The 230686-nt window shown below is 42.0% G+C and carries 202 protein-coding genes, 24 tRNA genes, 3 rRNA genes and 3 pseudogenes (2 of these 232 only partly in view); 128 read left to right on the top strand and 104 right to left on the bottom strand.

Annotated elements, in window-relative coordinates; all coding sequences use genetic code 11:
* The 9 genes from SM121_RS02830 to SM121_RS02800 all read right to left on the bottom strand — a co-directional run.
* Nucleotides 1-133, bottom strand: partial view of a DUF4430 domain-containing protein gene (locus SM121_RS02830; protein ID WP_155172713.1) — the 5' portion only. 275 nt of this gene lie to the left of the window's left edge; only the first 133 of its 408 coding nucleotides appear in the window; it begins with the start codon at nt 131-133; the stop codon falls past the left edge of the window.
* Entirely contained in the window at nt 111-599 is a 489-nt protein-coding gene (locus tag SM121_RS02825) for an ECF transporter S component (RefSeq protein WP_155172714.1), read from the bottom strand. The genes SM121_RS02830 and SM121_RS02825 overlap by 23 nt, the downstream gene beginning before the upstream one ends.
* A gap of 9 nt (nt 600-608) precedes the next feature.
* A complete protein-coding gene (locus SM121_RS02820) occupies nt 609-3038 on the bottom strand; it encodes an ATP-dependent Clp protease ATP-binding subunit (RefSeq protein WP_320911104.1) in 2430 nt (809 codons plus the stop codon).
* Nucleotides 3039-3503 carry a CtsR family transcriptional regulator gene (locus SM121_RS02815; protein ID WP_320911103.1) on the bottom strand — a complete coding sequence of 155 codons (465 nt, stop codon included), beginning with the start codon at nt 3501-3503 and terminating at the stop codon, nt 3039-3041.
* Between the two features lie 535 nt (nt 3504-4038).
* The gene (locus SM121_RS02810) at nt 4039-6246 is read right to left on the bottom strand and encodes an alpha-L-fucosidase (protein WP_455431239.1); all 2208 of its coding nucleotides are present in this window, start codon (nt 6244-6246) and stop codon (nt 4039-4041) included.
* A gap of 75 nt (nt 6247-6321) precedes the next feature.
* Nucleotides 6322-6435 carry a YSIRK-type signal peptide-containing protein gene (locus SM121_RS09755; protein WP_455431238.1) on the bottom strand — a complete coding sequence of 38 codons (114 nt, stop codon included), beginning with the start codon at nt 6433-6435 and terminating at the stop codon, nt 6322-6324.
* A 103-nt stretch (nt 6436-6538) separates the two neighbouring features.
* Nucleotides 6539-7087, bottom strand: a complete 549-nt coding sequence (locus SM121_RS09720) for an LPXTG cell wall anchor domain-containing protein (protein ID WP_407073055.1) — start codon at nt 7085-7087, stop codon at nt 6539-6541.
* A gap of 249 nt (nt 7088-7336) precedes the next feature.
* Entirely contained in the window at nt 7337-13345 is a 6009-nt protein-coding gene (locus SM121_RS02805; protein WP_407073054.1) for an Ig-like domain-containing protein, read from the bottom strand.
* A 216-nt stretch (nt 13346-13561) separates the two neighbouring features.
* Complete coding sequence (locus SM121_RS02800; RefSeq protein ID WP_003001978.1) at nt 13562-14083, bottom strand: Dps family protein; 522 nt, start codon at nt 14081-14083, stop codon at nt 13562-13564.
* Between the two features lie 168 nt (nt 14084-14251).
* Between SM121_RS02800 and SM121_RS02795 the strand changes: the two genes are divergently transcribed.
* Complete coding sequence (locus SM121_RS02795) at nt 14252-14722, top strand: COG2426 family protein (RefSeq protein WP_003012690.1); 471 nt, start codon at nt 14252-14254, stop codon at nt 14720-14722.
* A 515-nt stretch (nt 14723-15237) separates the two neighbouring features.
* On the opposite strand, the gene SM121_RS02790 is transcribed toward SM121_RS02795, so the two are convergent.
* The 3 genes from SM121_RS02790 to rpsB form a co-directional block, all read right to left on the bottom strand.
* Nucleotides 15238-16586, bottom strand: a protein-coding gene (locus SM121_RS02790; protein WP_320910627.1) for an IS3 family transposase whose coding sequence is annotated in 2 segments (ribosomal slippage) — nt 15238-16145 and nt 16145-16586 — 1350 coding nt in all. Because the reading frame shifts where the segments join, the coding sequence is not laid out codon by codon here.
* Between the two features lie 81 nt (nt 16587-16667).
* On the bottom strand, nt 16668-17708 hold the full coding sequence (gene tsf, locus SM121_RS02785) for a translation elongation factor Ts (protein WP_320911102.1): 1041 nt from the start codon (nt 17706-17708) through the stop codon (nt 16668-16670).
* A gap of 82 nt (nt 17709-17790) precedes the next feature.
* Complete coding sequence (rpsB, locus tag SM121_RS02780) at nt 17791-18573, bottom strand: 30S ribosomal protein S2 (RefSeq protein WP_003002189.1); 783 nt, start codon at nt 18571-18573, stop codon at nt 17791-17793.
* A gap of 253 nt (nt 18574-18826) precedes the next feature.
* On the opposite strand from rpsB, the gene SM121_RS02775 reads away from it, so the two are divergent.
* Nucleotides 18827-18897 (top strand) — tRNA-Cys (locus SM121_RS02775).
* Nucleotides 18898-19195: 298 nt separating this feature from the next.
* Here the strand turns inward: SM121_RS02775 and nusG are convergent.
* From nusG to rpmG, 3 genes are all read right to left on the bottom strand, one after another.
* On the bottom strand, nt 19196-19732 hold the full coding sequence (gene nusG, locus SM121_RS02770) for a transcription termination/antitermination protein NusG (RefSeq protein WP_003002077.1): 537 nt from the start codon (nt 19730-19732) through the stop codon (nt 19196-19198).
* 370 nt (nt 19733-20102) lie between these two features.
* Nucleotides 20103-20279 carry a preprotein translocase subunit SecE gene (gene secE / locus SM121_RS02765; protein WP_003002261.1) on the bottom strand — a complete coding sequence of 59 codons (177 nt, stop codon included), beginning with the start codon at nt 20277-20279 and terminating at the stop codon, nt 20103-20105.
* A gap of 9 nt (nt 20280-20288) precedes the next feature.
* The gene (rpmG, locus tag SM121_RS02760) at nt 20289-20441 is read right to left on the bottom strand and encodes a 50S ribosomal protein L33 (protein WP_003009043.1); all 153 of its coding nucleotides are present in this window, start codon (nt 20439-20441) and stop codon (nt 20289-20291) included.
* Nucleotides 20442-20585: 144 nt separating this feature from the next.
* Between rpmG and ypfJ the strand changes: the two genes are divergently transcribed.
* Nucleotides 20586-21497 (top strand): KPN_02809 family neutral zinc metallopeptidase, encoded by a 912-nt coding sequence (gene ypfJ, locus SM121_RS02755; RefSeq protein ID WP_151379258.1) that lies wholly within the window; start codon nt 20586-20588, stop codon nt 21495-21497.
* 41 nt (nt 21498-21538) lie between these two features.
* Here the strand turns inward: ypfJ and pbp2a are convergent, their stop codons facing one another.
* Complete coding sequence (pbp2a, locus tag SM121_RS02750) at nt 21539-23773, bottom strand: penicillin-binding protein PBP2A (RefSeq protein ID WP_151379257.1); 2235 nt, start codon at nt 23771-23773, stop codon at nt 21539-21541.
* 103 nt (nt 23774-23876) lie between these two features.
* On the opposite strand from pbp2a, the gene SM121_RS02745 reads away from it, so the two are divergent.
* Nucleotides 23877-24740, top strand: coding sequence for an RluA family pseudouridine synthase (locus SM121_RS02745; RefSeq protein WP_320911101.1), 864 nt, complete (start codon nt 23877-23879; stop codon nt 24738-24740).
* A 305-nt stretch (nt 24741-25045) separates the two neighbouring features.
* Here SM121_RS02745 and SM121_RS02740 read toward each other — a convergent pair whose 3' ends face one another.
* The 35 genes from SM121_RS02740 to mutL all read right to left on the bottom strand — a co-directional run bounded on the left by SM121_RS02740 (nt 25046) and on the right by mutL (nt 65348).
* Complete coding sequence (locus SM121_RS02740; RefSeq protein WP_003012975.1) at nt 25046-27505, bottom strand: GBS Bsp-like repeat-containing protein; 2460 nt, start codon at nt 27503-27505, stop codon at nt 25046-25048.
* Nucleotides 27506-27649: 144 nt separating this feature from the next.
* Entirely contained in the window at nt 27650-31123 is a 3474-nt protein-coding gene (locus SM121_RS02735) for a GBS Bsp-like repeat-containing protein (RefSeq protein ID WP_320911100.1), read from the bottom strand.
* Between the two features lie 144 nt (nt 31124-31267).
* Complete coding sequence (locus SM121_RS02730; RefSeq protein ID WP_151379256.1) at nt 31268-32320, bottom strand: sugar transferase; 1053 nt, start codon at nt 32318-32320, stop codon at nt 31268-31270.
* A gap of 15 nt (nt 32321-32335) precedes the next feature.
* Nucleotides 32336-33433, bottom strand: a complete 1098-nt coding sequence (gene glf, locus SM121_RS02725; RefSeq protein WP_320911099.1) for a UDP-galactopyranose mutase — start codon at nt 33431-33433, stop codon at nt 32336-32338.
* A gap of 82 nt (nt 33434-33515) precedes the next feature.
* Nucleotides 33516-34673, bottom strand: a complete 1158-nt coding sequence (locus SM121_RS02720; protein ID WP_151379254.1) for a polysaccharide polymerase — start codon at nt 34671-34673, stop codon at nt 33516-33518.
* A gap of 139 nt (nt 34674-34812) precedes the next feature.
* On the bottom strand, nt 34813-36231 hold the full coding sequence (locus SM121_RS02715) for a flippase (RefSeq protein ID WP_320911098.1): 1419 nt from the start codon (nt 36229-36231) through the stop codon (nt 34813-34815).
* A 6-nt stretch (nt 36232-36237) separates the two neighbouring features.
* Complete coding sequence (locus tag SM121_RS02710) at nt 36238-37263, bottom strand: zinc-binding dehydrogenase (protein WP_031574407.1); 1026 nt, start codon at nt 37261-37263, stop codon at nt 36238-36240.
* 1 nt (nt 37264) lies between these two features.
* Entirely contained in the window at nt 37265-37972 is a 708-nt protein-coding gene (locus tag SM121_RS02705) for an IspD/TarI family cytidylyltransferase (protein WP_320911097.1), read from the bottom strand.
* A 57-nt stretch (nt 37973-38029) separates the two neighbouring features.
* On the bottom strand, nt 38030-38995 hold the full coding sequence (locus SM121_RS02700) for a glycosyltransferase family 2 protein (RefSeq protein ID WP_320911096.1): 966 nt from the start codon (nt 38993-38995) through the stop codon (nt 38030-38032).
* Complete coding sequence (gene wecB, locus SM121_RS02695) at nt 38995-40089, bottom strand: non-hydrolyzing UDP-N-acetylglucosamine 2-epimerase (RefSeq protein WP_320911095.1); 1095 nt, start codon at nt 40087-40089, stop codon at nt 38995-38997. The genes SM121_RS02700 and wecB overlap by 1 nt, the downstream gene beginning before the upstream one ends.
* A complete protein-coding gene (locus SM121_RS02690; protein WP_320911094.1) occupies nt 40086-41171 on the bottom strand; it encodes a glycosyltransferase family 4 protein in 1086 nt (361 codons plus the stop codon). The genes wecB and SM121_RS02690 overlap by 4 nt, the downstream gene beginning before the upstream one ends.
* On the bottom strand, nt 41146-41868 hold the full coding sequence (locus tag SM121_RS02685) for a WecB/TagA/CpsF family glycosyltransferase (RefSeq protein ID WP_320911307.1): 723 nt from the start codon (nt 41866-41868) through the stop codon (nt 41146-41148). The genes SM121_RS02690 and SM121_RS02685 overlap by 26 nt, the downstream gene beginning before the upstream one ends.
* A gap of 20 nt (nt 41869-41888) precedes the next feature.
* Nucleotides 41889-42674, bottom strand: coding sequence for a LicD family protein (locus SM121_RS02680; RefSeq protein WP_320911093.1), 786 nt, complete (start codon nt 42672-42674; stop codon nt 41889-41891).
* A gap of 3 nt (nt 42675-42677) precedes the next feature.
* Nucleotides 42678-44054 carry a sugar transferase gene (locus tag SM121_RS02675; protein ID WP_003012763.1) on the bottom strand — a complete coding sequence of 459 codons (1377 nt, stop codon included), beginning with the start codon at nt 44052-44054 and terminating at the stop codon, nt 42678-42680.
* 19 nt (nt 44055-44073) lie between these two features.
* Complete coding sequence (locus SM121_RS02670; protein WP_003002149.1) at nt 44074-44766, bottom strand: tyrosine-protein kinase; 693 nt, start codon at nt 44764-44766, stop codon at nt 44074-44076.
* Between the two features lie 12 nt (nt 44767-44778).
* Complete coding sequence (locus tag SM121_RS02665; protein WP_003012938.1) at nt 44779-45474, bottom strand: Wzz/FepE/Etk N-terminal domain-containing protein; 696 nt, start codon at nt 45472-45474, stop codon at nt 44779-44781.
* A 44-nt stretch (nt 45475-45518) separates the two neighbouring features.
* Nucleotides 45519-46250: a capsular polysaccharide biosynthesis protein Cps4B gene (gene cps4B, locus SM121_RS02660; protein WP_003012712.1), complete on the bottom strand. Its 732-nt coding sequence runs from the start codon at nt 46248-46250 to the stop codon at nt 45519-45521.
* Nucleotides 46247-47716, bottom strand: coding sequence for an LCP family glycopolymer transferase CpsA (gene cpsA / locus SM121_RS02655; RefSeq protein WP_003012842.1), 1470 nt, complete (start codon nt 47714-47716; stop codon nt 46247-46249). Before cpsA ends, cps4B begins: the two co-directional genes overlap by 4 nt.
* 188 nt (nt 47717-47904) lie before the next feature.
* Complete coding sequence (gene nrdG, locus SM121_RS02650; RefSeq protein WP_003002059.1) at nt 47905-48510, bottom strand: anaerobic ribonucleoside-triphosphate reductase activating protein; 606 nt, start codon at nt 48508-48510, stop codon at nt 47905-47907.
* A gap of 4 nt (nt 48511-48514) precedes the next feature.
* Complete coding sequence (locus tag SM121_RS02645; protein WP_320911306.1) at nt 48515-49015, bottom strand: GNAT family N-acetyltransferase; 501 nt, start codon at nt 49013-49015, stop codon at nt 48515-48517.
* A 191-nt stretch (nt 49016-49206) separates the two neighbouring features.
* The gene (gene nrdD, locus SM121_RS02640; protein WP_320911305.1) at nt 49207-51417 is read right to left on the bottom strand and encodes an anaerobic ribonucleoside-triphosphate reductase; all 2211 of its coding nucleotides are present in this window, start codon (nt 51415-51417) and stop codon (nt 49207-49209) included.
* A 122-nt stretch (nt 51418-51539) separates the two neighbouring features.
* The gene (locus SM121_RS02635; protein ID WP_320911092.1) at nt 51540-53378 is read right to left on the bottom strand and encodes a glycosyltransferase family protein; all 1839 of its coding nucleotides are present in this window, start codon (nt 53376-53378) and stop codon (nt 51540-51542) included.
* Nucleotides 53379-53547: 169 nt separating this feature from the next.
* A complete protein-coding gene (cls, locus tag SM121_RS02630) occupies nt 53548-55083 on the bottom strand; it encodes a cardiolipin synthase (RefSeq protein WP_320911091.1) in 1536 nt (511 codons plus the stop codon).
* A gap of 278 nt (nt 55084-55361) precedes the next feature.
* Nucleotides 55362-55772, bottom strand: coding sequence for an SP_0198 family lipoprotein (locus SM121_RS02625; RefSeq protein WP_003012851.1), 411 nt, complete (start codon nt 55770-55772; stop codon nt 55362-55364).
* Nucleotides 55773-55848: 76 nt separating this feature from the next.
* Nucleotides 55849-57081, bottom strand: coding sequence for a bifunctional folylpolyglutamate synthase/dihydrofolate synthase (locus SM121_RS02620; RefSeq protein ID WP_320911090.1), 1233 nt, complete (start codon nt 57079-57081; stop codon nt 55849-55851).
* Nucleotides 57082-57238: 157 nt separating this feature from the next.
* Nucleotides 57239-57544 (bottom strand): DUF1292 domain-containing protein, encoded by a 306-nt coding sequence (locus SM121_RS02615; RefSeq protein WP_320911089.1) that lies wholly within the window; start codon nt 57542-57544, stop codon nt 57239-57241.
* 22 nt (nt 57545-57566) lie between these two features.
* On the bottom strand, nt 57567-57986 hold the full coding sequence (gene ruvX / locus SM121_RS02610; RefSeq protein WP_003002199.1) for a Holliday junction resolvase RuvX: 420 nt from the start codon (nt 57984-57986) through the stop codon (nt 57567-57569).
* Nucleotides 57986-58252, bottom strand: coding sequence for an IreB family regulatory phosphoprotein (locus tag SM121_RS02605; RefSeq protein ID WP_003002070.1), 267 nt, complete (start codon nt 58250-58252; stop codon nt 57986-57988). Before SM121_RS02605 ends, ruvX begins: the two co-directional genes overlap by 1 nt.
* 124 nt (nt 58253-58376) lie before the next feature.
* Nucleotides 58377-58973, bottom strand: coding sequence for an SP0191 family lipoprotein (locus SM121_RS02600; RefSeq protein WP_320911088.1), 597 nt, complete (start codon nt 58971-58973; stop codon nt 58377-58379).
* A 135-nt stretch (nt 58974-59108) separates the two neighbouring features.
* Nucleotides 59109-59507 (bottom strand): transcriptional regulator Spx, encoded by a 399-nt coding sequence (gene spx, locus SM121_RS02595; RefSeq protein WP_003002116.1) that lies wholly within the window; start codon nt 59505-59507, stop codon nt 59109-59111.
* 87 nt (nt 59508-59594) lie between these two features.
* On the bottom strand, nt 59595-60740 hold the full coding sequence (gene recA / locus SM121_RS02590) for a recombinase RecA (RefSeq protein ID WP_003002082.1): 1146 nt from the start codon (nt 60738-60740) through the stop codon (nt 59595-59597).
* A gap of 120 nt (nt 60741-60860) precedes the next feature.
* Complete coding sequence (locus SM121_RS02585; protein WP_320911087.1) at nt 60861-62129, bottom strand: competence/damage-inducible protein A; 1269 nt, start codon at nt 62127-62129, stop codon at nt 60861-60863.
* 97 nt (nt 62130-62226) lie between these two features.
* Nucleotides 62227-62781: a DNA-3-methyladenine glycosylase I gene (locus SM121_RS02580; protein ID WP_320911086.1), complete on the bottom strand. Its 555-nt coding sequence runs from the start codon at nt 62779-62781 to the stop codon at nt 62227-62229.
* A gap of 9 nt (nt 62782-62790) precedes the next feature.
* The gene (ruvA, locus tag SM121_RS02575; protein ID WP_003002260.1) at nt 62791-63384 is read right to left on the bottom strand and encodes a Holliday junction branch migration protein RuvA; all 594 of its coding nucleotides are present in this window, start codon (nt 63382-63384) and stop codon (nt 62791-62793) included.
* Nucleotides 63385-63404: 20 nt separating this feature from the next.
* Nucleotides 63405-65348 carry a DNA mismatch repair endonuclease MutL gene (gene mutL, locus SM121_RS02570; RefSeq protein WP_320911085.1) on the bottom strand — a complete coding sequence of 648 codons (1944 nt, stop codon included), beginning with the start codon at nt 65346-65348 and terminating at the stop codon, nt 63405-63407.
* Nucleotides 65349-65596: 248 nt separating this feature from the next.
* Here mutL and SM121_RS02565 point away from each other — a divergent pair, with 248 nt between their 5' ends.
* Both SM121_RS02565 and SM121_RS02560 read left to right on the top strand, forming a co-directional pair.
* A complete protein-coding gene (locus SM121_RS02565) occupies nt 65597-66037 on the top strand; it encodes a LytTR family DNA-binding domain-containing protein (RefSeq protein ID WP_003012880.1) in 441 nt (146 codons plus the stop codon).
* The gene (locus tag SM121_RS02560; protein ID WP_003012810.1) at nt 66031-66486 is read left to right on the top strand and encodes a DUF3021 domain-containing protein; all 456 of its coding nucleotides are present in this window, start codon (nt 66031-66033) and stop codon (nt 66484-66486) included. Before SM121_RS02565 ends, SM121_RS02560 begins: the two co-directional genes overlap by 7 nt.
* 305 nt (nt 66487-66791) lie before the next feature.
* Here SM121_RS02560 and mutS read toward each other — a convergent pair whose 3' ends face one another.
* Both mutS and argR read right to left on the bottom strand, forming a co-directional pair.
* Nucleotides 66792-69341: a DNA mismatch repair protein MutS gene (mutS, locus tag SM121_RS02555; protein WP_320911084.1), complete on the bottom strand. Its 2550-nt coding sequence runs from the start codon at nt 69339-69341 to the stop codon at nt 66792-66794.
* A 120-nt stretch (nt 69342-69461) separates the two neighbouring features.
* A complete protein-coding gene (argR, locus tag SM121_RS02550) occupies nt 69462-69902 on the bottom strand; it encodes an arginine repressor (protein WP_003009125.1) in 441 nt (146 codons plus the stop codon).
* A 104-nt stretch (nt 69903-70006) separates the two neighbouring features.
* On the opposite strand from argR, the gene argS reads away from it, so the two are divergent.
* Nucleotides 70007-71695: an arginine--tRNA ligase gene (argS, locus tag SM121_RS02545; RefSeq protein WP_320911083.1), complete on the top strand. Its 1689-nt coding sequence runs from the start codon at nt 70007-70009 to the stop codon at nt 71693-71695.
* 151 nt (nt 71696-71846) lie between these two features.
* On the top strand, nt 71847-72092 hold the full coding sequence (locus SM121_RS02540; protein ID WP_023919916.1) for a hypothetical protein: 246 nt from the start codon (nt 71847-71849) through the stop codon (nt 72090-72092).
* A gap of 88 nt (nt 72093-72180) precedes the next feature.
* Here SM121_RS02540 and nrdI read toward each other — a convergent pair whose 3' ends face one another.
* The 3 genes from nrdI to SM121_RS02525 all read right to left on the bottom strand — a co-directional run bounded on the left by nrdI (nt 72181) and on the right by SM121_RS02525 (nt 73731).
* Nucleotides 72181-72636 (bottom strand): class Ib ribonucleoside-diphosphate reductase assembly flavoprotein NrdI, encoded by a 456-nt coding sequence (gene nrdI / locus SM121_RS02535; protein ID WP_049487741.1) that lies wholly within the window; start codon nt 72634-72636, stop codon nt 72181-72183.
* 61 nt (nt 72637-72697) lie between these two features.
* Entirely contained in the window at nt 72698-73213 is a 516-nt protein-coding gene (locus SM121_RS02530) for an ABC transporter permease (RefSeq protein WP_320911082.1), read from the bottom strand.
* A gap of 425 nt (nt 73214-73638) precedes the next feature.
* Nucleotides 73639-73731, bottom strand: a complete 93-nt coding sequence (locus tag SM121_RS02525; RefSeq protein ID WP_320911081.1) for an LPXTG cell wall anchor domain-containing protein — start codon at nt 73729-73731, stop codon at nt 73639-73641.
* A 100-nt stretch (nt 73732-73831) separates the two neighbouring features.
* Between SM121_RS02525 and SM121_RS02520 the strand changes: the two are divergent.
* Nucleotides 73832-73969: pseudogene (locus SM121_RS02520) on the top strand (IS30 family transposase); the annotation flags it as partial.
* 542 nt (nt 73970-74511) lie between these two features.
* Here SM121_RS02520 and glgP read toward each other — a convergent pair.
* Both glgP and malQ read right to left on the bottom strand, forming a co-directional pair.
* Complete coding sequence (glgP, locus tag SM121_RS02515; protein WP_320911080.1) at nt 74512-76770, bottom strand: glycogen/starch/alpha-glucan family phosphorylase; 2259 nt, start codon at nt 76768-76770, stop codon at nt 74512-74514.
* 46 nt (nt 76771-76816) lie between these two features.
* Nucleotides 76817-78346, bottom strand: coding sequence for a 4-alpha-glucanotransferase (gene malQ / locus SM121_RS02510; RefSeq protein WP_320911079.1), 1530 nt, complete (start codon nt 78344-78346; stop codon nt 76817-76819).
* Between the two features lie 449 nt (nt 78347-78795).
* On the opposite strand from malQ, the gene SM121_RS02505 reads away from it, so the two are divergent.
* The 6 genes from SM121_RS02505 to pulA all read left to right on the top strand — a co-directional run bounded on the left by SM121_RS02505 (nt 78796) and on the right by pulA (nt 86359).
* The gene (locus SM121_RS02505) at nt 78796-80052 is read left to right on the top strand and encodes an extracellular solute-binding protein (RefSeq protein ID WP_320911078.1); all 1257 of its coding nucleotides are present in this window, start codon (nt 78796-78798) and stop codon (nt 80050-80052) included.
* Between the two features lie 132 nt (nt 80053-80184).
* A complete protein-coding gene (locus SM121_RS02500; protein WP_320911077.1) occupies nt 80185-81480 on the top strand; it encodes a carbohydrate ABC transporter permease in 1296 nt (431 codons plus the stop codon).
* Nucleotide 81481: 1 nt separating this feature from the next.
* A complete protein-coding gene (locus SM121_RS02495) occupies nt 81482-82324 on the top strand; it encodes a sugar ABC transporter permease (protein ID WP_049498945.1) in 843 nt (280 codons plus the stop codon).
* A 143-nt stretch (nt 82325-82467) separates the two neighbouring features.
* The gene (locus SM121_RS02490; protein ID WP_320911076.1) at nt 82468-83280 is read left to right on the top strand and encodes a DUF1189 family protein; all 813 of its coding nucleotides are present in this window, start codon (nt 82468-82470) and stop codon (nt 83278-83280) included.
* A gap of 11 nt (nt 83281-83291) precedes the next feature.
* On the top strand, nt 83292-84275 hold the full coding sequence (locus tag SM121_RS02485; protein WP_320911075.1) for a LacI family DNA-binding transcriptional regulator: 984 nt from the start codon (nt 83292-83294) through the stop codon (nt 84273-84275).
* An 8-nt stretch (nt 84276-84283) separates the two neighbouring features.
* On the top strand, nt 84284-86359 hold the full coding sequence (gene pulA / locus SM121_RS02480; RefSeq protein WP_320911074.1) for a type I pullulanase: 2076 nt from the start codon (nt 84284-84286) through the stop codon (nt 86357-86359).
* A 27-nt stretch (nt 86360-86386) separates the two neighbouring features.
* Here pulA and SM121_RS02475 read toward each other — a convergent pair whose 3' ends face one another.
* The 11 genes from SM121_RS02475 to SM121_RS02425 all read right to left on the bottom strand — a co-directional run bounded on the left by SM121_RS02475 (nt 86387) and on the right by SM121_RS02425 (nt 97173).
* Complete coding sequence (locus SM121_RS02475; RefSeq protein ID WP_320911073.1) at nt 86387-87328, bottom strand: YitT family protein; 942 nt, start codon at nt 87326-87328, stop codon at nt 86387-86389.
* A gap of 75 nt (nt 87329-87403) precedes the next feature.
* A complete protein-coding gene (aspS, locus tag SM121_RS02470) occupies nt 87404-89158 on the bottom strand; it encodes an aspartate--tRNA ligase (RefSeq protein WP_320911072.1) in 1755 nt (584 codons plus the stop codon).
* 97 nt (nt 89159-89255) lie between these two features.
* Nucleotides 89256-89480 carry a hypothetical protein gene (locus SM121_RS02465; RefSeq protein WP_320911071.1) on the bottom strand — a complete coding sequence of 75 codons (225 nt, stop codon included), beginning with the start codon at nt 89478-89480 and terminating at the stop codon, nt 89256-89258.
* A 251-nt stretch (nt 89481-89731) separates the two neighbouring features.
* Complete coding sequence (gene dltD / locus SM121_RS02460; RefSeq protein WP_151379227.1) at nt 89732-91000, bottom strand: D-alanyl-lipoteichoic acid biosynthesis protein DltD; 1269 nt, start codon at nt 90998-91000, stop codon at nt 89732-89734.
* Nucleotides 90993-91232, bottom strand: coding sequence for a D-alanine--poly(phosphoribitol) ligase subunit DltC (gene dltC / locus SM121_RS02455; RefSeq protein ID WP_003002265.1), 240 nt, complete (start codon nt 91230-91232; stop codon nt 90993-90995). The genes dltD and dltC overlap by 8 nt, the downstream gene beginning before the upstream one ends.
* Before the next feature lie 15 nt (nt 91233-91247).
* Nucleotides 91248-92501 (bottom strand): D-alanyl-lipoteichoic acid biosynthesis protein DltB, encoded by a 1254-nt coding sequence (dltB, locus tag SM121_RS02450; RefSeq protein ID WP_003012683.1) that lies wholly within the window; start codon nt 92499-92501, stop codon nt 91248-91250.
* The gene (dltA, locus tag SM121_RS02445; RefSeq protein ID WP_320911070.1) at nt 92498-94048 is read right to left on the bottom strand and encodes a D-alanine--poly(phosphoribitol) ligase subunit DltA; all 1551 of its coding nucleotides are present in this window, start codon (nt 94046-94048) and stop codon (nt 92498-92500) included. Before dltA ends, dltB begins: the two co-directional genes overlap by 4 nt.
* Before the next feature lie 18 nt (nt 94049-94066).
* Entirely contained in the window at nt 94067-94195 is a 129-nt protein-coding gene (locus SM121_RS02440; protein WP_003002102.1) for a teichoic acid D-Ala incorporation-associated protein DltX, read from the bottom strand.
* A gap of 169 nt (nt 94196-94364) precedes the next feature.
* Nucleotides 94365-95624 (bottom strand): S41 family peptidase, encoded by a 1260-nt coding sequence (locus tag SM121_RS02435; protein WP_320911069.1) that lies wholly within the window; start codon nt 95622-95624, stop codon nt 94365-94367.
* Nucleotides 95625-95717: 93 nt separating this feature from the next.
* Complete coding sequence (locus tag SM121_RS02430; RefSeq protein ID WP_320911068.1) at nt 95718-96401, bottom strand: DUF4956 domain-containing protein; 684 nt, start codon at nt 96399-96401, stop codon at nt 95718-95720.
* The gene (locus SM121_RS02425) at nt 96394-97173 is read right to left on the bottom strand and encodes a polyphosphate polymerase domain-containing protein (RefSeq protein WP_320911067.1); all 780 of its coding nucleotides are present in this window, start codon (nt 97171-97173) and stop codon (nt 96394-96396) included. Before SM121_RS02425 ends, SM121_RS02430 begins: the two co-directional genes overlap by 8 nt.
* Nucleotides 97174-97387: 214 nt before the next feature.
* Here SM121_RS02425 and SM121_RS02420 point away from each other — a divergent pair, with 214 nt between their 5' ends.
* Together SM121_RS02420 and SM121_RS02415 are read left to right on the top strand one after the other, a co-directional pair.
* Nucleotides 97388-98635 (top strand): carbohydrate-binding domain-containing protein, encoded by a 1248-nt coding sequence (locus SM121_RS02420; RefSeq protein ID WP_320911066.1) that lies wholly within the window; start codon nt 97388-97390, stop codon nt 98633-98635.
* A gap of 92 nt (nt 98636-98727) precedes the next feature.
* A complete protein-coding gene (locus SM121_RS02415; protein WP_320911065.1) occupies nt 98728-99408 on the top strand; it encodes a DUF4947 domain-containing protein in 681 nt (226 codons plus the stop codon).
* A gap of 86 nt (nt 99409-99494) precedes the next feature.
* On the opposite strand, the gene SM121_RS02410 is transcribed toward SM121_RS02415, so the two are convergent.
* A complete protein-coding gene (locus SM121_RS02410) occupies nt 99495-102290 on the bottom strand; it encodes a YhgE/Pip domain-containing protein (RefSeq protein ID WP_320911064.1) in 2796 nt (931 codons plus the stop codon).
* Nucleotides 102291-102422: 132 nt separating this feature from the next.
* Here SM121_RS02410 and SM121_RS02405 point away from each other — a divergent pair, with 132 nt between their 5' ends.
* On the top strand, nt 102423-102956 hold the full coding sequence (locus tag SM121_RS02405) for a TetR/AcrR family transcriptional regulator (RefSeq protein WP_003001962.1): 534 nt from the start codon (nt 102423-102425) through the stop codon (nt 102954-102956).
* Between the two features lie 189 nt (nt 102957-103145).
* Here SM121_RS02405 and rpsD read toward each other — a convergent pair whose 3' ends face one another.
* The 12 genes from rpsD to apf form a co-directional block, all read right to left on the bottom strand.
* Entirely contained in the window at nt 103146-103757 is a 612-nt protein-coding gene (rpsD, locus tag SM121_RS02400; RefSeq protein ID WP_320911063.1) for a 30S ribosomal protein S4, read from the bottom strand.
* A gap of 205 nt (nt 103758-103962) precedes the next feature.
* Nucleotides 103963-104694, bottom strand: coding sequence for an ABC transporter ATP-binding protein (locus SM121_RS02395; protein ID WP_003012800.1), 732 nt, complete (start codon nt 104692-104694; stop codon nt 103963-103965).
* On the bottom strand, nt 104687-105682 hold the full coding sequence (locus SM121_RS02390) for an ABC transporter substrate-binding protein (protein WP_320911062.1): 996 nt from the start codon (nt 105680-105682) through the stop codon (nt 104687-104689). The genes SM121_RS02395 and SM121_RS02390 overlap by 8 nt, the downstream gene beginning before the upstream one ends.
* A 57-nt stretch (nt 105683-105739) precedes the next feature.
* On the bottom strand, nt 105740-106498 hold the full coding sequence (locus tag SM121_RS02385) for an ABC transporter permease (protein WP_320911061.1): 759 nt from the start codon (nt 106496-106498) through the stop codon (nt 105740-105742).
* Between the two features lie 210 nt (nt 106499-106708).
* Nucleotides 106709-106981, bottom strand: coding sequence for a Veg family protein (locus SM121_RS02380; protein ID WP_003009183.1), 273 nt, complete (start codon nt 106979-106981; stop codon nt 106709-106711).
* Nucleotide 106982: 1 nt separating this feature from the next.
* A complete protein-coding gene (gene dnaB, locus SM121_RS02375; RefSeq protein WP_320911060.1) occupies nt 106983-108341 on the bottom strand; it encodes a replicative DNA helicase in 1359 nt (452 codons plus the stop codon).
* A 25-nt stretch (nt 108342-108366) separates the two neighbouring features.
* The gene (gene rplI / locus SM121_RS02370; RefSeq protein ID WP_320911059.1) at nt 108367-108819 is read right to left on the bottom strand and encodes a 50S ribosomal protein L9; all 453 of its coding nucleotides are present in this window, start codon (nt 108817-108819) and stop codon (nt 108367-108369) included.
* Entirely contained in the window at nt 108816-110792 is a 1977-nt protein-coding gene (locus tag SM121_RS02365; RefSeq protein WP_050807265.1) for a DHH family phosphoesterase, read from the bottom strand. The genes rplI and SM121_RS02365 overlap by 4 nt, the downstream gene beginning before the upstream one ends.
* Nucleotides 110793-110989: 197 nt before the next feature.
* Nucleotides 110990-112900, bottom strand: coding sequence for a tRNA uridine-5-carboxymethylaminomethyl(34) synthesis enzyme MnmG (gene mnmG / locus SM121_RS02360; RefSeq protein WP_320911058.1), 1911 nt, complete (start codon nt 112898-112900; stop codon nt 110990-110992).
* Between the two features lie 10 nt (nt 112901-112910).
* Complete coding sequence (locus tag SM121_RS02355) at nt 112911-113366, bottom strand: NUDIX hydrolase (RefSeq protein ID WP_320911057.1); 456 nt, start codon at nt 113364-113366, stop codon at nt 112911-112913.
* 137 nt (nt 113367-113503) lie between these two features.
* Nucleotides 113504-114625 (bottom strand): tRNA 2-thiouridine(34) synthase MnmA, encoded by a 1122-nt coding sequence (gene mnmA / locus SM121_RS02350; RefSeq protein ID WP_003012790.1) that lies wholly within the window; start codon nt 114623-114625, stop codon nt 113504-113506.
* Between the two features lie 204 nt (nt 114626-114829).
* Nucleotides 114830-115372 carry an aggregation-promoting factor gene (apf, locus tag SM121_RS02345; RefSeq protein WP_320911056.1) on the bottom strand — a complete coding sequence of 181 codons (543 nt, stop codon included), beginning with the start codon at nt 115370-115372 and terminating at the stop codon, nt 114830-114832.
* Nucleotides 115373-115600: 228 nt separating this feature from the next.
* Between apf and sdaAB the strand changes: the two genes are divergently transcribed.
* The 3 genes from sdaAB to SM121_RS02330 are packed head-to-tail and all read left to right on the top strand — an operon-like array spanning nt 115601 to nt 117785.
* A complete protein-coding gene (gene sdaAB, locus SM121_RS02340) occupies nt 115601-116272 on the top strand; it encodes an L-serine ammonia-lyase, iron-sulfur-dependent subunit beta (protein WP_003002135.1) in 672 nt (223 codons plus the stop codon).
* A 9-nt stretch (nt 116273-116281) separates the two neighbouring features.
* Complete coding sequence (gene sdaAA, locus SM121_RS02335) at nt 116282-117154, top strand: L-serine ammonia-lyase, iron-sulfur-dependent, subunit alpha (RefSeq protein ID WP_003012869.1); 873 nt, start codon at nt 116282-116284, stop codon at nt 117152-117154.
* Between the two features lies 1 nt (nt 117155).
* Nucleotides 117156-117785, top strand: coding sequence for an HAD hydrolase-like protein (locus SM121_RS02330; RefSeq protein ID WP_003012751.1), 630 nt, complete (start codon nt 117156-117158; stop codon nt 117783-117785).
* 25 nt (nt 117786-117810) lie between these two features.
* Here SM121_RS02330 and SM121_RS02325 read toward each other — a convergent pair whose 3' ends face one another.
* The 8 genes from SM121_RS02325 to yfmF all read right to left on the bottom strand — a co-directional run bounded on the left by SM121_RS02325 (nt 117811) and on the right by yfmF (nt 124596).
* On the bottom strand, nt 117811-118461 hold the full coding sequence (locus SM121_RS02325; protein ID WP_003010788.1) for a LysM peptidoglycan-binding domain-containing protein: 651 nt from the start codon (nt 118459-118461) through the stop codon (nt 117811-117813).
* Nucleotides 118462-118618: 157 nt separating this feature from the next.
* Nucleotides 118619-119416: an energy-coupling factor transporter transmembrane component T family protein gene (locus SM121_RS02320; RefSeq protein WP_003010805.1), complete on the bottom strand. Its 798-nt coding sequence runs from the start codon at nt 119414-119416 to the stop codon at nt 118619-118621.
* A complete protein-coding gene (locus tag SM121_RS02315) occupies nt 119409-120251 on the bottom strand; it encodes an energy-coupling factor transporter ATPase (RefSeq protein ID WP_155172773.1) in 843 nt (280 codons plus the stop codon). Before SM121_RS02315 ends, SM121_RS02320 begins: the two co-directional genes overlap by 8 nt.
* On the bottom strand, nt 120236-121060 hold the full coding sequence (locus SM121_RS02310) for an energy-coupling factor ABC transporter ATP-binding protein (protein ID WP_155172775.1): 825 nt from the start codon (nt 121058-121060) through the stop codon (nt 120236-120238). Before SM121_RS02310 ends, SM121_RS02315 begins: the two co-directional genes overlap by 16 nt.
* The gene (gene pgsA, locus SM121_RS02305; RefSeq protein WP_155172777.1) at nt 121061-121600 is read right to left on the bottom strand and encodes a CDP-diacylglycerol--glycerol-3-phosphate 3-phosphatidyltransferase; all 540 of its coding nucleotides are present in this window, start codon (nt 121598-121600) and stop codon (nt 121061-121063) included.
* Nucleotides 121601-121631: 31 nt separating this feature from the next.
* Nucleotides 121632-122039, bottom strand: a complete 408-nt coding sequence (locus tag SM121_RS02300) for a helix-turn-helix domain-containing protein (protein ID WP_129824954.1) — start codon at nt 122037-122039, stop codon at nt 121632-121634.
* A gap of 26 nt (nt 122040-122065) precedes the next feature.
* Nucleotides 122066-123340, bottom strand: a complete 1275-nt coding sequence (yfmH, locus tag SM121_RS02295; RefSeq protein WP_151379384.1) for an EF-P 5-aminopentanol modification-associated protein YfmH — start codon at nt 123338-123340, stop codon at nt 122066-122068.
* Nucleotides 123341-123348: 8 nt separating this feature from the next.
* Nucleotides 123349-124596, bottom strand: coding sequence for an EF-P 5-aminopentanol modification-associated protein YfmF (yfmF, locus tag SM121_RS02290; RefSeq protein WP_320911304.1), 1248 nt, complete (start codon nt 124594-124596; stop codon nt 123349-123351).
* Nucleotides 124597-124751: 155 nt separating this feature from the next.
* Between yfmF and yaaA the strand changes: the two genes are divergently transcribed.
* Together yaaA and recF are read left to right on the top strand one after the other, a co-directional pair.
* Nucleotides 124752-125114, top strand: a complete 363-nt coding sequence (yaaA, locus tag SM121_RS02285) for a S4 domain-containing protein YaaA (RefSeq protein WP_151379382.1) — start codon at nt 124752-124754, stop codon at nt 125112-125114.
* The gene (gene recF / locus SM121_RS02280) at nt 125114-126208 is read left to right on the top strand and encodes a DNA replication/repair protein RecF (RefSeq protein WP_003010813.1); all 1095 of its coding nucleotides are present in this window, start codon (nt 125114-125116) and stop codon (nt 126206-126208) included. The genes yaaA and recF overlap by 1 nt, the downstream gene beginning before the upstream one ends.
* 45 nt (nt 126209-126253) lie before the next feature.
* On the opposite strand, the gene guaB is transcribed toward recF, so the two are convergent.
* Together guaB and trpS are read right to left on the bottom strand one after the other, a co-directional pair.
* Nucleotides 126254-127735, bottom strand: coding sequence for an IMP dehydrogenase (gene guaB, locus SM121_RS02275; protein ID WP_003009220.1), 1482 nt, complete (start codon nt 127733-127735; stop codon nt 126254-126256).
* A 142-nt stretch (nt 127736-127877) separates the two neighbouring features.
* Nucleotides 127878-128906, bottom strand: coding sequence for a tryptophan--tRNA ligase (gene trpS, locus SM121_RS02270; RefSeq protein ID WP_320911055.1), 1029 nt, complete (start codon nt 128904-128906; stop codon nt 127878-127880).
* A 206-nt stretch (nt 128907-129112) separates the two neighbouring features.
* Here trpS and SM121_RS02265 point away from each other — a divergent pair, with 206 nt between their 5' ends.
* Together SM121_RS02265 and SM121_RS02260 are read left to right on the top strand one after the other, a co-directional pair.
* Nucleotides 129113-130738: an ATP-binding cassette domain-containing protein gene (locus tag SM121_RS02265; RefSeq protein ID WP_151379381.1), complete on the top strand. Its 1626-nt coding sequence runs from the start codon at nt 129113-129115 to the stop codon at nt 130736-130738.
* A 49-nt stretch (nt 130739-130787) separates the two neighbouring features.
* Nucleotides 130788-133355 (top strand): YfhO family protein, encoded by a 2568-nt coding sequence (locus SM121_RS02260; protein ID WP_320911054.1) that lies wholly within the window; start codon nt 130788-130790, stop codon nt 133353-133355.
* 99 nt (nt 133356-133454) lie between these two features.
* Here SM121_RS02260 and SM121_RS02255 read toward each other — a convergent pair.
* From SM121_RS02255 to rlmH, 6 genes are all read right to left on the bottom strand, one after another.
* Nucleotides 133455-133528: transfer RNA gene (locus tag SM121_RS02255), tRNA-Asn, on the bottom strand.
* Between the two features lie 8 nt (nt 133529-133536).
* Nucleotides 133537-133608 (bottom strand) — tRNA-Glu (locus SM121_RS02250).
* 50 nt (nt 133609-133658) lie between these two features.
* Entirely contained in the window at nt 133659-134417 is a 759-nt protein-coding gene (locus tag SM121_RS02245; protein WP_151379380.1) for a response regulator transcription factor, read from the bottom strand.
* Complete coding sequence (locus tag SM121_RS02240; RefSeq protein ID WP_270300096.1) at nt 134414-135754, bottom strand: sensor histidine kinase; 1341 nt, start codon at nt 135752-135754, stop codon at nt 134414-134416. Before SM121_RS02240 ends, SM121_RS02245 begins: the two co-directional genes overlap by 4 nt.
* A 346-nt stretch (nt 135755-136100) precedes the next feature.
* A tRNA-Arg gene (locus tag SM121_RS02235) sits at nt 136101-136174 on the bottom strand.
* A gap of 42 nt (nt 136175-136216) precedes the next feature.
* The gene (gene rlmH, locus SM121_RS02230) at nt 136217-136696 is read right to left on the bottom strand and encodes a 23S rRNA (pseudouridine(1915)-N(3))-methyltransferase RlmH (protein ID WP_003009233.1); all 480 of its coding nucleotides are present in this window, start codon (nt 136694-136696) and stop codon (nt 136217-136219) included.
* Between the two features lie 204 nt (nt 136697-136900).
* Here rlmH and SM121_RS02225 point away from each other — a divergent pair, with 204 nt between their 5' ends.
* The 5 genes from SM121_RS02225 (at nt 136901) to SM121_RS02205 (ending at nt 142040) form a co-directional block, all read left to right on the top strand.
* Nucleotides 136901-138082 (top strand): S1C family serine protease, encoded by a 1182-nt coding sequence (locus tag SM121_RS02225; RefSeq protein WP_155172793.1) that lies wholly within the window; start codon nt 136901-136903, stop codon nt 138080-138082.
* 71 nt (nt 138083-138153) lie between these two features.
* Nucleotides 138154-138915 carry a ParB/RepB/Spo0J family partition protein gene (locus tag SM121_RS02220; RefSeq protein ID WP_320911053.1) on the top strand — a complete coding sequence of 254 codons (762 nt, stop codon included), beginning with the start codon at nt 138154-138156 and terminating at the stop codon, nt 138913-138915.
* A 266-nt stretch (nt 138916-139181) separates the two neighbouring features.
* Nucleotides 139182-140540, top strand: coding sequence for a chromosomal replication initiator protein DnaA (gene dnaA, locus SM121_RS02215; protein WP_003002121.1), 1359 nt, complete (start codon nt 139182-139184; stop codon nt 140538-140540).
* Between the two features lie 159 nt (nt 140541-140699).
* A complete protein-coding gene (gene dnaN, locus SM121_RS02210) occupies nt 140700-141836 on the top strand; it encodes a DNA polymerase III subunit beta (RefSeq protein WP_003010786.1) in 1137 nt (378 codons plus the stop codon).
* Nucleotides 141837-141848: 12 nt separating this feature from the next.
* A complete protein-coding gene (locus tag SM121_RS02205; protein ID WP_003002008.1) occupies nt 141849-142040 on the top strand; it encodes a DUF951 domain-containing protein in 192 nt (63 codons plus the stop codon).
* A gap of 35 nt (nt 142041-142075) precedes the next feature.
* On the opposite strand, the gene SM121_RS02200 is transcribed toward SM121_RS02205, so the two are convergent.
* Nucleotides 142076-142570 (bottom strand): DUF1307 domain-containing protein, encoded by a 495-nt coding sequence (locus SM121_RS02200; protein WP_151379378.1) that lies wholly within the window; start codon nt 142568-142570, stop codon nt 142076-142078.
* A gap of 156 nt (nt 142571-142726) precedes the next feature.
* On the opposite strand from SM121_RS02200, the gene ychF reads away from it, so the two are divergent.
* From ychF to purH, 52 genes are all read left to right on the top strand, one after another.
* Nucleotides 142727-143842 carry a redox-regulated ATPase YchF gene (ychF, locus tag SM121_RS02195; RefSeq protein WP_003009244.1) on the top strand — a complete coding sequence of 372 codons (1116 nt, stop codon included), beginning with the start codon at nt 142727-142729 and terminating at the stop codon, nt 143840-143842.
* A gap of 68 nt (nt 143843-143910) precedes the next feature.
* Nucleotides 143911-144480, top strand: coding sequence for an aminoacyl-tRNA hydrolase (gene pth / locus SM121_RS02190; protein WP_003002186.1), 570 nt, complete (start codon nt 143911-143913; stop codon nt 144478-144480).
* 4 nt (nt 144481-144484) lie between these two features.
* A complete protein-coding gene (mfd, locus tag SM121_RS02185; RefSeq protein WP_320911052.1) occupies nt 144485-147979 on the top strand; it encodes a transcription-repair coupling factor in 3495 nt (1164 codons plus the stop codon).
* A gap of 68 nt (nt 147980-148047) precedes the next feature.
* Nucleotides 148048-148314, top strand: coding sequence for an RNA-binding S4 domain-containing protein (locus SM121_RS02180; RefSeq protein ID WP_003002258.1), 267 nt, complete (start codon nt 148048-148050; stop codon nt 148312-148314).
* Complete coding sequence (locus tag SM121_RS02175; protein WP_003010764.1) at nt 148307-148675, top strand: FtsB family cell division protein; 369 nt, start codon at nt 148307-148309, stop codon at nt 148673-148675. Before SM121_RS02180 ends, SM121_RS02175 begins: the two co-directional genes overlap by 8 nt.
* A 3-nt stretch (nt 148676-148678) precedes the next feature.
* Nucleotides 148679-148807 (top strand): SP_0009 family protein, encoded by a 129-nt coding sequence (locus SM121_RS02170; RefSeq protein ID WP_003002204.1) that lies wholly within the window; start codon nt 148679-148681, stop codon nt 148805-148807.
* Nucleotides 148800-150065, top strand: coding sequence for a serine hydrolase (locus SM121_RS02165; protein WP_320911051.1), 1266 nt, complete (start codon nt 148800-148802; stop codon nt 150063-150065). The genes SM121_RS02170 and SM121_RS02165 overlap by 8 nt, the downstream gene beginning before the upstream one ends.
* Nucleotides 150065-151339, top strand: coding sequence for a tRNA lysidine(34) synthetase TilS (gene tilS, locus SM121_RS02160; protein WP_320911050.1), 1275 nt, complete (start codon nt 150065-150067; stop codon nt 151337-151339). The genes SM121_RS02165 and tilS overlap by 1 nt, the downstream gene beginning before the upstream one ends.
* 4 nt (nt 151340-151343) lie before the next feature.
* Entirely contained in the window at nt 151344-151886 is a 543-nt protein-coding gene (gene hpt / locus SM121_RS02155; RefSeq protein ID WP_003018402.1) for a hypoxanthine phosphoribosyltransferase, read from the top strand.
* A gap of 10 nt (nt 151887-151896) precedes the next feature.
* Nucleotides 151897-153870: an ATP-dependent zinc metalloprotease FtsH gene (gene ftsH / locus SM121_RS02150; RefSeq protein WP_003002062.1), complete on the top strand. Its 1974-nt coding sequence runs from the start codon at nt 151897-151899 to the stop codon at nt 153868-153870.
* 91 nt (nt 153871-153961) lie between these two features.
* Nucleotides 153962-154033 (top strand) — tRNA-Glu (locus SM121_RS02145).
* Nucleotides 154034-154187: 154 nt separating this feature from the next.
* On the top strand, nt 154188-154667 hold the full coding sequence (locus SM121_RS02140) for a sigma-70 family RNA polymerase sigma factor (protein ID WP_320911049.1): 480 nt from the start codon (nt 154188-154190) through the stop codon (nt 154665-154667).
* A gap of 243 nt (nt 154668-154910) precedes the next feature.
* Nucleotides 154911-156456, top strand: a 16S ribosomal RNA gene (locus tag SM121_RS02135).
* A gap of 53 nt (nt 156457-156509) precedes the next feature.
* Nucleotides 156510-156582: transfer RNA gene (locus SM121_RS02130), tRNA-Ala, on the top strand.
* 123 nt (nt 156583-156705) lie between these two features.
* Nucleotides 156706-159605: ribosomal RNA gene (locus SM121_RS02125) — 23S ribosomal RNA — on the top strand.
* 79 nt (nt 159606-159684) lie between these two features.
* A 5S ribosomal RNA gene (gene rrf / locus SM121_RS02120) occupies nt 159685-159800 on the top strand.
* Together the 16S, 23S and 5S rRNA genes with 19 tRNA genes alongside form the textbook arrangement of a ribosomal RNA operon.
* A 133-nt stretch (nt 159801-159933) precedes the next feature.
* Nucleotides 159934-160006, top strand: a tRNA-Val gene (locus tag SM121_RS02115).
* Nucleotides 160007-160008: 2 nt separating this feature from the next.
* A tRNA-Asp gene (locus SM121_RS02110) sits at nt 160009-160081 on the top strand.
* Between the two features lie 24 nt (nt 160082-160105).
* Nucleotides 160106-160178, top strand: a tRNA-Lys gene (locus SM121_RS02105).
* Nucleotides 160179-160184: 6 nt separating this feature from the next.
* Nucleotides 160185-160266: transfer RNA gene (locus SM121_RS02100), tRNA-Leu, on the top strand.
* A 17-nt stretch (nt 160267-160283) separates the two neighbouring features.
* Nucleotides 160284-160356 (top strand) — tRNA-Thr (locus SM121_RS02095).
* A 23-nt stretch (nt 160357-160379) separates the two neighbouring features.
* Nucleotides 160380-160451, top strand: a tRNA-Gly gene (locus SM121_RS02090).
* A 7-nt stretch (nt 160452-160458) separates the two neighbouring features.
* Nucleotides 160459-160544, top strand: a tRNA-Leu gene (locus tag SM121_RS02085).
* Nucleotides 160545-160563: 19 nt separating this feature from the next.
* A tRNA-Arg gene (locus SM121_RS02080) sits at nt 160564-160637 on the top strand.
* 36 nt (nt 160638-160673) lie between these two features.
* Nucleotides 160674-160747, top strand: a tRNA-Arg gene (locus tag SM121_RS02075).
* A 19-nt stretch (nt 160748-160766) separates the two neighbouring features.
* Nucleotides 160767-160840 (top strand) — tRNA-Pro (locus SM121_RS02070).
* A gap of 6 nt (nt 160841-160846) precedes the next feature.
* A tRNA-Met gene (locus tag SM121_RS02065) sits at nt 160847-160920 on the top strand.
* 16 nt (nt 160921-160936) lie between these two features.
* Nucleotides 160937-161010: transfer RNA gene (locus SM121_RS02060), tRNA-Ile, on the top strand.
* Between the two features lie 10 nt (nt 161011-161020).
* Nucleotides 161021-161110: transfer RNA gene (locus tag SM121_RS02055), tRNA-Ser, on the top strand.
* A gap of 9 nt (nt 161111-161119) precedes the next feature.
* A tRNA-Met gene (locus SM121_RS02050) sits at nt 161120-161193 on the top strand.
* A gap of 3 nt (nt 161194-161196) precedes the next feature.
* A tRNA-Phe gene (locus tag SM121_RS02045) sits at nt 161197-161269 on the top strand.
* A gap of 16 nt (nt 161270-161285) precedes the next feature.
* Nucleotides 161286-161356 (top strand) — tRNA-Gly (locus SM121_RS02040).
* Between the two features lie 33 nt (nt 161357-161389).
* Nucleotides 161390-161463: transfer RNA gene (locus SM121_RS02035), tRNA-Ile, on the top strand.
* A 4-nt stretch (nt 161464-161467) separates the two neighbouring features.
* Nucleotides 161468-161555: transfer RNA gene (locus SM121_RS02030), tRNA-Ser, on the top strand.
* A gap of 62 nt (nt 161556-161617) precedes the next feature.
* Nucleotides 161618-162436: a rod shape-determining protein MreC gene (mreC, locus tag SM121_RS02025; RefSeq protein WP_320911048.1), complete on the top strand. Its 819-nt coding sequence runs from the start codon at nt 161618-161620 to the stop codon at nt 162434-162436.
* Between the two features lies 1 nt (nt 162437).
* Nucleotides 162438-162938, top strand: a complete 501-nt coding sequence (gene mreD, locus SM121_RS02020) for a rod shape-determining protein MreD (RefSeq protein WP_320911047.1) — start codon at nt 162438-162440, stop codon at nt 162936-162938.
* Between the two features lie 93 nt (nt 162939-163031).
* Entirely contained in the window at nt 163032-164261 is a 1230-nt protein-coding gene (gene pcsB / locus SM121_RS02015) for a peptidoglycan hydrolase PcsB (RefSeq protein ID WP_320911046.1), read from the top strand.
* A 258-nt stretch (nt 164262-164519) separates the two neighbouring features.
* On the top strand, nt 164520-165494 hold the full coding sequence (locus tag SM121_RS02010) for a ribose-phosphate diphosphokinase (RefSeq protein WP_118398225.1): 975 nt from the start codon (nt 164520-164522) through the stop codon (nt 165492-165494).
* Between the two features lie 48 nt (nt 165495-165542).
* On the top strand, nt 165543-165683 hold the full coding sequence (locus tag SM121_RS02005) for a hypothetical protein (RefSeq protein WP_173018938.1): 141 nt from the start codon (nt 165543-165545) through the stop codon (nt 165681-165683).
* A 256-nt stretch (nt 165684-165939) separates the two neighbouring features.
* The gene (locus tag SM121_RS02000) at nt 165940-166587 is read left to right on the top strand and encodes an LPKTxAVK-anchored surface protein (protein WP_320911045.1); all 648 of its coding nucleotides are present in this window, start codon (nt 165940-165942) and stop codon (nt 166585-166587) included.
* 89 nt (nt 166588-166676) lie between these two features.
* A complete protein-coding gene (gene srtB / locus SM121_RS01995; protein WP_155127698.1) occupies nt 166677-167528 on the top strand; it encodes a class B sortase, LPKTxAVK-specific in 852 nt (283 codons plus the stop codon).
* Between the two features lie 155 nt (nt 167529-167683).
* Entirely contained in the window at nt 167684-168865 is a 1182-nt protein-coding gene (locus SM121_RS01990) for a pyridoxal phosphate-dependent aminotransferase (protein ID WP_320911044.1), read from the top strand.
* On the top strand, nt 168849-169628 hold the full coding sequence (gene recO, locus SM121_RS01985) for a DNA repair protein RecO (RefSeq protein WP_003013867.1): 780 nt from the start codon (nt 168849-168851) through the stop codon (nt 169626-169628). The genes SM121_RS01990 and recO overlap by 17 nt, the downstream gene beginning before the upstream one ends.
* Nucleotides 169625-170620 carry a phosphate acyltransferase PlsX gene (plsX, locus tag SM121_RS01980; RefSeq protein ID WP_003013977.1) on the top strand — a complete coding sequence of 332 codons (996 nt, stop codon included), beginning with the start codon at nt 169625-169627 and terminating at the stop codon, nt 170618-170620. The genes recO and plsX overlap by 4 nt, the downstream gene beginning before the upstream one ends.
* Before the next feature lie 3 nt (nt 170621-170623).
* Nucleotides 170624-170872: a phosphopantetheine-binding protein gene (locus SM121_RS01975; protein ID WP_003013975.1), complete on the top strand. Its 249-nt coding sequence runs from the start codon at nt 170624-170626 to the stop codon at nt 170870-170872.
* Nucleotides 170873-171022: 150 nt separating this feature from the next.
* Entirely contained in the window at nt 171023-171730 is a 708-nt protein-coding gene (purC, locus tag SM121_RS01970; RefSeq protein WP_003013934.1) for a phosphoribosylaminoimidazolesuccinocarboxamide synthase, read from the top strand.
* A 208-nt stretch (nt 171731-171938) separates the two neighbouring features.
* On the top strand, nt 171939-175664 hold the full coding sequence (locus SM121_RS01965; RefSeq protein WP_320911043.1) for a phosphoribosylformylglycinamidine synthase: 3726 nt from the start codon (nt 171939-171941) through the stop codon (nt 175662-175664).
* A 12-nt stretch (nt 175665-175676) separates the two neighbouring features.
* Nucleotides 175677-177116: an amidophosphoribosyltransferase gene (purF, locus tag SM121_RS01960; RefSeq protein ID WP_320911042.1), complete on the top strand. Its 1440-nt coding sequence runs from the start codon at nt 175677-175679 to the stop codon at nt 177114-177116.
* A 30-nt stretch (nt 177117-177146) separates the two neighbouring features.
* The gene (gene purM / locus SM121_RS01955; protein ID WP_151379338.1) at nt 177147-178169 is read left to right on the top strand and encodes a phosphoribosylformylglycinamidine cyclo-ligase; all 1023 of its coding nucleotides are present in this window, start codon (nt 177147-177149) and stop codon (nt 178167-178169) included.
* Nucleotides 178169-178723, top strand: a complete 555-nt coding sequence (gene purN, locus SM121_RS01950; RefSeq protein ID WP_003014050.1) for a phosphoribosylglycinamide formyltransferase — start codon at nt 178169-178171, stop codon at nt 178721-178723. The genes purM and purN overlap by 1 nt, the downstream gene beginning before the upstream one ends.
* Before the next feature lie 58 nt (nt 178724-178781).
* Complete coding sequence (locus SM121_RS01945) at nt 178782-179483, top strand: suppressor of fused domain protein (protein ID WP_003013863.1); 702 nt, start codon at nt 178782-178784, stop codon at nt 179481-179483.
* A 41-nt stretch (nt 179484-179524) separates the two neighbouring features.
* The gene (purH, locus tag SM121_RS01940) at nt 179525-181072 is read left to right on the top strand and encodes a bifunctional phosphoribosylaminoimidazolecarboxamide formyltransferase/IMP cyclohydrolase (RefSeq protein ID WP_003014016.1); all 1548 of its coding nucleotides are present in this window, start codon (nt 179525-179527) and stop codon (nt 181070-181072) included.
* 197 nt (nt 181073-181269) lie between these two features.
* On the opposite strand, the gene SM121_RS01935 is transcribed toward purH, so the two are convergent.
* Entirely contained in the window at nt 181270-182289 is a 1020-nt protein-coding gene (locus SM121_RS01935) for a GBS Bsp-like repeat-containing protein (RefSeq protein ID WP_003013936.1), read from the bottom strand.
* 182 nt (nt 182290-182471) lie between these two features.
* Here SM121_RS01935 and purD point away from each other — a divergent pair, with 182 nt between their 5' ends.
* From purD to purB, 7 genes are all read left to right on the top strand, one after another.
* A complete protein-coding gene (gene purD, locus SM121_RS01930) occupies nt 182472-183737 on the top strand; it encodes a phosphoribosylamine--glycine ligase (protein WP_320911041.1) in 1266 nt (421 codons plus the stop codon).
* 234 nt (nt 183738-183971) lie between these two features.
* The gene (purE, locus tag SM121_RS01925) at nt 183972-184460 is read left to right on the top strand and encodes a 5-(carboxyamino)imidazole ribonucleotide mutase (RefSeq protein WP_003013895.1); all 489 of its coding nucleotides are present in this window, start codon (nt 183972-183974) and stop codon (nt 184458-184460) included.
* The gene (gene purK, locus SM121_RS01920; protein WP_320911040.1) at nt 184447-185538 is read left to right on the top strand and encodes a 5-(carboxyamino)imidazole ribonucleotide synthase; all 1092 of its coding nucleotides are present in this window, start codon (nt 184447-184449) and stop codon (nt 185536-185538) included. The genes purE and purK overlap by 14 nt, the downstream gene beginning before the upstream one ends.
* Nucleotide 185539: 1 nt before the next feature.
* Nucleotides 185540-185797, top strand: a complete 258-nt coding sequence (locus SM121_RS01915; protein WP_003013839.1) for a hypothetical protein — start codon at nt 185540-185542, stop codon at nt 185795-185797.
* 102 nt (nt 185798-185899) lie between these two features.
* Nucleotides 185900-186850 (top strand): ketopantoate reductase family protein, encoded by a 951-nt coding sequence (locus SM121_RS01910; protein ID WP_003013883.1) that lies wholly within the window; start codon nt 185900-185902, stop codon nt 186848-186850.
* Nucleotides 186851-186858: 8 nt separating this feature from the next.
* Entirely contained in the window at nt 186859-187086 is a 228-nt protein-coding gene (locus tag SM121_RS01905; RefSeq protein ID WP_003013964.1) for a hypothetical protein, read from the top strand.
* Nucleotides 187087-187141: 55 nt separating this feature from the next.
* Nucleotides 187142-188440, top strand: a complete 1299-nt coding sequence (gene purB / locus SM121_RS01900) for an adenylosuccinate lyase (RefSeq protein ID WP_003013885.1) — start codon at nt 187142-187144, stop codon at nt 188438-188440.
* Nucleotides 188441-188624: 184 nt separating this feature from the next.
* On the opposite strand, the gene SM121_RS01895 is transcribed toward purB, so the two are convergent.
* Nucleotides 188625-189341 (bottom strand): GntR family transcriptional regulator, encoded by a 717-nt coding sequence (locus tag SM121_RS01895; protein ID WP_003013995.1) that lies wholly within the window; start codon nt 189339-189341, stop codon nt 188625-188627.
* 132 nt (nt 189342-189473) lie between these two features.
* On the opposite strand from SM121_RS01895, the gene SM121_RS01890 reads away from it, so the two are divergent.
* The 26 genes and pseudogenes from SM121_RS01890 (at nt 189474) to SM121_RS01765 (ending at nt 213840) form a co-directional block, all read left to right on the top strand.
* Nucleotides 189474-191261 carry a glycoside hydrolase family 35 protein gene (locus tag SM121_RS01890; protein WP_003013861.1) on the top strand — a complete coding sequence of 596 codons (1788 nt, stop codon included), beginning with the start codon at nt 189474-189476 and terminating at the stop codon, nt 191259-191261.
* Nucleotides 191258-191734 carry a PTS system mannose/fructose/N-acetylgalactosamine-transporter subunit IIB gene (locus SM121_RS01885; protein ID WP_003013959.1) on the top strand — a complete coding sequence of 159 codons (477 nt, stop codon included), beginning with the start codon at nt 191258-191260 and terminating at the stop codon, nt 191732-191734. The genes SM121_RS01890 and SM121_RS01885 overlap by 4 nt, the downstream gene beginning before the upstream one ends.
* Nucleotides 191735-191760: 26 nt before the next feature.
* The gene (locus tag SM121_RS01880) at nt 191761-192675 is read left to right on the top strand and encodes a PTS mannose/fructose/sorbose/N-acetylgalactosamine transporter subunit IIC (protein ID WP_320911039.1); all 915 of its coding nucleotides are present in this window, start codon (nt 191761-191763) and stop codon (nt 192673-192675) included.
* A complete protein-coding gene (locus tag SM121_RS01875; RefSeq protein WP_003002374.1) occupies nt 192662-193483 on the top strand; it encodes a PTS system mannose/fructose/sorbose family transporter subunit IID in 822 nt (273 codons plus the stop codon). The genes SM121_RS01880 and SM121_RS01875 overlap by 14 nt, the downstream gene beginning before the upstream one ends.
* Nucleotides 193484-193494: 11 nt before the next feature.
* Nucleotides 193495-193899, top strand: coding sequence for a PTS sugar transporter subunit IIA (locus SM121_RS01870; protein WP_003002366.1), 405 nt, complete (start codon nt 193495-193497; stop codon nt 193897-193899).
* An 83-nt stretch (nt 193900-193982) separates the two neighbouring features.
* Nucleotides 193983-195152, top strand: coding sequence for an SIS domain-containing protein (locus tag SM121_RS01865; RefSeq protein WP_320911038.1), 1170 nt, complete (start codon nt 193983-193985; stop codon nt 195150-195152).
* Nucleotides 195153-195233: 81 nt separating this feature from the next.
* Entirely contained in the window at nt 195234-196274 is a 1041-nt protein-coding gene (locus SM121_RS01860; protein ID WP_003013823.1) for an aldose epimerase family protein, read from the top strand.
* Between the two features lie 347 nt (nt 196275-196621).
* Entirely contained in the window at nt 196622-197620 is a 999-nt protein-coding gene (gene ruvB, locus SM121_RS01855) for a Holliday junction branch migration DNA helicase RuvB (RefSeq protein WP_320911037.1), read from the top strand.
* Nucleotides 197621-197626: 6 nt separating this feature from the next.
* Nucleotides 197627-198193 (top strand): nucleotidyltransferase family protein, encoded by a 567-nt coding sequence (locus SM121_RS01850; protein WP_320911036.1) that lies wholly within the window; start codon nt 197627-197629, stop codon nt 198191-198193.
* Between the two features lie 172 nt (nt 198194-198365).
* A complete protein-coding gene (locus tag SM121_RS01845; protein WP_070666655.1) occupies nt 198366-198791 on the top strand; it encodes a low molecular weight protein-tyrosine-phosphatase in 426 nt (141 codons plus the stop codon).
* A 28-nt stretch (nt 198792-198819) separates the two neighbouring features.
* Complete coding sequence (locus SM121_RS01840) at nt 198820-199224, top strand: MORN repeat-containing protein (RefSeq protein WP_003013850.1); 405 nt, start codon at nt 198820-198822, stop codon at nt 199222-199224.
* Nucleotides 199214-201016, top strand: a complete 1803-nt coding sequence (locus SM121_RS01835; RefSeq protein WP_270300011.1) for an acyltransferase family protein — start codon at nt 199214-199216, stop codon at nt 201014-201016. The genes SM121_RS01840 and SM121_RS01835 overlap by 11 nt, the downstream gene beginning before the upstream one ends.
* Nucleotides 201017-201418: 402 nt before the next feature.
* On the top strand, nt 201419-204070 hold the full coding sequence (gene adhE, locus SM121_RS01830) for a bifunctional acetaldehyde-CoA/alcohol dehydrogenase (RefSeq protein ID WP_003002310.1): 2652 nt from the start codon (nt 201419-201421) through the stop codon (nt 204068-204070).
* Nucleotides 204071-204323: 253 nt separating this feature from the next.
* Nucleotides 204324-204881 carry a hypothetical protein gene (locus SM121_RS01825; protein WP_003013884.1) on the top strand — a complete coding sequence of 186 codons (558 nt, stop codon included), beginning with the start codon at nt 204324-204326 and terminating at the stop codon, nt 204879-204881.
* A gap of 13 nt (nt 204882-204894) precedes the next feature.
* Entirely contained in the window at nt 204895-205200 is a 306-nt protein-coding gene (locus SM121_RS01820) for a hypothetical protein (protein ID WP_003002376.1), read from the top strand.
* Nucleotides 205200-205523: a hypothetical protein gene (locus SM121_RS01815; RefSeq protein WP_003013922.1), complete on the top strand. Its 324-nt coding sequence runs from the start codon at nt 205200-205202 to the stop codon at nt 205521-205523. Before SM121_RS01820 ends, SM121_RS01815 begins: the two co-directional genes overlap by 1 nt.
* Nucleotides 205524-205733: 210 nt before the next feature.
* Nucleotides 205734-205850, top strand: a pseudogene (locus tag SM121_RS01810) (alcohol dehydrogenase); the annotation flags it as partial.
* A gap of 312 nt (nt 205851-206162) precedes the next feature.
* Nucleotides 206163-206549, top strand: a complete 387-nt coding sequence (locus tag SM121_RS01805; RefSeq protein WP_037607317.1) for a hypothetical protein — start codon at nt 206163-206165, stop codon at nt 206547-206549.
* 170 nt (nt 206550-206719) lie between these two features.
* Nucleotides 206720-207418, top strand: coding sequence for an N-acetylmannosamine-6-phosphate 2-epimerase (locus SM121_RS01800; RefSeq protein ID WP_003014058.1), 699 nt, complete (start codon nt 206720-206722; stop codon nt 207416-207418).
* 132 nt (nt 207419-207550) lie between these two features.
* Nucleotides 207551-208867, top strand: coding sequence for an extracellular solute-binding protein (locus SM121_RS01795; protein ID WP_003013896.1), 1317 nt, complete (start codon nt 207551-207553; stop codon nt 208865-208867).
* A 182-nt stretch (nt 208868-209049) separates the two neighbouring features.
* Nucleotides 209050-209937: a carbohydrate ABC transporter permease gene (locus SM121_RS01790; protein WP_003014045.1), complete on the top strand. Its 888-nt coding sequence runs from the start codon at nt 209050-209052 to the stop codon at nt 209935-209937.
* A gap of 15 nt (nt 209938-209952) precedes the next feature.
* Nucleotides 209953-210792 (top strand): carbohydrate ABC transporter permease, encoded by an 840-nt coding sequence (locus SM121_RS01785; RefSeq protein WP_155127627.1) that lies wholly within the window; start codon nt 209953-209955, stop codon nt 210790-210792.
* Between the two features lie 74 nt (nt 210793-210866).
* The gene (locus SM121_RS01780; protein WP_247913812.1) at nt 210867-211319 is read left to right on the top strand and encodes a YhcH/YjgK/YiaL family protein; all 453 of its coding nucleotides are present in this window, start codon (nt 210867-210869) and stop codon (nt 211317-211319) included.
* A gap of 21 nt (nt 211320-211340) precedes the next feature.
* Nucleotides 211341-211988, top strand: coding sequence for a YesL family protein (locus tag SM121_RS01775; RefSeq protein WP_003009419.1), 648 nt, complete (start codon nt 211341-211343; stop codon nt 211986-211988).
* Between the two features lie 31 nt (nt 211989-212019).
* Nucleotides 212020-212937 (top strand): dihydrodipicolinate synthase family protein, encoded by a 918-nt coding sequence (locus SM121_RS01770; RefSeq protein ID WP_320911035.1) that lies wholly within the window; start codon nt 212020-212022, stop codon nt 212935-212937.
* Nucleotides 212938-212952: 15 nt separating this feature from the next.
* Nucleotides 212953-213840: an ROK family protein gene (locus SM121_RS01765; protein WP_320911034.1), complete on the top strand. Its 888-nt coding sequence runs from the start codon at nt 212953-212955 to the stop codon at nt 213838-213840.
* Between the two features lie 97 nt (nt 213841-213937).
* Here the strand turns inward: SM121_RS01765 and SM121_RS01760 are convergent, their stop codons facing one another.
* Nucleotides 213938-214777: a MurR/RpiR family transcriptional regulator gene (locus SM121_RS01760; RefSeq protein WP_320911033.1), complete on the bottom strand. Its 840-nt coding sequence runs from the start codon at nt 214775-214777 to the stop codon at nt 213938-213940.
* A 293-nt stretch (nt 214778-215070) separates the two neighbouring features.
* On the opposite strand from SM121_RS01760, the gene SM121_RS01755 reads away from it, so the two are divergent.
* The 11 genes from SM121_RS01755 to SM121_RS01705 all read left to right on the top strand — a co-directional run bounded on the left by SM121_RS01755 (nt 215071) and on the right by SM121_RS01705 (nt 225979).
* Nucleotides 215071-215394 carry a hypothetical protein gene (locus tag SM121_RS01755; protein WP_003015405.1) on the top strand — a complete coding sequence of 108 codons (324 nt, stop codon included), beginning with the start codon at nt 215071-215073 and terminating at the stop codon, nt 215392-215394.
* Nucleotides 215384-217345, top strand: coding sequence for a V-type ATP synthase subunit I (locus tag SM121_RS01750; RefSeq protein WP_320911032.1), 1962 nt, complete (start codon nt 215384-215386; stop codon nt 217343-217345). Before SM121_RS01755 ends, SM121_RS01750 begins: the two co-directional genes overlap by 11 nt.
* A gap of 30 nt (nt 217346-217375) precedes the next feature.
* Nucleotides 217376-217855: a V-type ATP synthase subunit K gene (locus SM121_RS01745; protein ID WP_003009435.1), complete on the top strand. Its 480-nt coding sequence runs from the start codon at nt 217376-217378 to the stop codon at nt 217853-217855.
* Between the two features lie 70 nt (nt 217856-217925).
* On the top strand, nt 217926-218516 hold the full coding sequence (locus SM121_RS01740) for a hypothetical protein (RefSeq protein ID WP_320911031.1): 591 nt from the start codon (nt 217926-217928) through the stop codon (nt 218514-218516).
* A gap of 9 nt (nt 218517-218525) precedes the next feature.
* Entirely contained in the window at nt 218526-219545 is a 1020-nt protein-coding gene (locus SM121_RS01735) for a V-type ATPase subunit (protein ID WP_320911030.1), read from the top strand.
* Complete coding sequence (locus tag SM121_RS01730; RefSeq protein WP_320911029.1) at nt 219526-219846, top strand: V-type ATP synthase subunit F; 321 nt, start codon at nt 219526-219528, stop codon at nt 219844-219846. The genes SM121_RS01735 and SM121_RS01730 overlap by 20 nt, the downstream gene beginning before the upstream one ends.
* Entirely contained in the window at nt 219843-220547 is a 705-nt protein-coding gene (locus tag SM121_RS01725) for a GNAT family N-acetyltransferase (protein ID WP_320911028.1), read from the top strand. The genes SM121_RS01730 and SM121_RS01725 overlap by 4 nt, the downstream gene beginning before the upstream one ends.
* Nucleotides 220548-220580: 33 nt before the next feature.
* On the top strand, nt 220581-222371 hold the full coding sequence (locus SM121_RS01720) for a V-type ATP synthase subunit A (RefSeq protein ID WP_320911027.1): 1791 nt from the start codon (nt 220581-220583) through the stop codon (nt 222369-222371).
* Complete coding sequence (locus SM121_RS01715) at nt 222358-223743, top strand: V-type ATP synthase subunit B (protein WP_003002370.1); 1386 nt, start codon at nt 222358-222360, stop codon at nt 223741-223743. The genes SM121_RS01720 and SM121_RS01715 overlap by 14 nt, the downstream gene beginning before the upstream one ends.
* Nucleotides 223744-223746: 3 nt before the next feature.
* Entirely contained in the window at nt 223747-224370 is a 624-nt protein-coding gene (locus tag SM121_RS01710) for a V-type ATP synthase subunit D (protein WP_003002380.1), read from the top strand.
* 472 nt (nt 224371-224842) lie between these two features.
* Complete coding sequence (locus SM121_RS01705; protein WP_320911026.1) at nt 224843-225979, top strand: LysM peptidoglycan-binding domain-containing protein; 1137 nt, start codon at nt 224843-224845, stop codon at nt 225977-225979.
* An 86-nt stretch (nt 225980-226065) separates the two neighbouring features.
* Here SM121_RS01705 and SM121_RS01700 read toward each other — a convergent pair.
* Nucleotides 226066-227236 (bottom strand): annotated as a pseudogene (locus SM121_RS01700) (CynX/NimT family MFS transporter).
* 856 nt (nt 227237-228092) lie between these two features.
* Between SM121_RS01700 and SM121_RS01695 the strand changes: the two are divergent.
* Complete coding sequence (locus SM121_RS01695) at nt 228093-228374, top strand: autorepressor SdpR family transcription factor (RefSeq protein ID WP_003009465.1); 282 nt, start codon at nt 228093-228095, stop codon at nt 228372-228374.
* A complete protein-coding gene (locus tag SM121_RS01690; RefSeq protein WP_151379323.1) occupies nt 228361-228996 on the top strand; it encodes an SdpI family protein in 636 nt (211 codons plus the stop codon). Before SM121_RS01695 ends, SM121_RS01690 begins: the two co-directional genes overlap by 14 nt.
* Before the next feature lie 103 nt (nt 228997-229099).
* On the opposite strand, the gene SM121_RS01685 is transcribed toward SM121_RS01690, so the two are convergent.
* A protein-coding gene (locus SM121_RS01685) for an ABC transporter ATP-binding protein (protein WP_151379322.1) crosses the window boundary here: on the bottom strand, nt 229100-230686 show its 3' portion. It continues 192 nt past the right edge of the window; only the last 1587 of its 1779 coding nucleotides appear in the window; the start codon falls outside the window, past its right edge — the gene reads right to left on this strand; it ends in the stop codon at nt 229100-229102.

Here is a 230686-nt window from a genome sequence, read left to right as displayed (position 1 = left end):
AAATTTCGTTTTTCTTGGCAACTTCTTTGCTAGAAGCAGTTGTTTGATTGTTTGTACTATGAGACGGAGCGCAACTCGCTAAAAGAAGAGCTGCAAGTAAGGTCATCAAGCTAGAAATGGTTTTTTTCAACATAAAATCTCCTAAAGATTTGATAGATAATGGGATAGAAAATGATCGTCGATAGAGCATGGGCAAGGTTAAAACTAAAACCATTGACCAAAGCATAGGTCCACCAAGGAATATGGTACATCAAGGCATAAACACTATCGATCAAGACCCCATAAGCAAAGGACAGTAGGCCCACAAAAAGGACCTGAAGGACAAAAGGCAACCACTTGTAACTGATGCGCCAAATGACCATCAAACAGCCAAAGGCGACAATCTGAAAGAACACAATCAGGCTCATCCCCAGGAAAAAGGCGGAGACAGACATGGTGATCATCATCACAAGAAAAGCAAAGCTATACCCTTCAAACATCACCAATAGAAAAAAGATGGCCGAAATAGGTTGGACATTTGGAAAAGGGGCAAAAGCCTGACGTAGAGCGACACAAAGGGCCGCCAAAAGCGAAATACGGGTTAATCGCTGAAGCGTCATGACGTCCTCCTAGACAATCTCAAACTTGATCGTTCCAGCTGTCGTTCCAACCTTGATCGTTTGCCCTTCTTGGGCTTGCCCTTTCAGCAATAGCTCTGCTAGTTGATCCTCCACTTCGGTCTGCAAGACACGACGGAGTGGGCGAGCTCCCATTTCTGGATCGTACCCTTTGGTTGCTAGCAACTTGAGCGCTGAAGGCTGGAATTTGAGGGTCATGCCTTGTTCAGCCAAGGTCGCGATGAGCGGTTTGACCATGACTTTCACCACCTGCTGCATGTCCTCGCTTGAGAGACTATGGAAGACCACCTTTTCATCAATCCGGTTGATAAACTCTGGACGATAGGTCTTCTTCAACTCTTCAAACATGCGTTTTTCCATATTGGCTTGGTCAAAGCGAATATCTTTGGCACCAAAGCCAACGGTCTTATCATCCCGAAGGGCTGTTGCTCCCAGGTTTGAGGTCATGATGATAATGGTATTGGAGAAGTCAATCTTCCGGCCTTTGCTATCGGTTAAGACTCCGTCATCCAAGACTTGCAAAAGGACATTGAAAATATCTGGGTGGGCTTTTTCCACCTCATCAAATAAGAGAACTGAATATGGTTTGTTGCGGACTTTCTCGGTCAACTCGCCTCCTTCTTCGTAGCCCACATAGCCTGGAGGAGCTCCGTTGAGGCGACTGGCCGCGAATTTTTCCATGTACTCACTCATATCAAAACGGATGAGGGCCGATTCATCATCAAACAGAACTTCCGCCAAAGCTTTGGCTAACTCTGTTTTTCCGACACCGGTAGGTCCTAGGAACATGAAAGAACCGATCGGACGTTTATTGCTACGGATACCTGATTGATTGCGTCGAATAGCCCGACTGATACTTGAAACGGCTTGGTCTTGACCAATCACGCGCTTGTGCAATTCTGCTTCTAAGTTTAGGTACTTCTTGGCATCGGTTTGGGTCAGTTTTTGAGTTGGAATACCAGATAATTGGCTCAAGGTCACCAAGACATCTTGGTCAGTGACTTCTTTTTTGTAGACAATGGGAGCGGCCTCTACTTCTAAGAGCTGGGTTGCTTTCTTCCACTTGCCATCCATCAAGGCCCGATCCAAGGCGGTCAACTCTTCTTTTACGTGACCATTGGAATCTCGGTTTTGTACAGTAGCTGCCGCTTCATCCAAGAGATCAATGGCTGAATCTGGCAATTGACGGCTGGTCAAATAGCGGTGGGCATATTTGACAGCTGTTTCGATCGCTTCATCGGTAATGGTCACATGATGGTGGTCCTGGTAGGTCTCTTTCAAGCCTTGGAGAATTTGGATGCTATCTGCAACACTTGGCTCTTCAATGGTGACTTTCGCAAAACGCCGAGAAAGGGCTGCATCTTTTTCGATATGCTTTTGGTACTCATCTTGTGTCGTTGCTCCAACTGTACGCAAGGTTCCTCGTGCCAGGGCTGGTTTTAGAATATTGGCTGCGTCTAAGGTCGAATCAATACCGGATCCTGACCCCATAATGGTATGCAGTTCATCGATAAAGAGAATCACGTGACCGTCTTCTTCGATGTCCTGGATGATATTGTTCATCCGTTCTTCAAAGTCCCCACGGAAGCGCGTCCCTGCAACGACATTCATGAGATCCAATTCAAGAACACGCATCTGTGCGATTTCAGCTGGAACATTGCCACTAGCGGCCCGCTGGGCCAGACCTAATGCAAGGGCGGTTTTTCCGACCCCTGCCTCTCCCACCAATACAGGATTGTTCTTCGTCTTGCGGCTGAGGATTTGGATCATGCGTGAAATCTCTGCATCCCGACCAATCACAGGCTCAAGCTGGCCTGCACGCGCCATTTCCGTCAAATCACGGGTATAATCTTCAAGACCTCCACTGGTGCTTGGGGGCATGCCCATCATATTTCCCATGGTTTGGCGGTTAGGATTTTGGGCCCGATAAAGGCTCCGAATGGCTTTGATATCATTCTTGTCCCAGCCTGCCTTGTCTTCTAAATTCTTGCGAAGAGAGGCAATAGGAACTCCCTTGTCTTGCTCTGTAAAGGCAAAGCCGGCAAACTCCATGACTTGGCTCGCTAAGGTCCCACGGTCTGCTAGAAGAGAGAGGAGCACATGCTCTGTTCCCAAGGTCTTGGCATGAAGAACCTGGGCAATCTCCCTTGCGTGCTTCATAATGGCTTCCATCCGATAAGAAAATGGGAAGATTTCATACCGATTGTCGCTTTGAAAAGCTTGGCCTGTAATATGCTCCGCTGCATCCTGAAACTCATCGATCTGCATAGGATAATCGTTCAGTACAGAACCTGCCACGCTATAGGGATTATTGGCCATAGCCGTCAAGAGATGCCAAGTATCTAAGGTGTTCCCCTGATAGTGCCCTGCTAGTATTTGGGCCGCTTCTATACTTTCTAACAGTGCTGTTGAATAGTTCATCTAGTCGGTATTTCCTTTTCTATCTACTTGTTGAATGATTTTTTTCAGCATCGTTGCTCGTAGGATGAGAGCATCTCGACCTAGGACCTCATCGGAGGTTGTCGCAAGCAAGAGCTGAGCCTCACGTTTTGTCAATAATTTTTCTTCATAGAGCATCTGGAGGATATCATTAAAGACCTGCTGGCTGATGGCCTCTCCAATATTGGCTGCCAAGCCTTGGAGCATCTGATGGTGATCTGAAAACTGGACCTTGCCAATGCGGATATAGCCACCCCCACCGCGCTTACTTTCTACAATATACCCTCGGCTTTCGGTAAAGCGGGTCTTAATGACATAGTTAATCTGACTGGGTACAACCTGAAAGACATCGGCTAACTCACTTCTTTTGAGCTCTGCCATGCCAGCTTGAGCCAGCAAGGCCTTGATATAAGCTTCAATGCTATCAGATGTGTTCTTATTTGCCATGATACTCCTTTCTGACTTGTTTTTTTCTAGATGGATGCTCTGCTCTTTGGTCCATAAAAAATGGCCTTGGAGTGTTCCTTCTCATCATTGACCTTATTTGACTATTATACAATTTTTACGGCTGTAAATAAAGCAAAGACTCTATGGAAATAGGAATCTCTTAAGGAAAGGAGAAAAATAAGGGAGTAGGAAAGAACTCCTAAAATTGAAAACGGTTGAAAAAGTTCCCAAAACCTTTTCAATTTTCCCACCCTACATAACTTCAACAGTCTGAGAGACTGTTGAAGATTGAGAATGAAGAAAATATTGTTTCCGCCACCATAGGTCGTCTTTGGAACTTGGAAGGTGTACATAAACTTAGGAAACTTGCTTCGCAAGCCCTATCTGCCACCTCATAAGCAGTACTTTGAGCACTCAATCATTGCGTCATACAGTTATTTCTATCAAACAGTGAAGGCTGGACAGTTTTTGTCCAGCCTTCACTATCATGCATTTTCGGTTCTTGGTCATCCACTGCTTTGCGATTTTTTGGCAGCTAGTCCTCGTTCATCACTTGGACTGTCAGATCTGGAATAAAACCGACCAGGCTTCCCTGATCTGGATGCAACAATTTGACCTTAAAGTCATAGACATCGTTCGCTTTTCCAACAAAATCAAGGGTTGGGACTTGGACTGTTTTTTCCGTTTCGCCATCTGCGAACTCAAGGGTGACGTTGGTATCTTTGTAGACCTTGCCATGAACCCCTGTTCCTGGTTCTGTGATCAATTTAAGACTAGCACTTCCTTTAGAGCCACCTTTTCTCTTGACGACGACTTGCGCTGGGTCGCCTTTTTTAACAGCTAGGGTTGGCTGAGCAAACTCAAAGAGACCCTTTTCTTGGTTATTGAGGGCATAAATCCCTTCCGTTGCGATCGCATCTCCCTTGCTATTGACCAAGGTCAAGGTGTGAGATCCTACTGCCAAGTCCGGTGTTTCATAGACCTTTTGGCTACGTTTGCGGGTTGGGCTTTGGGTATTGACCGTCGCTAGCTTTTGGCCATCGACATAGATATCCATTTCCCCATGACCAGGGTCGACAGTTGCGACCACATAGGCCTTGGTGCCCTCAAACTGATAGGTTACGGAAGCTCCCTTTTCCTTGGTCCACATAGAGGTGCCTCGAACGCCTTCTCCCTCTTCATTCCATTGGCCATTGGCCCGCTCAGCTGTCCGGTCAGAATAATAGGTCAAACCAAGCGGATAGCCATCGGTTTCTTCAATGCTAGCTGGCGTCTTATAGACAGAGACTCCGTTCAAGATTGGAGTAGCTTGGGCATCGGTGATGGACACCCGGATATAGCGACTATCAACCGGTTGCCCTTTGATCAAACGGCGGTATCCTACGGTTGAGCCAGCCCCATAAGGAACCCATTGGCCATTCACTGCCACATCAATGGTGAAAGCAGAAATCCGTTGGCCTTTCTCGATCGTTTCCTTGAGCTCTACTACATCAAAATGTTGCTCTTTTCCAAGGTCGAGCACGAAAGAGCCGGTCTTAGCATCATCGGCAGGTGCCCAACTGGTCTTTTCATCGCCATCTGTCAAATGGCTAGCTGCGTAATGCGAATTGCGCCGTGTCGAGTCAGCTTCTACCAAAGCGCCCGCCGCATAGTCCACGCTGTAGAGTTGATCCAAAGTCTGGCGGAATTCTTTCAAACGAGCCACATCGGCGTCCTCAAACTTCCCATCTTGATTGGGTGGAATATTGAGCAAGAGTGGCGTCCCACGACCGACAGATTTGAAGTAAATGTCCATCAATTCACGCAGGGACTTAGGCTCTTGATTGTCATGGTAGAACCAGCCAGAGCGAATGGAAACATCCGCTTCTCCAACTGAGTATTGTTTCCCTTCTGGATCTCCATGGTTGAGATAGCTATTGGATGGATTGTTGCGAATCTTATCCGGATTGACCTTATGCCAAACTGGATCTCCAGCAATTCCCTTTTCATTTCCTATCCAGCGAACATTGGTGGGCTCAGCTGAGAAGATAGCAATATCCCCTTGGGCTTTACGGATGGCGTCAAACCACTTATCGAAGGTATAGGTTACTTTTTGAGCCCCATCGCCACGCGCTCCATCCATCCAGACTTCAACAAATTTGCCTTTGTTTCCATATTTAGGATTTTCAAGGATTTCTTTGAGCTGGTTGAGATAGTATTCGTTGTATTGGTCCTCTGTATCCACATGGTAGAGCGGGCTGTGAGCATCCCAAGGGGAGAGGTAGACCCCCATATCCATGTCATACTTGCTAGCAGAAGCCGAAACTTCGGCTAGGATATCGCCTTTTCCTTCCTTCCAACCACTTTTGGCAATGGTATGGTCGGTGTATTTAGAAGGGTACAAGAGGAAACCATCGTGGTGCTTGACGACCATGATGGTCCGTTTGAAGCCAGCGTCTTTCAGGGTTTTGATCCACTGATCGGTATCCAGATGCTCTGGATAGAAATAATAAGGGTCTTCTTGCCCATCTCCCCACTCACGATCGTAGTAGGTGTTCATCCCAAAGTGGATGAAGGCTGCCAGTTCTCCGCGATGGTATTGCATTTGGGCCTTGCTAGGAAGCGGACCGTAATCCGCAATCTCAGACTCCTCATCTAGAGAAGCGACTGGTTGGGTTGCTTCTGTCCCTTGGCCAACTGTGCGATTTTCTTTCTCACTAGTAGCTGGTGAGGGCTGTTCTGATTCTTCTTGGTGCTCGTTCATAGTTTTCTCCTCCTTTCCTTGATGATCGACATCGCTCGTTTCAACCCGTTCTTCACGTGGTTCACTATTCTCAGCTTATTCCTCTGCGTAACTGGTAGTGACACCTAAAAAACAAGTCGCTACGACTACCGAGCAGACGCCTACTGAGAGTTTACGAATGCCAATCTTATCAAATAATCTTTTTCTCATATTCTATTCCTTTATGTCACCAGGTAAAGAGGGTGGGGCTTCCCCATCCTCCTTCTTTTACCTGTGAACTTTTCACCGTTTTTTGCTAGTTTCTCTAGCTGTTTTACTTGGCCTTATTGGCTCTTTTTTTCTGATCGTCCAGCACAGCACTGGCAAGGCCCGCCGCTAGGATTCCAGCAACGAGGCTTGCGACACTTTCTTCCGTTCCCGTATTTGGTAATCTACCTTCGGAAACTGGAGCAGCTGAAACTGCTGGTGTTTGAGCTGTTTTCTCGACTTCCTTCCCTACTGCATCCGTCCCTTCCTGGCGTACCGCTTTGACCTCAAGAGATGTTTGAGGAGTTGCGGTAGCTACTGGTCCTTCTGAGACATGAGGACGCTCTGGGTCCGGAAGCGGTTGTGGATCTGGTTGTGGCTCTGGCTGTGGCTCTGGTTGTGGAGTGTCTGGAAGTACTTCTTTTGTGCCCACCTCTGTGATTTCTGCCACTGGATCTAGCTCTACAAAGGCATCCAGTTCCTTCCGGCTTTCCACACCATTTTCTTGAGAGACTTCCACCAAGCGCAATTTGCGGCCTTTTTGACCTTCTTGAACCACACGTTTCTCACCTTTTGGAAGTTCCACATTTGGACGTTCTAAGCGTTCAAAGTCCATCTCTTCTGGCTCAATCACCAACTCTGGTTTGGTATGGACCAGATTCTTAACTCCTTCTTCAGGAATGGCCGAGCCTGTAGGTGCTTTTGCGGATAGAGAAAGTTGATATACTTTTTCAAGCTTGCCATCTTCTGAGACAACCTTGACAAGAACCGGAGCATTGGCACTTTTAGCATCGATGACCGTAACGGCTGTTCCATTCTTGCCTTGTGCTGAAACGATTGGACGGTCTCCCTCATACTCTAGATGCTAATCTGTCACATCCGGTTTAAAACCTTCTAGGTCTTTGCCATTCACTTGGATCGTGACATCAGTTGTTGCCTGGGCCTCTTCTGTTGGGGCATAGGCACTCAATTCAACGATTCCAATTCCTTTTAGATGTTCATCACGGACCATTCTTAAACGGATGGCTTTGGTTCTGGTTTCGTTGAAGCTGAGGTTAGAGATATAACCAGGTTCAAAGGCATAATCCAAACTATACGGGATTTCTTCCCAGTTAGAGGCCTGGTTAAATGGATGATCTGGAAGATTTTTCAGATTGCCATAATCATCTGGGACATCAAAGTCTGGACCAATGTAGCGTTCAAGAACCGTTTTCGTTGGCAGACCTGTTTCCTGATCTGCAAAAAAGTCGACCGCTACTTTATTGACCAAGCGCTCTGTTACTTGACCATTTTTCTTGAAGATGAGACCAGCAAACACTTCTGTTTGATCCGGCTCTCTCTTCCAGTTGGTCCAACGGTAGTACTCGTTGTAGCCACCATCATTGATGTAATCGATATAGTCGATTTGATTTGGATCGAGATCGTTTGTTTCACTAGCAAATGCTCTGGTATCCTCTGCATTGTAGTCACGGTTCACAGATAGGATTTCTCCTGTCTTTTCGGACACACGGAGGGTCAGCTGAGCTGTCAAATCATAGCCGAGGACCTTTCCTTCTAACGTGAAGCTGCCTTCATGAGAAAGTGCATCAGCTGGGATAGCCTGCCAGTCCACCGTAAGTTCCTTGCGTTCGTAACCTGTGTCCCCTTTGAAGTAGACACCTATGGTAGATGGTAGAACCAGATCTTGACCGACTTTCACAAAGCGGCTACCTGCTTCCACTGCTACTGGAGCAGCTTGTTTCAGTTTTTCTGCATCGCTTGTGAGATGGAGGCGGTATTCTTGTAAGATGGTGCCGTCTTCCGCTTTATGGATGACACGGATTGGCTCCCCTTCATGGACGCTTGGGACAACCGTTGCAAGGCCGTGATGGCTGGCTGTCGCTTCCACTTGTGGATAAGCCCGATCACGCGCATCGATGTAGTAATCGGTCACACTTGGGTTGACACCTGGCAATACATCGCCATTGACGCGAATGGTCACCTGGCTCTTTTCTTCTGCCGCAACCTTATTGGCAAAGATCTGAATCTCTGAAATAGAGCTTCCACGTTTGCCTTCTGGCGTCTTCATACGGATACGAACAGCATAGGTGTAGACTTTATCAAAACTGAAATGATTCATCTTACCAGCTGCTACCGGTTCTTCAACGGTTAGGTTGCTGACTTCTTTCCAGTTAGCTGGATTGTTAAATGGATGGTCTGTTTCGTCTTTAACACGATTTGGATTGTTTGGAACCGTTGGGATTTGTTCCCCTGTATAGTACTCAATCACATACTCACTTGGAGCGCCAACGCCGTGGTCTTCATGGAAACCAACATGGAGGTTGTCCACTGCTCGCTTAGTCAAGATACCAGAATCCCCAAACAAGATACCGACAGAATCTTCCGCATTATCACGGCCCCAGTTGGTCCAACGGTTAGCTGGAGCATCGGTAAAGGAGATGACCTTATCATTGACCTTAGCAACTGGATCCGCATCGTTAGAGTCACTTGCAAAGGCGAGTGGCAAGACTGATCCTGTCCATTGCTCTGCTACATTGGCTCCCTTGACTGTGGTGCTAGAAACACGAATATGAAGACGGGTTGGAAGGTTGGTTCCTTCTACACGACCGGCTAGGACAACTTCTCCTTCTTGGGCCAAGAGTTGCGGATCGACCGCATCCCAGGCCACCTTGGCAGCATAGGTCTTGCCATTGGAGTGATAAGTCCGCACGCTTTCTGGAAGGGCTGGTTTTTCACCAACTGGCGTTGTCGTGCTGACTTCTTCTACAGCGATAATGCCTTCAACCGTTACTTGAGCTTGGGCTTCTTTTTCCACACCCTCTACATGACCTGTGACTGTAAAGCTATGATAATCCTTGACTTGATCTGCGGTTACGGCATCCCAGGTCACACGTTTTTCTTTCGGGAATCCCTTATCATACTCGACCAAGACGGTCTCTGGAAGAGCTGGCAAAACGTTTCGATCGGTGCTGATCCGTACAGGACGCACCTTGACAACTGTCTTTTCTTCTGGATTTGGCGTGATGGTAAAGGTTAATTCCCCTGTTTGTCCTTGGAAGCTAGCTTGTAAATGAATCAATCCTGCTTCCCGTAGTTCCAAACCTTTCTTGCTTGCGACCGCTTTTCCTTGACTACCAGCTCTTGTCTTCACATCGATTTGATCTGCTTTGAAACTTGCCTGGCTACCATCTTGGTAATGGGCAATGACTTCAAGTGGTACCGTTTGGTCTTCCTTGAGTTCCTGTCCTTCTGGCAGACGCAATTCTAGGCGCTGGATCTGTGGACTTTCTTCTTGGAATTGGACCACATAGGTCTGGACAGCTCCCGTATCCTGAGCAGCCACAAAGATTTGAGCCTTCAAACCATTTTCGCGGCTAGCTTGTAGGACCGTCACTTGGGCATTTTCTGCACTTGCTGTGACTTGACCAGGCTCTTGCCCATAAGCCAGCGGACGGAAAATAGTATGATTGCCACTACCAAATTTTGGAAGGGCTACCCCATCTAGCTGCACAGTTGGTTTCTTAGCCTTGCTGACTGTTCCACCTGCAACCACTAGCGTCGCTTGGACGGCTTCCCCATTGCCTAGGAGACCTGTCGCCTTCAAGCGAGCACCTGGTGTGGACAACTGATCTTCTTGACCAGCTTCCAAGGTCCATTGATCAACTTCATAGCTAACTGTTCGGCCATCTGTGAAGACCAATTGCACAGTCTTATCCACTGTCGCTAGATCTGCTCCCTGTGGGATTTGTTTGATAACTGGAAGGACTTGCTCCACACCGATCACATCGACCAGAGCTTCGACCGTCCGTCCTTGAACATGACCTGTCACCCGGACTTGGCCAGCACGACTATAGTCTGCTGCATCCCATTCAACGGCTTCTTCTTGGGCCTTGCCATCACTATAAACAACAGATACGTGACTTGGAAGTTCAGGATTTTGTCCCAAGTACACTTGAGTTCGAACCGGTTCGACTCCCAAGACAGAGCGTTCTTCCTGGTCCTTCTTACCAGTAAAGAGGCTGACTTGGTCTGACTGCAAGCGGTCTGAGTCTGCATACAGGGTAAAGGCACCTGCTTGCTCCGTTGATTTGACAATGACAACCCCTTTGCCGTTAAAGGCCCGACGTTGCCATGAGCCATCTTCCTGCGCTTTGTAGCGTTCCCGGCTGGCTTGTTCCCCATTATCGACACCGACAATTTGACCTTGTCCATGCAGATGGAAATGCACCAAGTTATTGGCAGTTGGGACCACACGACCTTCTTCATCGACGATTTCATAGGTAATATAGGTCAAATCCTTGCCGTCTGCTGCAATGGCGTGTTCTTCTTTCAACAGACGAACACCGGCTGGCTTCCCAGCTGTTTTAATCTGATCGCGGGCAATCACTTCTCCTGCTTCGTTGCGGGCAATAGCTTCCACCTTGCCTGGTACATAAGGGACTAACCACTCTAGATAGAGTTCATCCGGATTTGCCCCTTCTTGGTAGGTCCGGCCATCTGCTGTGGTCTTCTTAGTAAAGGTCTTGACTCCTTGTGATTTCCCATTGACAATCAATTCCACACTGCGGGCATTGGAGAAGGCACGAACAGGGATCCGTCCTTCTTCATCCATGACACGATTGGCTAATTCTGGATTGTCCCAGTTCCAATGTGGTAAGAGATGCACCATTGGATGTTTCTCAGCCGATACCCATTGACTTTGGTAAAGGTAAAAATCATTCTTTAGAAGGCCGGCAGTATCTACAATACCGAAATAAGAACTTTTCACAGGTGTATCATTTTGGTTGTGCCATGGGGTTGGCTCACCGATATAGTCCGTACCGGTCCAGATAAATTGTCCTGCATAGCCGGCATGATCACGGTCAAAGGTCCAAGAGGCGGTTGCTGTCCGACCCCAACCAACCCGGTCATTGCCGTAGTCTGATTGTTCATAATGGCGGTCTTCTTGGTTGCTGCCGACCCATTCTCTTTCAGGATGATAGTATGAGCCCCGTGTCCGCGTTGCAGAAGAGGTTTCTGATCCATAAATGAGCCAGTTTGGATGTTTGGCCCGTAAGCTTTCATAGTTGGCTTCTGAATAGTTAAATCCAACCGCATCGAGCTCTGCTGCTACCTTTTCATGGCCTCCTGATCCATCACCAAAGCGGAATTTATCAGCTCCCATAGTGACATAGCGGGTTGCATCCACGTCTTTGATGGTCTTGACCAACCGACGAACAGTTGCGACAGATTTGTCTGATCCATCTGCTTCACCGACTTCGTTACCGATTGACCACATGACAATAGCTGGATTGTTCTTGCCCCGCTCTACCATGGTCCGTAGATCGTAATCTGACCAAGTATCCCCCTTACGAGCTTCTGGGTGAGTGGCATCTTTTTCAAAGAAACGACCGTAATCGTATTGTTTCTTGCCACCATACCAGGTATCAAAAGCTTCTTCTTGGACCATCAAGCCCAACTCAGCTGCAATTTTTAAGGTTTGTTCACTGGCTGGGTTGTGGGTCGTCCGGATCGCATTGACTCCCATGTCCTTCATCTGTTTGAGACGACGGTATTCAGCCTTGTAATTTTCCTCAGCTCCAAGAGCCCCGTGGTCATGGTGAAGGGATACCCCGTGGAATTTCGTCGCCACCCCATTCAGGAAGAAGCCACCTTCTGGCGTCCAGTTGAGATAGCGATAACCAAAGCGTTCCTTTTGCACATCGACCAACTGCGAATCCCGATAAACACGCGTATACAAGGTATAGAGAGCTGGATGATCCGTTTTCACATCCCAGAGGGTTGGTTTTTCAACATGGAGGGTTTGAGATAGGTTGATTTCTTGACCTGCTAGAACAGCTTGTGCTTCACTGCGTGTTTTTTCGCTCACCACTTGGCCATTTTGATCGACAATTTCATATTCCACATAAATACTATGGACTTGATCATCCTGGTTGACAATGCGACTCTTCACCACTGTATCCACTGCCCCATCTTGCTGTTTCTCCAACTGAGGGGTCGTAATCGTAGTCCCATACTGCGCTAAATGAACCTTGTCCATCACACTCAGCTTAACATCCCGGTAAATCCCGCTACCAGAATACCAACGGCTACTTGGTTGTTGATTGACCACATGAACGGCGATGGTATTCTCGCTTCCATCCGCATTCAAATAAGGAGTAATATCATAAGAAAAGGCATTGTAGCCATTTGGATAATGACCGACGAATTGTCCGTTTACATAGACTTTGGAATCCATGTAAACCCCGCCAAATTCCAAGCGGACCTTCTTATCTAGATCTTTATCGTCCAAACGGAAGGTCTTTCGATACCAAGCATCCCCTCCGTTTAATTGCCCCCCTTCATTTTGAGCAGGAGAGTTGTGATCGAAATCAAAGAAAATAGACCAGTCATGAGGAAGATCTAATTTTTTCCAATCCTTGACATCCACTTGACGCCCTTCTGCACCAGGAGCCGCATTTAATTTAAAATACCAATCTTTATTAAAATCACGTTCTCGATCTTGCACAATATCCTCCGCTACACGATTTTGATCTGGAGCAGCTGTTGCTTCCGTTCCTGTACCACGCTCAGATGAAACTGAAACGGGCTGGCCTTCGTCTTGAGGCGCTGGCTTTTCCTCAGCTCTGGTAGGGGTGATGACAGCTGGAGCTTCTGAAACCCTTGCAACAGCTTCAGGAACTTTCGTTTCTGAGTTTCCCGTCACAACACCTGGTGCCTCCATTGAAGTCGGCTCACTTTCGAGGGCTGGCTTTTCTTCCGCATGGACCCTTGAAAGACCCAAGGCAGAAATCCCAATCACAACAGAACAAGCTCCAACTGAGAGCTTACGAATACTAAAAACAGGACGCTTTTCAAAAAAAGACTTTCCCATAAAAACCTCCTCTTAGGATTAACCATTCAATTTGTAAGCGCTTTCTTATACCTGCGAACGCTTACAGAAAATCACATATTAACTATACCAAAAAAATAGGAGCGATAGGCCTCGATTTCGCTCCAACTATAGTTAGATTAAGAACTCCTTTAATTAGTGGAAATCTCCTACGAAGCAAAAAAATAGAAGCCAACGGCTTCTATTTTTTTTATGATCTTATAATCCTGGTTCTTGACCAAGTTCAGCAGCCACCATCCAAATGTTCTTTTCAAGTTCTGCTTTAGCCCCAACAAAGATATCGTTGGTTACATCGTCGCCTTCAGCGTCAGTAACATCCAAAGCTTTTTGGTAAAGGCCGTCAAGGTAATGGAAGATTTCAAGAACACGAGTCAAGCTTTCTTCTACATTTTTTGTAAATGTTCCACGGCGTTCCTCAATATTGCTGTGTTCCAAAAATTCAGTCATGCTAGAATATGGCGCACCACCAAGAGTGATCAAGCGTTCGCTCACTTCATCCAAGGTTGCATCCAAACTGTCCATGTATTCGTCCATTTTTGGATGCCAGACCATAAAGCCACGTCCACGCATGTACCAGTGTACTTGGTGAAGAGCAATGTGAGCCACGTAGAGATCTGCTACCACTTGGTTCAAGAGGGCTTTTGTTTCTGGAAGAGTTTCTTTATTAGAAGGCGCAAAAGTTGCTACATCAGTAGCTGCTTCATGTTTCATAGTTGTCATGTTATTTCTCCTTTTTATAATGATTCTAATTAACTATGTCTTTATTATATGCTTCCTCCATCAGAAAGTCAAGATAAAAGATTTAAAAAGATCATTCCAAAGCTGGAATTGTTGCCAATTAGAAGAAGATACGATAGAATAAAGAAGACTAATCGAAAGGCATTACCAATGAAATATATATTTACCTTCCTGATCTCTATGGTTCCTCTCGTTGAGTTGCGTGGAGCCATCCCTTTTGCCATTGCAAATGGCATTCCCTTATGGACAGCACTCCTGATCGGAGTGATCGGAAATCTTCTCCCCGTCCCTCTGATCTTCTTTTTCGCCCGCCATATTCTCACCTGGGGCGCAAAAAAACCAGTCATCGGAGGTTTTTTTAGCTGGTGTCTAAATAAGGGGCATAGAGGCGGACAAAAATTAGAGAAAGCTGCGGGAGATAAAGGTATTTTCTGGGCCTTGTTGCTTTTCGTTGGAATTCCTCTTCCCGGAACTGGAGCCTGGACTGGTGCCCTTGCTGCTTCCATCCTTGACTGGGACTTCAAACGCAGTAGTCTTGCTGTCATGCTAGGGGTAATCCTAGCCGGCCTCATCATGGGAACCCTTTCCCTACTTTTAGGAATCGATACCTTCGCACATTAAGCAAAAGACTGAAGCAACGGCTTCAGTTTTTACTTACAAAAAAGAAGTTTCCGTTCCTCTAAGAGTATAGACAAACTGTTTTTTTCAAATCTAATAAATTCTATAAAACAAAAAAATTTATTTATTAGAATTACTCAGTCATCTACTAAAACTTTCCGCTGTGAGAAAAGTGCTAGAAACTATCATGTTTCTAGCACTCGGGAGTTTTGGAAGTAAAACAGTTCGGGGAACTGTTTTAGCATGAGCCTAAAATTTGAAAAGCGAATGGATTCAAAACGAATTGAACACGGGCTGCGGATCGTGTCAAAAAGATAAGTCTTCCTAGAATCTAAAGATTCTGCATCAAACTTCCTATTTTGACTTTATCCGCGAACGCCCTTTGTATCTTAATTTAGTCATGGAACTTCTTTGAAGTTCGCTTACGTCCGTACTCACCTAAGGAAAGTTATTTAGATGAATTTATCTTACAAAAAAGAGGTTTCCTTGTACTGACCCCAAAAAGTTAGACAATGAATTTACACAAAGGATTTAGTTCTGTATTGCACAGGACTGAGTCCTTTTAGTTTGACCTTAATTCGTTTATTGTTGTAATAATCAATGTAGTCTACAATAGCTTGTTCTAATTGCTCAAGTGACTGAAACGTCTTCTCATACCCATAAAACATTTCGGACTTAAGAATGCCAAAGAAGGATTCCATCATGCCGTTGTCTGGGCTGTTACCCTTACGTGACATGGACGGTTGAATTCCTTTATCCTCTAAAAAACGATGATAATACTGGTGTTGATACTGCCATCCTTGATCACTATGGAGAATTGTATTTGTGTAATGATTCTCAGTAAAGGCCTGGTCTAACATAGCTTTCACTTGTTCTAAATTTGGCGACGTCGAAAGATTATAAGCGACGATTTCACTGTTAAAACCATCTAATACTGGTGATAAGTAGAGTTTTTGAGTGCTTGCTGGAATGGCAAATTCTGTCACATCTGTGTAGCACTTTTCCATTGGTTTTGAAGCTTCAAACTGGCGTTGAATAAGGTTGTCGGCTTTCTTACCAATATCTCCTTTGTGAGAAGAATACTTTCGCTTCTGCCGGATTCTAGCTTGTAAATTGAGGACATTCATCAACCGCTGAACCCTCTTATGATTGACCAAAAAGCCACGATTTCTTAATTCTAAATGTATCCGACGATAACCATAATTTCCCTTGTGTTCAGTAAAAATAGATTGGATTTCAGCTTTAAGCCCTTGATCCTTATCTGGTTTGTCTAGCTGTTTCAAATGATAATAGTAGGTCGAACGAGCGAGTTTAATGGCCTTTAGAAGAATATCTAACGAAAACTCAGTGATTAATTCTTGAACAATTTCTGTCTTTCTTCTTTCTCTTTTTCCTCCTTCAATCGGAGTTCTCTCAACTTTTTTAGAACAGCATTCTCCGCTCTCAGGTATTCATTTTCTGCTTGAAGACGCTCTAACTCAGTCATCTCTTCAGGTTTCTTCTTTGGCTTACGTCCCATTTTAGGTATCCTTCCTCTTGTTTTCTCAACAATAGTATACCCATTTTTCTTGTATTGTGCCAGCCAATTTGGAAGCATTCCTTGGTTTGGGAGAGCATAATCAAGGCTTACACTTCTTTGTGAACGACCTTCAAGTAAGACTTTATCAATGATTTCTCGTTTTAGTTCAGGAGAATAGTAACAATTCTTTCCTTTTTTTACGATTTCTATTCCATAACGATCAATCAATTTAATCATGTACTGAAGATTAGAAATCTTTATCCCAAATTGATTTGAAAGTCGCCTAAAACTCTCTCCTTGCTTTCTTGATTCATATATTTGAACTTTATCTTCAAAAGTTAATTTCATAATAAAAGCACCCCAAAAATTAGATTTTTCTGTCTAACTTTTAGGGTGCAGTTCACACCTTCGAAACCTCTTTTTTTATTCTTAGTTGTTAAGAGCTGCTGCCATTGTAGCTGCAACTTCTGCTTCAAAGTCATTTGAAGCTTTTTCAATACCTTCACCAACTTCAAAGCGAACGAATTCAACAACTGAAGCAGTTACTGATTCAAGGTAAGCTTCCACTGTCTTGCTGTCATCCATGATGTAAACTTGAGCAAGAAGAGTGTAGGCTTGGTCAACTTTCGTGTTGTCCAAGAAGAAGCGGTCCATTTTACCTGGTATGATTTTATCCCAGATTTTTTCTGGTTTACCTTCAGCTGCCAATTCAGCTTTGATATCTTCTTCAGCTTGAGCAACCACTTCGTCAGTCAATTGAGCTTTAGAACCATACTTCAAGTGTGGAAGAGCTGGTTTACCAACCATTGCACGGCTTTCGTTATCTTGGTCGATGACGTGGTTCAATTGTGCCAATTCATCTTTCACGAATTGTTCATCCAATTCTTTATATGAAAGAACAGTTGGTTTCATTGCAGCAATGTGCATTGAGATTTGTTTAGCAAGTGCTTCGTCTCCACCTTCGATTACAGAGATAACACCGATACGTCCACCGTTGTGTTGGTAAGCACCGAAGTGTTGTGCATCTGTTTTTTCAAGCAAAGCAAAACGACGGAATGAAATTTTTTCACCGATTGTAGCTGTTGCAGATACGTATGCAGCTTCAAGAGTTTCACCTGAAGGCATTGTCAAAGCAAGAGCTTCTTCGTTGTTAGCTGGTTTACCTTCAGCGATCACTTTCGCTGTTGCGTTTACCAATTCAACGAATTGAGCGTTTTTCGCAACAAAGTCAGTTTCAGCGTTTACTTCAACAACTGCTGCAACGTTACCATTGACATAAACACCAGTCAAACCTTCAGCGGCAACACGGTCAGCTTTCTTAGCTGCTTTAGCCATACCTTTTTCGCGAAGCAATTCGATCGCTTTTTCGATATCACCTTCAACTTCAACCAATGCCTTTTTAGCGTCCATGACACCGGCACCAGATTTTTCACGCAATTCTTTTACAAGCTTAGCTGTAATTTCTGCCATTTTTGTTCTCCTATATTTTTTAATAAAATAAGAGGGTCGGGCTGAGCCCTGCCCTCTTAGGTTCGTTACTTATTGAATGAAATTAAGCGTTGTCGCCTTCTACAACTTCAACGATTTCTTCGATTGAATCAGCTTGACCTTCAGTAGCTGCCAATTCAGCTTCTACTGTAGCAACACTGTCTTCACCTTGACGTCCTTCGATAACAGCGTCAGCCATTTTCGCAGTGATCAATTTAACAGCGCGGATAGCGTCATCGTTCGCTGGGATGATAACATCGATATCATCTGGGTCAGTGTTTGTGTCGACCATCGCTACAACTGGGATACCCAATTTCTTAGCTTCTTTAACAGCGATTTGTTCTTTATGTGGATCCACAACGTACATTACGTCTGGGATACGAGGCATGTCTTCGATACCGCCCAAGAATTTTTCAAGACGAGCGCGTTGTTTGTTCAACAATGCAACTTCTTTCTTAGGAAGAACTTCAAAAGTTCCATCTTCTTCCATGCGTTTGATTTCTTTCAAACGAGCGATACGTTTTTGGATTGTTCCCCAGTTAGTAAGAGTTCCACCCAACCAACGGTGGTTGATGAAGTATTGACCTGCACGAACAGCTTCTTCTGCAACAGCATCAGCAGCTTGTTTCTTAGTACCTACAAACAAGATGACTGCATCGTTTGCAGCTGCATCACGCATGAAGTCGTATGCTTGGTCTGCATATTTTACAGTTTGTTGCAAGTCGATCACGTGGATTCCGTTACGTTCTGTGAAGATGTACTTAGCCATCTTAGGGTTCCAGCGACGAGTTTGGTGACCGAAGTGTACACCAGCCTCAAGAAGTTGTTTCATTGAAATTACTGCCATGAGTAGTTTCTCCTTTTTTGTTTTTTTCTCCTCTCTCAGACGTCAACTTGCAGCACGACCACAAGGGCAACGGTGCCACAATGGATCCGAGATGAGTATTTGCTGTCTTAGACAACTCTATAAGTATAGCAGAAATCACTAGAATTCGCAAGTTATTTGAGAGATTTTTTCACCATTCTTCATCTACAATAATTTGAAGCAAAAAGTTTTTCTTGACCTATCTTGTTTTTTAGGTTACAATATTATATGTTATGGCGGTATAGCCAAGTGGTAAGGCACGGCTCTGCAAAAGCTTGATCGTCGGTTCAAATCCGTCTACCGCCTTGATAATAAAATTTTTTATCATCTTTTATCTTTTAAAAATTCCCCTAGCAATAGGGGTTTTTTGTTGCACTTTGGGTCCTTTCTTAATGATGGTTTTCCTAAAGCTTTCCTCTTCTATGCCAAGCACACCTCAAAAAATCCTAACAAATACTCTATGTAAACCAAGGTTCCCCTCAAAATGATAAAATCGTAATTGTCCTATCTGCTGCAACTATCAAGTACTTAAAAGTTATTTCCGATCTGAAATAACATCGAAGAAATGAACCCTCCAAGTTTTTCTTGGAGGGTTCTCGCTTTCTTACAATTCAGCAATTTGGTTCAAGTTTACTTCTGCAACCGTATCGTTACCGAACATAGAAATGACCATTTTCACCTTGTTGTTATCAATTTCAGTGATCTTACCAGTATAGTCTGTGAAAGCACCGTCGATGATGCGAACTGTATCGCCCACCTTGACATCCAAATCAAACTCTTGAACGGTTTGACCCATAGAGAGCAAGATGCTGCGGATTTCTTCTTCCAACAATGGAGTTGGTTTTGAACGGTTCCCGTGGGATCCAACGAAACCAGTAACGTTCGGTGTATTCCGAACAACAAACCAAGCTTCATCTGTCATGACCATTTCAACCAAGACATAACCTGGGAAGCGGTTTTCTTCGATTTCTTTTGTTTTACCGTTTTTCTCAACTTGTACGGTTTGAGTCGGAATCTCTACGCGCAAGATGTTTTCTAACATATTGTAAGTTTGCGCACGTTGCAAAAGATTCTCTTTTACCTTGTTTTCATATCCTGAGTAGGTTTGTAATACAAACCAGCCTTTATCAAAACTGTCCATTTGGGCATCCTTTCTTTCTGTTTAGCCTGCTCGAGCTTTTGTGAACACACTAAAAAAAGCCTCTTGGCTTTCCTTTTCCTAGCTTCATTATACCACATTTTGCAGGAATGCAAAGAGGTTTGCTGATTTATTTTTTAGAAAAGAGCACAAAAGTGGGAGTGGGAAAGAATTCCAAGAAATTTAAAGAGGTTGAAGAGGTTGAAGAGGTTGAAGAGGTTGAAGAGCGAACAAAGACTTAGGATACTTGCTTCGCAAGTTTTATCCGCCACCTCAAAGCAGTGCTTTGAGCAATCAGCCACTGCGTCTTGTAGTTATTCCTATCAAACATCAAAGGCTGGACAGTTTTTGCCCAGCCTCATGGCTTCTTTTCTTAAAAGAAATTGATCATGTGCAATAGGCCACGTGCAATGACTTTGTCGAATAAATAAATCAATGCAACAAAGAAAGCGGTGTACTCAATCACTGAGATAAAGTTTTTCCATCTTTCCTTGCGATTTGGCCAAGTTGTATCTTTTAGTAAGACGAAAATATCTTTAATGAATTTCACAACTCTCTCCTATCGTGTTTCTTTATGGATGGTATATTTGCTGCAATGTTTGCAGAATTTATTAACTTCTAAACGTGTTGGTTTTGGCGTCCCACTCAACTTAATGGAGTAATTGCGTGACCCACAAACCGTACACGCTAGACTTGCTTTTTTTAATGCCATAACGCCTCCGTTCACCTCATTATAGCAAGTTTTCCACGTTTTGACAAGGACAGAAACCCTTCTGTCAAGAAAAAAGTAAATCTAAAGCGTTATCACTCTGGTTTTCACTTCATTTTTGGTAAAATAAAATAAAAGGAGACGAATATGAAAAGTGATAACCTAAAAGAAAGTAGAAATATCGAAGACCGTCGAGGGCAAAGCTACTCCCAGTCTTCCGGCAACAGTAACCTTGGCGGGGGCATTTTACAAATTTTGCTATCGCCCGGAAGCTTCAAGAGTAAAATCATCATCATCCTTCTCATGGTTCTTCTAGGAGGGGGAGCTAGCCTTGGGGGTCTCTTTGGAAATGGGACTTCTTCTCAGCCTTACCAGTCCACCCAAGTCACGCGCACCAACAAGACCCATGTAGACGATGCAGATGCCCAGTTCGTCAGCAAAGTCCTTGGGACAACAGAAGATCATTGGCACAAGGTCTTTCAAGCCGAAGGACGGACCTACCAAGAGCCTAAGCTAGTCTTCTATACCGGACGGACAAAGACAGGCTGTGGGGTTGGGCAAGCATCGGCTGGTCCCTTCTACTGTCCAACCGACAAGAAAATTTATTTGGACATGAGCTTCTATAAGGAATTGACAACTAAATACAAGGCCAGCGGGGACTTTGCCATGGCCTACGTCATCGCCCACGAAGTCGGCCACCACGTACAAAATGAGCTGGGAATCCTTGGCAAATACCATCGTATGCAGCAAGGACTTTCTGAAAAGGAACGAAATGCCATCAGCGTTCGCATCGAGCTGCAAGCCGACTATCTAGCAGGTGTCTGGGCCCGTTCCATTCAAGACCGAAACCTTCTAGATATCGGTGATATCGAAGAAGCCATGAATGCGGCCCATGCGGTCGGTGACGACACTCTCCAGGAGCAAGCTTACGGCTACTCGGTGCCAGATAGCTTTACCCACGGGACCTCAGAGCAACGCATGCGCTGGTTCAAACGGGGCTACCAGTACGGAGATTTGCAACACGGCGATACCTTTAGCTTGTCAGATAGTGAACTTTAAATACAAAACGATTCAGAAGAAGTTCTGAATCGTTTTTTTGATTAGAAACCAAGCCAGCCTTTGAAGGTATCCCAAGCGTTTTTCGCTTTTCCTGGGATATCGGCTTCGTCGATTGCTTTTTTCGCATCATCGACCATATTCGATGCCTTCTCTTTGACATCCTCAAAGAAACCTTTGTCTTCTTTGCTATCTGTTTCTGTCGTTTCTTCTCCGACTGGCGCAATACCATTTTCAGCATAGGAGTTCTTCACCGAGTCAAACTGAGTACCGTCTGTATAAGGCAGGACACTGCTTGCGACATTACGAAAGATCTCCGACGCCGTCCCAGCACTACTATCGGTTAGGTAATGACCTTCATCGGTCGTTGGGAAACCAAGCCATTGACTGATGACAACATCTGGCGTGTAGCCGATTACCCATTGGTCTCCAGAGAGATCCTTGTTAAAGCTGGTCTCTGTCGTACCAGTTTTCCCTGCCATAGTATAACCATATGGTGCAGCGTTGACCCCTGTACCATTACTGAAGGTCCCCAGCATCATATTGGTCATCTTATCCGTTGTGGATCCACTAAGCACCCGTGTTGATTTCTGACTGTGACTCTTGACCACTTGTCCACTTGCATTTTCAATCTTGGTAATGAGATGGGCATCATTCATGACCCCACCATTGGCGAAGGTCCCATAAGCTTGTGCCATCTGCATTGGATTGGTTGTCACACCGGCTCCCAAGGCAACGGCAAGCGACTTGTCCACCTTGTCCATGTTGAGCCCGAATTTTTTCCCGTATTCAAAGACCGTATCGAGACCCAATTCATTCGCCGTTGCTACGGCTGGAAGGTTAAGGGATTCTGCCAAAGCCTGGTACATTGGTACCGTTGGGCTCGACTGGATTCCCGCATAGTTATTAACCTCATAGCTTCCATATTGGGTGGTACTATTGTCCAACTCCTTATTAGTCGACCAACCTTCAGCAACAGCTGGGCTATAGACGACTAATGGTTTGATGGTTGATCCCGGACTACGGGCAGCCTGGGTAGCGTAGTTGTAGGTACGGAAACCTGGATTTTGATCGCTTCCGACACGCCCTACGAGAGCCCGAACCCCTCCGGTCTTAGGATCGAGGGCGACACTACCAGATTCCGCGCGCGTGCCGTCTTCCGCTACTGGGAAGAGGGCCGTATTGTCATAGATCACCTGCATGCTTGCTTGGTAATTCTGATCCAGCTCGGTGTAGATCCGGTAGCCATTTTTGACAATGTCTTCTTCGGTCAAGCCGTATTTATTGACCGCTTCATTGATAACCGCATCAAAATAGGATGGGTAGCGGTAATCCTCCGACTTGCCTTCATAGGCATCGACCAGCTGGCCATGGATATCGACAGCAGCAGACTGATCAGCTGTTTTCTGGTCAATATAGCCAGCTGCCACCATATTTTGGAGGACAGTATTGCGGCGATTGGTCGCATTCTCTACCGAATAGAGCGGATTATAGATTTCAGGCCCCTTGAGCATACCGGCGAGTACCGCGGACTGATCCAGGCTTAATTGACTAGCTGAAACCCCAAAATACTTCTTGGAAGCATCCTCAATTCCCCAAACCCCATTTCCAAAATAGGCATTGTTGAGGTACATGGTGAGGATCTCTTTTTTACTGTATTTCTTATTGATTTCAAGCGCTAGGAAGAATTCCTTGGCCTTGCGTTCCACCGTCTGATCCTGAGACAGATAAGCATTCTTGGCTAGCTGCTGGGTGATAGTCGAACCACCACCTGAGCGACCCAGGGTCAAAATCGCTAAGAAGAAGCGACCATAGTTGATCCCGTTATTCTTGTAAAAGCTCCGGTCCTCTGTTGCGACCACGGCATTTTGCAGATTCTCACTAATGGCATCGAGTTCGACATAGGTTCCTTTTTGCCCGGTCAAACTTCCCGCCTGGTCCCCATTCTTATCATAGATAATGGTGGTCGCCTTCAGTGCACTCTGCAAATCCTTGACGTTGGTCGTCTTAGCGAGGTAGAAGAGATAGCCCCCTGTCAAGAGGCTAAAGCCTAGCCCAATGATCAGGAGAATCTTGGTCAAATGGAAGCGGCGCCAAAAACGACGGAAGGGGTGCTGAGAGAGGGGCTTGCTTTTGTGCTTGCCTGAGCGACTATAGGTTGGCTCTACTGTCTCTTCCTGTAGTTCTGTTTCTGGCACTTCTTCTGCCACCGCTTTTGGGGGATGATCCTTTCTAAAAAAAGTGATCAGGTTTTCAAATAATTCTTTTATTCTATTCATATCTGTTATTTTAACACCTTATCCTTGTCCTAGCAAGAAAAGATCGCTCATTCCCTTCTCCCATTTAGTTTTCTTTAAGCTTAGATTTTGCTACAATAGGGTCATGAACTATCAATTTACCATCCCACAATCCTTTCCCCAGATGACTGTGAAAGAGCTGCTTGAGGACTACTTCCTCATTCCCCGTAAGATCCGGCATTTTTTACGAACCAAGAAGCACGTCTTGGTCAATGGCGAGACCATCAACTGGCAGAGCCCCGTTCAAAAAGGAGACCAGATCCAGCTGATCTTTGACACAGATGATTACCCTGAAAAAGAGCTCCCAGCCGGAGATCCGAGTCTGGTTGAAGAACTCTATCAGGATGAGCATGTCATCATCGTTAATAAGCCTGAAGGCATGAAAACCCATGCCAATGAGCCGACAGAAATTGCTCTTCTCAACCATGTTTCCAGCTATGTTGGATCCACCTGCTACGTCGTGCACCGCCTAGACAAGGAAACCAGCGGGGCGATTTTATTTGCCAAAAATCCTTTTATCCTGCCCATTCTCAACCGCATTTTGGAAGATAAAAACATCCAACGCGAGTACTGGGCCTTGATCCAAGGTAGCTTAGCACAAAAAACCATCGTCTACAAGGATAAAATCGGACGCGATCGCCACGATCGGCGCAAGCGCCTGGTCGATCCACGCAAGGGGCAGTATGCAGAAACCCAGGTGACGCAACTGAAAAAAATCGGGCGAAACAGCCTGGTCAAATGCCAGCTCAAGACGGGGCGTACCCATCAGATCCGGGTTCATCTATCCCATCATGGGCACCCGATTGTCGGGGATCCTCTCTATAACCCTGCACGCGGAGAACGACTCATGCTCCATGCTCACCGCTTGACCTTTACCAATCCATTAACCCTTGAAACCATCCAAGTCGAAGCCCCTTCCAAGAGTTTTGAAGAAGGGTTGAAAGATTGAAAAAAAGAAGCCATAGGGCTTCTTTGGAGAATGTAAACAAACCGTTGTTATAGACAATCTAATAACTTCCATTAAGACAAAAAATTTTATTGCTTAGAGTTATTCAATCATCTTCTGAAACTTTCCGCCGTGAGAAAAGTGCTAGAAACAATAGTGTTTCTAGCACTCGGAATTATTGAGACCTTAGGCTCAATAATTAGTCATGGAACTTCTTTGAAGTTCGCTGACGTCCGTACTCACCTAAGGAAAGTTTTTAGAATGACTTTGTCTTCATTCAAAAAAGAAGCCACAGGCTTCTTTTTTTATTATTGATAGCGAGGGGTTGCAAATCCACGAATATTGCCATGGCCGATCCGGTAGGTATTGCGACGGACTTGGTTGTTGGAGTTTCCTTCAATGGTATGAATGATCCCATTTGAGACGCTTTCGACAATTCCGATGTGATCCGCAAAGCCGTTATTTGGCTGGCTATTTTGATCCCAGTTAAAGGTGATGATATCCCCTGCTTTTGGTGTAGAGGCACCATTTTCATTCCAAATGCCCAAGCGTTTGAAGATCTGAATGTGACGTTCAACTCCACATTCACGACCAATCAAACCGCTCAAACCTTCCCGCTGGAAGACTGTTGTGACAAAGATATCACACCAATCATCGGTCGTTTTCACTGCATACCCCACTGGAAGTGGTTTGACACTGTTATAATCATTAACCAATTGATGGTGAGCTGCGGTACCGCCACGAACGCCAACTAGACTAGCTGCTGCCCGTAAGACACGGTCCCGTTGCCCATTCGGCACACGAGGACTAAAAGCAGTTTGATCTGCTGTTACACGAGGATGGAGGGCTGTTTGACCAAGGTTAAATCCTTCAACACCACCATCGACATAATCTACATAGACGTGAGTGGTGTAGTTTCCCTGTTGATACTGGTGATTGGCTGTAGAAACTTGCACTTCTGTGTGCATACCAGAAGGTGCTGTTGCATACCAGAAAAGATTTTCTTGATGTGCTTTAGACCAGACAGCAACACGGATATTCTTAATCCGGCGTCCCTGAGGCGCTTGATCCACCGTTACCGTATAGGTTCCAGCACCAGAATTAACATTCTTGATCCCTGTTTGTGTCTTTGTCTTAGCATTTCGGAATTCGACTTCTGTAGTCGTTGTTCCAACACCCACACGAGAGCCATCATTTTGGATGTAGTAGAGGTGGATATGGTACTTACCAGTAGAGTTCTTATGATCGCTCGCTTTGATGGATACCTTGTAGTCTCCATTTGATTGGCGAGTCGCTTCATACCAGCGAATATCGTCTTGACCGTCCTTATCAGACCAAGTTGGGACTTGGACTGTTCGCACACCTTTAGGGCTGTAGACATCCTTAATGATGACGTCAAAAGTCCCCGTATCCTTGTTGTTGTTTTGAATAATAAGATTGCCAGTTGGACGAGATTGATTTTTGAAATCAATAAAGGCTTTTTTGACAAACTTGTTTTGACCCTTGGCATCCACATAGAAAACTTGCGCTTCATACTTGCCATCGGCATTTTCGTGATCACTAGCTTTCGCAGTCACTGTGTAGGAACCATCTGCTTGGCGAGTCGGAGTGTACCAGACAATGTCTTTCATGCCATTCGCATGAGACCAGAATGGAATCTTCACTTCCTTATAGCCATCGAAACCTTGAAGATTCTTGGCAGTAATCGTGAAGGTGCCCTCTTTTTCTGATTTTTTTATGGTCAAATCAGCAGATGGTTTGGGAGCTGTATAATCAACAAAGGCCTTTTTCACAAACTTGTTTCGACCTTGGGCGTCCACATAGAAGACTTGCGCCTCATACTTGCCATCAGCGTTTTCGTGGTCATTTGCTTTCGCAGTTACAGTGTATGAACCATCTGCTTGACGCGTCGGAGTGTACCAGACAATGTCTTTCATACCATTGGCATGAGACCAGAATGGAATCTTCACTTCTTTATAACCATCGAATCCTTGGAGATTCTTAGCGGTGATTGTGAAGGTACCCTCTTTTTCTGATTTCGTAATGGTCAGATCAGCAGATGGTTTGGGAGCTGTATAATCAATAAAGGCCTTTTTCACAAACTTGTTTTGACCTTGAGCATCTACATAGAAAACTTGCGCCTCGTACTTGCCATCAGCATTTTCGTGAGCACTCGCTTTAGCTGTTACGGTATATGAACCATCTGCTTGACGAGTCGGAGTGTACCAGACAATGTCTTTCATGCCATTGGCATGAGACCAGAATGGAATCTTCACTTCTTTATAACCATCGAATCCTTGGAGATTCTTAGCTGTGATAGTAAAAGTACCTTCTTCTGACTCTGATTTTTTAATATTCAAATCTGCAGAAACCGGAGAATCCTGTTGAGGGACACTCTCATTTCTCGCTTCTACCACCCGTGCCCGTGCGCCATAGGGAGCGCGACTAGCTCCCACAGCAGGTGCTGGATTCTCTGATACAACCTTGTCGCTAGTTCCCTTATCAAAAGACGGGTTATTGCCAACAGTCGGTGTGACAGGTGCTGTCTCTGTTACAACAGATTTTTCTGTCTGAACTGCTTGATCAGTTTTCACCCCATCGGTTGCAATATTCTGAGTTTCTGATACCGTTGTTGTTTTCAAAACGACAGCTGAAGTATTTTCTGAGGTTTGATCGGCTGCGACTTGCTCATCTGCCTTGACCTGTTGTGTCGAAAAGGCTAATAAAACCGCTGCCCCAGCATAAACAATAAGATCTTTCTTTTTCATTTAACTTCCCTTACATTTTTTTATACGGATTCTACCCACATAGTAGTATTATAGCACAAATCGCCAGATCACGAAACAACTTCATTAGAAGATTTTATCCTGTTTTTAAAGAAAACAGAAGGCCAGATTGGCCTTCTGATTAGCTTATGCAAAAATAGAGAAGAAAGGTGCTCCAAGCTTGTTATCCATTGGGTCTTTACTCTTAATAGAGTGGAGATAATTGATCGAATACCAGCCGTTGTTGCCACTATTATATGGATCGCGGACATAGGTTCTACCATTATCATAGCCATGCAAGACCAACTCATGGGTATAAGGATCACTGGTGAATTGGCTATTGCCTACCGCAGCAAGTACATGCTTGCCAGCCATGAGGGCTTCTGCAATGCCTCCAGCTCCATTAACCAATTGGCTCTTCAAGCCCCAGTCACGAGTGGCAGCTACAATCCCATCAGAATCTGTTCCTGCTTCACCTTTGTTGAATGAATCAGTATTGTTGTAGAGATAATCAGCTACTGTTGTTGGCAAAATAGTTCTACCAAGGATATCTGTGAAAGTCATAGCAAGAGAGGTTGGTACACAACCTGACTGATCGACATTGCTCACACCGTAATATTTCCCAGCCCAACGAGGATCCCGTTGAGAATAATAGGTTGTTCGTGGATTCACCTTTTGATTTCGTGGAGACAAGGCTGTTTGACCGAGGTTAAAGCCTTCAACTCCCCCATCTTTGTAGTCCACATAGACGTGAGTAGTATAGTTGCCTGCTTCATTACCGTAATTATTAGCAGAAACTGTGATCTCTGTGTGCATACCTGTCGGCGTTGCAGAATACCAGTAAAGATTTTCTTGATGAGCTTTAGACCAAGCGGCGACACGAATGTTCTTAATCTGACGCCCCTGAGGGGCTTGATCTACAGCTACTGTATAAGTCCCGTTCGTTGCATTGACATTCTTGATAGAAGCTTGCGTCTTGGTCATGGCATTTCGGAACTCCACGTCTGTAGTCGTGGTACCAATACCAATCCGAGAACCATCATTTTGAATGTAGTAAAGGTGAACATGGTACTTACCAGTAGAGTTCTTGTGATCGCTCGCTTTGATGGATACCTTATAATCTCCGTTCGCTTGACGAGTCGCTTCGTACCAGCGGAGATCATCCTGTCCATCCTTATCCGACCAAGTAGGGACTTGAACAGTCCGTACGCCTTTAGGACTATAGACATCCTTGATGACGACGTCAAAAGTACCCGTATCCCTATTGTTGTTTTGGATCAAGAGAGTGCCGGTTGGACGAGATTGATTTTTGTAATCAATAAAGGCTTTCTTGACAAACTTGTTTTGGCCTTGAGCGTCCACATAGAAGACTTGCGCTTCGTACTTGCCATCAGCATTTTCGTGGTCACTCGCTTTGGCTGTTACGGTATAAGAACCATCTGCTTGACGAGTCGGAGTGTACCAGATAATGTCTTTCATCCCATTAGCATGAGACCAGAATGGAATCTTCACTTCTTTGTAACCTTCGAAACCTTGAAGGTTCTTAGCCGTGATGGTGAAGGTGCCGTCTTTTTCTGATTTTGTAATGGTCAGATCAGCAGATGGATTAGAAGCTGTGTAATCGATAAAGGCTTTCTTGACAAACTTGTTTTGGCCTTTAGCATCCACATAGAAGACCTGCGCTTCATACTTGCCATCAGCCTTTTCATGGTCACTAGCCTTAGCCGTTATAGTATATGAACCGTCTGCCTGGCGAGTCGGAGTATACCAGATGATATCCTTCATCCCATTGGCATGAGACCAGAATGGAATCTTCACTTCTTTGTAGCCTTCAAAACCTTGGAGGTTCTTAGCCGTAATGGTGAAGGTACCATCTTTTTCTGATTTTGTAATAGTCAGATCAGCTGCAACAGCGTTGGCCAGTTTTGTCGCTGTATAATCGGTAAAAGCCTTTTTCACAAATTTGTTTTTGCCTTTAGCATCTACATAGAAGACTTGCGCTTCGTACTTGCCATCAGCATTTTCATGATCACTGGCTTTGGCTGTAACGGTATAAGAACCATCTGCTTGACGAGTCGGAGTGTACCAGATAATGTCTTTCATCCCATTGGCTTGAGACCAGAATGGAATCTTCACTTTCTTGTAGCCTTCGAAACCTTGAAGATTTTTAGCCGTAATGGTAAAGGTACCGTCTTTTTCTGATTTTACAATAGTCAGATCCGCTGAAACCGGAGTCTGATTTTTCTTTCCAATGGCTACTGTCGTCGTTGTTCCACCCACACCCGTCAATTGTCCATTATTCTGAACATAGTACAGGTGGACATTGTAAAGACCGGTTGAGTTCTTATGGTCCGCTGCTTTTACATTGACGGTATAGGTCCCGTTTGCTTGACGGTTGGCTGTATACCAAACAAGGTCATCTTGACCACCTGTTTCTGACCAGATTGGGACAGAAACTGTTCGAACTCCATTTGGCGCCTTAACATTTGAGATGACAACGTCAAAGCGTCCCGCCATGGTATCGTTATTGACAATGTTAATTTTCCCACTTAAGCTACCTTCTGTCGGGTCTGCGGCAGGTTTTGCGTTCGCTGTGAAGCGACCTGTATAGTCCACACTGTGGTCAAATAGGTGTTTTCCTGGAAGCAATTCCGCTTGAGAAGTGAACTGCCACGCGCCAGCTTTCCCATTGTAACGCAAGCTTTTCGCATCGTTTACAGACAGTTTTGGAGAAGGGTATTGGGCAACCCAGAAATTCTGAAGACCAAATTGAGCGGTGTTGACAGGACCTTTCTTGCGAAGGTTGTTTTCATCCAACCAGCTAGCACTTGTGTAGAACATCAAGTTAGTGTAGCCATTTTTACGCATTTCGTCAGCCCAGGCTTGGGTGTTGCGGTTAATGTTTGGCTGCATCTTGGCATCCTCAAAGTCATTGACCATGAGGGTATTCTTTGGCAAACTCAAACGTTGTGCAGCTGCAATATAGAACCGCGCTTCTGCACGCGCTGCTTCCTCAGAAGTATAGCGTGAGAAGTGGTAGGTCGATACTTGTAGACCCGCAGCTTGTGCATTACGAATTTGGTTCTCCGCATTTGGGTTCTTGTACCAAGTGTCTTCTGTCAATTTGACAACGACACCGCCCACGCCTTTATTAGCTAGGGTACGGTAGTCTCCAATACTAATGTCTCCGTTATGGCTACTCACATCAACGAATGATTTTGGCTGAACCGCCACATCTGTTGAACGACCAGCTGGAGCGTGAGCGCCTGTGTTAAAGAAGGTCGTGCTTCCTGAATCAGACGGAAGAGGAGTTTCTTCTTTCTCAGTAGTCGATGCATCTGTAGCCTTTTCTACAGATGGGGTCCCACTTTCTGAAGCTGCGGCCTTGCTCACAGGTGCCACAGCTGGTTCGGTCACATTTGCTGGTGCTGCATAGTTGCTTGCGACAGGTGCTACTGACTTTTCAGCAACGGCTACTTCTGGCGCTTTTTCAGCTTGGACTTGGTTGCCTTCAGTAGTAGTGGCCTCATTTGAAACCAGCTCATCTGCACTGACTCCCTGAGCAGATACAGCCATCAAGACTGCCGCTCCGGCATAAAAAATAAGATCTTTCTTTTTCATATAAACTTCCCTTTATACAAATTTTATACGTTAATCATTTTACCACACGGTTTCAGCGATGAAAAGTTTCATAAGGTAATTTTTTAAAATTAGTGATATTTTTTTGAAAAACTAAAAAAGAAGTCCGTCTGACTTCTTTTGATCTTATGATAAATGTTTTAAGGCTGTCTTTAAGTAGTGACCATCTCTGATTTCCTGACCAACACGCTTGGCATTGTCCACCAAGGTTTGGTAATCAGCGTCTGAAAGATTGTCGATTGTCTCCTTCAAATCATGGAGCGACTCTACTGCAATCCCACAGCCCTTCTCAAGCACAAAATGAGACAAGGCTGACTGTTTCCAAACCACAAGTGGGAATCCTGAGGCCAAGTACAGTGATGCTTTATGAGAGTTGTTATAGCGAAGGTACTCGCCAAAGACACCACTACAGGTTTCAGCACTATCACCATCCCAGACAAGTCCAAAACCACCCTCAAGGGCCGCAGGAAGCTTATCCGGTAGAAAGGAACCAAAGTAAGTTTCATTCTCTAAAGCTCTACTCTCATCAAAACCAACACCATAGAGATTATAGGCAGGTTCTGCAGGAAGAGCATAGAGATAACCAGCTTTTTCTTGTGCCAAATTACCAGCCACAATAATTGGCTGATTCTTAGTTAGACCAGTCTTCTCTTGGAAATTTGGAATCAAATAGTCGAAAATGCCAAGGCTAACAATCTTATCTTCCGCTATCCCTTTATCCACCAAGATAGATTTCATAACTGGATTGTGAGCGATGATCCCATCAGCTGCTTTGAGAAAACTTGCTTCTTGAAGGTACATCCGAATTCTGTGTTTTAAAGGCAGTGAAGTCATGTTGGCATGGCGAAGCACTTCTAGGTCATGAATCAAAAGATAGACTTTAATCCCTCTTATTTGCGCTTTTTTGACCAAATGGGTGGAGAAAAAGCTATGGTGAAGCATTGGAAACTGGATCAACAACTCATCTCCTTGCTTTAGTTGATCCAAGGCTTGTCCAAAAGCTTTTGCCTTATGGCGTTGAGCCGCAAGGGTACTCATCTGATACCAATTGTCGACGGAAAGGACCAAGGGATGATAGCCTTCTTCTTTCACAATACTTTCTACGTCATTGCGTGCTTTATTTCCCGCGTTCTTTGCGTTGACATCATGCAGGAATTCTTCTTTTAAGTAGTATTTCATAGATTATGGTTTCTTTCAATCAAACTCATTTGCTACGACTTCCAAAGCTCGCTCAATAACCACGTGCATGTCGTAGTATTTGTAGTCTGCCAAACGTCCACAGAAGATAACCTTATCATTTTTGGCTGCTTCTTCTTGGTACTTAGCAAACATGGCGTTGTTCTTTTCATCATTGATTGGGTAGTATGGTTCATCCCCACGTTTCCAATCAGCTGGGTATTCACGTGTGATAACTGTCTTAGGTTGTGTACCATACTCGAAGTGCTTGTGCTCAATGATCCGAGTATAAGAAATCTCACGCTCTGTGTAGTTGACCACCGCATTCCCTTGATGGTTTTCCTCATCCAAGACTTCGTGTTCAAAACGCAGGCTACGGTACTCCAACTCACCGTGTTTGTAGTCAAAGTACTGGTCAATCATTCCTGTAAAGACAACTTTATCAGCTGAAGCTTCAAGCTCTTCACGATTGGCAAAGAAATCAACCCCAAGTTCTACTTCTACATCACCCAGCATGTTTTCAATGATGACGTTGTAACCACCGATTGGAATTCCTTGGTAACGGTCATTAAAGTAGTTGTTATCAAAGGTCAAACGAACTGGGAGACGTTTGATGATAAATGGTGGAAGGTCTGTTGCAGAACGTCCCCATTGTTTTTCTGTATAGCCCTTGATCAATTTTTCATAGATATCTGGACCGATCAACTTGATGGCTTGTTCTTCCAGGTTTTTTGGCTCAACATCTTTCATATCAGCCGTTTGATCAGCAATCTTGTCCTTGACTTCTTGAGGAGTCTTGGTTCCCCACATAGCGTAGAAGGTATTCATGTTAAAGGGAAGATTGTAAAGACTGCCCTTATAGTTAGCTACTGGTGAGTTGATATAGTTGTTGAATTCAGCGAACTGGTTGACATAGTCCCACACTTTTTTGTTAGACGTATGGAAAATGTGGGCACCATACTTGTGAACATTGATACCTTCAACCTCTTCACAGTAGATATTCCCACCGATGTGATCCCGCTTGTCAATCACTTTTACTTTTTTACCACGTTTTGTAGCTTCATGTGCGAAGATGGCTCCAGACAAACCAGCACCAACAATCAGATAATCGTACATAGTAGACTCCATTATTTTTCTATTTTAAAATATATCTAAACTCTTAGCCGTTTCGTTAGACTCGTAGCTATAGATTAGACCTTCAAATTCCCCCAATTTCCTCACTATAAGAGAGAGAATTGACCGGCTTTTTCTTGACAACTTCTGTTGCAAAGAGTGTGAACATAAAGATGTTATAAGTCGGTACAAACCAAAATGCTTCAATCATACAGTTAATCGCAATGAGGGACAAAATTGCAACAAATAAATAACGTCCCTTCTTGAATTCATATTTTGAAACAATGACATAAATACCGACTAATAAAGCAACCGGTACGATACCATATGTAAATAGCATCTGAACATAAGACGAATCGACATAATTATAATTGAGGACAGACTCCGTGCTTCCTCCGGATCCGATAAACTGAACCCCTCTTGTTCCAAACCAATTCAAAGGGTATAAATTAAAAGCATTTTTACCTAAGGCTAACCGACCAGTGATGAATTGATTAATTTGGACATAAAGTGGAGATGACCAAGAGAAATGATAGGTTAAATAGATCATTCCGGTTGAAAAAAGGATGACCGAATAGGGCAACAAGTGATACAACTTCAGCTTCTTCTCCTTTGTGAAATAAAAGAAGAGAAACAGTAAGACAGCGACCAATAGTGAGATCGCATTCATACGAGCATCACAGAACTTCATAATAAATAAAGCTAAGAGCACGCCACTTAGGGATCGTAAGCCAATATACCGATCTTTTAGCAAATAGGAGATCGCAACATAAAGGTAGAAACAATGGGCTGCGAAATCTGTTGGATAGATAAACCCAAATGAATTACGGATAACAGCACCCCGACTATATTGTAAGTTTGGAACTACCTTTAACAGTGACAATAAAAATACTGTAAGGACAATCGTACCTGCAACAAATACATACGTCTTTAAAATGACTTTCCTATCCGCATTAACCAGTAAAACCATTAAGAGAGAATAAACTAAGAAATTTAACTTATCCGTCTTGGAATAAACCATAACAGCTACCATCAATAACATGGCAGACAAGATTAGATAATGATAGGGAATCGAGATTTTATTAAAAAAACGAAGCAATAAGAGAGCTACAACCACTAAGAGAGAGCTCGCACCAACATGCAAAAAGCCCTTATTTAACATCGTAGTGGATATTGTATTAAAGAAGATCACAATCGAGACGACAAAACCAACCAGTAGATCGTCAAATTTCATTTTTATCATTAAATTACCTGATAAAGAATTTTTAAAGAAAAGCTCATTCTGTTTAGATTAGAATGCCTGCTTAGGGAACACCCCTGCTATAGCATTCTTTTCTAAAGATTTTGTTTACTTAAAAATTCATATCCTTCCTTTCTACTCTCTACTGTTTATTTAAAAATTGTTGTTTTAATTCTTTCACATCTACCACTCTCAGAGATAGGATAGCGATCAGATAAATGATCCCACCAAGCACCGCATACACGAGTACATTCAGGGTAGGGGTGAAATGTAGAAACGGTTTTACAAGTTGCAAGAGGCCATACATCAGAGCAGATGCGAACATAATTTTTGTCATCGCACCGATAATTGGAACTTCCTTGAGGTAATGACGGGTATAGTAGAGTTGAATCCCCCATACCAAAGCTTCTGTCAACACTGAGACAATCGCAGCTCCAATAAAGCCCAGTTTTGGTAGGAAGATGAGGTTCAATCCGACACTGACAATGGCAGGTACAGTAGTCGAAATCATAAATTCTTTATTTTTATTATGAGGGATCAGAATTTGAATCCCCATGATATTGGTCCATCCGATAAAGAACATTCTAAAAATCATGATGGCAATGGCATAACGCGCATCCTGGAAGTCCTTCCCTAGGAAGAACTGAACAAAGTCATCATTGACGATTAGCATGCCGGCAATAATGGGGAAAATGACCAAATTATAAATCAAAAAGGACATTTGGTGCATCTTATTAACCGCCTTGTGGTCTCCTGAGGATAAGAGACTCGATACCCGAGGCAACATGACACTGCCCAGTGAGGTCACCAAGGTCAACAAAATATTGACCAGTTTTAAGGCTTGGTCATAAATCCCCACATCCTTTGTAGAGGCGAGAGCCCCCAGCATGGTTCGGTCCAAGGTGACATAGAGGGAAATGGCAATCTGCGGTAAAAAGAGCAGAATGACCGGCTTCAAATGCACCCGTGCATAAGCCATATCAAAATGGGCTTTCCCAATGAACTCCCGAGCAGGTAGCCACATACTGAGCTGACCTAAGAGCTCAAAGATGGTCAGTAAGAATACATAGAGATACAGATCATTGGCAGATTTGACAAACAAGAAGATGGAGATGACTCCAACTAGTTTGACCGTGATATTCCGAACCGTAATCTTGCGAAAATCTTCTAATCCCTGAAAGAGCCAAGAAATGTCGAGTCCCTTAGAAACCAAACTAAGTCCTAGGATATAAGCAACAGGATTTTGCATGGAAGGTAGGGTGAGACACAAAAGAACATAAAGGGTAAGAGATAAAATCGTAGCCCCCAACTGGAGGGTATAAATCCCCCAGAAATTCTTCTGGATATCTTTCCGATGTCCTGAGATCTCTTTGGTTCCATAATTGGCCACTCCTAGCGTCGCCAAGAGGATAAAATAGGTGACGATGGAGTTGAAATAGCCATAGGTCCCCAAGTCATTCGAGCTAAAAACCCGTGTTACATAAGGGGTGGTGATAATCGGCAAGATAATCACCAGCAACTGGTAGGAGAGATTATAGGCGTAATTTTTTAACACTTTCATGACTGTCTACAATCCCCACTTGAAGACCGTTTTAAACGGTGTGATCAAATCCGTCGCAAAAGCTCGGTGAATATCTGGAATGGTTTGAACTTCTCCATCAACGTGAATAATGTTTTTCAAACGACTTTGGACTCGACGATTAGCCAGCATCTCTACAGCCCGCTCGAAATCTTCACGACCTGAGCGAGAAGACCCCACAAAGGTCAATCCCTTTTCAAGAACATCTCTTGTATTAACTGCGACCCGGTTATCACTAACCCCCATTAACATCACGGTTCCTTGAGGCTTGATATGATCAATAATATCATTGATGGCTGGTTCACTTCCTTGGCCACCAGTACACTCAAAGGCGTGATCAAACCGTTGGTCGTCTGTCAACTCGCTGGTCAAAATTGCTTGATGAATGAAATTAAACAATTGCAGTTTATCACTGTTGCGCCCAACTACAGTTATCTTCAAATCTGGGTATAGATAGTGCAAAGAAGTCGCAACCACATATGAAAGACTCCCATCTCCTAAAATCAAAACAGACTCTCTTCGTTGATGGGCAATGAGATCAAAGCGATGAATGGCATGCATGGCAACACTACTAAATTCCGCTAAGGCTGTCACAGGGCCCCGAACTTCCTCTGGATAAGCCACTACACGATCCAGTGGCAAGGCAACGACTTCTTGCATAAAACCATTAAAGCCACTAGACAAGAAGTGCGTCCCCTCCAAATAATTTTCAAAGAATACACCCTCTGTTTGATGAGGAGGTTGATTGGGAACCATAGCCACAATCTGTCCTGGTTGATAGGTTCCCGTAGGATCCGCTACCACGATACCAGACGACTCATGGATCAGGGCCATGGGTAATTTCTTTTTAAGCACCTTAGGATCCCGTTTCCCTTGATAGTAACGTTGGTCCGCATGACAAATAGCCATGTAATAAGGGCGTATTAACACCTTGTCTCCACGGCTCATGTCTTCTTCTTGGTATTTGATGGTAATATTTTTCGGCTGGGTCAGCTGAAAGATTTGGTTCAACATATTAATTGTCCTCAATCATACCGCGTGCAATTTTCAAATCTGTAATCGTCGTAATTTTAATATTGGAATATTCCCCTTTAGCAAGAGCAACTTTTTTACCATTGATGACAAAGATCTTGCAGGCATCTGTCAAGACTTCTTTTTGTTGGTCACTTAAATCATGATACAAGGCAAGAAAGTCTTTCATTTTGAAGGTTTGAGGGGTTTGACCCTGATAGAGATATTGGCGCTCTGGGATATCCGTGATAAAGGTATTATCCAAGCTTTGAACAATGGTATCGGTCGCTTCGACCACTGTATCTACAACATCATGGTTCTTGGCCAGTTCAATGTTTTCTTGGATAGTTTTTAGGCTAACAAAAGGACGAACCGAATCATGGGTGACGATAATGTCCTCATCTGTCAAAGGCTGCACCTCATCGATAGCCAGGATGATATTTTCGATGGTAGAGTTGCGGTCACTTCCTCCCTCTACAACCAAGATCCGGTCCTTATAAGAAGACAAGTACTTGTCTACCAGATCTTCCGTATAGGTCACCCAGTCCGGATGAATCCCCAATACAATCTTTTGAATCTCATGGACCAATAAGAACTTCTCAACCGTGTGGATTAAAATAGGACGTCCACCCAAATCCAAAAATTGTTTGGGCATATCCGTAATCCCCATCCGTGAGCCTGTTCCTCCTGCTAAAATCCCTGCATAAATCATCCTAAACCTCCTGATGTTGTCTCTTTTTCCTTCTCTAGAACATGGCTATTTAGCAATCTAGCCTAGTTTTGCTCTCACCTTTTGATACAAATGTGGAGAAAGGAGCAAAAGAAGGTATTTGAGTTTATTTTTTCTTGTAATATGTAAATTGATTAGAATATCTTTCCAATAGCGACGATACTCTTTGCGAATTTTGTTAACCTGATCATACATATGAGAACCCAGCATAGCATGGACCACATGCAAGCCATTAAAGACATAGCGGGCATTGACCGCTTTTTTCATTTCCGGATCATCAGGATAGTCTCTCTCGACATAGGCTCTGTTCCATTCCATGGCCTTGTAGAAATCCAAGAGCCGATCGCTATACTTCGAATTGACTGTACTACCCGCTCTTCGATAGTATTTATAAAGATTAAGATTGCTTACAGCAATCTCCTTACAAGCTGCAATATGCTCATAGGCAATGGCCAAATCTTCATAAATCATTCCTTCTGGATAGGGATGTTGGAGTAAGATCTCTTTCTTGTAGAGTTTTCCTCCTGAATGAGTCCCAACGTGGTGACCATAGAACATTTCTATCAGAGCTGTATGGCGGTCTAATTTCCTAGCGCTCTTTTCATTTAGATCTCCTGAAAAATCTTTGTCCTCATAACTTCTGACTTCAATGACCGGGGTCGATACGAGGTCAACATTATACTGGTCTTTCAATCCCATTAAATATTCAACAGTTCTACGATCATAATAATCATCTGAATCTAGAAGCATGATCCAATCAGCTGTTGCCACTCTTACACCGTTGTTGCGGGCATAAGATATTCCCCCATTTTGAAGATGGAGCACTCGAATACGGTCATCTTCCTGAGCATACTGGTCACAAATTTCTCCTGAACGATCGGTTGATCCATCATCGACCAGGATGATTTCAATATTTGAATAGGTCTGTTGTCTAAGACTACCGACACTATACTGTAAATACTCCTCGACATTATAGACCGGTATGACAATCGAAACCTTTTCCATTATGCTAATCCCTTCATGATAATTTCTACAATCTGTTGACAAGCTGTTCCATCCCCATAAGGATTACTTGCCTGGCTCATCTTCTCGTATTCATCTTGGTCTTCCAGAAGGAGCTTGAAGTTGCGATAGATGTTTTCTTCTTCTGTTCCGACCAATTTCAAAGTCCCTGCAGCCACACCTTCTGGACGCTCTGTCGTATCACGCATGACAAGGACAGGTTTTCCTAAGGAAGGCGCTTCTTCTTGGACGCCACCTGAGTCCGTCAAGATCATATAGCTTTGGTTCATGAAATTATGAAAATCAATCACTTCCAAGGGCTCAATGATTTTCATTCGCTCATTCTCTCCAAAAATCTTGCTAGCCAATTCTCTGACCTTTGGATTTTTGTGGATGGGATAGACCACCTTTACATCTTCAAACTCATCCAAAATCCGGTTGACCGCACGGAACATGTGCTCCATAGGTTCTCCAAGGTTTTCGCGACGGTGGGCCGTCAACATGATGAGCTTGCTCCCTTTTGCCCACTCCAATATAGGGTGGTCGTAGTCTTCTTTTACCGTTGTTTTTAAGGCATCAATAACAGTATTTCCTGTAACGAAAATATTGGTCCGTCCTTCTTTTTGAAGATTCTCTTTTGAAACCTGGGTTGGAGCAAAATTGTAATCTGCCACTATGGAAGTAGCTTGACGGTTAAACTCTTCAGGATATGGGCTTTGAAGATTGTAAGTCCGAAGACCTGCTTCCACATGCCCCACTTTGATGCCCATATAAAAGGCCGCCAAAGCTGTTGCAAAGGTGGTTGTGGTATCCCCATGGACGAGGACAATATCAGGTTTTTCCTCTTCTAATACCGGTTGGATTTTTTCCAAGATAGAGGTCGTAATGGTAAATAATGTTTGATTGGCCTTCATAATGCCTAGATTATAGTCTGGAACAACACGAAAAACGTCTAACACTTGGTCCAGCATTTCCTTGTGCTGCCCCGTTACACAGACTACGGTTTCAATGGTATCGTGTTGTTTGAGTTCATTGACCAAAGGACACATTTTAATGGCTTCTGGACGCGTCCCAAACACCAACATTACTTTTTTCATTTTGAACCCTTCCTCATGAATTGGTAAAAGTTGCGATAGTTGTCTAAAAAGATCGGATAGCTATACTTGCTTTCATAATCTCTCTTTGCTTGAGCAGCTAAAGAGGCTCTTTTCTCAGGATCCCCTGCTAATTGTTTAATTGCTTGAGCTAAGGCTTGCGGATCCTCAGCTGGGACGAGGAGCCCATTCTCAGAATTCACTACTTCGTTCACACCTGGAATATCTGTTGCAATCATGGTTTTGCCGTTCATAAAGGCCTCGATTGCAACCAATCCAAATCCTTCAAAAATCGATGGAAGAACACAAAAGTCAAAGCTATTGATACACTCTACCACGTCGCTCCGATAACCTAAAAAATGAATTCTTTCTTCCAAATCCAGCTCCTTGGTTTGATTTATCAAATCATTTTTCAATTCTCCATCACCGATAAGAAACAAGGATACACTTGGATTTGTCACTAGTGACATAGCTTCGATCAGATAGGGTAACCCTTTTTGTTCGGACAGGCGAGCGATACATCCTATTTTGATACCGTCACACTGAGTAATTTCATTTACTGTATGCTCACTTTGTTTCATTTTTACTCCATTATAAATCACAATAGAGTTTTTTGACCTCACATCATTAAGGATATTTTCCTGGACAGCTTGACTGACAGCAACCGTTCGAGCCTTTCCTAGGGCGAATTTATAAAGTGGTAATTTATCCTTGAAAACATTATGAGCTGTATAGACATGGAGCAAGTTCGGATGGCGCATCTGCAGCAAACGAATATAGAAAGCAGCCATCCGGTGATGGGTGTGGACAAGAGTAATCTCATTTTCTTTGATGATCTTGGAGAGACTAGCAAGGATCTTGAGCACCGTAGCTGGCTGTTTGCTATCGATGTCTAGAATCCGATGGTGTTGAATCCCATTCTCTGCTAGTTTTTCTTCCCACAATCCACCAGTTGATGCGACATGAACCTGATCAAATTCATCCTTGAGGTCTGTCGCCAACTGATAGACAATACGTTCCGCTCCACCGATATCCATGGTCCGCGAAATGTGAAGAATATTATTTTTTTGCTTTCCGTTTTTCATGTACTACTCTCTTAATAAAAGTGGCATTTCCTACAAAATAACGCTTAAAGAGCCGTTTGGGTTCGTTGGCCACACGGAACAACCATTCCAGATTGGCTTTTTGCATCCACATAGGTGCCCGCTTGATATGACCTGAGAGGACATCAAAGCTTCCTCCCACTCCCATAAAGACAGAATTGACGCCATTGTCCATAAACTTCTGGATCAAGTACTCCTTTTTAGGAGAGGTGATGCCGACAAAGACAAAATCTGGCTTCTTCTCACGAATATCTTCTTGAATAGCCTCCTCCTCTTCAGCAGAGAAATAGCCATTGCGATGGCCCACTACTCGGAGATTTGGATAATCCTTTTTAAAGATGGCCAACATATCGGTCAAGACTTCCTCTTTTGCTCCGAAGAAGTAGACAGAGTAGCCTTTTTCATTGGCTAAATGGAGCAATTCCTGCATCAAATCAATGCCTGCTACGCGCTCTGGGACAGAATAGCCCAAATAGCGCGCTGCGAGAACAACAGAAGCACCGTCTGCATTGATGATTTCAGATTCATTGACAATCTTCTTGATGGCTTCGTCTGTCGCACACTGATTGAGCTTATCTGCGTTGACCCCCATCAAATGGAGTGGTTTTTTATCTCGTACAAATTCTTCTGTAGCAGCAACGGTTTCTGCCATTGTTAAAGGGTCAATTCTGACCCCCATCATCGTAAAACTTTTCAAGCTTATTCTCCCCACGTGGATTCAAAGTGACCTTTTTGCTCTGATTCTTCTGGCAACTTCATATAATCGCCATAGATCTTTGTCAGATAAGCATCCGGATCAGCATGACCACTGATTTTAATAGTTTCAAAATCAAGGAGTTGTGGCTCCCCAAATACCTCTTTGTAGGCCAATTCTCTCTCGCGATAGGATCCTAAGACATTTCCCACGAGATCACTTGTCTCAAAGTCATATTTTTTAATCGTATTTTGTAACTTTTGATTGATTTTTTCAGTATTTAGTAATTTGTCTAGGCGAAGGATCTTAGAAACCTTCACAATTGAATTTTCAAAGAAACCTCGGTCGCGATTGTGCAATCGATTGATGACAGATATTTTGGAAAGGGCACGGTAATACTTAATTTTATTGGTGTGCAAGAAATAGTGGAAGCCATCTGATGGGTAACCATCTAAAGGAAACACATCGATAAAAGGACTACACACAACCCCACCAAATTCAATTTGAAGCGAGGTATCCATGATAGAGGTATTGCCTAAATTATCATCATGGATTCTCAAGATGACATTGCTCGGTAATTCATTTTGGCAAATTTCCAGAAACTTTTCATAGTCTTTTCTAGGCATGCCCAAATCCATATCGTCATCCCAAGGGATAAAGCCTTTGTGACGAATGGCTCCCAATAAAGTGCCCCCTAAAGCATAGTATCGAAGATTGTGTTTTGTGCAAATCTCAATATACTTTTCTAATAAGGATAGTTCTCCTAATTGAATCTGTCTAACTTTACTCACAGCCTACTTCGCTCCTTCTTTTCTAAGTACAACCTTCACGGTCTTGAGCAGGATCTGAATATCTCTCCAGATCGTCCAATCATCCATGTATGCAACGTCGAGTTTGACCACTTCGTCAAAGTCTGTAATCTCACTGCGTCCGCTCACTTGCCAAAGGCCTGTAATCCCTGGCTTGAAACTGAGTCTACGTTTTTGGGCTGGCGTATAGTCTTGGTATTCATCTACCGTTGGAGGACGAGTTCCGACTAGACTCATGTCACCGATCAGAACATTGTAAAATTGTGGCAATTCATCAAGACTGGTCTTACGGATAAAGCGTCCGATCGGTGTTACCCGTGGATCGTTTTCCATCTTAAACATCCCACCTGTCATGGTGTTTTGCGCCATCAGATCTTTTTTAATCTCTTCGGCATCCACGCGCATGGAGCGGAATTTATAGAAGTTAAAATACCGTCCGTTCTTTCCGACCCGCTTCTGTACAAAGAAGGCAGGACCGCCATCTTTGCGGATTAGAGGGACCAAAACGATACTCACTAGTCCACAAATCAAGAGGCCAAAGAAAGCTCCTGCAATATCCAAGAGACGTTTGGCAAATACGTGGCTCGGTTTGTAAAAATTGGTTGAGAAAGTGACGACGCTTAGTCCCCCGACTTCTCGAACCCGTTTATTGCCTAAGGAAGCGAAGTTAAAGGCATTGAGATTGACCGACACATCGATCCCCATACTCTCAAACTCCGAGACGAAGTCACTTATATTATAGTCCTCACTTGGCAGATTGATAAAGACTTCATCCACCACTTCCTTGGTCACAAAGTTCATCATTTGATCCGGCTGCACCACCCTGACACCTGAATGAGCAAAATCCGTATTGTCCATGACAGTGACACCGATTAGATCTCCATGATAGAGGTTGGGTGAATGCAAGATATCAAATACTTTTTCCATCCGACTGGTCGCTGTGATCAAGAAGATCTTTCTCGAACTTTTCCGCCGTGGTGAAACAGATTTCCGGTATCTCTTAAGCAAGAGATCCATGGCATAGACGGCAAAGGTATTAAAAAGAAAGAAGTAGATCATCCCCCGTCGAGAGATAGAAAAGACCCCATCGAGCATAAAAGAGGTAAAGGTGATCCCAACAGCGAAAAATACATTGTATTTCAAGACCTGAAAGAGCTCATCTAGGTAACCCCTACTGTAAAAACGATAGGAGACATTGCTAATGTAAAAGGCTACAAAGTGCAAAAGATAGAGCACCGCGATCGTCTGTGGCGTGTATTCTGCATTCTTAAAAAAGCTCACAATGTAAGCTGAAAATAGGACAGCCAAACTTTGAAAGAGAACAATCGTTAATTTTTCCAGTTCAATTCTTTCTTCTCCCATTTTCCCTCGATCCTATTCTTTACTTTTTCCCATATTCCCCGTAAGATCCATATCCACCATACGAACCATACTCGGTAGCTTTAATGTTAAATTTATTGAGCACTACTCCTAAGAAAGGGGTGCCTGTTTGTTCTAATTGTTCCTTCGCCTTTTGGACAGCCTTGCGTCCATTGGCACCAGATTCCGTGATCAAGACGGTTCCATCACAGCGTTGAGCGATAATCGCCGCATCGATCACGATTCCGATTGGAGGTGTATCGACGATGATGTAGTCAAAATGCTCACGTAGGGCATCCATCATCACGGTGAAGTTCTTACTTTGCAAGAGACCCGTTGGGTTTGGCGCGACCTGTCCAGATTCGATGATATCCAAGTTTGGAAAATCAGTAGGATATAAAATTTGGTTCAATTGGCTACGACCAGATAAGAAGTCAGTCAATCCTTGGATCTTATCACGGCTACGGAAAACCCCTGTCATGACAGAGTTCCGGATATCGCAGTCGACTAAGAGAGTCTTATAACCCGCACGCGCAAAGGCAACGGCCAAGTTGGTTGAAGTGGTTGATTTTCCTTCGTTTTCTTGAACAGATGAGACAGCGATGACTTTCAGATTCACACCACTCAATTGGATATTCGTCGCAAGAGCATTGAAATACTCCTCTGCCTTATGGATTTCTTGTAGTTTATTTTTTGAAATTTCTAATGTATTCATGCGTTCCTCGGTCTACAATTTCTTAATATCTGGCACAATACCAAGTAAGGTGAAGCCCATCAATTCTTCGATATCCTCTGGTCTCTTGACACGATCGTCCAAGACTTCTACTACGACCATGAGAACCACCATCAAGCCAGCTCCAGCAATAAAGCCAAGAAGGACATTGCGTCGGATATTTGGTGAAGAAGGTGATTGAGGCACTTCTGCTTCATCCAAAGTCGTAACATCTGACACCTTGGTCACAGAGATGATCTTTGCAGCTGCTACATTTCGAAGGCCATTGGCAATGCGGGCCGCTTCTTTTGGATCTCCATCCTTAGCCGTGATGGAAAGGATACGAGTATCTGTCGGAACGGATACACTGATCTTTTTCGACAGCTCAGCTGGTGTCAGATCGAGTTTCAATTCTTCGATGGCCTGACTCAATACATTTTGAGAAAGGATGATCTCACGGTAGTCTTTAACCAAGTAAGAACCCGCCTGCAAATCCGAGTTTGTCAAGGCATTGTTGTCTTGGTTTTGACGACTGACCACATAGATCCGGCTAGTACTTTGGTATTCTTTCTTGGCTAAAAAGGCACTATAGCCAAATGCTGCGATGGCAAAGACAAGAGCGACCAAAACGATTGAGAACTTGCGTTTCCATAGGGTCTTCAGCATAGCGAAAACATCAATTTCCACTGCTTGATTTTCTTGATTGTTCATTTCCTAATTACTCCTTCGTGTGGATCTCTCCACCTGTTTCATGGTTAGATTAATTCATCCGCTAACAAGAGTTCTTGATTGCTGACAAAGAGAGCTTGTGCTCTTTGTTCTCCGTATTCTTCCTTGATCAAGCGATAGGCTTCTGCCATATAAGGCGGTCGTTTATCTACATTGTGCATATCACTGGCAACAAAGTGTACCAAGTCTTTTTCTAAGAAGTACCGAGCTCGTTTTTTGAGTTGTTTTTGTTCATCCCCAAAGAGGCGAGGCTTGAGAACACTAGAACTATTGATCTGCATGTAGCAGCCCATGTTAATCATCTCTTGCACGCGCTCCTCATTTTTCTCCAAGCACTTGTAGCGCTCGATATGGGCCACAACTGGTGTCACACCTAGATGGAGTAAGCGGTCCAAAGCGGTATGAATCTCCTTGTAAGGTGTTCCCATGCTGAATTCGATCAGAGCAAAGCGCGTATCTGCCAAACGTGGAATGATCTTTTCTTCCAGTTTTTTCAAGACATCATTGGTAAAGTAGATCTCTGCCCCATAATGAATCGTTAAATCTGGCGCGACCTCTGCCGCAATTTTTTTCACTTCTTGAAAATTTTCAGAAATCTTTTCTTCGGGAGTTTCAAACATCCCCTTGCGGCGATGAGAAGTGGAGATAATGGTCCGTACCCCTTGGCGATAGCTTTCTTCCAATAAGGCACGCGTATCTTCTCTTGTCTTTGGTCCATCATCCACATCAAAGACGATGTGCGAGTGGATATCAATCATTTTTCTTTTCCTTCCATTACTTTTTGAATGGTTTCCTTAGCCTTGGTCAAGCTGGCTTGATCCAACTCCATGACATAGAGGTTGTAACCAGGCATGGCATAAGATGGTAAGTCGGTGCGTCCTTGACCGGTGATCGCTTGAGAAGTCACCTCATAAGAGCCACCCGATTCTAGCTGGGTATTGATCAAGTTCATCATAGTCGGCAACTGCATGTTGGTTTGGACAGAATCTTGGAGGTTTCCGATAATCTCATTGTAGTTGCTTAAAACCTTAGTAGAGGTCAACTTTTTGATAATAGCTGCAATGACTTTTTCTTGGTTTTTCCCACGGTCATTGTCGCCACCTTGAAGAGAGTAGCGTTCGCGAACAAAACCGAGGGCTTGCTCCGAATTCAAATGGACTTTGCCAACTGGGAAATGGAACTTGCCATGAAGGCTCGTGAATTCCTGGTCATTTTCCACATCGATTCCCCCTAGAAGGTCAATCAACTTGAGGAAGGATGTGAAATTGAGACGAACGTAGTAGTTGAGCTTGATATCATAGAGATTCTCAAGGGTATGGATAGAAGCATCCACTCCGTAGATCCCCGCATGGGTCAACTTATCATTTTGGTTATTACCACCATCTGCAATCGGTACATAGGCATCCCGTGGTGTCGTTGTCAATAGGACTTGCTTGGTCTTCCGATTGACCGTCATGATGATATTGACATCTGAACGAGAAACCGAGGTTACCGGACCATAGGTATCGATCCCGCTGACATAGATGTTAAAGACATCCGCATTGGCAGACACCTTGCTCGTCGCTGCCACTTCTTTTCGGATCTTGTAGGAATAGATTTTCTTCAACTTCTTCGCATAGTCCGCATCTTCTGCGGCAATGGTATCCTCAAAGGTACTGTTGAGGACCATAGCAGAGGCATTCCCTTCCTGCAGACTCTTATAGGCATCTAGATAAGTCGGTGCATCCACTACAGAAATTTCCTGACCCTTGGTCTTTTTGATGTTGTCCAAGAGGGCAGTAAGATTGGCTTCGTTATTGTTGCCCTTTGGTGCCACCACTTCCTTGATTTCTTTGATATCTTTGATGTCACTGTCTTTCTTGACATAGACAGCCATCTCAAACTCTGTATAGTTAGAGTGGCCATTGACATTACTGGTCAGATTCAAAAGCTGTTGGCTAGCAAACAAAACTCCTGAACTAGCCAATAAGCCGACAAGAAGCAGGACGAACGTTGTCTTTTTGGCCTGATTTTTGATCACAAACCAAGCTGACAAGAGCAAGAGAAGAGCTAGTAGTACAATCACGAGAATATTAACATAGCGAAAAGCCAAGATGTTATTGGCCAACATGGTATAGGTCGCCCAACTTGCACTCATAAGCAAAAAAATAAGCAATACGGAATTAATGATTCGCAATTGCCCCCACTTATGTTCTGAACGACGGCACCGTCTCCTTTGTGACATAAATACCTCCAATTAGTCCTAATCATATTTATTGTAACATATTTTTATTAAAAAATGCATTAATTATCACCATTTTGTCCATTATAGACATTTATAAAATAAGCGTTTTCTAAAACTTGAGAAATCTCTTGTATACTTATGCAGAGAATCCAAAAAAACCGAGTGCAAAACCCGGTTTTTTGAAGTGATTACAAAAGATCGTCCCGCTTGACCTGCTCAAAACTTTCCCTTCCGTCATTGAGCTTATCCCAGATGACGACTTTTCCTTCTTTCAATGATTTTTGAACATCAATGATCCGCTGGTTAGAAGAGCCACGGAACTGCAACATGAGGTTGCGCTTGCTCTTATCATAGCGCCCATCGACCAGAATATCAATCAGTGATAGAAGCTCTAGTTTGTCTGGTGTCTCTAGCATCATTTCTTCCCAGGTGTAGCCTGTCCAAGACCAGATATCTTTATCAGGCAACTCTTTTCTCACGCGCTTGACCAAGGGCAGAAGGATGCCAGTGTTGAGAAAGGGTTCCCCTCCAAGTAGGGTCAAACCCTGGACATAGGGTTGGGCCAGATCTGCCATGATCTGCTCTTCCAACTCTTTGGTATAGGGAATGCCTGCATTGAAAGACCAGGTCGCTACATTGTAACAGCCCTCACAGTGAAACATGCAACCCGCCACATAAAGGGAATTGCGCACCCCTTCGCCATCGACAAAGTTAAAAGCCTTGTAGTCGATGATGCGACCTTGACTCAGTTCTTCACTCTTCCACTCACCTGGTTTTGGTGTATTCCATGTCATCCTTCTACTCCACTTCTATCCAATAACGCTCCGTTCCATTTCGAACATCTTCAAATTGACCGCCATTAGCTAAGATAACCGCTCGACTGGCAGGATTTTCCGTGCTACATGTCACCAGAGCACGATGGATGTTCTTTTCTTTAGCTAGTTGCAGACCTTGATAGAGAGCTTCCTTGGCATAACCTTTTCCCCTTTCAGAAGGGCGGATGGAATAACCGATATGGCCAGCATAATTCAACAACCCCTCATTTAGTCTCAGCCGTAGATTCAAAAAACCTAAAGCATGACCTGATTCATCAAACAATACGAACTGAATTGATGGAACGCGATTTTCAGGCAATCCTATTCCCATTTCTTTATTAAGGTTAGTTTCTAGCCACTCCTCATAATCAAAGTTCTCAGCATCCCAAAAGCCGCCGTCGTGGGCCGACTGGGTCTCTTCGAACTCTGTCATCATGTTTAGAATGGTTTCTTTATCTGCTAATGTTGGTCTACGTAATTCCATCTTTACCTCCCCCATACGAGAAAAGCGAGAGCGGACTCTCACTTTTTTTTTATTCTTATTTAAAAATTGTTCTCTCAGGCTGGCTACTCGGTCTTTTTTATTGATTCCACCCTTTGAATGCTTCTCGTGGAATCGTTGAACCTGAGCCTTACCTTTATCATCTAATTGGTATTTTCCCATAATGTCCTTTTCTAATTTGTCACTTGGTGTCCAGCTGATTTGATAGTGGATCCATTCATGTGTTTGACCCGTGCAGCAATTTCCTTATGACGGCCATTGACCATCGGACGAGCTTGAGGGTTTCCTAGATAACCACAGGTCCGTTTGACCACATCAACCGTTTTCGGATCGCTATTGCCACAGTTTGGACAAGCAAATCCGCGCTCAGTCGGCGTGAAGTCTCCCTCAAAATCACACTTGTAACAACGGTCAATCGGCGTATTGGTTCCGAGATAACCGACCCGGTCATAGGCATAATCCCAAACCGCTTCAAGGGCTTTTGGATTTTGTTGGAGCACAGGGTATTCACAGTAGTGGATAAAACCACCAGACGCCCCAGCTTCTGGATAGACTTTTTCAAAATCCAACTTCTCAAATGGCGTTGGGTTCTTACGAACATCGTAGTGGAAACTATTGGTGTAGTATTCCTTGTCTGTGATATCTGGAACCTTACCAAATTTCTCCGTATCCAGGCGACAGAAGCGGTCTGTCAAGCTTTCTGACGGAGTCGAATAGATAGAGAAGTGGTAATCATACTGGTCAGACCATTCTTCCACGCGCGCTTTCATATCCTTGATGATATCGATCGTGAATTGTTTGGCTTCTGGATTGTGTTCCCAATTTGGACCATAAAAGACGGTTGCAACTTCATAGAGTCCGATATAGCCAAGAGAAACGGTTGCTCTGCGATGACGGAAGAGCTGATCTACCTGATCATATTTACCCAAGCGTTTCCCGAAAGCCCCATATTGGTAGAGGATCGGCGCATTGGCTGGTGTCGCTTCTTTGGTGCGTTCCACGCGGTAAACCAAGGCATCTTCAGCGATGTTCATCCGTTCATTAAAGATTTGCCAGAACTTCTCCTTGTCTCCGCCCGATTCCAAGGCAATCCGAGGTAAATTGACGGTCACGACCCCAAGATTCATCCGGCCAGAATTAACTTCCACACCATTCTCGTCCTTCCAACCTTGAAGGAAAGAGCGACATCCCATCGGCACCTTGAAGGAGCCTGTCAACTCGACAATCTTGTCATAAGACAAAACGTCTGGGTACATGCGCTTCGTCGCACATTCCAAGGCCAATTGCTTGATATCATAGTTGGGCGTTCCAGGTTCTAGGTTGAGCCCCCGCTTGAGGGTAAAGATCAGTTTTGGAAAGATGGCTGTCCGATGTTCCGATCCAAGTCCCTTAATCCGGATTTCCAAAATCGCCTTTTGGATTTCCCGTTCGAAGCGATTGGTTCCAAGACCAAAGCCAAGCGAAGTAAAGGGAGTTTGCCCGTTCGAAGTAAAGAGGGTATTGATCTCATATTCCAGCGATTGCATGGCATCATAGATATCTTTTTGAGTCTTGCTCCAAGCATAGTCCTCTTGCTTTTCAGGAAGCACCCACTCTTTGGCATCTGCCAAGTGTTTTTGGTAGTTCTTTTCTGCATAAGGGGCCAGGACCTCATCGATCCGGTCAGCCGAGCAACCCCCGTACTGACTAGAAGCTACATTGGCAATAATCTGCGAGATTTGAGCCGTTGCAGTTTGGATGGACTTAGGACTTTCGACTTCTGCATTCCCAATTTTAAAGCCATTTCTGAGCATGCCTTCAAAATCGATCAAACAGCAGTTGGTCATCGGTGTATAAGGGCTATAGTCCAAATCATGGTAGTGGATATCCCCTTTTTGGTGGGCATTGGCTACGTGTTTAGGCAACATTTTAAGACCAATAGACTTACCAACGATCCCTGCCGTCAAATCCCGTTGCGTATTAAAGACATCGCTGTCCTTATTGGCATTTTCATTGACAACCGCTTGGTCCTTGTTGAGGAGTTTTCCAATCGTAAAGTTGATATCCGTCGCTTTTGAGCGCTCAAAATCCCGTTGAGTCCGATAAGTAATGTAGCTCTCAGCAATCGCATATTCATTGGCTTGAAGCAATTCATGTTCGACAACATTTTGGATCTCATAAATCTTCACGCCATTTGGAAAACGTTCCAAAATCTCTGCGATTACACGATCGACAATGGCTTCTAGTTTGGCTTCCATCACTGGAGTGAGAGAAGTCACTTCTTCTGTCGCCTTCAACAAGGCTTTATAAATTTTTTCAACATCGAATTGAACACGACGGCCATCTCGTTTTTCAACAAAAATATCCGGGGCCATTCTCAGTTTTTCTTCTCTCAAGGTGATCATACCAAACATGCCTCTCTTCATTTATTTACATACAAGTTGTATTATACCACTCCAAAAATAAAAATCAATATCTTGTGGTGAAAATTCTAAAAAACTTTCTAAAACACAAGATATTGATTTTCTTAAGAGCGTTGATAGAGTTTGAAATGACGGTATTTCTTCTCAACTAGACGATAATTTTCTTTGAGCAAGTCCTTCATATTGGAGGTCAACTCTACCTGATTATTGACCACAATATACTTCGGTTCAGACCGATCGATTTGTTGGACTACATTGGTCCGATTTTCATTAATTCCCAGATAAGACGTCGGGGTCAATAAGGCCGAAGCTGCCAAACGATCACTTTCTTGATAGATGGTAGCCGTTGTATCCCAAGCATAAATGGTATCTTTCGACTTGGTATGATGTTTAATGTAGCTGGCAATAGCGCTCCGTTCACTCGATTGGCCAGACTGAAGCACGACATCTTGAACCACTGGATTCGCCAACAGATAGACAAGGGCTACTAGCGGTAAGAAAACTTGGCTCGTAAAGTAAGCGGCCCAAACTTCCTTGTTTTTCTTCTTCCGACCACGACGTTCGATACCGTCGTTTTCTTCCCCATCTCGTGAGAACCAGATCGCAAACAAGGGAAGAACAAATGGCAACATTGGCAACAATTGGTAAGCGCCTTGTTCAGGAAGACCAATAGACACGACGAGGACTACCAGGCTACCTGCCCATCCCATAAAGCGGAAGATCCGGCGAGCACTGCTACTTTGCTTAGTAAAGGACATCAAAAAGGCAGAGACTAAACCAAAGGCGAGCGCCAACAATCCGTAATAAATAACATTACTGAAGGTCTGTCCATTCGTGAAATTCAAGGCATTAAAGACATAGGTTACTTGGTTAATGGCATAGCCAAAAGTCTGATTCAAAACGGTGATATAGCCAATTGGATAAAAGACGAGTGAAAAACCAAGGAGAGCTGCTAGCAGTTGATAAAAGCCACGCGCCCATCTCTTCTGCTTGATATTAAAGGCTGTTAATCCAAGGAAGGCCAACAAATAAAACAAGGCACTGGTCATCGGATCGATCAAGAAAGCCACAGCTGCAATCGCACCATAAAGGATAAAGCCTTCATCCTTACGATACCCAATCAGATAAGCCAAAATGAAATTCATGCTGGCAAATAGGATTGGAAGGCTAAAGAGAGTCACATAAGTCCCTCCAAAACCAAGGCCTAGCACCAAGAAATAAAAGAGCAACTGGACATTCTTCGCTGTATCTTTATCAGACACCAGCAAGCGCACAACCCGATAGAGGTAAGTCCCCGCAAAGAAGAGGGCAATCGCTTGGAGGATCATCAAGATCCAATGTCCACCAGCTAAACTTCCCAACCAGTTGATTGCATAATAGAGGAGACCATTGGTTCCGTAAAAATCACCAAACGGTACTTGACCCTTTGTCATTGCCCAGCCAGCATACAAATTTTGAGATTGTTGATTGGTGGCAAAACGGGTTAAAAATGGCACCCCGACATGCAGTAAACTAATCAAGAGACTCAACACAAGAGGAATCTCCATAGGGACTGGACGCTTCCATTGACGGCGCACAGACCCAGCTACTACATCTGCCTCTAACTCCTCCGTGTTCTCTTCTACGCTAGGTACTTCCGCTTTTGTTGCTTCAACTCCCGCTTTACGCGAACGACGACTCATCCGACTGAGCGGTTGCTCCGGTTCCTGGTCTGATTCTCGTTCAGGTTCTGCTACTAGTTCTGACTTTGCATCACTAATGGGCTCTAATCCTTCCATTGCAACCGGCTCCTCCAATACTTCTGCCTGCTGGCTATGAGTCGGCTCTTCTTCACGAAAGACTGATTTATCTAGCACTTCGCGAATTTCACGTGTATCTTGAAAACTAACTCCCACGTGAAGCCCTAACTTTTTCGAAGTCATTTCTTGCTCTTTTTCGCTCATTCTTTTTCCTTTTCTTCCATGTTCCTCTGCTTTTTCCTTTTAAAAAAGCTCGCTATCTTTTCTAGTATACCAAATTCTGCCGACCGTGTCAGCCTCTTGCCACATAGTCCTTCGAAAAAAGAGTCAGATCTCTTAGCTTCTGACTCTTTCTTCTGTATGTCCACACCTATTACAACATCGGTGCGAACAATTGCATAATTTCCTTGATTAAGCTTTGGTGCCATGTAAAGCGGAAGGTATCCTCTGTAATTTCTTGAGACACTTCAAAGATATGGTCAAAGTCCTCCCGAATCTTTTTCAAGGCAGGCGTCCGATACATCCAGACGGCATTTTCATAGTGATGGGCCAAACTGCGATAATCAAAGTTAATCGACCCTACAACCGCCATTTCATCATCTGCTAACACTTGCTTACTGTGGACAAAACCAGGCGTGTACTCATAGATTTTCACACCAGCATCCATCAAATCCAAGTAAGCCCCACGAGTTACGATTTGGATTAATTTTTTATCCGGAATATGCGGAGTCACGATTCGAACATCCACCCCACGAAGGGCTGCATTGCGGATATCCTCTGTCAAATCATAATCGATGATCAGGTAAGGAGTCGTGATATAGACGTAATCCGTTGCCTGGTTGATCATATTTTGATAAACCGTCTTTCCGACCTGCGACTTGTAAATCGGCTTTGGTCCACTCCCATAGGGAATGTAGAGTCCTTCGCCTTTGACTGCCTTGTTTTCAATATGGTAGCGGTCAAAATCCTCGATTTCCCCACGGTTAATGTACCAGTTCATGAGGAAGAGTCGCGTCAAGGCCTTAACAGCCCGTCCATCCAAACGGATAGCACTGTCCTTCCAGTGGCCAAACCGCTCAATGTGGTTGATGTACTCGTCTGCCAAATTGACACCACCCGTATAGCCGATCTGCCCATCAATGACCAGAATCTTGCGGTGGTCTCGGTTGTTATAAGCCACTGTTAGACGGGGAATCACCTTGTTGAACTTATGGGCATCAATCCCCATCTTTCGCAACCGTTTGGTATAGTTCCCGGCCAAGGTCGCCATACAGCCGATATCATCATAAAGGAGTTTGACTTCAACCCCCTCTTTTACTTTCTGTTCTAAAATCTCTAGGATGCTGTTCCACATCAAGCCCTCATCAATGATGTAAAACTCGATGAAGATAAATTTTTTCGCTGCTCGCAGATCCTCTAGTAGTTGCGCATACATCTCCTCCCCTAGAGGGTAAAAGGTCGATGCCGTCCCATTGTAGAGATCCGCATTGTGGTCCATGGATAAAATAGACTTAACCAAGCCATAGACAGCCTTGCTTTCTTGCTTGAGCTCCTTACGCAACTGATGACTATTGTCCTCTCGAAACTTCATGGACTCCATATTTTCCAACTGGATCATTTCCTTCTTGGACAAACGCCGCTCTCCAAACATGAGATACAAGAGTGATCCAAAGACAGGAATGACCGCAATCAAGAGCCAGGTAACCTTATTTTCAGGCGGGGTATTTCGATTAACAATAGCTAGAATCGTCGACACATATAAGAGCCCAATGACTGCAACAGATAGCCAATGCGGGAACCATCTATTGAGCCAGAAGAAGGCCGCAAAGGATGCCCATAGTTCAAAGCCCATAAACAAAATACTAAATCCATATTTGGACATTAATAGACGTAATTTTCGAAAGGTCACAGCATCCTCCTTTTTTCTTTCTACTAGTATACCAATTCTTTTTACCCGATGCAACGACCAACCAACCCCCTTCTTGACAAACAAAAAGAGAGTGGGACAGAAATCGGTAATTCGTTAGAATTCGATTTCGTCGTCCCACCTCCGCACAGTTGAGTAGGGCTGTAAAAGCTGATGAAATCAGCGTAGTAGAGCCCACTCAACCACTGCGTCTTGCTCGACAATCTAAAAACAAAAGAGAGGCTAGGACTTTTGTCCCAGCCTCTCTTTTGTTTCGCCCCTTATTGCTTGGTCAAAACGATAATCCCTTGATCATCCTCTGCCTGTTCCAAGTCTTCTAGCGATAACTGATCTCCTTCGATCCGATAGCGATAAGGCTCATCCCCGATACGCATGGATTGATTGACCGAATCAATACTGACCTCTTTGGTTTCTTCTTCGCCATCAGCATCTTGCACCGTAAACGTGCCTTTTTGACCCGTCACAACTAAGAGAATCGTATTTTCCTCGTCCTGTCCTCGATAACTACCATCTATGGACACTCCTTCTTTCTGTTCTTCACTCGCTGAAGTCACAGTCTGTGATGAAGCAGACGTCTGTTTGCTCGAAGTCTGTGTCGCTTTTTCTTGCTGGCTACAAGCAGTCAGGAAAAGGGCTACTGCCAAGGTCAGTATAGACATGATTTTTTTCATTAAGATCGGCTCCTTTCGCCATAACCGTATACTATCTACCACCAGTATACGCCAAGAAAGTCTTTAGGTCAATTGTTTACCCCTCTAATAAAAATGCCCTTACTTCCGCAATAAAATACAAGGATCCTGTCACAAATAAGACTTCATCTGGACGACTCTGATCCATAAATTCTTTGATATAGGCCTTGTAGTCAGCTACATAGGGCAAGTCTTGTCGGTCACCTTGTGCTACCACTTCTCCGTAATGAAAGGTCGTCAAAATCAATTCTGCTTCTGGCAATCCCGCTTGAAGTGTTTGGAGCATCCCGCTATAATCTTTTCGCTTGAGGGCCCCAAATAAAATTTTCACGCGTTTTCCTGCCAAGCTATTGACAAACTCGATCAAGCGCAACATAGCATGAGGATTATGGGCGCCATCAAGATACACCTGGTCACCAAACAACTCTAGACGTCCAGGCCACCGCGTCTCTTGTAAGGCCAGTTTGACCTGATCCATATCCACTTCTTGATCTAGCCCCTCCATATAGAGGAGAAAGGCCTCCAGAGCTACTGCAGCATTTTCCCGTTGGTAATCACCCTTCAAGCCCAGAGACGGCAAGACAAGATCCACACTTTCATTCCAAAAACAATCCTGCTCTAAGCCAAAATCTTTCTGGAAGGCGTGGAGATCCACATCCAATTGCTCGGCCCTTTCTTGACAAACAGCTACAGCATCATCCGACAAGGGACCCACCACAGCTTTCTTGCCCTTCTTAAAGATTCCTGCCTTTTGCTGGGCGATTTCCGCAATCGTCCCTCCCAGTGTTTCCTGGTGATCCAGGCCGACCGAAGTGATCACTGCGATCTCTCCCGTCACTACATTGGTGGTATCTAGAAGCCCACCGATACCAACTTCCAACAAGACCACGTCCACAGCTTGTTCCTTAAAATACAAGAGAGCCATGAGGCAGATAATCTCAAAATAAGAGAGTTGGTCCTGGGTTTGAAGCAAGGTCTGCTCCATTTGTTGGACTTCTTGGCCAATCCGAGTAAAATCTTCATCTGAAATCGGCTGATCCCCAATACAAATCCGATCATGGATACTGATCATATGAGGAGAAGTAAAGGTTCCAACCTTCTTTCCGTGAGCCATCAACAATTGACGCAGAAAGGCGATTGTGGATCCCTTCCCATTGGTTCCTGTCACATGAAGGATCGGATAAGCCTTATCCGGCCTCCCTAAAAGGCTCACTGCCTGCTCCATACGATCCAGTCCCGATCGAAAATTCAGACCGATCCGATTATTCATCCATTGCTCAATCTTATTCACATCTTCCTCCTAAAAGAAAAAAGCGACAAAACCTCTTCTGACGTTTGCGCTCCTTTCTTTTGTAGTTATTTCTTTCTCATTTTTACAGCAAGTCCATCGGACTTACCAGCTCTCTCGTATTTCTAGGAGTTGGGCTAAAAACGTCCCCCGGACGTTTTTACTCCTCCATAAAGCTGTTGAAGACTTCTTCGATCATATCCCATTCTGCATCTGAGTCTTCTGAGATTGGTTGAAGGTCGCCTTCTGTTCCGTCTTCGTTTTCTGTAAATGAATATGCTTGGATTTCAACTTCGCCATTTTCATCTTCTTCTGCATTTGCAGGGATCAAAAGAACATAGTTCTTTCCAAATTCTTCTTTGCCATCAATGGTCAAAAGAATTTCAAACAAGGTTTCATTTCCTTGTTCATCCACCAATGTGATTAATTCACGTTCTTCATGGTCGTGGTTATGATCATGTGCCATACTATTCTTCCTCGTTTTCTTTCTAAAAATTGCGATCTAAATAATTTTGTAAAATAAGCTGCGCCGCTAACTTATCAATGACTTTTTTGCGTTTGCTACGGCTAATATCTGCTTGCTCGATCAACATCCGCTCTGCAGCAACTGTCGTCAACCGTTCGTCTTGGTAGTCGACTGGCAAGCCAAACTTTTCAGCAATCATCGTGCCATAAGCCTGACTGGCTTCCACACGCGGTCCGCTGGTGTTGTTCATGTTTTTCGGCAAGCCCACAACAAAACGGTCCACCTTGTATTGAGCTACTAATTCGGCTAAGCGCTCCAAACCGAATTCTCTTTTGTCTTCATCGATTTGGATGATTTCAAGACCCTGAGCTGTAAAACCGAGAGGATCACTCACAGCAACCCCAACGGTCTTTGAGCCAACATCCAATCCCATAATTCTCATTAGAGGTCTATCCCTTGCCCTTTCAAATAATAACGTACCAATTCTTCAACGATTTCATCTCGTTCATATTTACGAATTTGGTTTCGTGCATTATTATAACGAGGTACATAGGCAGGATCACCACTGAGTACGTATCCTACGATTTGATTAATTGGATTGTAGCCTTTTTCATCCAGTGACAAGTAAACATCTTTCAAGGTCTCGCTAATTTCCTTACGATTTGAATCATCAAGATTAAAACGTACTGTTTCATCTGTAAATCCCACAAGAACACCCTCTTTCCTTAGAATATTACTATTATACCATAATCAAGAGTTTTCCACAATGGTCAAGCCCTTGATTTTACAGCTTTTTCAAGCATTTTTGAGCTATTTTATCTAAACTGTTTTTTTATTTTTGCTCACTTGCTCCTGCATTGATGAGATTATCCGCAAATTGGCTCGGTGTCAGCTTCAACAACTCTGGTAAGTGATTGTTTTTGAAGTAAGTCATACCTTCGGCCTTCTTCACATCCATCGCTTCAAAGTTATAGGTGATCGTTACCTTGTATTCATTCTCATTTTCCAAGGTCAAATCAGCTGTGAAGCCAGGAACTGTCAACGCTTCCTTAAAGGCATCATCCTTGTTAAAGGAATCTCTCAATTGCTTTTGCGCTTCCTCAACTCCAACCTGTTGAATCCCTTTTTTCAATTCTTCATTGGTTGCCGTTACATTAATGGTCTCCAACTTTTTGAAAGTATTCCCCACATAGGTGACGATTTGCGTCTGTTGTGTCCCCTTATCATCTGTTGGAAAGACAAAGGTTCTTGTGACCACTTGATTTTCTTCTGCCTTTTGCAAGATACTCTTATTATCCTTTTGTAGCTGTTCTGCTTTCGCTTTGATTGCTTTTTGCTCACTTGAGGTAGGAGTTTTTGATTGCTTTTTTTGACTGCATCCAGCCAAACACAACACAAGCGCACCCAATAAGAAGATTTTCCTTTTCATTTTCCATTCCTTACTAGTTATTGTTTTCTAAAATATTGTATCATAGATTTCGTAAATCGGTGCAGTTAACTACTATCCATTTCTATTTTGAACAAGAAAAAATCAGAAACAAACTGTTTCTGATTTTCAATCGTTTTAAAGGGCTGCACGCATCCGCGCTTCTGCATTTTCTACATTTCGAACTGATCGTGGCAAGAAGGCACGAATATCATCTTCTTTGTAACCCACTTGGAGACGTTTGTCATCTACCAAGATCGGACTTTTAAGAATACGAGGTGTTTCCATGATGATGTCAATGACTTCATTGACACTCAAGTCTTCGATGTCCACTCCTAGACTTTTAGCGTATCGATTTTTTGAAGAGACAATACTTGCCACTCCATTTTCAGTCTTTGTAAGGATATCCAATAATTCTTCTTTGGTGATCCCTTCCTTACCGAGGTTTTGTTCTTTATAAGTTAGCTGGTGAGCGTTGAGCCAAGTCTTTGCTTTTTTACAACTCGTACAACTTGACACTGTATAAATTTTAATCATGCATGCACTCCTTTCGCCACACGATAATACTATCGTATTAAATTATAACACAAAAACCATCAGTCTAGCGACCTATTTTGAAAAAAATTAATCTTCAATTTCAATCGCGTCATCTAAATCTAGAGTTACTTCTTCTACGACAGGAGCTGCTTCTTCAGTTTTATCAAGGGTTTTCACTGCTTCGTCTTCTTCGATCAAACCAAAATGAACCCGAACCTTGTGGTCGATTTCGTCAAAAATTTCTGGGTGGTCAGCCAAGAATTTCTTAGCATTTTCAGATCCTTGACCAATTTTTTCGCCGTTATAGGAGTACCACGCACCCGCTTTTTGGATGATATCCAAATCTGTTGCAATCTTCACCAACTCACCTGTACGTGAAATTCCTTCCCCGTACATAATTTCAACCATAGCTTCTTTGAACGGTGGAGCCACCTTGTTCTTCACAACCTTGATCTTAGTTTCCTTACCAACGTTGGTATCTTTTTGGTCCCCAGTCCCCTTGATTTGAGTATTTCCACGAACATCTAGACGGACAGAAGCATAGAATTTAAGGGCACGACCACCAGGTGTGGTTTCAGGGTTCCCAAACATGACCCCAACTTTTTCACGTAATTGGTTGATAAAGATGGCAATGGTCTTCGTCTTATTGATAGAAGCTCCGAGTTTACGCATAGCTTGGCTCATCATCCGCGCTTGCAAACCAACGTGGCTATCTCCGATATCTCCATCGATTTCCGCACGTGGGACCAAGGCCGCAACAGAGTCGACAACCACCAAATCAACCGCACCAGAGTCGATCAATTTACCAGCAATTTCAAGTCCTTGTTCCCCTGAGTCTGGTTGAGACAAGAGAAGTTCGTCGATATTGACCCCAAGAGCTGCTGCATAAGATGGATCCAAGGCATGCTCGGCATCGATAAAGGCAGCAATGCCCCCTTCTTTCTGTGCTTGGGCTACTGCATGGAGGGCAACGGTTGTTTTACCAGATGATTCTGGACCATAGATTTCGATGATCCGACCTTTTGGATAACCACCAGCACCCAAGGCAATATCAAGCGCCAAGGAACCAGAGCTCATGACTTGTACCTTTTGCTCTGCACGTTCGCCCAAACGCATGATCGATCCCTTACCAAAATCCTTTTCGATCAACTTCAGGGCATCATTGAGCGCTTTTTCACGCTCATCTCCAAATTTTTTAGAGATATCATCTAATTTTTTCTGTTTTTTCGCCATTCTTTTCTCCTATGTTTTTACTATACAGGAAATTCATGCAACTCACCAACGGTTTCCGCCATTTGAAAGGCATATTTCCTATCCATTTTTAGAATTATTCTTCATTTGGCACAAGCTTCATTATACCAAATTTTCACCATTTAATACAGCCAAGCGCACCAAATTAAAGGCATGAAGGACTGCAATTTCGCGGACATCCGCCCGGCTACGTCCAGCGATATTAACTTGGACACTATCCACTCCATTCGGAGTCGCAAGTCCGATAAAGACAGTCCCTGCTGGGTGCCCTTCTAGACTATCTGGCCCCGCAACTCCGGTCAGGCTAACACCATAATCGGATCCTGTTAACTTACGGGCCTGTGAAGCCATGGCTTGAGCTGTAAAATGAGACACCACTCCATGTTGCTCTAACTCTTGAGCTGGAATAGACAACATCTTGCTTTTTTCTTCCAAACTATAGGTGACAAAACCACCCGCGAAGATGCTGGACGCACCTGAAAAATCTGCCAAAGTCGCTTGGAAAAGGCCGGCCGTCAGGCTTTCTGCAGCTGTAATGGTCTTACCAGCCTGTTTCAAAAGATCAAAGGCCACCTTGGCCATCGAATTGTCATCCCCATAACCGTAAAACAACTCTTGCAAGGGTTGATGATCCAGAGTATGACGGGATAAGATTTCCTTTTCTAAGACATCGAGCTTAGCATCCGCTGAAGCTTGATCCTTCGCCTTTGTAGATAGACGCAAGGTTACTTCTCCCGTCTTGGCATAAGGGGCAACCGTCGGATCACTCTGCTTTTCAATGATATCTGCTAGGATCGTAACCAGCTGGCTTTCCCCAATCCCAAAGAAGCGCAAGACTCTTGAAAAAAGCTCTTCCCCTGTTGTCAAATGAGGCACCAATTGTTCATTGACCATGGGTTTTAACTCACTTGGTGGACCAGGTAGAACGACATAGGTCACACCATTGACTTCAATCAAACCTCCAACCGCGAGACCTGTACGGTTTTGAAGGGGGATTGAACCGGCAATCAATTGTGCTTGTCGCTCATTATTGGGCGTCCGGACATAATCAGGGCGACTGGCAAAGAAGGTGTCGAGTTTGGCAAGCGCTGTTGGATCAAAAACCAGTTCTTTCCCTAAAAACTTAGCAAGGGTTTGCTTGGTCAAATCATCCTCTGTTGGCCCAAGTCCACCACATAAAATCACCAAATCACTGCGTTTTGAAGCCGTCTCAATGGTCGAGAAGAGACGACCTTCATTGTCTCCTACCGCCACATGATAATAGACATCAATCCCTAAACTAGCCAATTTTTCAGACAAGAATTGAGCATTGGTGTTCACAATTTGTCCTGTTAGAATTTCTGTTCCAACTGCAATAATTTCCGCCTTCATGGTGCCTCCCACTTATACTATTCGTAATTTTCATTTCATTTTAACACAATTTCCTAAATTATTTAAAAAAGTCGCAACCTGCGACTTTTTATTGTTCCTATTTCCATTCACAATCATTCTCATGGTCATCAACTAGGCCTGCTGCTTGTAGGAAGGATAAAACTGCGACTGGTCCGGTGAACTTAAAACCACGTTTTTTGAGATCCTTGGATAATTTCTCAGATAAAGTCGTCTTAGCTGGTGCTTTACTGTAATCTGAAACATCATTGACGATGGTTTTCCCATCGACAAAAGACCAAAGATAGGCATCAAACGATCCAAATTCTTCCTGGACTTGTAGAAAGGCTTGAGCATTAGCCCGTGTCGCAAAGATCTTGGCACGATTGCGGATAATTGCTGGATTATTCATCAAAACTTCTAGCTCTTCATCCGTCATCTCTGCAACAGCTTGAATTTGGTAACCATGAAAAGCTTGACGGAAGGCCTGGCGTTTATTGAGCACCGTTTCCCAAGATAGGCCAGCCTGATAGGCCTCCATACAGAGCAACTCAAAAAGCGCTTGGTCATCATGGAGAGGTTGGCCCCACTCCTCATCGTGGTAGGCTACATAGAGAGGGTTGTTCATTTTAACCCATCCACAACGTTTTGGCATCCTCTTCTCCTATTTCACCAACATCTTAAGGGCAGACTTGATGTAGTTTTCAGCTGTATCAGAAGTTCCTTCAAAGAATTTCTTGATTTTCTTAAGTTCCGTTGCCTTGTAGCCCAATGCCAACATGGCTTCCATAGCTTCTTCCAGGGCTTGATTTTCTTCTGCAACTTTGGCTTTGGACTGAGCCGGTGCATCTTCTAGATCAAGATTGATCTTACCTTCCAAGTCCAGCACCATCTGTTGGGCTGTTTTCTTGCCGATCTTTGGAAACTTGGTCAAGTAGGTGATGTTCTTGCTTTCGATGGCTTGGACAAGGCCTGCATTGTCATCCGCAGCAATGATGGCCAGAGCTGAGACAGGTCCAATCCCAGAGACTGAGATCAAGTTTAAAAAGAGCTGTTTCTCTTCTTCGGTCGCAAAGCCATAGAGAAGGTGAGCGTCTTCCCGAACCACTTGGTGCAGATAGACGTGCACCTCTTGGTTCATTTTACCAGAGTAGGCATAGGGATTGGCCACATGCAAGAGATAGCCAATTCCAGCTGTTTCTACCACGATGTATTTAGCGGTGATTTTTGTTAAAATTCCTTTAATGTATTCGTACATAATCTTCCTTTATTGTTTGATTAATATTTGCCCAATTCCCGTAAACTGGTGTGATTTTCCTGAATACGTCGGAACATCTTTTCCATATCTGACTTGGTAAAGTTAACCAAAACCGGACGGCCATGAGGGCAGTTATAAGGGTTGTCACATTGGGACAGTTGATAGATCAGGTCGCGTGCAGAGTAATCGTCCAGCATGTGGTTGGCCTTGATGGAGCGTTTGCAGGACATCATGATGGCCAACTCAGCCCGGTATTTCTTGATGGACACTTCCTTAGTCAAGAGGAGCATGTCACACATCTCATAGATGCCCGACTCGATCTCTTCTTCCTTCATCCAGATCGGATGCTCCCGCAAGATCAACTGGTTAGCTCCGTATTCTTCTAAGTAGACGCCCACTTCCTCTAGGAGGTGTTTGCGCTGTTGTAGGCGGATTAGATCGTCTGCAGGGAACTCAAAGATATAAGGCACTAGCAGTTGTTGCTGACTGCCGTCTACGTCCCCGATGCTCTCCCGGTATTCTTCGTATTTGACCCGCTCTTGGGCCGCGTGCTGGTCAATGATATAAAGGCCCCCATTGCCTTGGGCAAAGAGATAGGTTCCATGCATCTGACCAAAATATTCCAACTCTGGGAAAGTCGAATGTTCTTCCCCATCCAACTTATCATAGGCCTTGTCTAGACTAGCCAGATCCAGCTCTGGGTGATCCAGTTCATCATAAACCACAGCCTTTCTTTCCGCAAACTTGATCGCGCTTGTCGGTTTTTCTACTGGGTTTTCTTGGATTCTAGCTTCAGTAGCAGTCTCATCTGCTAGAGCCCGTTGAGGATCTGCCACCTCTGGTCGAAGCTTGAAATCTTGACTCTCTCGGTCATAATAGAGGCGGTTTTCTTTTAAAGGCAGGGTCGTCTGTACTGGCTTTTCTGTTCGACGAATAGTCGACTTGGCTAGATTTTCTAGAGCATCCGGAATCAGGTCCTGCTCTTTCAAAGCGTTCGCAATCGCTTGGGAAATCAAGGCCATCAGTTCTCGTTCTTTGGAGATACGAACCTCTTGCTTGGTCGGGTGAACATTGACATCGGCTAAGTAAGGGTCGATCTGGATATTAATGATCGCGAGTGGGAAGCGCCCCACCATGAGTTTACTACCGTAGCCATCTAAAATAGCCCGATTGAGCAAGAAATTCTTGATGTAACGGCCGTTGATAAAGAGACTGATGTAATTGCGATTGGCACGAGTCAATTCAGGCAAAGACACAAAGCCCGTCACTTCAAAATCTAGGTCGCGATTTTCAATAGCCACCATCTTCTTAGCAGACGCCAGGCCATAGACACCTGCAATGGCTTGCCGGAGATTACCCGTCCCCGCTGTTTTGGTCATTTCTTTTCCATCATTGATCAAGGTAAAGGCAATCTCAGGATGGGCCAAGCTCAAGCGATTGAGAATATCCACGATATGGGATAGCTCTGCCTGCTGGCTCTTTAAATACTTGAGACGAGCAGGTGTATTAAAAAAGAGATCTTCTACTGTGATCTTGGTCCCGACAGGACTTGTCGCTGGCTCCACTTCCTCAATTTCGCCACCCTTTGCGACTAATTTGGTCCCGTGGGCAGCTCCTTCTTGCGCCGTTAGAAGGGTTAGAATACTGACAGAAGCAATGGAAGGCATGGCCTCACCACGAAAACCAAGCGTTCGAATACGAAAAAGATCCGCTTGACTTTTGATCTTACTGGTCGCATGTCGACGGAGGGCTAAAGCGACCTCATCATGCGCAATTCCTTCCCCATTGTCTGTAATCCGAATCGACTTCAATCCTGCTTCTTCGATTTCAACAACGATCTGGCTAGCTCCAGCATCGATCGAGTTTTCAACCAATTCCTTGACCACGCTTGCAGGTCGTTCAATTACTTCACCTGCCGCAATCTGATTGGCGAGGACTTCTGGCAATTCAATAATCTGTGACATGTCTGCTCCTTTACCTATTTTTTCACCGATACATGTAGCTCTATTATACCACAGATCTACAAGACTCCCTTTCTTAAAAAATAGAGGACAGTCCCATCTTCTTCCTTAAAAACCGCATAGGCAAAGAAAACGACCACATAGACAAATCTCCTTGTCTTCCCTTTGGAAAAAGTGTTTAATAGTAGTGTAAAGAAGGAGCCGGGCTAGCAGACCAACCGACTTTACCCAAAGGAGGGAGAAAATATCTTATGAAAGTAGAAGTACACATTGATTCCAACTTCCAAGAAGAAGCGGTGATGATCACAGCACCTGCACTGTCTGCGCGTGTTGAGAAAATCCGTGACTTTGTGGAAGAATTGGATCAAAAAGGGCGCTTACGTGCCAAAAAGGATGGGGAAGCTTACCTGATCGAAAGCCAGCTATTCCAACGTTTTTACATTGAAAATCGGCAAGTAATTGGTGAGACCATGACAGATCAATTTATTCTGACTGGACCACTCTATCAGCTATCTGAAGACTTGCCGACCTTCTTTCTCAAAATTTCCCAATCTGAAATTATCAACACCCAATCCATCGATCACCTGCACTTTACCGGTGGAGGATCTGTGCAAATCCATCTTAAAAACGGGAGTCTGACCTACTCCTCCCGTCGTTACTTGAAAGCCATTAAGGAGAAATTATCATGCTAAAACAATCTTTTTCTGACGCCCTAAAAGGGATTTTCATCGGGCTCATCTTATCCATCTTCTTTTCCTACCTCTTCTCACCTGAGTTGTACCTTCCCTTAAGCCCCAACTCTGCAGTCGGCCGCTGGATGTTCTTGCATCATGTTCACGGCTCACTGGTCATGCTCTATTGTGCCCTCGTTTGGGGTGCAATTGGGGTCCTCTTTAGCTTCGGAAGTCTTCTCTTTCAAAAAGACTGGAGCCTCTTACGGGCTACTCTGAGCCACTACTTGCTCATGTTGCTTGGCTTTATTCCCCTAGCTACGTTAGCCGGCTGGTTCCCAGCAAGACTCGGATTTTACCTCTCACTCATTGTCGAATTCACCCTCGTTTACGTGATCATCTGGTTGGTCTCCTATCATTTTTATAAAAAACAAGTCCAAGAAATCAATCAAAGCATTGCTAACCACTAAGCAAAAAGATCCTCAGTGCTACGAGGATCTGAAAGTGGAGATAAACTGTTCATTTATACAAATCTAATAAATTCTATAAAAATTATACTCGTTATAGTTATTCAATCATCTACTGAAACTTTCCGCTGTGAGAAAAGTGCCTGAAACACAATTGTTTCAGGCACTCGGAATTATTGAGACCTTAGGCTCAATAATTAGTCTTGGAACTTCGAAGAAGTTCGCTGACGTCCGTACTCACCTAAGGAAAGTTTCTAAGATGACTTTGTCTTCAATAAAAGATCCTCGCTATTACGAGGATCTTCTTTTTACAATTTCTTTTTCAATTCGGCGACTGCCATCATGACTTCCATCGGAGTCATATTGTAGAGATCCAGATTCTTCAATTCTGTGATCACCGTATTTTCTGTCTCCTCCTCAAAGAGGGACATTTGTTCAGCAACCTGCGAAGACACTTCCTTTTTAGGAGTTGCATCCGCAAGCGGTACTTGCTGGGCTTGTCCTTCGAGCTTGGTCAAAATCGCATCCGCCCGCTTCAATAATTCTTCTGGCAAACCAGCGATCTTGGCCACGTGAATCCCATAGGACTTATCCGCTGGGCCGGGTTCAATCTTGTGCAAGAAGGTAACCTGACCATCTCGCTCCAAGGTCGCAACATGAACATTTTCCAAACGGGACAAGGTCTCTGAGAGAGACGTCAACTCATGGTAATGGGTCGCAAACAAGGTTTTGGCTCCGGTCCGATCATGGATATATTCGATGATGGACTGGGCGAGAGCCATCCCATCATAGGTCGCCGTTCCCCGTCCCAACTCATCAAATAAAATCAAGGACTGAGGCGTTGCCTTGCGAATGGCGTGATTGGCTTCCATCATTTCCACCATGAAGGTAGACTGACCCGATACCAGGTCATCAGCAGCTCCGATCCGGGTATAAATCGCATCAAAAATTGGCAATTCAGCCCTTTGCGCTGGAACATAAGAGCCAATTTGGGCAAGAATCACAATGATCGCCAATTGGCGCATATAGGTAGACTTCCCGCTCATATTTGGCCCCGTAATCAGCTGAATGTCCCGTTCTTCATCCATAAAGATGCTATTAGGAATATAGGACTGGGCTCCCATCACTTTCTCAACAACCGGATGGCGGCCTTTGTCGATCGCGATTCGTCGTTCTTCATGAAAGAAGGGACGATTCAACTGTTGCGACTCAGCGACACTGGCTAAACTTTGTAAAACATCAACCGTCGCAATCGCCTGAGCTAACTGTTGCAGACGTTGGATATACTTACCAACTTCTTCACGAATCCGCATAAAAATCGTATATTCCAGATTAGCAGACTTCTCACGCGCCTCTAGCATATCTCCTTCAATGCGTGCCAATTCCTCCGTACCAAAGCGTTCTGAATTTTTCAAGGTCGCCTTGCGGAAAAAGTGAGCAGGAACGTGACTCAATTGAGAATTGGTGACATGGAAATAGTAGCCATCCTTCTTGTTGTAATCGATCTTTAGACCTGTAATGCCGCTGGCTTCGCGCTCCTTGGCCTCAATCTCAGCAATCCAACCAGTACCATCCCGGAGAACAAGACGGTACTGGTCCAATTGGTCGTCAAACCCAGTTCGGATAATATTTCCCTCTGTAATAACAGCAGACGCTTCCGGAGCAATAGCTGAGGTAATCAAGCGGTGCAACTCGGGAAGTTCATCCAAGCGTGCAATCAAGACATCTAAGACCGGATCACCAATCCCCAGTAGAATCGACTTGATCGTCGGCACATGACCCAGAGTATCTCCTAGCTGCAAGAGATCCTTAGGATTGATCTTACCAAAGGAAACCCGACTCGCTAAGCGTTCAATGTCATAGACCCCTTTGAGGCTGTCGGTCAAATCGCTCCGTTCAAAGAAATGATCCATAAAGACCTGAATGATGTCCTGGCGCTCTCGAATCCGTTTCAAATCGACTAAGGGTTTCTGAATCCAGGAGCGCAACAAACGACCTCCCATGGCCGTCTTGGTTTCATCCAAATACCAATACAAGCTACCATGCTTCTTCCCAGTCCGAGCATTCTCTGTCAAATCAAGACTAGCCTTGGTCGCAAAGTCCATCTGCAAGAAATCGCAAATCTCATAATGATGGGCTTTTTTGAGGTGGCTCAATTCCCGCATTTGTGTCTGGTAGACATACTGGAGAAGTTTTCCAGCCGTTTTCTTTTCGAGCTCACTCAACTGATCCCCTAAGAGTTGAACATCGTCGAGCGCCGTCTCTACATGTGACAGCAAGAGATTCATCTGGCTCACAAACACACGCTCTTCCTGTTCTGGCAACTCATAACCCAGGACCACCTCACGCGCACGTAAATTGCGGATTTCTCCACAAACCATGCTAAAGTCATTGAGGGTCGTCACCTGAAACTCTCCTGTCACCAGATCCATATAGGCTAGCCCATAATCATTTCCTGAACGATCCAAAGCAACCAGGAAGTTGTTCTCACTATCTGGCTTGGTCGAATCCACCACTGTCCCCGGCGTAATCACCTGTACGACTTCACGCTTAACGACCCCTTTGGCTTCTTTGGGGTCTTCCATTTGTTCTGCAATCGCGACCTTATACCCCTGTTCAATGAGAACATCAATATACTGCTGGGCCGAGTGGTAGGGAACACCCGCCATGGGGATCGGATTCTCTGCATTTTTATTCCGTGAGGTTAAGGAAATCTCTAAAATTTGAGCTGCATTCACTGCATCTTCATAAAATAATTCGTAAAAATCTCCCATTCGAAACAGCAAAAAGGCATCCGGATAGTCTTTTTTGATATCTAGATACTGCTGCATTCCAGGGGATATTTTCTCTACTGCCATACTTCTTTATTCCTTACTCTCGCATCATTTTCTGACGCAAGCTCCATAGATGAAAACAGGAGTAGATAGCTCACTATCTTCCTCCTTTTGACATCTCTCTTTCTCTCCAACGGGGCTTGACTACTGCATCATCCCTAAAATTTCATTTTGAATTTCAATGGCTGCATCTTGGTCTCGACAAACAATCAAGAGGGTATTGGCCCCTGCTACTGTTCCCAAAATACGCTCATCTGACATTTCATCTACACCGTTGGCCAAGAGAGCCGCTTCTCCTAGCTCTGTCCGCAAGACCAAGGTGAATTCTGCCCGTGAGACAGACTTGGCATGGCTGGACAGCATAATATAAATCTCTGCCACCTCAGGCTCATTTGGCAAAATATAATACAATTGATCTTTTCGCTTCACCTTGACCAGACCTAGATCCCGCAAATCACGTGAGAGGGTCGTTTGAGTTACTGCAATTCCTTTTGCTTCTAAACGATCCTGAATCTCTTTTTGCGTGGACAGTTTTTCATTTCGAATCATCTGTTGAATCAAAAGGTGTCGTTCTGTCTTTTTCATTGGACCTCCACTTTTGAATAAATATACTTTAAATTATACCAAAAAAATTGAAAATTCGCTCAGAATTGTGTTAAAATAATAGTTAAAAGGACTAAGGAGCTAATATGAACAATAAAGAACTCATTGCTAGTGAATTGGCCAAAGTGATTGAATCTCTTGACCAAGATGCTATTTTAAACTTGCTTGAACAACCAAAATCATCTGAACTTGGTGACATTGCTTTTCCAGCCTTCTCACTTGCAAAAGTGGAACGCAAGGCTCCTCAAGCAATCGCTGCAGATATTGCTGAAAAGATCGACCAAAGCGCCTTCGAAAAAGTCGTTGCAACTGGACCTTACGTGAACTTCTTCTTAGACAAATCTAAGATCTCTGATCAGGTGATCAAATCTGTCATTGAAGCAGGAGCAGACTACGGCCAACAAGACGAAGGACATGGTCAAAACATCACCATCGACCTTTCAAGCCCAAACATCGCAAAACCATTCTCAGTTGGTCACTTGCGTTCAACTGTTATCGGGGATGCTCTTTCAAACATCTTCCGCAAAATGGGCTACAACACGATTAAAATCAACCACTTGGGAGACTGGGGTAAACAGTTCGGCCTCTTGATGGTCGCTTACAAAAAATGGGGTAGCAAGGAAGCTGTCGAAGCCAACCCAATCGATGAATTGCTAAAACTTTACGTTCGTATCAATGCTGAAATTGAAAACGATCCTGAGCTTGATGAAGAAGGACGTCTCTGGTTCAAGAAATTGGAAGATGGAGATCCAGAAGCGACTGAATTGTGGCAATGGTTCCGTGACGAGAGTTTGGTGGAATTCAACCGTATCTACAAACTACTCGGTGTTGAGTTTGATAGCTTAAACGGAGAAGCTTTCTACAATGACAAGATGGATGAAGCTGTCCAAATCCTTGAAGAAAAAGGCTTGTTGAAAGAGTCTAAAGGGGCTAGCATCGTTGAGTTGGATGATGTCAACCTTCCACCAGCTATGATTAAGAAATCAGACGGTGCCACTCTTTATATCACTCGTGATATCGCAACCGCTATGTACCGTGCTCGGACTTACAACTTTGTGAAAAACATCTATGCTGTAGGTCAAGAACAATCCAACCACTTCCGTCAGTTGAAAGCTGTTTTGAAGAAAATGGGATTTGACTGGAGCGATGATATGGTTCACGTTGACTTTGGTTTGGTGACAAAAAACCGCCAAAAATTGTCAACTCGTAAAGGAAATATCATCCTGCTCGAACCAACTCTTCAAGAAGCTATCTCTCGTGCCAAAGCTCAAATCGAAGAGAAGAATCCTGAACTTGAAAACAAAGAAGAAGTGGCACATGCAGTCGGTGTTGGTGCGGTTAAATTCTATGACTTGAAGACTGACCGTCGCAACGGGTATGACTTTGACCTTGAAGCCATGGTATCCTTTGAAGGAGAAACTGGACCTTACGTTCAATACGCTTATGCTCGTATCCAATCCATCCTTCGCAAAGCTAACTTCACCCCATCAACAGATGCAACTTACAGCTTGAGCGACCCAGAAAGCTGGGAAATCATCAAGCTTCTCCAAGATTTCTCTCGTGTTGTCAAACGTGCCGCTGAAAACTATGACCCATCCTTGATCGCTAAATATGCGATTAACTTGGCTCAAGCCTTCAACAAGTACTATGCTCACACTCGTATCTTGGATGAAAGCCCAGAACGCGATAGCCGTCTTGCTCTTAGCTACTCAACAGCAGTTGTTTTGAAAGAAGCCCTTCGCTTACTTGGTGTCGATGCACCTGAGAAAATGTAATTTCTTATCTAATTGTTGATCAGTAGAATATCTCTTCTGGGAGTGAGAAAGAACTAAATGCATTTAAACTTAGTTCTTTCTCACTCCTTTTCTCATGTCCAATGCCCTTCATTCTCTACCTTTTCAGATCCTTTATATACAGGAGAAATCTATGAATCAAACCGTTTACATCTTAATCCTCATCAGTTTAGTGGTCCTCTTTTTATTTAACAAGTACGAAAGAGAAAAACTACAACGGCTCTTACAAGAACAACTCTTGAAAGATCAAGCTTTCAAAGATAGCATCAAGGAAAAAATCCAAGAGACCGACAATATCAACGATGTTATCCATGCCATCAACAAAGACTATCGATTAGGGCTCCTACTTGCTAAAGAAATCACAGAAAAATTAAAATAAAGCGTAAAAGAGGAGTCATACAAAACATGACTCCTCTTCTATTCAGTCGCAACAAATAAGAACCAAGCTTAGGCTTGGTTCTTCTGTTTTAAAGATGGTATAAATCTTCTACAATGGCCGCTACTTTTTTAATATCTCCCAACATCCCCCGCATTTCAAAATCGGCTAACATGGGGAAACCAAAGCGTTGGCTGTATTGCTTAGCGGTTAAACAATATTGATTGTTAAAATTCCGATTGCCTGATCCAACCACTCCTAAGCACTTGCTGGCATTGTCTCCATAAGCAATAAAATCTGCGACATCTGTCGTCAAAATTTCCACATCGCCATTGTCAACACCATTTCCACCCTCCAAATAGGTTGGCAAAAAAGTAATAAAAGGATTGGTCATTTCAAAGAAGGGCTGGCCCTCTTTGACCAGGTCTTTCACATGAACTTTCTCGATTTCAAGTTCAGGATGGGCTTCCAGCAAATAGTCACTTAAACGGCGGACAAAACTCTCTGTATTCCCACTCAGACTAATATAAACAAAGGATACTTTCATCTTTTTTCTCCAATCAAGAAGCTCTCTTATCCTTTAAGAGAGCTTTATTCACACTCATCTATTATGCCCTAGCTTGAGCTTTTCTCAAACGCAAGGTTTTATACAAGATAATCCCAAAGAAGAGAAGGTTCAAAGCGGTCAAGAGTAACAAAGCAAGGAATGAAGATGCTAGATATCGTTGACGAAGCGCTGAGTTTGAAAAACTAGCTAATAGTGGACGTCCTGCAAGATAATTATAGCAAGAGAATACTTGGTTTAGCAAAATCTGCCCCAAATAAGTATAATGGGCTGTTAGCAGATCCTCCTTCATAAAGAGGAAATAGAAAGTTGCAAGCAAAGCGATAAGAATCAGCGAAACAAATAAAAAGGCAAGCGGAGACTGATTGGCTTGTGCTGATTTGCCATAATAGGCTAAGTAGTCCGCCTTGTCTTGAGCTGTCGTTAAGCCAAGTTGTTTTGCAAAGTCATCTGTCAATTCAAAGCTCTTTGAAGCTCCAAAGGTTGACACAGCTGATGTTAGGGTTCCAACCGTAGAGAAAAATAACAGGATGTAAAGATAGATAGGTTTCTTTTTCATACAAACTCCTTTTCATTTCTTACAACCTATTATATCGCGATACAGATAGAAAGGCAAGCGCCTCAAACTATGGAAGCACTCGCCTGATCACTGATACGTTCAAATGAAATTCATTTGGAAAATAATGTGTGCAAAAGATGAAAAAGACATCGCAACTGTATAATTGGAATGATTAGAGATATAACGGAGTCCTATAAACTTTCATTCGAACAGGACTAGTATAGCTGATTTTTCTCTATTTCAGTAGATTATTTCTATTCTGCTTCATTTCTACACTATTTGGTCTTTAAAAGCCACGTTCTTTCCTTATCCAAGAACTATTCTGTCCTTTTTCACAACTATTTGGTCATCACTCCATCAAAAAAGCCAGAAGGACTTGCCTTCTGACTTTCTCTATTTAGATGAATGAACGAATGAAATAAGAATTAATCTTCTTTTTTCTTGCGAGCAAGCAATCCAGCTATCGCACCTGCAAGAACAGCTGCAGTTGAGCTTTCTGTACCTGTATTTGGAAGCACAGGTGTTTGTGGTTCCGCAGGTTGTACAGGCTGTTCTGGAACTTCAGGAGTTGGGACTACTGTGTAGCTTTCGATAATATCATCATTTCCTCCGTATGTGTATTCATCCTGGCAGAGAGGAAGTAATGAAAACGCAAGTGGCTTACTAAGAGAATATTTCCCAAAGAAAACAGACTTAGCCACTATCTCTGATGAGGATTCGAACAAGGCTTTATATGATATCAATCACCGACCATGAAAATGTTTAGCTTACAGGACTGCTTGTGAAGCTCTAGAGGATGAGTTCAAGTAAATGTTGCACTTATTCTTGCAATTTATCGTTTTAAAAAATCTCACCGTAGAGGCTAAAATACGCTACTGCCAGTTAACTCTATTGTATTACAATCAACTATTTTAAAATATTTGTTAATTTATTTTACTTTAAAAAATTTAGCAATATAAAACTCCTAACTTTCAGATTCTTCCCTATCATTTATTTGAAAATATCTATAAATATCATTGAAAAAATCCTTTATTTTCAAGATATTTTCACCAACATATTTTTTTTATAAATTTCATCGGAACGCTTTTTAAGAGGAATCATTTTTTTATACCAACAGATTAAAGTTGAAGGTTATAGCAAAAAATTATGTAACATACTCCCCTTCAAGTCTGAAAAAATCAAAAAACAGCACTTTTTACAGAAGTGTCCATTCTCTAAATTTCTTCCCCTTTCTGTTCTCAAATAAGAAGTAATGAAAAAGACCAGGGTCTTAAGAACCTTGGTCTAACAACTAATGATTAGTTTAAGTGCCAGATATCTTCATTGTACTGAGCGATCGTACGGTCAGATGAGAAGAATCCTGCTTTCGCAATGTTAACGATCACTTGATCCAACCATGCATCACGGTCTTCGTAGTCAGCCAACATGCGTTCTTTGGTTACAATGTAGTCTTCCAAGTCAAGAAGGGTCATGAACCAGTCTTTATTGATCAATTCCTTGTGAAGACGAGTCAAGCGTTCCTTGTTACCAACTGCAAGAACGGCATCGCTGATAATGAAGTCTACCAATGGTTTGATAGCTTCACGTTCATAGAAGTCCGCTGATTTGTATGCTGATTTCGCATATAGATCGATTACAGTTTCTGAATCTTCACCGAAGATGTAGATGTTGTCACGTCCAACCAATTCAGCGATTTCCACGTTTGCTCCATCCATAGTACCAAGTGTCAACGCACCATTCAACATGAATTTCATGTTACCAGTACCTGAAGCTTCCTTAGAAGCAAGGGAGATTTGCTCAGAAATATCGCTAGCTGGAATCAAGTAGCTTGCAGCAGTCACGTTGTAGTTTTCTACCATAACGACTTGCAAGTGTGGAGCTACTGCTGGATCGTTTGCAATCACTTCAGACAAGCAAAGGATCAAGTGGATGATATCTTGTGCAATGGTGTAGGCAGGAGCTGCTTTACCACCAAAGAGAACAGTGATTGGACGAGCAGGGATATTTCCAGCTTTGATGTCCAAGTATTTGTGGATCACATACAAAGCGTTCATTTGTTGACGTTTGTATTCGTGAAGACGTTTGATTTGGGTATCAAAGATAGAGTTAGGATTGATTTCCACACCTTGATGGTCTTTCAAGAAACGAGCCAATTTCCGTTTGTTGTGAGACTTGATGTTTTCCAATTTTGCTTTGACTGCATCTTTATCTTCATAAGAAAGAAGGTCTTCCAATTTAGATGCATCATGGTGCCAGTCACGTCCGAGGATCTCATCCAAGTAATGTGACAAGGTTGGGTTGGCATGCATGAGCCAACGACGGAAGGTGATCCCATTTGTTTTGTTGTTGAATTTTTCAGGGTAAATGTCGTAGAAGGCTTTCAACTCAGAATTCTTCAAGATTTCTGTATGAAGTGCTGCTACCCCATTTACGCTAAATCCATAGTGGATATCCATGTGGGCCATGTGTACGCGATCATTCTCATCGATGATTTGAACAGCTGGATCTTTGTATTCAGCGCGAACACGGCGGTCCAATTCTTCAATGATCGGAACTAGGTGAGGGACCACTTCTTGCAAGAACTCAAGTGGCCATTTTTCAAGGGCTTCTGCAAGGATTGTGTGGTTAGTGTAGGCCGTCATGCTGCGAACGATTGAGATGGCTTCATCCATTTCAATACCACGTTCTGTCAAAAGACGGATCAATTCAGGGATGACCATTGATGGGTGAGTATCGTTGATTTGTACAACAGCATAGTCAGCAAGGTCATGCAAGTTGCTTCCTTTTTCGATAGCTTCGTCGATGATCAATTGCGCTCCATTTGATACCATGAAGTATTGTTGGAAGATACGGAGCAATTCCCCTTGACGGTTACTATCATCTGGGTACAAGAAGAGGGTCAAGTTGCGAGCGATATCTGTCTTGTCAAAGTTAATACCATCTTCAATAATAGATGAATCAACTGAATCCAAGTCGAACAAACGCAAACGGTTCTTCGTATCAACCTTATAACCAGGGACATCGATATCATAAAGGGTAGAAGTCAATGTGAACTGTGCAAATGGCACTTTGTAGCTACGACTTGAACGAACGAGCCAGCTTTGGTCAGTCAACCATGCGTTTGGAATGGTTTCTTGTTGGTTGTTTTTAAATACTTGTTGGAACAAACCAAAGTGATAGTTCAAACCAACCCCATCCCCTGTCAAACCAAGGCTTGAGATAGAGTCGATAAAGCAGGCTGCCAAACGTCCCAAACCACCGTTACCAAGTGATGGTTCCAATTCCACTTCTTCTACTTCGATCAAGTCTTTACCAGCATCTGACAATTCTTGTTTGACATCGTCGTAAAGACCCAAGTTGATCAAGTTATTAGACAAGAGTTTACCGATCAAGAACTCAGCTGAGATATAGTAAACTTTTTTCTTACCAGTATTGATTTTCTTTTGAGCACTTGCTTGCTTCGTGTAATTTAGCAAGGCAATGTACAATTCTTCATTTGAACATTCTGCGATTGTTTTTTGATGATGATCAATCACATATTTTTGTAATGATTCCATGTTGAAAGTCTCCTTATATTTCAATAATTTTTTAATAGGGGAAAGATTATTTTTCTGCTTTTTTAACTTCTTTTTTCAAGTCTTTATTTTCACGACGATAGATCGTAGTGAAATCAAGCAATTCTTGCTCGACAGCTGGAGTCAGTTGATCCGCTGTCATTCGCCATGACCAGTTACCACCAAGAGTTGATGGGAAGTTCATCCGAGCTGAACCATCCAACTCGAGCAAGTCTTGCATAGTAGCAATCGCCATGAAGCTGACGGAAGCAAAGACTGTTCGAAGCATCGCATGCGGTACAGATTCGTACTCTTTCCGGTTAGTATAACGAGCAAGGTACTCACGAGTTGGATCGTCGATTTCATTGCGGTACCATCCAAGAACTGTGTTGTTATCATGTGTTCCTGTATACATCACAGAATTGTTTGGTGCCAAGTGAGGGCTATCGATACTTTCATCGTCCGGATTGAAGGCAAATTGAAGAATCTTCATTCCTGGGAAGCCAGTACGTTCACGAAGTTCGATGACTTCATCCGTCATAAAGCCAAGGTCCTCAGCGATGATGTTCAAATCACCGAGCTCTTCCTTCACAGCTGCAAAGAGTTTGTAGCCAGGGCCTTTAACCCATTTACCTGGTGCTGCTGTATCTGATCCAGCAGGAATTTCCCAGTAAGACTCAAAACCACGGAAGTGGTCGATCCGAACGATATCGTAGATCTTGAAGCTTTCACGCAAGCGTTCAATCCACCATTGGTAGCCATCTTTGTCCATTGCTTCCCAGTCATAGATCGGATTACCCCAAAGTTGACCAGTTGCTGAGAATTCATCTGGCGGGCATCCTGCGATGCAAGTCGCTTTCACGTTTTCATCTGTTTTGAAGAGATGAGGGTTTGCCCACATGTCACTTGAATCTTCCGCTACATAGATTGGCATATCTCCGACGATTTCAATGTGATGATCATTGGCATAAGCTTTCAAGGCCAACCATTGTTGGAAGAAGAAGAATTGAGTCACACGATGGTAAGTCAATTGATCCGCCAATTCTTCACGGTATTGAGCCAAAGCTTTTGGTTCACGTGCACGAATAGCTGCATCTGGCCATTCTGTCCAGGCTTTTAAATCAAAGTGTTCTTTGATAGCCATGTATTCTGTAAATAGGTCCAACCAAGAAGCATTGGCTTCGCAAAAGGCTTGGAATTCTTTTTGATCACCTGATTTCAAGAAGTTCGCAACGGCTTTTTCAAGTAGCGGACGACGTTGTTCGAAAACCTTTGCATAATCCACTTGAGTAGGATCTTGACCAAAGTCCACTCCTTTAAGATCTGCTTCTGTCAACAAACCTCGTTCAATCAAAAGATCGAAATCAATAAAATGAGTGTTCCCAGCAAAAGCTGAGAAAGATTGGTATGGAGAATCTCCATAACTAGTTGTACCAAGCGGCAAGATTTGCCAGTAACGTTGCTTGGTCCGAACGAGGAAATCAACAAAATCATATGCTGATTGACCGAATGATCCAATCCCGTATTGTCCAGGAAGGGAAGAAATGTGCATCAAAACACCACTTTGACGTTTTTTCATGGGTTACCACCTCTTTTTATTTCTTTGAAACCTGCGATTCGGTGCACGGTATGGGTATCGTTGCAGAGTCGTATCCAGCTCTCAAGCGGCTCTACTCTTTGTTAAAAATCGAACAGGCGCAACTCAGTTTACGCAATTTTTGCGAAAACGTTTGCGTACCATGTTATTATAAACTTTTTCCCTATTTTCTGCAAGGGATTTCTTAAAAACTTTTTTAACTTTTTTCAGAATGTCCTCACCCCCTTAGTGTATTCTTTCCTTTGGCTAATGTCAACAAATTTGATGTACTTTATAGAAGAAAGTTCGGAATTAAAATATTTTTAAAAAAATTGTTTAAAACTACTTGCAAACGTTTTCGCCTTGTGATATACTTAAGATGTTTTAGGAAAACGTTTGTCTAAAACGGTTTCTAATTATTATCTTTTTTTATTCTTTAGGAGGAATAAATCATGAAACGTACAATTTTACGTAGTGCTGCTGTACTTGGTACAGTTGGTTTTGCCGGCTTCTTACTTGCTGCTTGTAGCAATAGCTCATCAGGTTCTTCTGAGGCAAGTAAAGAAATCAACGTCTATGTAGACAAAGGCTACAAATCTTATGTTGAAGAAGCTGCAAAAGCTTTTGAAAAAGAAAATGGCGTAAAAGTTAAAATCAAGACTGGTGATGCTCTTGAGGGATTGGATAAGCTTTCTCTTGATAACCAATCTAAAAAAGCTCCAGACGTAATGATGGCTCCATACGACCGTGTAGGTGGTCTTGGTAACGATGGTCAATTGGCTGAAGTTACATTAAACAAAGATAGCCATACAGATAAAACAACTGAAGCTCTTGTAACAAACGGTGGTAAAGTTTACGGTGCACCTGCTGTCATCGAAACTTTGGTTCTCTACTATAACAAAAATCTTGTAAGCGAAGCTCCAAAAACATTTGCTGACCTTGAAAATCTTGCAAAAGACAGCAAGTACGATTTTGCTAGCGAACCTGGTAAAACAACTGCTTTCTTAACTGACTGGACAAACTTCTACTATGCTTACGGTTTGCTTTCAGGTAATGGTGGTTATGTATTTGGTAAAGATGGTACAGATCCTAAAGATCTTGGATTGAACAACCAGGGTTCTGTCGACGGTATCGAATACGCAAAAACTTGGTATGCTAAATGGCCAAAAGGTTTGCAAGATACAAAAGGTGCTGCTAACTTCATCCAAACACAATTCCAAGAAGGTAAAACAGCTGCTATCATCGATGGTCCTTGGAAAGCTGCTTCATTGAAAGAAGCTAAAGTAAACTACGGTGTCGCAACGATTCCAACTCTTCCAAACGGAAAACAATACTCTGCCTTTGGTGGTGGTAAAGCTTGGGTTATCCCTGCAGGTGCGAAAAACCTTGATGGTGCTCAAAAATTCATTGACTTCTTGACAAATACTGACCAACAAAAAGCTTTGTTTGACAAGACAAATGAAGTTCCTGCCAACACAGAAGCTCGTAAATATGCGGTTAGCAAAAACGATGAATTGACAACTGCCGTTGTTGATCAATTCAAGAACGCTCAACCAATGCCAAATATCTCAGAAATGAGTGCTGTTTGGGATCCAGCTGCAACTATGCTCTTCGATGCTGTAAGCGGTAAAAAATCTGCTAAAGATGCTGCTGACGATGCAGTGAAATTGATTAAAGAAACCATCGAACAAAAATTCGGTAGCAAATAAGACAGTTTTTAGGTGTGAGTAAGAGGTTGGAGACAAGGTCCCAACCTCTTATGTTCAATTATGAACCTTCTACTAGATCACTGTCAAACTTGTCTTCTTGCTCTCTGGCAAGGACATTATAAGGAGATTTGAATGACTACAGAACAAAACCCTAAAAAGGCTATGTGGCTCTCTTTGATCCCGGGTCTTGGGCAAATTTATAACAAACAAAAAACCAAAGGCTATATTTTTCTTGCCGTAACTGTTCTCTTTCTCGCCTATTTCCTAGGAATCGGAGCTGGAGAATTAGCGAAATTGGTTACACTTGGAACCGTCCGTGGGCAAGATAATTCTCTCTTTATCTTGATTCGTGGCGCCTTCCACTTGATCATTACCATTGTTTACTTCCTATTTTATGTCTTAAATATTAAGGATGCTGGAACCGTTGCAAAACGTATCAACAATGGCATTGCTGTTCCAAAAACTGGAAAAGAAATGGTTCAAGCCATCTATGAAAATGGCTTCCCATATTTATTGATCATTCCTTCATACATTGCTATGACATTTGCGATTATCTTCCCAGTTTTAGTAACTTTGATGATCGCCTTTACCAACTACGACTTCAAACATACCGCTCCAACAACCTTGCTGGATTGGATCGGGTTCCAAAACTTCACTAATATGTGGACCTTGAGTACCTTCCGCTCAGCCTTTACATCTGTTCTTGGCTGGACCTTGATTTGGGCACTCGCAGCTTCTACTCTTCAGATCACACTCGGTATCTTGACCGCTATTGTTGCAAACCAACCATTCGTAAAAGGAAAACGAATTTTTGGGGTTATTTTCTTGCTCCCATGGGCTGTTCCAGCCTTCATCACTATCTTAACTTTCTCAAATATGTTTAACGATAGTGTCGGTGCCATTAATGCACAAGTTATCCCATTGTTTGCGAAGATCTTCCCATTCTTAGATGGCCTTTTGATTCCTTGGAAAACAGATCCTACCTGGACAAAAGTTGCTTTGATTATGATGCAAGGTTGGCTCGGCTTCCCTTACATCTACGTCTTGACTTTAGGGATTCTTCAATCGATTCCAAACGATCTTTACGAAGCTGCTTATATTGATGGTGCCAACGGTTGGCAAAAATTCCGCAGCATCACTTTCCCAATGATTATGGCTGTTGCAGCTCCAACTTTGATCAGTCAATATACCTTCAACTTTAACAACTTCTCCATTATTTACTTGTTTAATGATGGAGGACCTGGTTCTGTTGGAGGAAACGCTGGATCTACAGATATCTTGATCTCTTGGATCTATAAGTTGACAACCAATACTTCTCCTCAATATTCAATGGCCGCAGCGGTAACCTTGATTATCTCTGTGATTGTGATCTCAATCTCTATGATTGCCTTCAAGAAACTACATGCATTTGATATGGAGGATGTATAAAATGAAAAATTCAGTTCAATTTAAACGCCGCCTCAATCATTTCTTGACTTACCTGTACATGGTGGTTCTTTCAATCGTTATCATTTATCCATTGTTGATTACGGTTCTATCAGCCTTCAAATCAGGGAATGTCAGTGCCTTTACACTTGATTTTAGTGGCAATCTTAATTTTGATAACTTCTCAAAACTTTTCTCTGAAACTCCTTATGGCACTTGGTATATGAACACCTTGGTTATAGCCATTATCACCATGATTGTGCAAACCAGTATCGTTACCTTCGCAGGTTACGCATACAGCCGTTACAATTTCTTGGCGCGTAAACAAAGTTTAGTCTTCTTCTTGATCATTCAAATGGTCCCAACCATGGCAGCCCTCACAGCCTTCTTCGTTATGGCTTTGATGCTGAACGCCTTGAACCAACCTTGGTTCTTGATCTTCCTTTATGTTGGTGGTGGTATCCCAATGAATGCTTGGTTGATGAAGGGATACTTCGATACTGTTCCAATTTCCCTCGATGAATCTGCGAAATTGGATGGAGCTGGACACTTCCGTCGCTTCTGGCAAATCGTCCTTCCTCTTGTTCGTCCAATGATTGCCGTTCAAGCACTTTGGGCTTTCATGGGGCCTTTCGGAGACTATATCTTGTCTAAATTCTTGCTTCGTGACGAAGTGAACTATACGGTAGCCGTTGGTCTTCAAACCTTTATCAGTGACCAAAAAAATCAAAAAATCGCCTTCTTTGCAGCCGGTGCGATTTTGATCGCGGTTCCAATCTGTATCTTATTCTTCTTCCTACAAAAGAACTTTGTTTCAGGCTTGACAGCTGGTGGGGATAAAGGATAAAATAGAACCTTATTTCAAACACATTTTATTTTTAAGTTAAGGGTAGTATGGTGGATGCTTTACTACCCTTCGTTAAGAATAAAATCAATCAAAGAGATTTCTCTTTGCGTTTCTGATACTCTTATGTTTAGAAAGGTCATCTTATGCCCTATCCTTTTAATTATTTCGCAAGTATCTTCAATTTCCGCTCTTCTTTTGCAAACCGCAAAAAACTGAGCTGGTTCCAAATGATTTTTACATCTTTCTTTCTGATCTCTATCACACTAATACCAGTGGCTCTTCAAAATGCTCAACTCAAAACCTATCCTTTGACAACCTTTGTCAGTGATGTGTTTGATCCTTTGTCAACAGACGTGATGAAAGATATCCAAGAACACGTCGTGATCAAAGACCAAGAGCTCACCTATACAGGGACTAACCCTGTACACAAGACTTCAAAAGGACAGGTTGTCTTAGGCCAAGAATCAAAGGCGAGTGAGGGCAAGGAGTTAACACTCCATTTTGATCGCAAACAGTTGATCATCTCAAAAGAAAATAAAGAACTCGCTACAATCTCATACCAGGCTATCAATCAAGAGAGCCTCCGGGATAAAAAAAGCTTCACTCAAGCTATCTCTAGCGATTGGTTCCGTGAAAATCGACTCCCTGTCAGTCTCTTTCTCGTGATTTTCTCTGGCTTCTTATCGACAGTCAATTATTTGATTCTCATCGTAGGGGCATCTTTCTTCCTCTACTTGACACGAAAATCTCGACTCTTTTCACTACAAACTTTCAAGGAATGTTTCAATTGTATTCTGAATTGCTTGGGACTCCCTATTTTACTAAGTGTCCTCATCAGTTTACTATTCCATCAAGTATTTACTACGACGATCATGATCCAAAATGTCTTATTTGTACTCTATCTTGCTATGGTATTTTATAAGACCCACTTCCGTGATCCAGACTATCACCGCTAGGAGGTTTTCTCATGCGTGTTACCATCAAAGATGTGGCGAAACTCGCTGGCGTCGCGCCTTCAACTGTCACGCGCGTCATCCAAAATAAATCCACGATTAGTGATGAAACAAAAAAACGTGTCCGTGAGGCTATGGTCGAACTGGACTATCATCCCAATCTTAATGCTCGTAGTCTTGTCAGTCAATCTAGTCAAGTCATTGCTTTAGTCCTTCCAATCGATAGTGACGTTTTCTACCAGAATCCTTTCTTCCCAACTGTTTTAAGAGGGATTACCCAGATCGCTTCAGACAATGATTATGCCATCCAAATCTGTACGGGGCAAAATGAAGAACGTCGGCTCAACAACCTCAAACAACTCATCTACGGAAATCGTGTAGATGGTTTGATTTTCCTTTATTCCAACCCGAATGACCCCCTCGTTGACTTTGCGATCAAAGACAAGTTCCCCTTCCTCATCCTTGGAAAGGCAGCTTCTCCTTTTGTATCGCTAGTGGATAATGATAATATTAAGGCTGCATTTGATGCGACGGATTATTTCATTCAACAAAACTATCGAAAAATTGCTTTTATCGGGGGAAACAAAGAGCTGTTTGTATCCCAAGACCGCTACGAAGGTTATAAAGAAGCTCTCCAAAAAGCAGGGGTTCCTCTCGATGAAAAACTTGTTCATTTTTCATTTGGTTTTATGTTGGAAGACAATTCTTATCAAATGATGGAGAGCCTTCCCCTAGCAGAGTTAGATGCTATCATGACAACCGATATTCTCGTTGCTGAAGGGGTGCGCCAATACCTATTAGAACACCAGCTGACAATCCCGATTATTTCCTTTGATTCGATCAAGCCACGACTCGATATTGAAGCCTATATTGACATCAATGCGGTGGAACTCGGACGTGAATCTGTTCGGACAATTCTACAAATTATCAAGGATCATAAAGAAGGAAAAACCGTTTGCTACCGTCAATTGATTGACCATACCATTACGAAACTTTAGGAGTCTCTATGTCTTCATTTACTGCTTATTTAGATGACCAAGACCTGATTCGTATCCAAAAAGGAGAGGAGCATATCCTTCCTTTTTATTTGGAAACAAACCAAGGTCGTCTTGCCTTAATCCCTGTCAAAACGTCAAGTGGAGCGACTGATACAGGAGACTATTTCTTAAGCCCTATTCCGCTTGAACTTGGAGAAGAGTACACCATCTACGATGCTGCTGGAAATTCTTCTATTCTCCACTATCGTCAAATTGTTCGCAAACCCATTTTTGATCAAACCTTCACCTATAGTGGAGAAGATCTAGGAAGTTTCTACACATCAAGTCAGACGCAATTTAAATTCTGGGCACCCATTTCGCAAAACGTGACCCTTCATATCGAAGATCAGGTCTATCCAATGAATCGTACGGAAAACGGTGTCTGGGAACTCGTACTCAAAGGGGATTGGGAAGGAGCGGCCTACCACTATGAGTTTCGTGTCAATGGCCTAGAACGTCGGATTCACGATCCCTATGCTCTATCCTCTTTGGCGAACTCTGGAGATAGCTTCGTCATCGACCGGAAGAAGATCACACGTCCTATCACGCGTGCCACTCGTCAATTAGACCCGACAGAAGCGATCATCTACGAGATGAGTGTTCGTGATTTCTCTGTCCAAAAAGAGGCTGGCTTTAAACACCCGGGTAAGTTTAAAGGCTTGACAGAGTCGCCCCAACTCAATGGCCAGGTCCTTGGATTTGATTACCTTCAAAAACTGGGAATTACCCATGTACAGTTACTTCCTGTCTACGATTTCGGTAGTGTCGATGAAGAGGATCAATGGAAAGCCTACAACTGGGGCTATGATCCTGTCCAATACAATGTTCCAGAAGGAAGCTATGCGAGCGATCCTAACGATCCTTATGCGCGAATCCTGGAGCTCCAAGACACCATTGACACCTATCATCAGGCCAATCTGAGTGTCATCATGGATGTAGTCTACAATCACGTCTACAAGGCAGATGAATACGCTTTTGAACAGATCGTTCCTGGTTATTTCTACCGCTATAATGCAGAGGGAGAGCGGACCAATGGAACCTTCTGTGGAAATGACGTGGCAAGTGAACGCTCCATGGTGAGACAGTATATTAAGCAATCCCTCAAACAATGGGTTTCCCTCTACGGCTTTGATGGTTTTCGCTTTGATTTGATGGGAATCCTAGACATTCCAACCATGACAGAGATTGCAGAAGAACTCCGTGAACTCTATCCTAACATCTATCTCTATGGCGAAGGGTGGAAGATGGATACAGGCCTCTCTGAAGAACAGCTCGCTCACCAGTACAACGCGAAACGATTACCGGCCTTTGGCTTTTTCAGTGATAACTTCCGGGATACGGTCAAGAGAACACTTGTAGCCGGTCACCGTCGTGAGAGTCAACATCCTGCAAATGATTTTGCTAACATTCTAACAGCAAATGTCGGGAAGCTAGGACCTGCTCATTTCACCCAACCTCAACAAGCCATTCAGTACGTCGAATGTCATGACAATGCAACTGTTTTTGATTATTTCCAACTTGAAAAGGAAGAGATTCGTCTAGAAGATCGAAAAGCTCTCTCACGCCTCGCGCTTCATTTGGTACTATTATCTCAAGGAGTGCCTTTTATCCTTGCTGGCCAAGAACATTACCGCACAAAAGGGCTCGAAGATAACACCTATAACTTGCCAGATAGTCTCAACCAATTGGACTGGACATCCCTTTCAAAATGCCAAGAAGAAATTGCTTTTCTTGAAGAATTGATTGCTTATCGGAAGTCACAGCCACTCCTTCATTTGAAAAAAGGGCAAGAGATTCGCGACTACTGTGATGTCAAATGGTTGTCTGAACATCATTTGATCTACACGATTGAAAAAAATCGTGAAAAAATAACGATTCTCGTCAATATCGGCGATCAAGAACAGACCTATCAACATCCGAGCGATAGTCAGCTGTTATTTGCCTATCCTCATGCCAATCTAAAAACGCCTATTCCTAAAGGAAAGGAACTTTCTATATCTGCTCATAGTTGGCTCCTTCTCCACGAAACTGAATCAACAAAATAAGGTCACCACAATGTGGTGACCTTATTTTTATTCTTCTGTTTCCACAAAGCGTCCAATGATATGAACGTTTTCTGAAATGGTGATAAAAGCCTGAGGATCAGCGTTTTTCATAATATATTTGAATTCATTAAACTCTGCACGCGTAATAACTGTCAGCAGAACCGCTTTTTCCTGGTGGTTATAGGTTACTTCTGCATTGTGGATAATAGTCGCTCCACGATGCAATTTTTTATGAATCTTTTCAATAATGGCATCTGGCTGGCTCGTTACGATCATTGCCTGCATTCGTTTTTGCTTGGTAAAGACAGCATCCGTTACTCGACTCGATACGAAGATGGTAATCATAGAGTAAAGAGCATAATTCCAACCAAAAGTCAGACCAGCAATCAACATAATGGTCCCGTTGACCAAAAAAGAGATGCTGCCGACATTCTTTCCTGTCCGTTTTCGAATCGTCAAACTGACAATATCCGTTCCCCCACTGGAAATGTTGTTCCGAAGAGCAAAACCAATCCCTGTTCCCATGACAACCCCACCAAATAGGGCATTCATGATCGGGTCATTGGTCAAAGTTACCACTGGCACGAACTGAATAAAGAGGGAACTCATCGAAACCGTAATAAAGGTAAAGATGGTAAATTTATGGCCAATTTGATACCAAGCCACAATCATCAAAGGGATATTGATGGCATAAAAGGTTAAGGAAACGGGAATCGTAAAGCCAATAAAGCGTTGGCTCAGAACAGATAAAATCTGAGCTAGACCTGTTGCACCGCTGGAGTATACATGTCCTGGTTGAAAGAAGAAGTTGACGGCAATCGCTGATAGAAAACCATACAGCAAGGAAGCTGACACTTTTTCATCGTATTTCTCACGGGAGATGCTCTTCAGCACACGCAATAATTTAATGTTATAAGCTAGTCGCCGCACATGATAGCGAAATAGCTTATGAAAGCGAGTTTTTTTCATTTTCAATCCATCGATTAGAAGAAAAGGAAAATCTTAGAGCAACTGATTCCTAGACGTTCCCTTTTCTCTCTTGTCCTATTCTTGCTCTGCTACTTCTACTTGAAGATTTAACTCATCCAATTGCTTTTCAGAAACGACAGAAGGAGCTTGTGTCATTGGATCTGTCGCCTTGTTATTCTTAGGAAAGGCAATTACTTCCCGAATATTATCCTCACCAGCAAGAAGCATCACGAAGCGGTCCAAGCCAAGCGCCAATCCTCCATGTGGTGGGAAACCGTAATCCATAGCTTCCAACAAGAAACCAAATTGTTCATTCGCAGCTTCTGCTGTAAATCCAAGCGCCTTAAACATCCGTTCTTGCAAGTCTTTATGATTAATCCGTAGGCTTCCTCCACCTAATTCATACCCATTTAAGACGATATCATAGGCAATTGCTCGAACTTTTGAAAGATCGCCTTCCAATTCATGCTCTGTTTCAGCTTGTGGGAGTGTAAATGGATGGTGAGCAGACATATAACGGCCTTCTTCTTCAGACCATTCAAACATTGGCCAATCCACTACCCAAAGGAAGTTGTATTGATTGTTGTCAATCAAGTCAAGTTCTTTCGCAAGACGAACACGCAAAGCACCAAGCGTTGCATTGGCTACTTCAAGAGTATCCGCTACAAAGAGAACTAGATCTTTGTCTTCTAACTGTAAAGCAGCTGTCAAGTCACTTGTCAAGTCTGTCAAGAACTTCGCAACAGGACCGTTCAAAGTACCCTCAGCATATTTCACCCAAGCAAGACCTTTTGCACCGTATTGCTTCGCAACTTCTGTCAATTTATCGATATCTTTACGAGAGTAATGATCTGCTGCACCTTTAACGACAATTGCCTTAACAGCCGGAGCTTCTGAGAAGACTTTGAAATCTACACCCTTGACAAGTTCTGTCAAGTCTTGTAGCAACATTTCAAAACGTGTATCTGGTTTATCTGAACCATACAAGGCCATCGCATCATCATAATTCATCCGTGGGAATGGGAGTGTTACTTCAATTCCCTTGGTTTCTTTCATGACACGTGCAATCAAGCCTTCTGTGATATCCTGGATTTCTTGATCACTCAAGAAAGAAGTTTCCAAGTCGACCTGTGTAAACTCAGGTTGACGGTCTCCCCGTAAATCCTCATCACGGAAACACTTCACGATTTGATAATAGCGATCAAAACCGGCATTCATCAATAATTGTTTTGTAATCTGAGGACTTTGTGGAAGGGCATAGAAATGACCCTTATTGACACGGGAAGGAACCAAGTAGTCACGTGCTCCTTCTGGAGTTGACTTAGAAAGAAACGGTGTTTCCACATCAATAAATTCTAATTCATCCAAGTAATTGCGGATTGAATGGGTTACTTTTGCACGGAGTTTGAGGTTTTCCAACATCTCAGGACGACGAAGGTCTAAGTAGCGGTAACGAAGACGGGTATCATCATTGGCTTCGATTCCGTCCTTGATTTCAAATGGTGTTGTTTTGGCAGTATTGAGAACCGTAATAGCTTCTACCTTGAGTTCTACTGCTCCTGTAGGCAAGTTTGGATTAGCTTGTTCACGAGCTTCCACAAGACCTGTCACTTCTACAACATATTCACTACGGATGCTTTCAGCTGTAGCCATTACTTCTGCACTAACTGTTTCTGGATTGATCACCAATTGCATGATTCCTTCGCGGTCGCGTAGATCGATAAAGATCAAACCACCCAAGTCACGACGACGGCTAACCCATCCTTTCAAGGTAATACGAGTTCCAATGTGTTCTTCACGAACACGTCCAGCATACATTGAACGTTTCATTTCTAATTAATCTCCAAACTAATATTCTTCCTTCTATTTTACCATAAAGACCAGCAGAAAGTAGCCTTTAGCTCAACTTTTTCAGTCACCAACTTCTTTAGTTATCGTGGCTCTCTTCTTTCTTTTTGGGATCATCGTAAAGAGTGGGTGCCAGCACCTTCATTAAAGTCGCCGTCCCAAATCGCAAGACAGCTGCTGCTAGTCCAAAAATAGGGGATAGGTAGCGGAAAAAGAAATCTCCCCTAAGTACATAGGTCATGCCACCCACAATAAAAAAGATCACAATTCCTTGAACGATTGCGTAAAACCAAAATTTTTTCACACTATTCTCCTTTTCACAAACCAGCTGACTTATCCACTGTTTTTTATCACTTATCCACAAAAATGTGGATAACTTTCACCTTTTGCCCCCTCAAAAGAAGAAGCGTCGTCAGCATCAGGACTTGCTTTCATCCATTTACAAGGAAGTTTCCCACAACCTGTGGATAACTCTCTTGCTTATTTGTGACTTTCTCGTCACTTTCCTCACAAATCAAGGAGCCAGGATTTGATCCTGCCCCCTTTGATCAAGCATTATTTAAATTCGTCTGGTGTCCCTTTATATTGGGCCCAGTCTTTGCTGAAGAAGCGATCATTTAGATGGTAAGTTGGTGCTTTTTCAGCCTTTGTGACAAAGGGATTGACCGCTTTATCAAAGGCTAGCCAACCATTCCATCCCATATGAATCGTATCTTCCATAAAGTAAGGCTGACCACCATCTTTAGAAAAGTCTGCAATATTGGTGAATCCTTGACTTTCCAATTGGTAACGAATCTTTTGAACAGCCTGTTCATACTTTTCTTGGCTCAAGCCTGTGTATTTCATCCATTTGGCATTAACTGGAGGAATGACAAAGATAACATTGGTCCGAGATTTAGCAAACTGGTCTAGAACCAACTGCAAGTCATTGTACTCAGGAGATTGAACATAGGATTCGTTTTTTTGGAAACCTTTTAGTTTCTTCAACTTCATTTTTAAACGAGTATTGTAAAAATGATTGCTGATTCCAAGGTCGTTGTTATTGGTTTTGACTTTTGCTTCAGCCGTTGCAATTTCTTCCAATTTCTCATATGAGAATTGATCTGGTAAATCTTGTAGACGTTTTTTGACCTTCTTATCGTAATTCCCGTTTGTACGCGTTGCAAGATTACTAAACAAAGCATCTTCGCGTTGGACAAGGTGGGAAACAAGCTGGTTCAAAGACTGATCAAATCTGGAAATTTTCTTTCCTTGAGAAATGTTCGTTACAACACTTTGAAAGGCGACATTTGGATACTGTTGTAACAGACGCTTTGCAGCATACTGGGATGCAGCATCCTGTTGGTGATTGGCAATAAAGCTATTCAACTGATCGCTATTAAAGAATTGTTGAAAGGCAGAGGAATCATAGCCCTTCTTGGTGAACCATTGCGGAGAAACTACATAAACAGCTGTATTGTCCTTGAGTTCTGGCAAAATCTGTTGCATCCCAAAATACTGGTTCAAAGAAGCCGCACCACGTTCTCCTAAAAAGTAGGGTCTGTAATTGCGGTCATATTTTTCAGCCAAAACCGCTGGATGCACCACATCAAAACGCAACCATTCACTGGAGCCGAAATAAGGAACAAAGCGATGCTGTGGATCAGAAAGTGCTTCTTGTTTCTTTGTACGACTCTTGAATCCTTCTGCATTCAGACTTACCGCAGCTTTTTTCTCTTCGGTATAGTTGTGCTTATGATTGATTGGATAAAAGAATAATAAAGCTGCCACCATGAGGAGCGCGCAAAATACGGGCCCTAAAATCAGCCACAAACGCTTAAGCATTCTGAAGCTCCGTTACACCTTCTACGATCTTGTTAGCAGTATTCCAATCATCGCGTCCAAATTCAGATACAGGAACACGGATGCCAAAGCGGTTTTCCAGTTCCACAATCAATTCGACTGTCCCCATACTATCAAGGACACCCGCATCAAAGAGATCCTCATCCATCATGTCTGAGACATCTTCCATAAACAATTCGTCAATAATTTCAATTACTTGTGATTTTACATCCATTTTTCTATTCTCCTTTTATTTCAATTTTGGAAACCATTGTTGATCCAAGAATCCTGAGAAAATCAGGAAGGACAGCATCACTGTGTTAAAGGTGATAAAGATCCCTAAAGCTTTGGTCCAACGATTATCCGGTATAGGATCCAATCCTTTTGCTTTTCTTTCTTTATTGATGGTCTTTTTCTTGCGAATCCAAGCATCATTGATGACCAGTCCAAGCCCATGGAAGAGCCCATAAGCGATGTAGTACCAGGTCACCCCGTGCCAGAAGCCCATAACCAACATATTGATAATATAGGCAACATTTGAGGTGGTAATCCGGCTCTTGAATACTTTATTGCGCATCAATACCATCACGAGACGCATAAAGACAAAATCACGGAACCAGAAAGATAAACTCATATGCCAACGATTCCAGAATTCCTTTAAGTCACGTGATTTAAAGGGACGATCAAAGTTGATGGGACTTTTAATCCCCATCAGATTGGAAGCTGCTAAAGCAAACATCGAATAGCCCGCGAAGTCAAAGAAGAGGTCAAAGCCATAGACATACATGACTCCCAGCGTTCCGATATTGAAGAATCCACCTTGAGACAAGGCATAGGTCTGCACATGACCTAATAATAAGTGGCCAAAAATATGAGCTAGGATAAATTTATAAAGGAAGCCATACATGATATACTTAACAGCTTGCTCCAACATATCCAATAATTCTTCACGCTCAGGAATGGCTTTATAATCCTCATTAAAACGCTTGAAACGATCAATCGGCCCACTTGAGAAGGTCGGCATAAAGAGCATAAAGCGTAAGAATTCCCAGAGTGTGAATTCTTTCAAGACACCATCTCGCATTTCGATGATCATTCCGACAGCTCGGAAGGTTAAATACGAAATCCCTAAAAATCCAAACAAGGATTGGTGCCCATTCTTGATCGCTGGCTCTACCTTAACAAAGATCAGGGGCAAGACAGACAAGAAGGAATGAAGATAGAAAATCCACTTATTGTCCGCTTTCTGACGATAGATCTTGTAAGAATACACAATCAAGATTTGCCAGACTACGTAAAAGAGCAGGGCATAAATTTGCTTGAGATTCGAACCTGTCAGCATCAAAATGATAAAGATCAGACTCACCAGTCCTTCATAGATCGGAAATCTCTTTTTGAAAAAGAGGCCCACAAAGATCGGCAAAAAAGCTAGAATGAGGTAGATAAAATAGATCGGTGTTCCATAGTGTTCTAAATGAGGGAGCTGTTTCAAAAACTCGATCATCGGTTGTTAACCTCGCTAATCAACCCTTTGATGTCGATTTTCCCGTTTGGTGTTAATGGCAGGCTGTCACGATAGAGGAATTTTGAAGGCATCATATAAGACATCATGATGTTTTCTAAATCTTCCTTAATGGCTTTCGTGATATCAATTTCGCGCTCAAATTGTTCTTTGACGCCCTCTTTTAAGATGACATAGGCCAAGAGATTTTGGACTTTGTGATCTTTATTATAGCGCGGCACTGCGACTGCTGAGTCAATATACTTCGATTTGTTCAAGTTTTGAGAGACATCCTCTAGCTCGATACGATAACCGTTAAATTTGATTTGGAAGTCCATCCGTCCACCATAGAGAAGGAGGCCTTCGTCCGTCATGGTTCCGACATCTCCCGTATGGTAGGCTGGAAGACCTTCAAATTCGAAGAAGGCTTCCGCTGTTTTCTCTGGATTATTCATATAACCTTTTGAAACAGCCGGTCCAGACACGATAATCTCCCCTTGCTCTCCATTTGGCAATTTGTTCCCTTCCTCATCAATGATGAAGGTCGGAGAATCTTCTTTGGTATAGCCTATTGGCAAGCGTTTAAGAGTCGCTAACATCTCATCTGTAATAGCAACTGCCGACAAAGCAACTGTTGCTTCTGTTGGCCCGTAAGCATTGATGATGCGCGCATTTGGGAAACGCTCGCGCAATTTCTGAGCGGTTTTAACGGTCAACTCTTCCCCATCAAAGTAGAAATGGGTGATCCCTGGCATTTTTTCAGCATTGAAATCTTCAGACAACATGGCCATATCTGCAAAAGATGGTGTTGAAGTCCAGATAGCAATCGGAAGAGAAAAGATCGTCGCAAAGAGTTGTTTGAAGTCTTGAGTGATAGCTGATGGAAGAGCAAAAAGCGTTCCTCCAAGAGCTAAGGTCGGTGCCCAGTACATGACAGACAAGTCAAAAGAATACGGTGGTTGCGCCAACATTTGCGGACGCTCTGGCGTTGCAAATTCCTTGTCCGTAATCATCCAGTTGGTAAAGCTGAGCAAGTTATCGTGCGAAATTTGCACCCCTTTTGGTTTCCCAGTTGTCCCTGAGGTAAAGATGATGTAGTAGTTATCATCCCCTTTGACCGGATGTTGCAAGCCATAGGCATTCTGAGCCGCATAAGCTTCACGCACTTGTTCCAAGGACATGATTAGAGCAGCTGGGTTTTCCAATGGAAATTCATTGATGGCAATAATCAAGCTTGGCTCTGCTACTTCAACAATGGCAGACACGCGCTCCAAGGCAGAGTGGCTATCAATTGGGATATAGGCATGGCCAGATTTTGTCAAGGCCACAAAGGTTGCTAACATTTCATATTCTTGTCCACCAAAGACCACTACAGGTGACTTTTCAGGAAGTCCCATTTGGTCGATGTGGGCAGCCAAGCTATCTGAATCAGCCTTCAATTGGCCATAGGTATGCTCCTCACCAAGGACATTGTAAACCGGATAGTCTGGTTGTAGTTGCGCATAACGTTCAATTGTCTCGATCATATCAGTAATTGGTTGGTTTGACACGGTTAGGAGTCTCCTTTTCTAAAATTCGTTGTAGATAAAGCCACCCTGACCTTGACCAAGGTAACTAAAGAAATAAAGTAGGGCTAGGAAAATGGCGAAATACAAGACCGTCTGCCCGATAAATTTATAAAGTGTTTTATGTTTCATAAGTTTCACTCTTCATTTTGATTGTTATTCACTATTTTACCATTTTTTATACCAAGTAAGCAATTTTAAACATAGTGAGAATGTGGTAGAAAACGTTATCATTTCAGATCATTCAAGCCGTTTAACGAAAGCATTTTTTTTTAATCAGTTTTCTGGTTGAAATCCTATTCTATTTCACAGTCCCCTGATGAATCAACTCCAGACACTTGTCCAGATCCACATCTCTCTCGAAATGGCTAGGTGTCCAAGGAATTTCTATATCTGGTAGAACACCCTGATCCGTCATTCCTTTACCTTGATCCACGCTTAAACAGCGAGAAGTGGGAAACATTAAACAAAAATTATCATAATCAACCGTACAACAATTAGAGTAGTCTAGAATTCCGAGAGTTGGTCGACCCACCACCGTTACCTTCTTAAACTGCTTCATCATCTGAACAAAGTTATCCCCAGATGAAGCACAATAAATATCTGATAAGATAAAGATCTGTTCAGGATAGTGGCCACCTCTAACCTCTGGGAAGAATTCCTCGCTTTCTTGCTGATATGTTACATAGCCTTTCCCCCGATGGTGGATCAAATTCTCTTTCATATCTTCAAGCAGCTTAACTGTTTCAGGGCTAATTTCTTCCTGTTGCATCCAGTCCTCAAAGTCTTTCAAGCGCAGGTCAACATTGCGTTCCGTATAGAGAATTTCCATGCCATCATCGTCCCAGTCAAGCGAATCATAGCCCTGATCCTTCTCTAAGGCTAGATGTAATAGAGGGATATATAAAGAGTCTGTCCCTCCGCCGTTCTGTCGGACATCAATGATAAGAAACTTGACTTCCGTCATCATAGGTAAACACTCTTGATATACCCGACTAATGGCTCCTTCATCCATAAAGTTATCCAGACGAAGATAAAGAATCTCATCGTCTAATCGTTTCCAAAAAATCTGATCCTGGATCGGTTCTCGACTGGGTACTACTTTAATGGTCTTTTCTATCCCTTCTCGAAGCAGGGTGACACTCGTTGACTGAGAGACCAAATCTGCCCATTCTCTATAATGTCTTTCTGGGGTCTTGCTGATAAAATAGGCTTTATGAAGAGAAGCTATCTGATCCAAGTCACTTCCATCCAGAGCTAGGATCTGATCTCCTACTTGAAGACCCGTATCTTCATTAGCTTCCTCAACATACAGTTTCTGTCCATTTATTCTCAAAAGGAACCCTTTTTGACTGGCCTTTTTATCTCGAAAGGAAACATGCCCGATCACCCCAAAACTAGCTAGGTAAGCCTTAACTTGATAGAGAAAGGCATCATCTGTCATATCATCTGTAATGTTTTCTCGAAAAGGCTCTGGATCGCATCCTTTTCGATCCTTGCTGGTAGATGAATCATGGGTCATAATAGAGACGACATCTTCAAAAATAGCAGTCTTTTTCATAAAGGATTCCTTCAATTTTTTAGAAACAGTATACCACTTTTTCTTAAAAAGTTCTTAAAACCCTAAAAAACTATCCTCAAAGTAGGATAGCCGTTATAGATTCTTTCTTTTCTTCGCTTTCTTTGTCAGAGCGACATCACAATTTTCAATCTCGCTAATCAATAGATTGGCAAGGCCAAAATCATCGATGTTCGATTTCATATTTACCTCATAGTTCAAGGTCAGTTGTTCTCCAGCTTGGGCCGTTGTGACAGAAATAAAGTCAATTTCTGAACAACTTTGGTCTAACAACTGGCTGATTTGTTCTGCAACAGAATCCTGTTTTGAGACGGTAATAGTCAAATGGCGGCGTCGTTGATAGTCTGCCTTACTCTGTTTGTTCTCTAATACCAGCCACACCCCTAGTAAAGAAAGGGTTGATAAAATCGCCAATAAAAGATAGCCAGATCCAGCTGCCAGTCCTATAATCATAGCTAAGAAAATGGCAATCAACTCTCTAGAACCACTCGTAGCCGAACGAAAACGGATCAAACTAAAGGTCCCTGCCACTGCAATCGAGGTTCCCAAACTTCCATTGACCAAAAAGATCACTAAGGTCATCATACAAGGAAGCAAGGTCAAACTAATGACAAACTCTCGAGTGTAAAGCGTTCGGTATTTATAGGTCCAAGATAGGGCCATCCCTAGAAAGAGGCTGACCAAAAGGGCCAGCAGTAAGCGCACCGGATCCACCGTTGCTGTAGCATTATTAAAAATAGAATCAAATAGATTAGACATAGGCAGCACCTACCGTTTCTTGAACTGGTCTTGGGGCATAGTCTAAGCCTTGTGACTTATGGTAGGCACAACTGTATTTCGAAAATTTCTGTTTGACCAAACCATACTTCTCTAAAATATCCTTTAACCATTGAGGTTCTTGGCCAGGAGCCTTAATTTCCATGATCACGAAGTCATCCTCTAGTAGAGGTTCTCCTTTCTTCCCATCAAAAAGGCTAACAGCCTGATCTCGAAAGACTAGGTTTTGATCGATTGTCACGCGAATCTTCTGATAAGGATAACCCTGAATGGATTTCTTTTCTTTGAGAGACAAGCGATCGTAGTAAATGAACATCCGCGGTTCCAATCGATGACCATAACGTTTGCGCAATCTCTGAATCTCTTCTACTAAGTCTGGATCTTGTATCTGATGATCTACTTTCCCATCTGTCATCAAGTTGATAATGGCTTGCGAAGTGGCAACTAGACGGAATTTATGGCCAATTCCTTCTTCATCTTTTGACTTCACCTCTAGAAACACTGGACTGTCTGCTTGAGGTTTTTCTATATAAGTCCGCATCCGAATTTTTTCGCGGCTATGTTGTTTGGCAAGAGCATCTTGAATGACATCAAAATTTTCCGTATCAAAATAAATGTTTGAAATGGTTGAGGTTGGGTAATCATCTTCTACGACGTATTCTTTTAAGTCTTTAATCAAGTCCTTCACGTCATCTTTTGCGACGATATATTTTGTTTCGATTCGTTTGAAACTTGTCTCAATTGTTTTTTTCATGTTTCTTCTCCTTTAAGGGGGATCTATTATTTCTAACCTTCAGTCAGTATGAATACGATTTACGTGCTTTCTAGTTTAATGGGACTTTCTTAACTGGTCATTAAGCCAAACTTAAAGAAAACTAAAGTTAAGGTTCCTTTCAGAAAAACTTTAGGAAACTTTCAGCTAGCAACTTTAGACTAGGAGCATATCAATTGAACGAGAGGAAAAGCTTATGAAATCAAACAAATGGAAATTTTTATTAACGGGGGCCGCAACCCTCACCTTACTGACAGCTTGTACCCAGGCGTCATCACAATCAACTACAAAAAGCAATACTGCACAAACAACCGCTACTTCTACTTCAAAAAATAAAACAAACAATTCCAACTATTTTACAGATAAGGACAAGGACAGCTCTTATGATGAAAGCAAAGCCTCTACTGTAAAGCTATCTGGTTCGTCTGCAAGTGTATCAGGTGACGGCGTAGCTGTTTCTGGATCAACTGTGACCATCTCAAAGGCTGGAACCTATATCATCTCTGGTGAATCCGATGGGGTTCAAATCAAGGTCGAAGCAGGTGACTCAGATGATGTTCACATCGTCTTGAAAGGCGTTACCATGACAAACACCAACGCGCCAATTTCTGCTACGAAAGCAGGGCATGTCTACCTGACTCTAGCGGATGGCACGACCAATACCTTGTCTGATTCAAGTTCAAACAATGATGAAGATGCCGATGCAGTGATCTTCTCTAAAGGCGACCTTACCATCAATGGTTCAGGTACGCTCAACATTGATGCCAAGAAGAACAACGGTATCAAGGCCAATGACACTCTCCACATCACTGGTGGAACCTATAAGATCACGGCTGTAGGAGATGCCTTCAACGTCAATGACGAACTCAATATCACTGGTACGACCATGACCATCGATGCAGATGAAGATGCAGTCAAGGTGGATAATGATGAAGATACTTCGGTCGGAACCATGTATCTTTCAGATAACAAAATGACCATCACCGCAGGAGACGACGGAATCCATGCTTCTGGAGATCTGATCATCGATAGTGGAACCTATGAGGTGACAGAGTCTGTCGAAGGTCTCGAAGGAAAATCGATCACCATCAACGGTGGTGATATCACCATCTATGCAACCGATGATGGTGTCAATGCAGCCAATGCTAATGCCAACCAAGATGAAATTTTCTTCACCATGAATGGTGGAACACTCAACGTTGAAGTTGGCCAAGGCGATACCGATCCAATTGATTCGAATGGAAATATCACTGTTACCGGAGGAACCATTAAATTAACGGGTCAATCTGGATTCGACTTTGATGGTACTGCTACCTACACTGGCGGAGACATCTATATCAACGGTGAAAAACAAACGGAAATTGTCAACTCCATGCCTGGAGGCGGTGGGGCTCCAGGCGGTGGCGGACCTCAAGGTGGTGGACCTGGAGGTGGGCATCCATAATAACAAATAAAGGCAGGATTTCTTCCTGACCTTTTTTTGTTACCCTTTTTATGATAGAATAGAAAATCAATCAGCTTATCGAAAGGAACATGATGAAAAAACAAATACTCCCTCTTTTCTTCACACTCTTGCTGTCTCTTCTTTTTCTATCAGCCTGTGTGCCGGATCTTAAGATCAACTTTAAAAAAGAACCAACAACTACCAGTTCAAAAAAGAAAACCTTTAAAAAAAGTAGCTCGAGTCGTTCTAGCCACCCGAGTCGTTCAACTAGTTCAAATAACTCAAGCAACTCCTCTAGCTCTCCTTCAACCACTACACAGCCCTCTTCTGACATCGTCACAACCGAAGGACTCCCTAAAAATGCTCAAGAAGCTCCAAAAGATAAGATTTATGCGACAGGGAATCTAAAAGTGGCCTACTCTAGAAATGGTGATAGTATTTTTGCCCAGACGCCAGATTATGAAGGATATACTCCTGCTCTTGTCCAAAAAATCCTTGGAAAGCCAGAGAAACAAATAACAGAACCTGCTTATATTGCCAAATCTTTTGAAAATACCGAATTAGAAAATATTAAAGATCTCTACCACAAGGGAAAAATCACAGGGGAACAAGCTCACGCCTTTGTAATGGGAGCTGTTGATCTCAAACAAACTTCTAAATTCGGAGTAGACCTCACCATTTACACCTATAAAAACAACACCATCCAACTGGTCTTTAAAAACGAGCAACTTCTCTATATTACACCGAATCCTGATGTTGTCTTCTTTAAATAATGAACATTCTCGCTTAAACAAGCGAGAATTTTTGTTTCACATGAAACAAAAAACTCCCAACACATTCTGTTGGGAGTTCCTGAAGATTAGTCCTCTTCATATTTTTTTGGATTATAGAACCACATTCCTAGCCCTGCAAAAAGAACAATGGTTATCAGAAGAAAGGCCACTTGATTCCCAATTTCTCCTGTCATCGAAATCGTTTGACGAAGACCAGAAACGGTATAACTCATTGGCAAGAATGGATGAATGGCTTGGAAAAAGCCATTTGTCAAAGCAAGAGGATAGGTTCCTGCACTAGAAGCCAATTGCAAGAGCAAGAGGATCAAGGAAAGGAATGCACCGATCTTTCTTTGCCATGTTGTCAAAGCAGTCACGATGGACATGAAGGCCACACTACCAATCACACAAAGGAAGAGCGTAGCCATTTCATGATTGGCTGATAAACCAATTAAGTGAACGGCACCATAGACCAAGACTCCTGCAATCACCGCAATCGTTCCATTGACCTCAAAGCGAGATTTAAACCATGCCCAGCGACTTTCAGGATGACGACCGGATGGTAATTTTGCAAAGATCATGTTGGTTGACAAGGCACAAACAAAGAGAGCTACCGAGATCATATAAGGAGCCATTCCGACACCATTCACAGGGGTATTGTCATGGTCTGTTTTAGACAAAGTGACAGGATCTGCTAAGGTTTTAGCGTTTTCTTTTTCAGTTGTAGCCACATTCAATTGTCCCTTAGCATCGTTTAATCCTTGACTCAAGGTTTGGCTTCCTGTTGCTAATTCACCTAAACCATTTGTCAATGCTTGGCCACCTGCTGCTAATTTGCTAGACCCATCTGAGATTTGATTTGCACCGTCGGCTAGTTTATCAGTCCCAGTCACCAATTGACTTGATTTTTCTGTCAACTGATTGACACCCGTGACAAGTTTGTTGACACCACCTGCCAATTCTGGAGTTTTGCTGTTCAATTGTCCTACACCGTCAGCTAATTTTCCAGCACCGGCAACCAATTCACCCGACTTACCTGTTAATTGAGTCGCGCCTGAAGCCAGTTGATTCATGCCTGATGTCAAGGCAGGCATCTTCCCATTTAACTCACCTAGACCAGAAGCTAATTGATTGCTTCCTGCAAGTAATTCTGATGATTTACTATCTAGTTGACCAATACCTGCTGCTAACTGACTAGCCCCATTTGTTAAAGTACTGCTATTCGTCTGAAGTTGGGTTGCCCCACTAGCAATTTTATCAACACCAGCTGTATAAGCGCCGACCCCTTGACTGATGGTTTGGCTAGCTGGCAACAATTGTCCACTAACTGCGGATTGGATCTTAGACAAGCCACTTGACAAGTCTGTCAAGGTTGAAGAAGCTGTCGGTAAAACTTGATTGGCTGCATTTTGCAGTTGTGTCAAGTTATTTCCTGTATTCAAACTACTTTGGATCGTTTGAATCGTAGTCAAGATCCCTTGAGCCGACGTTTCACTCGAGCTTGGGCTCGATGAGATTGCCGCATTGATTTCAGCTTGTTGGTCAGCTGTCATTGCTTGATAGGCTGCTGTCCCTTGTACACTTGCAAGGGCATTTGCACGATCTGCTTGGGCTGAAGCAAGGATCGCTTGGGCTGAATTCGCAATACTCGTCAATCCAGATGAAAGTTGACTGGTATCTACCGAAGCATTTTGAATCGCTGCATTTAATTGGTTCAAACCAGCTGCCAATTGATCAATCTGAGCGGATTGGCTTGTAGAAGCTTGTAGCTGACTTGATAATGTTTGAATACCTGATTCTAATTGGGAAACCCCATTTCGAAGAGTAGCGGATTGACTACTTAATTGACCTGCGCCCTCTGATAAAGTAGCAACTCCATTTGTATAGGTCACCAAACCATTTGAAAAGTTTGATAGGCCCGAATTCAATTGACGCACGCCATTGGTATAATTCCCAAGACCATCATTGAGGGTCCCCATACCGCTGGTTAATTGACCAACTCCTGAGGCCAACTGAGGGGTTTGACTCGCCATTTGATTGAGACCATTTCCTAATTGATCTACTCCGGTAGCGTAAGCCATCAAGCCTGTATGAAAAGTACCAAACCCATTATTTAATTGATTGACGCCAGATACCAAGTTTGGAAGTTGACCAGCCATTTGATTGAGACCATTTCCTAATTGACCAACACCATCTGTATAGGCTGCTAGACCTGTACGAAGAGTAGTCGCACCATCTGAAAATGCTAAGCTTGAACGAGCCAATGTATTCAAATTAGTAGATAGTGTTTGACCACCATCTTCCAATTTACTTGCACCATCTGCTAATTTAGCACTTCCATCTGCCGCTGTCCCCATACCAGTTTTAAGCGATCCCATTTTAGAAAATAAAGCTGTTGTATAAGTATTGGTCACTTTTTCAGCCACTGACTGCTTCATTTTTGTCATCGCAGTATCGCTCATTTTTCCTGCGATAAAACTATGACCACTGGACGTTTGGTAATCAATGGTCATCTGTTCTGGATGATTGGTTAGAATGGAGCTAGCCTTCTTTGAAAGATCCTCAGGCAGGGTTACAATCATATAATAATCGCCATTTTTGAGACCATCTTTCGCAGCTTTCTCATCTACAAAATGAAAATCAAGTGAGTCATTGTCCTTCAAATTGGACACCATGTCTTTCCCGATTTCCATTTTTTGTCCATTATATGTAGCAGATTGATCCTTATTGACAACCGCTACAGGAAGATCCGAAACCTGGCCATATGGATCCCACATGGAAGATAGAAAAATAATATTATAAAGAGCTGGAATCAACGCAACTCCAATCATGACAATGATAAATGTTGGCTTTTTAAGAATAGCCTTCCATTCTTTCATCATATTTTTGTCTCCTTTTTATACACATTGTCTAAATTTCTGATATAATAGATTATACAGTTTCTAGAAATTTTCACAAGTATAAAATCTTATTTTTAGACACTGTGTATAATTTTGTGCAAAAAGGATGAACAGATGACTGAGAGCAATAAACGATTAAAAACAAAACGAAATATTGAGGAGGCGATGGTTCGACTACTCGAAAAGGAATCATTCGACCAAATCACAACGGTTGAGCTAGCACAAGAATCCGGCATTAGTCGCTCTAGCTTTTATACCCACTATCGAGACAAGTACGACATGATCGAGCGCTACCAACAAGCACTCTTTCACAAGCTTGAATATATTTTTGATAAACACCAAGACGACAAGCGCCAAGCGATTACAGAAGTGTTCGAATTTCTAACCAAGGAGCCACTCTTTGCGGTTCTTCTGACAGAGAATGGAACAAAGGAGATCCAAACCTTCTTACGACATAAATTACAGATTCTTCTGGTTGATAGTCTGCAAGAGCGCTATAGTCATAAATCATTAACAGATATTGAAAGAGTCTACAGTTCTGTCTATCTGACCAATGCCTTCTTCGGAGTCTGTCAAATGTGGGTTTCGCGCGGAAAAAAAGAAAGCCCTCAACAAATGGCTGAATTTTTAATGAAAATGTTACGGTAACAGTCTCTCCTGATCGATCTAGATCAGGAGTTTTTTTATTAGCAGGTTTAGGTTTTAAGAAAACAAAAAACTGTCTCATGTAATGAAACAGCTTTAGGTAGCTTATAACTGAACAAACCCAGAAATCAACCCTTTAAGACAAAACAAAAAGCCCACTGTTGTGGGCTTTCTGTAAGGTATATCTTAAAATTAAAGCATCTTGTTATAGAATTCAACGACAAGTGCTTCGTTGATTTCTGGGTTGATTTCATCGCGTTCTGGAAGGCGAGTCAATGAACCTTCAAGTTTGTCAGCATCGAATGATACGAATGCTGGACGTCCAACTGTAGCTTCAACAGCTTCAAGGATAGCTGGAACTTTAGCTGATTTTTCGCGAACTGAGATCACTTGACCTGGAGTTACGCGGTATGAAGGGATATCAACGCGTTTTCCGTCAACAAGGATGTGACCGTGGTTAACGAATTGACGAGCTTGACGACGAGTAGTCGCAAGTCCAAGACGGTAAACAACGTTATCCAAACGACGTTCCAAAAGAAGCATGAAGTTGAAACCGACAGTTCCTTCTTTAATTTTAGTAGCTTGTACGAACAAGTTACGGAATTGTTTTTCACCAAGTCCGTAAGAGAAACGAAGTTTTTGTTTCTCAGCTAATTGCAAACCGTATTCTGACAATTTTGAACGGTTGTTTGGTCCGTGTTGACCTGGTACGTAGTTACGACGTGCCAATTCTTTACCTGTACCTGTAAGTGACAAGCCCAGACGGCGAGATTGTTTCCAAGATGGTCCTGTATAACGTGACATGTGAAATGTCCTCCTATAAAAATAATTTTTGTAGGAAATAACGTTTTAGACAAACCTGATTCGTTCAGAAAGCCTTCGCCCAAACAGCAAAGGTTACTTTTCTAGCTGACTTCCTGTTGACGAGCTTCATTTTGTCCTGCTGTCATTTCGCACAAACTCTATTCTATCACGGAATAGAAACTTTGTAAAGTCCTTCAAAACAATTTCAATGAAATTCAGCCAATAATTCTATGATTCGTTTTTTATATTGCAATTGTTGCCAGTCTCTATCCGTTGCTGGATCCCATTTTAAAGGAAGATCTGCAATAATTTCACCGGGATTATGATTCAAGATATAGATCCGGTCACTCAAAGTCAAAGCTTCTTCGATACTATGGGTGATCACTAGAGTGGTGAGACCAAGACGTTCCTTACTGTCTAGATACCAGTGATAAAGATCCTGCCTTGTCAATTCATCTAAGGCACTAAAAGCTTCATCTAATAGGAAGACAGAATGACCCAGAAGATAGGTTCTCAATAGCGCCACCCGTTGCCGCATCCCCCCACTCAGCGCATTGGGATAAAGGTTGGCGATACTTCCCAATTTAAATTCATCTAACAATTTTAGAGCTGTAGATGCCGCCTCTTCCTTAGGAACCTTTTTTAATTGAAGGGGAAGAATAATATTTCCCAATACTGTCTTATGTTCCAACAAAAGATCCTTTTGTAGCATATAGCTGACTTTCCCAAAGGAGATCGGAGCATTATCTACTTCTATGGTACCCTTTTGTAAGGGAAGGATCCCAGCAATTAAATTGAACAAGGTTGATTTCCCTACCCCACTCGGACCTAGAATAGAGACGATTTCTCCTTTTTGCACTTCTAGTGATACATTATTTAAAACTGCTTTATCTCCAAAAGAGAAACTTACATCTTTTACGGTTAAAATATCAGTCACCTACCAATTCGTTTGTGAAACCTTTGTCTTCTAAATCATTTGAAACCAATCCTTGCTCTTTTGCCCAAGCATAAAAAGCATTCCAACGTTTGGAGTCAAACTGTCCCCATTTATCCTTGTCTGAAGCATATTGACTGGAAAGATATTTTTGGGAAGCTAGTACAAAATCACGCTGATTAGCTAGGGCAGGGGCCTGTTTAATCAAGATATCCGCAGCTTCTTCTGGATGCTCTATAGCATATTGGTAGCCTTTTTTTACCGCTTGAATGAATTTTTTTGCTTCCTCTTTATGAGATTTCAAATAGTCATTGTTAGCAATAATAACAGGCGAATAGTAGTCAAATGCAGGAACAAAATCTTTCATATAGAAGAAATTGGTCTTCATTCCCTTTTGCTCAGCCAAAATTCCATCCCAACCGTGATAAATCCAAGCGGCATCAAAGACCTTATTTTCAATCGGAGTAATGGAATTTGAATCACTATTTGGAACCAATTTTACTTGATTAAAATCAGCCCCCTCTTTTTTCATCATCGATTTGATCATTTCCAACTCAATCGGATCATTCCAGGTACCATACTTCTTACCCACCAAATCTTTTGGACTTGTGATCTCTGCATCTTTTCTTGAAATAATCCCTGACGTATTGTGTTCGACGATAGCTGCAACAGCGGTAATACCCGCACCTTTATCCAATTTCTTGGCCATAGAATCTTGGAAATAAATACCAAATGGAGCTTTCCCATTGATAATCAAATCAGAACTACTGTCTTCCGGAGGAAGTTTTATATCTACATCCAGTCCTGCTTCTTTAAAGTACCCTTTTTCCTTTGCTACATAGAGACCCGTATGATTGGTATTCGGGGTCCAATCTAGAATAAAATCAATCTTTTTCAAACCACTTGACGATTGCTTGACAGAATTTTGACAAGCACTCAAGAAAACAAATCCCAATATTATTGAGAAAAATAAACCTATTGACTTTTTCATTAGCTATACCTCTTTTACATTTTTGTCAATTTAATTTTTACACCATTTACAAGTTTGTCAATCCTTTCTCCATTTTAGAATGTTTTTTTCTAATTGGTCAACGAGAAACATACCGAGTAAACTAATAGCAGAAATCAATACAATGATCGCAAACATCGTATCATACTGAAATAACTTCTTCGATTGGATCATATAGACCCCCAATCCATCAAAACCTCCTAACCATTCTGAAACGACTGTACTGATAAAAGCATAGGAAACGCTCACACGTAACCCTGCAAAAAAATAAGGAAGCGCTGCAGGAATTTTATAATGGACTAAGGTCTGAAAGCGATTGGCTTGCATAATCTGAAACAATCTCAGAATATCTTGATCGCAATGCCGAAAACCATCTAACAGACTGACTACGATGGGAAATACCACCGTAATAATGATCAAAACTAGTTTTGGAAGCATACCATAACCAAACCAAAGAACCAGGATAGGGGCCAAGGCAATCGTCGGAATGGTTTGAATAACAACCATAAAAGGATAGACCAGATCATTCACCCATTGAAAACTATCCATGAGAATCGCAAAGCCAGCAGCAAGAAGAACGCCTATAACAAGCCCGATCAAGGCCACTTGAAGAGTAGACAAACTGTGATGAATCAGGAGAGCTCGATCTCGTACAAAGGCATTCCCAATTTCAAGTGGCGTTGGTAATACAAATTTGGGGAGGATATTTAACAATCCTGCTAACTGCCATAAGACAAGAAGGCTACTAAAACCTGCAAATCCTATCAACTGTTTTGAATATCTTTTTACAAGAGACATCGTAACCTCCTTTCTCACAAATAAAAAACGCCTCCAAAATAGGAGACGGATTGCACAAGGTCACTCATAACGAAAAACACATTTCATTTGTTTCCTACGCTGGCATTACCCAGATCAGGTGCGGTCGAAGCTTACACTTCCTCTCAGACTGTACACAGACTCCCATATGTATTTATTATAATAACTGATTTAGACGATAAAAGCAAGAAATTAATCCAAATAACGAATTAAATTTTTCTCTGTTAAAATATCTGAATAGGTGTAAGACTCCACGTATGTATTGGCCGGTTCACCTGGTAAGCTATTGTCGTTCGTATACTCGATAATAAATAAAGAAGGATAGACCTCAATCAAGCGTCCAAATTTATTTTTTTGACGTTTCCGTCCATTTTCAAGCGTCATTTCAACCACTTGTCCTTCATGGGCCTTGATTTCTTCTTTAATTTTTTTCATTTTTGCAACATCTGTAAATGCATCACTCATCTTATTGATCCTCTCTCTTTGAAATACTTGAGAATTTATTGTATTCCTTTTGGAATATTAATTCGACTGTCCCACGCGCACCTGAACGGTTTTTCTCAATAATTACTTCAACCGTATTATTGGGCATTCCATCTTCTTCCTCTTCACCAGCTCGATCATAATAATCATCACGGTACAAGAAAGCAACAATATCCGCATCCTGCTCAATCGATCCAGATTCACGAATATCAGAAAGAACAGGGCGTTTGTCTTGGCGCTGTTCCACACCACGTGACAGCTGACTCAAAGCAATAACGGGAACTTTTAGTTCCTTAGCCAAAATCTTTAACTGACGAGAAATTTCTGAAACTTCCTGTTGACGGTTTTCTCTTCCAGTCCCTGTAATCAGCTGCAGGTAGTCAATCAGAATAAGACCGAGATTCCCTGTTTCCTGCGCTAATTTTCTTGCTCTCGAACGAATCTCAGTGATCCGAATTCCTGGGGTATCATCGATGTAAATACTCGCATTGGCCAAATTTCCTTGAGCAATGGCATATTTCCGCCATTCTTCATCCGTCAATTGACCTGTACGAATCGAATGGGATTCAATCAAGCCTTCAGCTGCTAACATCCGGTCAACCAAACTTTCAGCACCCATTTCTAATGAGAAAATAGCCACTGTCTTATCCAACTTTGTCCCGATATTTTGAGCAATATTTAGAGCAAAGGCTGTTTTCCCTACTGCAGGACGAGCCGCTAAAATAATCAACTCTTCCTCATGTAGCCCTGTCGTCATATGGTCCAAATCGCGATAGCCTGTCGCAATACCCGTGATATCAGAGGTTTGAAGCGAGCGGGCTTCTAAGCTACCAAAGTTACTATTCAAGATGTCTCGAATATTTTTAAATCCACTACGATTTGCGTTTTCACTAACATCAATCAGAGCTTTTTCAGCACCCGCGATGATTTCATCTGAAGGACTTGCACCATCATAAGCTTGATTAATACTTTCCGTCAATCGAGAGATCAACCGACGTAAGACAGCTTTTTCAGCAACAATCTTCGCGTAATACTCCGCGTTAGCTGAAGTTGGTACCGAATTAATGACTTCTACCAAATAAGAGAGTCCGCCAATATTTTGAAGATCCCCTTGATTATCTAAAATATTTCGAACAGTCGTCGCATCAATCGCATCCCCGCGCTCAGCTAGATCGATCATGGCTTTAAAAATCAAACGGTGCGAATACTTAAAGAAATCGCCAGGCTCGATATATTCACGAACAAAGACCAATTTCCCCTCATCAATAAAGATGGCTCCCAACACTGATTGCTCCGCTTGGATATCCTGAGGTTGTGTTCGTAATTCCTCTAACTCAGCCATAAAATAACCTTTCTATCGATCGTGTTTACCCTTCGTTTACACAAATATTAATCACACCTGTAACATCTTGATAAATTTTTACAGGAACGTCAATCAAACCTGTTGAACGAATTGGAGAGGAAACTTGGATATGACGTTTATCAATTTTAATGCCAAATTGTTTCTCAAGCTCTTCTGCAATCTTTTTATTGGTAATAGAGCCGAAAGTACGGCCATCTGGCCCAATTTTTTCAGTGAATTGAACAACAGTTGCTTCTTCTTCTAATTTTGTTTTAATCTTTTGCGCTTCCGCTAACAATTCAGCATGCGCTTTTTCTTCTGACTTTTGCTTTCCACGAAGTTCACCGATTGCTTGGGCATTGGCTTCTTTCGCAAGATTTTTCTTGATCAAAAAGTTTTGTGCATAACCAGTAGGCACTTCTTTAATTTCGCCTTTTTTACCTTTACCTTTTACATCCGCTAAGAAAATAACTTTCATTCTACATTCTCCTTTTCCATAGTTACTTCGCTTTCAATAGTCTCAATCAGTTGTTGACGAATACTCATCAAATCTTGACCCTCAATTTGAGAGGCCGCCGAGTTGAAATGACCTCCTCCACCAAGCTGTTCCATGATACGCTGTACATTGACTTTGCTTCGACTTCGTGCAGAAATTGAGACAGTTCCACTTTGATTACAAGCAATGACAAAGGTTGCTTCCACCTCAGACATGGCAAGCATACTATCAGCAGCCTTACTAATGGTTACTGAATCATAGGCTTTAGTTGTATTAGCACAAGCTACGATGATATGCGGAAAAATCTTTTCACCAGTCAAGATCAGTTCGTTCACTTCGCGGTACTCATCAAACTGAATAGCAGAGATCTCCTGGATGGCTACACTATCACTACCTCTTGAACGAAGGTAACTCGCCACATCAAAGGTCCGACTTGTAACACGAGTGGAGAAGTTCTTAGTATCCAGCATGATTCCAGCCATCAAGACACTAGCTTGAATCTTCGTCAACCGATTTTTCTTCGACTTCTGGAACTGAATCAGTTCACTAACCAATTCGCTCGCACTACTTGCTCCACTTTCAATATAGGTGATCAGAACATTTTCAGGGAAATCATCATCCCGACGGTGATGGTCAATGACAATAATCTGTTGAAATTCCTGATAAAACTCTTTTGAAAGAGTCAAGGCTGTCTTAGAATGGTCAACCATAATTAACAAAGAGCGATCCGTCACCATTTGCATGGCTTCCTCTAGGGTAAGGATTTTCGTTACCTGCTCTTCTTCTAGTTTCGCAATTGCTCTTGAAATATCACTAGCCATTGCATGCGGGTCATAAACCACATAAGAGGAAGCCAAAATATTGCTAGAGAAAAACTGCATTCCTACAGACGCTCCTAAAGCATCCATATCCAAGTTTCTATGTCCAACAATGAAGACTTGATCAACGGATTTAATCTTATCCGAAATAGCTGTCATCATAGCGCGTGTGCGAGTCCGAGTCCGCTTCACAGCCGAAGCTGTTCCCCCACCAAAGAAAATAGGGTTTTTCTGTTCATCGTTTTCTTTGACTACTGCTTGATCCCCACCACGAACTTCCGCAAGGTTTAGGTTCAAGAGAGCCACTTTACCAATCTCATCATGCTCTCCATCACCGTACGAGAATCCCATACTTAAGGTAATAGGTAGCTCACGATTTTTAGCTTCTTCACGGAATTGATCGATGACTGAAAATTTTGATTCCATCAACTGTTCTAAGACCGTGTAGTCTGTAAACAAATAGAAACGATCCATCCCCACACGTCTGTAAAACATATGGTAATGAGCTGTAAACTCTTCTACAAAGTTGGCAATAAAACTATTGATATTACTAATATCAGAGTCTGAAATGACATCTTCTAGATCATCATAGTTATCAACAGAAATAATACCGATAACAGGACGAGTTGTCACCAATCCCACAGTTGCTTCATACTCACTTGAAACATCAAAAAAGTAAACAACACTAGACGTCTGATCAAAGTAAACAGAATATTTCTTATCGGCTACAGTGACATAATGACCTTTATCCTCAAATAGAGTATTGAGTAACTTTTTCAATGATTCAACATCAAAGTCCCCATCATCTGTTGAAAAAATCAATTCAGCATAAGGGTTGAACCACTCTACTTCATTTGACTCTTCATTAATTTTGATAACTCCAACAGGCATTTTATCAAGGAGGGATGCTAATCCGCTTTCTGCCTGATGATTAACATATTGTATTTGTTCTAATTCATCTAACTCTGAAATTTGTAACTGGTATTCAAATAAAGCAATCAATCCAGCTAAGACTAAAAAAATTGCAACGAGAGTTACATAGCCTTTGCCAAAGATTCTTAAAAAAATTGCTAAAATTGCAAATGAAATAAAACCAATTAATACATAATGGATGAACGATAAACGAAATTTTTTCATCATAAACCTCTTCTCGGAATTATACCATAAATAGAGGTAAAAAGCGAGGTTTCTCTCTATATTACAGAGAAGAAAGACCCGTAAAAACTCTTCCTCAACTTCACTACTTTGTAAACATCATTTACAACAGTGTAAATAGCAACAACAGATTTCAATCTATAAAATTGAGGCTGAAACATCATCTCAGCCCCATTTGATTAGTGGTTTGCTTTGTTTTTGGAGATGCTCCGCGATTTACCTTCCAAGTAAACCATTAAAATAGAGATATCCGCTGGATTGACACCTGAGATACGACTTGCTTGACCAATCGTTTCTGGATTAATTAATTTAAATTTTTGACGCGCTTCGGTTGCAATAGAGTCAATATCATCCCAGTCAATATTCGCAGGAATTCGTTTTTCTTCCATACGCTTCATTTTTTCGACTTGGTCCATTGCTTTTGAAATATAGCCTTCATATTTAATTTCAGTTTCAATCAATTCAATGATTTTATCATCCAGTTCTTCAGCTGCAGGACCGATAAATTCTACCACATCTTGGTAAGAGACTTCTGGTCGTCTCAAGAATTCTTTAGCAGTGACAGCATCTGTCAATGGTTTAAAGCCTATTGCAGCAACCTTCTCATTGGTTTCCTTTACAGGCTTTAACTTAATGCTATCTAAACGCTTCATCTCGTTTTCAAACTGATACTTCTTAGTTTCGAAACGTTGCCAACGTTCATCATCTACCAATCCAATTGCTCGTCCCATTTCTGTCAAGCGCATATCGGCATTATCATGACGCAAAATCAAACGGTATTCTGCACGGCTTGTTAACAAACGATACGGTTCGATCGTTCCCTTTGTTACCAAATCATCGATCATGACTCCAATATAACCATCACTGCGTTTCAAAATGAGTTCTGGTTTTCCTTGGATTTTTAGAGCCGCATTGATCCCTGCAATAATTCCTTGACCAGCAGCCTCCTCATAGCCAGACGTTCCATTGGTTTGGCCAGCTGTAAAGAGACCTGAAATTTTCTTGGTTTCCAAAGTTGCGCGCAATTGATGAGGCAAAACCATATCATACTCAATCGCATAACCCGTTCGCATCATTTCTGCCTTCTCAAGTCCCTTAATAGAATGGACGAGATCCCGTTGAACATCCTCTGGTAAACTCGTTGACAGCCCTTGAACATAGACTTCTTCTGTATTTCGCCCCTCAGGTTCTAAGAATAGTTGATGACGTTCTTTGTCAGCAAAACGGACAATTTTATCCTCAATGGACGGACAATAGCGAGGACCCACTCCCTTTACAACCCCCGTAAACATAGGTGCTCGGTGTAAATTATTCTGGATAATTTCATGGCTATGCCCATTCGTATAAGTCAACCAACAAGGAACCTGATCCTTTACATAATCTTCATCACGCGATGTATAAGAAAAATGATTTGGAGCTTCATCTCCAGGTTGAATTTCCGTTTCGTCATAGTTAATTGACGATGCCTTTACACGAGGTGGCGTCCCTGTTTTGAAACGTCCAATTTCTAATCCTAGCTGTTTGAGATTATCAGCCAAATTGATAGAAGCTAGACTATGATTAGGTCCTGACGAATACTTGAGATCTCCAATGATAATTTCTCCGCGTAAAGCTGTCCCAGTAGTGACAATAACAGCCTTTGCCCCATACTCTTGGTGAGTGGCAGTCCTTACACCAACAACCTTACCATTCTCCACCAAAATCTCATCAATCATAGTTTGGCGAAGAGTTAAATTTTCTTGGTTTTCAACCGTTTTCCGCATTTCTTTTGAGTAAAGTTCTTTATCTGCTTGAGCCCGAAGTGCACGAACCGCAGGACCTTTACCAGTATTGAGCATTTTCATTTGGATGTAGGTCTTGTCGATATTCTTCGCCATTTCTCCACCGAGGGCATCGACTTCACGCACGACAATCCCCTTAGCAGAACCACCAATAGAGGGATTACAAGGCATAAAAGCCAGCATTTCAATGTTAATAGTCGCAAGTAAGACCTTACAACCCATACGGCTAGCAGCTAGAGAGGCTTCTACTCCCGCATGCCCCGCACCGATTACAATGATATCGTATTCTTCTATAAAGTTATTATTCATTCTATTTCTCCTATTTCTCAAGATGGATGTGTCGTAATTTTCCGTCCCAGTCTGGTAGGGCTGATTTTAAAAAAGCCGGTTTCAGGTCGACAGTATGTAAATCATCTAAAGCAATCCAACGACAAGGTAATTGCTTTGTATCTTCCTGCATGACCAAAGGTGCATCTTCTAGCAAGTCCACTAAATAATGAAATTCAATGTTATGGTAGTGGATTCCAGCTTGTTCAAAGTGATTTTCAACCACGAAAGCTAACGGACCTGCTGTAGATGTGACACCAAGTTCCTCTTTGACTTCCCGAACCACCGCATCTTCTGTAGTTTCATTGACTTGAATAGCACCTCCGATTGTATAACAGCCGTCCTCATCTTCTATGACGAACAAGCGGTTATCTTTTACAATCAAAGCAGTCGCTCTCACACCAAAAACAGTAGAACCTATTTTCGTCCGAAAATCCTGTTGCTTCATTTTACTTCCTTTCGAAATCACACAAAAATAGTCAAAACTCTGAGAAGTGCAGGACAAAAAAGCCTGCAACATCCATGAGCTTTGACCATCATTTCTATTGCTTTTATTATTGTAGCAAATTGAGAAAATTTGTCAATCTAAATATACTGACAAACTTTTCCATCCCGATAAGCATTGTCAATCAAGCCACCGCCTAGACACTCTTCACCGTCGTAAAAAACAACAGCTTGTCCTGGTGTAATGGCTCGTTGAGGTTCTGCAAAAATCACTTCTGCCTTGTCACCTTTAACGTGTACAGTCACCTTGGAATCCGGTTGACGGTAGCGGAACTTAGCTGTACACTCTAATGTAAACTCTTCTGGCATATCTCGTGTAAAGTGAACTTGACTAGCCTGTAAACTTGTTGACATCAATGCTTCATGGTAGAAGCCTTGACCGACATAAAGAATATTTTGACTGAGGTCTTTACCAACTACAAACCATGGAGCATTGTCTCCACCTTGTTGGCCACCAATTCCAAGTCCACCCCGTTGACCGATTGTGTAATACATCAAACCAGCATGTTCGCCCATATCTCGTCCATCGATGGTCATCATTCGACCTGGTTGGGCAGGAAGGTAGTTCCCTAGAAATTCTTTGAAATTCTTTTCTCCAATAAAGCAAATTCCAGTTGAGTCTTTCTTTTTAGCTGTTGCCAATCCAGCTTCTTCAGCTAGACGGCGGACCTCAGGCTTTTCCAAATATCCCAATGGGAACATGGTTTTTTGAAGTTGTTCTTGTGACAGTTGGCTTAAGAAATAAGTTTGGTCCTTACCGTTGTCAACGCCACGTAACATATGAACAATGCCGTCCTCATCACGCGCCACGCGCGCATAGTGCCCTGTCGCTACATAATCGGCACCGAGTGTCATGGCATAATCTAAGAAGGCCTTAAATTTGATTTCCTTATTACACATGACATCCGGATTTGGTGTTCGACCAGCTCGGTATTCGGCAAGAAAATATTCAAAGACACGATCCCAGTATTCTTTCTCAAAGTTGACAGAATAGTAAGGAATGCCAATTTGGTCTGCAACCGCTGCTACATCTTTGTAATCTTCTGTAGCTGTACAGACGCCATTTTCGTCTGTGTCGTCCCAGTTTTTCATGAAGATGCCGATGACATCGTAACCCTGTTGCTTTAATAATAAAGCTGTTACAGATGAATCCACACCACCACTCATACCAACGACAACACGTGTTTTCGAGTTATCACTCATAGATTTCTCCCATCTTTTCGTTTCTCACGATTGAAGGTCGTGGTTTGCTTCAACGATTGAAGGTCGTTTTGAGCAGTTACCATTTTAACACGCTTTATATTAGAAAACAAGCATCTTACTATTCTTTTTGTTGATCAGGATCGATGGGTTTACAGGTCTGTAAATATAAAAAGAGTCCTATTCAAGAACTCTTTTCATACGAATTTAATACCATCCATTTGCCAACCAGAAATTTTTAGCTGCTGACCATGATCCATAACGGCTGACAACATATTGATTGGCCACTTTTTCTTGGTTTGCAGGTGATAAATCACCATTCAAATAAGTGATAGTCAATTGGTAACGACCATAATATTGGCCATTTTGTGCTGTATAACTACCACTTGACTCTTTTTGGGCAATCCATTCCTTAGCAGCTGCATCTTCCGCACTCAAGCCATCTGAAGCAGAGACAGTAGTTGTTGCTTGTGTAGTATCAGTTTTACTAGCAGGAGCTTGCTCCGTGGTTTTCTGCGTTGTATTTGCATCTTCAATCTCAAGAACTTGACCAACTGAGATGAGATTCACGTTACTAATCTTATTTTTCTTAGCAATTGCATTAACCGTTGTGTTCTTCTCTTTAGCAATAGCTGATAAAGTATCACCTGATTTTACAGTATAAGAATCTGCATGCGCTACAATTGGAAGGAAAAGGCCTGCAAGTAAACTAAGTCCAATAATTCGTTTCATCATTTGTTTTTTATTCATTATTCTGTACTCCTTTATTGGTATACCTCTATACTACACAAGAAATATTTCATATTTATTGAAATAATGTGTCAAATATTTCAGTCAGATGTTAGAAATACTAAAATTCCAGGATAATATAAATGCTTTAAGCCCCCTTTAAGATTTCTCAGATATTTCGGGAAAAATAGAAGAAATCATCAGCCATATCTGATATAATGAAGTAAAGTGATCACAAAGGAGCAGAGCATGAACTCTTTAAAATTCCAATCAGTTTTTGATATTATTGGACCTGTGATGATTGGCCCATCCAGTAGTCACACTGCAGGTGCTGTTCGAATTGGTAAAATTGTTTCTTCTATATTTGGAGAGGAGCCAAAAGAAGTTGAGTTTCAATTATTTAATTCCTTCGCCAAAACCTATCGTGGTCATGGAACAGATTTAGCCTTAGTAGCGGGCATCTTAGGAATGGACACAGATGATCCTAGAATCCCAGATAGTCTAAAAATTGCACATGAACGAGGTATTCGGATTGTTTGGTCTATTCAAAAAGAAAGCAATGCTCCTCACCCAAACACAACGACTATTACTGTAAAAAATGACCATAAAACGATTTCTGTCACTGGAATCTCAATTGGGGGTGGGAACATACAGGTTACTGAATTAAATGGCTTTGCCATCTCGCTAAATATGAATACTCCAACCATTATCATTGTTCACCAAGACGTCCCTGGAATGATCGCTCATGTGACAGAAGCTCTTTCTCGCTATGATATTAATATTGCACAAATGAATGTGACGCGGGAAAAAGCTGGAGAAAAAGCGATTATGATTATAGAAGTTGACTCCAGGAGTTGTGAAGCAGCTATCGAAGATATCCGTAAAATCCCTCATCTTCATAATGTCAACTTTTTCAAATAAGGAGTTCATATGTTTTATTCAATTGTAGACCTCGTAGAACAAGCAAGCACGCAATACGAAGGAAACGTTGCAGAGTTAATGATTGCAACTGAATTTGAACTAACTGGTCGTGAACGAGAAGAAGTCCTACGATTAATGACCCGTAATTTAGAAGTGATGATTGATTCTGTAAGGTTAGGGTTAAATGAAAACCACTCTCGTAGTGGGTTAACCGGTGGGGATGCCGCAAAATTAGATCGCTATATCAAATCAGGAAAAACGTTATCTGACTTGACAGTCCTAACCGCAGCGAAGAATGCTATTGCTGTCAACGAACACAATGCTAAAATGGGACTGGTCTGTGCAACACCCACTGCAGGATCTGCTGGCTGCCTTCCCGCAGTTCTCACTGCAGCAACCCAAAAATTAGGGTTAAACCGTCAGCAACAATTAGATTTTCTACTGACAGCTGGAGCTTTTGGTTTAGTCATCGCCAATAATGCTTCTATTTCAGGTGCAGAAGGTGGTTGTCAAGCAGAAGTCGGTTCTGCTTCAGCTATGAGTGCGGCTGCATTGACACTAGCTGCCGGGGGAACTCCTTATCAAGCGAGTCAGGCAGTCTGTTTTGTCATCAAAAACATGCTTGGCCTCATTTGTGATCCAGTAGCAGGACTCGTGGAAGTTCCATGTGTCAAACGAAACGCAATGGGAGCCAGCTATGCCTTCATTGCTGCTGATATGGCCTTAGCAGGCATTGAATCAAAAATACCTGTTGATGAAGTTATTGACGCCATGTACCAAGTTGGTTCTAGTCTTCCGACTGCCTTTAGAGAAACAGCTGAAGGAGGATTGGCAGCAACACCAACCGGACGTAGATTACAAAAAGAGATATTTGGAGAATAACATGCAAGCCTTATTCTTTGACTTAGATGGAACATTAGTTGATAGTTCCAAGGGAATTACAGAGAGCTTTCAACATACATTCGATACTTTGAAGGTGCCTCAACCCGATCTCAAAACCATCCGTAGTTTTATGGGACCACCTTTGATTTCTAGTTTTGAAGCTACCCTTCCTGAAACTTTGGTAGATCAAGCCGTAACTATCTATCGCCAGTATTATCATGAAAAAGGTCAATACAAATCAACTCTGTTTTCTCAGATAGTAGAAGCTTTGAAAGCATTACAAGACGAAAACATTCCTCTTTATGTAACTACTTCAAAACATGAACCAGTTGCTTTGCAGATGTGTCAAGATTTAGGTATCGCTAAATACTTTAAAGGAATTTATGGATCAAATTCAGATCGTATCCACAAAGCCGATGTCATTCGATACGCCTTGTCAATCAATGAGCTTCCAAAAGAGGAGACAGTGATTATTGGAGACACAAAATTTGACCTCATTGGAGGTCAAACAGTTGGCATAAAAACCATGGCCGTCACTTGGGGATTTGGAGATCTTGAAGAGCTACTTCTTTACTCACCAGATTTTATTTGTCACTCTCCACTTGATATTCTTGAGACATTAAAAAAATAGGTTTACAAATTGTAAACCTATTTTTTTAATAACCCCAAGCTGATAAACCTTGTGAGCTATATGCATTGTATGCAGCCTGGATTTGATCATCAACTGTTGCAGTTGAACCCCAACCTGGCATTGTTTGGAACAAACCACTAGCACCAGAAGCATTTGCTGCATTTACTTGACCATTTGATTCACGGGCAATAATTGCTTCCCAAGTAGAAGCAGGTACACCAGTCATTTCAGCCATACGAGCAGCTGCATAAGATCCTTGTTCTCCAGCAGTATTCCCATTTGATAGAACAATTCCACCATTTGTTGATTGTGCAGAAGTCACTGCAGCATTTGCTGCATAAGTTGTTTGTTTTTGAGCAGTTTGTGCTGTTACAGTTGCTGTAGGTGCACTTTCAGCAGGTTTTGCTTGCTCTTGTGGAGCAACTTTATCAATCATAGATTTTGAGCGCTCACCTAACTCAATAATTTGTCCTGCATAGATCAAATCTTCATTGGTCAGATTGTTAGATGCAATAATATTTTCTACTGAAGTGTTATTTTCTAGTGCAATTTTTGATAGAGTATCTCCAGACTTCACTTCGTAAGTTTTAGCATTCACTGTAGCAATACCAGAAATGAAAAGTGATGCTGCTGAAAGTAGGGAAGTGACTGTCCATTGGAACTTTTTACTGTTCATGAATTCTATTCTCCTTTCGAACATAATTCTATCATACACACAAAATGTTACAGTTTATTGTAGAATATATTACAAATGTTACAAGAATATGTGAATTTAATGTAAAAAGCGCTTTGTATAGCGCTTTTTCCTTATTTTTGAACCAATACAACTAGCTCTATCCATTTTTTAGATAAAAAACTATCAACATGAGACACAGAATAACGAGCAATGCCAGGCTATCTTTTACTCCCCACTGCAGAGTCCGATAGCGTGTTCGTCCCTCACCGCCTTTGTACCCTCTCGCTTCCATCGCAATTGCTAATGCATCTGCGCGTTTAAAACTTGAGGCAAACAAAGGAATGAGGATCGGAATAAAGGAACGGATCCTTTTTAATAGATTTCCTTCACCAAAATCAACACCACGCGCCCTTTGCGCATTCATGATTCGATTCGTATCATCTACTAAGGTTGGAACAAAGCGCAAACTCATAGATAGCATTAACCCAATCTCATGAGCCGGAACCTTAATAATTTTTAGTGGTGTAAGGATCTTTTCAACAGCATCTGCTAAACTCAATGGTGTCGTCGTCACGGTTAAAATCGTCGAATAAAAAATGATTAAAATAAATCTACAAAATATGATGGTGGCTTGCATCAATCCTTGGTCGGTTAATTTAAAAAACCACCATTGATACAAAATAGTTCCTTGAGAGGTCGCAAATAATTGAAAAATAGTTGTAAAAGCAATGATAAAAATCATTGATTTTAAGCCTTTAATATAAAAACTAACCGAAATCCTCGTTAGATACATTAAAACAAAAATAAAACCAAAGAGAAGAACATTTGTCTGGATATTATTTGCCCAAAACAGAAGAAATATGAATAAAAACATTGAGAGCAACTTCCCACGAGGATCCAGTTGGTGGATAATGGAGTTTCCAGGAATATACCTTCCTAAAATCATATTATTCATGAAGTAACAGCTCCTTAAGTTCCTCAATTTTGATTGGTAGTCTGTCCAGAGGAAGTCCTCTTCGTTTCAATTGAAGAGCAAAATTCGTAATTTGTGGGACTCCTAATTGAAGTTTTTGTAAATACTCAACCTGTTGAAACACTTCCCTTGGGGATCCGTTTAGGACAAGTTTTCCCGCTTCTAAAGCAAATACGGTATCAGCAAAATTTGCTACATCATCCATCGTATGAGTTACCAGAACTAGGGTCATCCCATTTTTATGTAATGTCTCAAACAACACCATCAATTCCTTTCTTCCAGCAGGATCTAGCCCTGCTGTCGGCTCGTCCAATACTAAAATCTCTGGTTCGATAGCTAAAATACCCGCGATCGCAACCCGTCTCATCTGTCCACCAGATAGTTCAAATGGACTTTTATCATAGATAGACTCTTCTAAACCAACGATCGCTAATTTTTCTTTGGCTATTTCCTCCGCTTTATCCTTAGGTACCCCAAAATTTTGTGGTCCAAAGGCTACATCAGCTAGAACGGTTTCTGCAAACAGCTGACTTTCTGGAAATTGAAAAACCAAACCGACTTTTTTTCTCAGGTACTTCATTTCTTTTGGCTCAGAATGATTATCTAAAACAAAATCTTCAAATTGAATCGTTCCTTTAGTCGGACGCAGTAAACCATTTAGTAATTGCAACAAAGTAGACTTGCCACTACCAGTATGCCCGATAATGGCTGTATAAGATCCATCTTTTATTTCCAAACTAATATCAGAAAGCGCCTGCCCTTCAAAAGGACTTCCCTCTTGATAAGTATAATAGACATTCTTTAAAGAGATTCCCATAGTTGGTCTAATAACTCACTTTCTGTTAGATAATCCTGTTTTAGCGGAAAATGCGAGCTGAGAGATTCTTGAACCTGCTTACTAAAAGGCTTATCTAGTCCAATCTCATTGAGATCATTTCTTGAAAACAATTCCCGTGGCGTCATAGAAGACTCTAGTTTTCCTTTTTGAAACACGAGTGTTCGATCACTTAAGGCAATTTCGGTTAAATCATGGGTAATGGAGATAATTGTTAATTGAAATTTTTTCTGAAGTTCTCTCATTACCGCCATTAGATCCTCTCTGCCTTCTGGATCTAACATACTAGTTGCTTCATCAAGGATAATAATAGTTGGTCTCAAGGCGATAATACCTGCTATGGCCACCCGTTGCTTTTGACCACCTGACAAACGAGATGGTTCGCGATCTTTAAACTCCAGCATACCAACTTGCTCAATAGCCTTCTCTACTCGTTGAAGCATTTCTTCCCGTGGAATTCCTTGATTTTCTAAACCAAAGGCAACATCATCTTCTACTGTTGCACCAACAAATTGGTTATCAGGATTCTGAAATACAATCCCAATTTTACTACGGATTTCCCATATGGTTTCACGAGTCAGTTGTTTTCCATCAATGTAAATCTCACCAGACTCAGCTTCCAAAAGACCATCAATCAGGCGTACAACTGTAGATTTCCCACTACCATTGTGTCCAACAATCGAAAGCCACTCTCCTTGTTTCACGTGAAACGAAACCGTGTCAATTTGATACTCTTCTACTGTTTTATCGTATCGAAAGGATACATTTTTTAGCTCAATCATCTGTTTCATTTATTTAAATGTGTCTTTAAAGAGATAGCTACTTCCCTTAAAGTAGTCGTAACCAGAATAAATTGTAAAAATCAATGCAATATAAAGCAACACTTGCCCTGGAAGAGTCCAATGGCAAAGCAAAAAGATAATGGCAAACATTTGGCTAAATGTTTTAATTTTTCCAGGCATGGCTGCAGCAAGAACTGTACCACCTGTCTCAACAAGTAGAAGACGCAAACCAGTAACAGCTAACTCACGACAAATAATAACGGCTACAATCCAAGCAGGAACCATTTTTAATTCAATCATCATGATAAAGGCTGACATGACCAATAATTTATCTGCCATTGGATCGGCAAATTTACCAAAATTACTAACTACATTCCATTTTCGTGCAAGAAAGCCATCTAAATAATCTGTAATACTAGCAATTGCAAAAATAACTGCTGCTACAATATGTCCTAAGTAAGAATGACTTAAACTTAAAATGGCAATAAAAATAGGAATCATCACAACCCGAATTAATGTCAATGCATTAGGAATATTTTCTTTTTTCATACTTCCTCCAAAAAATAAACTATCTTTACATCTATTTTACAGATGCTGTAAATTTATAAAAATATACGATATAAATCACAAAGCCAAGAATGGCAAAACTCACTAGTAGATAATATAGGATTGGTAACCAGCTCGCTTTCTGTCTTAATTTTCTTGAATGAAGCTCTTCGTCATCTACAAGTATTTCTTCATCAAATAACAATTCTTTTCCTTCGCGAAAAGCTGTCAATAGAATGGACTCATCTAATCCCAAAGCCCATGCTAACTTTTTAAGATAGATCTGAGCGTAAAAGGGACTCGGTAATAGATCAAACTCATCGTTTTCCAACGCTTCTATATAAGGAATTTCAATAGCTGTCTTATTTGACACATCCTGTAAACTTAAGTGTAAATTTACTCTTGACAATCTTAACACTTGACCAATCGTTCTCTTCTTCATGTTTTCCCTTCTTGATACATTGTTTACTACTTTTGAAAAATCATATAGTCAACCATCTCAGCCTGGTCGATGAACTGACGCCCTAATTTGATGATATCTTGTAAACTAATACCTTGTAAAATCTTTGGAAGATCATAAGAAGTGCTACCGTCTGAAAAATATTCAAACTGAGTGGCACTATACTCAAGCGAATTTAAACCTTGTAAGAAATCACCAAACATTTCGCTTTTAATCGTATCCAAATGTTCCTGATTCACATCTGGATCCTTCTCGAATTGTTTGATCGCGGACCTAAATTGATGAGATAAGGACACCGGTTCTTGAGTATCCATTGTCAAAATAACGAAATGAAATAATTCCTCAACCTCGACTTCAAGTGTCAATGAGTTGTCAATTTTCCCAGCTTCGTATAAACTTTGAAACCGTTGCGAAGTCCAACCAAACATCATCGAAAATAGTAATTTCAACATCAATTTATAACGAAATATTTCCTCTTCCTTAATGATATCATTTCCTCGAATTCCAATTGCCAACTTAGGAGTAGCAACTTCCATTCTACAAGATTGATTCAATCTTACTTCATTTTTTTCTACAGGAAAACGTTCTAACTCCACAGATGGATGAGGAGGAACTAGATCATGTTTTTTTACTACTTGCAATACTTCATCAACATCAAAGTTTCCGATCACTAATAAGTGCATTTGAGAGGGATGATAGAATAGATCAAAGTTTTCACGGAGATTATCTATTGTAATGTCAGAAATAGACTCCCTAGTCCCAGCAATATCATCTGCTAACGGTGTTCCAGGATATAAATTTTCTAAAGCACCAAAAAATAATCGATAGTCTGGACTATCTTGGTACATTCCAATTTCTTGTTGAATGATTTCTCTTTCCTTAGATACAGATTTTTCTGTAAAGGAAACCTTTGAAACCATCTCCAATAACAATTGAATATTTTCAGGGACTTTTGAAGTTGTTGAAAAAAGATAACTTGTCTTTGTAAAGCTTGTAAAGGCATTACTTTCCGATCCTAAATGAACGAATTTTTTTAAATAATCTTGACCATTTTCATCTTCAAATACTTTGTGTTCTAGGAAATGAGCAATTCCTGCAGGATATTGCCTTTCATCACCATTCACTAGAATTCGTGTATCCACTGAGCCAAACTTAGTTGTGATTATTCCATAGGTTTCATAATAATCTTCTTTGGGAATTAAATGAATAGTCAACCCATTTGACAAGCGTGTAAAGTAAACTTGCTCACCAACCGATTCATAATATTTTTCTTTAATTTTCAATCTTTACACTACTTTCCTTCCATAAAATAAACAGACTGTAAATTAATTGTTTTTGCCACTTCAATAATTTCTTCTCTACTAACCTTATCGATGGATTCTAACCACTCTTCTAAAGAAAGCACTTTCGTTCCTAGGATCGTTTTCAGATATTCCCTTTCAATCAAGGTATTTTGCCGATCCTGTGCTAATAAGGTCGTATTCACCAACATTTCTTTTGTCAATTGAAGCTCTGACTCTGTAAACTTGCCTCGTTTTAAATCATTCAACTGTCTCATAATCAAGGTCATTACTTTCGTACGAGATTCCTTATCAATGCCTGCAAAAACTCTCATGAAGCCTGTAAAAATATCAAAATGGCTTGAGATGGTATAAGCAAGGCCTTCTTTCTCACGAATTATTTGAAAAAGTCTCGAATGTGAGAAAGCTCCCAGCATCCCATTTAATATAACTAGTGGGATATGGAGAGATTCTCCATACTGGGTAGAAAAATGATAACCTAATTCTAAAATAGATTGTTGGTTTTGTTTTTGCTCTAACTTTTCTCTAACAACATTTGTAAAAGGTTGCTGATAGGTGACAGACAAATTGTTATCACGTGGCTTGAATTCAAACTGGTTTACTCGATCCACAATAGCGAGCTCATTAAAGTCACCTATGAAAAAGAAGTCAATGTTATCTAATTGGAGCATCTGATGAAACTGTTCAAGAGAACTTTGAGCTGTTTCTTGTCTCACTAAATCAACTTTCCCCAATCTTGACATCCCGATTGTTTCGTCTTCAAAAAATAGTTGATTCAATTGCCCATGTGCATAATAATAAGGCTCTTCAATTTCTGACTCTAAATTGGAAATCGTATTTTTCTTTTCAACATCAAATGTATCACTGTCAAAGTGATCTTCTACTACCAAAGGTGAAAAGAAGATAGTTTCTATAATGTCCAAAACCTCATCAGTAAGAACATTTTTCTTGCTCAAAAAGTCATCGCGCACAAAGGAAATATTCAAATCAACATAATGAACACGCCCCCTCTTAGAGACTGAGGTTGACAATTCTACCCCGTATAGACTCGCTAATTTTTCACGGAATAATTGTGAAGTTGGATATTTTTGATTTGCAGTTTCCATCATACAGGCTACTAAAACACGCGCAGCCACGGTATTTTCATCTAATGGCGATGAAAAACGGACCTTAATTTTATTGGTTTTAAATTTTTTTGATTGAAGAAAGTGAAGATTCACGCCCTTTACTAATTCCATTTTCATCCTCGTTCTACTCAATAGTAACTTTCATTATAACACGAAATCACACTAAAATCCTAATTCAAACTGTGAAAAAGCTCCTCAAATCACTCAACATTCTCTACCCTAGAAAAACTAAAAATATGGTATAATAACACGCAAAGAGGTGAACTATGAATTACAAATTATTTGATGATTTTATTACATTACAAGCAATCTTAAAAGAACTCGGTATTATACAGAGTGGTGGTGAAATCAAAGCTTTTCTTCAAGAAAAAGAAGTCTTTGTTAATGGTGAATTAGAACAACGGAGAGGTCGTAAACTTCGTGTCAATGATCAAATTGACATCCCTGAACTGAGCATGACTATCACCATTCTTGAACCTTCTCAAGAAGAAATAGAGGGGCATCTTAAAGAGAAGGAAGAAAAGGAACGTGTTGCTAAACTTGTCAAGCAACTCAATCAACAACAAAAGAAACAACCGACAAAAATTAACAAAAAAGAAAAAGCGATTCGCTTTCCTGGTATCTCCTAATGTGGTTAAAACAGTTATCCATTCAACATTTTCGTAATTATCAAGAACTTGAAGTCGAATTTCATCCTGGATTAAATATTTTCTTAGGTCAAAATGCTCAGGGGAAGACCAATATTCTCGAATCAATTTATTTTCTAGCTTTAACCAGAAGTCATCGAACACGAAATGATAGAGATCTCATCTATTTTGAATCCACCGATTTTAAAGTTTCTGGTCAATTACAAAGAGAAACTGGTCCCCTTCCATTAGAAATTTCCTTGACACCAAAAGGTCGGATAACTAAGGTAAATCATTTGAAACAAGCCAAATTATCGAACTATATTGGCCATATGAATGTTGTCCTTTTCGCACCCGAAGATTTGCAACTGATCAAAGGATCACCTGCAGGCCGTCGAAAGTTTATTGACATTGAATTAGGTCAGATGAAACCTCTCTACTTATCCGACTTATCTCAATACAACCATGTACTGAAACAAAGAAATAGTTATCTAAAAAATTCGGAAAAAATTGATGCTACATTTTTGGAGGTCTTAGATTCACAACTAGCTAGTTTTGGAAGTCGCGTCATCCATCATCGGCTTGAGTTTATTAAAAAATTAGAAGCTAAAGCAAAAGAAAAACACACTGGACTTTCTGACAACAAAGAAGACCTATCAATTCAATATCAGTCAACTGTTTTTTCTGAAGAAGGAAATGATATAGAAGAGCAGTTTCTCTCTATGTTGGGAAAAAACCGTCAGAAGGATATTTTTAGGAAAACAACAAGCATTGGACCACACAGGGATGATTTAGCATTTTTTATCAATAATATGAATGCTACCTTTGGTAGTCAAGGCCAGCATCGAAGTGTTGTTCTCTCTCTAAAATTAGCAGAAATTGAATTGATGGAAGAAATCACAAGAGAAAAGCCTATTTTATTACTTGACGATGTTATGAGCGAACTTGACAATTATCGTCAACTTCAACTACTTGAAACCATCTCTAATAATATTCAAACATTTATTACAACGACCACTCTCGATCATTTAAAAGAACTGCCTGAAGAGTTGAAAATTTTTACTGTTCAAGCCGGTCATATCAAAACAGCATCTTGACAATGTTGTCAAGATGCTGTTGTTTTTATTTACAAATGTGTAAATTTATTGTGCCGAGTAATTAGGAGCCTCGTTTGTAATTTGCACATCATGAGGATGGCTTTCTTTCAATCCGGCACCACTCATTTCGACAAATTGTGCATGATCATGTAAATCTTGAATAGTTGCTGCACCAACATAACCCATACCTGAACGAATACCACCGATCATTTGGAAGACCATATCTGCTACAGAACCTTTATAAGCAACGCGTCCTTCAATTCCTTCAGGGACCAATTTATTGGCTTCATTGACAGAACCTTGGAAGTAACGGTCGCTAGAACCTTTCTTCATTGCTGCAATAGATCCCATACCACGGTATGTTTTAAATTTACGACCTTGGAAGATTTCTGTTTCACCTGGTGCTTCATCTGTACCTGCAAGCATTGAGCCAAGCATAACCGCATTTCCACCAGCTGCAAGTGCTTTGACTATATCTCCTGAATACTTGATACCACCATCAGCAATGATCGTTTTTCCATATTCACGAGCTACAGCGGCTGCATCATAAATAGCAGTCACTTGAGGAACACCAACCCCTGCAACAACACGAGTTGTACAGATTGATCCAGGACCAATTCCGACCTTAACTACATCTACCCCTGCATCAAATAATGCACGAGCACCTTCAGCGGTTGCAATATTTCCTGCAATCAAGGTACGATCTGGGAAGTGAGCACGAATTTCTGCGATCTTACGAAGAACACCCGCAGAATGTCCATGAGCAGTATCGATGACAATTGCGTCTGCACCAGCTTCAAAAAGAGCTTCTGCACGTTCAAAAGTATCTGAAGTAACCCCTACGGCACCAGCTACAAGCAAACGACCAAATTCATCCTTAGCCGCATTTGGGAACTCAATAACTTTTTCAATATCTTTGATTGTAATCAAGCCAGAAAGACGACCATTTTCATCTACCAATGGTAATTTTTCAATACGGTGCTCTTGTAGAATGCGTTCAGCTGTTTCCAAATCAGTTCCAACCGGTGCAGTCACCAAATTTTCACTTGTCATATGATTTGAAATGGGTTGATTGTAATCAGAAATAAAACGCAAATCCCGGTTTGTAAGGATACCAACTAATTTACGATTTTCAAGTGTTTCAACAACAGGAACACCACTGATTCGGTATCGTCCCATCAACTCATCTGCTTCTGCAATTGTATGAGACGGAGTCAAATAGAACGGATCAATGATAACCCCATTTTCAGAGCGTTTTACTTTGCGTACTTCATCTGCCTGTTGCTCAATTGACATGTTTTTATGGATCACACCAAGTCCACCAGCACGTGCCATAGCAATTGCCATTTGACTTTCAGTCACTGTATCCATAGCAGCAGTAATGATTGGGATGTTCAAGCGTAAATTACTTGCTAATTGTGTACTTAAATCTGCATCATTAGGCAATACGTGACTTTCTGCTGGAATCAAAAGCACGTCATCGAATGTAAACCCTTTTTTTAAAAACTTTGTGTCCCAATTAGACATTAGCTGGTTCCTCTTTTCTTTTTATTGAGCAAGGCTCGAATTTTTATTGTTAATATCATACCATTCTATTGCAATTTGTCAATCATTAATTGGTAATTATCAATGAACGGCAAAGAATTGTTCGCCATTGAATGAAGTCGTTTTATTTTTTAAAATAGGTAATTCCCATCGCTGATTTTACTTCATCCAATGTTTGAGCTGCTACATTTCGAGCACGCTCACTTCCTTTTTCAAGAATAGAGTAGACTTCACCCATATCCTTTGCAAACTCAAGTCGTCTTTCACGAATTGGTCTTAATTCACGATCTAAAATTTCTAAAAGATATCGTTTGGTCTTTACATCACCAAGTCCACCACGTTGATAATGTTCTTTCATTTCTGCAATTTCAGCTGCATCTTCTGGACGGCCAAATACATCCAGGTAATGAAATACCATATTGCCTTCGATTTTTCCTGGATCCTCTATTTTAATATGATCAGGATCAGTATACATACTCATCACTTTTTTCTTTAAAGTATCTGCATCATCAGCTAGGTAAATGCCATTATTCAATGATTTAGACATCTTAGCATTTCCGTCTAAACCAGGCAGGCGCCCTGCTGCTTCATTTTCAGGATAAATTCCTTCTGGTTCGACCAAAGTATCTGTGTTGTATGCATGATTAAAGGAACGAACAATCTCACGAGTTTGCTCAATCATTGGCTTTTGATCATTTCCTACTGGAACAAAATTCGCTTTAAATGCTGTAATATCGGCTGCTTGTGAAATAGGGTATACCAAAAATCCTGTTGGAATACTCTCACCAAAACCTTTTTGAGAAATCTCAGTTTTTACAGTTGGGTTTCTTTCAAGTCGCGCCAAAGATACAAGATTCATGTAGTACATAGTCAATTCTGCTAATTCAGGAATCTGACTTTGAATGAAAATCGTAACTTTTTCAGGATCTAGTCCAGCTGCCAGATAATCCAAAGCAACATTTCCAATAGATTCTACAATCGTTTTTGGATCTTTTGCATGGTCTGTCAAAGCTTGCTGGTCTGCTAGGAAAACAAACATATTATATTCGTCTTTATTTTGTAGCAAGACGCGATTTTTTAAAGAACCTACATAGTGGCCAATATGGAGTTTTCCTGTTGGTCTATCTCCTGTCAAAATGATGGGTTTTGTCATACTCTTCTCCTTAATCGTTATCCCTATCATTATAGCACTTTCTAGTTGAAAATGTTAGTCTATCGTCTATGTTTGTATCTAATTAATGCTTTACTATTCTGTAAACTTAATTGACACATCTGTAAAAAACAGATTGACAGTAAAAAAGTTGAATTTTCCCCTATTTTCTAGTAAAATGAAGACATTATAGAAAGAGGAGAATATCATTGCTTACAGTATCAGACGTCTCACTACGTTTTAGTGATCGAAAATTGTTTGACGATGTCAATATCAACTTTACAGAAGGAAATACATACGGTCTCATCGGTGCCAACGGTGCTGGAAAGTCAACCTTTTTAAAAATTTTAGCTGGAGATATTGAACCAACAACTGGCCATATTTCTCTTGGCCCTGATGAACGTTTGTCTGTTTTGCGTCAAAATCACTTTGACTATGAAGACGAACGGGTCATTGATGTTGTCATTATGGGAAATGAAAAGCTCTACAACATTATGAAAGAAAAAGATGCTATCTACATGAAAGAAGATTTCTCTGATGAAGATGGTGTCCGTGCAGCTGAACTTGAAGGTGAATTTGCCGAACTTGGTGGATGGGAAGCAGAAAGTGAAGCATCTCAATTGCTTCAAAATCTAAATATTTCAGAAGACCTTCATTACCAAACTATGAGCGAGTTAGCCAACGGAGATAAAGTAAAAGTTCTCCTAGCTAAAGCCCTTTTTGGTAAACCAGATGTCCTTCTTTTGGACGAGCCGACCAATGGATTGGATATCCAATCTATTACCTGGTTAGAAGATTTTCTGATTGATTTTGAAAATACAGTTATCGTTGTATCCCATGACCGCCACTTTTTGAATAAAGTCTGCACTCATATGGCGGATCTCGACTTTGGAAAAATCAAACTTTACGTCGGAAACTATGATTTCTGGAAAGAATCTTCTGAACTTGCAGCAAAATTACAAGCAGATAGAAATGCAAAAGCTGAAGAAAAAATTAAACAATTACAAGAGTTTGTCGCACGTTTCTCAGCCAACGCTTCAAAATCAAAACAAGCAACTTCGCGTAAAAAAATGCTTGACAAGATTGAACTTGAAGAAATTGTTCCATCTAGTCGGAAGTACCCATTTATCAACTTTAAGGCAGAACGAGAAATTGGTAACGATCTCTTAACAGTTGAAAATCTTTCTGTCAAGATTGATGGAGAAACCATCCTTGACAATATCAGCTTTATCTTACGTCCTGGTGACAAAACCGCCCTTATCGGACAGAACGATATTCAAACGACCGCTTTGATCCGTGCATTGATGGATGATATTGAATATGAAGGAACCGTCAAGTGGGGAGTTACAACTAGTCGATCTTATCTACCAAAAGACAACAGCAGAGATTTTGCAGGTGGTGAAAGTATTCTTGATTGGCTTCGTCAATTTGCAAATAAAGAAGAAGATGACAATACTTTCCTTCGTGGTTTCTTAGGACGTATGCTCTTTTCGGGTGACGAAGTTAACAAGTCTGTCAATGTCTTGTCAGGGGGAGAAAAAGTTCGTGTCATGTTGTCTAAATTGATGCTCCTCAAGTCAAACGTTCTTGTACTGGATGATCCAACCAATCACTTGGATTTGGAGTCTATTTCAAGTTTGAATGATGGATTGAAGAATTTTAAAGAATCGATTATCTTTGCCAGCCATGACCACGAATTCATTCAAACACTCGCCAACCATATTATCGTTCTTTCAAAAAACGGCGTAATCGATCGTATTGATGAAACCTATGATGAGTTTCTTGAAAATGAAGAAGTTCAAGCAAAAGTGAAAGAACTTTGGAGTCAATCATAAAAATAAAGAGCCCTGAAATAATGATTTCAGGCTCTTTCAGTAGAAATATATGAATAAAACAAAGATAAAAACATCCCTTTTTATAGTATCTTCTTTCCTGATTCCAGCTATCATGATGTTCTTTATTTACCTCTCACAAGGAATCTACTGGAACAGTGATACATCCCCCTTATTAGGAGATGGTTATCATCAGTATGTCATTTTTGATACCACACTTCGAAATATTTTACACGGGACAGATAGCCTATTTTACAGTTTTCAAAGTGGATTAGGCATTAATTTCTATGCACTCAGTAGCTATTATTTAGGAAGTTTCTTTTCTCCTCTTGTCTACTTCTTTAATGCACAATCTATGCCAGATGCTGTTTACCTCATCACTCTTCTTAAATTTGGAGCTATTGGGTTAAGCACTTATATTAGTTTACATGGAATGTTTTCTAAAATTCCTAGATCCCTGGTTCTTACCCTTTCAACCTCATTTGCTCTTATGAGCTTTGCTATTAGCCAAATTGAAATCAAAACTTGGCTAGATGTTTTTATCCTAGCACCATTAATTCTTTATGGATTCAAAAAACTAATTTACAATGAGGGAGAGATTCTCTACTTTATCAGCTTAACCAGCTTGTTTATCCAAAATTATTATTTTGGGTTTATGATGTCTATTTTTCTCATTTTATGGTACTTGACACAACTGTCATGGGACATCAAAGGAATTGGAAAACGCTTCTTTCATTTTGTGATTGTATCTCTTTTATCAGTTATAACAAGCCTTGTGATGTTATATCCAACCTTCTTAGATTTACGCACTCATGGAGAAAGTTTTTCAAAGGTTGACAGTATCTTTACAGAAAAAAGTTGGTATCTTGACGTATTTGCAAAAAATTTCATTGGAAGTTTTGACACTACTAAATATGGATCAATTCCAATGATCTACGTGGGATTATTTCCACTGCTACTAGCAATCACCTTCTTCTTTGTAAAGTCGATCAAGTTTTACGTGAAACTTTCTTATTTTATACTCTTGGCCATTCTTATTTTGAGTTTTCGTTTTCAATTATTAGATCTCCTTTGGCAAGGTATGCACGCGCCAAATATGTTTCTTCATCGATACTCTTGGATCTTTTCTTTGACGATTATTCTGATGGCAGGAGAAGTACTAAATCGAATAGAGGAGATCACTTGGATTCGTTTTAGTCTTGCTAATTTCCTCCTTATTCTAGGATTTGGAGCAACTGTCCTTTACAGCAGTCACTATAAATTTTTAGATGCTGTCAATTTCATTGTTACTTTTGAATTTTTAATCGCCTTCTATTTAGTCTGTTTAGGATTTATCTTAAAAAAAATACCGCCTAGACTTTTCTATCTTTCGATCCTGTTTTTCTCCATCTTTGAATTATCGGTGAATAGTTATTATCAAATGGAAGGAATTGCGAATGAATGGGTCTTTGCTTCTCGGTCGTCCTACGAACGCGACTTAAAAGCCATCCAATCCTTAGTAAGAGGGAAGACAGACTCTAATTATCGGACTGAGATTCTACAGCCACAAACGGGCAATGATAGCATGAAGTATGGTTATAATGGAATTTCTCAATTTTCATCTGTACGAAATACGGATGCTAGCTCGACATTGGACAAACTAGGATTTAAATCTGAAGGAACTAACCTCAATCTTCGATACCAAAACAATTCTATTTTAATGGATAGTCTATTTGGTGTTCGCTATAATTTAAGCCAACAACCTGTTCAAAAATTTGGATTTAAAGAGATTGCAACCAAAAATGGAGTCTCACTTTCAGAAAACGAATATTCCTTACCAATCGCCTTTCTGTCAGCAAAACCTTATAAAAATACTTCCTTTACGAATTTGACACTGGATAATCAGACACGATTCATCCATCAAATCACGGATGAAAAATATAAATTTTATAAGAAATTAAATATTCTCTCGCCTACTTCACAAAATACTACATCTTCGTTGCAAACTGCAAAAATTGAAGAAGATAGTCATCTATCCTACGCAAGTATTCAATATGAAGTAACGGTTCCTGCCCATAGCCAACTATATGTCAATGTTCCAAATTTACAATTTTCAAACGATGATCGGAAAGATATTGAAATCAGCTACAATGGACAGACCCAACGCTATACCATTGATAATGCCTTTCCATTCTTTTCAATTGGCCATTTTGACACAGAAGAAATAGTTACTATTCGTATGAGTTTTCCAGAAAATTCGACAGTCTCTTTTGATACACCAGAATTTTTTGCTCTGGATCTTGACCAATACACACAAGCTATCGCTAGCATTCGTCAGCAAGAAGTTGCTATTCACAAAAAGAAAAACAAATTGGTAGCAGCCTATAACGCAAATAGAGACACTACCCTTATTTTTACACTCCCTTATGATAAAGGATGGTCAGCTAAACAAAATGGAAAGCCTATCCAAATTCATCGCATCCAGAAAGGATTAATGGGAGTTCGTGTTTCAAAAGGATCCGGAACAGTCACCTTAACATTTGTTCCCCAAGGCTTCATTGAAGGACTCATTGCCTTTTTCGTTGGAATCATTCTTTTCTTCCTCTACGAATGGAGACAAATAAAAAGACGAAAAAGCTAAGGAACATGAATATCGTTCACTTATAAATATAAGGCTAGGATAATTGCCATCCTAGCCTTTTTTCAAAACAAAAAAACACCCAAATGGGTGTTATACTAGCTCCGCCAGTAGGACTCGAACCTACGACATCATGATTAACAGTCATGCGCTACTACCAACTGAGCTATGGCGGAATGAGATATAGTCCGTACGGGATTCGAACCCGTGTTACCGCCGTGAAAAGGCGGTGTCTTAACCCCTTGACCAACGGACCATATATTCATTTACAGAACATATTTCATTATATCAAAATTTAACTAATTGTCAAGCACTAAATTCTAAATTTTGCTCTTCAATTAATTTTTTGACACGTTTGATATTGCTTCTTGAGATTGGACAAGAATACCCTTCTTTCAACAACAACTGTTTTCTTTTCTTATCCATCCCAACGATCATACTTCTATTTACGATATAAGATTGATGGGGACTGAAATATCTCTCCTCCACATCTTTCTCCAAGACATCTGATAAACTTCCCGCAATTTCTTTTTGAAAATTTTTCCCAACTAAGTTTAATTTATAAGCCGAACCAACAGTCTCAATATAAAGAATATCCTTAAATGGAATTTTTATCTTTTTATCTTTAAAGTCATACTCAAAATAATCTGTCAAATCATCATTTCCAATTTGAATAGTTGTTAAATACTCAATACACTCCTTTATTTTTAATCTAAATAAATCTTCATTCAAATTTTTATCAATAAAATCCAAGGCAGATACTTTATAACGATAGGTAATAGAAGCGAATTCTGATTTTGTAGTAATAAAAACAATAATGGCATAAGGATTTGTTTCTCGTATTTTTTTAGCAATTTCTAGCCCACAATATTCATTGTCTTGGATATGAATATCTAGAAAATATAATTGGTGGATATCCGAATGTTGGATATAATTTTCAAATTCCGTAAGTTTACCGGTAGAAATCACTTCAAGTTTAATTTCTAATTCTTTAGCAATTTCTACAATATGTTTTTCTACCCGTATCTGTTGAGAGAGCTCATCTTCTAATAAAAAAATCTTCATTCTTGTTCATATCCTCCAATCTTCAAAACTTGTAAAAAACGATTTCCTTGCAATTCTGTTTCTAAAAACATCGTTCCATAATTTGCTAAGATTTTTCTCACATTATTTAATCCTAGTCCTCTATTTTCTCCTTTTGTCGAATAGCCTTCCTCATATATTTTTCTGATATCAAAAGTGATTTCATTTGTTGTATTATGAATCACTAAGTAAACAATTTTTGAAATAGAGAAAATAGCAACATGAACTTTCTTTTCTTCCGCTTCTTTTGAAGCTTCCAAAGCGTTTGTCACTAGAATCCCAACGATTCTCACGATATCTAATAAATCAACTGGTAGTTGCTCGATTGGTTCACTCGTTTCAAAGGTCATTTCTACCCCAGCATCTCTAGCATCCAACCAGCCACGAATCAAAATACTTCGTAATGCAGAATCTCTGATATTGACCAAGTTAAATCCTGATAATTCTTCTGTATTTATCTTTTTATAACCTTCTTCTAATACTTCTCTATGGATTCTCTGTATTTCTGAAATATTTTTTTCCTCAATAGCTAATGACATAGAAATAACTAAATTTCCCAAATCATGACGAAATCCCCTAACAATAGAATAGAGACTTTGAATTTCAGCCATATAGCGACTCATTTGTTGCTCAGAAAATTCTTTATACTCCAGTGCTAAATTTTTACGATACTGATCTCGCTCGATTTTCATATGGAATAAGCTGACTACAAAAAAGAAAAAACAAATCGTTGCCAACATACTCCCAAAATTTTTAAATTGCGCTTGTTCACTAATCCATAAAGCAAAATTAATCACTACAAAGATGGTGAAATAGACGCAGATGACCCTCTTTAAATATTTTTCAAATTCTTTCTCATAAAAAGGAGTGAAATCAAATTCAAATAAGTCAATTAACTTCAAAATGATTCCTAAAGAAACCAAACGAATACATATATTATAAACAATCGAGTGAGCTGCTACAAAAGCATCCCCTAACACTGAAGAGACAATTATCGTCAGAAAAGTTGCTGTTCCTTCAACCGCTAAATAAGTAAAAAAAGAATAAAAAATGGTGCACAAGTAATTCATCCGATTAGCATAATGATAATAAGGATATAAATAAACCGGCCATAAGAGCATATTTAAATCAGAGAGTCGAATATTTGAAACTAGAGTCACATCTAAAAATACTAAGAGACTTTCAAAAAGAAGAACAAAGGTGCTCAGCAGAAAGATAAATGAAAATTGATGTTCCTGATAGATTTTTTCGTCCACTAATGCAAACGTCAGAACAATGATCCCTCCTAAGAGAAAAGACAATACTAATGACTGAATCACACAAACTCTCCTACTTTTTTTCTATTTTATTATATTCTAGTATTATTAGAAAAAATAAAATTTTTATATACAAAAAATTATAATATAAAATAGACTAAAATTAAAGGGGATGGGTGAAATTGTAATGTTTTTAACGATTTTGTTACATGATTGAAAACTATTTTACATAATTCCCACAATCTGCACTTTGCACTATATAGGGATTATTAGATCTTTTTTTAAATATTTCTAATAAATGATTTCATTTTTATTAATCAATAGTAATATATAGAAAAATTAATAGATGATGAAAATTTATACATTTTTTACAAAAAGAAAAGACACAGCAAAAACTGCATCTTTCATTTGATCCCAGCAGGATTCGAACCTGCGACCGTTCGCTTAGAAGGCGAATGCTCTATCCAGCTGAGCTATGAGACCGAACTTACTTCATTTTAGCAGAAAAAGGAAGGAGCGTCAAGGTTATTTATGGTAGGGACTCCCCTGTTGAATCATGAAAGCACGATAGATTTGTTCCACCAACACTAATTTCATCAACTGATGAGGAAGCGTTAATTGACCAAAGCTCATCAATAGATTTCCTCTTTTTTTCACTTCAGGAGACAGACCAAGACTGCCTCCAATAACAAAAGTAAGGTTTGAATAACCAGATGTCATAATCTGATCAATCGTTTGACTAAATTTCTCTGAAGGAAATTGTTTGCCTTCAATAGCCAATACAATCACATATTCCTTATCTGAAATTTTAGAGAGAATTCGTTCCCCCTCTTTTTCAAGGATTTGTTGATTTTCGAGTTGACTGGCACGATCTGGAGTTTTTTCATCAACTAACTCAACCTGTTCTACTTTTGCAAATCGACCAAGCCTTTTAATATACTCCGCGATCCCATCTTTTAAGTATTTTTCTTTTAATTTTCCAACGGTTATCAATTTAATTTTCATTCCCCTATTGTAGCATAATTCTTCAATTCCACAAATAATCCACAGCTATAGAAAGAAAAGCTATTCTATAAAGTCCTTTTTAAAGCCATTTCTCAACTAAACTCTACAGGTTATCCACAAATTGTGGATAACTTTAGTTATTTAAGATATAATTAAGAAAGTTTTTCTATACTCTAGACAATTTGATACCCTTAGGAGGAAAATATGAAATCTTCATATAATTTACTAAAAAAAGTTGGAAGCATAGCCCTCATTTTTGTTGTGGGTTTTCTAGGTGGGATTCTTGGAACCTTTTTAACCTTACAAACATCTCATTCTTCTACTTCAAATACTGAAAGTAAGCAAGTCCACTCAACCACTGTTAAAACAGCTTATAAAAATACGACCTCAACTAGTGAAGCCGTCGATAAAGTGAAAAATGCTGTTGTTTCTGTAATTACTTATTCTGATTCTTCGAATCAAGGATTGTTTGAAAAAGAAGAAAACTCTGACTCACAAATTTCTAGTGAAGGTTCTGGAGTCATTTATAAAAAAGAAGGAAAATATGCCTACCTTGTTACCAATACCCATGTCATTAATGGTGCTAAAAAAGTAGATATTCTTTTAGCAGATGGTAATAAAGTCCCTGGAGAAGTAGTTGGATCAGATATCTATTCTGATATCGCAGTAGTTCGCATTAGTGCGGATAAAGCAAAGGCAGTAGCTGAATTCGGAGATTCAAACCAATTAACGGTTGGTGAGACTGCGATTGCGATCGGTAGCCCTCTTGGAACAGATTATGCTAATTCTGTTACCCAAGGGATTATTTCCAGCCAAGGCCGCAATGTGAAATTGAAAGCCGATAATGGACAAAATATCTCTACACGTGCCTTACAAACAGATGCAGCCATCAACCCAGGGAATTCTGGAGGTCCATTAATCAATATTCAAGGACAAGTCATTGGAATTACCTCAAGTAAAATTTCAAATAACGGACAAACTTCAGTAGAAGGAATGGGATTTGCAATTCCTGCAAATGATGTTGTCAATATTATCAAGCAACTAGAAGAAAAAGGAAAAGTGGTTCGACCAGCTCTTGGAATCCAAATGATGGATTTATCCAATCTTTCAACTTCTGATTTAAGCCAATTAAAACTTCCTGAAAAAATCTCTGGAGGAGTACTGGTTCGTTCAACACTTGAAAATATGCCTGCTTCAGATAAATTGCAACGCTACGATGTCATCACAAAGATTGATGATACAGATATCGAGTCAACTGCAGATTTACAATCTGCCCTTTATTCTCACCAAATCAATGATACGATCAAGGTCACATTCTATCGTGATGGAAAACAACAAACAACTTCTATCAAGTTGACAAAATCAACTGAGGATCTAAGCGATTAACTTTCACTTTCTTGACATACTTGTAAACACACCTTTACTAATTTGTAAAGGTGTGTTATTCTATTCATAAGATGGAAAAATTAGAAAAGATAGCAGTAAAGGACATTCGAACCAATCCTTTCCAACCAAGAAAAGTATTTGATCAAGAAAAATTAGAAGAACTGGCTCAGTCAATCAAAGAAAATGGCTTAATTCAACCCATTATTGTCAGAAAATCTCCAATAATTGGTTTTGAATTGCTTGCAGGTGAAAGACGGTTTAGAGCTTCAAAAATTGCTGGATTAGAGCTTGTTCCTGCGATTATTAAAGAATTAACGGATCAAGAAATGATGCGACAAGCCATTATTGAAAATCTTCAACGAGAAGATCTAAATCCAATTGAAGAAGCTATCTCCTACCAGAAGCTAGTTGATCATGGATATAAGCACGACCAAATCGCTCAATTTATGGGGAAATCTAGACCCTATATTAGCAATATGCTTCGCTTGTTACATCTAGCTCCCTCTGTTCAAGAAGCGGTCATTCAAAATGACATTTCTTCGGCTCACGCGCGTGTTCTCGTTCCTCTTGATGAAGAAGAGCAGCGCTTTTGGTTGGAGCGAATCAAACAGGATCATTTAAATGTTCGAACATTAGAAAACAAGATCAGTTCAAAAAGAAAACAGAAAAATAAAAAAATAAAAGAAAGTTTCCTACTAGAAGAGGAACAACGATTGAAAAAAATATTGGGAACAGAAGTGACGATACACTCCTCTTCGCGAAATAAAGGAACTATCCAAATTTCTTTTTCAAGTCTCGATGAATACCAACGAATTATCAACAGCCTAAAATAAGGCTGTTATTTTTATTTTTGTATTGACAAGTTTTTCCACCATAAAAATCTTTTGAAAATAGCAGAATAATAAGCATATTCTCTAGTTATCCCCACTTTGTGGATAACTTTTAAAAACAATGTGGATTTAAATCCACAACTTGTGGAAAAGTTTAAAAATATATTTTTATTCCTTGAAATTTAGCCTGTGGAAAACTATTGTCATTTGTGGTAGAATAGGAGTAAGTATGATTTGATACAATTCAAGAAAAGGAGGGAAGTCTGATAGTGTCACAAGAAGAGCAATTTTGGTCTCGTTTTTTAGAATTAGCTCAATTACAACTAAAAGATAGTGCCTATGATTTTTTTGTCGCTGATTCAAAATTAGTCAAAATCGATGGAGAGACGGCTACCATTTATCTTGATGGAAATTATAAAGAATTATTTTGGGAAACAAATCTAAAAAATGCTTTGATCACAGCCAGCTTTGAAGTCTACAATACAGATTTGAAGTTCCATTTCGTTTTTGAAGATACCGAAGAAATTCCTAGCAATCATAGCAGTGAGAATAGGAGATTATCTTCAGGTAGCTTAACAACCGAACCGTTGCCTAAAATTGATACAGGTCTGAAATCAAAGTACACCTTTGATAATTTTGTGCAAGGGGATGGAAATATTTGGGCGAAAGCAGCAGCGCTTGCAGTTTCTGAAAATCTTGCAACAACTTACAACCCTCTCTTTATCTATGGCGGACCAGGGCTTGGAAAGACTCACCTATTGAACGCAATTGGAAATCAAATCCTAGAAAATATTCCAAATGCACGGGTTAAGTATGTTCCAGCAGAAACCTTTATTAATGAATTTTTAGAACACCTTCGATTAGGAGAAATGAAGACTTTCAAGAATACCTATCGAAGTTTAGATCTTTTATTGATTGATGATATCCAGTCACTTGGTGGTAAAAAAGTCACGACTCAAGAGGAATTTTTTAATACATTTAATGCCCTTCATAGCGACAACAAACAGATTGTTCTAACAAGCGATCGAAGTCCGGATCATTTAGATAGTCTTGAAGAGCGGTTGGTTACTCGTTTCAAATGGGGACTAACTCAAAATATAACACCGCCTGATTTTGAAACTCGGATTGCCATCTTACGAAATAAAATTGAAGATCTAGACTATATTTTTCCTAATGACACATTAGAATATCTAGCTGGTCAGTTTGATTCAAATGTCCGAGACTTAGAAGGTGCCTTAAATGATATTTCTTTAATGGCGAAGGTTAAGAAACTAAAAGAAATTACGATCGATGTTGCAGCTGAAGCTATTCGAGCTCGTAAAAACGATAATAGCAAGACGCTTGTTATTCCCATTGAAAAAATTCAGGAAGCAGTTGGAGCCTTCTATGGAGTCAGTGTAAAAGAGATCAAAGGTTCTCGAAGAGTTCAGAATATTGTCCTAGCACGACAAGTGGCTATGTATCTTTCAAGAGAGATGACGGACAACTCACTGCCTCGAATCGGAAAAGAATTCGGTGGGAAAGACCACACGACTGTCATTCATGCCTATGAAAAAATCAAAAGTATGGTCGATACAGATGATAATCTTCGACTCGAAATTCAAAGTATCAAGAAAAAATTAAATTAATCTGTGGATAACTTTCTCTAAACTTCTAGGGGTTATGCACAATTTTTAAACAAGTAACTTTTTAAGTCATAGACAGGATTCTGAGAGTTTTCCACAACTTCCACACAACCTACTATTACTATTAACTTACTAATCATAAAATAAATAAAAGGAATGAACATGATAAATTTTTCTATTAACAAAACTTTATTTTTACAAGCACTAAATACTACAAAAAGAGCGATCAGTTCAAAAAATGCTATCCCAATCCTTTCCACGATTAAAATTGATGTAACTCCAGAAGGAGTTGCCTTATCTGGATCGAATGGCCAAATTTCGATTGAAAACTTTATTTCTATCAAAGATGAAAATGCTGGTTTATTAGTGACCTCTCCAGGTTCTATTTTATTGGAAGCAACTTTCTTTATTAATGTGGTTTCAAGTTTACCAGATGTTACTTTAGATTTTAAAGAGATTGAACAAAAACAGGTTCTTTTAACAAGTGGAAAATCAGAAATTACACTTAAAGGAAAAGATGCAGATCAATATCCACGTATTCAAGAAATTGCTGCAAGTAATCCATTAGTTTTGGAAACAAAATTATTAAAACAATTAATTAATGAAACGGCATTTGCAGCAAGTGTACAAGAAAGTCGGCCAATTTTGACAGGTGTTCACTTTGTTCTATCGGATAATAAAGAGCTAAAAACAGTAGCAACAGACTCTCACCGTATGAGTCAAAAAGTGATTACACTGGATAAAAATGGAGACAACTTTGATGTTGTCATCCCAAGTCGCTCTCTTCGTGAATTCACCTCTGTCTTTTCTGATGATATTGAAACAGTTGAAGTTTTCTTTGCTAACAATCAAATTCTATTTAGAAGTGAACACATTAGTTTCTATACCCGTTTGCTAGAAGGAAATTATCCTGATACAGACCGTCTCATTCCAACAGAATTCAATACAGAGGCAACCTTCAATGTGGCCAACCTTCGATTTGCAATGGAGCGTGCTCGTCTTCTTTCAAATGCGACTCAAAACGGAACGGTTAAATTAGAGTTCAAAAATGGAGTGGTTTCTTCCCACGTTCATTCACCAGAAGTTGGGCGAGTAAATGAAGAGATCGATACGAGCGCCGTTTCAGGAGAGGATCTGTCCATTAGCTTTAATCCAACTTATTTGATTGAGGCGCTCAAAGCTATTGACAGTGAACAAGTTGTTATTCGTTTTATTTCTTCTGTTAGACCGTTTACATTGGTTCCAGAAGGAAATGAACAAGGGTTCATTCAATTGATTACGCCAGTTCGCACAAATTAACAAAGGTGAATCATGTATACGTTAGGTGATTTTGTAGAAATGAAAAAGCCTCACGCTTGTGTGATTAAAGAAACAGGCAAGAAGGCAAATCGTTGGGAAATTACGCGACTTGGTGCAGACATAAAAATCAAATGTAGCAATTGTGATCATGTGGTCATGATGAGTCGCCATGATTTTGAACAAAAAATGAAGAAAGTACTATAAAAGGTTCAGTCACATATGTGACTAAACCTTTTCGATTATTTTAATTCTTCAAATTTTCCATTTTTAACTTCTTTGAAACCAATAGATTTAAAAGATTTTAAGATACTTTCATAGCTAATATAGTCAATTTTGCTACTTTTTTGTTCAGTGATTAATTTTTTTTCTTGCAATACTTTTAAATCTGCTTTTGTATAATCAATAGTCGTTTTTTCTACAAAATATTCATCTTTATATTCTGCGGAATGAGAGTACCCTTTTACATCTTTGAATTCTTCATCGTAACTAGCAATGAGATTTTTTATTTCATCCTTTGACACACCAGCTCCTTTGTAATAAACTGTACTTACAGAATCAGTACTGATTAGTTTATCTCCCTGATGTTCTATGGTAATACGAACGTCTGATTTTCTATCTTGATTAATACTTTGAATATAAGTTTTTTCTACTGATTTTCCACAAGCACCCAATAGCAAGAGAGAAAAAATCGCAACAAAAGAAAGAAGAATAGATTTCCAATTTAGTTTTTTCATAATAAAACTCCTTTATCATTAATAGTTTGATTATAACATATTTTTTTATTTAGTAAAGGTTACACTTTAGTAATAATTCAGAATTTCTTTTCATCACTTGTCTTTTGAATTATGTTATAATGAAAAAGATTGAAATTTGAACGGAGAAAAAGAAAAATGGCATTAACAGCAGGTATCGTTGGCTTACCAAATGTTGGTAAATCAACCCTTTTTAACGCAATTACAAAGGCCGGAGCAGAGGCCGCAAACTATCCCTTTGCAACTATTGATCCTAATGTCGGAATGGTAGAAGTTCCAGATGAACGACTTCAAAAATTAACTGAAATGATTACTCCTAAGAAGACAGTTCCTACAACGTTTGAATTTACAGATATTGCTGGGATTGTGAAAGGGGCTTCTAAAGGAGAAGGACTTGGGAATAAATTCTTGGCTAACATCCGTGAAGTAGATGCCATTGTCCATGTGGTACGTGCTTTTGATGATGAAAATGTCATGCGGGAGCAAGGTCGTGAAGATGCCTTTGTCGATCCACTGGCAGATATTGATACCATCAATTTAGAATTAATTTTAGCCGACTTAGAGTCTGTTAATAAACGTTATGCGCGTGTAGAAAAAATTGCTCGCACACAAAAAGATAAAGATTCTGTTGCTGAATTTAATGTTCTACAAAAAATCAAACCAGTTCTTGAAGATGGTAAATCAGCTCGTACCATTGAATTCACAGAAGAAGAACAAAAAGTGGTGAAGGGACTTTTCCTTTTGACTACCAAACCAGTTCTTTATGTAGCAAATGTGGATGAAGATGTTGTTGCAGATCCAGACTCTATTGACTATGTGAAGCAAATTCGTGACTTTGCGGCAACAGAAAATGCGGAAGTAGTTGTGATTTCTGCGCGTGCTGAGGAAGAAATTTCTGAACTGGATGATGCAGATAAACAAGAATTTTTAGAGGCGATTGGCCTAACAGAGTCTGGAGTTGATAAACTTACGCGTGCAGCTTACCATTTATTGGGACTCGGTACTTATTTCACAGCTGGTGAAAAAGAAGTGCGTGCTTGGACTTTCAAACGTGGCATGAAAGCTCCTCAAGCAGCTGGAATCATCCACTCTGATTTTGAAAAAGGATTTATTCGTGCTGTGACCATGTCCTATGATGATTTGGTTAAATACGGTTCTGAAAAGGCTGTAAAAGAAGCAGGACGTTTGCGCGAAGAAGGAAAAGAATATGTTGTCCAAGATGGGGACATCATGGAATTCCGTTTTAATGTATAAGAGAGTTAAAAAGATGTAAAGGTTGGAAAAAATATTTCCAACCCTTTTAGTGTTTTGAAAGGAAAGAGATGACGAAATTAATTGTTGGATTGGGAAATCCAGGTGATAAGTATGTTGAAACCAAACACAATGTAGGCTTTATGTTAGTTGATCAAATGGCAAAGTCTTTAAATCTTACTTTCTCCCATGATAAGATTTTTCAAGCTGATATCGCCTCAACATTTTTGAATGGCGAAAAGGTCTATTTTGTAAAGCCAACCACTTTCATGAATGAAAGTGGAAAAGCAGTCCATGCCCTTCTGACTTATTATGGTCTGGATATTGAAGATCTTTTGGTTATTTACGATGATTTAGATATGGAAGTTGGCAAGATTCGTCTTCGAGCTAAAGGATCAGCTGGAGGTCATAACGGAATCAAATCGATTATCAATCATATTGGAACTCAGACTTTTTATCGAATTAAGATTGGAATTGGAAGACCTAAGCAGGGCATGTCAGTTGTTCATCATGTCTTAGGAAAATTTGATAAAGACGATTACATCACTATTCTACAAACAATCGATCGAGTAGAAGAAGCGGTTAACGATTACTTGGTAGAAGAAAATTTTGAAAGAAGCATGCAGAAATACAACGGGTAAGTAGATGAATGTAATTGATTTAGTGAGTCAAAACTCCAACCTTCTATCCTGGCAACAAGGTTTGCAGAAAACTAATAGGGAATTGATCTTAGGATTGTCTGCGACTACAAAGGCAATTGTAATGGCTTCAGCCTTTGATTCTATTGAAAAAGCAGTCCTCATCACTTCCAGTTATAACGAAGCGGAACGATTGGCCAGTGATTTTATTGCCTTGCTTGGAGAAGAGAAAGTCCATACATTTTTGGGAGATGATAACCCTTTAGCAGAATTTGTTTTTGCTTCACAAGAAAGGCAATTTGCACGATTAGAGGCTTTGAACTTTTTATGTCAAGAGGATCGTCAAGGTATCCTTGTGACCAATGTGAGTGGTATAAAACTACTATTACCTTCTCCTAAAGTTTTTGCATCTAGCATTTTTCAATTGAAGGTTGGTCAAGAAATAGACTTAACTACTCTGAGTGAAACATTACAGAAGATTGGCTATCAAAAGGTGAGCCAAGTTTTGCAACAGGGAGAGTTTAGTCTACGAGGAGATATTTTAGATATCTTTGAGATCGAACAACTCCAACCCTATCGGATTGAATTTTTCGGAGATGAGATTGATGGAATCCGAATCTTTGACCCAGAAAGTCAGCGTTCTGTTGAAAATGTTGAAGAAGTTCAACTGAAGGCAGTGAGTGATCTATTGTTGCAAGAGGAAGATTTTATCCGTGGTCAGCAGCAAATAGAACAATTGCAAAAACAGAGCGCGAATAAAGAATTTAAATCTTATCTAGCAGAAATTCTGGGAGATATTTCTCAAAGGAAACTCCATCCGGATCTTAGAAAATTTATTAGTTTCTTTTACAAGAAACAATATACTCTATTCGATTATCTTCCTAAACACACTCCAGTCTTTCTGGATGATTATCAAAAAATAGCAGATCAAATAGCGAGATTTGAACTAGATACAGCTAATCTCTTGACGGAAGATTTACATAAAAATAGAGCTTCTTCTCGCCAAGTGTATTTTGCAGACACCAGTACAACATTACGAAAATATACGCCTGCAACTTATTTTTCAAACTTTCAAAAAGGATTGGGAAATCTGAAGTTTGATCATTTATATCAATTCAATCAATATCCCATGCAGGAGTTTTTTGGACAATTTGATTTACTAAAAGAGGAAATTGAACGGTATCGAAAATCAAACTATACTGTTATTGTCCAAGCAACTTCTCATCACAATCTTCAACAGCTCCATAAAAATTTAGAAGAGTATGGGATTCGATTGGATTATATTGATGGAGATGCGATCATTCCTCAAGCTAGTCAATTAGTTGTTGGAGGATTAGCTCACGGTTTTCAATTTGTTGATGAAAAAATTGTCTACATTACAGAATCAGAGATTTATCAGAAAAAGATCAAACGAAAGATTCGCAGGCAAAATATTTCCAATGCAGAACGTCTAAAAAATTATAATGAACTAGAAAAAGGGGACTATGTTGTTCACCAAGTTCATGGTATTGGTCAATATTTGGGAATTGAAACGATTGAAATTTCGGGTGTCCATCGTGATTATGTTTCAATTCAATATCAAAATGGAGATCGCATTTCGATTCCTGTCGATCAGATTCAGATGTTGTCCAAATACGTTGCAAGTGATGGAAAAACGCCAAAAATTAATAAGTTAAACGATGGGCGTTTCCAAAAAACGAAGCAAAGGGTTCAGACACAGGTGGAGGACATTGCGGATGATTTGATAAAACTCTATGCGGAGCGTAGTCAATTAGAAGGCTTTGCTTATTCTTCAGATGATGAAAATCAAGAGGCTTTTGAACAAGATTTTCCATATATTGAAACAGATGATCAATTACGTTCCATTGAAGAAATCAAAAAAGATATGGAATCAAATCGTCCGATGGACCGATTGCTGGTTGGAGACGTCGGTTTTGGGAAAACAGAGGTCGCTATGCGAGCAGCCTTTAAGGCAGTAAATGATCATAAACAAGTAGCAGTGCTGGTTCCTACCACTGTTCTTGCCCAACAACATTATGCCAATTTTAAGGAGCGTTTTGAATCTTTTGCAGTAGAGGTTGCTGTTTTAAGTCGTTTCCAGAGTAAGGCAGAGCAGAAAGAAACGCTTGAAAAGTTGAAAAAAGGACGAGTGGATATTATTATTGGAACTCACCGGCTCTTGTCCAAAGATGTTGTTTTTTCAGACTTAGGTTTAATTGTGATCGATGAAGAACAACGTTTTGGAGTGAAGCATAAAGAAACCTTGAAAGAATTGAAAAAAAAGGTGGATGTGCTTACCTTGACAGCTACCCCTATACCTCGAACTCTTCACATGTCTATGCTAGGAATTCGAGATTTGTCTGTCATTGAAACACCTCCGACCAATCGATATCCTGTGCAAACTTTTGTACTAGAGACCAATCCAACTATTATTCGAGATGCTGTGTTGCGGGAGATGGATCGTGGAGGTCAAGTGTACTATCTTTATAACAAGGTAGATACGATTGAGCAAAAAGTATCCGAGTTAAAAGAGTTGATTCCAGAGGCTTCGATTGGCTTTGTTCATGGCCAAATGAGTGAAGTTCGCTTAGAAAATACCTTGTTGGATTTCATTAATGGCGAATACGATGTCTTAGTGACGACAACCATTATTGAGACAGGTGTGGATATTCCAAATGCCAATACACTCTTTATTGAAAATGCGGATCATATGGGACTTTCAACGCTTTATCAACTAAGAGGTCGTGTAGGAAGAAGCAATCGAATTGCTTATGCTTATTTGATGTATCGTCCAGACAAATCTCTTACAGAAGTGTCTGAAAAACGTTTAGAAGCTATTAAAGGTTTTACTGAGTTGGGGTCTGGATTTAAAATTGCTATGCGAGATCTATCGATCCGTGGAGCAGGGAATATCCTTGGAGCTTCTCAATCTGGTTTCATCGATTCAGTTGGTTTTGAAATGTATTCTCAATTGTTAGAAGAAGCTATTGCTAAGAAACAAGGTCAAGAGCATCGCAGGCAAAAGAGCAATGCAGAGTTGAACCTTCAAATAGATGCATATTTACCTAATGAATATATTTCAGATCAACGTCAAAAAATTGAAATTTACAAACAAATTCGTGAAATAAATTCTGCGACGGACTATGAATACTTGCAAGATGAATTGATTGATCGTTTTGGAGAATACCCAGATGTTGTCGCCTACCTACTTGAAATTGGTTTAGTGAAAGCTTACTTGGATCAAGTCTTTGTCCGTCTTGTTGAGAGAAAACAACAAAAAGTGACAGTGAAATTTGAACCTATTGCCAAACAACTGTTTTTAACACAGGATTATTTCAAAGCTCTATCAATGACACAGTTAAAGGCACAGATTGCAGAAGAAAAAGGATTGATTGAAGTGATCTTTGACATTCGAAATAAGAAAGATTTTGAAATTTTAGAAGCTCTGAAGCAATTTGGTCAAACCTTATTGGAAATTAAACAGGAAAAAGAAGAGAACTAGCAGTTCTTAGCTCATTTTTCGCATTTTATGTATAAAAAATGATACAATACTATGTTAGAGGTGACAGTATGAGATTAGATAAATATTTAAAAGTTTCTCGCATTATTAAGCGTCGTCCTGTTGCAAAGGAAGTTGCAGATAAAGGGCGAATCAAAGTCAATGGAGTATTAGCCAAAAGTTCAACGGATTTGAAAGTGAATGATCAAATTGAAGTTCGTTTTGGAAATAAAGTATTGACGGTTAAAGTCTTGGAAATGTTGGATAGTACAAAAAAAGAAGATGCATCCAAAATGTACGAAATAATTAGTGAAACAAGGATAGAAGAAGATGCCTAAAAATATCGTTCAAATGAACAATAAATATATCAAAGACGAAAGCCAGCGAAAACGTTTTTTAGAAGAAGAAAGAAAAAAACGCAATCGTTTTATGGGACTCGTCTTGATATTGGTCATGTTACTGTTTATTCTTCCAACATATAATTTAGCCCAGAGCTATCAATCACTACAAGATAAAAAAGAACAATACAAACAGTTGGAAAAAGAGTATAAAGAAACAAGTGAACAAAAAGAATACCAACAAGACATCGCTAAAAAATTAAAAGACGATGATTATGCAACAAAATATGCACGCGCTAAGTATTCTTTTTCAAAAGATGGTGAATATGTTTATACCATCCCAGATTTACTCCCACAATAACCGATGGAAAATATCTTACAAACAGTTAAACAATTTCTTGAATTTTCGGATGAAAAATTAGAGGAATTAAAAAAGAAAAACCAAATGATCAAACTTCAAAAGGATGAAAATGAAAGGAATACAGGTGTCTAAACGATTTCTGCTCCTATTGTTAGTTCCAATTTTATTTATTGGGTCTCAAGCAGCGAGTATTGAGCAGTCTGAGTCTTCTCAGACAATGGCTCATCCATCAGAACTTTATTTTTCTTCAATTCCAGCGAACCCTAATGTCTATCGCAAAATTTCTGTTTTTTCTGATCCTCAGTTGAAAAAAGCAAAAGGAGAAATTCTCCCCAACACACCGTTTACAATCGAACAACTCTTTGTAAATGATGAAGGGAAAGCTGTTTTTAAAATAGCAGATAAAGGATATGTATTAGCAGATTCTTCTGTCATTTTTTCTGATGTTGTGCAAGAAACACAAGAAAAAAAACAAGACATGTGGCTAAAACCTGGTTTTAAAGTGTATGACCGACCCTTAATAAATGGTGCAAAAGAAAAAAATACACCTCTTTCTCCTTATACAAAAGTGACAGTCTTACGTACAGCTAAGACTTTACGAGATGAGTTTGTGGAGATTGAAGGTCAGGGCTGGGTGAACAAAGCATTCGTTACTGAAAAAGATAATCGAATGGAAAAAGTCCAGGACTTGTTAAATAGTAAATACAATTCTCCTTCGTATGGAATCTATGTAAAACAATTAACGACTGGAAATACTGCTGGAATCAATCCGCAAAAAGAAATGTATTCTGCTAGTGTCACAAAATTACCATACTTGTACTATGTCCAAGAACAGCTTAATAAAAAAGCCATTTCTCCAACTACAACCTACAAATATATTCCAGAAGTCAATGATTTTAAAGGTGGCTATGAACCAGAAGGAAGTGGTAGCCTTTCAAAAACACCAGATGGAAAAGAATACAGTGTTCAAGAGTTGGTAGATAAAATTGCAAAAGAATCAGATAATGTTGGACATAATATCTTGAATTATTATGTCACTCATCAATCAGATCAAGACTTCCAAAAAATTTTGGATAAAATTGCAAAGAAACATTGGGATGTTGAAAAAAGAGAAGCATCCGCTGAAATGGCTGGCAATGTCATGGAGGCTATCTATCAACAAAATGGCCCTATTATTGATGCACTCTCCTCGACAAAATATGATGATCAACGGATTGCGCGTGACATTCCAGTAAAAGTTGCTCATAAAATTGGAGATGCCTATGATTTTAGACATGATGTTGCGATTGTATACACAAATTCACCCTATGTAATAGCCATTTTTACAGATCATTCGAATTATGATACGATTTCCAACATTTCAAAAGATATCTATGAGGTATTGAAATAATGGAAAAGCGATTTTTAGAGTTTTGTGAAAAACAAGATCTATTTACTCCCCATCGCCGTGTTTTGGTTGCCTTATCTGGTGGATTGGATTCAATGAATCTGTATGAACTTTTATATAAGAATAAAGAACGATTGAAAATCCATCTGGTACTCGCTCATGTCAATCATGGACAAAGACCAGAATCAGATTTAGAAGAAAGTGAACTTCGAACGCTAGCTGATAGGCGAGAGACACGTATTCATGTGGCTCACTATTCGGGTGATTTTACAGAAGCAAAAGCTCGTACCTTTCGTTATGATTTTTTTAAACAGATTATGGAGAAAGAGGATTGCACCGCTTTAGTAACAGGTCATCATGCAAACGATCAAGCTGAAACAACTTTCATGCGCTTGATACGAGGAACTAAATTACGTCACTTAAGTGGCATTTCTGTACGCCAACCATTTGGCAAGGGTGAGCTAATCCGTCCTTTGTTAACTTTTACCAAAGATGAGTTGATGAAAATCCCTCACTTTGAAGATAGTAGCAATGACTCACAGGATTATTTTCGCAATCGTGTACGCCATCAATACCTTCCAGAATTTGAAAAAGAAAATCCTCAAATACAAGCAAGTCTTCGTTATTTAGCAGAGGAAGTGACTCATTGGCACCAAGCATTGAAAGAATTGACTAGCGAGTTAACCATTCAAGATTTAGCTTCTTTTAGAACGTATTCTGATTCTGTACAATCATTCTTATTAGAAGAGTATCTGGCACAATTTCCAGATTTGCAACTTGGTAGGGTACAGTTTCAAGAATTATTAAATTTACTGCGAAAAAAAAGAAATTGCGTTCATTATTTAAAGTCGAATTATGAACTACATCAAGAATATGATTTCTTTGAAATACAAAAAATCAGTCAAAAGTCTGATGACCACCCCCTCCCGCTTTTGTTAGAATTTGGGAATATCTTTGAAATTGCAAATTATAAACTATCTTTTGGACAACCATTAGTAGGGGAAAATGTAAAAATTCTTTCTGTTTCACGCGAAAGCCCCATCTTAATTAGAGGGAGAAAGGAAGGAGATCAGCTGCTTATTAATGGCCACCATCAAAAATTAAGACGGTGGTTTATCAACCAGAAAATTCCAATTTCTCTTCGGGAAAAGGCTCTCATTATAGAACAAAATCATAATATTCTTTCTGTAGTGGGATTGGTAACGAGTGATTTGAGTCAACCCTCAAAAAGTGGTATAATGAAAGATAGTCTTTATATTCAAAAAATAGATAGGTAAAAACATGTTAGAAAAAGATATAAAAAAAGTATTGGTTTCACATGATGAAATTGTAGAAGCAGCAAAGAAATTGGGTGAAACCCTAACAAAAGAGTACCAAGGAAAAAATCCAATTTTTGTTGGGATTTTGAAAGGCTCTGTTCCATTTATGGCAGAGTTGATCAATCACGTGGATACACATATTGAATTGGATTTTATGCTGGTTTCAAGTTATCATGGTGGGACAGCAAGCTCAGGTATTATTAATATTATCAAGGATATCGACCAAGATATTACTGGTAGAGATATTTTATTTGTAGAAGATATTATCGATACAGGTAAAACCCTCAAGAGTCTAAAAGAACTCTTTGAAGAACGAAATGCGGCATCTGTAAAGATTGCTACCTTACTGGATAAACCTGAGGGACGTTTGGTTGAGATTGAAGCAGATTACACCTGCTTTACGATTCCAAATGAGTTTGTTGTAGGATATGGTTTAGACTATGATGAAAATTATCGTAACCTACCCTATGTTGGTGTATTAAAAGAGGAAGTGTACTCAAAATAGAGGAGACTAGATGAATAACAGAAAAAATAACGGTTTTGTTCGAAATCCATTTCTGTATTTGTTGATTATTGTAGCAGCTGTGACAGGATTCCAGTACTTTTTTGCGGGTAATGGAGTTGGTCAAAGTCAGCAAATCAACTACACAGAATTGGTCAAAGAAATTAAAAATGATAATGTCAAAACGATCAGTTACCAACCAAATGGTAGTGTGATTGAAATTGCAGGGACCTATAATAAAGCAAAAGAATCAAAAGAAGATACAGGAATTCAATTTTTTACCCCAAGTGTTCAAAAAGTATCTCGCTTTACTAGTGTCATCCTTCCATCTGATATCACCGTCAATGAATTACAAAAATTAGCAGCTGACCACAAAGCAGAAATCACCATCAAGCGTGAGAGCTCAAGTGGAATGTGGATAACAATTCTCACTTCAATTGTTCCATTTGTTATCGTCATGTTCTTCTTCTTCTCAATGATGAACCAAGGCGGTGGCGGAGGTGCCCGCGGTGCCATGAACTTTGGTCGTAATAAAGCCCGTGCTGCTAATAAAGAAGATATAAAAGTTCGTTTTTCAGATGTAGCAGGGGCTGAAGAAGAAAAACAAGAACTTGTTGAAGTTGTTGAATTTTTAAAAGATCCAAAACGCTTTACTAAATTAGGTGCAAGAATCCCAGCAGGAGTGCTTCTTGAAGGCCCTCCGGGAACTGGTAAAACACTTTTAGCAAAAGCAGTAGCTGGTGAAGCTGGGGTGCCATTCTTCAGTATCTCTGGTTCTGACTTCGTTGAAATGTTTGTCGGAGTCGGTGCTAGCCGGGTTCGTTCACTTTTTGAAGATGCTAAAAAAGCAGCACCAGCCATTATCTTTATCGATGAAATTGATGCTGTTGGGCGCCAACGTGGTGTAGGTCTTGGTGGCGGAAATGATGAACGTGAGCAAACCCTCAACCAACTCTTGATTGAGATGGATGGTTTTGAAGGTAACGAAGGAATCATTGTTATCGCAGCAACAAACCGTTCGGATGTCCTTGACCCTGCCCTTCTTCGTCCTGGCCGTTTTGACCGTAAAGTATTAGTTGGACGTCCAGATGTGAAAGGTCGTGAGGCGATTCTTCGTGTTCACGCTAAGAATAAGCCACTTGCTCAAGACGTCGACTTGAAATTGGTTGCTCAACAGACACCAGGATTTGTCGGTGCTGATCTCGAAAATGTTTTGAACGAAGCAGCCTTGGTTGCAGCACGTCGAAATAAAAAAGTAATTGATGCTGCAGATATCGATGAAGCAGAAGATCGTGTTATTGCAGGTCCATCTAAGAAAGATCGGACGATTTCACAAAAAGAACGTGAAATGGTTGCTTATCACGAAGCTGGTCATACGATCGTTGGTCTGGTCTTATCAAATGCTCGTGTGGTTCATAAAGTTACCATTGTTCCACGTGGTCGCGCAGGCGGTTACATGATTGCCCTTCCTAAAGAAGATCAAATGTTACTTTCTAAAGAAGACATGAAAGAACAATTAGCAGGGCTCATGGGAGGACGTGTTGCCGAAGAAATTATTTTTAATTCGCAAACAACAGGTGCTTCAAATGACTTCGAACAAGCAACCCAAATGGCGCGTGCGATGGTAACAGAATATGGTATGAGTGAAAAACTTGGACCTGTTCAATATGAAGGAAATCATGCAATGTTTGGTGCTCAAAGCCCACAAAAAATGATTTCAGAACAAACGGCTTACGAAATTGACGAAGAAGTTCGTGGTCTGTTGAATGAAGCCCGTAATAAAGCTGCGGAAATTATTCAAGGAAATAGAGAGACGCATAAACTGATTGCTGAAGCTCTATTAAAATATGAAACCTTGGATAGTGTTCAAATTAAATCATTATACGAAACAGGAAAAATGCCCGAAAATTCAGAGCATGAATTAGAAGAAGAAGCAAAACCTTTATCATATGATGAAATTAAGTCAAAATTAGAAGAAAACAACTAATTTAAAAGAAGGAAAATATTTCCTTCTTTTTTTATAAAAAAAGTGTTGACAGAGTAAAAATATTCTGTATAATAGAATATGTTGTAAAAATGGTCCGTTGGTCAAGGGGTTAAGACACCGCCTTTTCACGGCGGTAACACGGGTTCGAATCCCGTACGGACTATCGATAAACTGTCACCAAGTGGCAGTTTTTTTGTGTATTTGGACAAAATAGTTAAAAATAATAACCAAATAGTTAAAAAAACGTGCAGAATAGAAAAAAAGTCCAATGGGCTTCTTTATTTTTATAAAATACAGATAAAAGTAAAGGAGAGCTTATGGAATTTAATAAAATGTATCAAAAAGTAAAATATATCGTAAGAAAATGTGAAAAAGAATATTATATTCAATTATGGGAAAAAGACGATTGGGAACAGGAAGGTCAGCTAACTCTATTTGAACTTTATCAAAAAAATCCTGAAATAGAAACAAATGAAGAGTTGCTTTATACATATTTTAAAACAAAATTTAGAAATCATATTAAAGATAAAATAAGACAACAGGAAAGTGATAAAAGAAAAATTAATAGACTTCCATATATTGAAATTGGAGAAATTAGCCACAGAATTTCATCAAGAAAAATATATTTAGATGAACTGGTTGTTTTAAGAGATTCTTTAAAACGTTTTAAAGAAAAATTAACAGTAAAAGAAAAAGAACAATATGAAGCATTACTAGCAAACAGAAGATGTCTAGGAAAAACAAAAATGAAAAAGAAATTAGAGGACTATTTAAAGGATTTTAAAAATTCAATTTAAAAACTGAAAGTTAAGAGTGTTTAAATGAACTTTCAAGAAAGTAAAAATTTTTGAAAAAAAGTATTGACAGTAGGGGAAGGTCATGATATACTAATATAGTTGTCGCGCGAGAGCGACAAAGACCTTTGAAAACTGAACAAGACGAACCAATGTGCAGGGCGCTATAACTAAGGTTATAGTAACTGAACAATAAAGAAACAATAAATCTGTCAGTGACAGAATGAGTTTAAGACAAACAATTATTTTAATGAGAGTTTGATCCTGGCTCAGGATGAACGCTGGCGGCGTGCCTAATACATGCAAGTAGAACGCTGAAGGAGGAGCTTGCTCTTCTGGAAGAGTTGCGAACGGGTGAGTAACGCGTAGGTAACCTGCCTCTTAGCGGGGGATAACTATTGGAAACGATAGCTAATACCGCATAAAAGTCGACATTGCATGATGTTGACTTGAAAGGTGCAATTGCATCACTAAGAGATGGACCTGCGTTGTATTAGCTAGTTGGTGAGGTAACGGCTCACCAAGGCGACGATACATAGCCGACCTGAGAGGGTGATCGGCCACACTGGGACTGAGACACGGCCCAGACTCCTACGGGAGGCAGCAGTAGGGAATCTTCGGCAATGGGGGCAACCCTGACCGAGCAACGCCGCGTGAGTGAAGAAGGTTTTCGGATCGTAAAGCTCTGTTGTAAGAGAAGAACGAGTGTGAGAGTGGAAAGTTCACGCTGTGACGGTATCTTACCAGAAAGGGACGGCTAACTACGTGCCAGCAGCCGCGGTAATACGTAGGTCCCGAGCGTTATCCGGATTTATTGGGCGTAAAGCGAGCGCAGGCGGTTAGATAAGTCTGAAGTTAAAGGCTGTGGCTTAACCATAGTACGCTTTGGAAACTGTTTAACTTGAGTGCAGAAGGGGAGAGTGGAATTCCATGTGTAGCGGTGAAATGCGTAGATATATGGAGGAACACCGGTGGCGAAAGCGGCTCTCTGGTCTGTAACTGACGCTGAGGCTCGAAAGCGTGGGGAGCAAACAGGATTAGATACCCTGGTAGTCCACGCCGTAAACGATGAGTGCTAGGTGTTGGGTCCTTTCCGGGACTCAGTGCCGCAGCTAACGCATTAAGCACTCCGCCTGGGGAGTACGACCGCAAGGTTGAAACTCAAAGGAATTGACGGGGGCCCGCACAAGCGGTGGAGCATGTGGTTTAATTCGAAGCAACGCGAAGAACCTTACCAGGTCTTGACATCCCTCTGACCGCTCTAGAGATAGAGTTTTCCCTCGGGACAGAGGTGACAGGTGGTGCATGGTTGTCGTCAGCTCGTGTCGTGAGATGTTGGGTTAAGTCCCGCAACGAGCGCAACCCCTATTGTTAGTTGCCATCATTGAGTTGGGCACTCTAGCGAGACTGCCGGTAATAAACCGGAGGAAGGTGGGGATGACGTCAAATCATCATGCCCCTTATGACCTGGGCTACACACGTGCTACAATGGCTGGTACAACGAGTCGCGAGTCGGTGACGGCAAGCTAATCTCTTAAAGCCAGTCTCAGTTCGGATTGTAGGCTGCAACTCGCCTACATGAAGTCGGAATCGCTAGTAATCGCGGATCAGCACGCCGCGGTGAATACGTTCCCGGGCCTTGTACACACCGCCCGTCACACCACGAGAGTTTGTAACACCCGAAGTCGGTGAGGTAACCATTTGGAGCCAGCCGCCTAAGGTGGGATAGATGATTGGGGTGAAGTCGTAACAAGGTAGCCGTATCGGAAGGTGCGGCTGGATCACCTCCTTTCTAAGGAAAAGGAAACCTGTACGTTGGTCTTGTTTAGTTTTGAGAGGTCTTGTGGGGCCTTAGCTCAGCTGGGAGAGCGCCTGCTTTGCACGCAGGAGGTCAGCGGTTCGATCCCGCTAGGCTCCATTAACACTATAAGGGTGTTAAGATTGAACATTGAAAATTGAATATCTATATCAAATAGTAACAAGAAAATAAACCGAAACGCTGTAAATATTTAAAGAGTTTAGGTCGCAAGACCAAAAATAAGGTTAAGTTAATAAGGGCGCACGGTGGATGCCTTGGCACTAGAAGCCGAAGAAGGACGTGACAAACGACGAAATGCTTTGGGGAGCTGTAAGTAAGCGACGATCCAGAGATGTCCGAATGGGGGAACCCACTAGCTAATGGCTAGTACTCCTATCTGTTAAGGATAGGTAGAGGAAGACGCAGTGAACTGAAACATCTAAGTAGCTGCAGGAAGAGAAAGCAAAAGCGATTGCCTGAGTAGCGGCGAGCGAAACGGCAGGAGGGCAAACCGAAGAGTTTACTCTTCGGGGTTGTAGGACTGCAATGTGGACTTAAAGATTATAGAAGAATGACATGGGAAGGTCAGCCAAAGAGAGTAAGAGCCTCGTATTCGAAATAGTCTTTATACCTAGCAGTATCCTGAGTACGGCGGGACACGAGAAATCCCGTCGGAATCTGGGAGGACCATCTCCCAACCCTAAATACTCTCTAGTGACCGATAGTGAACCAGTACCGTGAGGGAAAGGTGAAAAGCACCCCGGGAGGGGAGTGAAATAGAACCTGAAACCGTGTGCCTACAACAAGTTCGAGCCCGTTAATGGGTGAGAGCGTGCCTTTTGTAGAATGAACCGGCGAGTTACGATATGATGCGAGGTTAAGTTGAAGAGACGGAGCCGTAGGGAAACCGAGTCTGAATAGGGCGCAATAGTATTATGTCGTAGACCCGAAACCATGTGACCTACCCATGAGCAGGTTGAAGGTGAGGTAAAACTCACTGGAGGACCGAACCAGGGCACGTTGAAAAGTGCTTGGATGACTTGTGGGTAGCGGAGAAATTCCAAACGAACTTGGAGATAGCTGGTTCTCTCCGAAATAGCTTTAGGGCTAGCGTCGACATTAAGATTCTTGGAGGTAGAGCACTGTTTGGGTGAGGGGTCCATCCCGGATTACCAATCTCAGATAAACTCCGAATGCCAATGAATTATGGTCGGCAGTCAGACTGCGAGTGCTAAGATCCGTAGTCGAAAGGGAAACAGCCCAGACCACCAGCTAAGGTCCCAAAATAATTGTTAAGTGGAAAAGGATGTGGGGTTGCACAGACAACTAGGATGTTAGCTTAGAAGCAGCTATTCATTCAAAGAGTGCGTAATAGCTCACTAGTCGAGTGACCCTGCGCCGAAAATGTACCGGGGCTAAAACAATTTACCGAAGCTGTGGATACCTTTATAGGTATGGTAGGAGAGCGTTCTATGTGTGGCGAAGGTGTACCGTGAGGAGCGCTGGAACGCATAGAAGTGAGAATGCCGGTATGAGTAGCGAAAGACAGGTGAGAATCCTGTCCACCGTAAGACTAAGGTTTCCAGGGGAAGGCTCGTCCGCCCTGGGTTAGTCGGGACCTAAGGAGAGACCGAAAGGTGTATCCGATGGACAACAGGTTGATATTCCTGTACTAGAGTATGTAGTGAAGGAGGGACGCAGTAGGCTAACTAAAGCGTGCGACTGGAAGTGCACGTCTAAGCAGTGAGGTGTGAATTGAGTTAAATGCTTAATTCTATAACATTGAGCTGTGATGGGGAGCGAAGTTTAGTAGCGAAGTTAGTGACGTCACACTGCCAAGAAAAGCTTCTAGCGTTAATCATACTCTACCCGTACCGCAAACCGACACAGGTAGTCGAGGCGAGTAGCCTCAGGTGAGCGAGAGAACTCTCGTTAAGGAACTCGGCAAAATGACCCCGTAACTTCGGGAGAAGGGGTGCTGGCTTTCAGTCAGCCGCAGTGAATAGGCCCAAGCAACTGTTTATCAAAAACACAGCTCTCTGCTAAATCGTAAGATGATGTATAGGGGGTGACGCCTGCCCGGTGCTGGAAGGTTAAGAGGAGTGCTTAGCGTAAGCGAAGGTATGAATTGAAGCCCCAGTAAACGGCGGCCGTAACTATAACGGTCCTAAGGTAGCGAAATTCCTTGTCGGGTAAGTTCCGACCCGCACGAAAGGCGTAATGATTTGGGCACTGTCTCAACGAGAGACTCGGTGAAATTTTAGTACCTGTGAAGATGCAGGTTACCCGCGACAGGACGGAAAGACCCCATGGAGCTTTACTGCAGTTTGATATTGAGTGTCTGTACCACATGTACAGGATAGGTAGGAGCCATTGATATCGGGACGCCAGTTTCGATGGAGGCGTTGTTGGGATACTACCCTTGTGTTATGGCCACTCTAACCCGGTAGGTTTATCATCTACGGAGACAGTGTCTGACGGGCAGTTTGACTGGGGCGGTCGCCTCCTAAAAGGTAACGGAGGCGCCCAAAGGTTCCCTCAGAATGGTTGGAAATCATTCGCAGAGTGTAAAGGTATAAGGGAGCTTGACTGCGAGAGCTACAACTCGAGCAGGGACGAAAGTCGGGCTTAGTGATCCGGTGGTTCCGTATGGAAGGGCCATCGCTCAACGGATAAAAGCTACCCTGGGGATAACAGGCTTATCTCCCCCAAGAGTTCACATCGACGGGGAGGTTTGGCACCTCGATGTCGGCTCGTCGCATCCTGGGGCTGTAGTCGGTCCCAAGGGTTGGGCTGTTCGCCCATTAAAGCGGCACGCGAGCTGGGTTCAGAACGTCGTGAGACAGTTCGGTCCCTATCCGTCGCGGGCGTAGGAAATTTGAGAGGATCTGCTCCTAGTACGAGAGGACCAGAGTGGACTTACCGCTGGTGTACCAGTTGTCTCGCCAGAGGCATCGCTGGGTAGCTATGTAGGGAAGGGATAAACGCTGAAAGCATCTAAGTGTGAAACCCACCTCAAGATGAGATTTCCCATGATTTTATATCAGTAAGAGCCCTGAGAGAAGATCAGGTAGATAGGTTAGGAGTGGAAGTTGTGTGAGCAATGGAGCGGACTAATACTAATAGCTCGAGGACTTATCCAAAGAGTCAGAAGATATTGACAACGAAAGGTTAACTTGTTAGAATATAGATGTTCAATTTTGAATGTTTAATCATTCAGAGTTAAGTGACGATAGCCTAGGAGATACACCTGTACCCATGCCGAACACAGCAGTTAAGCCCTAGAACGCCGGAAGTAGTTGGGGGTTGCCCCCTGTGAGATAAGGTAGTCGCTTAGCAAGAGATTGAGCCTAGTAGATACTAGGCTCATTTGGGAGTTTAGCTTAGTTGGAATGGAGAGGGAATCGAGATTCCAATCGGCGGAAAAGAGAAACGAAGTTTCTGACCGTTGGCTGAGTTAAACGACCATAAGGGAGTTTAGCTCAGCTGGGAGAGCATCTGCCTTACAAGCAGAGGGTCAGCGGTTCGATCCCGTTAACTCCCATAGGTCCCGTAGTGTAGCGGTTATCACGTCGCCCTGTCACGGCGAAGATCGCGGGTTCGATTCCCGTCGGGACCGTTAAGATAATGAAAATTATTTTAAGACTCGTTAGCTCAGTTGGTAGAGCAATTGACTTTTAATCAATGGGTCACTGGTTCGAGCCCAGTACGGGTCATATTTTGCGGGTTTGGCGGAATTGGCAGACGCACCAGATTTAGGATCTGGCGCTTTACGGCGTGGGGGTTCAAGTCCCTTAACCCGCATAATAGAATAATAATGAGCCGGCTTAGCTCAGTTGGTAGAGCATCTGATTTGTAATCAGAGGGTCGCGTGTTCAAGTCATGTAGCCGGCATTTTTTTATATAAAGAAAGCAATGCGAACGTAGTTCAGTGGTAGAACACCACCTTGCCAAGGTGGGGGTCGCGGGTTCGAATCCCGTCGTTCGCTTGAGGAGGCCGGGGTGGCGGAACTGGCAGACGCACAGGACTTAAAATCCTGCGATTGGTAACGATCGTACCGGTTCGATTCCGGTCCTCGGCATAGACAAAGGTTGAAAGAAGCACCCTTAGCTCAACTGGATAGAGTACCTGACTACGAATCAGGCGGTTAGAGGTTCGACTCCTCTAGGGTGCATGGTCGGAAGGCTATGTAATAATTGAATAGGAACGAGCACCCTTAGCTCAACTGGATAGAGTACCTGACTACGAATCAGGCGGTTAGAGGTTCGACTCCTCTAGGGTGCATAAAGCGGTAGCTTTAGATCGGGAAGTAGCTCAGCTTGGTAGAGTACTTGGTTTGGGACCAAGGTGTCGCAGGTTCGAATCCTGTCTTCCCGATATTATGGCGGTGTAGCTCAGCTGGCTAGAGCGTCCGGTTCATACCCGGGAGGTCGGGGGTTCGATCCCCTTCGCCGCTATATTGTTGATCTTGTTGGACCTTTAGCTCAGCTGGTTAGAGCTCTCGGCTCATAACCGAGTGGTCGTAGGTTCAAGTCCTACAAGGTCCATTGTTATCTTGGAGGATTACCCAAGTCCGGCTGAAGGGAACGGTCTTGAAAACCGTCAGGCGTGTAAAAGCGTGCGTGGGTTCGAATCCCACATCCTCCTTAATATTAACGCGGGATGGAGCAGCTCGGTAGCTCGTCGGGCTCATAACCCGAAGGTCGTAGGTTCAAATCCTGCTCCCGCAATTTGGCTCGGTAGCTCAGTTGGTAGAGCAATGGATTGAAGCTCCATGTGTCGGCGGTTCGATTCCGTCTCGCGCCATTTCTTTTAATAATAAGCGGGTGTAGTTTAGTGGTAAAACTACAGCCTTCCAAGCTGTTGTCGCGAGTTCGATTCTCGTCACCCGCTTTGAACATAAGTTCATTACCAAGTTTTTAACTTGGGCGCGTAGCTCAGGTGGTTAGAGCGCACGCCTGATAAGCGTGAGGTCGGTGGTTCGAGTCCACTCGTGCCCATTTTGGAGAATTACTCAAGAGGCTGAAGAGGACGGTTTGCTAAATCGTTAGGTCGGGTAACTGGCGCGGGGGTTCGAATCCCCCATTCTCCGTATAATTTCGAAGTTTGAGATGTCGTCTCAAACTATTTTTTATATTTTTGAAGGTTTCGTCTATGTTCTTGAATCGTTTCTTTAAAATTTTTAGTTTTGTGTTTGTTTTAACTGTTTCAGGAATTTTATTTCTTTTTCCATCTGTTAGAACTTCGATTGTTTTAAAATCTTCTGATCTATTATCTATAGTTGATAAGGCCGTATCGGTACCATTTGTTGTTGTGGAATCTAAGGCAAAGGATTTAAAGAATTTATCTGAATTAAATGATGAAAACCGTTCGTTAAAATCACGTCTTTATCAAAAGGATATTGACCAGTCAAAGCTTAGCCGTTTAGAATCAGAAAATAGAGAATTAAGGGATTTGATGTCAATCAAGAATTCTGTATCGGGTTCTAAACAAGTCGTTAGTGAGATTATAGACCGTAATTATGGTTCGTGGAATCAGGAATTTGTTATTGATAAAGGTGGTTCTGATGGAATTTCTGATTCTATGTTTGTTCTTTCATCTGGTGGCGTCATTGGTGTGGTAGAAAGTATAGAGAAAAATTCTAGTAAAGTGAAATTATTAGTCGAAGATACTATTTTTTCACAACACCTGACGTTTAAAATTGAGAGTCAAGGACAATCTATTTTTGCTTTATTATATGGTTATGATGAGAAGACAGGTGAGTTTCGGTTGTTGCAAATTGGAGATCCAGTTGAAATTAAAAAAGGATCACTCGTTTCAACAAGTGGCTTAGGGAAATATAAGAGTAGTGATTTACCTCTTGGTACTGTGACTTCTACTCAAAAGGCATCTGATCAATTGGGGCAAGAAATTCGTGTGAAACCAAAGGCTAATTTAGATGTCAATCGTTATGTACTATTGATCGGAGAGTAGTGTGAAAGTCATACGTAAGTACTATTTTTTACCTTTAATCTTATTCTTATCTTTATTTTTTGACGGGCAGATCTCTTTTCTTGTTTCTCGTTTTAGTTCAAACTCCTTTGAACCCACTTCGTTTTTATTTCTATATGGTTTTATGTTATTAAGTCTCTATTTCTCTGAGATAGCTTGTATTTGGTGGGGAATCCTTTTTGGTTTTTGTTTTGATGTGTATTTTTTACACACTTTAGGAATTGCCTTCCTTGTATTTCCTTTACTACAGGTGATTTTTTATCGGTGTAATCAGATTATTTTGGTCAATCGCTTGACTCGTTTTTTTACATTTTTATTAACGATTCTATTATTTCAGATTTTAACCAATCTTCTTTTGATTCTTTTTATCGGTATAAAATTCAACTGGATTACACTAATTATTTACCAAATTGTCCCAAGTTTAATTTTGAATATGCTTCTCTTAATAGTATTACAGCCGTTACTTGAAAAGATTTATTTATAAACTCGCAATAAAAATGTAACAATAGCGTAATATAAAATTTAAAAAAATTTGTTATACTAGTTAGTGTCTTATTAGAAAGGGAAAATTTATCTAATGAAGAAAAAATTATTTGCCACAATCTTATTGAGTACAGTTGCTTTATCACAAGGTGCTGTCGTAGCTGGTGTATCAGCTGACTCAACAGATGATAAGATTGCTGCTCAAGATAACAAAATCAATAGTATTAATCAACAACAACAAAGTGCACAAGCTCAGGTAGATCAAATTCAAGGTCAAGTATCTGAAATTAAAAAACAACAAGAAAATCTTCAAGCTGAAAATGATCGTTTAAATGAAGAATCTGAACGATTGTCAGCTGAGATCGATGAGTTGTCAAAAAATATTGTTGCTCGTCAAGAATCACTTGCAAATCAAGCGCGTAGTGCTCAAACAACTGGAACTGCAACAAGCTATATTAATGCGATTGTTAGCTCTGGATCTTTGACAGAAGCTATCTCACGTATTTCTGCTATGAATGAAATTGCAGATGCTAACAACAAAATGTTGCAAGAGCAAAAACGTGATAAAGAAGATATTGCACAAAAACAAAAAGAAAACAACGACGCTATCAATACTGTTATTGCAAACAAACAGCAATTAGAAGATGATGCGCAAGCTTTGTCAACAAAAGAAGCTGAGTTGAAAGTAGCACAATTAAACTTGGCTGCCGAAAAATCAACTGCTGAAAACGAAAAGAATGCTTTGTTGCAACAAAAAGCTGAAGCTGAAAAAGCAGCAGCAGCAGCGGCAGCAGCTGAAGCAGCTTATCGTGCAAAACAAAAAGAACAACAAGCAGCTGTAAAGGCTTCTGCGAATACAACTCTTCAAGCACAAGTTCAGGTAGCAGCTCAAACACCAGCGGCTGCACAAACTCAAGCAGCAGCTCAACCTGCTGTTCAAACACAAGCAGCGGCTGCACCAGTAGCAACTACTTCTCGTCCAACTTATAGTTCATCTGCATCATCTTATCCAGTTGGTGAATGTACATGGGGTGCGAAGATATTGGCTCCATGGGCAGGTGATTACTGGGGTAATGGTGGACAATGGGCGGCAAGTGCAGCAGCAGCAGGATTCCGTACAGGATCTCAACCACAAGTTGGTGCCATTGCATGTTGGAATGATGGTGGATATGGACACGTAGCAGTTGTTACAGCCGTTCAATCTACAACAAGCATCCAAGTCTCTGAGTCTAACTATAATGGTATCCGTAGTATTGGTAACTACCGTGGTTGGTTTAACCCAACAACAGCCCAAGGTACTGTTACTTATATCTATCCAAACTAAGATTATACTGAAGCAGAACATTTGTTCTGCTTCTTTTTATGTGACTTTCAGTCCGTCTCGCTCCGTTAGGTGCGAGACAAAAAAACTACCCGCTATGCGGGTGCGTATCGAAGGTTATTTGAGAGAATTTAGGTAGGGATAGATTTTGTAATTTCCATAAATTAATATTTGAATATTTGCTTAAAAAGCGATAAAATGATTACAGGAGAAATTTGTGCTGACTGTACAATATGGTTTTAGATTTTACTGGAGGAAATCATGTCATTTTCTGATTTAATGCTCTTTGCTTTGTCGTCAAATCAAGAATTGGCTCAACGTGTGTCTCGCGAAATGGGATTACCGCTTGGAAAGTCAACGGTTCGTCAATTTTCTGATGGAGAAATTCAGGTTAATATTGAAGAATCAATCCGTGGGAAAGATGTTTATATTTTACAATCTACTAGCTCACCGGTTAACGATAATCTGATGGAAATTTTGATTATGGTAGATGCCTTGAAACGGGCGAGTGCGCAATCCATTAATGTGGTGATGCCGTATTACGGCTATGCTCGTCAAGACCGGAAAGCTCGGGCTCGTGAACCAATCACGTCTAAGTTAGTAGCCAATATGCTTGAGGTTGCTGGAGTTGATCGTCTGTTGACAATTGATTTGCACGCTGCTCAAATTCAAGGTTTCTTTGATATTCCTGTTGACCACTTGATGGGTGCGCCTCTGATCGCTGACTATTTTGAACGTCGCGGGATGATTGGAAAAGACTATGTTGTTGTCAGTCCAGACCATGGTGGTGTGACTCGTGCTCGGAAATTAGCTGAATTTTTGAAGACTCCGATTGCGATTATTGATAAACGCCGGAGTGTCGATAAGATGAATACGAGTGAAGTCATGAATATCATTGGAAATGTTGAAGGCAAGACTTGTATCTTGATTGATGATATGATTGATACAGCTGGTACAATCTGTCATGCGGCGGATGCCCTTGCTGAAGCAGGAGCTGTAGAGGTTTATGCAAGCTGTACGCACCCAGTTTTATCAGGCCCAGCGATGGACAATATTCAAAAATCAGCCATTAAGAAGTTGGTGGTATTGGATACGATTTATCTACCGGAAGATCGCTTGATTGACAAAATTGAGCAAATTTCGATTGCGAAACTCCTGGCTGAGGCTATTGTTCGCATTCATGAAAATCGTCCTCTTTCTCCTCTGTTTGAAATCGGAAATGCCAAAAAATGTTAACAATAAGGAGGCTGAGAAACAGCCTCTTTTGTGTAGGGGGAAATACAAATGGAAATCAGAAAATGGTGGCAAAATCTAAAAAAAGAAAAGAAACGGGAAAAACTGGTTCAAGCAGCTAAAAAACTAGAAGCAAAGGCGGATCCTCGTTTGCCCAAGAAACAATTGCCTAAAAATGGAGTAGTAAAATAAAGTAATAGAAAAATGATGATTCAAAATAAATAAGATGACTTGCAATGACTAGTCATTAAGTTAAATAAGGATGCCTCTAACAATCATTCTAGAGTTAAAAATATAACTAAACCGTGATTTTAGATACTAAATTTTAAAAAACTTAAAAAATTTTTTAAAAAAAAACAGAAAAACTCTTGACAGAGGCAGAATATCCTAGTATACTTATCATAGTTACGAAGTAACGAATATTTTAAATTATAAAAGGGGTAAAACAATGAAAAAAGTTTTATTATCATCAGTAGCAGCTCTTGCAGTATTTGCAGCAGCAGCTCCAGCATTCGCCGCAGATAAGGTTGAAAAAAACACACAACCTAATGGAACAATTGCAGGTCTTACAGCTGATCCTTCAGCTACACCAGCTGCAACAGCTCCAGCATCTGCAGCTACAGAAAAACACCCAGGTGCTACTAAAGTAGATCCTAAAGTTGGTAAAGGTGAACTTATCGAGAAAAAAGGTGACGTTTCATCTGTAGAATATGATGGTGCAAAAAATGCAGATACTTCTAAAGAGTTGACTATGATTCCAGGTGCTGAATGGTTCACTCAAGGTCTTGACCTTTGGAACGGTAGCCAACATGTTACATTGAAAACTAAAGCTGGTGTTCAAACTGTTGAAGTTACAAACCCACATGATGGAACTAAATGGTTGGTAGACGTTAAGGTTGAAGCTGGTGCTGATACTCCTAGCGGATTCTACGCAACTGCAGTAAGTGGTTCATTGCGTCCTGCATCTGCAGATGCTAAAGCAGCAGCTAAAGCAGCTGAAGAAAAAGCAGCAGCAGCTAAAGCTGGTAAAGATGGTATGGCTTCATCTGCAAAAGCTGGTGAAAAATCACTTCCAAAAACTAGCGCAGTTAAATAATTTCTAATTAATTAGCTCATAAAAATATCACTGAGTCCTTGGGCTCAGTGTTATTTTTTAGAAAAAATCATTTTGAGGAGATCAATTGAATGAAAAGAGCTGTAGAAAAAAAATCAAATAAATTAGGTGTCATAATTGCTGCCCTTGTGGCAGTCGTTGTGGTCGTAGTTGGCTTCCTATTCTTCAATCCATTTGGTGGAAAGGCCTCTCATACAGCTAAGAAGGCTGGAACTTCTGGAAGTAGTTCTTCTACACAAGCTGTGAAATATGAACCTAGTCAAGAAGAAAAAGATTATTTAAAGAATCGTTTTGCTCAGTTAACTGCTGTTAACCCTGAGGCGATTGCTTATGTCTACGCACCGGGGACTGAGTTGGATGAGCCTGTTGTTCAAACTGGAGATAACGCAACTTACTTGGACAAGACTTTTGATGGTGGAAATGAACCATACATGGGTACTGTCTTTATGGATACGGATAATAAGAAAGATTTTAGTGATCGTTTGACTTGGCTGTTTGGTCATGCTCGTGGTAGTAAGGTTGGTGATCATCGTATGTTTAACGATGTCAACTACTATGACAAGCAAGAATACTTTGATCAACATCCGTATGTTGTCATTGAGACGCCTGAGCGCAAGTATTATTATGAAGCGATGTGCTTGGTGATTGTCCCTGAAACAACTGCTTTCTATCGTACTAGCTTTGAAGACGACAAAGACTTTACGACTCAGTTGAAGAAGGTCTATGAAGATGGTCAAACCAAGAACCCGAATATTAAGATCAAGGCATCTGATAAATACTTGGTCTTGTCAACTTGTCGTGAAGAGGATGAAACCATTCGTTCTAACCTCTACCTTCGTCAAATTCCTGATTCAGAAATGAAGGATTTTGTGGCGAAACATGCTGATCAATTGACATATGTGGCAACACGTGGTCAACAATAATGTCTTGAAAGACTTAGCATTGCTAAGTCTTTTTTGTATGGAAGGATTGTTGCAATGTCCTTTGATGTTGAGCAAAAGATGGGGATCTGGCTTGTTCTTTTGCGATGGGGTCCTATTTATAGTATAATGAATATAAGTGTTTTTGGAGGTGTTCTATGGATTTAACGAAACGTTTTAATAAAAATCTGAATCGGATTGAAGTTTCTTTGATTCGTCAGTTCGATCAATCAATTTCTTCCATTCCTGGTGTCTTGCGTTTGACGTTGGGGGAACCGGATTTTACAACTCCTGAACATGTAAAAGACGCAGGAAAGGCTGCCATTGATGCGAATTTTAGCCATTACACTGGGATGAGTGGTTTGCTGGCTTTGCGTGAGGCTGCGAGTCAGTTTGTGGCTGATAAGTATGGTATTCACTATCGTCCTGAGGATGAGATATTGGTGACGATCGGTGCGACTGAAGCCCTGTCTGCAACCTTGACAGCGATCTTGGAACCTGGAGATGTAGTGCTGCTCCCAGCGCCAGCTTATCCTGGTTATGAACCCATTGTGAATTTGGTTGGGGCTGAGATTGTCGAAATTGATACGACAGCAGATCGTTTTGTCTTGACTCCTGAAAAGTTGGGAAAGGCGATTCTAGAGCAGGGTGAAAAATTGAAGGCTGTTATTCTCAATTATCCAGCTAATCCAACGGGAGTTACTTATTCACGCGAACAGATGGCGGAATTGGCTGCTGTCTTAAAAAAATATGAAGTCTTTGTGATTTGTGATGAAGTCTATTCAGAGTTAACTTATACTGGAGAAGCGCATGTCTCTATGGCATCCTTCATTCCTGAACAGACCATTGTTATTAATGGCTTATCTAAGTCTCATGCCATGACAGGCTGGCGGCTTGGCTTTATCTTTGCGCCTGCTGCATTGACAGCCCAACTCATCAAGAGTCATCAGTATTTGGTAACAGCTGCTGGAACCATGAACCAGTATGCTGCGATCGAAGCTTTGACGGAAGGTCGGGATGATGCGGAGCCAATGAAGAAGGAATATGTGAAGCGTCGGGATTATATTATCGAAAAGATGTCTGCGCTTGGGTTTGAGATGATTAAGCCTGATGGTGCCTTTTATATTTTTGCTAAAATCCCAGCTGGTTATAATCAGGATTCCTTTGCTTTCTTGCAGGATTTTGCGCGTGAAAAAGCGGTTGCTTTCATTCCTGGTGCTGCTTTTGGTCAATATGGTGAAGGCTATGTGCGTTTGTCGTATGCAGCCAGCATGGAGGTTATCAAGGAAGCTATGAAACGCTTGAAGGAGTATATGGAAGAACATGCTGGAGTCAATTGAGACCCGGGGAATTGTCCTGTATAATCGGGAGTTTCGTGAGGATGACAAGCTGGTCAAAATCTTCACGGAGAAGTCAGGAAAGCGGATGTTTTTTGTCAAACATGCGGGAAAATCACGGTTGAATCCCATGTTACAACCTTTAGTAACGGCAGATATGTTGTTGAAAATCAATGATGATGGCTTGAGTTATATTGATGATTTTCAAGAAGTGCAGGTTTATAAGAAAATCAATGCAGATCTTTTTGCCCTTTCTTATGCGACCTATGTTCTGGCGCTTGCGGATGCAAGTATTCAGGATAATCAGGTGGATCCAGCCCTGTTTGCTTTTTTGGAAAAGACCTTGTCTTTGATGGAAGAGGGACTGGATTATGAGGTTTTGACCAATATTTTTGAGATTCAGATTCTATCTCGGTTTGGAGTTATCTTGAATCTGCATGAATGTTGTTTCTGTCATCGGGTTGGACTTCCTTTTGATTATTCTTTTCGGTATAGTGGGGTCCTATGTCCGGATCACTATGATCGGGATGAGAGACGTGCCCACTGGCATCCAAATGTTCTCTATTTATTGGATCAGTTCCAAGCAGTGCGATTCAGTGAGTTAGAGACGATTTCCCTACAAGCGGAGATGAAAGCAGCTCTGCGTCAGGCAATTGATCAGTTGTATGAGGAGTATGTAGGGATCCATTTAAAAGCTAAAAAGTTTATCGATTCCTTGAGTGATTGGGGAGCGATTATGAAAGATTCATCTGGAGGTGAAACATGAAAAAAATTGCAGTAGATGCAATGGGGGGCGATAATGCACCTCAAGCCATGGTAGAAGGCGTGAATCAAGCCATTCGTGATTTTGATGATATTGAGATTGTTTTGTATGGTGATGAGGCAAAAATCAAAGACTATTTAACCGCAACAGAACGTGTATCGATTGTACATACGGAAGAAAAAATAGATTCAGATGATGAGCCAACGCGGGCCATTCGTCGGAAAAAACAGGCTTCTATGGTCTTAGCTGCCAAGGATGTGAAGGCTGGTGAGGTCGATGCCATGCTATCTGCGGGAAATACAGGTGCGCTATTGGCGGCTGGTTTCTTTATCGTTGGCCGCATCAAAGGGGTGGAACGCCCTGGCTTGATGTCGACACTTCCAACGGTTGATGGTCGTGGCTATGATATGCTAGACTTGGGTGCCAATGCGGAAAATACACCAGAGCACTTGCATCAGTATGCTGTGATGGGATCCTATTATGCTGAAAATGTTCGTGGGATTCAAAAACCACGCGTGGGTCTATTGAACAATGGGACAGAAGCTAGTAAGGGAGATCCTTTGCGCAAGGAAACTTACCAATTGTTATCTGAGGATGAGTCGATTCATTTTGTTGGAAACGTGGAAGCGCGTGACTTGATGGATGGCGTTGCTGATGTTGTTGTGGCGGATGGGTTCACGGGAAATGCTGTATTGAAAACCATGGAAGGAACAGCTTTTGGGATCTTGAAGCAGCTGAAACAAGCAATTGCTACTGGAAACTGGAAGGCAAAATTGGGGGCTTTTCTGCTCAAGGACCGTTTGAAATCATTGAAGCAAACCTTAGATTTCTCAGATGTTGGAGGAGCGGTCTTGTTTGGCCTTCAAGCACCTGTTGTTAAAACGCATGGTTCGAGTGATGCAAAAGCAGTCTATAGCACGATTCGTCAGATTCGGACCATGTTAGAGACAGATGTTGTTGGAAAATCAGTGAAGGAATTGTCGAAGGAAGGGTAATGTATGAGTAAACAAAACGAAATTTTAGCTACAATTGAGAAATTTCTTAAAGACCGCAAGGGACCAGATTTTCAAGTATCTTCGGAATCTGACTTACGTAAGGATTTGCAGGCGGATTCTGTTGAATTGATGGAATTTATTATCAATCTTGAGGATGAATACCAAATTGAGATTCCAGACAAGGCTATTGATGACTTTAACACAGTAGGGGATGTTGCCGACTATATCGAGAAACGAACTACTGGTCACTAATGAAAAAGGGATCGTTCAGAGATTATTCTGGATGGTCTTTTTTTCTGTCCTTTTTATTCGGAATCTGCTTATATTGTACGGATTTTTATTGAAAATACACTATTTATGTGATAGAATGAAGGTGATAAAATACGAAAGGCGAACAAAATCATGACCAATCAACTGATTTATACTGGAAAAGCTAAGGATATCTATACTACTGAGGACGAACATGTGATTAAGTCGGTCTATAAGGACCAGGCAACCATGCTAAATGGGGCTCGTAAGGAGACTATTAAAGGAAAAGGTGTGCTAAATAATCAGATTTCGTCTCTTATTTTTGAAAAATTGAATGCTGCGGGTGTAGCAACGCACTTTATCGAACGTATTTCTGACACAGAACAACTCAACAAGAAAGTAAAAATTATTCCTTTGGAAGTTGTTCTTCGTAATGTGACTGCGGGTTCTTTCTCAAAACGGTTTGGCGTGGAAGAAGGTTTGAACTTGGAAACTCCAATCGTTGAATTTTACTACAAGAACGATGAGTTGGATGATCCATTCATCAATGATGAGCATGTAAAGTTCTTGGATATTGCCAATGATGAACAAATTGCCTATATCAAGGAAGAAACACGTCGCATCAATGAATTGTTGAAAGATTGGTTTGCACAAATTGGTCTTCGCTTGATTGACTTCAAATTGGAATTTGGTTTTGATAAGGATGGCAAGATTATCTTGGCAGATGAATTTTCTCCAGATAATTGCCGCCTTTGGGATGCTGAAGGTCACCATATGGATAAGGATGTTTTCCGTAGAGATTTGGGCAGTTTAACGGATGTATATCAGGTTGTGTTGGAGAAATTACAGGGCTTGAAGTAATTTTTTTGAAACGGGAAACCTTCGTCTTTCAAGTAAAAGGATTCAGGCTGAAAAGGTCTACTAGACCTTTTCACTCCGTCGTGATCTTGGCAGCTTGACAGATGTTTATGAAGTTGTATTGGAAAAATTGCAAGGTTTGAAGTAATCTTTTTGAAACGGAAAACCTTCGTTTTCGATAACATGTTTGAATAGAAATAAAGGAACTAAAATGGATAAACGTATTTTCGTTGAGAAAAAAGCTGATTTTCGTGTAAAATCGGACTCTTTAGTAAAAGAATTGCAGCATAATCTTCAGTTGAAAACGTTGAATGATCTTCGGATTGTTCAGGTTTACGATGTCTTTAATTTGGCAGAGGACTTGTTTGCGCGTGCGGAAAAACATATCTTCTCTGAGCAAGTGACCGATACTGTTTTGGATGAAGCTACGGTTCAGGCTGATCTTGAGAAATATGCTTTCTTTGCGATCGAAAGTTTGCCTGGTCAATTTGACCAACGGGCGGCATCTTCACAAGAAGCTTTGCTGTTACTTGGTAGTTCAAATGATGTAACAGTGAACACAGCGCAATTGTACTTGGTTAACAAGGATATTGATGCGAAAGAGTTGGAAGCTGTCAAAAACTACCTTTTGAACCCAGTGGATTCTCGTTTCAAAGATATCACTGTTGGCATTGCGAAACAGGATTTCTCTGAGTCTGACAAGACCATTCCAAGCTTGGATTTCTTTGAAACTTATACGGCAGAAGATTTTGCACAGTATAAGGCTGAGCAAGGATTGGCAATGGAAGTGGATGACCTTCTCTTCATTCAAGATTACTTCAAATCTATTGGACGTGTACCAACTGAGACTGAGCTGAAGGTGTTGGATACTTACTGGTCTGACCACTGCCGTCACACAACTTTCGAAACTGAGTTGAAAACCATCGACTTCTCAGCTTCTAAATTTGAAAAACAATTGCAAGTGACTTATGACAAGTATATTGCCATGCGTGATGAGTTGGGACGTACAGAAAAACCTCAAACTTTGATGGATATGGCAACTATTTTTGGCCGTTATGAGCGTGCTAATGGTCGTTTGGATGACATGGAAGTGTCTGATGAAATCAACGCCTGCTCAGTTGAAATTGAAGTGGATGTCAATGGGGTGAAAGAGCCATGGCTTCTCATGTTCAAGAACGAGACTCACAACCACCCAACTGAAATCGAACCATTTGGTGGAGCGGCTACTTGTATCGGTGGTGCCATTCGTGACCCATTGTCAGGTCGTTCCTACGTTTACCAAGCTATGCGTATCTCAGGTGCTGGTGATATTACAGCTCCAATTGCCGAAACTCGTGCTGGTAAGTTGCCACAACAAGTGATCTCTAAAACAGCGGCTCACGGTTATTCTTCATACGGTAACCAAATTGGTCTTGCAACAACTTATGTTCGTGAATACTTCCACCCAGGTTTCGTTGCGAAGCGTATGGAGCTAGGTGCCGTTGTCGGTGCGGCTCCTAAGGAAAATGTGGTCCGTGAAAAACCTGAAGCAGGTGATGTGATTATCTTGCTTGGTGGTAAGACTGGACGTGATGGTGTCGGTGGTGCGACAGGTTCTTCTAAAGTTCAAACAGTTGAATCTGTTGAAACAGCTGGTGCTGAGGTTCAAAAAGGGAATGCCATCGAAGAACGTAAGATTCAACGTCTTTTCCGTAATGGGGATGTGACACGTCTGATCAAGAAATCAAATGACTTTGGTGCTGGTGGTGTCTGTGTGGCGATCGGTGAATTGGCAGATGGTCTTGAAATTGATCTAGACAAAGTGCCATTGAAATATCAAGGCTTGAACGGTACAGAAATTGCTATCTCAGAATCTCAAGAACGGATGGCTGTAGTGGTTCGTCCAGAAGATGTAGATGCTTTCGTTGCAGCATGTAATAAAGAAAATATTGATGCTGTTGTCGTTGCGACAGTGACGGAGAAACCAAATCTTGTCATGCACTGGAATGGTGAAACCATCGTTGATTTGGAACGTCGTTTCCTTGATACAAACGGTGTACGTGTGGTTGTGGATGCTAAGGTGGTTGACAAGGATGTCAAGCTTCCAGAAGAACGTCAAACATCTGCTGAAACCCTTGAAGCGGATACTCTTGAAGTCTTGGCTGACCTGAACCATGCCAGTCAAAAAGGGTTACAAACCATCTTTGATAGCTCAGTTGGTCGTTCAACAGTCAATCACCCACTTGGTGGTCGCTACCAAATCACACCAACGGAAGCTTCTGTACAGAAATTGCCAGTCCAACATGGCGTGACAACAACTGCATCTGTTATGGCGCAAGGATTCAACCCTTATGTAGCAGAATGGTCTCCATATCATGGCGCTGCTTATGCGGTCATCGAAGCCACAGCTCGTTTGGTTGCTGCTGGTGCAAACTGGTCTAAGGCTCGTTTCTCTTATCAGGAATACTTCGAGCGTATGGATAAACAAGCAGAGCGCTTTGGTCAACCAGTATCAGCTCTCCTTGGATCAATCGAAGCTCAGATTCAACTTGGTTTGCCATCTATCGGTGGGAAAGACTCTATGTCTGGTACCTTTGAAGAATTGACAGTACCACCAACCTTGGTTGCTTTTGGGGTAACAACTGCGGATAGCCGTAAGGTTCTTTCTCCAGAATTTAAAGCTGCTGGTGAAAATATATATTACATCCCAGGTCAAGCTTTGGCACAAGAAATTGAGTTTGATCTTATTAAATCTAACTTTGCTCAATTTGCAGCTATCCAAGCTGACCACAAAGTCACAGCTGCATCAGCTGTCAAATATGGTGGCGTCGTTGAAGCTCTTGCCCTTGCAACATTTGGTAACCATATTGGTGCCACTGTAACCCTTGAAAATCTTGAGACTGCCTTGACAGCTCAATTGGGTGGATTCGTCTTCACATCGCCTGAAGAAATTGCAGGTGTTGCCAAGATTGGACAAACAGCAGCCGACTTTACACTTACTGTAAATGGTGTAACGCTTGATGGACACAAACTTGACAGTGCCTTCCAAGGTATATTGGAAGAAGTTTACCCAACGGAATTTGCACAAGCAACTGAGTTGGAAGAAGTACCTGCAGTGGCATCAGATGCTGTTATCAAAGCCAAAGAAACAGTTGAGACACCTGTGGTTTACATCCCAGTATTCCCAGGTACTAACTCTGAGTACGATTCAGCTAAGGCCTTTGAAAAAGAAGGTGCAAAAGTCAACTTGGTACCATTTGTCACACTGAACGAAGAGGCTATTGTCAAGTCTGTTGACACCATGGTTGACAATATCGAAAAAGCAAATATTATCTTCTTTGCAGGTGGTTTCTCAGCAGCGGATGAACCAGATGGATCAGCTAAATTTATCGTGAACATCTTGCTCAATGAAAAAGTACGTGTAGCCATTGATAGTTTCATCGAACGTGGTGGTTTGATTATTGGTATTTGTAACGGATTCCAAGCTCTTGTCAAATCAGGTCTCCTTCCATACGGTAACTTTGAAGATGCAAGTAGCACGAGTCCAACCCTCTTCTACAATGATGCTAACCAACACGTGGCTAAGATGATGGAAACGCGGATTGCCAACACAAACTCACCATGGCTTGCCGGCGTGAAAGTTGGTGACATTCATGCCATCCCAGTATCACACGGTGAAGGTAAATTTGTCGTGACAGCTGAGGAATTTGCAGAGCTTCGTGACAATGGTCAAATCTTTACCCAATATGTTGACTTCGAAGGTAAACCAAGCATGGATTCTAAATATAATCCTAACGGATCTGTAAATGCGATCGAAGGTATCACAAGTAAGAACGGTCAAATTATTGGTAAGATGGGTCACTCAGAACGTTTCGAAGATGGTCTCTTCCAAAATATTCCAGGAAATAAAGACCAACATCTCTTTGCATCAGCGGTTAAATACTTTACTGAAAAATAAAAGGTATACAAAATGACATACGAAGTTAAATCTCTTAATGAAGAATGTGGTATTTTTGGGATCTGGGGACACCCAGATGCTGCAAAACTGACTTATTTCGGATTACACAGTCTTCAACACCGTGGTCAAGAAGGGGCGGGGATCCTTTCGAATGATGCGGGTCAATTAAAACGGTATCGTGATACGGGTCTTCTCTCAGAAGTATTTCGAAATCCTGCTAACTTGGATAAGTTAACAGGAGCGGGAGCGATTGGTCATGTTCGCTATGCGACAGCTGGGGAAGCTTCGGTGGATAACATCCAGCCCTTCCTCTTTCGCTTTCATGATACCCAGTTTGGACTGGCCCACAATGGGAATTTGACCAATGCCAAGTCCCTCAAACGGGAGTTGGAAAATAACGGGGCGATCTTTAGCTCAACTTCTGATTCAGAAATCTTGGCCCACTTGATTCGTCGGAGCCACAATCCTTCTTTCATGGGTAAGGTGAAAGAAGCCTTGAATACGGTGAAAGGTGGATTTGCTTACCTTCTCATGCTGGAAGATAAGTTGATTGCGGCCTTGGATCCAAATGGTTTCCGTCCTCTTTCGATTGGGAAAATGGCCAATGGCGCTATTGTGGTTTCCTCTGAAACCTGTGCCTTTGAAGTGGTTGGTGCTGAGTGGATCCGCGATGTGAATCCAGGTGAAGTTGTGATCATCGATGATAACGGCATCACTTACGATACGTATACCACAGATACCCAATTGGCTGTTTGCTCAATGGAGTATATCTACTTTGCTCGTCCGGACTCCAATATTCAAGGGGTCAATGTCCATACAGCTCGTAAACGTATGGGGGCTCAATTGGCACGTGAATTTAAACATGAAGCAGATATTGTGATCGGTGTACCGAACTCTTCACTTAGTGCAGCTATGGGATTTGCGGAAGAATCCGGCCTACCAAATGAAATGGGCTTGATTAAAAACCAATACACCCAACGGACCTTTATTCAACCAACACAAGAATTACGTGAGCAAGGGGTTCGGATGAAGCTCTCTGCCGTATCCGGTGTTGTGAAAGGCAAACGAGTTGTCATGATTGATGATTCTATCGTACGTGGGACAACATCACGTCGGATTGTGAAGTTATTGAAAGAAGCAGGGGCTACAGAAGTCCATGTGGCAATCGCAAGCCCAGCTCTGGCTTATCCATGTTTCTACGGGATCGATATTCAAACACGTAAGGAATTGATTGCTGCCAATCATACAGTAGAGGAAACACGCGATATCATTGGTGCAGATAGCTTGACGTATTTGTCAATCGATGGCTTGATTGATTCTATTGGAATTGATACAGATGCCCCCAATGGCGGTCTTTGTGTGGCTTACTTTGATGGAAAATATCCAACGCCTTTGTATGACTACGAAGAACGCTATGTGGAAAGTTTGAAAGAACATACTTCTTTCTATTAAGAGCAGTGCAAAAGAAAAGGAATGAAACAAATGACAAATAAAAATGCGTATGCACAGTCTGGTGTGGATGTTGAAGCAGGTTATGAAGTTGTTGAACGGATTAAAAAACACGTTGCCCGTACAGAACGTGCAGGTGTTATGGGAGCTCTCGGTGGTTTCGGTGGTATGTTCGACCTTTCAAAAACAGGTGTCAAAGAGCCTGTTTTGATCTCAGGTACAGATGGTGTCGGTACTAAACTCATGCTGGCTATTAAGTACGACAAACACGATACCATCGGTCAAGATTGTGTCGCTATGTGTGTTAACGATATCATCGCCGCAGGAGCAGAGCCCCTTTACTTCCTTGACTATATTGCAACTGGTAAAAATGAACCTGCTAAATTAGAGCAAGTCGTTGCTGGTGTTGCAGAAGGCTGTGTGCAGGCTGGTGCAGGCCTTATCGGTGGCGAAACAGCTGAAATGCCAGGTATGTATGGTGAAGATGACTATGATTTGGCTGGGTTTGCTGTCGGTGTTGCAGAAAAATCTCAAATCATCGACGGTTCAAAAGTAGCTGAAGGCGATGTGATTCTTGGACTTGCTTCAAGCGGTATCCACTCAAATGGTTACTCACTCGTGCGTCGTGTTTTTGCAGATTACACAGGGGAAGAAGTTCTCCCAGAATTGGAAGGAAAAAAACTTAAAGACGTTCTTTTGGAACCAACTCGTATCTACGTCAAAGCAGCATTGCCACTCATCAAAGAAGAATTGGTCAACGGAATCGCCCACATCACAGGTGGTGGTTTCATCGAAAATGTACCACGGATGTTCTCAGATGACTTGGCTGCTGAAATTGACGAAAGCAAAGTGCCAGTTCTTCCAATTTTCAAAGCCCTTGAAAAATATGGCCAAATCAAACATGAAGAAATGTTTGAAATCTTCAATATGGGAATTGGTCTCATGCTTGCGGTTAAACCAGAAAATGTGGAACGTGTCAAAGAACTTCTTGACGAACCTGTTTATGAAATTGGTCGTATTGTGAAGAAAGATGGCGCAAGTGTGGTGATTAAATAATGGCTAAAAAAATTGCTGTTTTTGCCTCTGGCAACGGCTCAAACTTTCAGGTGATTGCGGAACAATTTCCGGTAGAATTTGTCTTTTCAGATCATCGTGATGCCTATGTCTTAGAACGTGCCAAGAACCTTGGTGTGGCTAGTCATGCCTTTGAACTCAAGGAATTTGACAATAAAGTAGCTTATGAAGAAGCTATCGTCAAACTTTTGGATGAGCACCAGATTGACCTAGTTTGTTTGGCCGGCTATATGAAAATCGTCGGTCCAACCTTGCTAGCAGCTTATGAAGGTCGTATCATCAATATTCACCCGGCTTATCTCCCTGAATTCCCTGGTGCTCATGGTATTGAGGATGCTTGGAATGCAGGCGTTGCTGAGAGCGGTGTGACCATTCACTGGGTGGATTCTGGCGTTGATACTGGGAAGGTCATCAAACAAGTCCGTGTGCCACGCCTTGAAGGAGATACCCTTGATACTTTTGAAACTCGCATCCACGAAACAGAGTACAAACTCTATCCAGAAGTCTTGGAACGTTTGGGAGTGGAGAGGAAGTAAGAAGGAAATCAGAGATGATTTTGTGGTAGAACTAAAGGCCATCAGCTAAGGAGAATTTATGGGTCTATTTGATTTTTTTAAGAAGAAATCTTCTGACAAAGAGAAGCCGATTGAAGATAAGATTGTTGTTAAATCGGATGAAACAGATGACAGTGCTCCAGGGTGGGATGCGATTGATGAAGAATTTAATCGTTTATATCCTGATCAGCCAAATCCTCGCCATTATGGAACGGTTATCAAGTATATGTTAGGTGGTCCAGATCCGCTTGATGGCATCAGTGTTTACGATGCAGGGGAGTTTTGGCATTTTGTCAGCTATGGTTTGTCAGAACTATATACAAAAGAATGTGAAGATCCTGAATATAGTGGTTATGGGATTGAATTGACCTTTAAGTTAAAGAAATCAACTAACGACGAAGAAGAAATTAAAAATGGTTGTGGTTTGTTGCAGTATGTAGCAAGATATATATTTCAAACAGGTAAAGTGGTCTTGCCGGAAGAATACATCTATACGAAGCAAACAGTAGGGATTGATGCCCAGCAGAAATCTAATTTGACAGGATTCTTGACTGCTGCTGATGATTTAGCTAAGTCTCTAGATACTCTGCATGGAAAAGTGGAATTTGTGACCCTGATTGGTGCGACAGATGCCGAACTGCGAAGTGTTTACGAAAGTGAAAAAAGTAAACTTGAGGTCAAGAGATTGTTGCAAGAACTTGGAAATCAACTGACAGACTATCATCGCCAATCTCTAGTTTAACTGATATGAAGGCACCTCTTGATACAAGGAAAGGAAGAAAAATGACTAAACGCGCACTAATTAGTGTTTCAGACAAAGCGGGTATTGTTGAATTTGCCCAAGAACTCAAAAAACTCGGTTGGGACATCATCTCAACAGGTGGTACCAAAGTTGCCCTTGACAATGCTGGGGTAGACACTATCGCTATCGACGATGTGACTGGTTTCCCAGAAATGATGGACGGTCGTGTGAAGACCCTCCACCCAAATATCCACGGAGGGCTTCTTGCTCGTCGTGACTTGGATAGCCACTTGGAAGCGGCTAAGGACAACAAGATTGAGCTCATTGACTTTGTGGTGGTAAATCTTTACCCATTTAAGGAAACCATTCTTAAGCCAGATGTGACATACGCAGATGCCGTTGAAAACATCGATATCGGTGGTCCATCCATGCTTCGTTCGGCAGCTAAGAACCACGCTAGCGTCACAGTTGTGGTAGATCCTGCTGACTATACTGTGGTTCTGGACGAATTGGCAGCCAACGGCGAAACAAGTTACGAAACTCGCCAACGTTTGGCAGCTAAAGTATTCCGCCATACGGCAGCCTATGATGCTTTGATCGCAGAATACTTCACTGCTCAAGTAGGTGAAGAAAAACCTGAAAAACTCACTTTGACGTATGACCTTAAGCAACCAATGCGTTACGGTGAAAATCCTCAACAAGACGCAGATTTCTACCAAAAAGCTCTGCCAACGGATTACTCCATCGCTTCAGCGAAACAGTTGAACGGGAAAGAATTGTCCTTTAACAATATCCGTGACGCTGATGCGGCTATCCGGATCATCCGTGATTTCAAAGACCGTCCAACTGTTGTGGCTCTTAAACACATGAACCCATGTGGGATTGGTCAAGCTGACGACATCGAAACTGCTTGGGACTACGCTTATGAGTCTGATCCAGTATCCATCTTCGGTGGGATCGTGGTTCTCAACCGTGAGGTAGATGCTGCGACAGCTAAGAAGATGCATGGTGTTTTCCTTGAAATCATCATTGCACCAAGCTACACAGACGAAGCGCTTGAAATCTTGACAACCAAGAAGAAAAACTTGCGGATCCTTGAGCTACCATTTGATGCTCAAGATGCTAGTGAAGTGGAAGCAGAATACACTGGTGTTGTTGGTGGTCTCCTCGTTCAAAACCAAGACGTTGTGAAAGAAAGCCCAGCTGACTGGCAAGTGGTGACGAAACGCCAACCAACTGAGACAGAAGCGACAGCTCTTGAGTTTGCTTGGAAAGCGATCAAGTATGTCAAATCAAATGGGATCATCGTAACTAATGACCACATGACACTTGGTGTTGGCCCAGGTCAAACCAACCGTGTGGCATCTGTCCGTATCGCTATTGATCAGGCTAAAGACCGTCTTGACGGCGCTGTTCTTGCTTCAGATGCCTTCTTCCCATTTGCAGATAACGTGGAAGAAATAGCCAAAGCAGGGATTAAAGCGATCATCCAACCAGGTGGATCAGTACGTGACCAAGAGTCAATCGAAGCTGCTGATAAATATGGTTTGACCATGATCTTTACAGGCGTCAGACATTTTAGACATTAATCAAAAAAGGCTGGGCAAAAAATGTCCAGCCTTTGATGTTTGATAGGAATAACTGCAAGACGCAGTGGTTGATTGGTATCTTTTTTCGCTTTTTAAGCTCCAAAGATAACCTAATCAACTGTGCGGGGGTGGGAAGACGAACTCCTTTTAAATAGTCTGAGTTCTTTCCCACTCCCTTTCTGCTGGTTATGAAGACCTTAATCTGGGTAGATATAGGTGACGGTTCCCCAGATGGGATTGGTCGGATCGAACCAACCACGGAAGTTGTCGATATAGCGATGGCCGTTGTAGTTAGCCTCTTGGATCTGAATTTTTTGGTCATGTTCGACATCCGTAACCAAGGCGACGTGCCCATATCCCCCATTGTCCCAACAGGCGATAGCGCCGATCTCTGGAGTGTCTCCTGTCCGGAATCCCGCAGCGCGTGCACTAGCTGCCCACATGCCACCGTTTCCCCACCAGTTGTGGGCCCAAGGGGCTAATTCTTTGACTCCCCAGGTGCACTCACCAATGGGGTAGGTGTTTCCTGGATGTGTCGCGAGTGGAGTGAGCTTTGGCTTTGCCTTTTCTACTTGAAAGGTAGTGGGGAATAGCCCTTTTAGTTGTCCCTGGCTTTTCTGGTAGACGTGGAGATGAAATAGCCCGCTTCCCTTGTGTTTTTGAGCCTGAAAGCGCAGTTGGAAATGTCCAGGTGCGATCTTCTTTGCGGGATACCAGACTAAATCATCCTGCCCATTTTCTTCTGACCAGATGGGGAAGACAATCTCGTCAACGTCTTCGAACAACTTTAGGTCTACCTCGAATTCTTGTGAGGAGATGGGTGTGATCGTAATCTTGGGTTGGGAGGAGGCGAGCTCTTTTTGCTGGACGCTGGTCGTGAGAGGGTAAAGGCCGGTTAGCTGTTCATTTGCCTCCACCCCATAGACATGGACATGATAAAGTCCGGCTTGATCAGAATGGTTGGTCAATGGCACTTGTAGGTCAAATCCCTTGTCACTGCGTTCTACAGGATACCAAATCAGGTCATCTTGGCCATTTTGGTCAGACCAGATGGGAACTTGGATCTTTTGATACTTATCCGGGACGTTTCCAAGATGAATCATCAGCTGCCCTTTTTCGGCATAGATAGCATTGGTCGTTTGATCTGCATGGGCAATAGAGGTTTGCATCCCCCATGTCGCACAAGTCAGTACTATAAATTTTTTGATCGTTTGCATAATACTCCTTTTCGTCAATTAGTAGGTCTCACCTATACTATTCGGAAAAAAATGAGAAATAGGAGAAAATAGCAAAAAATGTTTGGATTCTACTGAAAACAGAAGACTTTTGCTGAAATCATTAGAATAAAACGAACGATTATGATATAATTTAATAAAATAATTCGCAAAAGAGGTTCGAGATGAAACTTTTGGTTGTTGGATCTGGCGGTCGTGAGCATGCGATTGCCAAGAAATTGTTGGAGTCTAAAGACGTTGAGCAGGTTTTTGTGGCTCCTGGTAATGACGGAATGCGATTAGATGGTCTGGATTTGATCAATATCGGAATTTCCGAACATTCTAAGCTGATTGACTTCGCAAAAGCGAATGATGTTGCTTGGACCTTCATTGGTCCAGATGATGCCCTTGCGGCTGGCATCGTAGATGATTTCAATGCAGCTGGTCTCAAGGCTTTTGGTCCGACCAAGGCTGCAGCTGAGTTGGAGTGGTCCAAGGATTTTGCTAAGGAAATCATGGTCAAATACGACGTTCCGACAGCAGCCTATGGCACATTTTCAGATTTCGAGGAAGCCAAGGCCTACATCGAGGGAAAAGGCGCTCCAATCGTCGTCAAGGCAGACGGCTTGGCCCTTGGGAAAGGTGTCGTCGTTGCGGAGACGGTTGAGCAAGCCATCGAAGCTGCTCACGAGATGCTTTTGGACAATAAATTCGGTGATTCTGGTGCGCGTGTAGTCATCGAGGAATTCCTTGATGGAGAAGAGTTCTCTCTCTTTGCCTTTGTCAATGGGGACAAGTTCTACATCATGCCTACGGCTCAGGACCACAAACGTGCCTACGATGGTGACAAGGGCCCTAACACTGGTGGAATGGGTGCCTATGCGCCAGTTCCTCACTTGCCACAGAGCGTGGTTGACACAGCGGTTGACACTATTGTCAAGCCAGTTCTTGAAGGCATGATTAAAGAAGGACGTCCGTACCTAGGTGTCCTTTACGCGGGTCTTATCTTGACAGCTGATGGCCCTAAAGTCATCGAGTTCAACGCACGCTTTGGAGACCCTGAAACGCAAATTATCTTGCCTCGTTTGACATCTGACTTTGCGCAAAACATCACCGACATTTTGGATGGTAAAGAGCCGGCCATCACTTGGACGGACAAGGGTGTGACACTAGGTGTGGTTGTAGCATCAAACGGCTACCCACTCGCTTATGAGAAGGGTGTCAAACTTCCAGCCAAGACAGAGGGCGACATCATCACTTACTATGCCGGTGCTAAATTCGCTGAAAATGGCAAAGATCTCCTCTCAAACGGCGGACGCGTCTACATGCTGGTTACCACAGCAGATACCGTCAAAGGCGGCCAAAACATTATTTACAAAGAACTCGATAAACAAAACACAGAAGGCCTGTTCTACCGAAAGGATATCGGTAGCAAGGCGATAAAAGATTAACAGATACTAACTTTGTCATGGCGAGCGAAAGCGAGCCAAACTAAGATAATGGTCGTTTGATTTGCGAGCGTTAGCGAGCTAGTATAGGCTAATCGTCGCAGTAGTGGAACTCCTAGTAGCAGAGCTACTAGGAGCGGAAAACTGGAGACTCAGGCTCCAGTTTTAGTAATGGAACGCTACAGGCGGTCGCTTACGTCCGCACTACAATAGACGATTATCGAAAAAGGAGAAAAAATGAAACCAGTAATTTCCATTATTATGGGCTCAAAATCCGACTGGGCAACCATGCAAAAGGCTGCTGAAGTCCTCGATAACTTCGGTGTTGCTTACGAAAAGAAAGTTGTTTCCGCCCACCGTACACCGGACCTCATGTTCAAACATGCCGAAGAAGCACGTAGCCGTGGCATCAAGGTCATCATCGCGGGTGCAGGTGGTGCAGCTCACTTGCCAGGGATGGTCGCAGCTAAAACAACCCTTCCAGTCATCGGTGTACCCGTCAAATCACGTGCTCTTAGCGGTGTGGATTCGCTCTATTCCATCGTTCAGATGCCAGGTGGTGTGCCAGTCGCAACCATGGCGATCGGTGAAGCAGGTGCGACTAACGCGGCCCTCTTTGCCCTCCGTCTTCTTTCAGTAGAGGACCAGGATATTGCGACAGCGTTAGCAGATTTCGCAGAAGAACAAGGAAAAATTGCAGAGGAGTCTACAAATGAGCTCAACTAAAACCATTGGGATCATCGGTGGTGGCCAGCTCGGTCAGATGATGGCGATCTCAGCTATCTACATGGGACACAAGGTTATCGCCTTGGATCCAGCAGCTGATTGCCCAGCCTCTCGTGTGGCAGAAATCATCGTGGCCCCTTACGACGACGTAGATGCTCTTCGTCAGTTGGCAGATCGCTGTGATGTTCTCACTTATGAATTTGAAAATGTGGATGCTGATGGACTCGATGCTGTTATCAAAGATGGTCAGCTTCCACAAGGGACAGACCTACTCCGCATCTCTCAAAATCGCATTTTTGAGAAGGACTTTCTTTCCAACAAGGCCCAAGTCACTGTAGCTCCTTACAAGGTTGTGACCTCAAGCCAAGATTTGGCAGACATCGACCTCTCTAAAAACTATGTCCTCAAGACTGCGACAGGCGGTTACGATGGCCATGGTCAGAAGGTCATTCGTTCAGAAGCAGATTTGGAAGAAGCCTATGCGTTAGCTGATTCAGCAGACTGCGTTTTAGAAGAGTTCGTCAACTTTGACCTTGAAATTTCTATCATCGTTTCTGGTAATGGCAAGGACGTGACAGTCTTCCCCGTTCAGGAAAATATCCACAGCAACAACATTCTTTCAAAAACCATTGTGCCTGCTCGCATTTCAGAAAGTCTAGCTGAAAAAACCAAAGCCATGGCAGTACGCATCGCAGAACAACTGAACCTCTCTGGTACCCTCTGTGTGGAAATGTTTGCGACAGCAGATGACATCATTGTCAACGAAATTGCACCACGTCCACACAATTCAGGGCATTATTCAATTGAAGCTTGCGGCTTCTCCCAGTTTGATACCCACATCTTGGGCGTTCTCGGAGCACCACTTCCTGCTATTCACCTCCATGCACCAGCTGTCATGCTCAATGTCCTCGGCCAACACGTCGAAGCTGCTGAAACATATGTGACAGAAAATCCAAGCGCTCACCTCCACTTATATGGTAAACTAGAAGCAAAGCACAACCGCAAGATGGGGCATGTGACTTTGTTTAGTGATGTGCCAGATGAGGTTGAAGAGTTTGGGAAAGGGATTGATTTTTAAGATGGTAGAAGAATTCGATGATGTATTCGAAGATGATATTACTACTCTAACATTTACTTATGCGGACGATGTAGAGATTCCAGAAATTCCTGATGCAGAAGGGATTCATGTTGTAGATATAACAAATAATCGACTAGTTATAAAGCATATCCTCGATGATGATGAGGTCTATGATTATATAAAGAGTTGTGGATTAACAAGTCGCCCTATAAAACTTTCGATTGAATTTTGTGTTTACGAAGATTCTGAGGAAGAATAGTATTTAAATTGAATGGGGAGAATATATGATTCAACTCATCGTAGACGCGCTTGTTAACCAAGAGAAGCAGATAACTACTGCTGGAAAGGGATTGATTTTTAAGTGAAAATAGCGATTCTAGGACTTGGAGTCATCGGGACCGCTTATGCCTACGCCTTTCAAAAAGCAGGCCATCAAGTGGAACACGTACTGAGAGATAGTAAGAAAAGCACAGCTCCGAAGGAGTTGTCGGTTGATTTGCTAGATGGTCGCTATCAATCCAAGGGTGAAAATAAACACGACACCTATGAGGTTCGTGTGGCGGAAGCTGATTCGGAATATGATTTTATTTTTCTGAGTGTGCGTCATGGGCTTGTCCAAGAAGCTGTGGAAACCTTGCGAAAAAATAATATCAAAGGTACCCTTGTTTTCTTCTGTAATTTCTGGGATACTCGAAAAGAGGTCCAAAAGTGGGCAACAGATTACGACTATATTCTGGCCTTTCCGACAGCGGGTGGACACATGCAGGAGAACCATTTGGATGGTGTCTTGTTTGACCATTTAATGCTAGAAGGTGAGCAAAAAGCACACATTTCTAACTATGGTGATCTGACGACTTTACTGACTTCTGCAGATTTGAAGTGGGAAGTGCCTCATGATATGGTCGAGTGGATTTGGATTCACATGGCAATTAATGCAGGTGTCACTTCGACAGCTGCGCGTTCGGGAAATCTGGAAAAACCAGAAGAACTGGCTTTGAACTTGATGAATAGTTCTTCGGAATTATCATTAGCCATCAAGGCCATTCGAGAAGCCTTGAAAGTTGTAGAAGCGCGTGGAGTGAATTTGAAGCTTTACAAAGCAGAACTCTTACCTTATAAAATCCCGGCTTGGATAGCAGGAAAAGCCATGAAAGTCATGTTTGCGAAAAATGAGCTGACCCGAAAAATCATGACCTTACACAATGATAAACAGGACATCTTCTATTGTTGTCAAAGTGTTTATCTGACTGGTCAAGAATTAGGTGTGAAGATGCCTATTCTGAAAGCAAATATGAAGGGCATTTCGCTTTAGGAGGTTTTATGATTCAAATTATTGTCAACGCCTTTGTTGAAAAAGAGAAGACAGGAGCAGTCGTCGAAGTCTTGTATGCTAGTAGCGATCACGAAAAAGTGAAAGCTAAGTATGAAGAGCTGACTGCTCAATATCCTGCAAACTATTTAGCCATCTATGATCTGCCGATGGATACGGATTTGAATACACTCGATCACTATCCATCTGTGTGGATTGGAAAAGAAGAATTTGAATAAAACGACTGTTGGTTGCTAACTGATGTAAAACATCAAAAGAAAGGAAAATAAAAACATGATCGAACGTTACTCTCGCCCTGAAATGGCGAACATTTGGACTGAAGAAAATAAATACCGTGCTTGGCTTGAGGTGGAAATCTTGGCTGACGAAGCATGGGCTGAATTGGGAGAAATCCCTAAGGAAGATGTGGCTTTGATCCGTGAAAAGGCGGACTTTGACATCGACCGTATTTTGGAAATCGAGCAGCAAACTCGTCACGATGTGGTGGCCTTCACACGTGCGGTTTCTGAAACGCTTGGTGAAGAGCGCAAGTGGGTTCACTATGGGTTGACTTCTACTGACGTGGTCGATACTGCCTATGGTTACCTCTACAAACAAGCCAACGACATCATCCGCAAGGACCTTGAAAACTTCCTTAACATCATCGCTGACAAGGCGAAAGAACACAAGTTTACTATCATGATGGGGCGTACCCACGGTGTGCACGCTGAACCGACAACTTTTGGTTTGAAATTGGCCACTTGGTACAGCGAAATGAAACGGAACATCGAGCGTTTTGAGCATGCAGCTGCTGGCGTGGAAGCTGGTAAGATTTCTGGGGCGGTTGGTAACTTTGCCAACATCCCACCATTCGTTGAAAAATACGTCTGTGACAAATTGGGTATCCGTGCTCAAGAAATCTCTACACAGGTCCTTCCTCGTGACCTTCATGCTGAGTATTTTGCAGTTCTTGCGAGCATCGCAACTTCTATCGAGCGGATGGCAACTGAAATCCGTGGTCTTCAAAAATCAGAACAACGTGAAGTGGAAGAGTTCTTTGCTAAAGGTCAAAAAGGATCTTCAGCAATGCCTCACAAACGTAACCCAATCGGTTCTGAAAACATGACAGGTCTTGCGCGTGTGATCCGTGGTCACATGGTCACAGCCTATGAAAACGTAGCCCTTTGGCATGAACGTGACATCTCTCACTCATCAGCTGAGCGCATCATTGCACCAGATACAACCATCTTGATTGACTACATGCTCAACCGTTTCGGAAACATCGTTAAGAACTTGACAGTCTTCCCAGAAAACATGATCCGCAACATGAACTCTACATTTGGTTTGATCTTCAGCCAACGTGCTATGTTGACTTTGATTGAAAAAGGCATGACGCGTGAGCAAGCTTACGACCTTGTTCAACCAAAGACTGCCCAATCATGGGATAACCAAGTAGACTTCAAGCCACTTCTTGAAGCAGATCCAGAAGTAACATCACGCCTCACTCAAGAAGAAATCGACGAAATCTTTAACCCAACATACTACACCAAACGGGTGGATGAAATCTTCGAACGCATCGGTTTGGGTGACTAATCGCAAGAAAAACGGGAATTTGAAAAATAGACGAAAAGAAGCAGAGAAATCTGCTTCTTTTTAAACTTTTTATAGCTAAATTATCACTAATTATATATATTTTTAAAGAGGTCTTTAGAAATCGTTTTCAACATGCTATAATGGAGTTATAAAAAAGACCGAGATGTCTCAGTCTTTTTAGTTCTTAGTGATCGCGGTCACAGGAGATGAACTTGATCTTGTAGTAGTCACCGCGTTTATAGGTTTCCGTGTATTCAAGGATTTGGCCAGTCGCTTCTAGCTTGGTCGTCTTCACTTGTTTGACTGTTGGGAAATTTTCGTCGATCTTCAATACTTTAGCAATCTTGCTAGGTGTAGGAAAGACGATTTCGTTGACTTCTTCGAAGTGCTCATCATTCATATGAATGTGGTAGTCTTCTTTGAAGCGATCATAGATAGAGCTATAGTATTCCAAATTTGGATAGTTTGGATTGATGTATTGTTCGGGAACATAGGTTTGGTGGAAGATATAGGTATCATCCCCTGTATGGCGAGTCCGTTCGATTTTATAATAGAATTGCGTTGGGTTGAGGCCTAGTTTGTCTAGGATGCTCAAGGTATTTCCACGTTTAATAGAGAGAACTTTGACTTTGGCCTTTTGGATTGGGAAGGTTTCAACATCTGAAAATTCTACCAGTTTGTGTTTTCGAGCACGAGAAACAAAGGTTCCCTTTCCTTGCTGACGGACAATGTAGCCATCGGCGGCGAGGTCGTTCAAAGCACGGACAACGGTGATAGAGCTGACATCATAAATTTTGATGAGTTCAGCTTCCGTATAAAATTTATCTCCATTTTCAAATTTTCCTGAGATAATTTGCTGCTTCAAATCATCTTTGATGTGTTGGTACTTTGGAATTGCCATAGTGCTACCTCTCTTTAGATTTCTCTTATTTAACCCTATTTTAACATATTTTTTATAAAAGTGTTGACATTTTTCAAATAATTTATTATATTAATAAATGAAAAGGGTTACATATAAGAAAGGGGGGCGTTTATGGGAGTTTTTGAGATTCGCGATGCTTTCTATTTAAAAGGTCAACCCTTTAAGATTTTGTCCGGAGCAATCCATTATTTCCGTATTGACCCAGCAGACTGGTATCATTCCTTGTATAATCTAAAAGCTTTGGGTTTTAACACGGTTGAGACCTATGTTCCTTGGAATGCGCATGAACCCCGCAAAGGGCAGTTTGACTTTAGTGGCCGATTGGATCTAGAGCGTTTCATTCAAACAGCCCAGTCTCTAGGACTTTACATGATTGTAAGGCCGTCGCCCTTTATCTGTGCAGAGTGGGAATTTGGTGGATTGCCAGCTTGGCTCTTAGAAGAAGACCTGCGAATCCGCTCATCAGACCCAGTCTTTATCGAAGCGGTGGATCGTTATTATGATCGCTTGCTTGGGTTGTTGACACCCTACCAAGTGGATCGGGGTGGTCCAATCCTTATGATGCAGGTGGAAAATGAGTACGGCTCTTATGGAGAAGATAAGGATTATCTTCGTGCCATTCGGGATTTGATGAAGGAAAAAGGCGTGACCTGTCCTCTCTTTACATCAGATGGTCCATGGCGAGCAACGCTAAGAGCAGGAACCTTGATCGAAGAAGACCTCTTCGTGACAGGAAACTTCGGTTCCAAAGCAACCTATAACTTTGGTCAAATGAAAGAATTCTTTGACGAATACGGCAAGAGATGGCCCTTGATGTGTATGGAATTCTGGGATGGCTGGTTTACCCGCTGGAAAGAACCTGTGATTCAAAGGGACCCAGAGGAGTTGGCTGAAGCTGTCCATGAGGTCTTGGAGCTTGGCTCCATTAATCTCTACATGTTTCATGGCGGAACCAATTTTGGCTTCATGAATGGTTGTTCAGCTCGGGGGACGCTTGATTTGCCACAGGTGACGTCCTATGACTATGGGGCTTTGCTCAATGAGCAGGGCAATCCGACGGAGAAGTATTATGCCATTCAAAAGATGATGGCGACCTATTATCCGGAATACCCACAGCAAGAACCACTTATCAAAGAGTGTTTACCAGAACAAACCTTGCAATTGGCGGCCAAGACTAGTCTTTTTGGGAATCTGGATAATTTGGCTCAAGTCGAGACCAGCCTTTATCCCGAAAAGATGGAAGAGTTGGGGCAAACCACAGGTTATCTCCTATATGAGACAGACCTTGAGTTGGATGCGGAAGAAGAAAAACTGCGCATCATTGATGGTCGGGATCGGGTACAAATTTACCTGGATGATCAACATGTAGCAACACAATACCAAACAGAGATCGGTGAAGATCTTTTTATCAAAGGGAAAAAGAAAGCGATTACGAATTTAAAAATCTTGCTTGAGAATATGGGACGTGTCAACTACGGGCACAAGCTCTTGGCTGATAGCCAGCACAAGGGCATTCGCACAGGTGTCTGTGTGGATTTGCATTTCCACCTTCATTGGAAGCAGTACCCACTGGATTTACAAGATCTCAGTCAGCTCGATTTTTCAAAGGAATGGCAGGCAGGTGCTCCAGCATTTTACCGATATGATTTTCAGCTGGACCACACCCTTGACACTTATCTGGATATGACAGGATTTGGGAAAGGGGTTGTCTTTGTCAACGGCCACAACCTTGGTCGCTTCTGGGAGGTCGGACCGACCACTTCACTTTACGTGCCTCATGGTTTCCTCAAAGAAGGAGCCAATAGCCTGATCGTCTTTGAGACAGAAGGGCGTTACCAAGAGACACTTGAACTTGTTCAACAACCTACATTTATCACAGTAAAGGGGGAAAACTTATGACTATTGTAGGATGCCGTATCGATGGACGTTTGATCCACGGGCAGGTAGCCAATCTTTGGACTACCAAACTAAATGTTTCACGTATCATGGTGATCGATGATGAAGTCGCTCAAAATGATATCGAAAAAAGTGGCTTGAAACTAGCGACACCACCTGGTGTTAAGCTTAGTATCTTGCCAGTCGCAAAGGCTGCGGAAAATATCTTGGCTGGAAAATATGATAGCCAACGACTCTTTATCGTAGCTCGCAAACCTGATCGTTTCCTTCGTTTGATCGAAGCAGGCGTTCAGCTTGAAACGCTGAATGTCGGCAATATGTCTCAAACTGATGAGACACGTGCGATTACCCGCTCGATCAATGTGGTGGACGCGGACGTGGAAGACTTCAACAAGATCCACGAAAAAGGTGTGAAAATTACGTCTCAGATGGTGCCAAACGACACAGCAGAAGACTTTATGAAGTTATTAAAGTAAAAGAAAATTTTTAGGAGGAAATTGTCATGATACAATGGTGGCAAATTTTACTACTTACTTTGTACTCAGCTTATCAAATCTGTGATGAGTTGACGATTGTTTCATCAGCAGGCTCACCAGTCTTTGCTGGTTTCATTACAGGACTTGTTATGGGGGATTTAGGAATAGGTCTCTTTATCGGAGCTTCTCTTCAATTGACAGTGCTCGGTGTAGGTACTTTCGGTGGAGCTTCTCGTATTGACGCAACATCTGGTGCCGTTCTTGCAACTGCCTTTTCAGTAGCGCAAGGTATTAAACCAGAAATTGCGATTTCAACTATTGCCGTTCCCGTAGCTGCTCTCTTGACCTATGCAGATATCCTTGGCCGTATGAGTACTACTGCCTTTGCACACCGGATTGATGCGGCGATCGAACGCTTTGATTATAAAGGAATTGAACGCAACTACCTTCTTGGTGCTGTTCCTTGGGCTCTCTCTCGTGCCCTTCCTGTCTTCTTGGCTCTTGCCTTTGGTGGTGCTTTTGTCCAATCTGTTGTTGACTTTGTTGCAAAATATCAATGGTTCGCAAACGGCTTGACTCTTGCAGGACGTATGCTTCCTGGTCTTGGATTTGCGATCTTGCTTCACTACTTGCCTGTGAAACGTCACCTTCACTATCTTGCCCTTGGTTTTGGCTTGACAGCGATGTTGACAGTGCTTTACAGCAATGTTCAAAGTGTTGGTGCTGCAATTTCTGCTATGCTTGGAACAGATGCGTTTGCAAAACTTCCAAAAGAACAAATGGTTGCCTTCACAAACAACTTCAAATCTGTATCTATGATCGGGGTTGCTATCATCGGTATCTTCCTTGCAGTGCAACACTTTAAAAACAGCCAACGTACAGTTGTAGCTGCTCCAGCAAGCAATGTAGAAAGCGGGGAAATTGAAGATGACGAATTCTAATAACTACAAACTCACTAAAGAGGATTTTAAACAAATCAACAAACGTAGCCTCTTCACCTTCCAATTAGGTTGGAACTACGAACGGATGCAGGCTTCTGGTTACCTTTACATGCTTCTTCCACAATTGCGGAAAATGTATGGAGATGGCACACCTGAATTGAAAGAAATGATGAAATTGCATACGCAATTCTTCAATACTTCTCCATTCTTCCACACCATTATCACTGGTTTTGATTTGGCTTTGGAAGAAAAAGATGGTGTCAACTCTAAAGATGCGGTTAACGGGATCAAGACAGGTCTCATGGGACCATTTGCCCCTCTTGGAGACTCTATCTTTGGATCTTTGGTTCCAGCTATTATGGGATCTATTGCAGCAACCATCGCGTCACAAGGTCAACCATGGGGTATCTTCCTTTGGATTGCTGTAGCAGTTGCTTATGATATCTTCCGTTGGAAACAGTTGGAATTTGCTTATAAAGAAGGTACCAACTTAATCAACAACATGCAAAGTACCTTGACTGCTTTGATCGAAGCAGCTTCTGTACTTGGTATCTTCATGGTCGGTGCCTTGATTGCAACAATGATCAATGTGGATGTAACCTGGATGCCACACATCGGGGACAAAGCCATCGATATCCAAGACATGCTCAATTTGATCTTCCCACGCTTGGTTCCAGCTATTATCACAGGTGTGATTTACTGGTTGCTTGGACGTAAAGGAATGAACTCAACTAAAGCTATCTTGTTGATTATCGTCGCAGCGATTGCCTTCTCTGCCTTTGGTCATTTCTGCTTCGGCATGCAGTAATGGAGTAGGGTATGGCAAAAGAGTTAGTACTGGTCAGCCATGGTCGCTTTTGTGAAGAGCTTAAAGCTAGCACAGAGATGATTATGGGACCACAAGAATCCATCCATACGGTTGCACTCTTACCAGAAGAAGGACCAGAAGACTTTACTGCTAAATTTGAAGCAACAGTCCAAGGTCTAGAAGACTATATTGTATTTGCCGATCTCTTGGGAGGAACTCCTTGCAACACCGTGAGCCGCTTGATCCTTGAAGGACGTGCGATTGACTTATACGCAGGGATGAATCTTCCGATGGTCATTGAGTTCATCAATAGTAGCCTGACTGGTAATGAAGGGGACTACCCTGAACGTGCAAAAGAAAGTATTGTCAAGGTCAATGACCTCTTGTCAAACCTTGATGATGATGAAGATGAGTAGGTTGGTATGGGAGTCTGGGGGCATCATCTCAGGCTCCTTTCCCATTTATCAACGTTAGATTGTGGAAAGGAACAACAGTTTCTATGTTAGACTATACAAAAGAAGACTTGCAGGAGCTAGGAGCAGAGATCACCACTCGTGAGATCTACCAACAACCAAGTGTTTGGAAAGAAACGGCTCGCTTGTACCAAGAAAGAAAAGCGGAAATAAAAACTTTCTTAGAAAAAATTGGGCAAGAGCATGCCTATATCAAGGTCATCTTGACAGGAGCAGGGACCTCAGCCTATGTGGGAGATACCTTGGTTCCTTACTTGCAGGAAGTGCATGATGAACGCCACTGGAATTTCCAATCCATTGCGACAACGGATATCGTAGCACATCCTCAAACCTATTTGAAAAAAGAGGTTCCGACGGTTTTAGTATCCTTTGCCCGGAGTGGCAATTCGCCAGAAAGTGTTGCAACTGTGCAGTTGGCCCAAGATCTGGTTGATGAACTCTATCAGATCACCATTACCTGTGCTGAAGAAGGAAAACTGGCTTTGCAGGCGCATGGGGATGAGCGCAATCTCTTGCTTCTCCAACCTAAAGAAACCAATGATGCCGGCTTTGCGATGACCTCTAGCTTTACCTCCATGCTCTTGACAGCTCTCTTGGTCTTTGATCCAAGCGAGGAAGGGATCAAGGAAAAACGAGTAGAAGAGCTGGTTCATCTATCTGAGCAAATCTTGGAGAAGGACCGTGAGGTCAAAGAAGTGGTCGATCTAGACTTTGAGCGCGTGATCTATCTGGGGGCAGGACCTTTCTTTGGTCTAGCTCATGAAGCCCAGCTCAAGATTTTGGAATTAACAGCAGGCAAAATCGCAACCATGTATGAGAGTCCTGTCGGATTCCGTCACGGTCCGAAATCCCTCATCAATGACCAGACCCTGGTCTTGGTCTTTGGATCCATTGATTCTTACACTCGTCAGTATGATCTAGACTTGGTTCGAGAAGTTGCAGGGGATCAAATTGCTCGTCAAGTTGTCCTTTTGACCGACCAAGCTGCAGGGATTGAGTATGTACGGGAAGTGTTAGTAGAAGCTTCTGTAGACTCCCTAGATATCTACCGTGCCTTCCCTTACATTATCTACGGTCAATTGATTTCTCTCTTGACTTCGCTCAAGGTGCAAAATCGCCCAGATACGCCTTCACCAACTGGTACCGTCAATCGGGTTGTGCAAGGGGTGATCATTCATCCATTTCATAAAGAATAGCCACTAATTTTCTATAAAAAGTGGAGTGTTTCTTCTTGTGAAACTGATACAATGGAGAAAAACAGTGAGAGGAGAAGGTTTGTGAAACAGTATCAAGAAAGCGTGTTTGGAGAATGGCAGAATAAAGAGGTTCGGGCTTATCGCTTTGAAAATGACCTAGGTTACCAATTATCTGTCATGACCTATGGGGCGACGATCTTAGAATATGTGACGCCTGATAAAGAAGACCAGTTTACGAATATTATTCTAGGCTTTGATCGCTTTGAGGACTATGTGGGCAATAGCCCTAAATATGGGGCTAGTATTGGCCCGGTAGCGGGACGGATCGCAGGATCCAGCTTTGAGCTCAATGGTCAAAGCTATCACTTGGAAGCCAATAATGGTACCAACTGCAACCACAGTGGACCAACGGGTTGGGATAGCGCTTTGTTTAGCGTGGAGTCGGTAACGGATCAGGAAATTACCCTGTACACAGAGCGTGCAGATGGTACCGGCGGTTTCCCTGGAAATCTCAAGATCTGGGTAACCTATGGTTTGACGGAAGATGGTGAACTTGAGATTGCCTATCGGGTAGAAACGGATCAAGATACCTTGGTCAACCCGACCAACCACAGTTATTTCAACCTATCTGGGAACTTCACCCAACCGATCAATGACCATGTCTTTCAGATCAACCATCAAGGGCTTTATCCTATCCATCCCGATGGCGTCCCTCTCCAGACCGTGGATAGAGAAAGTCCGGTTGTTCAGCATCTCTATCAAGCTATGCTCTTGGAGGATCTTTTTAAGGACTCTGATCCGCAAATTCGCCTGGTAGAAGGATTAGACCATCCATTTGCTCTTCCAGAAGGGCATGAAAATGCTGGCTTTCTTTACCATCAGCCATCTGGACGTTTTTTGACCTTTAAGTCAGAAGCCCCAGCCTTGGTAGTGTATTCAGCCAATTTCGTAGACGAAACTGTTCATCTGCAAGGCCAACCAATGGTTCAGCACAATGGCTTGGCTCTAGAATTCCAAACAGTGCCAGATGCCATTCACAGTGACCAAGCTGAAAAGGTCATCTTGAGAGCAGGTCAAGTCTTCACCAGCAAGACTAGCTACCATGCCATCGCTAAAAAATAAGGAGGAAAGGGGAGTGGTCAAACAAGGATGTGAAATTCTTGCTTGAGACCTCCTCTTTTTCTCGAAAAAAATTCTAGAAAAACTATAAGGAAAGTTTAAGCTTCCTATTGTATACTAATACCATCATCAAAAACCTCCTAACTTTGAATGATAAAACTCCTAAAACTTTTTCATAATAATCTCCCTATAAGAGCCACCAAAACCGGTGGCTTTTTCTACGTACCTTAGCAAACGTTAGTGAGCTTAGGTACGTTGACGCAGTTCGAACGCTAGTGAGAACTAGGATCTTTAAAAAACACATTCTATTTGTGGTACCGAAGGTATCATTTTTTGCTATAATAGACTGTATGAGTAGAATTTTAGACAATGAAATCATGGGCGATGAAGAGGCTGTTGAACGGACGCTGCGCCCGCAATATTTACATGAATATATTGGTCAAGATAAGGTCAAGGACCAGCTGAAAATCTTTATTGAGGCGGCTAAGCTTCGGGATGAAGCGCTGGATCATGTTCTTCTTTTTGGCCCTCCGGGACTTGGGAAAACCACCATGGCTTTTGTCATTGCCAATGAACTGGGCGTCAATCTCAAGCAGACTTCCGGTCCTGTCATTGAAAAGGCCGGTGATTTGGTAGCGATTCTTAATGATCTAGAGCCGGGCGATGTCCTCTTTATCGATGAGATCCACCGTCTGCCTATGTCAGTCGAAGAAGTGCTTTACAGCGCCATGGAAGATTTTTATATCGATATCATGATTGGCGCTGGCGAGACCAGTCGGAGTGTCCATCTGGATCTCCCTCCTTTCACTTTGATTGGGGCAACGACTCGAGCTGGTATGCTGTCCAATCCCTTACGCGCTCGCTTTGGAATTACGGGGCACATGGAATACTATGAGCAAGATGATTTGACAGAGATTGTCGAGCGGACCGCCGAGATCTTTGAGATGGAAATTACCCACGAAGCTGCCGAAGAGCTTTCTCTTCGTAGTCGTGGGACTCCTCGGATTGCCAACCGTTTGCTGAAGCGGGTGCGCGATTTTGCCCAGATTATGGGGGATGGCTTGATTGATGATACCATTACCGACAAGGCTCTCACCATGCTAGATGTGGACCATGAAGGGCTGGACTATATCGATCAAAAGATCCTGCGCACCATGATTGAAATGTACGGCGGTGGCCCTGTCGGGCTTGGGACTCTATCGGTCAACATTGCCGAAGAGCGTGAGACCGTAGAAGATATGTATGAGCCTTACTTGATTCAAAAAGGCTTTATCATGCGGACTCGGACAGGGCGCGTGGCGACCCGCAAGGCCTATGAACACCTGGGTTATCCCTACAATGGAGACTAGAAGAAGATGCTGACGGAAGAAGCGATAGTAGAACAGATCCAAGCGGATCCAGAGATGATGAAAGTCTTGACTATTATTCGAGATCTGGACTTGGTAGATGCTTGGTTAGCAGCAGGAGCGGTGCGAAATTTCATCTGGAACCAGCTCTCTGGCAGACCTGGGTTTGACGCAACAACTGATATGGATCTGGTCTTTTATGACCCTGAGATCAGCTATGAGGAGACTCTGCAGATTGAGCAGGAATTAAAGAAGAATCATCCCCAGTACGCTTGGGAAGTGAAAAATCAAGTCTACATGCACCAGCATAGCCCGGGAACGGTCCCTTATCGCAGTGCCTGTGATGCGGTTTCCAAATACCCCGAGCAGTGTACGGCACTTGCAGTTCGCTTAAGGAAAGATGGTCAGCTAGAGCTCTTTCTCCCTTATGGGACAAAGGATATCGAAGACTTCATCGTTCAGCCAACTCCGCATTTTTTAGCCAGTCCAGAGCGTTTAGCAGTTTATACAGAGCGGATGAAAAAGAAAAATTGGCAGAGCAAATGGCCTCCATTAGAGGTTCGTTTTCCAAAATAGAGAAACAGATCAGATTTGAAAAAGGAATCTGATTTTTCTTTAAAATGATGGAGTCCCTTTGTCATTTTTCTGTCACATTTTTGTTATAATAGTAATGGTATGCTGGTTTTCCATAGTGGAAGCAAAGTGCTCAGCTAGGTTGGGCAGTCCGAACAAGGAGTTAGGTGGAATCATGAAAAAAATCGTCTTTGTCTGCTTAGGAAATATTTGTCGGAGCCCTATGGCAGAGTTTGTCATGAAGGATTTGACGGATCAGTATGAGATTGAAAGCCGGGCCACCTCTAGCTGGGAACATGGCAATCCTATCCATCGGGGAACCCAGAAAATCTTTCAACAACACCAGGTCCCGTATGATCCAGCTAAGACTTCCTTACAGATCAAGGAAGAGGATTTTTACAACTTTGATTTGATCCTAGGGATGGACGAAAACAATGTAGCAGATCTGAAGCGAATGGCTCCTGCAGGGACAGAGCACAAGATTCATCTTTTTGCTGCTGAAAGCGTGCCAGATCCGTGGTATACTGGTGATTTTGAGGAGACCTATTCCAGAGTCCTGACTGGCTGTAAGGCTTGGTTAGATCAGTTAGCAACTTCTTAAGAGTTTGATATGTGAGAGAATACAGAATATGAAAGAATTTTATGAGACTTATAAGGTCTATCTGACACGAAAAAATTTAGAAATAGCAGCATTAGTAGTGATTATTCTATCTGCTTTGCTGGTTTTCTTTTCAGCCATTCCAGGTCAGGGTGTCTTGACCTTGGATAAGGGGGCGATCCATTACGACGGAAGTTTGGTCCGTGGTAAGATGAATGGCAAGGGAACCGTCACCTTTAAAAATGGGGATACCTATACAGGGAACCTCGTCAACGGCTCTTTTAGTGGTTATGGCAAGTTCAAGTCCAAGGATGGTTGGACTTATGAAGGACAGTTTGTCAATGGTCAGCCGGAGGGCAAAGGAACCTTAACGACAGAAGCTAACGTCGTATACAAAGGAACATTCAAGCAGGGGATTTATCAAAATGCGCATTAAATGGTTTTCGCTAGTCCGCGTCACAGGACTCTTATTGGTATTGCTCTACCATTTCTTCCAGAAGTCCTTTCCTGGAGGTTTCATTGGAGTAGATATTTTCTTCACCTTCTCAGGATTCTTGATTACAGCGCTCTTGATTGATGAATTTGCGCGTAAGCAAGGAATCGACTACCTGGCTTTCTTGAAGCGACGTTTTTATAGGATTGTACCGCCACTTGTCTTTATGGTTTTGATCGTGATGCCCTTTACCTTTATGGTCCAACGTGACTATGTGGCTGGTATTGGGACCCAGATTGCGGCGGTCTTTGGTTTTGTGACTAATTTCTTTGAGATGGCAACGGGTGGTAGTTACGAAAGTAACTTCATTCCGCATCTCTTCCTTCATACGTGGAGCTTGGCCCTAGAAGTGCATTATTATGTGCTCTGGGCACTTTTGGCGTGGTTCTTAGCTAAGCGGGCTAAGACGGTTGGACAATACCGAGGTATGCTCTTTTTCGCATCCAGCGGGCTCTTTCTCTTTACCTTCTTGTCTATGTTCATCCGCGCCTTTCTGACAGCTAATTTCTCTACCATCTATTTCTCTAGTTTCACTCACATCTTCCCCTTCTTTGCGGGATCGTGTCTAGCAACGGTGACAGGGATTGCTGATGTCAGCCCGAACTTTACAAAGCTGGTGCAGTCGTGGAGCATGAAAAAGACCTTATCGGTCTTGGGGGGAAGCTTTGCCTTCTTATTTGTACTCAGCCTTTTCTTACCATTTGATAGCTTGTGGACCTATCTATTCGGCTTTCTAGCAGCGACAATCGCAGCTGGTGCCATGATTCTTTCGGCCCGCATTCTCCATGAGAAGACTCCGAATAAAAAAGAGCCGGTCATCCTCAATTTTCTTGCGGATACCAGTTATGGCGTTTATCTTTTCCACTGGCCTTTCTTTATCATCTTCTCTCAACATTTGGGAAATATGATGGCAGCATTTGTGACGACGATTGTTTCCTTGATTTTAACGGCTCTCTCCTTCTATATTTTGGAGCCAACCATTGCAGGTAAGGAGCCTCGTGTCTTTGGCATGAAGATGGATCTCAGCTTTTTGACCAAGCCGATCTTTTACCTCATGATTCCTCTGGCTCTCTTGATGATCGGGATCTCTGCCTTTGCACCAACCGTCGGAGCTTTTGATGAGAGTTTGGTAGTGAGTGGGCTCAATCAAGCAGATAGCAAAATGCAAGTCACACGGACGCAGGTGGAGAATGCTACTGCAACAGACTATAATGTCTCAAATGGTGTGACCATGATCGGTGATTCGGTTAACTTGCGAGCGCAGGACTACTTGACTAAAGCCATTCCTGGTATCCAGATCGATGCAGTGGTGAGCCGTCAGTTGGAAAATGGAATGAAGGTCTTTGAGACCGATATCTCCAATAAAGTTCTCCTAAAAAATGTGGTCATTGCCCTAGGAACCAATACCGTGAGCAACTACAAAGAGTTGCTGGATCAGTATGTTGAAAAACTTCCAAAAGGCCGTCGCTTGATCCTTGTGACACCATATGATGGTCGCTATGCCAACGATCAGTCCAGTGAATCGGTTCAAACTCGTCTTTATGAGTTGGAACTAGCCAAGAAATACGACTTCATCACGATTGCGGACTGGTACCAAGTAGCAATTGAAAATCCAAATATTTGGGTGGGAACAGACTCTGTTCACTTCAATATGGAAACCAATGGTGGAGAACTCTATGCTCAAACCGTCAAAGAAGCCCTTGATAAGGCTGAAAAAGGTCCAGTCAAGAAGTAAAAACGCTTCTCTGAAACTGAAACAAAACAAATTCTAACAAAATAAAACAAAAAGCAACTTTTTACTTGTAAAAAGCTGCTTTTTTTAGTAAGATTAAGAAAACGCTTACAAAAATAAATTGAAAACATCTTTTTGTGAAGAAAAAAATTTTTTAATTATTTTTTCACAATTTTGCTAGATAATTGCTTTCACAGCAATAGAATTGATGAAACTTTCACAAACTTCAAAAAATTCTTTGTGAAAGTTGCTTGGAAGTGTTTACAAAAATCTCAAAATAGAGTACAATTATATTGTGAAATAATTAACAAATAGAAATTTCTTACACTATTCTTGAAAATTTCCGAAAACATGAAAAAGTTCTAGAAAAGGATAAGGGTTTCAAACATTGGAGGAAAGCATCAAATGGCTGATAAAAAAACTCTCTCACCTGAAGAAAAGAAACTCGCTGCTGAAAAACACGTAGACGAGTTGGTGCAAAAAGCGCTAGTGGCGCTTGAAGAAATGCGCAAATTGAACCAGGAGCAAGTCGACTACATTGTAGCGAAAGCATCTGTAGCTGCTCTTGACGCACACGGTGAGCTCGCTCTTCATGCTTATGAAGAAACTGGTCGTGGAGTCTTTGAAGACAAGGCGACGAAGAACTTGTTCGCTTGTGAACACGTTGTAAACAACATGCGTCACACCAAGACAGTTGGTGTCATTTCAGAAGATGACGTCACTGGTTTGACCCTGATTGCGGAGCCAGTCGGAGTTGTCTGTGGGATCACTCCTACAACCAACCCTACTTCAACAGCAATCTTTAAAGCATTGATTTCCTTGAAGACACGGAACCCTATCGTCTTTGCCTTCCACCCATCTGCTCAAGAATCATCTGCTCATGCGGCACGAATCGTACGCGATGCAGCAATTGCAGCTGGAGCACCTGAGAACTGTGTGCAATGGATTACCCAACCTTCTATGGAAGCAACCAGTGCCCTTATGAACCATGAAGGGGTTGCTACGATCCTTGCGACCGGTGGTAACGCCATGGTAAAAGCTGCTTATTCTTGTGGAAAACCAGCTCTTGGGGTTGGTGCCGGAAACGTTCCTGCTTACGTTGAAAAATCAGCCAATATCCGCCAAGCAGCACACGATATCGTCATGTCTAAATCATTTGACAACGGTATGGTCTGTGCATCTGAACAAGCGGTTATCATCGATAAAGAAATCTACGATGAGTTTGTTGAAGAATTCAAATCTTACCACACTTACTTTGTCAACAAAAAAGAAAAAGCCCTTCTTGAAGAGTTCTGCTTCGGTGTAAAAGCCAACAGCAAGAACTGTGCGGGTGCGAAATTGAATGCGGACATCGTTGGGAAACCAGCAACATGGATCGCTGAACAAGCTGGTTTCTCTGTTCCAGAAGGAACCAATATCCTTGCGGCAGAATGTAAAGAAGTTGGCGAAAAAGAACCGTTGACTCGTGAAAAATTGTCACCAGTCATCGCTGTTTTGAAATCTGAAAGCCGTGAAGACGGAATTAACAAAGCTCGCCAAATGGTTGAATTCAACGGTCTTGGTCACTCAGCAGCCATCCATACTGCTGATGAAGAATTGACCAAAGAATTTGGTAAAGCAGTTAAAGCCATTCGTGTGATCTGCAACTCTCCTTCGACTTTCGGTGGTATCGGGGATGTTTACAATGCCTTCTTGCCATCATTGACACTTGGATGTGGTTCTTACGGACGTAACTCTGTTGGGGACAACGTTAGTGCTATCAACCTCTTGAATATCAAAAAAGTCGGACGCCGGAGAAATAACATGCAATGGATGAAACTTCCTTCAAAAACATACTTTGAACGTGATTCAATTGAATACCTACAAAAATGTCGTGACGTTGAACGTGTCATGATCGTTACAGACCACGCTATGGTAGAGCTTGGTTTCCTTGATCGTATCATCGAACAGCTTGACCTTCGTCGCAACAAGGTGGTTTACCAAATCTTTGCAGACGTAGAACCAGATCCAGATATCACAACTGTTGAACGTGGTACAGAGATCATGCGTGCTTTCAAACCAGATACCATCATTGCTCTCGGTGGTGGATCACCAATGGATGCGGCCAAAGTTATGTGGCTCTTCTACGAACAACCAGAAGTGGACTTCCGTGACTTGGTTCAAAAATTCATGGATATCCGTAAACGTGCCTTCAAGTTCCCATTGCTTGGTAAGAAGACCAAATTTATTGCGATCCCAACAACATCTGGTACAGGATCTGAAGTAACACCATTTGCCGTTATCTCTGATAAAGCCAACAACCGTAAATACCCAATCGCAGACTACTCATTGACTCCAACAGTTGCCATCGTAGACCCTGCCTTGGTATTGACAGTTCCTGGATCTGTTGCAGCAGACACTGGTATGGACGTCTTGACGCACGCGACAGAAGCTTACGTATCACAAATGGCTAGCGACTTCACAGATGGTCTTGCTCTTCAAGCTATTAAACTTGTCTTTGAAAACTTGGAAAGCTCAGTCAAGAATGCGGACTTCCATTCACGCGAAAAGATGCACAATGCGTCAACGATCGCAGGTATGGCCTTCGCCAATGCCTTCCTCGGTATTTCTCACTCAATGGCCCACAAGATCGGTGCGCAATTCCACACCATCCACGGACGGACCAATGCGATCTTGCTTCCATACGTTATCCGCTACAACGGTACACGCCCAGCCAAGACAGCTACATGGCCTAAGTACAACTACTACCGTGCAGATGAAAAATACCAAGATATCGCTCGTATGCTAGGACTTCCATGCTCTACTCCAGAAGAAGCCGTTGAAGCTTACGCAAAAGCTGTATACGAACTCGGTGAACGCTGTGGTATCGAAATGAACTTCAAAGCACAAGGAATCGATGAAAAAGAATGGAAGAAACATTCTCGTGAATTGGCCTTCCTTGCTTACGAAGATCAATGTTCACCAGCTAACCCACGTCTTCCAATGGTAGACCATATGCAAGAAATCATCGAAGATGCATACTATGGTTACAAGGAACGTCCAGGACGTCGTAAATAAGACGCCAACGAACAACTGATGTTTATCAGCTATCCCTCGCTCGAAAGAGTGGGGGATTTTTGCTATTTGGGTCCAAAACTCGTTTTTTTCATAAAAAATTAGACTTTTTTTCAGAAATTGTGTTATTTTTATAGCATTCCGAGCTATTTTATGTTACCCTATAGTGTATGAATCTGCCTGTAGCTGAAGGGTTATGATCCTTTTTCAGTTATAGGAAATGAAAAAACAAATCCAAGAAAGGAGGCCATCTCAAATGGAGTTAGAAGGTGACGTGCAAGGAAGACAAGATCAGGCACAGAAAATTATTGAAATGCCCCAACGAGATCGGGAAACTTCCACTTCAGAAAATCAGCCATCATCTGCTTCGGTGGTCTCCATGTATGGGCAGGAAAGGCCAAGCATTTCTAGCCTCCATCAGCAACTGGCAGGCGCGTCTGGAACCCAGACTATTCAATTGCGGGAGGAATTGGTGCTGGCGGTAGCGCAGAATGCTTCAGCGCAAGCAACTGTCTTTGAGACAGAAGTCAAGGATAAGCTGGAAGAGGCTAAGGAGACGGTTTTCCATAAGGTTGCTGAGGTGTCTCAAATGGCCCACAGCATGGCCCAATTTTTAACAGACGCAGAAGTGGAGCAACTATTAGGAGAGTTCTCCATGGATACTTGTTGGGACCAAGCGGTAGAGGCGGAGAACCTTGCCCAAGCAAAGGCTTATTCCACTCGCTTGTCAGACTTGGCAGGTCAGCTGGAGGCTGCATCAGCCCAATTGGTGGACTTGGACAAGGGACAAGCGACGGCCTTTGATTTTTCATAAGTAGGAGAAAAAGATGTTAGAGATCCTGGGAGAGGACAGAGAACGAATTGAGGAGCTCCATCGAGAGATTAAAAAGGAGCAAGAGCGGATTGCGATCAGAAGTTTGATTGCAACGCAGAAAGCCTTGATGATGTTGGAAGGGATGAGTTTGCAGGTAACCTTGGGCGGTCAATCCGAAAAGATGCGCTCTTTTGCTACAACGACCCTAGTTAGTGATTTGAAAGACGGATTTACAGGAGGAGCAGCGGACGCGGTAGAAACAGCACTGAAATCAGTGAAGAAGCCGATTTTATTGAGTCCGATTAAGGGAGGTATGTGATGTACCATTCAGGAAATAGTGAATTAGAACAACTAGAAGATCGACATCACCGCTTCAATCAAAAGCTTAGCGAGCTGGAGTGGGATTATGCGGATATGCGTATGGATGTCCGCCAACATACAGAAAATTTAGTGGACTGGCTAAGTGCCCTGCATTTTCAAGCCCCAAGTGCGGAGACTCAAAGTGGCTTGGAGCGTTTATTTGCTTTGCAAGAAGAGTTTGAGGCAGAACTCAAGCGCTATGAAGAGCGTTTAGAAGAAGAGCGTGAGCGCGAACAGCAAGATTACTATAAGCAGCGTCAACAATTAGAAAAAGGTGATTGAAACATTCCTCTGGTAGAGATAAGAGGAATGTTTTTGTTTGCTCAAAAAACTTTTAAAAATGTGCTCATAAATTCTTGCAAGCGCTTACTTACTATGTTATAATATTCACAAAGAGACAAAAAATAAAATGGTTTTATCAAACCAACAAAAAAGAGTCGCTTATGAAAGCTGCAACTTATGTATCTGCAGGCAATCTGCAACTGCTGGATCAAGCTCACCACCCACCACTTCAAACTCTCAGAAGTTGAAAAAGCCTATGATGTCTTTAAACACGCAGGTGAAAACCATGCACTCAAGGTCATTATCGAAAATGATATCAGTGAATGAAGTGGAAACTAATATTTGTTCATAGTTTTTTTAGACGAGGCTGGGACAAAAGTCCTAGGCTCTCAATTATTTTTGGATTGTCGAGCCAGACGCAGTGGTTGAGTGGGCTCTACTACACTGATTTCATCAGCTTTTACAGCCCTACTCAACTGTGCGGAGGTGGGACGACGAAATCGAATTCTAACGAATTACCGATTTCTGTCCCACTCTCTATTTTCAACCACAAATAGCCCATGATTCCTTGCAAAATAAATTTGTTGTCTTATAATATAAGTATAGAAAACGATTACATAAAGAGAAAGGTGTGATCTTATGAAACGGTTCTGTTTTCATCGTGAATTCTGGATGGACTTCCATTTCTGGATCTTGGTCTTGCTTTTAGCGGCTGTAGCGTTGACGATGCAGGCTCCGCTTTCGGTAGTTAGCCTAGCTTATCTTGCTTTTGTTGGGGTTTTGATCCTTCTTCAGGTCTTTCAACCGCCTGTATCGACACGTCAGTACCTAGAAGGTAGCTACCATTTCAATTGGACCTTCTATCGCGATACTAGACTGTATATCGATCTCTTTTTACTAGCAGGTCTCTTGGCAGGCCCAATTGCCTCATCGGATATGGTTTATTGGATCTTGCTTGGAGCCGTCGTCGGCTCTATTGGTTTTGTATTTGTCGTAAAGGAAAAAGCGACTCAAAAGATAGCTTAGGAAATCGCCATGTGTTAGATCTCTGAAACTAGTTTCAGAGATCTTTTTATTTTTCCTTAAAATGTGAAACTATAATCCGATTGCAAGAACAATATTGTAAGCGCTTTAAAAATAGATTATAATCAATTTACAAGTACTCGAGTTGCCTTATTATCAAAGGAGAAGGAGTTATGTCAAAGATTACAAAAGATGAACTGATTGAACAAATCAAAGACGGCATCATTGTTTCTTGTCAAGCTCTCCCTCATGAACCGCTCTATACAGAAGCAGGAGGAGTCATTCCTCTCTTAGTCAAAGCGGCTGAGCAGGGTGGAGCCGTAGGAATCCGAGCCAATAGTGTCCGGGATATCAAGGAAATCAAGGAAGTGACCAAGTTACCGATCATTGGGATTATCAAACGCGATTACCCACCCGAAGAACCCTTTATCACGGCTACTATGAAAGAAGTCGATGAGTTGGCAGTTTTGGATATCGCGGTCATTGCTCTTGATTGTACCAAACGGCCGCGTCATGATGGGCTTTCGATTAGTGACTTTATCCATCAAGTCAAAGAGAAATATCCAGACCAACTCTTGATGGCTGATATTTCGACTCTGGAAGAAGGATTGACTGCTGTCGAAGCAGGAGTGGACTTTGTCGGAACAACCCTTTCGGGCTATACGGACTACAGTCCAAAGGTTGATGGTCCAGATTTTGAACTGATCCATCGCCTCTGCCAAGCAGGAGTGGATGTCATCGCAGAAGGTAAGATCCACTATCCGGATCAGGCCAAGAAAATCCATGATCTCGGGGTTCGCGGCATCGTTGTAGGTGGTGCCATTACTCGACCAAAAGAGATTACAGAGCGCTTTGTCGCAGCCTTAAAATGAGAAAACAAAACAGTAGATTGAAGGAGGAGGAGACCGAATAGAGAGTAGTCGAATCTGAAACAAGAATAGGCGTCCTCATTGAGGATAACCCCCTGTAAGAGTAATCTTACCGCAATTGTGAGGAGAAATCACATGAAAATGAAAAAAGTATTGTGCTCGTTGGCAGCTGGTGCAGCTCTTCTAGCACTCGCAGCTTGTGGCTCTGGCGGAGGATCAAAATCAGAATCTTCTGGAGGAAATTCTGGTAAAACAGAAATTACCTGGTGGGCATTCCCAGTCTTTACTCAAGAAAAAGCAGAAGATGGTGTCGGAACCTACGAAAAATCTATTATCGAAGCCTTTGAAAAAGCAAATCCAGATATTAAAGTGAAGTTGGAAACCATTGACTTCAAATCTGGTCCTGAAAAAATCACGACAGCAATCGAAGCTGGAACTGCTCCAGATGTGCTCTTTGATGCACCAGGGCGGATCATCCAATACGGTAAAAATGGGAAATTGGCAGACTTGAACGATTTGTTCACTGATGATTTCGTAAAAGATGTCAACAACGACAATATCATCCAAGCTAGTAAAGCTGGCGACACTGCCTACATGTACCCAATCAGTTCTGCACCATTCTACATGGCCATGAACAAGAAAATGTTGGAAGATGCTGGGGTTCTAGACCTTGTCAAAGAAGGCTGGACAACTGATGATTTTGAAAAAGTCTTGAAAGCCTTAAAAGATAAAGGTTACACACCAGGATCCCTCTTCAGTAATGGTCAAGGTGGAGACCAAGGAACTCGTGCTTTCATTGCCAACCTTTACGGTGGTTCTGTTACAGATGAAAAAGTAACTAAATATACAACAGATGATCCTAAATTCGTCAAAGGTTTGGACAAGGCGTCTAAATGGATTAAAGACGGTTTGATGATGAACGGCTCTCAATTCGATGGTTCGGCAGACATCCAAAACTTTGCGAATGGTCAAACTTCTTACACTATCTTGTGGGCACCAGGTCAAAAGGGTATTCAAGCTAAATTATTGGATGCAAGCAAGGTTGAAGTAGTAGAAGTGCCATTCCCATCTGACTCAGGCAAGCCAAAATTGGAATACCTTGTCAATGGATTTGCAGTCTTCAATAATAAAGATGAAAAGAAAATTGCTGCTGCTAAGAAATTTGTACAGTTCATCGCAGACGACAAAGAATGGGGTCCAAAAGATGTTGTGCGTACAGGAGCCTTCCCAGTTCGTAGTTCATTTGGTAAGTTGTACGATGACAAACGGATGGAAACCATCAGCACATGGACAAAATACTACTCACCATACTACAACACGATCGACGGTTTTGCAGAAATGCGGACCCTATGGTTCCCAATGTTGCAATCTGTTTCAAACGGGGATGAAAAAGCAGAACCAGCTTTGAAGACCTTTACTGAAAAAGCAAACGAAACGATCAAGAAAAAATAATCAGTCTATGAAGCAAATCTAAGTCTTTCATAGAAATGAGAATATGCAGGCCCCTTCGAATCCGTAGCTCTCTATTTGGAATGGAACGAAGGGGTCTTCATTCTTTCTGAATCTTCTTTTCTTAAATCGTAAGATATGTTTAGAAAAGAAAATAGAAAAAGAACACTAGGAGGTGCCTTGCTGTGAAGGTAAACAAAATCCGAATGAGGGAGACACTCGTTTCCTACGCATTCCTAGCACCCATTTTAATCTTCTTTACGGTCTTTGTCCTAGCACCCATGATTATGGGCTTTGTGACAAGTTTCTTCAACTATTCTATGACATCCTTTAAGTTTGTCGGTTTAGAAAATTATTCCCGCATGTTTGCGGATAAGGTCTTTATCAAGTCCTTGATCAATACCGTCATCATCGTTATTGGATCCGTTCCAATCGTCGTATTGTTCTCCTTATTTGTGGCTTCTCAGACCTATCATCAAAATGCGATTGCGCGTTCCTTCTACCGTTTCGTTTTCTTCCTTCCAGTTGTTACAGGGAGTGTAGCGGTAACGGTTGTGTGGAAATGGATCTATGATCCACTATCAGGGATTTTGAACTTTGTATTGAAATCTGGACATGTCATCAACCAAAACATTTCTTGGTTGGGGGACAAACACTGGGCTTTGATGGCCATCATCATTATTTTGTTGACCACCTCCGTTGGTCAACCAATCATCCTCTACATCGCTGCTATGGGAAATATTGATAATTCACTTGTAGAAGCCGCGCGTGTGGATGGTGCAACAGAACTGCAAGTTTTCTGGAAAATCAAATGGCCAAGCCTATTGCCAACAACCTTGTACATTGCGATCATTACGACCATTAACTCTTTCCAATGTTTCGCCTTGATCCAATTGTTGACATCAGGAGGTCCTAACTACTCAACGAGTACCCTCATGTACTACCTCTATGAAAAAGCCTTTAAACTCTCTGAATACGGTTATGCCAACACCATGGGTGTCTTCCTTGCGGTGATGATTGCCATTATCAGCTTTGCGCAATTCAAGATCCTTGGAAACGACGTAGAATACTAAAGAAAGGAGCCTCAGATGAAACCAACACAAAAGAAACCCATCACTGCCTTTACAGTGATTTCAACGATCATTTTGCTCCTTTTAACAGTCTTGTTCATTTTCCCATTTTATTGGATTTTGACAGGGGCATTTAAATCTCAGCCAGACACCATTATGATCCCACCTCAATGGTGGCCAAAGACACCAACCATGGAAAACTTCCAGCAGTTGATGGTACAAAACCCAGCCCTACAATGGTTGTGGAATAGTGTCTTCATCTCCCTTGCAACCATGCTTTTGGTGTGTATGACCTCTTCCTTGGCAGGTTATGTCTTGGCTAAGAAACGCTTCTATGGGCAACGAATTCTCTTTGCCATCTTCATTGCAGCTATGGCCCTTCCAAAACAAGTTGTCTTAGTTCCATTAGTACGGATTGTTAACTTTATGGGGATCCATGATACCCTTGCAGCGGTTATTCTACCATTGGTTGGATGGCCATTCGGGGTCTTCTTGATGAAGCAATTTAGTGAAAACATCCCAACAGAACTTTTAGAGTCTGCTAAGATCGATGGTTGTGGAGAGTTGCGGACTTTCTGGAGCGTTGCCTTCCCAATTGTCAAGCCGGGATTTGCAGCCCTTGCCATCTTTACCTTTATCAACACCTGGAACGACTACTTTATGCAATTGGTAATGCTGACTTCTCGTCAAAACCTGACCATTTCCTTAGGGGTAGCAACCATGCAGGCCGAAATGGCCACCAACTATGGCTTGATCATGGCTGGGGCAGCCCTAGCTGCAGTGCCAATCGTTACGGTCTTCCTGGTCTTCCAAAAATCCTTCACACAAGGGATTACCATGGGAGCGGTCAAAGGATAAGCCGTCTGCTTGGACAAACGATAGTTGTGTACAGATCGGTTTGCTAGGCTGAGACGTATCGAAAGGATGAGAATATGATATTTGATGATTTAAAAAACATCACCTTTTACAAAGGAATCCACCCCAATCTGGATCAGGCCATTGACTTTCTCTATGAGCATCGGAAGGATTCTTTTGAATTGGGGAGATACGATATTGATGGGGATAAGGTCTTCCTCGTCGTTCAAGAAAATACCCTCAACAAAGCAAAAAATGATCGCTTTGAACACCACAAAAGATATGCCGATTTGCATTTATTGATAGAAGGGCATGAGTTTTCGAGTTATGGATCTCGTGTGACAGGTGAGGCGCTCGCATTTGACGAAGCATCGGACATCGGTTTTGTCCATTGCCAGGAGTCTTATCCGCTTCATCTAGGCTATCATAATTTTGCGATTTTCTTTCCAGGGGAGCCTCACCAACCCAATGGCTATGCAGGGCAAGAAGATATCGTGAAAAAATATCTATTTAAAATTGCGATCGATTAATCACGTTAGAAAGGAGTGCCTATGTCATCTAAGGGGGCAGGATTGATCAAAACCGTTTTTAACACGGACAATGTAGTGATGCGTATCAGTGAGAAGGTTCTCGACTTGGTAACCGTTAATCTTTTATTTGTGCTAAGTTGTTTACCAGTTCTCACGATTGGAATTGCGAAAATTAGTTTGTATCAGACCTTATTTGCCATTAAGCACCAGCGTCGAGTTCCGGTGATTCGTAGTTATGCGAAGGCTTTTCGGGACAATTGGAAAATAGGCTTGCAACTAGGAAGTTTAGAACTGATTGTTGCAGGTATTTGTCTCTTTGATTTATTCTTATTTTGGGGGCAAACTTCCCTAGCTTTCCAAGCTTTGAAAACCATTTGTTTAGGCCTCTTTCTATTTCTTGTGTTGATCTTATTGGCTGCTTATCCGATTGCGGCCCGCTACCAATTGGATTGGAAAGAGTGTTTGCAAAAAGCCATGATTGTGACAGGCTTACATTTTCCTTGGTTCTTTGTCATGGGAAGTGCTCTCTTGCTTCTATGTATGGCTCTTGCAAGCTCAGTTTTAGCTTTCCTATTGGGGCTCATGATCTTTTTCTTGTTCGGCTTTTCAAGCTTGGCTTTTGCACAAGTTGGATTAATGGAAAAGATTTTCGCCCAGTACCAAGAATAAATTGAATTTATTAGTGACAAAAGGAGAAAAAATGTCAGATTTAAAGAAATATGAAGGAGTCATTCCCGCTTTTTACGCCTGCTATGATGACCAAGGAGAAATTAGCCCGGAGCGGGTACGTGCGCTGGTAGAATATTTTATCGCGAAAGGTGTGCAGGGCTTGTATGTCAACGGATCCTCTGGCGAATGTATCTACCAGAGCGTGGCCGATCGCAAGCTGATCTTGGAAGAAGTGATGGCAGTAGCTAAAGGGAAATTGACCATCATTGCTCACGTAGCCTGCAACAACACCAAGGATAGCGTGGAATTGGCACGACATGCAGAAGAACTAGGGGTGGATGCCATTGCGGCCATTCCGCCGATCTATTTCCGCTTGCCAGAATACAGTGTAGCCCACTACTGGAATGAAATCAGTGCAGCCGCACCCAATACAGACTTTGTCATCTACAATATCCCGCAATTGGCAGGGGTCGCTTTGACACCGAGTCTTTACAAGGAAATGTTGAAAAATCCACGGGTGATTGGGGTCAAGAATTCTTCGATGCCTGTTCAGGACATTCAAACCTTTGCTTCTTTAGGAGGCGACGACCATATCGTCTTTAATGGCCCAGATGAACAATTCTTAGGTGGCCGTCTCATGGGAGCGCATGCTGGGATCGGTGGCACCTATGGTGCGATGCCAGAGCTCTTCTTGAAGCTCAATCAGCTGATTGCTGAGAAAGATTTAGAGACTGCGCGTGCCTTGCAGTTTGCTATTAATGACATTATCGGAGTCTTGACGTCTGCTCATGGCAATATGTATGCGGTCATCAAAGCGGTTTTGCGCATCAATGAAGGTTTGGACTTGGGATCTGTTCGCTCCCCTTTGATGCCAGTAGTAGAAGCGGATCAAGAAGTGATTCAACGTGCTGCTCAACTCATTCAGGACACAAAAGCCAGATTCCTTTGATCAAAGGAGGTCTAGATGAATCCATATGTTGTAATTGATATCGGAGGGACCAGTATTAAGTATGGTCTAGCCGATGCAAAAGGGCAACTCTTAGAGACCCATGAAATGCCAACGGAGGCCCAAAAAGGAGGACCTCACATTCTTAACACAACAAAGGAAATCGTAGCCCGTTATTTGAAGAAGCATCCCTTGGCAGGGGTTGCGATTTCTTCGGCCGGAATGGTAGATCCTGATAAGGGAGAAATCTTTTATGCAGGCCCACAAATTCCCAACTATGCAGGCACCCAATTCAAAAAGGAAATCGAAGAGACCTTTCAGATCCCTTGCGAGATTGAAAATGATGTCAACTGTGCCGGTCTCGCAGAGGTCACCACAGGCCATGCAAAAGGATCGAACAATGCTGTTTGCCTGACGATTGGAACAGGGATCGGCGGTTGCCTCTTGCTCGATGGCCAGGTTTTTCATGGTTTTAGCAATTCAGCCTGTGAGGTTGGCTATCTTCATTTGCCAGACGGTGCCTTTCAGGATCTAGCTTCAACGACGGCTTTAGTCGAGTATGTGGCAGAACATCATGGTGATCCTGTGGAACAGTGGAATGGTCGCCGCATCTTCAAACAGGCAACTGAAGGAGATAAAATTTGTATGGCTGGAATTGATCGGATGGTGACCTACCTTGGAAAAGGACTGGCTAATATCGCCTATGTGGTCAATCCAGAGGTCATCGTCCTTGGAGGGGGAATTATGGCCCAGGAAGCCATCCTCAAGCCTAAAATCTATCAAGCTCTGTGTGACGAACTGGTTCCTAGCCTAGCAGATAAGATCCGTTTGGAATTTGCCCACCACCAAAACGCTGCGGGTATGTTGGGGGCCTACTACCACTTTAGACAAAAACATGGAACATAAAACAAGTCGCGCTGGCGACTTGTTTTTGATTCATCAAAAAAAGCATGAAAGATGAAGAAAACTTGATCTTTTATGCTTTTTAAATAGGGAGACCATATTAAGATTTTCGAGAACGTTGAGCAGAAAGCTTTTTGTTTTCCCAGTAGCTATTAAAGACAATTTCCTTTTGTTCTCGGCTTTTATTAAGGAAATGAGCATAGATCAAATCGACCACAATGAGGAGTGGTAAAATAGCGGAGATTCGATCGATATAGGTATTACTAGGAAGAGGTGCGGCCGGTAACACTTCTGTGAATCCTTGGTGGATGGCAGCCGGGTTAGCGGTCACAAGAACCGTTTTAGCCCCTTTTTCTTTGGCGTCCAGGAGACTGTCTGTAATGGAGTTGGTGCCTCCTGACAATGAGAAACCGATGACTAAACAAGAGGAATCGAGAATACTGGTCGTCCAAGCAAAGCCATCTTGATCAGTCAGGGCTTCACAAACGACACCCAGTCGCATAAAGCGCAATTTCATTTCTCGGGCGACTAAACCGGAACTACCAATCCCGAAGAAATAGACTCGGTCTACATGATCGATTAGTTCAGCTACCCGATCTAATTGGGAATCTTTTACCAGGCTTTCAGTGACGTTACTGATATGGTGGTAGCGTTGCAAGACGCTGAGAGTGAGTTCGTCATGCTCTTGCACCTGTTTTTGATTCTTTGTTTCCTCATTAAAATGATAGACAAACTCCCGATAGCCGGAAAAACCACATTTTTGAGAGAAACGCGTTAAAGCTGCCTTTGAGACATGGAGTAGCTCAGTTACACGAGAAGAGGACAGGGAGTGCTGTCGTGCTTCGGATGATAAAAAGTACTGGGCAATGTCGCGTTCCATATCCGTTAACTCAGCTTCGTGGCTGGCGATAATAGTGCGTAAATCTTGATCTTGTTTCACAGCAATCCTCCTTTCTCACGAGATGAAATAACAGGATGCTCCTATAATATATTACACATTATAACATGGGTAACCGCTTTATTCAAGTAAAAGCAAGTAAGAAATACTGAAACTAGGAACAGGATAGGAGAAAAGAAGAGAACGCTACCAATCTTGGCAGTTGGGGCTTGTTGGTTGTCCACAATTTTCTGAAAATTCCCGGTTGGGCCTGAACAAACGATATGAATTGTGGTATAATTTAAGATAATTGTACTGTTGTTGGAAGAACAATAGTTGAATAAGGAGGTGTGACGATGTCGAATGCAACACTCGAGATGATGCAAGAGATCGAGCAAGCTGCTCAGGGCGTGATCGTAGGCTATGAAGCTCAAGTTGAACAAATCCGAACGGATTCACGCGATCGCCTTGCAACAGTGGCACAGCATTACGATGAGGAAACCAAGCAATTGGTCACAGAGGCAGAAAAAAACGCCCAGGAAAGACTCGTCCGTTTAACGAAAGATCTGGAAGAAACGGTTGCGCGCAATGATGCCAAGGTACAAGAGGCGATGACCGATAAACGAGCTGGGTTAGTTGAAGCCATTGTAGAAAAGGTGGTAGCAAGCTATGGCCGTTAGTCAGATGCAAAAACTGTCCCTCATCTTGCCCAAAGATGACTTGGACAGTCTCCTACTAGCGCTACAGTCTGAGGCAAAAATCCAGATTTATGACCTCAGTGAGCATGAAGAATGGCAGGCTGCCTTTGAGGCAAATACCTTGTCTCAACCCTTGACAGAGGACAATCGTCAAGCCTTGGTAGAGCTGCAAAAACGTCAAGAACAAGTTGAAAAAATGATTCAGACTCTAGAGCCCTACATGCCTGAGAAGAAGGCTCTGCAAGCTCTGAAGGAAGAACCCTTAAGCTTGTCTTTTGATGACTTGCAGGCTCACGGGATGATTCGAGACGAGGATCTTCTATTGACCAAGTTGAAACGCCAATTGCGCGTGTTAGACAAGGCTCGTCAGAAGATTGCGGATGCAAAGGGAGAGATAGAGCGCTTAGAAAAATGGCGACCGTTAGAGGTGACGCCAGCTGCCCTCGCTACTTTTCACTATGTGCATGGCTTGATCGGGACGATCCCAAATAGCGATACAGACGCTGTTCGTTCTTCCTTAAAAGCTCATCCAGAGCTGGAGTTAGAAGAAGTCTTTACGTCTGAGACTGAACACGGCTATGTCATCTTGTATCGTTCGGGAGACCGTGTAGCTGTTCAGGAACTTCTGGAAGAACATGGGTTCAAAGAATTGGACTATGAAGAAGAGCAGGTCCCGGCCGCCTACTTGGATCGCCTAGAAGGGGAAATCAAAGAGCAAGAAGCTGTAGTTGCAGCAACCCTAGCCGAGTTGCAAAACTCCCAGAAGGAGTTGGACCAGCTCAAGTACCAGATGGATTACTTGCTGAGTTCGGGAGCTCGTGAGGAAGCCAAGTCGCTTCTTGCCAGCACGCAAAGCTTGGTAGCTCTAGAGGGTTGGATTGAAACCTCCCAAGTGGCCTCATTACGAGACTTCTTGCAAGAAGGTTTTGGTTCTCGGGTCTTACTAGAGACGCGCGATGTGACGGAAAAAGATTGGGATGACGTTCCGATCCAGTTGCGAAATAATGCCTTGGTAGAGCCTTTTGAATTAGTCACAGAGATGTACGCCCTGCCTAAGTATTACGAGAAAGATCCGACACCGATCGTTTCTCTCTTCTACTTTGTTTTCTTTGGCATGATGGTCGCAGATATCGGTTATGGACTGTTGCTAACCTTGGCGACAGGCTTTGCCCTTAAAGCCTTCAAGCTCAAGCCTGGTACAGCGAAGAACCTTCGTTTCTTCAGTCTCCTCGGGATTTCAGTTGCCCTTTGGGGTGTGGTCTATGGCTCTTTCTTTGGATTTGAGATGCCTTTTGCCCTGATCAGTACGACCAGCAACGCCATGACCATCCTGATCCTCTCAGTGGTCTTTGGTTTTGTCACTGTCTTAGTGGGCCTCTTCCTAGGAGGGATGAAAAATATTCGCCTCAAAGACTACACGGAAGCCTATAATGCGGGCTTTGCTTGGGTCTTGATCCTACTTGGTTTAATGCTTCTAGCAGTAGGCAATATCTTGCCAGGGATGAGCCTTCTAGTTCCGATTGGCAAGTGGCTGGCTATTTTGAATGCCATTGGGATCTTGATTGTTTCCATTGTCAGTGCCAAGAAGCTATCCGGTTTAGCCTCTGGTCTCTTTAACCTCTACAATGTTAGTGGCTATGTTGGAGACTTGGTCAGCTTCACCCGTTTGATGGCCTTGGGCTTGTCTGGAGCTAGTATCGGTTCAGCCTTTAACCTTATTGTCAATCTCTTCCCACCGCTTGGACGGTTTACGGTAGGGCTTGTGCTCTTTATCGTCCTACATGCCATTAATATGTTCCTGTCCTTCTTGTCAGGATATGTGCATGGAGCCCGTTTGATCTTTGTGGAGTTCTTCGGTAAGTTCTACGAAGGAGGAGGCAAGCCATTTCGTCCTCTCAAACCTTCTGAACGCTATATTAAAACAAAAAAATAAGTATTATCTTTAATAAATAGGAGTATATTCATGGAATCTTTAGCATCATATTTTTCAGCCCATGGGGGCGCCTTCTTTGCAGCATTTGGTGTGGCGATCGCCGTTGCACTTAGTGGAATGGGATCTGCCCTTGGGGTTGGTAAAACGGGTCAAGCAGCAGCAGCACTCTTGAAAGAACAACCTGAAAAATTTGCCCAAGCCTTGATTTTGCAATTGTTGCCAGGTACACAAGGTTTGTACGGTTTCGTTATCGGGATCTTGATCTGGTTGCAAATTAAGCCAGATATGCCACTTGAAACAGGAGTTGCTTACTTCTTTACAGCTCTTCCAGTTGCGATCGTTGGTTATTTCTCAGCAAAACACCAAGGAAATGTTGCGACAGCAGGGATGCAAATCTTGGCAAAACGTCCAGAAGACATGATGAAAGGGGTTATCCTTGCGGCCATGGTTGAAACCTATGCCATCTTGGCCTTCGTTGTGTCCTTCCTATTGACTCTACGCGTCGGCTAAGAGCTAGCTTTGATGAATTCGCCTCGCGAGGTGAAAAACACAAGACGCATGCAATAGGAGAAAAAACGATATGGATGAACAAACCCAATTAAAGGATTCGATCTTGGCACAAGCCCACGAAAAAGGGCGTAAACTCTTAGAAGAGGCCAAGGAAACCATCCTAAAAGAAGAGACTGCGCAAGAAGAGCGGTTGATCCAAGATAAACTCAATCAACGCTCCGAGCAGCTCAAGCGGATTCAACGTCAATTGCAACGTGAAACCCAACAAATCGAAAATAAAAAACGCCAATCAACCCTTGTCACCAAGCAACGAGTCTTAAAGGATCTCTTTGCAGATGCTTATGAAGCGATGGCGGCTTGGCCCCTTGACAAGGAAATGCAGTTTGTAGATACGATTTTAGACCGCTATCAAGGGCAAGTTGTGACTCTGACATTTGGGGCGGTGAGTGCTAGCAAATTTGATCCAGCAGCTCTCGATAGATTGAAGCAGACTCATCAGAATGTGACAGTTGCAGATGCGACGATTCCAGCTCAGGCAGGCTTTATCTTGTCGGTTGGGAAGATTGATGACAACTATCTCTACCGTGATTTGGTGGATTCCATTTGGGAGCAAGAAAGCTACCAGATGGCAGCCAGCATTTTCACCGATGAAGAGAACTAGGAGGTTGCAATGAGCGAACGGACCTATTCTCAAGTTAATACAGGAATCAGCGTACGTGAGGCTAGTTTTGTCAGTCCCAGTCAGTTCGAGCAGTTGCTTGCAAGTCCCTCCAGTGAGAGCCGAGAAGGCTTGCTACAAGGGACACCTTATGCTTTAGACAGCCACGAGATCAAGGATTTAGCAGCCCTTGAAGAGCGCCTGATGGCAGCCTTGTTGGCGGAATACCAATGGGCTTTTGAGGTAACCCCTCAGTCGGATTTAGTTAGCCTCTTCACCTTGAAATACACTTATCACAATCTCAAGGTATATCTGAAAAACAAGGCGACAGAGCGCAAGTTGGGGCATTTATTGATCCCCATCGGTCCTTATTCTCTTGATGTGCTCGAGCATTTGGTTGCGACCTTTTCTGCGGAGCATTGTCCGGCCTTTATGGCGGAAGAAGTGGCTGCAACTTGGCAGGAATTCCAAGACTATCAGGATTTGCGGGTCCTCGAAATCGGGATGGACTTAGCTTATTTTAAACACCTGAGATACTTAGGAGACAGCCTAGATCATCCAATTCTCAAGCAGCTGGTAGACGTGACCATTGACTTTTACAATGCAATTACGGTCAAACGGGCCTTGGATCAGCAAAAACCGCATAGTTTTATGCACCAATTGCTCTCGGATGAAGGAAGCCTCAGTGCCCATCAGGTGATCGACCTGCTAGAATCGGGTCAGTGGTTGACCTGGTTTTATCAAGTCAATCCGCTGGAGTACGATCTCGCCTTAGAGACTTATGAAGAAAAGATGCGCACCGGTCAACTCAAGACAACAGAGTTGGAGTATTTAGAAAGTTTGGTGAAATTCAGTCTTCTAGACGCTGGCCGTTTTGAAGTCGATGGACCACTCCCTCTTGTTCGTTATCTTTACGGAAAAGAGTTAGAGGTGACCAATCTTCGTTTGGTCCTCTCTGGTTTGGATAATGGTTTTCCGCTAGCAGAAATCAAAGAAAGGATGAGACCGATTTATGGACAAACAGACCTATAAGATCGCCGTTGTGGGCAATCGGGACGCCATCCTTCCTTTTCGCCTGATTGGCTTTCAAACCTATCCGATCACAGAGCCGCAAGAAGCGATCAATACCTTGCGAAGACTCAGTCGGGAAAACTTCGGGATTATCTACCTGACAGAGGATATTGCTCAAGCCATTCCAGAAACAGTGGCTTTTTACGACCAGCAGCTGACACCAGCCTTGATTCTTATCCCGACCCATAGAGGGGCTACAGGACTGGGCCAACAGCGGATTCGTGATAATGTCGAAAAAGCAGTAGGACAGGATATTTTATGAGAACAAATGAATTTGGCCAAGCGATTGGGGATGCACTGCCGGAGTTTACACCGGGGCGTCTGCCAGCTATTGAGCGGATCGAAGGTCGCTATACCGTAATTGAGCGCCTGTCAAAAGAAAAACACGGGGCGGATCTTTATCAGGTCTACGGGCCGGAATCTCCAGCAGCTATGTGGACCTTTCTGTTCAAAGGTCCTGCCCGCAATGAAGAGGAGTGGGACCACTTATTGGATGATCTCATGACAGCCCAAGGTCGCTTTTACTATGCGATTGTAGACAAAGATTCAGGCAAGGCTTTGGGGACATTCTCTCTCATGCGGATCGATCAAGCCAACCGGGTGATCGAAGTCGGAGCAGTGACCTACTCACCAGCGCTCCAAAAGTCTCGCATGGCTACAGAAGCCCAGTATCTGTTAGCGCGCTACGTGTTTGAAGATTTAGGCTACCGCCGCTATGAGTGGAAATGCGATGCCTTAAACCAAGCATCTCGCAAAGCAGCGGAGCGCTTAGGGTTCACCTATGAAGGCTGTTTCCGTCAGGCTGTTGTTTATAAGGGGCGAACCCGCGATACAGACTGGCTGTCTATCATTGATCAAGAATGGCCAGCAATCAAAGAGCGTTTCGAAGCTTGGTTGGATCCAAGCAACTTCGATGCCAATGGTCAACAAAAGCAATCTCTAAGAGAGATAGCGCAAAAGTAATACAAAGAAACAAAGGATTCCCAGGAGGAATACATGACTCAAGGAAAAATTATCAAAGTTTCCGGTCCCTTGGTGGTTGCATCAGGGATGCAGGAGGCCAATGTCCAAGATATTTGCCGGGTTGGCAATCTTGGTTTGATTGGCGAAATTATTGAGATGCGGCGGGATGAAGCCTCTATTCAAGTATATGAAGAAACATCTGGAGTCGGACCAGGAGAACCCGTGATAACAACTGGAGCTCCCCTTTCTGTCGAGTTGGGACCAGGATTGATCTCCCAGATGTTTGACGGGATCCAACGCCCCTTGGAACGTTTCCAAGAAGTCACCGCCAGTGACTTCCTCGTTCGTGGGGTGCAAGTCCCCAATCTCGATCGTGATACCAAATGGGCCTTCGAACCAAGTGTGGCAGAAGGGACAGAGGTGGTTGCTGGAGACATCGTCGGCACCGTTCAAGAGACCAATATGGTGGAACACCGCATCATGGTACCGTTCGGTGTCAGTGGACGTGTGAGCAAGATCGCAGCAGGTTCTTACACAGTTGAAGAGCCGGTTTATGAGATCAAACAGGCAGATGGTAGCCTCTTTACGGGAACCCTGATGCAAAAATGGCCGGTTCGTCGAGGCCGTCCCTTTGCACAAAAACTCATTCCAGTAGAGCCTTTGATCACCGGTCAACGGGTCATCGATACCTTCTTCCCTGTGACAAAAGGTGGAGCTGCAGCTGTTCCTGGTCCTTTCGGAGCTGGAAAAACAGTTGTGCAACACCAGGTGGCCAAGTTTGCCAATGTAGACATTGTAATTTACGTTGGTTGTGGGGAACGTGGAAATGAAATGACGGACGTTCTGAATGAATTTCCAGAATTGATCGATCCAACGACTGGTCAATCCATCATGCAACGGACCGTTCTGATCGCCAACACTTCGAACATGCCAGTAGCGGCGCGGGAAGCTTCCATCTACACAGGGATTACCATTGCCGAATACTTCCGCGATATGGGCTACTCCGTTGCCATCATGGCGGACTCTACTTCTCGTTGGGCAGAAGCTCTCCGTGAAATGTCTGGTCGTCTAGAAGAAATGCCAGGGGATGAAGGCTACCCAGCCTATCTTGGTAGCCGGATCGCCGAATACTACGAGCGTGCAGGTCGGGTCAAGACACTCGGAACCACTGCGCGTGAGGGTTCGATTACTGCCATCGGTGCCGTTTCTCCTCCAGGTGGAGACATTTCAGAGCCGGTAACGCAAAATACCTTGCGGATTGTCAAGGTCTTCTGGGGATTAGATGCTCAATTGGCCCAACGTCGTCACTTCCCAGCCATCAACTGGTTGAGTTCTTATTCGCTTTACCAAGATGAAGTCGGTCGCTATATCGATCTACATGAACAAATCAGCTGGTCTGAAAAAGTGACCCGCGCTATGAACTTGCTTCAAAAGGAAAGTGAATTGCAAGAAATCGTCCGCTTGGTTGGTCTAGATTCCTTGTCTGAAAAAGACCGCTTGACCATGAATGTGGCTAAGATGATCCGTGAAGACTACCTGCAACAAAATGCCTTTGATGAGGTTGATACCTATACCTCTTTCAGCAAGCAGGTGGCCTTGTTGACCAACATTTTGACCTTTGACCAAGAAAGTCAAAAAGCACTAGAATTAGGGGCTTACTTCACAGAAATCATGGAAGGAACCGTGGCTCTTCGGGACCGCATTGCCCGGAGCAAGTTCATCCATGAGGATCAGTTGGCAACTATTCAAGCCCTGAAAGAAGAAATCGTAGAAACCCTACACCAAATCGTCGCAAAAGGAGGAGTAGACAATGAGCGTGATTAAAGAATACCGTACTGTCAGCGAAGTTGTTGGTCCCTTGATGATTGTCGATCAGGTCGAAGGGGTTCACTACAATGAACTAGTAGAAATCAAGCTTCATGACGGAACGACCCGTCAGGGACAAGTCCTCGAAGTCCAAGAAGACAAGGCTATGGTCCAGCTCTTTGAAGGATCTAGCGGGATCAACTTGGAAAAAGCCAAAGTCCGCTTTACCGGACGTCCCCTAGAACTTCCTGTGTCTGAAGACATGGTCGGACGCATCTTTAACGGGATGGGCAAGCCCATCGATGGCGGTCCAGAGATTATCCCAGAGAAGTACTTGGACATTGATGGACAAGCTATTAACCCTGTTTCGCGGGACTATCCGGATGAATTTATCCAGACAGGGATCTCAGCCATTGACCATTTGAATACCTTGGTTCGGGGCCAAAAACTCCCAGTATTCTCAGGTTCTGGTCTTCCTCACAAGGAGTTGGCGGCTCAGATTGCTCGTCAAGCGACGGTTCTTAATTCTGAAGAAAACTTCGCCGTGGTCTTTGCGGCTATGGGAATTACCTTTGAAGAAGCCGAGTTCTTTATGAACGACCTTCGGGAGACAGGTGCGATTGACCGCTCTGTCCTCTTCATCAACCTAGCCAATGACCCAGCTATCGAACGGATTGCCACCCCTCGGATCGCCTTGACAGCCGCCGAATATTTGGCCTATGAAAAAGACATGCACGTCTTGGTTATCATGACGGATATGACCAACTACTGTGAAGCCCTTCGGGAAGTATCCGCTGCCCGCCGGGAAGTTCCAGGTCGTCGGGGCTATCCAGGTTACCTCTATACTAACCTCTCAACCCTCTACGAACGTGCAGGACGCTTGGTTGGAAAGAAAGGATCTGTGACCCAGATTCCAATCCTCTCCATGCCAGAAGATGACATCACCCACCCCATCCCTGACTTGACAGGCTACATCACCGAAGGTCAGATTATTCTGTCCCGCGATCTCTACAATAGTGGTTACCGCCCACCGATCAATGTTCTTCCATCCCTTTCTCGTTTGAAGGACAAGGGTTCTGGTGAAGGCAAGACTCGGGAAGACCATGCGGCGACCATGAACCAGCTCTTTGCGGCTTACGCCCAAGGAAAACAAGCCAAAGAACTGGCTGTAGTGCTTGGGGAGTCTGCCTTGTCAGATACCGACAAGCTCTATGTTAAATTTACGGACCGCTTTGAGCAGGAATACATCAACCAAGGTTTCACTACCAATCGGACGATTGAGGAAAGTTTGGATCTCGGTTGGGAACTCTTATCCATCCTTCCAAGAACAGAGCTTAAACGGATCAAGGATGAGATGATTGACAAGTATCTGCCAAACAAAGAGGATTAGCCTATGGCACGATTAAATGTAAAACCAACTCGGATGGAGCTTAATATTCTCAAAGAGCGCCTCAAGACAGCAACCCGGGGGCACAAGTTGCTCAAGGATAAGCGGGATGAACTCATGCGTCGCTTTATTGAAGCTGTGCGAGAGAATAATCGTCTGCGCCAAAAGGTGGAGGCAGCGCTGGTGGGCAATATGCAAGATTTCGTGATGGCCAAGTCCTTAGAGAGTGACCTCATGGTAGAAGAAATCTTTGCTGTACCCACTCGAGAAGTGATGCTCCATATCGAGGAAGAAAATGTCATGAGTGTGCGCGTGCCCAAGCTCCATGCCCGTATCGATAATCCGTACGGAGATGATGAAGGGGACGTGGTTTATAGCTACCTCGCCTCCAACAGTCAAATGGACAGCACCATTCAAGAAATGGGGGATCTACTTCCAGATTTGCTCAAATTAGCGGAAATTGAAAAAAGTTGTCAACTCATGGCAGACGAGATCGAGAAAACCCGCCGTCGAGTGAATGGACTCGAGTATGCGACGATCCCAGACCTCAAAGAGACCATCTACTATATCGAAATGAAACTCGAGGAAGCCGAACGCGCCAACCTCGTCAGAATCATGAAGGTAAAATAAGATACAAAGCCGTTAAGCAACTCAAAGGAAAATAGGGAGCAGGACAGAAGCACTGTTGTATAGAATGCTTCGTTGTCCTGCCCCCACAAGGCTGATTAGGATTCTTCCGAGCTCTTAAAGCGAGAGAAAAATCCAATCAGCTACTGTGCCTTTGAAGTTAGTACTATTACAGTTTGCGTTTTTCACCCAGCATTTAGGGCGTGTTCAATTACTTAAAAAAGACAAGAACCTCATCAAGAAACCATTCCTAGATGAGGTTTTTTTCATCCTCGAACTCTTCTTCCAGCACCTTATTTTTATGTTACTAGTTTGTAACAATGTGACAAGAAAGACGAAATATTACAAGAAAAATACAGTTTTGTTAAATAGCCAAAAAGGCCTTTTATTATTTTTTTATTGTGATAAGATAGAATAGTAGTTCATTTGTTCAAGAAAATCTTGAGCAAAAAACAAAGAAAAAAGAGGATAAAAGATGAAATTAAAAGTTAATACGAAAGCCTTGATCGCTTCAACAGTAGCTCTTGCAGTGATTCCATTTACAAAAGCCACTGCAGAAACACTTGAAGATTGGGTAGCTCGCTCAGTAGATGAAATCAAACATGATATCCAACAAAGCGGTGAAAACCAACAAACTTATACCATAAAATATGGTGACACATTGAGTTCGATCGCAGAAGCGCTTGGAATCGATGTTCATGTGTTGGCAAACTTGAACAACATCAGCAACATGGATTTGATCTACCCAGGTACTGTTTTGAAAACAACAGTAAATGATCAAAAAGAAGTAACTTCAGTTGAAATCCAAACTCCTCAAGCAGGTTCGACAGATGCAACTGTTGCAAGTGCTGACTTGACAACAAACCAAGTGACAGTTGATGACCAAACAGTCGCTGTCAACGATTTGTCTAAACCAGTAAACGCAGATAACAAAGCTGTTCCAGTTGCTCCAGCAGCGGAAACTCAAGAAACCCCAGCGGAAGCTCCTGTAGTTGAAGTACCAGCAGCAGAAACCCCAGCACAACCAGCTGTTCCAGAAACACCAAACTACGGTGCTCCAGCTGTCAATGTTGAAGTTCAAAATCAAGAAGTAGCGCCAGCTGCTCCTCAATCTACTCCAGTAGCGGAAACTCAAGAAGCTCCTGCAGAAACCCCAGCTGCTCCAGCAGCAGAGGAAGCTCCAGCACAACCGGCAGCAGAAACGACTGCTACCCCTGAAGTGCAACCACTAGCATCAACTCCAACAGCTGCAAATGCCATTCCAACTGATCCACACCTTCAACCGCAAGCGGAAGCTTTCCGTCAAGAAATCGCTGCGAAATTCGGTATCACAAATATCGGTGGTTACCGTGAAGGGGATCCAGAAGACCACGGTAAAGGGCTTGCAGTAGACGTAATGGTTCCGACAAGTTCCGAACTTGGAGATCAAGTTGCCCAATATGCAATTGACAACATGGACCGTGCAGGTATCTCATACATCATCTGGAAACAACAATTCTACATGCCAGTCGACAACATTTACGGACCTGCTAACACATGGAACCAAATGCCAGACCGTGGTGGAGATACAGCAAACCACTACGATCACGTACATATCTCATTTAACGGATAATAAAACTTCGAACTAGGACAAGTGCCTAGTTCTTTTTTTGTATGCACAAAAAAGGCCGGAAGACGAATCTTCCAGCCAGACGATGGTTATAAAATATGATCAACTTTTTCCACCTGATAAAGGGCAATCGCCATGATAATGGTTAAGACCAGTAACATAAGAATGGCAGGTGTCCAAGAGTGGAAGAGAGATTTGCTATATCCAAAGAGGATGGGCCCAAAGGCTGCAAAGACGTAGCCTCCTGTTTGAGCAAGACCAGAAAGTTGAGCCGTTTTTTCAGGTGTACTGGATTTCATGGAGAAAGCGACCATGAGGTAAGGGAAGAGCGAACTAACGGAACTTCCAATTAGGGCATTTAATACCAACCAGTAGAAGAAGTTGCTGATCGGGATTAAGAGCATGGCTACCCCCAGAATCCCTGCTCCGACAACAATCGCAAGCATCAAGCGTCGATTGCGATCGGATAACCGTGTCGTTAAACTTGGGATCGTCAAGGAGAATGGGAGACTGATCAGGGTGAACACGGAGGCCAGTAGTCCAGATTCAACCTTTGAAAGGCCAGCTTGAACAGCCATGGTCGGAAGCCAGGTCATACTTGTGTAGAAAAGCAGTGACTGTAAGCCTCCAAAAATCATGATAGCCCAGACATATTTATTGGTATACCACTTGCTACTAGATTCCGTAGTAGCCGTCTTTTTTAGAGGGTGGTTGTAGCGAAGGTTAGGAATCCAGATGACCAAAGCAAGAGCACACAAGGCTGTCAAGATGTTGACCAAACCTTGCCAAGAAGTGGCTTTGGTGATCGGAACAGCGACAGAAGAGGCGATCGCTGTAGACATCCCCATAGAAGTGATGTACAAAGTGGTCAGAATGCCTAGTTGGCGGGGTCTGTTCGCCTGAATGAGGCTTGGAAGCAGCACATTGAGGAAGGCGATGCCAGCTCCAATCAAGATGGTTCCCAGATAGAGGAAGGGGAGGTTGATAATCCGAATGGCAGATCCGATCGTAATCGCGATCAAAACTAGGAAAAAGAGGCGCTCAATCCCCAACTTTTTAGCAAATTGAATCGCAAAAGGTGAGAAAAGGGCAAAGGTGAGAAGTGGCAAGCTAGTCAATAGTCCCAGAGAGCTCACATCTACCCCCCAAACCAGCAGCGATGTCAGACAAGACCGTCGGAAGCGTAGTAAATGGTGTTCGTAAAACAATCCCAAGCATAATGATGCCCGGGATGAATAGCATAGAATGTGTTTTTTTCATAAATCCTCCTCAGACAAAAATTCCCTTCATTATAACATAGATCGAGCATAAATTGGAGTATTTGTACAAATGAAGGAGAAGGAACGTAGTTCTCACTGTCGTTTGCTAAGGGAATAAGGAACGTAGTTCTCACTATCGTTCGAACTGCGTCAACGTACCTAAGCTCACTAACGTTTGCTAAAGGAATAAGGAACGTAGTTTTCGCTTTGCTCAAACTGCATCAATATCTCTAAATTCGGTTGAACTCTCTGAGTTCAACCGAATTTAGAGATATAGAAAAGCCACCGGTTTTGGTGGCTCTTATAGGGAGATTATTATGAAAAAGTTTAGGATTTTCTATCAAACAAAGTTAGGAGGTCTTTATTTGATGGTTTTATTATAAGGCGGTTTGCTTAAAGAAAACTTAAGAAAAGACGCTGTTTATAAGAATCGGTCTTAAGTCTGACAAAATGCATTAATCATCATTCCAAACAGTAAAATTACTTATTCCATTCTAAAGATCGTAGTTCTCACTGCCGTTCGAACTGCATCACAACGTACCTAAGCTCACTAACGTTTGCTAAGGTACATAGAAAAAGCCACCGGTTTTGGTGGCTCTTATAGGGAGATTATTATGAAAAAGTTTAGGATTTTCTATCAAACAAAGTTAGGAGGTCTTCATTTGATGGTTTTATTATAAGGCTGATTTCTTAAAGAAAACTTAAGAAAAGACGCTGTTTATAAGAATCGGTCTTAGGTCTGATATTTTTTACAACAGAAACTATTTAGATTTTTTTCTAAATAGAGTTGACAAACCCATCCGAAAGTACTAGAATCTATTTAGAAAGAAATCTAAATAGATTGGAGAAGATAGAGAATGAATTTTGCGCAAACATTTAAAGCTTTATCGAATCCGATAAGAAGAAGTATCTTAGAACTGCTAAAGGCGGGGAAATTATCTGCTGGTGATATCGCTGGCCACTTTGATGTAGCAGGAGCGACCATTTCCCATCATTTAAGCCTCCTCAAGCAGGCAGATTTAATTCGAGAGGAAAAAGAGAAGAATTTTATCTACTATGAGCTCAATACTTCTGTCTTGGAGGATTTAATGGTCTGGCTCGTTGATTTGAAAGGAGACTCTACTGATGAAAACGAATAAAAAACTATTGCTATTAACTTCTATGGTGATCCTTTTCCCCATGCTTTGGGGGCTGATGATTTGGTCGCAATTGCCTAACCAAATCCCGATTCACTTCAATTTTGCTGGCCAGCCCAATAACTTCCAATCGAAACCCCTGGTTGTGTTTGGTCTTCCTATTTTCGATCTCATGGTGCATCTGTTTATGATCTTTATGATCGGTCGCGATTCTAAGAATAGCGCTATGAATGAAAAAATGCTAAAAGTAATCTACTGGTTGACTCCAGTCGTTTCCTTAAGTACCTTCTATCTCATCTATAGCAAGGCGCTAGGATCTACTACTAATCCATCAGTTTTTGTTTCGGTTCTGCTAGGGCTCATCTTTGTAATCATGGGCAATTACATGCCTAAGTTGAAAGTGAATCACACGGTTGGAATCCGCCTACCTTGGACCTTGCAGAGTGAAGATAACTGGCACAAAACTCATCGCTTGGCAGGGAAGTTGTGGGTGCTTGGTGGCTTGATCCTTCTTCTTGAAGCAGGCCTTCAATTCGCTCTTTCTTATGTACTGGTGCTGGTCATCCTCGCCATTGTGTTTATCCCTATGATGTACTCTTATCAATTAAGTCGGAAAAATCGTTAGTATAAAAAACAACCAGAGAAGAACTAGTTGGGAACTGATTCTTTTCCGGTTGTTTTTGCTTGTTTTCATAAGAATACGCTCTTATACCGATAGCAATTGAAAGTTAGTTTAATTCTTTGTAATATAAAGAAGATTGCATGGTATAAAGCTCTTCATAGTATTTGTTGGTTTTCATTAAAGCATCATGTTTATCAAATCCTTCAATCCTTCCATTTCTTAATAATAAAATTTTATCTGCTTGTCGGACGCTTGATAATCGATGTGTAATGAAAAATACGGTTTTTCCTTCCGTTAATTTTAAGAATTTCTCAAATAATTCATATTCGGTTCGGGCATCGAGTGCAGCGGTAGGCTCATCTAGAATCAGTATAGGTGAATGAGAGAAGAAAGCTCTTGCCAGCGCAACTTTTTGCCATTGACCTCCTGAAAGGTCACGGCTATGATCGAATTTTTTTCCAAGAATAGTATTTAGGTCTGATAGACTACTTTCAAACCCACTGTCCTCTAATGCCTTTAGGATTTGATCATCTGCATTTATCTCCTGTATATTCGAAATGCCCACATTCTCTCTAAGAGTAAGATCAAATTTAGAAAAATCCTGAAAAATAGCGGATACATTTTCCCTAAATTTCTCTGGGTCAAAGTTGCTAATTGAGATGTTATTGATCAATAATTCGCCTTCTTCGATATTGTAAAATCGGGTGAGTAATTTAATCAATGTGGTTTTTCCTGCGCCGTTTTCTCCAACGATAGCAATCTTTTCTCCCTTATTGACACTGAAGCTGATATGTTTTAAGGCATAGTTTTCATTAGTTGGATACTTAAATGATACGTCTACGAAATCTATTTTTTCAATACTTGATGGCACAGCAACTGTAGCACTCTTAGAGTCTGATGGCAGTGCAATAAATTTGAAAAATTTTTCCATATAAAGTAAGGTGTCGTACAGCAAACTAGAATCTTCAATCAATCTTGACATACTATTAATTGCATACACAATACTTGAAGAAAAAAGCATTACAGCTCCAATTCCCAATTGTCCTACTTTGATAGAATAGATGATATAGATAAAACTTCCTACACTCAATAGAGCAGTTAAAATCAAAAAAATGACAGAACTGTTAAATTTTTTTAACCTTGTCTTTTGAATATTTCTTTTTATACTGGAGAAAGATTGAGTATACTTCTTCATAAAGAAATTGTAGAGGTTGTATAGTCTCACATCTTTGATCGCCTCTGATGATAGCAAAACTTGACTGTAATATTCCAGTTTTCTTGATTCTTCACTGTTGGAAACAAGGACCTCAAAAGCTTGCTGTTGAAGGGAATAAGAAATCAACCCTTGTGGAACTAAAACCAGCAACATGAGCAAGGCAATGACTGGATGAAATGATGCAAATATAACCAGCATTGAAATAAACAGTATTGTATTTGAAATAATACTAGTCCCAAAGACCAATAAATTCACAGGTCTCCAACTGGCTTCTGAACTTAATAATTGAATATCATTATAGAAATTATTGTCTTCAAAATAGTCAATCGTCTGAATTTCCTCAGACTTTTTCATAATATCACAATTCAATGTATAGGTAAGATCATCTGTTAACTTGCCTTGAATCATTGTTGTTAATGGCGTAAATATATTATTTAAAAGGAAAGCTACACCCCATACTCCAAGCAATAAAAATAA

The organism is Streptococcus sp. S1, assembly GCF_034137685.1.
Lineage (GTDB): Bacteria > Bacillota > Bacilli > Lactobacillales > Streptococcaceae > Streptococcus > Streptococcus dentalis.
Note: the sequence above shows the minus strand (reverse complement) of the source record. Positions and strands in the feature narration are given on the sequence as shown.

What these genes read in the sequence shown, in the direction of transcription:
- SM121_RS02825 (WP_155172714.1), bottom strand. Translation starts at nt 599, where the DNA reads ATGACGCTTCAGCGATTAACCCGTATTTCGCTTTTGGCGGCCCTTTGT.
- SM121_RS02820 (WP_320911104.1), bottom strand. Translation starts at nt 3,038, where the DNA reads ATGAACTATTCAACAGCACTGTTAGAAAGTATAGAAGCGGCCCAAATA.
- SM121_RS02815 (WP_320911103.1), bottom strand. Translation starts at nt 3,503, where the DNA reads ATGGCAAATAAGAACACATCTGATAGCATTGAAGCTTATATCAAGGCC.
- SM121_RS02810 (WP_455431239.1), bottom strand. Translation starts at nt 6,246, where the DNA reads ATGAACGAGCACCAAGAAGAATCAGAACAGCCCTCACCAGCTACTAGT.
- SM121_RS09755 (WP_455431238.1), bottom strand. Translation starts at nt 6,435, where the DNA reads ATGAGAAAAAGATTATTTGATAAGATTGGCATTCGTAAACTCTCAGTA.
- SM121_RS09720 (WP_407073055.1), bottom strand. Translation starts at nt 7,087, where the DNA reads ATGGACTTTGAACGCTTAGAACGTCCAAATGTGGAACTTCCAAAAGGT.
- SM121_RS02805 (WP_407073054.1), bottom strand. Translation starts at nt 13,345, where the DNA reads ATGGGAAAGTCTTTTTTTGAAAAGCGTCCTGTTTTTAGTATTCGTAAG.
- SM121_RS02800 (WP_003001978.1), bottom strand. Translation starts at nt 14,083, where the DNA reads ATGACAACTATGAAACATGAAGCAGCTACTGATGTAGCAACTTTTGCG.
- SM121_RS02795 (WP_003012690.1), top strand. Translation starts at nt 14,252, where the DNA reads ATGAAATATATATTTACCTTCCTGATCTCTATGGTTCCTCTCGTTGAG.
- tsf (WP_320911102.1), bottom strand. Translation starts at nt 17,708, where the DNA reads ATGGCAGAAATTACAGCTAAGCTTGTAAAAGAATTGCGTGAAAAATCT.
- rpsB (WP_003002189.1), bottom strand. Translation starts at nt 18,573, where the DNA reads ATGGCAGTAATTTCAATGAAACAACTTCTTGAGGCTGGTGTACACTTC.
- nusG (WP_003002077.1), bottom strand. Translation starts at nt 19,732, where the DNA reads ATGGACAGTTTTGATAAAGGCTGGTTTGTATTACAAACCTACTCAGGA.
- rpmG (WP_003009043.1), bottom strand. Translation starts at nt 20,441, where the DNA reads ATGGCATTAAAAAAAGCAAGTCTAGCGTGTACGGTTTGTGGGTCACGC.
- ypfJ (WP_151379258.1), top strand. Translation starts at nt 20,586, where the DNA reads ATGAAAAGTGATAACCTAAAAGAAAGTAGAAATATCGAAGACCGTCGA.
- pbp2a (WP_151379257.1), bottom strand. Translation starts at nt 23,773, where the DNA reads ATGAATAGAATAAAAGAATTATTTGAAAACCTGATCACTTTTTTTAGA.
- SM121_RS02745 (WP_320911101.1), top strand. Translation starts at nt 23,877, where the DNA reads ATGAACTATCAATTTACCATCCCACAATCCTTTCCCCAGATGACTGTG.
- SM121_RS02740 (WP_003012975.1), bottom strand. Translation starts at nt 27,505, where the DNA reads ATGAAAAAGAAAGATCTTATTGTTTATGCTGGGGCAGCGGTTTTATTA.
- SM121_RS02735 (WP_320911100.1), bottom strand. Translation starts at nt 31,123, where the DNA reads ATGAAAAAGAAAGATCTTATTTTTTATGCCGGAGCGGCAGTCTTGATG.
- SM121_RS02730 (WP_151379256.1), bottom strand. Translation starts at nt 32,320, where the DNA reads ATGAAATACTACTTAAAAGAAGAATTCCTGCATGATGTCAACGCAAAG.
- glf (WP_320911099.1), bottom strand. Translation starts at nt 33,433, where the DNA reads ATGTACGATTATCTGATTGTTGGTGCTGGTTTGTCTGGAGCCATCTTC.
- SM121_RS02720 (WP_151379254.1), bottom strand. Translation starts at nt 34,673, where the DNA reads ATGATAAAAATGAAATTTGACGATCTACTGGTTGGTTTTGTCGTCTCG.
- SM121_RS02715 (WP_320911098.1), bottom strand. Translation starts at nt 36,231, where the DNA reads ATGAAAGTGTTAAAAAATTACGCCTATAATCTCTCCTACCAGTTGCTG.
- SM121_RS02710 (WP_031574407.1), bottom strand. Translation starts at nt 37,263, where the DNA reads ATGTTGAACCAAATCTTTCAGCTGACCCAGCCGAAAAATATTACCATC.
- SM121_RS02705 (WP_320911097.1), bottom strand. Translation starts at nt 37,972, where the DNA reads ATGATTTATGCAGGGATTTTAGCAGGAGGAACAGGCTCACGGATGGGG.
- SM121_RS02700 (WP_320911096.1), bottom strand. Translation starts at nt 38,995, where the DNA reads ATGGAAAAGGTTTCGATTGTCATACCGGTCTATAATGTCGAGGAGTAT.
- wecB (WP_320911095.1), bottom strand. Translation starts at nt 40,089, where the DNA reads ATGAAAAAAGTAATGTTGGTGTTTGGGACGCGTCCAGAAGCCATTAAA.
- SM121_RS02690 (WP_320911094.1), bottom strand. Translation starts at nt 41,171, where the DNA reads ATGAAAAACGGAAAGCAAAAAAATAATATTCTTCACATTTCGCGGACC.
- SM121_RS02685 (WP_320911307.1), bottom strand. Translation starts at nt 41,868, where the DNA reads ATGGGGGTCAGAATTGACCCTTTAACAATGGCAGAAACCGTTGCTGCT.
- SM121_RS02675 (WP_003012763.1), bottom strand. Translation starts at nt 44,054, where the DNA reads ATGGGAGAAGAAAGAATTGAACTGGAAAAATTAACGATTGTTCTCTTT.
- SM121_RS02670 (WP_003002149.1), bottom strand. Translation starts at nt 44,766, where the DNA reads ATGAATACATTAGAAATTTCAAAAAATAAACTACAAGAAATCCATAAG.
- SM121_RS02665 (WP_003012938.1), bottom strand. Translation starts at nt 45,474, where the DNA reads ATGAACAATCAAGAAAATCAAGCAGTGGAAATTGATGTTTTCGCTATG.
- cps4B (WP_003012712.1), bottom strand. Translation starts at nt 46,250, where the DNA reads ATGATTGATATCCACTCGCACATCGTCTTTGATGTGGATGATGGACCA.
- cpsA (WP_003012842.1), bottom strand. Translation starts at nt 47,716, where the DNA reads ATGTCACAAAGGAGACGGTGCCGTCGTTCAGAACATAAGTGGGGGCAA.
- nrdG (WP_003002059.1), bottom strand. Translation starts at nt 48,510, where the DNA reads ATGACATGGAATACACCAAAACCAGGTGAGTGGAAGAGTGAAGAACTG.
- SM121_RS02645 (WP_320911306.1), bottom strand. Translation starts at nt 49,015, where the DNA reads ATGGAATTACGTAGACCAACATTAGCAGATAAAGAAACCATTCTAAAC.
- nrdD (WP_320911305.1), bottom strand. Translation starts at nt 51,417, where the DNA reads ATGATCACCTTGAGAGAAGAAAAACTGAGAATGGCCCCGGATATTTTT.
- SM121_RS02635 (WP_320911092.1), bottom strand. Translation starts at nt 53,378, where the DNA reads ATGAGCGAAAAAGAGCAAGAAATGACTTCGAAAAAGTTAGGGCTTCAC.
- SM121_RS02625 (WP_003012851.1), bottom strand. Translation starts at nt 55,772, where the DNA reads ATGAAAAAAATCATGTCTATACTGACCTTGGCAGTAGCCCTTTTCCTG.
- SM121_RS02615 (WP_320911089.1), bottom strand. Translation starts at nt 57,544, where the DNA reads ATGGCACATGATCATAACCACGACCATGAAGAACGTGAATTAATCACA.
- ruvX (WP_003002199.1), bottom strand. Translation starts at nt 57,986, where the DNA reads ATGAGAATTATGGGATTGGATGTTGGCTCAAAGACCGTTGGGGTTGCT.
- SM121_RS02600 (WP_320911088.1), bottom strand. Translation starts at nt 58,973, where the DNA reads ATGAAAAGGAAAATCTTCTTATTGGGTGCGCTTGTGTTGTGTTTGGCT.
- spx (WP_003002116.1), bottom strand. Translation starts at nt 59,507, where the DNA reads ATGATTAAAATTTATACAGTGTCAAGTTGTACGAGTTGTAAAAAAGCA.
- recA (WP_003002082.1), bottom strand. Translation starts at nt 60,740, where the DNA reads ATGGCGAAAAAACAGAAAAAATTAGATGATATCTCTAAAAAATTTGGA.
- SM121_RS02585 (WP_320911087.1), bottom strand. Translation starts at nt 62,129, where the DNA reads ATGAAGGCGGAAATTATTGCAGTTGGAACAGAAATTCTAACAGGACAA.
- SM121_RS02580 (WP_320911086.1), bottom strand. Translation starts at nt 62,781, where the DNA reads ATGCCAAAACGTTGTGGATGGGTTAAAATGAACAACCCTCTCTATGTA.
- ruvA (WP_003002260.1), bottom strand. Translation starts at nt 63,384, where the DNA reads ATGTACGAATACATTAAAGGAATTTTAACAAAAATCACCGCTAAATAC.
- mutL (WP_320911085.1), bottom strand. Translation starts at nt 65,348, where the DNA reads ATGTCACAGATTATTGAATTGCCAGAAGTCCTCGCCAATCAGATTGCG.
- SM121_RS02565 (WP_003012880.1), top strand. Translation starts at nt 65,597, where the DNA reads ATGAAAGTAGAAGTACACATTGATTCCAACTTCCAAGAAGAAGCGGTG.
- SM121_RS02560 (WP_003012810.1), top strand. Translation starts at nt 66,031, where the DNA reads ATGCTAAAACAATCTTTTTCTGACGCCCTAAAAGGGATTTTCATCGGG.
- mutS (WP_320911084.1), bottom strand. Translation starts at nt 69,341, where the DNA reads ATGGCAGTAGAGAAAATATCCCCTGGAATGCAGCAGTATCTAGATATC.
- argR (WP_003009125.1), bottom strand. Translation starts at nt 69,902, where the DNA reads ATGAAAAAGACAGAACGACACCTTTTGATTCAACAGATGATTCGAAAT.
- argS (WP_320911083.1), top strand. Translation starts at nt 70,007, where the DNA reads ATGAACAATAAAGAACTCATTGCTAGTGAATTGGCCAAAGTGATTGAA.
- SM121_RS02540 (WP_023919916.1), top strand. Translation starts at nt 71,847, where the DNA reads ATGAATCAAACCGTTTACATCTTAATCCTCATCAGTTTAGTGGTCCTC.
- nrdI (WP_049487741.1), bottom strand. Translation starts at nt 72,636, where the DNA reads ATGAAAGTATCCTTTGTTTATATTAGTCTGAGTGGGAATACAGAGAGT.
- SM121_RS02530 (WP_320911082.1), bottom strand. Translation starts at nt 73,213, where the DNA reads ATGAAAAAGAAACCTATCTATCTTTACATCCTGTTATTTTTCTCTACG.
- glgP (WP_320911080.1), bottom strand. Translation starts at nt 76,770, where the DNA reads ATGGAATCATTACAAAAATATGTGATTGATCATCATCAAAAAACAATC.
- malQ (WP_320911079.1), bottom strand. Translation starts at nt 78,346, where the DNA reads ATGAAAAAACGTCAAAGTGGTGTTTTGATGCACATTTCTTCCCTTCCT.
- SM121_RS02505 (WP_320911078.1), top strand. Translation starts at nt 78,796, where the DNA reads ATGAAACGTACAATTTTACGTAGTGCTGCTGTACTTGGTACAGTTGGT.
- SM121_RS02500 (WP_320911077.1), top strand. Translation starts at nt 80,185, where the DNA reads ATGACTACAGAACAAAACCCTAAAAAGGCTATGTGGCTCTCTTTGATC.
- SM121_RS02495 (WP_049498945.1), top strand. Translation starts at nt 81,482, where the DNA reads ATGAAAAATTCAGTTCAATTTAAACGCCGCCTCAATCATTTCTTGACT.
- SM121_RS02490 (WP_320911076.1), top strand. Translation starts at nt 82,468, where the DNA reads ATGCCCTATCCTTTTAATTATTTCGCAAGTATCTTCAATTTCCGCTCT.
- SM121_RS02485 (WP_320911075.1), top strand. Translation starts at nt 83,292, where the DNA reads ATGCGTGTTACCATCAAAGATGTGGCGAAACTCGCTGGCGTCGCGCCT.
- pulA (WP_320911074.1), top strand. Translation starts at nt 84,284, where the DNA reads ATGTCTTCATTTACTGCTTATTTAGATGACCAAGACCTGATTCGTATC.
- SM121_RS02475 (WP_320911073.1), bottom strand. Translation starts at nt 87,328, where the DNA reads ATGAAAAAAACTCGCTTTCATAAGCTATTTCGCTATCATGTGCGGCGA.
- aspS (WP_320911072.1), bottom strand. Translation starts at nt 89,158, where the DNA reads ATGAAACGTTCAATGTATGCTGGACGTGTTCGTGAAGAACACATTGGA.
- dltD (WP_151379227.1), bottom strand. Translation starts at nt 91,000, where the DNA reads ATGCTTAAGCGTTTGTGGCTGATTTTAGGGCCCGTATTTTGCGCGCTC.
- dltC (WP_003002265.1), bottom strand. Translation starts at nt 91,232, where the DNA reads ATGGATGTAAAATCACAAGTAATTGAAATTATTGACGAATTGTTTATG.
- dltB (WP_003012683.1), bottom strand. Translation starts at nt 92,501, where the DNA reads ATGATCGAGTTTTTGAAACAGCTCCCTCATTTAGAACACTATGGAACA.
- SM121_RS02440 (WP_003002102.1), bottom strand. Translation starts at nt 94,195, where the DNA reads ATGAAACATAAAACACTTTATAAATTTATCGGGCAGACGGTCTTGTAT.
- SM121_RS02435 (WP_320911069.1), bottom strand. Translation starts at nt 95,624, where the DNA reads ATGAAAAAGACTGCTATTTTTGAAGATGTCGTCTCTATTATGACCCAT.
- SM121_RS02430 (WP_320911068.1), bottom strand. Translation starts at nt 96,401, where the DNA reads ATGTCTAATCTATTTGATTCTATTTTTAATAATGCTACAGCAACGGTG.
- SM121_RS02425 (WP_320911067.1), bottom strand. Translation starts at nt 97,173, where the DNA reads ATGAAAAAAACAATTGAGACAAGTTTCAAACGAATCGAAACAAAATAT.
- SM121_RS02420 (WP_320911066.1), top strand. Translation starts at nt 97,388, where the DNA reads ATGAAATCAAACAAATGGAAATTTTTATTAACGGGGGCCGCAACCCTC.
- SM121_RS02415 (WP_320911065.1), top strand. Translation starts at nt 98,728, where the DNA reads ATGAAAAAACAAATACTCCCTCTTTTCTTCACACTCTTGCTGTCTCTT.
- SM121_RS02410 (WP_320911064.1), bottom strand. Translation starts at nt 102,290, where the DNA reads ATGATGAAAGAATGGAAGGCTATTCTTAAAAAGCCAACATTTATCATT.
- SM121_RS02405 (WP_003001962.1), top strand. Translation starts at nt 102,423, where the DNA reads ATGACTGAGAGCAATAAACGATTAAAAACAAAACGAAATATTGAGGAG.
- rpsD (WP_320911063.1), bottom strand. Translation starts at nt 103,757, where the DNA reads ATGTCACGTTATACAGGACCATCTTGGAAACAATCTCGCCGTCTGGGC.
- SM121_RS02390 (WP_320911062.1), bottom strand. Translation starts at nt 105,682, where the DNA reads ATGAAAAAGTCAATAGGTTTATTTTTCTCAATAATATTGGGATTTGTT.
- SM121_RS02385 (WP_320911061.1), bottom strand. Translation starts at nt 106,498, where the DNA reads ATGTCTCTTGTAAAAAGATATTCAAAACAGTTGATAGGATTTGCAGGT.
- SM121_RS02380 (WP_003009183.1), bottom strand. Translation starts at nt 106,981, where the DNA reads ATGAGTGATGCATTTACAGATGTTGCAAAAATGAAAAAAATTAAAGAA.
- dnaB (WP_320911060.1), bottom strand. Translation starts at nt 108,341, where the DNA reads ATGGCTGAGTTAGAGGAATTACGAACACAACCTCAGGATATCCAAGCG.
- rplI (WP_320911059.1), bottom strand. Translation starts at nt 108,819, where the DNA reads ATGAAAGTTATTTTCTTAGCGGATGTAAAAGGTAAAGGTAAAAAAGGC.
- SM121_RS02365 (WP_050807265.1), bottom strand. Translation starts at nt 110,792, where the DNA reads ATGAAAAAATTTCGTTTATCGTTCATCCATTATGTATTAATTGGTTTT.
- mnmG (WP_320911058.1), bottom strand. Translation starts at nt 112,900, where the DNA reads ATGAATAATAACTTTATAGAAGAATACGATATCATTGTAATCGGTGCG.
- SM121_RS02355 (WP_320911057.1), bottom strand. Translation starts at nt 113,366, where the DNA reads ATGAAGCAACAGGATTTTCGGACGAAAATAGGTTCTACTGTTTTTGGT.
- mnmA (WP_003012790.1), bottom strand. Translation starts at nt 114,625, where the DNA reads ATGAGTGATAACTCGAAAACACGTGTTGTCGTTGGTATGAGTGGTGGT.
- apf (WP_320911056.1), bottom strand. Translation starts at nt 115,372, where the DNA reads ATGAATAAAAAACAAATGATGAAACGAATTATTGGACTTAGTTTACTT.
- sdaAB (WP_003002135.1), top strand. Translation starts at nt 115,601, where the DNA reads ATGAACTCTTTAAAATTCCAATCAGTTTTTGATATTATTGGACCTGTG.
- sdaAA (WP_003012869.1), top strand. Translation starts at nt 116,282, where the DNA reads ATGTTTTATTCAATTGTAGACCTCGTAGAACAAGCAAGCACGCAATAC.
- SM121_RS02330 (WP_003012751.1), top strand. Translation starts at nt 117,156, where the DNA reads ATGCAAGCCTTATTCTTTGACTTAGATGGAACATTAGTTGATAGTTCC.
- SM121_RS02325 (WP_003010788.1), bottom strand. Translation starts at nt 118,461, where the DNA reads ATGAACAGTAAAAAGTTCCAATGGACAGTCACTTCCCTACTTTCAGCA.
- SM121_RS02320 (WP_003010805.1), bottom strand. Translation starts at nt 119,416, where the DNA reads ATGAATAATATGATTTTAGGAAGGTATATTCCTGGAAACTCCATTATC.
- SM121_RS02315 (WP_155172773.1), bottom strand. Translation starts at nt 120,251, where the DNA reads ATGGGAATCTCTTTAAAGAATGTCTATTATACTTATCAAGAGGGAAGT.
- SM121_RS02310 (WP_155172775.1), bottom strand. Translation starts at nt 121,060, where the DNA reads ATGAAACAGATGATTGAGCTAAAAAATGTATCCTTTCGATACGATAAA.
- pgsA (WP_155172777.1), bottom strand. Translation starts at nt 121,600, where the DNA reads ATGAAAAAAGAAAATATTCCTAATGCATTGACATTAATTCGGGTTGTG.
- SM121_RS02300 (WP_129824954.1), bottom strand. Translation starts at nt 122,039, where the DNA reads ATGAAGAAGAGAACGATTGGTCAAGTGTTAAGATTGTCAAGAGTAAAT.
- yfmF (WP_320911304.1), bottom strand. Translation starts at nt 124,596, where the DNA reads ATGGAATTAGTAAAGGGCGTGAATCTTCACTTTCTTCAATCAAAAAAA.
- yaaA (WP_151379382.1), top strand. Translation starts at nt 124,752, where the DNA reads ATGAATTACAAATTATTTGATGATTTTATTACATTACAAGCAATCTTA.
- recF (WP_003010813.1), top strand. Translation starts at nt 125,114, where the DNA reads ATGTGGTTAAAACAGTTATCCATTCAACATTTTCGTAATTATCAAGAA.
- guaB (WP_003009220.1), bottom strand. Translation starts at nt 127,735, where the DNA reads ATGTCTAATTGGGACACAAAGTTTTTAAAAAAAGGGTTTACATTCGAT.
- trpS (WP_320911055.1), bottom strand. Translation starts at nt 128,906, where the DNA reads ATGACAAAACCCATCATTTTGACAGGAGATAGACCAACAGGAAAACTC.
- SM121_RS02260 (WP_320911054.1), top strand. Translation starts at nt 130,788, where the DNA reads ATGAATAAAACAAAGATAAAAACATCCCTTTTTATAGTATCTTCTTTC.
- SM121_RS02245 (WP_151379380.1), bottom strand. Translation starts at nt 134,417, where the DNA reads ATGAAGATTTTTTTATTAGAAGATGAGCTCTCTCAACAGATACGGGTA.
- rlmH (WP_003009233.1), bottom strand. Translation starts at nt 136,696, where the DNA reads ATGAAAATTAAATTGATAACCGTTGGAAAATTAAAAGAAAAATACTTA.
- SM121_RS02225 (WP_155172793.1), top strand. Translation starts at nt 136,901, where the DNA reads ATGAAATCTTCATATAATTTACTAAAAAAAGTTGGAAGCATAGCCCTC.
- SM121_RS02220 (WP_320911053.1), top strand. Translation starts at nt 138,154, where the DNA reads ATGGAAAAATTAGAAAAGATAGCAGTAAAGGACATTCGAACCAATCCT.
- dnaN (WP_003010786.1), top strand. Translation starts at nt 140,700, where the DNA reads ATGATAAATTTTTCTATTAACAAAACTTTATTTTTACAAGCACTAAAT.
- SM121_RS02205 (WP_003002008.1), top strand. Translation starts at nt 141,849, where the DNA reads ATGTATACGTTAGGTGATTTTGTAGAAATGAAAAAGCCTCACGCTTGT.
- SM121_RS02200 (WP_151379378.1), bottom strand. Translation starts at nt 142,570, where the DNA reads ATGAAAAAACTAAATTGGAAATCTATTCTTCTTTCTTTTGTTGCGATT.
- ychF (WP_003009244.1), top strand. Translation starts at nt 142,727, where the DNA reads ATGGCATTAACAGCAGGTATCGTTGGCTTACCAAATGTTGGTAAATCA.
- pth (WP_003002186.1), top strand. Translation starts at nt 143,911, where the DNA reads ATGACGAAATTAATTGTTGGATTGGGAAATCCAGGTGATAAGTATGTT.
- mfd (WP_320911052.1), top strand. Translation starts at nt 144,485, where the DNA reads ATGAATGTAATTGATTTAGTGAGTCAAAACTCCAACCTTCTATCCTGG.
- SM121_RS02180 (WP_003002258.1), top strand. Translation starts at nt 148,048, where the DNA reads ATGAGATTAGATAAATATTTAAAAGTTTCTCGCATTATTAAGCGTCGT.
- SM121_RS02175 (WP_003010764.1), top strand. Translation starts at nt 148,307, where the DNA reads ATGCCTAAAAATATCGTTCAAATGAACAATAAATATATCAAAGACGAA.
- SM121_RS02170 (WP_003002204.1), top strand. Translation starts at nt 148,679, where the DNA reads ATGGAAAATATCTTACAAACAGTTAAACAATTTCTTGAATTTTCGGAT.
- tilS (WP_320911050.1), top strand. Translation starts at nt 150,065, where the DNA reads ATGGAAAAGCGATTTTTAGAGTTTTGTGAAAAACAAGATCTATTTACT.
- hpt (WP_003018402.1), top strand. Translation starts at nt 151,344, where the DNA reads ATGTTAGAAAAAGATATAAAAAAAGTATTGGTTTCACATGATGAAATT.
- ftsH (WP_003002062.1), top strand. Translation starts at nt 151,897, where the DNA reads ATGAATAACAGAAAAAATAACGGTTTTGTTCGAAATCCATTTCTGTAT.
- SM121_RS02140 (WP_320911049.1), top strand. Translation starts at nt 154,188, where the DNA reads ATGGAATTTAATAAAATGTATCAAAAAGTAAAATATATCGTAAGAAAA.
- mreC (WP_320911048.1), top strand. Translation starts at nt 161,618, where the DNA reads ATGTTCTTGAATCGTTTCTTTAAAATTTTTAGTTTTGTGTTTGTTTTA.
- pcsB (WP_320911046.1), top strand. Translation starts at nt 163,032, where the DNA reads ATGAAGAAAAAATTATTTGCCACAATCTTATTGAGTACAGTTGCTTTA.
- SM121_RS02010 (WP_118398225.1), top strand. Translation starts at nt 164,520, where the DNA reads ATGTCATTTTCTGATTTAATGCTCTTTGCTTTGTCGTCAAATCAAGAA.
- SM121_RS02005 (WP_173018938.1), top strand. Translation starts at nt 165,543, where the DNA reads ATGGAAATCAGAAAATGGTGGCAAAATCTAAAAAAAGAAAAGAAACGG.
- SM121_RS02000 (WP_320911045.1), top strand. Translation starts at nt 165,940, where the DNA reads ATGAAAAAAGTTTTATTATCATCAGTAGCAGCTCTTGCAGTATTTGCA.
- srtB (WP_155127698.1), top strand. Translation starts at nt 166,677, where the DNA reads ATGAAAAGAGCTGTAGAAAAAAAATCAAATAAATTAGGTGTCATAATT.
- SM121_RS01990 (WP_320911044.1), top strand. Translation starts at nt 167,684, where the DNA reads ATGGATTTAACGAAACGTTTTAATAAAAATCTGAATCGGATTGAAGTT.
- recO (WP_003013867.1), top strand. Translation starts at nt 168,849, where the DNA reads ATGCTGGAGTCAATTGAGACCCGGGGAATTGTCCTGTATAATCGGGAG.
- plsX (WP_003013977.1), top strand. Translation starts at nt 169,625, where the DNA reads ATGAAAAAAATTGCAGTAGATGCAATGGGGGGCGATAATGCACCTCAA.
- SM121_RS01975 (WP_003013975.1), top strand. Translation starts at nt 170,624, where the DNA reads ATGAGTAAACAAAACGAAATTTTAGCTACAATTGAGAAATTTCTTAAA.
- purC (WP_003013934.1), top strand. Translation starts at nt 171,023, where the DNA reads ATGACCAATCAACTGATTTATACTGGAAAAGCTAAGGATATCTATACT.
- SM121_RS01965 (WP_320911043.1), top strand. Translation starts at nt 171,939, where the DNA reads ATGGATAAACGTATTTTCGTTGAGAAAAAAGCTGATTTTCGTGTAAAA.
- purF (WP_320911042.1), top strand. Translation starts at nt 175,677, where the DNA reads ATGACATACGAAGTTAAATCTCTTAATGAAGAATGTGGTATTTTTGGG.
- purM (WP_151379338.1), top strand. Translation starts at nt 177,147, where the DNA reads ATGACAAATAAAAATGCGTATGCACAGTCTGGTGTGGATGTTGAAGCA.
- purN (WP_003014050.1), top strand. Translation starts at nt 178,169, where the DNA reads ATGGCTAAAAAAATTGCTGTTTTTGCCTCTGGCAACGGCTCAAACTTT.
- SM121_RS01945 (WP_003013863.1), top strand. Translation starts at nt 178,782, where the DNA reads ATGGGTCTATTTGATTTTTTTAAGAAGAAATCTTCTGACAAAGAGAAG.
- purH (WP_003014016.1), top strand. Translation starts at nt 179,525, where the DNA reads ATGACTAAACGCGCACTAATTAGTGTTTCAGACAAAGCGGGTATTGTT.
- SM121_RS01935 (WP_003013936.1), bottom strand. Translation starts at nt 182,289, where the DNA reads ATGCAAACGATCAAAAAATTTATAGTACTGACTTGTGCGACATGGGGG.
- purD (WP_320911041.1), top strand. Translation starts at nt 182,472, where the DNA reads ATGAAACTTTTGGTTGTTGGATCTGGCGGTCGTGAGCATGCGATTGCC.
- purE (WP_003013895.1), top strand. Translation starts at nt 183,972, where the DNA reads ATGAAACCAGTAATTTCCATTATTATGGGCTCAAAATCCGACTGGGCA.
- purK (WP_320911040.1), top strand. Translation starts at nt 184,447, where the DNA reads ATGAGCTCAACTAAAACCATTGGGATCATCGGTGGTGGCCAGCTCGGT.
- SM121_RS01915 (WP_003013839.1), top strand. Translation starts at nt 185,540, where the DNA reads ATGGTAGAAGAATTCGATGATGTATTCGAAGATGATATTACTACTCTA.
- SM121_RS01905 (WP_003013964.1), top strand. Translation starts at nt 186,859, where the DNA reads ATGATTCAAATTATTGTCAACGCCTTTGTTGAAAAAGAGAAGACAGGA.
- purB (WP_003013885.1), top strand. Translation starts at nt 187,142, where the DNA reads ATGATCGAACGTTACTCTCGCCCTGAAATGGCGAACATTTGGACTGAA.
- SM121_RS01895 (WP_003013995.1), bottom strand. Translation starts at nt 189,341, where the DNA reads ATGGCAATTCCAAAGTACCAACACATCAAAGATGATTTGAAGCAGCAA.
- SM121_RS01890 (WP_003013861.1), top strand. Translation starts at nt 189,474, where the DNA reads ATGGGAGTTTTTGAGATTCGCGATGCTTTCTATTTAAAAGGTCAACCC.
- SM121_RS01885 (WP_003013959.1), top strand. Translation starts at nt 191,258, where the DNA reads ATGACTATTGTAGGATGCCGTATCGATGGACGTTTGATCCACGGGCAG.
- SM121_RS01880 (WP_320911039.1), top strand. Translation starts at nt 191,761, where the DNA reads ATGATACAATGGTGGCAAATTTTACTACTTACTTTGTACTCAGCTTAT.
- SM121_RS01875 (WP_003002374.1), top strand. Translation starts at nt 192,662, where the DNA reads ATGACGAATTCTAATAACTACAAACTCACTAAAGAGGATTTTAAACAA.
- SM121_RS01870 (WP_003002366.1), top strand. Translation starts at nt 193,495, where the DNA reads ATGGCAAAAGAGTTAGTACTGGTCAGCCATGGTCGCTTTTGTGAAGAG.
- SM121_RS01865 (WP_320911038.1), top strand. Translation starts at nt 193,983, where the DNA reads ATGTTAGACTATACAAAAGAAGACTTGCAGGAGCTAGGAGCAGAGATC.
- ruvB (WP_320911037.1), top strand. Translation starts at nt 196,622, where the DNA reads ATGAGTAGAATTTTAGACAATGAAATCATGGGCGATGAAGAGGCTGTT.
- SM121_RS01850 (WP_320911036.1), top strand. Translation starts at nt 197,627, where the DNA reads ATGCTGACGGAAGAAGCGATAGTAGAACAGATCCAAGCGGATCCAGAG.
- SM121_RS01845 (WP_070666655.1), top strand. Translation starts at nt 198,366, where the DNA reads ATGAAAAAAATCGTCTTTGTCTGCTTAGGAAATATTTGTCGGAGCCCT.
- SM121_RS01840 (WP_003013850.1), top strand. Translation starts at nt 198,820, where the DNA reads ATGAAAGAATTTTATGAGACTTATAAGGTCTATCTGACACGAAAAAAT.
- SM121_RS01835 (WP_270300011.1), top strand. Translation starts at nt 199,214, where the DNA reads ATGCGCATTAAATGGTTTTCGCTAGTCCGCGTCACAGGACTCTTATTG.
- adhE (WP_003002310.1), top strand. Translation starts at nt 201,419, where the DNA reads ATGGCTGATAAAAAAACTCTCTCACCTGAAGAAAAGAAACTCGCTGCT.
- SM121_RS01825 (WP_003013884.1), top strand. Translation starts at nt 204,324, where the DNA reads ATGGAGTTAGAAGGTGACGTGCAAGGAAGACAAGATCAGGCACAGAAA.
- SM121_RS01820 (WP_003002376.1), top strand. Translation starts at nt 204,895, where the DNA reads ATGTTAGAGATCCTGGGAGAGGACAGAGAACGAATTGAGGAGCTCCAT.
- SM121_RS01815 (WP_003013922.1), top strand. Translation starts at nt 205,200, where the DNA reads ATGTACCATTCAGGAAATAGTGAATTAGAACAACTAGAAGATCGACAT.
- SM121_RS01805 (WP_037607317.1), top strand. Translation starts at nt 206,163, where the DNA reads ATGAAACGGTTCTGTTTTCATCGTGAATTCTGGATGGACTTCCATTTC.
- SM121_RS01800 (WP_003014058.1), top strand. Translation starts at nt 206,720, where the DNA reads ATGTCAAAGATTACAAAAGATGAACTGATTGAACAAATCAAAGACGGC.
- SM121_RS01795 (WP_003013896.1), top strand. Translation starts at nt 207,551, where the DNA reads ATGAAAATGAAAAAAGTATTGTGCTCGTTGGCAGCTGGTGCAGCTCTT.
- SM121_RS01785 (WP_155127627.1), top strand. Translation starts at nt 209,953, where the DNA reads ATGAAACCAACACAAAAGAAACCCATCACTGCCTTTACAGTGATTTCA.
- SM121_RS01780 (WP_247913812.1), top strand. Translation starts at nt 210,867, where the DNA reads ATGATATTTGATGATTTAAAAAACATCACCTTTTACAAAGGAATCCAC.
- SM121_RS01775 (WP_003009419.1), top strand. Translation starts at nt 211,341, where the DNA reads ATGTCATCTAAGGGGGCAGGATTGATCAAAACCGTTTTTAACACGGAC.
- SM121_RS01770 (WP_320911035.1), top strand. Translation starts at nt 212,020, where the DNA reads ATGTCAGATTTAAAGAAATATGAAGGAGTCATTCCCGCTTTTTACGCC.
- SM121_RS01765 (WP_320911034.1), top strand. Translation starts at nt 212,953, where the DNA reads ATGAATCCATATGTTGTAATTGATATCGGAGGGACCAGTATTAAGTAT.
- SM121_RS01755 (WP_003015405.1), top strand. Translation starts at nt 215,071, where the DNA reads ATGTCGAATGCAACACTCGAGATGATGCAAGAGATCGAGCAAGCTGCT.
- SM121_RS01750 (WP_320911032.1), top strand. Translation starts at nt 215,384, where the DNA reads ATGGCCGTTAGTCAGATGCAAAAACTGTCCCTCATCTTGCCCAAAGAT.
- SM121_RS01745 (WP_003009435.1), top strand. Translation starts at nt 217,376, where the DNA reads ATGGAATCTTTAGCATCATATTTTTCAGCCCATGGGGGCGCCTTCTTT.
- SM121_RS01740 (WP_320911031.1), top strand. Translation starts at nt 217,926, where the DNA reads ATGGATGAACAAACCCAATTAAAGGATTCGATCTTGGCACAAGCCCAC.
- SM121_RS01735 (WP_320911030.1), top strand. Translation starts at nt 218,526, where the DNA reads ATGAGCGAACGGACCTATTCTCAAGTTAATACAGGAATCAGCGTACGT.
- SM121_RS01730 (WP_320911029.1), top strand. Translation starts at nt 219,526, where the DNA reads ATGGACAAACAGACCTATAAGATCGCCGTTGTGGGCAATCGGGACGCC.
- SM121_RS01725 (WP_320911028.1), top strand. Translation starts at nt 219,843, where the DNA reads ATGAGAACAAATGAATTTGGCCAAGCGATTGGGGATGCACTGCCGGAG.
- SM121_RS01720 (WP_320911027.1), top strand. Translation starts at nt 220,581, where the DNA reads ATGACTCAAGGAAAAATTATCAAAGTTTCCGGTCCCTTGGTGGTTGCA.
- SM121_RS01715 (WP_003002370.1), top strand. Translation starts at nt 222,358, where the DNA reads ATGAGCGTGATTAAAGAATACCGTACTGTCAGCGAAGTTGTTGGTCCC.
- SM121_RS01710 (WP_003002380.1), top strand. Translation starts at nt 223,747, where the DNA reads ATGGCACGATTAAATGTAAAACCAACTCGGATGGAGCTTAATATTCTC.
- SM121_RS01705 (WP_320911026.1), top strand. Translation starts at nt 224,843, where the DNA reads ATGAAATTAAAAGTTAATACGAAAGCCTTGATCGCTTCAACAGTAGCT.
- SM121_RS01695 (WP_003009465.1), top strand. Translation starts at nt 228,093, where the DNA reads ATGAATTTTGCGCAAACATTTAAAGCTTTATCGAATCCGATAAGAAGA.
- SM121_RS01690 (WP_151379323.1), top strand. Translation starts at nt 228,361, where the DNA reads ATGAAAACGAATAAAAAACTATTGCTATTAACTTCTATGGTGATCCTT.